178 protein-coding genes, 1 tRNA gene, 3 rRNA genes and 5 pseudogenes (2 of these 187 running past the window's edge) are annotated in these 230686 nt (G+C 42.2%); 57 read left to right on the top strand and 130 right to left on the bottom strand.

Features of this window, described 5'->3' with window-relative positions; genetic code table 11:
* Positions 1-680, bottom strand: a pseudogene (locus ABE954_RS03270) (Tn3 family transposase); its annotated part reaches 820 nt to the left of the window's first position; the annotation flags it as partial.
* An 85-nt stretch (positions 681-765) separates the two neighbouring features.
* On the opposite strand from ABE954_RS03270, the gene ABE954_RS03265 reads away from it, so the two are divergent.
* Entirely contained in the window at positions 766-1518 is a 753-nt protein-coding gene (locus tag ABE954_RS03265) for an IS6 family transposase (RefSeq protein WP_000602738.1), read from the top strand.
* Between the two features lie 110 nt (positions 1519-1628).
* On the opposite strand, the pseudogene ABE954_RS03260 reads toward ABE954_RS03265, so the two are convergent.
* The 4 genes and pseudogenes from ABE954_RS03260 to aac(3)-IVa all read right to left on the bottom strand — a co-directional run.
* A pseudogene (locus ABE954_RS03260) lies at positions 1629-1865 on the bottom strand (AAC(3) family N-acetyltransferase); the annotation flags it as partial.
* 74 nt (positions 1866-1939) lie between these two features.
* The gene (gene aph(4)-Ia / locus ABE954_RS03255) at positions 1940-2965 is read right to left on the bottom strand and encodes an aminoglycoside O-phosphotransferase APH(4)-Ia (protein WP_000742814.1); all 1026 of its coding nucleotides are present in this window, start codon (positions 2963-2965) and stop codon (positions 1940-1942) included.
* The gene (locus ABE954_RS03250) at positions 2952-3086 is read right to left on the bottom strand and encodes a hypothetical protein (RefSeq protein ID WP_257468680.1); all 135 of its coding nucleotides are present in this window, start codon (positions 3084-3086) and stop codon (positions 2952-2954) included. The genes aph(4)-Ia and ABE954_RS03250 overlap by 14 nt, the downstream gene beginning before the upstream one ends.
* Before the next feature lie 107 nt (positions 3087-3193).
* Entirely contained in the window at positions 3194-3970 is a 777-nt protein-coding gene (gene aac(3)-IVa, locus ABE954_RS03245) for an aminoglycoside N-acetyltransferase AAC(3)-IVa (RefSeq protein WP_001199192.1), read from the bottom strand.
* 113 nt (positions 3971-4083) lie between these two features.
* Between aac(3)-IVa and ABE954_RS03240 the strand changes: the two are divergent.
* Positions 4084-4790: pseudogene (locus tag ABE954_RS03240) on the top strand (IS6-like element IS26 family transposase).
* A gap of 105 nt (positions 4791-4895) precedes the next feature.
* Here the strand turns inward: ABE954_RS03240 and chrA are convergent.
* The 7 genes and pseudogenes from chrA to lnu(F) form a co-directional block, all read right to left on the bottom strand.
* Complete coding sequence (gene chrA / locus ABE954_RS03235; protein ID WP_000184001.1) at positions 4896-6101, bottom strand: chromate efflux transporter; 1206 nt, start codon at positions 6099-6101, stop codon at positions 4896-4898.
* Positions 6102-6256: 155 nt separating this feature from the next.
* Positions 6257-6460, bottom strand: a complete 204-nt coding sequence (locus ABE954_RS03230) for a hypothetical protein (RefSeq protein WP_000376616.1) — start codon at positions 6458-6460, stop codon at positions 6257-6259.
* A 127-nt stretch (positions 6461-6587) separates the two neighbouring features.
* Positions 6588-7427 (bottom strand): sulfonamide-resistant dihydropteroate synthase Sul1, encoded by an 840-nt coding sequence (sul1, locus tag ABE954_RS03225; RefSeq protein WP_000259031.1) that lies wholly within the window; start codon positions 7425-7427, stop codon positions 6588-6590.
* Positions 7421-7771 (bottom strand): quaternary ammonium compound efflux SMR transporter QacE, encoded by a 351-nt coding sequence (gene qacE / locus ABE954_RS03220; protein WP_371025725.1) that lies wholly within the window; start codon positions 7769-7771, stop codon positions 7421-7423. The genes sul1 and qacE overlap by 7 nt, the downstream gene beginning before the upstream one ends.
* A gap of 116 nt (positions 7772-7887) precedes the next feature.
* Positions 7888-8726: pseudogene (aadA1, locus tag ABE954_RS03215) on the bottom strand (ANT(3'')-Ia family aminoglycoside nucleotidyltransferase AadA1).
* A 16-nt stretch (positions 8727-8742) separates the two neighbouring features.
* On the bottom strand, positions 8743-9216 hold the full coding sequence (gene dfrA1, locus ABE954_RS03210) for a trimethoprim-resistant dihydrofolate reductase DfrA1 (protein ID WP_000777554.1): 474 nt from the start codon (positions 9214-9216) through the stop codon (positions 8743-8745).
* A complete protein-coding gene (gene lnu(F) / locus ABE954_RS03205; protein WP_070342364.1) occupies positions 9213-10058 on the bottom strand; it encodes a lincosamide nucleotidyltransferase Lnu(F) in 846 nt (281 codons plus the stop codon). The genes dfrA1 and lnu(F) overlap by 4 nt, the downstream gene beginning before the upstream one ends.
* 385 nt (positions 10059-10443) lie before the next feature.
* On the opposite strand from lnu(F), the pseudogene intI2 reads away from it, so the two are divergent.
* Positions 10444-11421 (top strand): annotated as a pseudogene (gene intI2, locus ABE954_RS03200) (class 2 integron integrase IntI2).
* A 187-nt stretch (positions 11422-11608) separates the two neighbouring features.
* On the opposite strand, the gene ABE954_RS03195 reads toward intI2, so the two are convergent.
* Entirely contained in the window at positions 11609-11848 is a 240-nt protein-coding gene (locus tag ABE954_RS03195) for a BrxA family protein (RefSeq protein ID WP_001353740.1), read from the bottom strand.
* A gap of 519 nt (positions 11849-12367) precedes the next feature.
* On the opposite strand from ABE954_RS03195, the gene ABE954_RS03190 reads away from it, so the two are divergent.
* A complete protein-coding gene (locus ABE954_RS03190; RefSeq protein WP_371025724.1) occupies positions 12368-12604 on the top strand; it encodes a hypothetical protein in 237 nt (78 codons plus the stop codon).
* A 71-nt stretch (positions 12605-12675) separates the two neighbouring features.
* Here ABE954_RS03190 and ABE954_RS03185 read toward each other — a convergent pair whose 3' ends face one another.
* Positions 12676-13692, bottom strand: coding sequence for a hypothetical protein (locus ABE954_RS03185; protein WP_210814260.1), 1017 nt, complete (start codon positions 13690-13692; stop codon positions 12676-12678).
* Between the two features lie 205 nt (positions 13693-13897).
* Between ABE954_RS03185 and ABE954_RS03180 the strand changes: the two genes are divergently transcribed.
* Positions 13898-14392 carry a GNAT family N-acetyltransferase gene (locus tag ABE954_RS03180; RefSeq protein WP_042849056.1) on the top strand — a complete coding sequence of 165 codons (495 nt, stop codon included), beginning with the start codon at positions 13898-13900 and terminating at the stop codon, positions 14390-14392.
* Between the two features lie 58 nt (positions 14393-14450).
* Here ABE954_RS03180 and deoD read toward each other — a convergent pair whose 3' ends face one another.
* The 10 genes from deoD to ABE954_RS03130 form a co-directional block, all read right to left on the bottom strand.
* Positions 14451-15167, bottom strand: a complete 717-nt coding sequence (gene deoD / locus ABE954_RS03175; RefSeq protein WP_004914779.1) for a purine-nucleoside phosphorylase — start codon at positions 15165-15167, stop codon at positions 14451-14453.
* A gap of 243 nt (positions 15168-15410) precedes the next feature.
* Positions 15411-16634 (bottom strand): phosphopentomutase, encoded by a 1224-nt coding sequence (gene deoB, locus ABE954_RS03170; protein ID WP_042849057.1) that lies wholly within the window; start codon positions 16632-16634, stop codon positions 15411-15413.
* A 53-nt stretch (positions 16635-16687) separates the two neighbouring features.
* Positions 16688-18010 (bottom strand): thymidine phosphorylase, encoded by a 1323-nt coding sequence (deoA, locus tag ABE954_RS03165; RefSeq protein ID WP_071547692.1) that lies wholly within the window; start codon positions 18008-18010, stop codon positions 16688-16690.
* 48 nt (positions 18011-18058) lie between these two features.
* Positions 18059-18838 (bottom strand): deoxyribose-phosphate aldolase, encoded by a 780-nt coding sequence (gene deoC / locus ABE954_RS03160; protein ID WP_048608471.1) that lies wholly within the window; start codon positions 18836-18838, stop codon positions 18059-18061.
* 488 nt (positions 18839-19326) lie between these two features.
* Positions 19327-20610: a NupC/NupG family nucleoside CNT transporter gene (locus tag ABE954_RS03155; protein WP_173424848.1), complete on the bottom strand. Its 1284-nt coding sequence runs from the start codon at positions 20608-20610 to the stop codon at positions 19327-19329.
* Between the two features lie 304 nt (positions 20611-20914).
* Positions 20915-21700 carry a TatD family hydrolase gene (locus ABE954_RS03150; protein WP_129466885.1) on the bottom strand — a complete coding sequence of 262 codons (786 nt, stop codon included), beginning with the start codon at positions 21698-21700 and terminating at the stop codon, positions 20915-20917.
* Positions 21693-22775, bottom strand: a complete 1083-nt coding sequence (locus tag ABE954_RS03145; RefSeq protein WP_129466886.1) for a patatin family protein — start codon at positions 22773-22775, stop codon at positions 21693-21695. Before ABE954_RS03145 ends, ABE954_RS03150 begins: the two co-directional genes overlap by 8 nt.
* A gap of 150 nt (positions 22776-22925) precedes the next feature.
* Positions 22926-23336: a BON domain-containing protein gene (locus tag ABE954_RS03140; protein ID WP_042849062.1), complete on the bottom strand. Its 411-nt coding sequence runs from the start codon at positions 23334-23336 to the stop codon at positions 22926-22928.
* A gap of 195 nt (positions 23337-23531) precedes the next feature.
* Positions 23532-25121 (bottom strand): peptide chain release factor 3, encoded by a 1590-nt coding sequence (gene prfC / locus ABE954_RS03135; RefSeq protein ID WP_042849063.1) that lies wholly within the window; start codon positions 25119-25121, stop codon positions 23532-23534.
* Positions 25122-25333: 212 nt separating this feature from the next.
* A complete protein-coding gene (locus ABE954_RS03130) occupies positions 25334-26398 on the bottom strand; it encodes a tartrate dehydrogenase (RefSeq protein WP_166687290.1) in 1065 nt (354 codons plus the stop codon).
* Positions 26399-26500: 102 nt separating this feature from the next.
* On the opposite strand from ABE954_RS03130, the gene ABE954_RS03125 reads away from it, so the two are divergent.
* Together ABE954_RS03125 and ABE954_RS03120 are read left to right on the top strand one after the other, a co-directional pair.
* Complete coding sequence (locus tag ABE954_RS03125; RefSeq protein ID WP_042849065.1) at positions 26501-27418, top strand: LysR substrate-binding domain-containing protein; 918 nt, start codon at positions 26501-26503, stop codon at positions 27416-27418.
* Between the two features lie 34 nt (positions 27419-27452).
* Positions 27453-28358 (top strand): helix-turn-helix transcriptional regulator, encoded by a 906-nt coding sequence (locus ABE954_RS03120; protein WP_042849066.1) that lies wholly within the window; start codon positions 27453-27455, stop codon positions 28356-28358.
* A 43-nt stretch (positions 28359-28401) separates the two neighbouring features.
* On the opposite strand, the gene ABE954_RS03115 is transcribed toward ABE954_RS03120, so the two are convergent.
* The 3 genes from ABE954_RS03115 to ABE954_RS03105 are packed head-to-tail and all read right to left on the bottom strand — an operon-like array spanning position 28402 to position 31986.
* Entirely contained in the window at positions 28402-29355 is a 954-nt protein-coding gene (locus tag ABE954_RS03115) for a PDR/VanB family oxidoreductase (protein ID WP_166686038.1), read from the bottom strand.
* Between the two features lie 15 nt (positions 29356-29370).
* Entirely contained in the window at positions 29371-30819 is a 1449-nt protein-coding gene (locus ABE954_RS03110) for an NAD-dependent succinate-semialdehyde dehydrogenase (RefSeq protein WP_206227265.1), read from the bottom strand.
* A gap of 39 nt (positions 30820-30858) precedes the next feature.
* A complete protein-coding gene (locus ABE954_RS03105) occupies positions 30859-31986 on the bottom strand; it encodes an aromatic ring-hydroxylating dioxygenase subunit alpha (RefSeq protein ID WP_042849069.1) in 1128 nt (375 codons plus the stop codon).
* Positions 31987-32304: 318 nt separating this feature from the next.
* Between ABE954_RS03105 and ABE954_RS03100 the strand changes: the two genes are divergently transcribed.
* Positions 32305-33864 (top strand): BCCT family transporter, encoded by a 1560-nt coding sequence (locus ABE954_RS03100; RefSeq protein ID WP_197679467.1) that lies wholly within the window; start codon positions 32305-32307, stop codon positions 33862-33864.
* Positions 33865-33939: 75 nt separating this feature from the next.
* Here ABE954_RS03100 and rimI read toward each other — a convergent pair whose 3' ends face one another.
* Together rimI and ABE954_RS03090 are read right to left on the bottom strand one after the other, a co-directional pair.
* Entirely contained in the window at positions 33940-34392 is a 453-nt protein-coding gene (gene rimI / locus ABE954_RS03095) for a ribosomal protein S18-alanine N-acetyltransferase (RefSeq protein ID WP_042849070.1), read from the bottom strand.
* Positions 34361-34771: a DNA polymerase III subunit psi gene (locus ABE954_RS03090; protein ID WP_042849071.1), complete on the bottom strand. Its 411-nt coding sequence runs from the start codon at positions 34769-34771 to the stop codon at positions 34361-34363. Before ABE954_RS03090 ends, rimI begins: the two co-directional genes overlap by 32 nt.
* Before the next feature lie 132 nt (positions 34772-34903).
* Here ABE954_RS03090 and rsmC point away from each other — a divergent pair, with 132 nt between their 5' ends.
* Positions 34904-35917 carry a 16S rRNA (guanine(1207)-N(2))-methyltransferase RsmC gene (gene rsmC / locus ABE954_RS03085; protein ID WP_048608598.1) on the top strand — a complete coding sequence of 338 codons (1014 nt, stop codon included), beginning with the start codon at positions 34904-34906 and terminating at the stop codon, positions 35915-35917.
* Between the two features lie 337 nt (positions 35918-36254).
* Here rsmC and ABE954_RS03080 read toward each other — a convergent pair whose 3' ends face one another.
* The 6 genes from ABE954_RS03080 to ABE954_RS03055 all read right to left on the bottom strand — a co-directional run bounded on the left by ABE954_RS03080 (position 36255) and on the right by ABE954_RS03055 (position 42705).
* Positions 36255-36509, bottom strand: coding sequence for a DUF1435 family protein (locus ABE954_RS03080; RefSeq protein ID WP_042849073.1), 255 nt, complete (start codon positions 36507-36509; stop codon positions 36255-36257).
* Between the two features lie 127 nt (positions 36510-36636).
* Positions 36637-37167, bottom strand: coding sequence for a GNAT family N-acetyltransferase (locus ABE954_RS03075; protein ID WP_042849074.1), 531 nt, complete (start codon positions 37165-37167; stop codon positions 36637-36639).
* Between the two features lie 206 nt (positions 37168-37373).
* Positions 37374-38813 carry an alkaline phosphatase gene (phoA, locus tag ABE954_RS03070; protein ID WP_042849075.1) on the bottom strand — a complete coding sequence of 480 codons (1440 nt, stop codon included), beginning with the start codon at positions 38811-38813 and terminating at the stop codon, positions 37374-37376.
* 179 nt (positions 38814-38992) lie between these two features.
* Positions 38993-40561: an alpha/beta hydrolase-fold protein gene (locus ABE954_RS03065; RefSeq protein ID WP_346777452.1), complete on the bottom strand. Its 1569-nt coding sequence runs from the start codon at positions 40559-40561 to the stop codon at positions 38993-38995.
* 61 nt (positions 40562-40622) lie between these two features.
* Positions 40623-41240: a DUF3156 family protein gene (locus tag ABE954_RS03060; RefSeq protein ID WP_042849077.1), complete on the bottom strand. Its 618-nt coding sequence runs from the start codon at positions 41238-41240 to the stop codon at positions 40623-40625.
* On the bottom strand, positions 41215-42705 hold the full coding sequence (locus ABE954_RS03055; RefSeq protein ID WP_042849078.1) for an APC family permease: 1491 nt from the start codon (positions 42703-42705) through the stop codon (positions 41215-41217). The genes ABE954_RS03060 and ABE954_RS03055 overlap by 26 nt, the downstream gene beginning before the upstream one ends.
* Before the next feature lie 397 nt (positions 42706-43102).
* Here ABE954_RS03055 and ABE954_RS03050 point away from each other — a divergent pair, with 397 nt between their 5' ends.
* Complete coding sequence (locus tag ABE954_RS03050) at positions 43103-43771, top strand: LuxR C-terminal-related transcriptional regulator (RefSeq protein WP_094301196.1); 669 nt, start codon at positions 43103-43105, stop codon at positions 43769-43771.
* A gap of 2 nt (positions 43772-43773) precedes the next feature.
* On the opposite strand, the gene ABE954_RS03045 is transcribed toward ABE954_RS03050, so the two are convergent.
* From ABE954_RS03045 to ABE954_RS03025, 5 genes are all read right to left on the bottom strand, one after another.
* Complete coding sequence (locus ABE954_RS03045) at positions 43774-44517, bottom strand: SDR family oxidoreductase (protein WP_042849080.1); 744 nt, start codon at positions 44515-44517, stop codon at positions 43774-43776.
* 125 nt (positions 44518-44642) lie between these two features.
* Positions 44643-46136 (bottom strand): aldehyde dehydrogenase family protein, encoded by a 1494-nt coding sequence (locus ABE954_RS03040; protein ID WP_042849081.1) that lies wholly within the window; start codon positions 46134-46136, stop codon positions 44643-44645.
* 28 nt (positions 46137-46164) lie between these two features.
* Positions 46165-46533: a cupin domain-containing protein gene (locus tag ABE954_RS03035; RefSeq protein WP_042849082.1), complete on the bottom strand. Its 369-nt coding sequence runs from the start codon at positions 46531-46533 to the stop codon at positions 46165-46167.
* Positions 46534-46582: 49 nt separating this feature from the next.
* The gene (locus ABE954_RS03030) at positions 46583-47887 is read right to left on the bottom strand and encodes an FAD-binding oxidoreductase (RefSeq protein WP_042849083.1); all 1305 of its coding nucleotides are present in this window, start codon (positions 47885-47887) and stop codon (positions 46583-46585) included.
* A gap of 319 nt (positions 47888-48206) precedes the next feature.
* Complete coding sequence (locus ABE954_RS03025) at positions 48207-48953, bottom strand: helix-turn-helix transcriptional regulator (RefSeq protein WP_042849084.1); 747 nt, start codon at positions 48951-48953, stop codon at positions 48207-48209.
* A gap of 254 nt (positions 48954-49207) precedes the next feature.
* Here ABE954_RS03025 and ABE954_RS03020 point away from each other — a divergent pair, with 254 nt between their 5' ends.
* Positions 49208-50152, top strand: coding sequence for a nucleoside hydrolase (locus ABE954_RS03020; RefSeq protein WP_042849085.1), 945 nt, complete (start codon positions 49208-49210; stop codon positions 50150-50152).
* Between the two features lie 41 nt (positions 50153-50193).
* Here ABE954_RS03020 and ABE954_RS03015 read toward each other — a convergent pair whose 3' ends face one another.
* On the bottom strand, positions 50194-51180 hold the full coding sequence (locus ABE954_RS03015; RefSeq protein ID WP_042849087.1) for a glycosyltransferase: 987 nt from the start codon (positions 51178-51180) through the stop codon (positions 50194-50196).
* Positions 51181-51473: 293 nt separating this feature from the next.
* Between ABE954_RS03015 and ABE954_RS03010 the strand changes: the two genes are divergently transcribed.
* From ABE954_RS03010 to idi, 4 genes are all read left to right on the top strand, one after another.
* Positions 51474-52385 (top strand): DUF808 domain-containing protein, encoded by a 912-nt coding sequence (locus tag ABE954_RS03010; RefSeq protein ID WP_042849088.1) that lies wholly within the window; start codon positions 51474-51476, stop codon positions 52383-52385.
* Positions 52386-52770: 385 nt separating this feature from the next.
* A complete protein-coding gene (gene narX / locus ABE954_RS03005) occupies positions 52771-54531 on the top strand; it encodes a nitrate/nitrite two-component system sensor histidine kinase NarX (protein WP_048608607.1) in 1761 nt (586 codons plus the stop codon).
* A 37-nt stretch (positions 54532-54568) separates the two neighbouring features.
* The gene (narL, locus tag ABE954_RS03000) at positions 54569-55207 is read left to right on the top strand and encodes a two-component system response regulator NarL (protein ID WP_226619212.1); all 639 of its coding nucleotides are present in this window, start codon (positions 54569-54571) and stop codon (positions 55205-55207) included.
* Between the two features lie 167 nt (positions 55208-55374).
* Positions 55375-55896 (top strand): isopentenyl-diphosphate Delta-isomerase, encoded by a 522-nt coding sequence (gene idi / locus ABE954_RS02995; RefSeq protein WP_071547687.1) that lies wholly within the window; start codon positions 55375-55377, stop codon positions 55894-55896.
* 15 nt (positions 55897-55911) lie between these two features.
* On the opposite strand, the gene ABE954_RS02990 is transcribed toward idi, so the two are convergent.
* The 9 genes from ABE954_RS02990 to pepQ all read right to left on the bottom strand — a co-directional run bounded on the left by ABE954_RS02990 (position 55912) and on the right by pepQ (position 68493).
* A complete protein-coding gene (locus ABE954_RS02990; protein ID WP_206227263.1) occupies positions 55912-57462 on the bottom strand; it encodes an aromatic amino acid ammonia-lyase in 1551 nt (516 codons plus the stop codon).
* Positions 57463-58762: 1300 nt separating this feature from the next.
* Positions 58763-58878: ribosomal RNA gene (gene rrf / locus ABE954_RS02985) — 5S ribosomal RNA — on the bottom strand.
* Positions 58879-59024: 146 nt separating this feature from the next.
* Positions 59025-61932: ribosomal RNA gene (locus ABE954_RS02980) — 23S ribosomal RNA — on the bottom strand.
* A gap of 336 nt (positions 61933-62268) precedes the next feature.
* A tRNA-Glu gene (locus tag ABE954_RS02975) sits at positions 62269-62344 on the bottom strand.
* 138 nt (positions 62345-62482) lie between these two features.
* Positions 62483-64021: ribosomal RNA gene (locus ABE954_RS02970) — 16S ribosomal RNA — on the bottom strand.
* Together the 16S, 23S and 5S rRNA genes with 1 tRNA gene alongside form the textbook arrangement of a ribosomal RNA operon.
* A gap of 473 nt (positions 64022-64494) precedes the next feature.
* Positions 64495-65019, bottom strand: a complete 525-nt coding sequence (gene hemG / locus ABE954_RS02965; RefSeq protein ID WP_071547685.1) for a menaquinone-dependent protoporphyrinogen IX dehydrogenase — start codon at positions 65017-65019, stop codon at positions 64495-64497.
* A 45-nt stretch (positions 65020-65064) separates the two neighbouring features.
* Complete coding sequence (gene trkH, locus ABE954_RS02960; RefSeq protein WP_042848814.1) at positions 65065-66516, bottom strand: Trk system potassium transporter TrkH; 1452 nt, start codon at positions 66514-66516, stop codon at positions 65065-65067.
* 28 nt (positions 66517-66544) lie between these two features.
* Positions 66545-67159: an IMPACT family protein gene (locus ABE954_RS02955; RefSeq protein WP_042848815.1), complete on the bottom strand. Its 615-nt coding sequence runs from the start codon at positions 67157-67159 to the stop codon at positions 66545-66547.
* Positions 67159-68493: a Xaa-Pro dipeptidase gene (gene pepQ, locus ABE954_RS02950; RefSeq protein WP_042848816.1), complete on the bottom strand. Its 1335-nt coding sequence runs from the start codon at positions 68491-68493 to the stop codon at positions 67159-67161. Before pepQ ends, ABE954_RS02955 begins: the two co-directional genes overlap by 1 nt.
* Positions 68494-68750: 257 nt before the next feature.
* Between pepQ and fadB the strand changes: the two genes are divergently transcribed.
* Together fadB and fadA are read left to right on the top strand one after the other, a co-directional pair.
* On the top strand, positions 68751-70943 hold the full coding sequence (gene fadB / locus ABE954_RS02945; protein WP_371025723.1) for a fatty acid oxidation complex subunit alpha FadB: 2193 nt from the start codon (positions 68751-68753) through the stop codon (positions 70941-70943).
* Positions 70944-70947: 4 nt separating this feature from the next.
* On the top strand, positions 70948-72114 hold the full coding sequence (gene fadA, locus ABE954_RS02940; RefSeq protein ID WP_042848818.1) for an acetyl-CoA C-acyltransferase FadA: 1167 nt from the start codon (positions 70948-70950) through the stop codon (positions 72112-72114).
* Positions 72115-73041: 927 nt separating this feature from the next.
* On the opposite strand, the gene fre is transcribed toward fadA, so the two are convergent.
* The 3 genes from fre to pepE form a co-directional block, all read right to left on the bottom strand.
* Positions 73042-73743 (bottom strand): NAD(P)H-flavin reductase, encoded by a 702-nt coding sequence (fre, locus tag ABE954_RS02935; protein ID WP_131680254.1) that lies wholly within the window; start codon positions 73741-73743, stop codon positions 73042-73044.
* Between the two features lie 10 nt (positions 73744-73753).
* Entirely contained in the window at positions 73754-75226 is a 1473-nt protein-coding gene (ubiD, locus tag ABE954_RS02930; protein ID WP_042848820.1) for a 4-hydroxy-3-polyprenylbenzoate decarboxylase, read from the bottom strand.
* A 112-nt stretch (positions 75227-75338) separates the two neighbouring features.
* The gene (gene pepE, locus ABE954_RS02925) at positions 75339-76064 is read right to left on the bottom strand and encodes a dipeptidase PepE (protein WP_371025722.1); all 726 of its coding nucleotides are present in this window, start codon (positions 76062-76064) and stop codon (positions 75339-75341) included.
* Positions 76065-76228: 164 nt separating this feature from the next.
* Here pepE and rfaH point away from each other — a divergent pair, with 164 nt between their 5' ends.
* Positions 76229-76723 carry a transcription/translation regulatory transformer protein RfaH gene (gene rfaH / locus ABE954_RS02920; RefSeq protein WP_042848822.1) on the top strand — a complete coding sequence of 165 codons (495 nt, stop codon included), beginning with the start codon at positions 76229-76231 and terminating at the stop codon, positions 76721-76723.
* Between the two features lie 81 nt (positions 76724-76804).
* On the opposite strand, the gene tatC is transcribed toward rfaH, so the two are convergent.
* The 17 genes from tatC to ltnD all read right to left on the bottom strand — a co-directional run bounded on the left by tatC (position 76805) and on the right by ltnD (position 92671).
* Positions 76805-77566: a Sec-independent protein translocase subunit TatC gene (gene tatC / locus ABE954_RS02915; protein WP_042848823.1), complete on the bottom strand. Its 762-nt coding sequence runs from the start codon at positions 77564-77566 to the stop codon at positions 76805-76807.
* A gap of 3 nt (positions 77567-77569) precedes the next feature.
* Positions 77570-78112 (bottom strand): Sec-independent protein translocase protein TatB, encoded by a 543-nt coding sequence (gene tatB, locus ABE954_RS02910; RefSeq protein ID WP_048608626.1) that lies wholly within the window; start codon positions 78110-78112, stop codon positions 77570-77572.
* Between the two features lie 3 nt (positions 78113-78115).
* A complete protein-coding gene (tatA, locus tag ABE954_RS02905) occupies positions 78116-78397 on the bottom strand; it encodes a twin-arginine translocase TatA/TatE family subunit (protein ID WP_042848826.1) in 282 nt (93 codons plus the stop codon).
* A gap of 113 nt (positions 78398-78510) precedes the next feature.
* A complete protein-coding gene (ubiB, locus tag ABE954_RS02900) occupies positions 78511-80145 on the bottom strand; it encodes a ubiquinone biosynthesis regulatory protein kinase UbiB (protein WP_042848827.1) in 1635 nt (544 codons plus the stop codon).
* Complete coding sequence (locus tag ABE954_RS02895) at positions 80132-80785, bottom strand: SCP2 domain-containing protein (protein WP_042848828.1); 654 nt, start codon at positions 80783-80785, stop codon at positions 80132-80134. Before ABE954_RS02895 ends, ubiB begins: the two co-directional genes overlap by 14 nt.
* Before the next feature lies 1 nt (position 80786).
* Complete coding sequence (gene ubiE, locus ABE954_RS02890; RefSeq protein ID WP_042848829.1) at positions 80787-81542, bottom strand: bifunctional demethylmenaquinone methyltransferase/2-methoxy-6-polyprenyl-1,4-benzoquinol methylase UbiE; 756 nt, start codon at positions 81540-81542, stop codon at positions 80787-80789.
* A gap of 75 nt (positions 81543-81617) precedes the next feature.
* A complete protein-coding gene (rmuC, locus tag ABE954_RS02885; protein WP_048608629.1) occupies positions 81618-82973 on the bottom strand; it encodes a DNA recombination protein RmuC in 1356 nt (451 codons plus the stop codon).
* A 112-nt stretch (positions 82974-83085) separates the two neighbouring features.
* Positions 83086-83616: a DedA family protein gene (locus ABE954_RS02880; RefSeq protein WP_042848830.1), complete on the bottom strand. Its 531-nt coding sequence runs from the start codon at positions 83614-83616 to the stop codon at positions 83086-83088.
* Positions 83617-83765: 149 nt separating this feature from the next.
* On the bottom strand, positions 83766-84548 hold the full coding sequence (locus ABE954_RS02875) for a tyrosine-protein phosphatase (RefSeq protein ID WP_166685925.1): 783 nt from the start codon (positions 84546-84548) through the stop codon (positions 83766-83768).
* A gap of 277 nt (positions 84549-84825) precedes the next feature.
* Positions 84826-85584 (bottom strand): uridine phosphorylase, encoded by a 759-nt coding sequence (udp, locus tag ABE954_RS02870; protein ID WP_042848832.1) that lies wholly within the window; start codon positions 85582-85584, stop codon positions 84826-84828.
* A 290-nt stretch (positions 85585-85874) separates the two neighbouring features.
* Positions 85875-87251 carry a GntP family permease gene (locus ABE954_RS02865; protein WP_042848833.1) on the bottom strand — a complete coding sequence of 459 codons (1377 nt, stop codon included), beginning with the start codon at positions 87249-87251 and terminating at the stop codon, positions 85875-85877.
* A gap of 10 nt (positions 87252-87261) precedes the next feature.
* The gene (denD, locus tag ABE954_RS02860; protein ID WP_371025721.1) at positions 87262-88221 is read right to left on the bottom strand and encodes a D-erythronate dehydrogenase; all 960 of its coding nucleotides are present in this window, start codon (positions 88219-88221) and stop codon (positions 87262-87264) included.
* 63 nt (positions 88222-88284) lie between these two features.
* Positions 88285-89052, bottom strand: a complete 768-nt coding sequence (locus ABE954_RS02855; protein WP_042848835.1) for a DeoR/GlpR family DNA-binding transcription regulator — start codon at positions 89050-89052, stop codon at positions 88285-88287.
* A 12-nt stretch (positions 89053-89064) separates the two neighbouring features.
* A complete protein-coding gene (gene otnI, locus ABE954_RS02850) occupies positions 89065-89844 on the bottom strand; it encodes a 2-oxo-tetronate isomerase (RefSeq protein WP_042848836.1) in 780 nt (259 codons plus the stop codon).
* A 10-nt stretch (positions 89845-89854) separates the two neighbouring features.
* The gene (locus tag ABE954_RS02845) at positions 89855-90496 is read right to left on the bottom strand and encodes an aldolase (protein ID WP_042848837.1); all 642 of its coding nucleotides are present in this window, start codon (positions 90494-90496) and stop codon (positions 89855-89857) included.
* The gene (gene otnK / locus ABE954_RS02840; RefSeq protein WP_042848838.1) at positions 90489-91766 is read right to left on the bottom strand and encodes a 3-oxo-tetronate kinase; all 1278 of its coding nucleotides are present in this window, start codon (positions 91764-91766) and stop codon (positions 90489-90491) included. The genes ABE954_RS02845 and otnK overlap by 8 nt, the downstream gene beginning before the upstream one ends.
* Positions 91763-92671 (bottom strand): L-threonate dehydrogenase, encoded by a 909-nt coding sequence (gene ltnD, locus ABE954_RS02835; protein WP_042848839.1) that lies wholly within the window; start codon positions 92669-92671, stop codon positions 91763-91765. The genes otnK and ltnD overlap by 4 nt, the downstream gene beginning before the upstream one ends.
* A 392-nt stretch (positions 92672-93063) precedes the next feature.
* On the opposite strand from ltnD, the gene ABE954_RS02830 reads away from it, so the two are divergent.
* The gene (locus ABE954_RS02830; RefSeq protein ID WP_048608635.1) at positions 93064-93453 is read left to right on the top strand and encodes a YidB family protein; all 390 of its coding nucleotides are present in this window, start codon (positions 93064-93066) and stop codon (positions 93451-93453) included.
* A 61-nt stretch (positions 93454-93514) separates the two neighbouring features.
* Here ABE954_RS02830 and ABE954_RS02825 read toward each other — a convergent pair whose 3' ends face one another.
* Complete coding sequence (locus ABE954_RS02825) at positions 93515-95206, bottom strand: carboxylesterase family protein (RefSeq protein ID WP_226619202.1); 1692 nt, start codon at positions 95204-95206, stop codon at positions 93515-93517.
* A gap of 172 nt (positions 95207-95378) precedes the next feature.
* A complete protein-coding gene (gene metE, locus ABE954_RS02820) occupies positions 95379-97652 on the bottom strand; it encodes a 5-methyltetrahydropteroyltriglutamate--homocysteine S-methyltransferase (protein ID WP_166687283.1) in 2274 nt (757 codons plus the stop codon).
* Positions 97653-97760: 108 nt separating this feature from the next.
* On the opposite strand from metE, the gene metR reads away from it, so the two are divergent.
* Entirely contained in the window at positions 97761-98717 is a 957-nt protein-coding gene (gene metR, locus ABE954_RS02815) for an HTH-type transcriptional regulator MetR (RefSeq protein ID WP_042848842.1), read from the top strand.
* Here the strand turns inward: metR and ABE954_RS02810 are convergent.
* From ABE954_RS02810 to ABE954_RS02800, 3 genes are all read right to left on the bottom strand, one after another.
* Complete coding sequence (locus tag ABE954_RS02810) at positions 98602-99501, bottom strand: carboxylate/amino acid/amine transporter (RefSeq protein ID WP_187550701.1); 900 nt, start codon at positions 99499-99501, stop codon at positions 98602-98604. The genes metR and ABE954_RS02810 overlap by 116 nt on opposite strands.
* Before the next feature lie 57 nt (positions 99502-99558).
* Entirely contained in the window at positions 99559-101208 is a 1650-nt protein-coding gene (locus tag ABE954_RS02805; protein WP_048608641.1) for a Na+/H+ antiporter, read from the bottom strand.
* Between the two features lie 260 nt (positions 101209-101468).
* A complete protein-coding gene (locus ABE954_RS02800) occupies positions 101469-102815 on the bottom strand; it encodes an NCS2 family permease (protein ID WP_042848844.1) in 1347 nt (448 codons plus the stop codon).
* Positions 102816-103477: 662 nt separating this feature from the next.
* Between ABE954_RS02800 and ABE954_RS02795 the strand changes: the two genes are divergently transcribed.
* Complete coding sequence (locus ABE954_RS02795) at positions 103478-105166, top strand: glycosyltransferase family 39 protein (protein WP_166685919.1); 1689 nt, start codon at positions 103478-103480, stop codon at positions 105164-105166.
* Between the two features lie 45 nt (positions 105167-105211).
* On the opposite strand, the gene ABE954_RS02790 is transcribed toward ABE954_RS02795, so the two are convergent.
* Both ABE954_RS02790 and ABE954_RS02785 read right to left on the bottom strand, forming a co-directional pair.
* Positions 105212-106408, bottom strand: coding sequence for an MFS transporter (locus ABE954_RS02790; RefSeq protein ID WP_272663790.1), 1197 nt, complete (start codon positions 106406-106408; stop codon positions 105212-105214).
* Between the two features lie 193 nt (positions 106409-106601).
* Positions 106602-107354: a sulfite exporter TauE/SafE family protein gene (locus ABE954_RS02785; RefSeq protein ID WP_042848847.1), complete on the bottom strand. Its 753-nt coding sequence runs from the start codon at positions 107352-107354 to the stop codon at positions 106602-106604.
* 210 nt (positions 107355-107564) lie between these two features.
* Here ABE954_RS02785 and ABE954_RS02780 point away from each other — a divergent pair, with 210 nt between their 5' ends.
* Positions 107565-108122, top strand: coding sequence for a helix-turn-helix transcriptional regulator (locus ABE954_RS02780; RefSeq protein WP_042848848.1), 558 nt, complete (start codon positions 107565-107567; stop codon positions 108120-108122).
* Here the strand turns inward: ABE954_RS02780 and ABE954_RS02775 are convergent.
* The 4 genes from ABE954_RS02775 to ivbL all read right to left on the bottom strand — a co-directional run bounded on the left by ABE954_RS02775 (position 108119) and on the right by ivbL (position 111157).
* The gene (locus tag ABE954_RS02775) at positions 108119-108781 is read right to left on the bottom strand and encodes a hypothetical protein (RefSeq protein WP_371025720.1); all 663 of its coding nucleotides are present in this window, start codon (positions 108779-108781) and stop codon (positions 108119-108121) included. The genes ABE954_RS02780 and ABE954_RS02775 overlap by 4 nt on opposite strands.
* A 198-nt stretch (positions 108782-108979) precedes the next feature.
* Positions 108980-109264 (bottom strand): acetolactate synthase small subunit, encoded by a 285-nt coding sequence (ilvN, locus tag ABE954_RS02770; RefSeq protein ID WP_042848850.1) that lies wholly within the window; start codon positions 109262-109264, stop codon positions 108980-108982.
* 2 nt (positions 109265-109266) lie between these two features.
* Positions 109267-110964 carry an acetolactate synthase large subunit gene (gene ilvB / locus ABE954_RS02765; protein ID WP_042848851.1) on the bottom strand — a complete coding sequence of 566 codons (1698 nt, stop codon included), beginning with the start codon at positions 110962-110964 and terminating at the stop codon, positions 109267-109269.
* Between the two features lie 103 nt (positions 110965-111067).
* Entirely contained in the window at positions 111068-111157 is a 90-nt protein-coding gene (gene ivbL, locus ABE954_RS02760; RefSeq protein WP_105880933.1) for an ilvB operon leader peptide IvbL, read from the bottom strand.
* A 346-nt stretch (positions 111158-111503) separates the two neighbouring features.
* Between ivbL and ABE954_RS02755 the strand changes: the two genes are divergently transcribed.
* Together ABE954_RS02755 and ABE954_RS02750 are read left to right on the top strand one after the other, a co-directional pair.
* Positions 111504-112676 (top strand): MFS transporter, encoded by a 1173-nt coding sequence (locus ABE954_RS02755; protein WP_042848852.1) that lies wholly within the window; start codon positions 111504-111506, stop codon positions 112674-112676.
* A gap of 238 nt (positions 112677-112914) precedes the next feature.
* Entirely contained in the window at positions 112915-113322 is a 408-nt protein-coding gene (locus ABE954_RS02750) for a helix-turn-helix domain-containing protein (protein WP_042848854.1), read from the top strand.
* A 221-nt stretch (positions 113323-113543) separates the two neighbouring features.
* Here ABE954_RS02750 and ABE954_RS02745 read toward each other — a convergent pair whose 3' ends face one another.
* On the bottom strand, positions 113544-115370 hold the full coding sequence (locus ABE954_RS02745; protein WP_210814403.1) for a hypothetical protein: 1827 nt from the start codon (positions 115368-115370) through the stop codon (positions 113544-113546).
* Between the two features lie 358 nt (positions 115371-115728).
* Complete coding sequence (locus ABE954_RS02740; protein WP_042848855.1) at positions 115729-116253, bottom strand: single-stranded DNA-binding protein; 525 nt, start codon at positions 116251-116253, stop codon at positions 115729-115731.
* Between the two features lie 460 nt (positions 116254-116713).
* Between ABE954_RS02740 and uvrA the strand changes: the two genes are divergently transcribed.
* Entirely contained in the window at positions 116714-119548 is a 2835-nt protein-coding gene (uvrA, locus tag ABE954_RS02735; protein ID WP_042848856.1) for an excinuclease ABC subunit UvrA, read from the top strand.
* A gap of 516 nt (positions 119549-120064) precedes the next feature.
* Here uvrA and ABE954_RS02730 read toward each other — a convergent pair.
* The 3 genes from ABE954_RS02730 to dnaB all read right to left on the bottom strand — a co-directional run bounded on the left by ABE954_RS02730 (position 120065) and on the right by dnaB (position 125002).
* Positions 120065-121261 (bottom strand): amino acid aminotransferase, encoded by a 1197-nt coding sequence (locus ABE954_RS02730; RefSeq protein WP_042848857.1) that lies wholly within the window; start codon positions 121259-121261, stop codon positions 120065-120067.
* Positions 121262-121326: 65 nt separating this feature from the next.
* On the bottom strand, positions 121327-122409 hold the full coding sequence (gene alr, locus ABE954_RS02725) for an alanine racemase (RefSeq protein WP_042848858.1): 1083 nt from the start codon (positions 122407-122409) through the stop codon (positions 121327-121329).
* Between the two features lie 1180 nt (positions 122410-123589).
* On the bottom strand, positions 123590-125002 hold the full coding sequence (dnaB, locus tag ABE954_RS02720; protein ID WP_042848859.1) for a replicative DNA helicase: 1413 nt from the start codon (positions 125000-125002) through the stop codon (positions 123590-123592).
* A gap of 213 nt (positions 125003-125215) precedes the next feature.
* Here dnaB and ABE954_RS02715 point away from each other — a divergent pair, with 213 nt between their 5' ends.
* Complete coding sequence (locus ABE954_RS02715) at positions 125216-126199, top strand: quinone oxidoreductase (RefSeq protein ID WP_042848860.1); 984 nt, start codon at positions 125216-125218, stop codon at positions 126197-126199.
* A gap of 66 nt (positions 126200-126265) precedes the next feature.
* Here ABE954_RS02715 and dusA read toward each other — a convergent pair whose 3' ends face one another.
* On the bottom strand, positions 126266-127267 hold the full coding sequence (dusA, locus tag ABE954_RS02710; protein ID WP_042848861.1) for a tRNA dihydrouridine(20/20a) synthase DusA: 1002 nt from the start codon (positions 127265-127267) through the stop codon (positions 126266-126268).
* A gap of 266 nt (positions 127268-127533) precedes the next feature.
* A complete protein-coding gene (locus ABE954_RS02705; RefSeq protein WP_042848863.1) occupies positions 127534-127743 on the bottom strand; it encodes a YdgH/BhsA/McbA-like domain containing protein in 210 nt (69 codons plus the stop codon).
* Positions 127744-127988: 245 nt separating this feature from the next.
* Here ABE954_RS02705 and cbrC point away from each other — a divergent pair, with 245 nt between their 5' ends.
* Positions 127989-128576, top strand: a complete 588-nt coding sequence (gene cbrC / locus ABE954_RS02700; RefSeq protein WP_371025719.1) for a PF03691 family colicin E2 tolerance protein CbrC — start codon at positions 127989-127991, stop codon at positions 128574-128576.
* Between the two features lie 46 nt (positions 128577-128622).
* Here cbrC and ABE954_RS02695 read toward each other — a convergent pair whose 3' ends face one another.
* The 5 genes from ABE954_RS02695 to ABE954_RS02675 all read right to left on the bottom strand — a co-directional run bounded on the left by ABE954_RS02695 (position 128623) and on the right by ABE954_RS02675 (position 134483).
* Positions 128623-129417: an inositol monophosphatase family protein gene (locus tag ABE954_RS02695; protein WP_048608751.1), complete on the bottom strand. Its 795-nt coding sequence runs from the start codon at positions 129415-129417 to the stop codon at positions 128623-128625.
* 103 nt (positions 129418-129520) lie between these two features.
* The gene (locus ABE954_RS02690) at positions 129521-129994 is read right to left on the bottom strand and encodes a DUF6882 domain-containing protein (protein WP_048608753.1); all 474 of its coding nucleotides are present in this window, start codon (positions 129992-129994) and stop codon (positions 129521-129523) included.
* Positions 129995-129997: 3 nt separating this feature from the next.
* Positions 129998-130933: a nucleoside hydrolase gene (locus ABE954_RS02685; RefSeq protein ID WP_042848868.1), complete on the bottom strand. Its 936-nt coding sequence runs from the start codon at positions 130931-130933 to the stop codon at positions 129998-130000.
* A gap of 104 nt (positions 130934-131037) precedes the next feature.
* A complete protein-coding gene (locus tag ABE954_RS02680; RefSeq protein ID WP_166686077.1) occupies positions 131038-133197 on the bottom strand; it encodes an ornithine decarboxylase in 2160 nt (719 codons plus the stop codon).
* A gap of 272 nt (positions 133198-133469) precedes the next feature.
* Entirely contained in the window at positions 133470-134483 is a 1014-nt protein-coding gene (locus ABE954_RS02675; RefSeq protein ID WP_042848870.1) for a mechanosensitive ion channel family protein, read from the bottom strand.
* Between the two features lie 153 nt (positions 134484-134636).
* Here ABE954_RS02675 and ABE954_RS02670 point away from each other — a divergent pair, with 153 nt between their 5' ends.
* Positions 134637-135044, top strand: a complete 408-nt coding sequence (locus tag ABE954_RS02670) for a DUF2750 domain-containing protein (protein WP_131680245.1) — start codon at positions 134637-134639, stop codon at positions 135042-135044.
* 51 nt (positions 135045-135095) lie between these two features.
* On the opposite strand, the gene ABE954_RS02665 is transcribed toward ABE954_RS02670, so the two are convergent.
* The 3 genes from ABE954_RS02665 to rbsK all read right to left on the bottom strand — a co-directional run bounded on the left by ABE954_RS02665 (position 135096) and on the right by rbsK (position 138526).
* Positions 135096-136112 carry an aldose 1-epimerase family protein gene (locus ABE954_RS02665; protein ID WP_226693417.1) on the bottom strand — a complete coding sequence of 339 codons (1017 nt, stop codon included), beginning with the start codon at positions 136110-136112 and terminating at the stop codon, positions 135096-135098.
* A 69-nt stretch (positions 136113-136181) separates the two neighbouring features.
* Positions 136182-137489 (bottom strand): L-fucose:H+ symporter permease, encoded by a 1308-nt coding sequence (fucP, locus tag ABE954_RS02660; protein ID WP_042848871.1) that lies wholly within the window; start codon positions 137487-137489, stop codon positions 136182-136184.
* A 107-nt stretch (positions 137490-137596) separates the two neighbouring features.
* Positions 137597-138526: a ribokinase gene (gene rbsK / locus ABE954_RS02655; RefSeq protein ID WP_042848872.1), complete on the bottom strand. Its 930-nt coding sequence runs from the start codon at positions 138524-138526 to the stop codon at positions 137597-137599.
* Positions 138527-138694: 168 nt separating this feature from the next.
* Between rbsK and deoC (ABE954_RS02650) the strand changes: the two genes are divergently transcribed.
* Entirely contained in the window at positions 138695-139363 is a 669-nt protein-coding gene (gene deoC / locus ABE954_RS02650; RefSeq protein ID WP_042848873.1) for a deoxyribose-phosphate aldolase, read from the top strand.
* Positions 139364-139418: 55 nt separating this feature from the next.
* A complete protein-coding gene (deoR, locus tag ABE954_RS02645) occupies positions 139419-140198 on the top strand; it encodes a DNA-binding transcriptional repressor DeoR (protein WP_042848874.1) in 780 nt (259 codons plus the stop codon).
* 40 nt (positions 140199-140238) lie between these two features.
* Here deoR and rnz read toward each other — a convergent pair whose 3' ends face one another.
* Positions 140239-141153 carry a ribonuclease Z gene (rnz, locus tag ABE954_RS02640; RefSeq protein ID WP_210814130.1) on the bottom strand — a complete coding sequence of 305 codons (915 nt, stop codon included), beginning with the start codon at positions 141151-141153 and terminating at the stop codon, positions 140239-140241.
* Positions 141154-141388: 235 nt separating this feature from the next.
* Between rnz and ABE954_RS02635 the strand changes: the two genes are divergently transcribed.
* From ABE954_RS02635 to ABE954_RS02625, 3 genes are all read left to right on the top strand, one after another.
* Positions 141389-143677 carry an inverse autotransporter beta domain-containing protein gene (locus tag ABE954_RS02635; protein ID WP_164975533.1) on the top strand — a complete coding sequence of 763 codons (2289 nt, stop codon included), beginning with the start codon at positions 141389-141391 and terminating at the stop codon, positions 143675-143677.
* Between the two features lie 186 nt (positions 143678-143863).
* Positions 143864-146038, top strand: coding sequence for an inverse autotransporter beta domain-containing protein (locus tag ABE954_RS02630; protein ID WP_198861116.1), 2175 nt, complete (start codon positions 143864-143866; stop codon positions 146036-146038).
* A gap of 447 nt (positions 146039-146485) precedes the next feature.
* Complete coding sequence (locus ABE954_RS02625; RefSeq protein WP_371025718.1) at positions 146486-163246, top strand: Ig-like domain-containing protein; 16761 nt, start codon at positions 146486-146488, stop codon at positions 163244-163246.
* 37 nt (positions 163247-163283) lie between these two features.
* Here ABE954_RS02625 and rtcR read toward each other — a convergent pair whose 3' ends face one another.
* The gene (rtcR, locus tag ABE954_RS02620; protein WP_166685579.1) at positions 163284-164864 is read right to left on the bottom strand and encodes an RNA repair transcriptional activator RtcR; all 1581 of its coding nucleotides are present in this window, start codon (positions 164862-164864) and stop codon (positions 163284-163286) included.
* Between the two features lie 486 nt (positions 164865-165350).
* On the opposite strand from rtcR, the gene ABE954_RS02615 reads away from it, so the two are divergent.
* Genes ABE954_RS02615 through ABE954_RS02605 form a run of 3 tightly spaced genes read left to right on the top strand, consistent with a single transcriptional unit; the run spans position 165351 to position 168504 of the window.
* Positions 165351-166469, top strand: coding sequence for a slipin family protein (locus tag ABE954_RS02615; protein WP_166685580.1), 1119 nt, complete (start codon positions 165351-165353; stop codon positions 166467-166469).
* Positions 166470-166471: 2 nt separating this feature from the next.
* Positions 166472-167698, top strand: a complete 1227-nt coding sequence (locus tag ABE954_RS02610; RefSeq protein WP_071547665.1) for an RtcB family protein — start codon at positions 166472-166474, stop codon at positions 167696-167698.
* Positions 167699-167709: 11 nt separating this feature from the next.
* Positions 167710-168504, top strand: a complete 795-nt coding sequence (locus ABE954_RS02605) for a nucleotidyltransferase domain-containing protein (protein WP_042848434.1) — start codon at positions 167710-167712, stop codon at positions 168502-168504.
* An 87-nt stretch (positions 168505-168591) separates the two neighbouring features.
* Here the strand turns inward: ABE954_RS02605 and ABE954_RS02600 are convergent, their stop codons facing one another.
* The 5 genes from ABE954_RS02600 to ABE954_RS02580 all read right to left on the bottom strand — a co-directional run bounded on the left by ABE954_RS02600 (position 168592) and on the right by ABE954_RS02580 (position 173795).
* Positions 168592-169047 (bottom strand): DoxX family protein, encoded by a 456-nt coding sequence (locus ABE954_RS02600; protein WP_071547663.1) that lies wholly within the window; start codon positions 169045-169047, stop codon positions 168592-168594.
* A 192-nt stretch (positions 169048-169239) separates the two neighbouring features.
* Positions 169240-169806 carry a molecular chaperone TorD family protein gene (locus tag ABE954_RS02595; protein WP_042848437.1) on the bottom strand — a complete coding sequence of 189 codons (567 nt, stop codon included), beginning with the start codon at positions 169804-169806 and terminating at the stop codon, positions 169240-169242.
* A gap of 37 nt (positions 169807-169843) precedes the next feature.
* Complete coding sequence (locus ABE954_RS02590) at positions 169844-170743, bottom strand: DmsC/YnfH family molybdoenzyme membrane anchor subunit (protein ID WP_042848439.1); 900 nt, start codon at positions 170741-170743, stop codon at positions 169844-169846.
* A complete protein-coding gene (locus ABE954_RS02585) occupies positions 170740-171378 on the bottom strand; it encodes a DMSO/selenate family reductase complex B subunit (RefSeq protein ID WP_042848441.1) in 639 nt (212 codons plus the stop codon). The genes ABE954_RS02590 and ABE954_RS02585 overlap by 4 nt, the downstream gene beginning before the upstream one ends.
* Positions 171375-173795: a DMSO/selenate family reductase complex A subunit gene (locus tag ABE954_RS02580; protein ID WP_129467000.1), complete on the bottom strand. Its 2421-nt coding sequence runs from the start codon at positions 173793-173795 to the stop codon at positions 171375-171377. The genes ABE954_RS02585 and ABE954_RS02580 overlap by 4 nt, the downstream gene beginning before the upstream one ends.
* Positions 173796-173987: 192 nt before the next feature.
* Between ABE954_RS02580 and ABE954_RS02575 the strand changes: the two genes are divergently transcribed.
* Positions 173988-174761: a helix-turn-helix domain-containing protein gene (locus ABE954_RS02575; protein ID WP_042848444.1), complete on the top strand. Its 774-nt coding sequence runs from the start codon at positions 173988-173990 to the stop codon at positions 174759-174761.
* A 134-nt stretch (positions 174762-174895) separates the two neighbouring features.
* A complete protein-coding gene (locus ABE954_RS02570; protein ID WP_129466998.1) occupies positions 174896-175516 on the top strand; it encodes a flavin reductase family protein in 621 nt (206 codons plus the stop codon).
* Between the two features lie 59 nt (positions 175517-175575).
* Here ABE954_RS02570 and ABE954_RS02565 read toward each other — a convergent pair whose 3' ends face one another.
* From ABE954_RS02565 to ABE954_RS02515, 11 genes are all read right to left on the bottom strand, one after another.
* The gene (locus ABE954_RS02565) at positions 175576-176199 is read right to left on the bottom strand and encodes an ATP-binding protein (RefSeq protein ID WP_272663757.1); all 624 of its coding nucleotides are present in this window, start codon (positions 176197-176199) and stop codon (positions 175576-175578) included.
* A 52-nt stretch (positions 176200-176251) separates the two neighbouring features.
* On the bottom strand, positions 176252-177898 hold the full coding sequence (locus tag ABE954_RS02560) for a Na+/H+ antiporter (RefSeq protein WP_131680239.1): 1647 nt from the start codon (positions 177896-177898) through the stop codon (positions 176252-176254).
* Between the two features lie 295 nt (positions 177899-178193).
* Positions 178194-178682: a MarR family winged helix-turn-helix transcriptional regulator gene (locus tag ABE954_RS02555; RefSeq protein ID WP_048608822.1), complete on the bottom strand. Its 489-nt coding sequence runs from the start codon at positions 178680-178682 to the stop codon at positions 178194-178196.
* A 73-nt stretch (positions 178683-178755) separates the two neighbouring features.
* Positions 178756-179511, bottom strand: a complete 756-nt coding sequence (locus tag ABE954_RS02550) for an Asp/Glu racemase (protein ID WP_042848448.1) — start codon at positions 179509-179511, stop codon at positions 178756-178758.
* A complete protein-coding gene (locus ABE954_RS02545) occupies positions 179508-180539 on the bottom strand; it encodes a carbon-nitrogen hydrolase family protein (protein ID WP_048608766.1) in 1032 nt (343 codons plus the stop codon). The genes ABE954_RS02550 and ABE954_RS02545 overlap by 4 nt, the downstream gene beginning before the upstream one ends.
* 9 nt (positions 180540-180548) lie before the next feature.
* Positions 180549-181460 carry a fumarylacetoacetate hydrolase family protein gene (locus ABE954_RS02540; protein WP_042848451.1) on the bottom strand — a complete coding sequence of 304 codons (912 nt, stop codon included), beginning with the start codon at positions 181458-181460 and terminating at the stop codon, positions 180549-180551.
* 96 nt (positions 181461-181556) lie between these two features.
* Positions 181557-182684 (bottom strand): cupin domain-containing protein, encoded by a 1128-nt coding sequence (locus ABE954_RS02535; protein WP_042848452.1) that lies wholly within the window; start codon positions 182682-182684, stop codon positions 181557-181559.
* Between the two features lie 29 nt (positions 182685-182713).
* On the bottom strand, positions 182714-185014 hold the full coding sequence (locus ABE954_RS02530) for a bifunctional salicylyl-CoA 5-hydroxylase/oxidoreductase (RefSeq protein ID WP_225833170.1): 2301 nt from the start codon (positions 185012-185014) through the stop codon (positions 182714-182716).
* Positions 185011-185451: a thioesterase family protein gene (locus ABE954_RS02525; RefSeq protein WP_042848455.1), complete on the bottom strand. Its 441-nt coding sequence runs from the start codon at positions 185449-185451 to the stop codon at positions 185011-185013. The genes ABE954_RS02530 and ABE954_RS02525 overlap by 4 nt, the downstream gene beginning before the upstream one ends.
* Positions 185452-185460: 9 nt before the next feature.
* Positions 185461-186969, bottom strand: coding sequence for an indolepyruvate oxidoreductase subunit beta family protein (locus tag ABE954_RS02520; RefSeq protein ID WP_048608769.1), 1509 nt, complete (start codon positions 186967-186969; stop codon positions 185461-185463).
* 10 nt (positions 186970-186979) lie between these two features.
* Positions 186980-189178, bottom strand: a complete 2199-nt coding sequence (locus ABE954_RS02515) for an indolepyruvate ferredoxin oxidoreductase subunit alpha (RefSeq protein ID WP_042848459.1) — start codon at positions 189176-189178, stop codon at positions 186980-186982.
* A gap of 755 nt (positions 189179-189933) precedes the next feature.
* Between ABE954_RS02515 and ABE954_RS02510 the strand changes: the two genes are divergently transcribed.
* Positions 189934-190941 (top strand): AraC family transcriptional regulator, encoded by a 1008-nt coding sequence (locus ABE954_RS02510; RefSeq protein WP_042848460.1) that lies wholly within the window; start codon positions 189934-189936, stop codon positions 190939-190941.
* Positions 190942-191009: 68 nt separating this feature from the next.
* Here ABE954_RS02510 and ABE954_RS02505 read toward each other — a convergent pair whose 3' ends face one another.
* The 7 genes from ABE954_RS02505 to soxR all read right to left on the bottom strand — a co-directional run bounded on the left by ABE954_RS02505 (position 191010) and on the right by soxR (position 197740).
* Positions 191010-191903 (bottom strand): transporter, encoded by an 894-nt coding sequence (locus tag ABE954_RS02505; RefSeq protein WP_226619005.1) that lies wholly within the window; start codon positions 191901-191903, stop codon positions 191010-191012.
* Between the two features lie 75 nt (positions 191904-191978).
* The gene (locus ABE954_RS02500) at positions 191979-193592 is read right to left on the bottom strand and encodes an NAD(P)/FAD-dependent oxidoreductase (protein WP_042848461.1); all 1614 of its coding nucleotides are present in this window, start codon (positions 193590-193592) and stop codon (positions 191979-191981) included.
* Between the two features lie 3 nt (positions 193593-193595).
* Positions 193596-194378 carry a cyclase family protein gene (locus ABE954_RS02495; protein ID WP_042848463.1) on the bottom strand — a complete coding sequence of 261 codons (783 nt, stop codon included), beginning with the start codon at positions 194376-194378 and terminating at the stop codon, positions 193596-193598.
* A gap of 14 nt (positions 194379-194392) precedes the next feature.
* The gene (locus ABE954_RS02490) at positions 194393-194929 is read right to left on the bottom strand and encodes a flavin reductase family protein (protein WP_226619007.1); all 537 of its coding nucleotides are present in this window, start codon (positions 194927-194929) and stop codon (positions 194393-194395) included.
* Between the two features lie 14 nt (positions 194930-194943).
* Positions 194944-196188: a styrene monooxygenase/indole monooxygenase family protein gene (locus ABE954_RS02485; protein WP_048608776.1), complete on the bottom strand. Its 1245-nt coding sequence runs from the start codon at positions 196186-196188 to the stop codon at positions 194944-194946.
* Between the two features lie 35 nt (positions 196189-196223).
* Positions 196224-197009, bottom strand: a complete 786-nt coding sequence (locus ABE954_RS02480) for an SDR family oxidoreductase (RefSeq protein ID WP_166687125.1) — start codon at positions 197007-197009, stop codon at positions 196224-196226.
* A 233-nt stretch (positions 197010-197242) separates the two neighbouring features.
* Positions 197243-197740, bottom strand: coding sequence for a redox-sensitive transcriptional activator SoxR (gene soxR / locus ABE954_RS02475; RefSeq protein ID WP_042848467.1), 498 nt, complete (start codon positions 197738-197740; stop codon positions 197243-197245).
* Positions 197741-197839: 99 nt separating this feature from the next.
* On the opposite strand from soxR, the gene ABE954_RS02470 reads away from it, so the two are divergent.
* The 4 genes from ABE954_RS02470 to ABE954_RS02455 are packed head-to-tail and all read left to right on the top strand — an operon-like array spanning position 197840 to position 202684.
* On the top strand, positions 197840-198268 hold the full coding sequence (locus tag ABE954_RS02470) for a DoxX family protein (protein ID WP_042848469.1): 429 nt from the start codon (positions 197840-197842) through the stop codon (positions 198266-198268).
* 12 nt (positions 198269-198280) lie between these two features.
* Positions 198281-199390: an efflux RND transporter periplasmic adaptor subunit gene (locus ABE954_RS02465; protein WP_042848470.1), complete on the top strand. Its 1110-nt coding sequence runs from the start codon at positions 198281-198283 to the stop codon at positions 199388-199390.
* Positions 199391-199400: 10 nt separating this feature from the next.
* Positions 199401-202505, top strand: a complete 3105-nt coding sequence (locus ABE954_RS02460; RefSeq protein WP_042848472.1) for a MexW/MexI family multidrug efflux RND transporter permease subunit — start codon at positions 199401-199403, stop codon at positions 202503-202505.
* A complete protein-coding gene (locus ABE954_RS02455; protein ID WP_042848473.1) occupies positions 202502-202684 on the top strand; it encodes a hypothetical protein in 183 nt (60 codons plus the stop codon). Before ABE954_RS02460 ends, ABE954_RS02455 begins: the two co-directional genes overlap by 4 nt.
* 52 nt (positions 202685-202736) lie before the next feature.
* Here ABE954_RS02455 and arnT read toward each other — a convergent pair whose 3' ends face one another.
* The 6 genes from arnT to ABE954_RS02425 form a co-directional block, all read right to left on the bottom strand.
* Positions 202737-204380, bottom strand: coding sequence for a lipid IV(A) 4-amino-4-deoxy-L-arabinosyltransferase (gene arnT, locus ABE954_RS02450; protein WP_129466992.1), 1644 nt, complete (start codon positions 204378-204380; stop codon positions 202737-202739).
* 397 nt (positions 204381-204777) lie between these two features.
* Positions 204778-206052: a bifunctional O-acetylhomoserine aminocarboxypropyltransferase/cysteine synthase gene (locus ABE954_RS02445; RefSeq protein WP_042848476.1), complete on the bottom strand. Its 1275-nt coding sequence runs from the start codon at positions 206050-206052 to the stop codon at positions 204778-204780.
* Between the two features lie 296 nt (positions 206053-206348).
* The gene (locus ABE954_RS02440; RefSeq protein ID WP_042848477.1) at positions 206349-207608 is read right to left on the bottom strand and encodes an aromatic amino acid transport family protein; all 1260 of its coding nucleotides are present in this window, start codon (positions 207606-207608) and stop codon (positions 206349-206351) included.
* A gap of 278 nt (positions 207609-207886) precedes the next feature.
* Positions 207887-209245: an anaerobic C4-dicarboxylate transporter DcuC gene (dcuC, locus tag ABE954_RS02435; RefSeq protein WP_042848478.1), complete on the bottom strand. Its 1359-nt coding sequence runs from the start codon at positions 209243-209245 to the stop codon at positions 207887-207889.
* Positions 209246-209563: 318 nt separating this feature from the next.
* Entirely contained in the window at positions 209564-210019 is a 456-nt protein-coding gene (locus ABE954_RS02430; RefSeq protein ID WP_042848480.1) for a regulatory protein RecX, read from the bottom strand.
* A 127-nt stretch (positions 210020-210146) separates the two neighbouring features.
* A complete protein-coding gene (locus ABE954_RS02425; protein ID WP_042848481.1) occupies positions 210147-211604 on the bottom strand; it encodes a DUF4026 domain-containing protein in 1458 nt (485 codons plus the stop codon).
* A 256-nt stretch (positions 211605-211860) separates the two neighbouring features.
* On the opposite strand from ABE954_RS02425, the gene ABE954_RS02420 reads away from it, so the two are divergent.
* The 8 genes from ABE954_RS02420 (at position 211861) to ABE954_RS02385 (ending at position 220861) form a co-directional block, all read left to right on the top strand.
* Positions 211861-212043, top strand: coding sequence for a hypothetical protein (locus ABE954_RS02420; RefSeq protein WP_042848482.1), 183 nt, complete (start codon positions 211861-211863; stop codon positions 212041-212043).
* A gap of 236 nt (positions 212044-212279) precedes the next feature.
* Positions 212280-213281, top strand: a complete 1002-nt coding sequence (locus ABE954_RS02415) for a hypothetical protein (protein WP_272656489.1) — start codon at positions 212280-212282, stop codon at positions 213279-213281.
* Complete coding sequence (locus ABE954_RS02410) at positions 213281-214426, top strand: BamA/TamA family outer membrane protein (RefSeq protein WP_042848485.1); 1146 nt, start codon at positions 213281-213283, stop codon at positions 214424-214426. The genes ABE954_RS02415 and ABE954_RS02410 overlap by 1 nt, the downstream gene beginning before the upstream one ends.
* On the top strand, positions 214426-215571 hold the full coding sequence (locus ABE954_RS02405; protein ID WP_131680236.1) for a DUF4056 domain-containing protein: 1146 nt from the start codon (positions 214426-214428) through the stop codon (positions 215569-215571). The genes ABE954_RS02410 and ABE954_RS02405 overlap by 1 nt, the downstream gene beginning before the upstream one ends.
* 481 nt (positions 215572-216052) lie before the next feature.
* The gene (locus ABE954_RS02400) at positions 216053-216859 is read left to right on the top strand and encodes a protein bax (protein WP_042848487.1); all 807 of its coding nucleotides are present in this window, start codon (positions 216053-216055) and stop codon (positions 216857-216859) included.
* 229 nt (positions 216860-217088) lie between these two features.
* Positions 217089-218507, top strand: a complete 1419-nt coding sequence (locus ABE954_RS02395; protein WP_129466985.1) for an MBOAT family protein — start codon at positions 217089-217091, stop codon at positions 218505-218507.
* Positions 218494-219663, top strand: coding sequence for an SGNH family hydrolase (locus ABE954_RS02390; RefSeq protein ID WP_071547652.1), 1170 nt, complete (start codon positions 218494-218496; stop codon positions 219661-219663). Before ABE954_RS02395 ends, ABE954_RS02390 begins: the two co-directional genes overlap by 14 nt.
* Positions 219635-220861, top strand: a complete 1227-nt coding sequence (locus ABE954_RS02385; RefSeq protein WP_042848490.1) for an SGNH/GDSL hydrolase family protein — start codon at positions 219635-219637, stop codon at positions 220859-220861. Before ABE954_RS02390 ends, ABE954_RS02385 begins: the two co-directional genes overlap by 29 nt.
* A 56-nt stretch (positions 220862-220917) precedes the next feature.
* Here ABE954_RS02385 and gntU read toward each other — a convergent pair whose 3' ends face one another.
* The 3 genes from gntU to gntR form a co-directional block, all read right to left on the bottom strand.
* A complete protein-coding gene (gene gntU, locus ABE954_RS02380; protein WP_042848492.1) occupies positions 220918-222273 on the bottom strand; it encodes a gluconate transporter in 1356 nt (451 codons plus the stop codon).
* Entirely contained in the window at positions 222270-222812 is a 543-nt protein-coding gene (gene gntK, locus ABE954_RS02375) for a gluconokinase (protein WP_042848493.1), read from the bottom strand. Before gntK ends, gntU begins: the two co-directional genes overlap by 4 nt.
* A 530-nt stretch (positions 222813-223342) precedes the next feature.
* Positions 223343-224338, bottom strand: coding sequence for a gluconate operon transcriptional repressor GntR (gene gntR / locus ABE954_RS02370; RefSeq protein ID WP_129466983.1), 996 nt, complete (start codon positions 224336-224338; stop codon positions 223343-223345).
* A 199-nt stretch (positions 224339-224537) separates the two neighbouring features.
* Between gntR and ABE954_RS02365 the strand changes: the two genes are divergently transcribed.
* The 6 genes from ABE954_RS02365 to ABE954_RS02340 all read left to right on the top strand — a co-directional run.
* Positions 224538-225575 (top strand): ABC transporter substrate-binding protein, encoded by a 1038-nt coding sequence (locus tag ABE954_RS02365; RefSeq protein ID WP_210814136.1) that lies wholly within the window; start codon positions 224538-224540, stop codon positions 225573-225575.
* Positions 225572-226588: an iron ABC transporter permease gene (locus ABE954_RS02360; RefSeq protein ID WP_210814137.1), complete on the top strand. Its 1017-nt coding sequence runs from the start codon at positions 225572-225574 to the stop codon at positions 226586-226588. Before ABE954_RS02365 ends, ABE954_RS02360 begins: the two co-directional genes overlap by 4 nt.
* Positions 226585-227352, top strand: coding sequence for an ABC transporter ATP-binding protein (locus tag ABE954_RS02355; RefSeq protein WP_048608794.1), 768 nt, complete (start codon positions 226585-226587; stop codon positions 227350-227352). The genes ABE954_RS02360 and ABE954_RS02355 overlap by 4 nt, the downstream gene beginning before the upstream one ends.
* 11 nt (positions 227353-227363) lie before the next feature.
* Positions 227364-228182 carry a class I SAM-dependent methyltransferase gene (locus ABE954_RS02350; RefSeq protein WP_210814138.1) on the top strand — a complete coding sequence of 273 codons (819 nt, stop codon included), beginning with the start codon at positions 227364-227366 and terminating at the stop codon, positions 228180-228182.
* Positions 228179-229024 (top strand): ModD protein, encoded by an 846-nt coding sequence (gene modD / locus ABE954_RS02345; RefSeq protein WP_042848502.1) that lies wholly within the window; start codon positions 228179-228181, stop codon positions 229022-229024. Before ABE954_RS02350 ends, modD begins: the two co-directional genes overlap by 4 nt.
* A gap of 133 nt (positions 229025-229157) precedes the next feature.
* Positions 229158-230686, top strand: the 5' portion of a protein-coding gene (locus tag ABE954_RS02340; protein WP_371025717.1) for a TonB-dependent receptor plug domain-containing protein. Its footprint extends 466 nt past the window's final position; only the first 1529 of its 1995 coding nucleotides appear in the window; it begins with the start codon at positions 229158-229160; its stop codon lies beyond the right edge, outside the window.

The raw sequence follows: 230686 nt of genomic DNA, 5'->3' as shown, positions 1-230686 counted from the left end.
TTCGCGTTGACCAGGTTCATGGCCTCACCTTGCTCTGTAGCGACGAAGAACTGTCCGTCGCTCGAAGCCGACGTGCCCATGCCCCAGAACCGGGCCATGGGTAACGCTGCCTGTGCCTCGACCACCATGGCCAGCGCCCGGTCATAGGCTTCGCCCTCGACATGCCACCGTCCAATGCGGATCAATTCCCAGAAGGTGTGGGTGTTTGTCGCATCCGCCATTTTGCGCAAGCCGAGGTTGATCCCTTCCGCCAAGATAACGTTCATTAGCCCGATCCGGTCAGCGCAGGGTGCTCCTGTGCGCAGATGGGTGAACGCTTCGGTGAAGCCGGTCGCCGCATCCACCTCCAGCAGGAGATCGGTGATGCGCGTGGGCGGGATCTGCTTGTAGAGATCGAGCACCAGATCTTCGGCGCCTGTCGGCGCGGCGGCTTCGAGTTTCTCGATATGCAGAACGCCGTTTTCAATCGACCCGCCCGGGATCGTGCCTGCGCGAGCGGCACGGCCAAGCTCGCGCAACCGCATGTCGAGGCGAGCTTGCCGGTCTGCCAGCCATTCCTCCGGCCGCAATGGCACAGCGAGACGACCGCCTTCCGCGATGGATTGTGCCGGAACGAGTGCGTGTTTCAGATCGCCATAGCGCCGGGACCTAGTAAGCCAGACATCTCCGGAGCGGAACGCATGGCCTTGTCGCAAATTCTTCAGGTTAACTCGATGTTGACCATGGGGAGAGAAGTTGCCGCTCCTGATATTGCGGAGCGAGCCGATGATTTTGAATACCATTGCCGAAAAGCTGAAGCGCCAGTCGAAGGATGATTTCAAGGGCAGGCATTTCGAGGCCTGGCTGATTGTACAGGCGGTTGCCTGGTACTTGCGCTACCCGCTCAGCTATCGTGACTTGGAAGAGATGTTTCGCGAGCGGGGCTTCGAGGTCGATCATAGCACGATCAACCGCTGGGTATTGGCTTATGCACCTGTCATCGAGAAACGGCTGCGGCAGTTTCGTCGACCCCATTGCGGCTCGGTCCGGATTGATGAGACCTATGTCAAGATCCGCGGCAAATGGCGCTATCTGTACCGAGCCATCGATAAGCATGGCAATCCGGTGGATTTCCTGCTGACCGCTAAGCGCGATCTCGACGCTGCCAAGCGGTTCTTCCGAAAGATGCTTAAAGATGAACCCTTGTTGTCGCCGAACAGGATTGGGACGGACGGGGCCAACACCTTCCCGTCAACGATCAAAACGTCGGTTGATGATGGGCTTCTCCATCCCGATCCCGTGCATTATGTGACCAAACATCTCCAGCAGGGGATTGAGAGCGACCATTTCCGGGTGAAGAAGAACATGCCGAAGATCGGCGGTTTCCAATCCTTTAACACGGCGCGGCGAACCATCGCGGGTTTCGAGGCGATGCTGTGGCTGCGGAAGGGCTTTGGCTTTTCAGGCGGCTGGACCGTCAATGACCAGAATGATTTGCTTGCGCGCCTCTTCGGACTGCAAAAGGTTAACAAAGCATGAAAATACCGGCCTTGGCTGGGTGATAGCTGCCTCCAAAAGTGTTTGCGACACGCCCGGAACAATTCAGCCACTGCACCCATGTTCCGAGTTGGTGTGGTTTGCGGATCGTATGCCGGCATCTCGTTGCGCAAGATCTGCACCCAATCGGCAGGCACGGGCGGCGATCTCCAATCTGCGGGATCAGTCAGATCACCCGAGTGCGTGGGCATGACAATCGTGCCCTGGGGACCAACACAATCCAGAAGGGCCTGAATCACTGCGACCGGCCCTCCCGCGACCCAGCCGAGCGAGCTTAGCGAACTGTGGACGAGAACTGTGCCACCAAGCGTAAGGCCGTTCTCTCGCATTTGCCTTGCTAGGCTCGCGCGAGTTGCTGGCTGAGGCGTTCTCGAAATCAGCTCTTGTTCGGTCGGCATCTACTCTATTCCTTTGCCCTCGGACGAGTGCTGGGGCGTCGGTTTCCACTATCGGCGAGTACTTCTACACAGCCATCGGTCCAGACGGCCGCGCTTCTGCGGGCGATTTGTGTACGCCCGACAGTCCCGGCTCCGGATCGGACGATTGCGTCGCATCGACCCTGCGCCCAAGCTGCATCATCGAAATTGCCGTCAACCAAGCTCTGATAGAGTTGGTCAAGACCAATGCGGAGCATATACGCCCGGAGCCGCGGCGATCCTGCAAGCTCCGGATGCCTCCGCTCGAAGTAGCGCGTCTGCTGCTCCATACAAGCCAACCACGGCCTCCAGAAGAAGATGTTGGCGACCTCGTATTGGGAATCCCCGAACATCGCCTCGCTCCAGTCAATGACCGCTGTTATGCGGCCATTGTCCGTCAGGACATTGTTGGAGCCGAAATCCGCGTGCACGAGGTGCCGGACTTCGGGGCAGTCCTCGGCCCAAAGCATCAGCTCATCGAGAGCCTGCGCGACGGACGCACTGACGGTGTCGTCCATCACAGTTTGCCAGTGATACACATGGGGATCAGCAATCGCGCATATGAAATCACGCCATGTAGTGTATTGACCGATTCCTTGCGGTCCGAATGGGCCGAACCCGCTCGTCTGGCTAAGATCGGCCGCAGCGATCGCATCCATGGCCTCCGCGACCGGCTGCAGAACAGCGGGCAGTTCGGTTTCAGGCAGGTCTTGCAACGTGACACCCTGTGCACGGCGGGAGATGCAATAGGTCAGGCTCTCGCTGAATTCCCCAATGTCAAGCACTTCCGGAATCGGGAGCGCGGCCGATGCAAAGTGCCGATAAACATAACGATCTTTGTAGAAACCATCGGCGCAGCTATTTACCCGCAGGACATATCCACGCCCTCCTACATCGAAGCTGAAAGCGCGAGATTCTTCGCCCTCCGAGAGCTGCATCAGGTCGGAGACGCTGTCGAACTTTTCGATCAGAAACTTCTCGACAGACGTCGCGGTGAGTTCAGGCTTTTTCATATCTCATTGCCCCCGGACGAGCGTCTGCTCCGCCATTCGCCGTCCGCCGTGCCAATCGGATCAGCCGTCCAAATGCGGGATTTTCGTTAGTCGGAGGCCAAACGGCATTGAGCGTCAGCATATCATCAGCGAGCTGAAGAAAGACAATCCCCGATCCGCTCCACGTGTTGCCCCAGCAATCAGCGCGACCTTGCCCCTCCAACGTCATCTCGTTCTCCGCTCATGAGCTCAGCCAATCGACTGGCGAGCGGCATCGCATTCTTCGCATCCCGCCTCTGGCGGATGCAGGAAGATCAACGGATCTCGGCCCAGTTGACCCAGGGCTGTCGCCACAATGTCGCGGGAGCGAATCAACCGAGCAAAGGCATGACCGACTGGACCTTCCTTCTGAAGGCTCTTCTCCTTGAGCCACCTGTCCGCCAAGGCAAAGCGCTCACAGCAGTGGTCATTCTCGAGATAATCGACGCGTACCAACTTGCCATCCTGAAGAATGGTGCAGTGTCTCGGCACCCCATAGGGAACCTTTGCCATCAACTCGGCAAGATGCAGCGTCGTGTTGGCATCGTGTCCCACGCCGAGGAGAAGTACCTGCCCATCGAGTTCATGGACACGGGCGACCGGGCTTGCAGGCGAGTGAGGTGGCAGGGGCAATGGATCAGAGATGATCTGCTCTGCCTGTGGCCCCGCTGCCGCAAAGGCAAATGGATGGGCGCTGCGCTTTACATTTGGCAGGCGCCAGAATGTGTCAGAGACAACTCCAAGGTCCGGTGTAACGGGCGACGTGGCAGGATCGAACGGCTCGTCGTCCAGACCTGACCACGAGGGCATGACGAGCGTCCCTCCCGGACCCAGCGCAGCACGCAGGGCCTCGATCAGTCCAAGTGGCCCATCTTCGAGGGGCCGGACGCTACGGAAGGAGCTGTGGACCAGCAGCACACCGCCGGGGGTAACCCCAAGGTTGAGAAGCTGACCGATGAGCTCGGCTTTTCGCCATTCGTATTGCACGACATTGCACTCCACCGCTGATGACATCAGTCGATCATAGCACGATCAACGGCACTGTTGCAAATAGTCGGTGGTGATAAACTTATCATCCCCTTTTGCTGATGGAGCTGCACATGAACCCATTCAAAGGCCGGCATTTTCAGCGTGACATCATTCTGTGGGCCGTACGCTGGTACTGCAAATACGGCATCAGTTACCGTGAGCTGCAGGAGATGCTGGCTGAACGCGGAGTGAATGTCGATCACTCCACGATTTACCGCTGGGTTCAGCGTTATGCGCCTGAAATGGAAAAACGGCTGCGCTGGTACTGGCGTAACCCTTCCGATCTTTGCCCGTGGCACATGGATGAAACCTACGTGAAGGTCAATGGCCGCTGGGCGTATCTGTACCGGGCCGTCGACAGCCGGGGCCGCACTGTCGATTTTTATCTCTCCTCCCGTCGTAACAGCAAAGCTGCATATACCGGTTTCTGGGTAAAATCCTCAACAACGTGAAGAAGTGGCAGATCCCGCGATTCATCAACACGGATAAAGCGCCCGCCTATGGTCGCGCGCTTGCTCTGCTCAAACGCGAAGGCCGGTGCCCGTCTGACGTTGAACACCGACAGATTAAGTACCGGAACAACGTGATTGAATGCGATCATGGCAAACTGAAACGGATAATCGGCGCCACGCTGGGATTTAAATCCATGAAGACGGCTTACGCCACCATCAAAGGTATTGAGGTGATGCGTGCACTACGCAAAGGCCAGGCCTCAGCATTTTATTATGGTGATCCCCTGGGCGAAATGCGCCTGGTAAGCAGAGTTTTTGAAATGTAAGGCCTTTGAATAAGACAAAAGGCTGCCTCATCGCTAACTTTGCAACAGTGCCTGTGCAGGCGGATCAAACCGCCGTAGAGGTCTTTGTCAGTCATTTTTTGTGCCTCACAGAGCGACGCTCAACAGCCACCCAGCTGCACCGCTACCGAGGACAACCAGCCACGGCGGGAGCTTCCAGAACATAAGTGCGACAAGGGCAACTAATGCCAAGCCGAAGTCTTGCGGCTGAAAGATGGCGCTAGTCCATACAGGCTGATACAGCGCGGCCAGCAGCAAGCCGACTACAGCGGCATTGATCCCGGCCAGCGCAGCTTGGATGCCTGTATTGCGGCGCAAACGCTCCCAAAATGGCATTGATCCGACGACCAGCAAGAACGAGGGCGCGAAGATAGCCAGCAGACACACAATGCCGCCGATCCAGCCCGACGGGGCGGTGTTCATCGAGGCACCAAGAAACGCGGCGAACGTGAACAAAGGGCCGGGCACCGCTTGAGCTGCCCCGTACCCCGCGAGAAAGGATTCATTGTTGACCCAGCCGGAGGGCACCACTTCGGCTTGCAGTAATGGCAGCACAACGTGACCACCGCCGAACACCAGTGATCCGACACGATAGAAGGAATCCACCATTGCCATGGTTTGACTTGGCATCAGTTCGGCCAACACCGGCAGGCCAATCAGCAAGACAAAGAACAGCGAGAGCCAAAGCACGCCGGCCCGGTGACTGACCGTGATAGGTAGGGGGTCATGCTCAACAACTTTCGCTGGCTTGAACAATAACCGGCCTGCGATGCCTGCGATAGCAATCACGCCAACCTGTCCCCACGCGGACGGCACAAGTAAAACGACGCAGGTAGCAATTGCCATGATGGTGACTCGCAGCCCATCCGTGCATAGGTTACGCGCCATGCCCCATACTGCTTGAGCGACCACGGCCACAGCCACCACTTTTAAGCCATGCAACGCGCCCTGCGAGACGTAATCGCCATAGCTGGAGATGCCGAGCGCAAAAAGGATCAAGGCTATGGCAGACGGCAGCGTGAAGCCAGCCCAAGCAGCCAGCGCCCCGCTGTATCCAGCCCGAGACAGTCCTACCGCTATGCCGACCTGGCTGCTTGCAGGCCCTGGCAAGAACTGACAAAGCGCGACCAAGTCAGCATAGCTCCGTTCGGAGAGCCAGCGCCGCCGTGTGACAAATTCGGCGCGGAAGTAGCCCAAGTGCGCAATGGGGCCGCCAAAAGATGTCAATCCAAGCCGCAGAAAAATAAGAAAGACCGACCATGGTCTGCTGTCATCGGTAGGGTTATTCGTCATACTTTCGCCTTCATGATCTGCAACGAGTTGATCAATAATAAGCGAAATTCGATAACGAAATTCGATATAAATCTAGAAAAAAATACCTCTATGTGTACTACGCAGTTTTAGCTGTGGCTTTCACAGGAGCACGCTTACTTACGGCTTAGCGTGCTTTATTTTCCGTTTTCTGAGGCGATCCCTAGGAGCTCGGATCTCAGGACGAAGGTCTCCGCGAATGTCCGGTCGATCCGCGCGACGTCCCAGGCGGGCGTTCCCTTGGCGGACATCCACGCCGCAGCGTCGTGCATCAGCCGCACAACCTCGTCGATATCACCCGAGCAGGCGACCCGAACGTTCGGAGGCTCCTCGCTGTCCATTCGCTCCCCTGGCGCGGTATGAACCGCCGCCTCATAGTGCAGTTTGATCCTGACGAGCCCAGCATGTCTGCGCCCACCTTCGCGGAACCTGACCAGGGTCCGCTAGCGGGCGGCCGGAAGGTGAATGCTAGGCATGATCTAACCCTCGGTCTCTGGCGTCGCGACTGCGAAATTTCGCGAGGGTTTCCGAGAAGGTGATTGCGCTTCGCAGATCTCCAGGCGCGTGGGTGCGGACGTAGTCAGCGCCATTGCCGATCGCGTGAAGTTCCGCCGCAAGGCTCGCTGGACCCAGATCCTTTACAGGAAGGCCAACGGTGGCGCCCAAGAAGGATTTCCGCGACACCGAGACCAATAGCGGAAGCCCCAACGCCGACTTCAGCTTTTGAAGGTTCGACAGCACGTGCAGCGATGTTTCCGGTGCGGGGCTCAAGAAAAATCCCATCCCCGGATCGAGGATGAGCCGGTCGGCAGCGACCCCGCTCCGTCGCAAGGCGGAAACCCGCGCCTCGAAGAACCGCACAATCTCGTCGAGCGCGTCTTCGGGTCGAAGGTGACCGGTGCGGGTGGCGATGCCATCCCGCTGCGCTGAGTGCATAACCACCAGCCTGCAGTCCGCCTCAGCAATATCGGGATAGAGCGCAGGGTCAGGAAATCCTTGGATATCGTTCAGGTAGCCCACGCCGCGCTTGAGCGCATAGCGCTGGGTTTCCGGTTGGAAGCTGTCGATTGAAACACGGTGCATCTGATCGGACAGGGCGTCTAAGAGCGGCGCAATACGTCTGATCTCATCGGCCGGCGATACAGGCCTCGCGTCCGGATGGCTGGCGGCCGGTCCGACATCCACGACGTCTGATCCGACTCGCAGCATTTCGATCGCCGCGGTGACAGCGCCGGCGGGGTCTAGCCGCCGGCTCTCATCGAAGAAGGAGTCCTCGGTGAGATTCAGAATGCCGAACACCGTCACCATGGCGTCGTCGGCCTCCGCAGCGACTTCCACGATGGGGATCGGGCGAGCAAAAAGGCAGCAATTATGAGCCCCATACCTACAAAGCCCCACGCATCAAGCTTTTGCCCATGAAGCAACCAGGCAATGGCTGTAATTATGACGACGCCGAGTCCCGACCAGACTGCATAAGCAACACCGACAGGGATGGATTTCAGAACCAGAGAAAGAAAATAAAATGCGATGCCATAACCGATTATGACAACGGCGGAAGGGGCAAGCTTAGTAAAGCCCTCGCTAGATTTTAATGCGGATGTTGCGATTACTTCGCCAACTATTGCGATAACAAGAAAAAGCCAGCCTTTCATGATATATCTCCCAATTTGTGTAGGGCTTATTATGCACGCTTAAAAATAATAAAAGCAGACTTGACCTGATAGTTTGGCTGTGAGCAATTATGTGCTTAGTGCATCTAACGCTTGAGTTAAGCCGCGCCGCGAAGCGGCGTCGGCTTGAACGAATTGTTAGACATTATTTGCCGACTACCTTGGTGATCTCGCCTTTCACGTAGTGGACAAATTCTTCCAACTGATCTGCGCGCGAGGCCAAGCGATCTTCTTCTTGTCCAAGATAAGCCTGTCTAGCTTCAAGTATGACGGGCTGATACTGGGCCGGCAGGCGCTCCATTGCCCAGTCGGCAGCGACATCCTTCGGCGCGATTTTGCCGGTTACTGCGCTGTACCAAATGCGGGACAACGTAAGCACTACATTTCGCTCATCGCCAGCCCAGTCGGGCGGCGAGTTCCATAGCGTTAAGGTTTCATTTAGCGCCTCAAATAGATCCTGTTCAGGAACCGGATCAAAGAGTTCCTCCGCCGCTGGACCTACCAAGGCAACGCTATGTTCTCTTGCTTTTGTCAGCAAGATAGCCAGATCAATGTCGATCGTGGCTGGCTCGAAGATACCTGCAAGAATGTCATTGCGCTGCCATTCTCCAAATTGCAGTTCGCGCTTAGCTGGATAACGCCACGGAATGATGTCGTCGTGCACAACAATGGTGACTTCTACAGCGCGGAGAATCTCGCTCTCTCCAGGGGAAGCCGAAGTTTCCAAAAGGTCGTTGATCAAAGCTCGCCGCGTTGTTTCATCAAGCCTTACGGTCACCGTAACCAGCAAATCAATATCACTGTGTGGCTTCAGGCCGCCATCCACTGCGGAGCCGTACAAATGTACGGCCAGCAACGTCGGTTCGAGATGGCGCTCGATGACGCCAACTACCTCTGATAGTTGAGTCGATACTTCGGCGATCACCGCTTCCCTCATGATGTTTAACATTTTATTAACCCTTTTGCCAGATTTGGTAACTATAATTTATGTTAGAGGCGAAGTCTTGGGTAAAAACTGGCCTAAAATTGCTGGGGATTTCAGGAAAGTAAACATCACCTTCCGGCTCGATGTCTATTGTAGATATATGTAGTGTATCTACTTGATCGATCAGGCTTTTGTATATCTCCCCACCACCTGAAACAATGACATGATCCGTTATTTTCTTTAGGTTGGTTAAAGCATCTTTAATTGATGGAAAGATCAATACGTTCTCATTGTCAGATGTAAAACTTGAACGTGTTACGACCGCATACTTTCGGTTGGGTAATGCTCCCATTGATTCAAAAGTCTTGCGTCCAACCAACAGCCATTGGTTATAGGTAATAGCTTTAAACAGGAGCTGTTCACCTTTGGCACTCCATGGAATATCAGGGCCATTCCCGATAACTCCATTCTTCGATATAGCTACCATTAGTGATAGTTTCACAATTCTTCCTCAGAGGTTAACATTTTATTGTGCGGCGTCGCAGATTCATTTAGCAACCTTTTTGTCTGCGCAATTACAATTCTCGGAAGCTCGATATTCAGAGGTCCAGCCACACTCCTGAACAATTCGAGACTCCACTTCCACGTTTCATGATAGGCTACACATAGTGCTTTTGGTTCCGCGCTGCCTGTGCATGCCAGGTAGCGATTATACGAGTCCTCCGAGACATCCTTTTCGAGCGCGCGTGAAGGTGTCGGCCAGTGGTCTGTTGCCCCTTCATGGAGGCGAACCAACTTGAGTAAGTTTTCATGTGCTTTGCTGAGCAAAGCCCAGGCGCGAGCATACTCTCCCCGATTTAAAAGATTTGCCCCAAAGAGCATCAGGCTGATGAGGTTCAATACAAGTCCTTCCACCAGCGGCGCGCCTTCACGTTTCGGGGGACTGCCCACGAGAGCACTCGCGTACCTTGACAACTCTCCTGATCGGTCCAACAAAACAGCCTCCTCAAGCGAGGGAAACCACCCGTAGCCTTGCCAAGTGGAAATGACCGGTATGTCCGATTTTCGCATGAAATGGAATTCACCGCGAATGCCGTTTTCAAAAAGCGCGGTGTGGTGGCCGAAGTCATCCGGAAAGTAAGCTGCAACCGGACTTACAGCATTAAGCCACGAGCGCTGATCGAAATTTTCAAAATGATCATCCTGGATGAACACTGCAAATTCGATATCAGAGAACTCGTCACCCTCTCCGATAGCAAATGAGCCGAACATCAGCGCCGCGATTATTCGTGCATCCTCATGGCAAGCTTCCTTGAAGCGTTCGATCATTTTCTGCTGAAGCATTGAAACATCCTTTTGTTGAAGCCACTGATTCTGCGGAAAGGTATACGCAGCTTTTGTTTTATTCTTACGCACAACATTTTATTAGTAAGCATGCTCGTTTTGTCACCCGCTGATGCTTACCGTTAATTAATATAATCACTTGTATTAAATAGACTTTCTTTAAAAATACAAGACACTCTGTTATTACAAATCGTGCATGCCGTCTATCCTGCTTGCACGATGCACATTATCTCACCCAAAGAACTCATAACATTTTAATTTATTTAGCATTAAATTAAAACTCTACCGGTAAACAAGCATCTCTAGGCGTAAAAAACAGGCACTTTTTTAAATCCCAGCTAGAATAGGCTGTATAGGCAGACAGTTGCAAGACAAGGAGCGTTTTATGTCTAACAGTCCATTTTTAAATTCTATACGCACGGATATGCGACAAAAAGGTTATGCGCTGAAAACTGAAAAAACTTACCTGCACTGGATTAAGCGTTTTATTCTGTTTCACAAAAAACGTCATCCTCAGACCATGGGCAGTGAAGAGGTCAGGCTGTTTTTATCCAGCTTAGCAAACAGCAGACATGTAGCCATAAACACGCAGAAAATCGCTTTAAATGCCCTAGCTTTTTTGTACAACAGGTTTTTACAACAGCCGTTGGGCGATATTGATTATATCCCTGCAAGCAAGCCTAGACGGCTACCCTCTGTTATCTCTGCAAATGAAGTGCAACGCATTTTGCAGGTTATGGATACTCGCAACCAAGTTATTTTTACGCTGCTGTATGGTGCAGGTTTGCGCATTAATGAATGCTTGCGTTTGCGGGTTAAAGATTTTGATTTTGATAATGGCTGCATCACTGTGCATGACGGTAAGGGTGGGAAAAGCAGAAACAGCCTACTGCCCACGCGCCTAATCCCAGCAATAAAATAACTCATTGAGCAAGCGCGGCTTATTCAGCAAGACGACAACTTACAAGGCGTAGGGCCATCGCTGCCTTTTGCTTTAGATCACAAATACCCTTCTGCTTATCGACAAGCGGCGTGGATGTTTGTCTTTCCCTCCAGCACGCTCTGCAACCACCCGTATAACGGCAAATTATGCCGCCATCATCTGCATGACTCCGTTGCGCGAAAGGCATTGAAGGCAGCCGTACAAAAAGCAGGCATCGTTAGCAAGCGTGTCACTTGTCATACATTTCGTCACTCGTTTGCTACGCATCTATTACAAGCGGGGCGTGATATTCGCACTGTGCAAGAACTCTTAGGGCATAACGATGTTAAGACCACGCAAATCTATACGCATGTGTTGGGTCAGCATTTTGCCGGCACCACCAGTCCTGCGGATGGACTGATGCTACTTATCAATCAGTAAAAGTAGATAAATATCTTTATGTAGCCCTGAGTAGCCCCTGATACTTTTTATGGTGAAAAAGATAAACAATCATAGAGGGGATAAATATGAGCCAGTTCTACCATTGTTCAGATAAGTTTAAGCAAGATACTGTCAATCACAGTGACCATTCATGGTCATTACACTTCCTCCAGTTGCCAGACAATGCCTAACATAAAAACGCAAAAGCCCAAAAGTCAGAGCTTAGGTGTTCTAGGCGTTTTCTAAGCGCTGAAGAAATACGTCTTACCGTAGATTGCGTGCGTTTCTGAAGCACATTTTCCTTATACATGGCTTTATCCCAGGCAGCTTCATCAAGCTCTTGGAGTAACAAGCCAGTAATAATGCGACACTCTCGGGTTTGTAGCGAGCCGCTGGTGAGATCGGAGTTATAGCGGAAAGGGGTCATTTGTAATTATTTGTGGGTGGAGGATAGTTAACTTATTATTGTAGTTGGAAGAGGCTGCTTTCCAAACATTAGCACCTCGTAATGCTTGTTACTGTATATTAATTTATGCTCTTAGCGCATGTTAATGGGCTATTACAATGCATAATGTCCACATCAAGATAACTGTGGCTTAACACCTGTACAAGCGAAAAAAATCAATCACCTGTCCGGAAATACGGGATCACTGTAAAGTGTTGGTGAGGCAGTCTAGGAGGGGGATTTAATTTGGGATACTGATGAAAGGATTATGATCAGTTGGATATAGGATCGTACTAAGCTGAGCGGCAGGTTAGCTAGATTAGTTAACCAGATAAGTGAAATCTAGTTCCAAACTATTTTGTCATTTTTAATTTTCGTATTAGCTTACGACGCTACACCCAGTTCCCATCTATTTTGTCACTCTTCCCTAAATAATCCTTAAAAACTCCATTTCCACCCCTCCCAGTTCCCAACTATTTTGTCCGCCCACATCAAACCGGTGTGAGTGAAAAAGAGTTAACCGAAGCAAAAAATATTTGGCTGACAGAAAATGCACAAGTCACTGATAGTTCAAGTTATTGGACCGAAGCTCTGGCACAGATTGCCGCTGATGATGGGCAATACCAGCGTTTAAACCAACAGCAAAGTATTATTCATCAACTCACGGTTAAGGATATTAATCGTTTATCTCATCAATATTTAGGGCAGAATTCAAAAGTGTTTATGATGACGCCTTAATTCAGTCATTAAGGTTAGAAAGCCAACAATATATTGTTGGCTTTTTTATCCAGCACTATCATTATTGCTATTCAAAAACAAAAGATTTTTTTTACCTCTAAATAAGCTTTTTTTATTTTTTTTATGAGAAAAAATAATTTACATTCAATAGTATTTAATAATCGCTCCCGTAAGCTTTTAGGTTTCTTCTTGAGATCATCGAATATACGGACAGGCTTGACTATTGCAGTCTTTATTTTTATATAATCACCAAGATTACTCTCAATTCTATTCAGCGTTGCCTGCGGTAAGATCTCAAATGCATATTCGTATAACTCATTTAGTTTCTTAATAAATACTTCTGGTTTCTCTTCTCTCTTCAAACTCAAAACATTCTCTCTAAAGTGAATAAATAGCTTATCGGGAACATCTTTTATTCTACTCATTTCAGAAATTTTTTTAGTTAATTTATTATATAACTGATTAGCAACATCAATCGGTTCTGGTATTTTTATAGTTTCTTTTGGTAGCGGAGGAAGAGGTTTTAAATCAATACATTCTGTATTTTTAGCTATCTCCATTGGTTCTTTTAAATAGCTAACAATGAATTCATTTGTAACATATTCTTTATCTATAAAAAGCTCATAAAAGTCATAAATTTTAATAACAACGTCATCCGAAGATTTCGTTTTTTTCATTTCTCTAATTGTTTCTTTAATGAGATCAATGCTTTTATTGTCTACTTTATTATTTTTCAATAAGCTATAGAAATTTTCTTCTATTTCATTTGGAATGGTAATCGCTTCCATCAATGGCGGCCATTCCGTCCTCTTAATGACTCTTATTCTATATTCATTTCTTTCAAGTCCAACTTGAGTTAGATTATTACCTTTCAATACACCGTGAAGAGGTGGCTCTGCATATTTAATATCATCAATATTATTTTTATTCTTTTCTCTTAGATTTATGGGCGATAATTTTGGAGTCTGTTTAATATTTTTAATTTGTTTAGTAACATATTTTTTAACTTTTTTTGGAGCACTCTTTATGTGAACTTTTTTCATTGTTAAACTAGTGAAAAAATTTTTTTTACTCATTGATTCAAGCATGATAATTCCTCTGAATAAATTACTGAACGCTATATAGCCAAAATCGTATATCTATTTATTATGTTGTGATATCAGATAGCGATTTTGTTTATTTTTAGTCACTCAATTTGTAATGCCTTTCATGACGTTGATGACTATCGATTGACAGATTATCGTTTTAATGTGATTAATATTCTTATAATAAATAACGATAAAGAGATTCTATATGAATAATGTAACCATCCGCAGAGCAACACTGGACGATGTCCCTGCAATCACCCAAATGCACGCTGACTATTCGGCATATGCCAATACATTACAGCTTCCTTATCCAAGCGAAAAAATATGGGAAGCCCGGCTAGGCACGAGTGATCCGTTGGTAACACAATTTGTTGCCACTATTGATAAGGAAGTTGTAGGTTTGCTAGTCATTAGTCAGCCTAACCAAGTGCGCCGTCGCCATGTCGCCACTTTCGGTATTACCGTCAGTGAAGCTCACCAAGGCAAAGGTATTGGCTCACAACTGATGCAAGTGATGGTGGATTATTGCGATAACTGGTTGAATGTGCGCCGTATTGAGTTAGAAGTATTTGCGGCAAATGGCAGTGGTGTTGGGCTATATGAAAAGTTTGGCTTTGAACTCGAAGGCCGCATGAGAGACTATGCGTTTCGTGATGGGCAATATGTCGATGCCGTGATGATGAGTAGAATCAAAAAATAGCGATAAAAAATGCCACACAATAGGTGGCATTTTAGTGCATAATGAAAACATCTAACGACTATTTGTCGCCTAATAGCACTGAATCTAATGCAATTTCAATCATCTCATTGAACGTAGTTTGACGCTCTTCTGACGTGGTTTGTTCACCCGTTTTGATGTGGTCAGAAACGGTACAAATCGTTAATGCGCGCGCACCAAACTCAGCCGCCACACCATAGATACCTGCAGCTTCCATTTCAACCCCCAGAATGCCGTACTTTTCCATCACTTTAAACATATCAGGGTCTGGTGAATAGAACAGATCCGCAGAGAACAAATTACCAACGCGCACATTCACGTTTCTTGCTTTTGCTGCTTCAACCGCATTGTGGACTAAGTCATAGTCTGCAATCGCTGCAAAATCATTTTCTTTAAAACGTTGGCGGTTAACACGCGAATCCGTACAAGCGCCCATACCTATTACAACATCACGCAGTTTTACATCATCCATCACTGCGCCACATGAGCCCACACGAATAATCACTTTTACACCGAAATCGGTGATCAGCTCTTTTGCATAGATAGAGCATGAAGGGATCCCCATGCCGTGACCCATAACAGAGATTTTGCGACCTTTATAAGTCCCTGTAAAACCTAACATGCCACGCACATTATTGACTTGGCGAACATCCTGAAGGAAAGTTTCAGCGATGTATTTTGCACGTAATGGGTCGCCTGGCATCAAAACGACATCAGCGAAATCACCCATTTCTGCATTAATATGTGGAGTTGCCATGATTATTTCCCTTTAAACGATTAAATATTGTTAAATTAATAAGGTGGTCTCCCACCTTATTATTAAAAAAGATGACAGCAAAGCCTTGCCCATTACCTTTAATTCCCCGCCATTACCCTAAATAATTTAAGTTGTAGCAAGGCGGCAAGTAAAACCATCCCTATGAGCATACACAAGTATGTGATTAGGGTGGTTTTGTGCAGCCAACACCGCTACAGCTCAAAGTATGACGGGTAATGGGTATTAGAGCATTGGCTTACCATACTCCATCGGAGACAAATCAAAGTATTTTGCAACTGTTTGCCCTATGTCCGCGAACGTTTCACGGTGGCCTAATGAGCCTGGTTTAACTTTCGGGCCATAAATCAGCACTGGGATATGCTCACGTGTATGGTCAGTACCTGGCCAGGTTGGGTCACAACCATGGTCTGCGGTTAAAATCAGAATGTCGTCTTCTTTAACCAGTTTCATTAACTCAGGTAAACGACGGTCAAATAGTTCTAATGCAGCGGCATAACCTGCTACATCACGGCGATGGCCATATGCGGAGTCAAAATCAACAAAGTTGGTGAATACAATAGTGTTATCACCCGCCAGCTTCATTTCTTCAACGGTCGCATCGAACAGTGCATCAATACCTGTTGCTTTGATTTTCTTAGTGATACCAACGTGCGCATAAATATCGGCAATTTTACCAATAGAAACGACTTCACCTTGTTTTTCATCAACTAATTTTTTTAATACTGTTGGAGCTGGTGGCTCAACTGCTAGGTCATGGCGGTTACCAGTACGTGTGAAGTTACCTGCTTTATCGCCAACGAATGGGCGAGCGATAACACGACCTATATTGTAACCACCTTTAGTTAGCTCTTCGCGAGCAATTTCGCACAGCTCATACAGTTTGTCTAAGCCATAGGTTTCTTCGTGACAAGCAATTTGGAATACAGAGTCTGCTGAAGTATAGAAAATCGGTTTCCCCGTTTTCATATGTTCTTCACCCAGTTGGTCGAGGATGACCGTACCTGATGAGTGGCAGTTACCCAAATAACCCGGTAAGTTGGCTTTTTTAACTAAGGTATCCAGCAATTCTTGTGGAAAACTATTTTCTTCATCAGAGAAATATCCCCAATCGAAAAGCACAGGCACACCTGCTATTTCCCAGTGACCTGATGGCGTATCTTTACCTGAAGAAATTTCGCTTGCATAACCGTATGCACCAATAATTTCTGCATTAGGATCTAATCCCGCAGGGAATGAACCGCTTGATTCTTCTCCTGCTTTACCTAAACCTAATTTAGTTAAGTTAGGTAAATGAAGAGGGCCTTTACGACCAATATCTGCTTCACCACGAGCACATGCATCTGCAATGTGGCCCAATGTGTTTGAACCTTCATCACCGAATTTATGCGCATCATGCGCTGCACCAATCCCAAAGGAATCTAAAACCATAATAAATGTGCGTTTCATATTTTTTCTCCCGCGGTACATTCAAGTCAACATACCACTAAAATCTCTGTTTATTACTCGCTGATTTGGCGATATACCATCGGTGTTTCTTGTGGAGCTTTATCTCCAATCACCATTGCATCCCGCACTTCTTTCGCAGCGTCTTCCCATGCTTTTTCACTGTTCGCATGGATAATAGCTAATGGCGTTTGTGTATCTACTTTAGAACCTAACGCCGCGATATCACTCAAACCAACACTGTAGTCAATTGGGTCTGACGCTTTACGGCGTCCCCCACCTAACGTCACGACTGACATACCTAATGCACGGGTATCCATATGTGTGACAATACCGTCTTTTGGTGCATAGACCGCTTTGCTTAATACTGCGGTTGGTAGGTATTTATTGTAATTTTCAACAAAATCAACTGGCCCTTTTTGAGCCGCAACCATGCGCCCAAAGACTTCAGCTGCTTTGCCGTTATCCAATACCGCTTGTAACTTCTGGCGTGCTTCATCACGATTAGCCGCTAATGATCCAGACACTAACATTTCAACACACAGTGCCATAGTCACTTCATACAAACGTGGGTTACGGTATTCACCTGTTAAAAATTGTACGGCTTCACGCACTTCAACCGCATTACCTGCACTTGATGCCAATACTTCATTCATATCAGTCAATAACGCGGTTGTTTTGCAACCAGCGCCATTTGCGACCTTAACGATCGATTCTGCAAGTTGCTCGGATTTTTCATAAGTCGGCATAAATGCTCCGGAACCAACTTTGACGTCCATAACAAGAGCATCAAGGCCTTCCGCCAGCTTTTTACCTAAAATTGATGCGGTGATCAGCGGAATTGAATCAACTGTTGCCGTAATATCACGGGTGGCATAGAAGCGTTTATCTGCAGGTGCTAATGAGTTTGTTTGGCCAATAATGGCAACACCTACGTCTTTGATAATGTCACGAAAACGGGAATCATCAGGGAAAATATCGAAATTTGGAATTGCTTCGAGTTTATCTAATGTACCACCAGTATGACCTAAACCACGGCCTGAAATCATCGGAACATAACCACCACACGCTGCAACCATAGGGCCAAGCATCAGTGAAGTCACGTCGCCTACTCCACCAGTCGAATGTTTATCGACTAATGGGCCATTCAGGTTAAGTGATTTCCAATTAAGAACTGTCCCTGAGTCACGCATTGCCAATGTCAGAGCAACGCGTTCAGGCATCGTCATATCATTAAAATAGATAGTCATTGCTAATGCAGCAATTTGACCTTCTGATACTGAATTATCACGAACACCATTGATAAAGAAACGAATTTCTTCTTCACTTAGTGGTTTACCATCGCGTTTTTTACGAATAATTTCTTGTGCCAGAAACACGATATACTCCTTTAAAGTCGAATTTATCGGTTAACAATATTGCGAAAATTAATAATTGCTGCTTGATTTTTTAACGTCAAAACCTAGCGTATTTAATAAATTTGCTAATAAGCTTGATGCGCCAAAACGGAAATGGCGGCTATCAGCCCAATCGTCACCTAAAATTCTTCCTGCTAATGCTAAGTAATCTGCTGCTTCTTCTGCAGTACGAACGCCACCAGCCGGTTTAAAACCAACCGTTTTGGCTACGCCCATATCGTGGATCACTTGCATCATGATTTCTGCACTTTCTAATGTCGCATTAACAGGCACTTTACCTGTTGATGTTTTAATAAAATCAGCGCCAGCTTTAATTGAAATTTCAGAAGCTTTGCGGATCAATGCCGCCTCTTTTAATTCACCGGTTTCAATAATCACTTTCAGCAACACATTTGCCGCAGCACAAGCCTCTTTACAGGCTTTCACTAAATCAAAACCAATTTTTTCATTCCCCGCTATCAGCGCACGATATGGGAAAACCACGTCAACTTCATCTGCACCATAAGCAATCGCCGCTTTAGTTTCAGCTAATGCGATTTCGATGTCATCATTACCATGAGGGAAGTTCGTTACTGTCGCGATACGGACGTCTGGAGTACCTTGTTCACGTAATGTTTTACGTGCAATAGGGATAAAGCGAGGATAAATACAGATTGCAGCTGTATTACCTGCTGGGCTTTTCGCCTGATGGCATAATGCGATCACTTTTGCATCAGTATCGTCATCATTTAAAGTGGTTAAATCCATCAGGGTCAGCGCGCGTTGTGCGGCTGCTTTTAAATCAGTCATATAACTCTCCAACGTTGTTAATTCTTCAGAACGACACGTTCTTTGTTGGCGAGCGGGCTTGGTTCCTTAAAGATGCTAGTCGGATACTTTCCGAACTGAGCAGCTGAGATCCTTCTCACCGCATCATGCCCTAGAGTAACTTTACTCTGAGAACTAGCAGTTCCATAGCAGCTTACTAATGATAGTAGACCATGGAATAGCGTTATTTTATGTGCTACAAATCACATTAATCGACTGAATGTTACATTATTAAAATAATAAATGTGATACAGATTACAATTATACCTAATCTGACGGCCATTTTATTCTCTCAAATGGCTTTTCGATACATGCTTTATCATTAATTTACTACGTTAAGAGTAGTTGAAAATTTTCGATTGATATAAAAATTCACAAAAGAATATAACGCATCAAATTAAAAACGGAAGGACAAGAGCCCTTCCGTTATATTTGTTTAAGAGAGCCAGCTTTTGCCCCTCGAAACAACATCAAGCAACTGCCGCTGCACCTAAAGTCAGGAAGAAGCCTGCAATTGTTGCACTCATTAAGTTAGACAGTGTACCTGCCATAACCGCTTTCATGCCTAAGCGTGCGACATCACCGCGGCGACTTGGCGCCATTCCGCCCAAACCACCTAATAAGATAGCGACAGATGATAAGTTAGCAAACCCACACAGCGCAAAAGAAATAATCGCTTTTGTATGGTCAGATAACACTTGTTTACCCGCGGCTAAAACCTCAGCATCTGCCTTCATGTACTCACCAAAGTTCATGAATGCAACAAACTCATTCACAACAATTTTTTGGCCAATGAAAGACCCTGCGACTGTCGCTTCGCTCCATGGCACCCCAATGAGAAATGCAATCGGTGCGAACAACCAACCGAGTAATAGCTCCAGTGATAATTGAGGATAATCAAACCAGCCACCAATTCCACCTAAAATACCATTAATTAACGCGATCAACGCGATAAAAGCCAATAACATTGCACCCACGTTCAGCGCAAGTTGCATCCCTGATGAAGCCCCTGAAGCGGCTGCATCAATAATGTTGGCAGGGCGCTCGTCTTCAGCAACTAAATCCGTCGCATCAACTCTGTCTTTAACATCTTCTGTTTCTGGTACCATCAGCTTGGCAAATAATAGCCCACCCGGCGCTGCCATAAAGGATGCAGCTATCAGGTATTCCATTGGGACGCCCATTTGAGCATAACCCGCCAATACTGACCCTGCAACAGATGCCAAACCACCACACATGATGGCGAATAGCTCAGATGTTGTCATTGTTGCGATATATGGGCGTACCACCAGTGGCGCTTCTGTTTGACCAACAAAAATATTCGCTGTGGCTGATAACGATTCTGTTCTGGAGGTTCCTAAGACTTTTTGCAGACCACCGCCTAATACCTTAATCACTAACTGCATGATGCCTAAGTAATAAAGAACCGCAATCAGTGATGAGAAAAAGACGATGATAGGCAGCACGCGAAAAGCAAAAATAAAGCCGCCGCCACCAAATAATTCAAACATTTTATCGGAAACAAGGCCCCCAAAGATGAAACTCATCCCATCTTGGCCATAACCAATAACTTTAGAAACAGCGTCAGACATTCCTTGGAGCACACTACGCCCCGCGGGAACATAAAGGACAAATGCGCCAATAACAAGTTGGATTAAAAATGCACCACCGACTGTGCGGAGTCGAATAGCCCGGCGATTGCTAGAAAATAGGACGGCTATCGCGATAAGCACCGCCATTCCTATAATACTCATAATGAGCTGCATGGAAGGATCCCTGTTCACTTGATTTTAAATTGATATATAAGGAAACGTGTACGTCACCTTGTCTCTTAGTTTGATGATTATACCTAGTCATCATGAATAACCCGCAATACTCATCACAAATACGTGGTGCAATAAACAATAAAAATTCAAATAATGTGACAAAAATCACAAACAAGACTCGGTTTAGTCTGGAAAGGCACTAAACATCTCATCAACCAAAGCAAAATATGAATGGAGCAAAATAGATAGGTAGCAAGCTTACATAAATATTATTTATCGTTTATTTGCGGTTTTACTCCGTTAGATTAAATAACGACAAACTATTGTTGTAAAGTTGTTGGGCAATTTCTGCGGGGGATTCGTGGCGAAGTTCACATAATGCACGAAAAACCCATTGAATACGTTCTGGCCGATTTGGCTCGCCTTGAAAACCTGACACTGGCATGTCCGGTGCATCCGTTTCTAGCAGTAACGAGGAAAGGGGTAAATTAGATATCACATTACGTGTTTTATTGGCTCTTTCATAAGTAATCGTCCCACCAACACCAATATAATAGCCAAGTTTAACAAAAGCTTGCGCTTGAGATAAGCTCCCTGCAAAGCCATGAATAACACCACGAGCAGGAACATCCATACGGCGCAATATCGCCGCTAGCTGATCGTGGCTTTTTCGTGAATGCAAAATAACAGGTAAATCGAATTGTTTTGCCAGCCTTAATTGTGCAGAAAGTATTTTTTGTTGATGCTCGAACTGTGGATTTTGCATGTAAAGGTCTAACCCTATCTCCCCTATCGCCACACAGTTTTTATCTTTTTTATTAAGGTAATCGACTAAAATATCAATGTGTTGATCTTGATACTGGCTTAAGTACAACGGGTGAAAGCCCATCGCGGCATACAACGATGAGTGCTGCTGTGCGAGTTGCCACACGCGTGCAAAATTATCGACACTGACAGTTGGAATAATAATCTTACTCACCCCATTTTGCTTAGCAAGCGCTAAACTGTCAGTAAATGCATCACTGAAAGGTGGGAAATCAAAATGGCAATGGGTGTCAATAAACCGCAGATTATCCATCTAGCTTCTCACTAGCTTGCATCCCTTTTAGGGGCTGTACAGCCATTGTAGGGACTAAATCTCGATGTTCTTCAGGCTCGATTTGTATATCAATCGGGTTTAATTCTATTTTTTGCTCTAAGGTACGGCTAAATCTACGCCTATTTTCAATAAACGCATCCCCAAGTGCCGCCATAAAATAGCGGCCGCATCGTCTACCCGTATGATAATCTTGGTTCAATGAAGAAACTTTACTTCCCAGCGCACTGCTCTTGAGTGGAACCGGTGGGTAAATTTCAAAGATCTGTACATCCTTAGGTGGATTTTCAATAAATTCCTGCGTCTTACGGTAGCTTTTAAGGTGAATTTTTAACATTGCAGCCATGCGCTGCAAGCCATTACTATCCCCCTCTAACCAGCGAGTCATTCTTTTCACCCATTCAGGCGTAAAATACATTTGTGATGGCACTGTACGGATCACAACAATCGTCTCAGCACCACGATGATAAGCCTCTTCAACAGGAACCGCCGCGCTGATCCCACCATCGAGGTACAAAGTCCCACCAAGCTCAACACCTGTTCGATAAAAACCAGGAATAGCGCTCGAAGCACGGATAATATCTAACCAAGAATCTGCTGTAGGTTGTAAGAACTCAGCCATAAAGTCATCGCTGCGGCTTGTCCCCATATAGAACTCGCGCCCTGATGCAAGTAATTCAAGCCCTGCTTGCATCCGCAATGGTAATTCTTTTGCTGTTGTTTCAACTAACCAGTCAAGGTCAATAAGGTGCCCCCCACGAATAAACCGTAGTGGGTTAAAGAAAGCAGAATTGGTGGTATAGCGAGTAATCACTCGTCGTGCATAACCTGCTTGGCCGCAGATATAAGCAGAAAGATTTTGTGCCCCAGCAGAGGTACCAATCATTAAGTCAAAAGGATTAAAATCGGAAATTAAAAACTCGTCCAGTACGCCCGCAGTAAAAATCCCTCGTTGCCCACCACCTTCACATATCAGTGCGGTTTTCCCCGAGTTAATGTTGTCTAAAAATGCGAGGGGCTCAATAGTGCCCAATGTCACTGCGACGTGTTTCCCCATACTACCCCTTAATCCGTTATTTCTTGTATTTTTGACTAAAGGCTCTCAAGCCACCTAAAAATAGAATGAGCCTTCTAACGAAAGCCCATTCTAACGGATCTGTATAATAAATATTCAGCAATTTGCGCTATTGATACATTTATTTACCAATCAGTTGGCAAGCACCAGACCATTTTGGACTGATTTCACCCCATTAACTTGTGATGCCACCAGTACAATTTTGTCAATTTGATCCGTCGAGGTGACAAAACCTGATAAATAAACCACTCCATTAACGGTTTTCACTGATACATTATTACTCGAAATACCTTTCGTACCGAGTAGTTTTCCTTTCACATCAGCGGTGATCGCAGAGTCATCAATATACTCACCCGTATTTTTTGCACCGCTCGAAATTGCATTTCCTGTATCCTTACCCGCCATTTCAACGGTTTTTGACGCGCTGTCCCACGTTTCTGAAGCTTGTTTTTTCAAAGCGCTATCTGATGATGAGCTACAAGCCGTGAGCGCCCAGCTCAACCCAATAACCCCCAAACAGCTTAATAGCGTTGCTTTTTTCATAAAAAACCTTCCTTTCACTGTGATGGACTAACTAATAATATAGCCTAAGTAAAAAAACGTTAAAAATAAAGAGAAAGAAGACAAAGACAGAATATTCTTGATGCAAATGCGATAAAAAACAGAAAAATAGGCTTTAAAAGAAGGTCGAAAGAAGATCCCCCGCTACAAAACTAGTAGCGGGAGAGAAAAAACGTATTAGTGTTCGCGTGTTTTACGGAACCTAACATCAGGGTAGCGTTCACTAGTGAGATTTAAGTTCACCATTGTTGGCGCAATATAAGATAGGTTATCACCGCCATCAAGTGCTAAATTTTGCTCATTTTTACGTTTAAATTCTTCGAATTTTTTCGCATCGTCACACTCAACCCAACGAGCTGTAGAAACGTTTACGGCTTCGTAAATAGCTTCTACGTTATACTCGCTTTTCAGACGTGCCACTACCACATCAAATTGCAACACACCGACCGCGCCAACAATTAAGTCATTATTGGTTAACGGACGGAAAACTTGTACCGCACCTTCTTCCGAAAGTTGAACAAGGCCTTTTAACAGTTGCTTTTGTTTTAATGGGTCACGTAAACGAATACGGCGGAACAATTCAGGTGCAAAGTTAGGGATACCCGTAAACTTCAACTCTTCACCTTGTGTAAAGGTATCACCGATTTGGATAGTCCCATGATTATGTAAGCCGATAATATCCCCCGCATAAGCATTCTCAACTTGAGAGCGGTCACCAGCCATAAAGGTTAAGGCATCAGAAATTACCACATCCTTTTTAATACGCACTTGACGTAGTTTCATGCCTTTTTCATAAGTACCTGAAACAATACGCATAAATGCAACACGGTCACGGTGTTTCGGGTCCATATTAGCTTGGATTTTGAACACAAAGCCCGTAAATTTTTCTTCTGTTGCTTTCACTTCACGCAAATCTGTTTTACGCGCTTGTGGTTGTGGAGCCCATTCGACTAGCCCGTCTAACATATGGTCAACACCAAAGTTACCTAAAGCCGTACCAAAAAATACCGGGGTTAACTCACCTTGCAAAAATGCTTCATGGTCAAATTCATGGGATGCGCCTTGAACAAGCTCAAGTTCATCACGTAATTGGGCTGCCAGTTCGTCTCCCACAGCAGCATCCAATTCAGGGTTATTTAACCCTTTAATAATGCGAATTTCTTGAATTGTATGGCCTTGACCTGTTTGGTATAGGATGGTTTCATCACGCAGTAAGTGGTAAACACCTTTGAATAATTTACCGCAACCTATAGGCCATGTGATTGGGCAACAGGCAATTTTCAGCTCGTTTTCCACTTCATCCATTAATTCCATTGGGTCGCGAATATCACGGTCCAATTTATTCATGAATGTTAAGATTGGCGTATCACGTAAGCGAGTAACTTCCATCAGTTTACGTGTCCGGTCTTCAACCCCTTTACCTGAGTCAATAACCATCAAGCAGCAGTCAACCGCAGTCAACGTCCGGTAAGTGTCTTCCGAGAAATCTTCATGCCCTGGGGTATCAAGTAGGTTAACAAGGCAATCGTTATAAGGAAATTGCATGACAGAGGTAGTAATCGAAATACCACGCTGCTTTTCCATTTCCATCCAGTCGGATTTAGCGTGCTGGTTAGAACCCCGGCCTTTTACCGTACCAGCCCGTTGAATAGCATGCCCGAACAATAACACTTTTTCAGTGATTGTGGTTTTACCCGCATCGGGGTGGGATATGATAGCAAACGTTCTACGTGTGCTAACTTCATGGAGAAAGTTCTGATCTGTCATTTAACCGTTCTTTTCGTTTATATACAGATTTGTATAGGCATTCGAAGAGGCTTGATTTGGCTCTAAGCGCAGCAAATCCGTTTTGTTAATCAAAATTGGTGGATATTTTCGCAGATCTTGGGGGTATTAACAATCAAAGCATCGAGGTACACGTAAAACAGTACCTCGACCCTGTAGCAAATTAGCTAAATGATAACAATATAAACCACTGGTTAAAGCGCCACTAAGTGAGCAATTTCCTCTCCAAGTGCTTGTGTACTGGCATCCCCACCCATATCACGAGTTAAGTTCCGGCGCTGTTTAATCGCAGTTTCCACTGCGCTCATAATAGTATCGTGGATATCTTGGCAGCCTAAATGCTGCATCATCATGGCTGCGGCCCAAATAGTACCGATTGGGTTTGCAATATTTTGCCCTGCAATATCTGGCGCAGAGCCATGAACTGGCTCAAACATTGATGGAAATTCTTTTTCAGGGTTAATATTTGCAGATGGTGCAATCGCAATCGTGCCAGTACAAGCAGGCCCTAAATCAGACAAAATATCACCAAATAAGTTTGACCCAACAATCACATCATAAAACTCAGGCATTCGAACTAAGTTGGCAGCAAAAATATCGATATGGAATTGGTCGACTTTAATTTCTGGGTATTGTTTTGCTATTTCAGCTACCCGACTGTCCCAATAAGGCATTGAATGAAACAAACCATTCGATTTAGTCGCGGAACTTAGATGTTTTTTGTCGCGCGATTGTGCTAAGTCAAACGCATATTTTAAAATACGGTCAGTACCTTTACGGGTGAAGATACTTTGCTGCAACACCATTTCTTCATCAGTACCTTCATATTGAATACCACCAATAGCCGAATACTCACCCTCCACGTTTTCACGCACCACATAAAAATCAATATCTCCGGGGTTTTTATCCGCAAGTGGGCACTTGATGCCATCAAACAAACGTACGGGGCGAAGATTCACATACTGGTTAAATGCGCGACGAATTGGCAGTAATAACCCCCACAAAGAAATATGATCAGGCACCCCAGGGAAACCAACCGCCCCTAAAAAAATAGCATCAAATTTTTTCAATTGTTCTAAGCCATCTTCAGGCATCATACGCCCCGTACGATGGTAAGTTTCACATGACCAATCAAAATACGTAAAGTTAAGCTTTATATTATGTTTACTCGCTGCCGCTTCTAAAACTTTTATCCCCTCAGGGATCACTTCTGTACCGATGCCATCACCTGGGATTACTGCGATATTAAATTGTGACATAGTGAAAACCTCTGATAAATGAATTGGGTATGTTTGTTCTCCAGTTTATGGCTTGCTGTGATAAAGTATAGGCATGAAGTGTAATCCTTAGGTTTACAAACTATGAACAAGCTCCCAGCATTAGAGGATATCCGCGTTTTTGTGACTGTTGCGCGCCTAATGAGTTTTTCTCAAGCAGCTCAGCAACTGTTGGTTTCCCCTGCTTATATCTCTAAACGAATTAAATTGCTCGAAGAAAATTTAGGGCAAATATTATTTTTTAGGACTGCTCGTTCAATTAAACTCACCCATGAAGGGCAGATAATTTTACGCAGTAGTGAAGCGATGTTAGCAGAACTTGAACATATGCAAGAGCAGCTTAATGCATGTCGAGAAGAGATCCGTGGCTCGCTTCGCATTAGTTGTAGCACCGGGTTTGGTAGTACATACATTAACCCGTTCATCCTCACATTACGGGAAAGTTACCCTTTACTAGGGATTGACCTTACACTGACAGATAAATCCGTCGATATTATCAATGAAAATATTGATGTTGATATTTGTATCGGAGGCGCCATTTCCGAGCAATTCATTGCTAGACGTATCGCCCATAACCAGCGGGTTTTATGCGCATCACCAAGTTATTTGGCTAAATATGGCTACCCTAAATATCCGCAACAGCTTGAGCAAAAACACTTGTGCATTGCTATCAAGGAACGCAACCAAGCTCCAGCTGTTTGGAAACTTGAGCAGCAACAAGAAAGTATGACAGTCACACCGAACAGTAAGCTGACCGTCAATAATGGTGAAGTGGCCAAACAATGGTGTTTAAGTGGCGAAGGCATACTGCTGCGCTCCCTATGGAGCGTGCTTCCCGAATTGCAATCTGGTCAATTGATACGTGTTTTACCACAATGGCACCAAACAGCAGATGTTTATGCTGTTTATTCGAGAAGTATCCGAACTAGTGCTAATCTTAGAGTGTTTATTGAAAATTTAGAGCAATTCCTCACCAACAATTTACACCATGAACGCACTTAATTAAGTTTTATTAGCAAAAGGTGGATATGCATTGATGATAGAAGCAGAGACATTCAAAGAACGTTTATTAAAACTGCTAAAACAGAAAAAAATGAGCCAATTAAAAGCAGCTGAAGCCCTTGGTGTCTCAAGAACCGCGGTCAATAAATGGACAAAAGGTGGCATGATAGATGAAGATAACCTTGAAAAACTCGCCACACTATTGGATGTCGACAAAATTTGGTTGAAATACGGTGAATACACCAATAGCCTAATTACTGTCACCAATGCAGGGGTCATGCGTAATATAAATGAAGTCCACCTCCAAGAATCTGCGGATATCGTCACATGGGAATGGGACTTAATGAGCGGAGAGCTCAATTACTCTGATAACGTTGAAGCCGTTTATGGCATCAAAATCACCAGTAATGAAGATTTCTGGGCATTAATGGATCACCACTCTAAAGAAAAACTGGTTAATGGTTATTCCAAAATCATCCGCGAAGGTGGAGCCCATGAAATGGATTTCAAAATTAACTGGGAAGGTGAATACCGCTGGATAACATCTCGTGCCACAGGTGTTCGGGGTTCAAATGGAAAAGTAACTAAATTAGTCGGGATTAGCTTAGACAATACTGAACGTAAAAATAATGAATTACGCTTACGTAAAATCAAATGCTACTTTGATGTTTTACTTTCTCATTTCAATCATCTTGTTGTTTTCACAGACAAAGCGGGTGAAATTTTAGCCAGTAATTTAAACAGCCTCTCATCTGAAATAGACTACCTCGACCTACAACGCTTATTGTATCAATTAGTCATTAGTCATAAATCATGGCTAGATGAAGTACTCGATACTGGCCGAGGGCAGGTTGTTTTTCAAGATAAACAAATTACAGCTTATCAACATGTTAATGATGAACAGCAGATATTTTTAATGTTTGAGTTAAAAGATATCTGAGTGGTTAATCATTGCCCCATTGGGTAATCATGGGGCAACCCGGTTATAGGTCAAGCACTAGCCGCTTAGTTTTGGCGCGAGACACACACAGCATCATGGTTTTTTGCTGCGCTTTTTCATCATCATCAAGGTATAGGTCTCGGTGGTCTGCCTCCCCTTCTAATATTGCCGTTTCACAAGTACCACAGACTCCATTACGGCATAAACATTCCACATTAATGCGCTTATCTGCTTCGATTGCCTGTAATATAGACATATCTTCACCAACAACTAAGCTAATCCCTGAACGCTGAAAATGCACTTCAAATGACTCACCTTCACTCGCGACTTCGCCAAAATTTTCAAAGTGAATCTGTGACTCGCCAAGATGTTTTTGACCTTCTTCAATCACATTATTAATTAATGATTCCGGACCACATACATAAACATGACTATGACTTGGTTGGCTTTTGATTAACTGCTCAACTGACATTCGCTGCCCTTGGCTGCTATCGTATACATGCAATCGGTCGCCAATACGCTCTTGTAAATGTTCGACAAAAGCCGCCGTTTTGCGGTCACGAAAACAGTAATGGAGTTCAAAATCCATATTGCCGTGCTCTAACTCATATAAATAAGAAAGAAATGGCGTAATACCGATCCCTCCAGCGATCAAAACATGCTTACACTTGCTGTTTTTCTCAAGCGAGAAAAAATTCTGGGCAGGGGATAAATATAAACTATCCCCTAAAGATAACTGCTCATGCATAAAAGCTGAGCCACCTTTTGAATTTTCATCACGCAGAACAGAAATGCAATAACTCCCACAGTGTTGCGGATCACTAATGAGTGAATACGCACGCTGTAAGCCAGCCTCTCCCCCCATATGAACGGTAACATGGCTTCCCGCACTAAAGGGCATAAAAGTACCGTCCTGTGCAACGAATTCGAACATTTTGATGTTTGGGCTAACCTGCTCTATTCGGCTAACATTTACCGCGATTTTTGCTTGGTTCATCACTGTTCTCCTTCCTTATCCAATATCGATACACAAGTACTTAATGCTTAAATAATCCTCAATGCCATAACGAGAGCCTTCTTTCCCTAAACCAGATTGTTTCACACCGCCGAATGGCGCAACCTCATTAGAAATCAAACCAGTATTGATGCCGACCATACCACTTTGCAGCTTTTCTGCGACACGATATACCCGATTCACATCCCGAGAGAAAAAGTACGCCGCTAGCCCATAAATAGTATTATTTGCCCGAGAAATTACTTCACTCTCATCATTAAAGCGGATCAATGTGGCAATAGGACCAAAAATTTCTTCATGAACAATGTCCATTGAATCATCAACATCTACCAATACTTTTGGATTAAAAAAGTTGGCTTGTTCTTTGATTTCATTACCTAATGTTAATAATTTAGCACCTTTCGCTAATGCATCTTGCAATAATGCATTCATTCCTTCTATTGCCTTAGATGTAATCATTGGCCCAATATCGGTACCCGCAGCAAGCCCATTTCCGACGGTTAATTTGGCCACTTCTGCGACAAACTTGGTTTTAAATTCGTCAAAAATAGCAGTATGAATATAGAAACGGTTAACACAAACACAGGTTTGCCCACCATTACGGAACTTAGCTTGAATAGCGGCAGTTACTGCTTTATCAATGTCTGCATCCTCAAAGACGATAAAAGGCGCATTACCACCGAGTTCTAACGACGTTTTCTTTATAGTCGATGCACACTGTTCTGATAATATTCGGCCTACTTGTGTCGAACCTGTAAACGAAAACTTACTGATAAGCTCATGTTTTGTCAGTCTTTCGCCTAAAATACGCGATTCCCCCGTCACAACATTAAAAACCCCTGATGGAATACCCGCCTCATCGGCCAATTGAGCTAATGCAAGAGCCGTAAAAGGTGTTTCTGTCGCTGGTTTGATGATAATGCTGCACCCTGCCGCAAGAGCCGGTGCCGCTTTACGGGTGATCATCGCAGCGGGGAAATTCCATGGTGTAATGGCACTACACACCCCGATAGGTTGCTTAATTGTCGAAATCCGGTTACTCCCAACAGTCTGAGGGATAGTCTCCCCATAAACACGTTTACCTTCCTCTGCAAACCATTCTATAAATGAAGCGGCGTAGCGAATTTCACCTTTAGCTTCATGTAATGGCTTACCCTGTTCTAAGGTCATTAAGCGACCGAGATCATCAACATTGGCTTCGATAAGCTCAAACCAACGTCGTAAAATGATAGAACGAGCCTTGGCGGTAAGCTGCTGCCAACCTTCCATCGCCATGTGAGCTTGCTCAATAGCCTCATCCACTTGTCTTGCCGACAAGCTGGGAATTTCTCCCAGCACAGATTGGTCAACAGGATTAGTCACAGGGATTTTCTGACCTGAATCAACCCATTGCCCATTGATATAACATGTCTGACGAAATAGCGCTGGGTTAGTTAACTTATGCATTTGTGACTTCTCCTCGTTCATTTATGTTCAATAACGTAATTACTCGCTATGCGCACCAGCTAAAATCTTATGGAAATGAGCCACACCGTGTTCACTAATACCACTGCGTTGCCTATCTACCATAATTCTGCCTTGCCCACGGTAACCGCGAGATCTCAAGCCTTTTTGAACACTTTCAACGAGACGTAAATCTTCAGGACGAAAAACGGTACGATACCATTCGACTAAATTTTTCTGGTACTCCGTCAACTCTTCATTAAGGAAGTAAATATCATAATGCTGCAATGTTTCTCCGGCATTGACAGGGAACTCATAGATAACCGTCATAAAATCCCCTCCTGGCGGCATATTGAACATTGTGCTTGGCCAAATCCAAAAACCAAAGAAACGAGGATCTAATACAGATTCATCAAACTGATATGAAGACTCTGAAGGTTTAGCTTTACCGATTTGTACGGTCCAGTTATCCAATAATTGATGTTCATATACGCTAACATCCACTGAACTCGCGAAACTAACATGGTTAGTCGGGCAGTGATAACATTCAATATAATTATCAACGATAGTTTTCCAATTAGCTGGGGTACGGCTGACAAAACGTGCTGCCAATTTTAAATCACCAATCACAGCACAGGCTTCTTGCATTTTTTCTGCTAAACCAGGTAATTGCTGTTCAATTGGTTGAGGTTCTTCAGTTGTCATATTGACATAAATAAACCCTGCATGTTCAGTCACATGGAAAGAGCTTAATGACATGGCATCTGATTCAAAATTATTCACATTCTCACAATTGGTCGCATGTGCTAATTGACCATCCAGCTTGAATGCCCATGCATGATAAGGGCAAGTAATCACATTCTTAACTTTGCCACTTTCACCACTGATTAATTGGTGACCACGATGTGGACATACGTTATAAAAACCACGTAAAACATCATCACGACCACGAACGATCACGAGGCTTTCACCAATAAGTTCACGAGTGATATACGAGTTTTTTTCTTTTACTTCACTGATATGGGCAACACAAACCCATGAATTAGCAAATATTTTTTCTTTTTCATACTCAAAAATATCATCAGAAGTGTAATAACGTGCAGGGATCGTCCATGCGTTATCAATATCAAGGTGATCATTGATCGAAATGACTTTGGTTGCATTGCTCATAATTGCCCTCACTTTGTAAACTTATAGTTAACATATTTTTTATGAATGTTAATCCAGATCTCAATAATGATCAAACAAAATATTGACTAAAATTTATTCATTCATTATTTCATCAATAAAAACAATACAATATGCAATATATATTTACCGATTCTGTTAATGACAAGTTAATTATTTGTTGACTGCGCAATCTTTGCATGGCTATTCTCTGTAAACCAACAGTAGCTATTAACGAAAAACAACCTTACAAACACAATAGGAATTCCCTGCAAGCCAACTCTCATACAAAAAAAATAAGTGAGCAACCGGAGAAGAGGTATGATGAATCATAAGAAGTCTATATTTTACGTGTCGTTAGCCTTTAGTTTGGCGCTAATTAGTTTTGGCGCCTTTATCCCTGACAAACTGGAAGCATTTTCACACTCAGCTTTAAGTTTTATCTACAACAACCTAGGTTGGTTTATCTTAGGTTCCGTTTTTATCTTTTTTGCCTTTTGTATGTTCCTTGGTTTTTCTAAATTTGGGCACATTCGTCTAGGCGATGATGATGACAAGCCGGAATACAGCACCGTCACTTGGATTGCGATGCTATTTAGCGCATCAATTGGCATTAGCTTAATGTTTTGGGGGGTAGCGGAACCCGTCTCCTATTATATTAGTCCACCAATTGGCCAAGGCTCTACAGAGCAATCAGCCAAAGCGGCGATGCAATATGTCTACCTACACTGGGGGGTATCAGCTTGGGCTTGTTATGCACTCGTCGGCGTTGCATTAGGTTACTTTCAATTTAGAAAGAAACTCCCTGCATCAATGAGCTCAGTATTTTACCCATTACTTGGTGATCGTATTTACGGCTCGATTGGTAAATGGATCAACGTGTTAGTGATGCTTTCCATCGTTATCGGTATCGCAACATCACTCGGTTTTGGTACACTACAAGTTAACAGTGGAATGAACTATTTGTGGGGGTTACCAATTAGTATTTATGTACAAATTGGTTTAATTGCCATTATCACCGTCGTATATATCGCTTCCACTATTTCAGGGCTGCAGGGGGCAATTAAGCATCTATCCAACCTAAATATCGTACTTGCTATAGGGTTGATGGCATTTATCTTTATCTCTGGTCCAACACAAACGATTTTAAAAGTGTTATTCCAAGGCATTGGTGATTACGTACAAAACTTTGTCAGTATGTCTTTTCGCACCGAGCCGTACAACGATGGAACTTGGATTGCGAACTGGACACTCTTTTACTTCGGTTGGTGGATTGCATGGGCACCATTAGTCGGTAGCTTTGTAGCGCGTATCTCAAAAGGCAGAACGATTAAAGAATTTATGATTGGTGCCGTATTCATTCCTGTATTAAGTGCATTCGCTTGGTTCGCCGTGATGGGTGGGTCTGCAATCCATCTTATTCAAAACCTAGGACAAACAGCACTGGCTGACGCAGTAAAAACCGATGTTACTTCTGCGTTATTTAAATTTTTAGATTATTTTCCAGCCTCAACCTTTATTAGTATGATAGCTATTGTTCTGGTGTTGATTTTCTTTGTTACCTCAGCAAACTCAGCGGTTTTCGTACTCGGTATGGTAAGTGAAAATGGGAACCCAAACCCATCTCATGTGACGAAAACAATTTGGGGTGTGATCATTGCAGCGATTGCAATAGTACTCATCATGACTGGGGGGTTATCCGGCTTACAATCAGCCCTTGTTGCGATGGCCGTTCCATTATCTATCATGATGCTAATCATGTGTTATTCCACCTATAAAGGCCTGAACGAAGAAGTGAATGCACAAGCAGCAGCAAAAATACAACAGAAAGAAGATATTAAGCTGATGAATAAAACCATTCTTTCGGAAACAGAAAAATAAGAACCTAAATGACAAAACCCCAGCACGAGTCTCGTGCTGGGGTTTTTAATTCCACATTTAAAATGATAACCGTATTTATTCGTCATTCAATAATGTTAGAGCGAGGACAAGTGCATCCTCTCGGCCTTTTTTCGCCGGGTAATAATCTTTCCGTACTGTTACTTGATGAAAGCCAAGCTTATCATACAGATGTAATGCTGATGCATTCGATTCCCTAACCTCTAGCCACAAGGTTAAGATACCTTTTTTAACTAAATCGCTGATCAGTTGCTCGAGTAATAAACGACCATACCCCTGTCCTTGATAGTCAGGATGGACAGCAATATTGAATAAAGTGGCTTCATCCAACACACACTGAGTTATTGCATACCCAACAACTTGATTATTAATAGAAATCTTAATGTTATGATACTTTTCCCCTTGATTCCCATAAAAAACACGCTCAGTCCATGGGAAGTCATGACTTAACTTCTCAATTAAGAAAGCAGTTGCGAGATCAGATTGCTTTAGTGTTGATATTTTCATCATATTGATAAATTTGTTTCCATAGTGCCTGTTTAGCGCTGTGACTTGACATCAGCTCAGACAAAACAGGTGAAATAAACGTGATTTTTGAACCTTCGGGGTGGGTTTCGCCACCTAATACCCAACAAGGCGTTATTATTGGTGTTGGGAGTAAACCTAACTGCTCTGAATTAACACAAACAACATCATCAGAGACAATATTCATTGATAGAAAAATATCTTTTAGCAGTTGGCTATTTAAATCGAGGTTCTCATCAGTAATAATAATAAGCTTAGTCGACGCTGGGATCCTTACACCACGTTCACCACGTAACACAGCTGGATTTCTCACCATCCATTGAGTGATCCCCATTTGTTCTAAAAGCCTGTCACGTCGTGTCATTTATTTTTCCAGTCGCAATTGTACAACCACATCTTATCAAAGGGGATTAATAGCGCCAACAGAGCAATGCTATTTCTCCCATTTCTGGTAATGTGTTATCGGTTATCTATTATTTTAGGAGATTGACAGAATATGTCATTACTGACACCTGCCAGCGAAGTTATACAGCGCCATCTCGAACACTTTACAGATCGTCATGTCATTTTGGCCGGTGACATTCAGGATGAACTTGCAGCAACCTTAGAAGCAGCAAGCGTTCGTGTCATTACGAACCAGTATCACCACTGGCAACGTTTACAACCGTTAATGGGGGAAATGGCGTTATACTCTGCGACAACCCCAGCTGAATTTATTCAGCCCTGTAATACACTCATCTATTTTTGGCAAAAAAACAAGCAAGAAGCTTGTTTTCAGCTTGATGATCTTTGTACCCACCTCGCTACTGGTAGCCAAATATTTATCGTAGGGGAGAACCGTAGCGGGGTAAAAAGTGCCGAGTCTATAATGGAAGGCATCGCTAGCTTGCAAAAAATTGACTCTGCACGCCGCTGTGGTTTGTATTATGGCGAACTAGAGCAACCGACCCAGTTTGATATTTCTCGCTGGTGGCGTCATTATCAAATTGATAATGTTAGAATTAATGCATTACCAGGCGTATTTAGCCATATGGAACTCGATATCGGTAGTGATTTATTATTATCTACACTTACAGAGCCTATGAGCGGTGACCTATTAGACTTAGCTTGCGGTAATGGCGTATTGGCGGCCGTTATTGGTTCCCAAAACCCAGAAATAAAACTTACATTAAGTGATGTCAGTGCCTCTGCATTAGATTCCGCAGCTTCTACACTTGAAGCTAATCAGCTAACAGGCAAAGTGGTTGCAAGTGACGCTTATTCAGATATTCATGATAAGTTTGACTGGATTATTTCTAATCCACCTTTCCATGATGGGCTAAATACTAGCTACCGTGCAGTTGAAAATATGATTTACCAAGCACCTAAATTCCTGAAAAAGGGCGGGCGCTTGCGCATAGTCGCCAATGCTTTTTTACCTTACCCTGATTTACTGGATAAAGCATTCGGTAGCCATGAGGTGCTAGCTAAAACAGGGAAATTTAAAGTTTATCAAGCGATTAAGCGCTAACTGTATCAGTAAAATTAACACGCCGATAAATTCACCCAAACTAGAAGTGGTCAGTCATTATTGACTGGCTATTTTTTACCAAAAAACGGCGACCAAAATCTACACCGAATTAGTGTAACCAGACAAACTTAGTGAGTTGCGAGGGTGACGGAATTGCTAGACGCGCTAGCTTCAGGTGTTAGTATTCTATAGACGTATGGGGGGCTAATCCCCCCTTTCACACCACTGATGCAGTCAGTGTTTTTCACTTCAAATTGACTTGAAAGCACTTTCTACCGTGCGCTCACTTTCCCTCTATTATTTTTCCTAATGCATTCACTCATTATTTAACCAAATACTACCTTTGTAATACAAATGCAGCCAGAAAACACACGAGTGAAACAACGGCTGGGATAATCAATAAACGCCGAGAACCACGGTTAAACAACATACCTGCAGTCGCGATCATCATAATGATCATGGTGATTTTGAGGTTATCTAACCCCATATTGCTGAGTACATAGGTAATGCTCAGCAATATCACGGCGAAAACACCCCATAAACCAGCCCCTATGCGCCGTAAGCCAGTTGTTTTTGATATGCTAGTTGGCATAATGACCTCAACAATCTCAAATGATAATGATTATCAATCATATCTGATTTTGTGTGAATTTCAATATTTATTGTTCAATTTGACGACAAAATCAATAGCCAACAAACATATTCATTAACAAAACACTCTAATCAAACCAATATACAAAGTGAATATCTTCCGGCTCTAAAGCAAATAATTCTGGGTCAGGTTTTTCAATCAAAGTACAGCCAAGATATTGGTAGAAATGTACTGTATTTTCTGATGGTGTCGCCGATATATACAGCCCTTTAGCGTTTTTTTGAATGGCTAGGTCAACACACTGCTGAAATAGCAGCCCAGCCAAACCTTCACCACGATGTGGGTGACTAACATGTAAAAAAGACAACTGCAGCAAATTTTTTTGCTCACCACGCCATGTATTGTCTAAACTCGCAGCTGCAATCAGTTTCCCTTGTTCAAACACCCCTATAAAAATGGCCCCTTGGTCATAACTTTCCAACAAATGTGGAGTGTAAGCTTCAGGTTCACCTTCAGGCCAACCTTTCATATCAAAGCGCTGCTTTGATAGCACCAATTTCCCATCTTGATGTAAATATAGGTGCTCAATTAATTCAGTGCGATCAATAGACCAAACCGCTGGAATTTCATCTCGCTGTAGTTTCCGTACTTCTCTCATAAATTGGTTCTCATCATGCTGCGCTTATAAATAAGCTCTCGTTTTGATTATTAAAAAATAATAAATCAAGATAACCAATAAATAAATAAGTTCAAATATTTCATAAAGCTATTAAGGAATGGTTGAATAAAGGGGAGAGGAAAGAAGGCCGTTAAAAAAATTCTCCGCAACATCCTGTCGCGGAGAATTTATATTACAGGGTTGGTTTATTGCTTCAATCCCATTGCATCACGCATGGTAAAGAACAAATCGGTTTGGTCAGTCAGACCCATTACGTTTGCCGCATGTGGGCCATAGGCAGCTACACGTAACTGAGCGCCAGTGTGCTCCTGTGAGTCATCTTCTTCAGAGTTCCCGTAGTTAACCACCATCACAGAGCCATCTTTAGTAATCAACGCTTGAGTTAGCCCTGTTGATTTAGTGCCTTCCGGTATGATTTGGCTCGAATGTGAGTGATCCGCAGTCACGATAACCAAAGTATCACCATGTTGTTTAGCAAAATCTAAACCAACTTGAACGGCTTCATCGAGAGCCACGGTCTCACCAATTTGGCCACACGGATTTGCTTTGTGATCTTGTTTATCGATGGATGCGCTCTCAACTTGCAAGAAGAAACCATTCGGGTTGACTTCTAATAAATCAATCGCTTTTTTAGTCATTTGCGCTAACGTTGGCGCATTTGGATCTAATTTAGAATTAGGTTTACATTCAAGTGGTGCATTATTGATGTTGCCATAATGAACGGCTTTAGGCCCTTCCCACGCGACTGCCATATTGCCATCATGGAATAAACCTAAAACAGGTTTATCTTGATTCGCAACAGTGACGTTGTTCAACGCATTTGCATCACGCACAATGTTGTAACCACGTTCAATAGCCTGTTGTTCTAACGTTTTACCTTTATAGTCCCCAGCTTTTGCTTCTTGTTTGAAGCTCTTCGCACCACCGCCAAGGGTCACATCTGCGCGAGTGATCAATAACTGCTCTGAAATCGAGCCACGCCCGCCATTTTCTAAGGCATTAGCCGCACATTTTTCTGATGTTTCTTCAGGTCCATAACATTTACGTGCACTGACATGGGCGAACTGCGCGGCTGGAGTTGCATCCTGAATTTCAGAGGTTGTCACGTTGCCCGTAGCTTTTCCATTACGTTTCGCAATTTCAATTAACGTTTCGTGGTCATTACCAAATACATCGATTCCCAATGCACCATTATATGTTTTCACACCCGATGACCATGCAGTTGCGGAAGCAGCCGAGTCAGTCACATAATCAGGTTTCTGCGTTTTTTTATCTAATGCATAGTGAGTATATTGCCCTGTGATAGGTAAGGCATCGATGCCTTTAAAAAAGCCAGCTGCACCTTCTGCATAGTTACGTGCGACGGTAATTTCAGAATCCCCCATACCATCACCGATAAATAAAATCACATTTTTGGCTTGACCATTGTGAAGCGCCGCTTTCATGATGTCAGTTTGTTCAGTCGCTAAACGACGTGCTCCGCCAAATTTAGTGATATCGCCTTGGGCCGCACGGTTTTCTGAAACCGCATCATTTTTATCTGCGGCATAAGCAGGGATTGTACTTCCTAAAATCAATGTACTTACTGTGACAGCTAAAAAAGACTTCATAAAATTACCAGTCATAACAGTTTCCTTGCCGATCAATAATGAAAAATGAATAAGTATGTTTTAAATAATGATAGGCATGCTAAAGGAGCTAGATGACAGTTGAATGACGCTTTTATGGCGAAATGAATACGGTTGTCATAAAAATGAAAAAGCAGCTCATTACAAGCTGCTTTAAGCTATAACCGGATTAGTGCTTACCACTGTGATGAGAGTTTCTTTGTGCCCTCATACAGTGTTTCACACCAAGAAATGTAATCATGGCCGCTGGGTAATTCTATTGCATCAACTTGGTAGCCTTTATGCTTTAATACGTCAAACAAGTGATAATGATTTTGAATAATTCCGCCCCAACTGCCTCTTTGTTCAAATAAACCCGCCTCAAGGAAAAATCGAATGGGTTGCTTCGGCATGGTTTCAATTTCCCGGATCAGCCATTCAGGGTCTTCCCCCTTTGGTGACCACCAATAAGACCCTGACATGCTTAACACATTGCCGAATACCTCCGGATGCTGTAAGGCATTCCAAGTTGCCCCAAGCCCTCCATAACTAGACCCCGCAATAATAGTGTGTTTAGCGTCCGCTTGGATTCCCTTTTTTACCAGTAACGGCATTAACTCATCCGCCAGCAATTGAGGGAAGTCATGATTAGGAGGCAGCTCTTCCCCACGACGTTCCGAACTGATGCTATCGACAAACACGATATCCATAGCTGGCAAATCACCGTTATTCATCCATTTATCAAAAAACTTCACCATTTGATAATTTTGTTGGTAAATCTGACCATCTAACAACACTAACAGCGCAGGGTGTTTCATCGGCATATTTGCGCGATATACCGTAATTTTTCGTTCATTATTCAAAACACGGCTAGAAAGTGTAAAAGTTTCCAAACTTCCTTGAACTTGCGAGTGCTTTATTAATGGGAAATTACATTGGCGTATTTGTGGCGCTAGTGACAATAAGGAGAAGCGGTTGTATTTATCTTCAGCTAAAGATGGAATAACGTTGGGGTTATACGGGTCAGCTTGTGCTGTCACTAATATTGCCTTACGCTGTGCGAAACCACCTTCAGGAACCATTGGGATATCAGGGGCAATTTTATATTGTGACAATGTCTTATCAGGGATAATAAAAGAGCGGTACCAAATATCAGTTCCCGCCAAATGCGCCATTCTTTCATGATTCCCCGATGGCGCTCCTAAAATATACGCATTGGATTTCGCCCCCCGCCATAAAAAAGTTGCTCGCTTTTGCGAACCAGCGAGATCCTCAATCAGTGGAGTTCCTTCTATCGCAACAGCTTGCCAGAAAGCGGCGGAGTCCCCCTCGCTATAATACTCATCCAATAGGCTTTGCAACTTAGGGCTTACAGGCTCTCCCTCTTTTTTGATATCTAACGGCTGATAAGGTTTGACATCAAATTGCAGACGCCAAGGCTTCCCCGGCTCACCTTTCAAAGAAAGATAATAAACCCCATTTGTAGGGACTAAATAATCCGCAGAATGAGGCTCTTGCGCCGAACCATATTCTTGTAGAGTACGTATGGGCTGTTGCTTAGCGTCTAGTAATGTGACCTTGGAAACCCCCTCTCCACGTTGCTTGATAAAATTTTGCTGTGATGCTTCAAAAAATAAACAGCTATCCCCCTTACTGTTATGCACCCCTTCGGCAGTAGAAAGCTCCGCTAAACGAATACAGTCTGAAGAGGTTGCGATGGCTGCTGAAGAAAACAAAATACACCCTAAAAGTGGCAAAGATTTCACATCTCATTCCAATGAATCAATTGATAATAATAATTATTACTATCAAAGAACTTATTCAAATTCAACGGATAATCCGTTTTTTTTCCATCAGTTGGCTAATTAACTGTAATGCGCTCAATAAACGATGACGTTGCTTGCTCTCCAGCCTCAGATAACGTCGTGTTGCAGGAATACGACTGACCATCTCTGATGCAGTAAAAGGTTCAATCTCACAACGCCACTGACCATGATTAAGCTCTATTTGGCATCGGTTAAAATCCAACTCTTCTAATGTTTGCCGAATAATGGGATATTCATTCAACCAGCCAATAACCTTAGCCCCATCTATTTGTTTAGATACAAAATGGATATGTTTTTTCCTTACACTTCCTCGCGTTTTTACTTCAATTTTTGCATTAATATCCTGATGACAAATACCAGAAACGGCAAAACGGCTATATACAATAAAAGCAAGAAACAGCTTTCTTGGGCGTTCAGTGACTTCAATCGTTAATTCAGGTTGTAATTGAATAAGGAGCGCTCCCGGTGCCCGCCATTCACACGGATAAGGAAGCATATCTCGCTCAATACGATTAAGTGTTAGCCCAGTTTGATAGCCCACTGGTAAACGTTTTTTGGTTAATCTGCTGCCTAGCCGCTGCCATAGCGAATATTTAGGCGAGGTTGCGTAATGGCTCAAGTTGGCCTCCCTCAATTTCTTCATCTCGGAATGAGTTTGATAGGACTGACTCTACACTTAGCGGTTTGAATGGGTTAACTTTTTGCACAAAAACCGTCCAAATTAAGGCATAACCAGCAGTTAAACCTAACATTATTGCAAAAGGAATATATACATCAGACTTACTCATACCCGGTGGAGTGATATAAACAATGGCTAAAATAATGCCCACACTCGAAATAATCTGTGGCAGAGGGAAGAATGGTGAACGATAAGCGCGGTGTAAATCAGGGCGACGGATACGCAATAGCACCACGGAAATAGTTACCAATAAATAAGCAACTCCCCAAGAGCACACAGCGGCTAATACTAAAGGAATGATGCGGTCAAGATCGCCTTGGATAGCAAAGGCGTGTAAACAAGGGATCATCACAGCAACTAAAATACCAAATACTGGTGTTTTAAAGCGTGGGTGTAAGTAAGCAAAGATGCGAGGTAATGCACCATCAAGTGCCATCCCGTAAAGAATACGCGGTACTGCGGCCATTAAAGTATTGATTGTGGCTCCACCAGCAAGTAAAAGTGCCACACCAATCCAATATTTACCAAACTCACCCATCACTAATTCCGCAAATGCTGGAATAGCCATTGGTGTTTCCAATAAACGGGTTCCCGTTTGTGGGTCAACCACCACATTTTCCACTTGGTTCGCTAATGCGGCTCCAAATAGCACCATACACAGAGCGACACAGAACAACCCTGTTGTCATTGCCCGCGGAATAACTTTGGCTGAGTTTTTAATCTCAGGCGCCATTGGTGTCACTAACTCACACCCTACAAACATGAACATGGCCATTCCAATAAAACTCAGTACTAATGTTGGGTCTGTATTCAATGGCTGACCAAACCAACCATCCGTCTGTACATGAAATGGTAATAACAAGCCGCTTATGCTGAAGATCACTAATGTAGACCACATAGCAAACGTCAGCACAACTTCCACCTTACCAAAAGCTTCGATCCCAAAAGCGTTTAAAATACCAAAAGTAACAACAAGCCCAACACCAACCATCCACGAGGAATTACTGGTTTCTAAAACCGTATTTAAATGCTCAAAATTAACCAACGCCATAATTCCAGAAAGAATTGTTTCGGCCGTTCCAGCAAAGACATGCACTATTAAATAGGCAGAAAGCGCCCCAGTAATTGCCCAGAAGCGCCCCATTCCACAAGAAATATAATCATATACCGAACCTGATGTTGGTAGGATTGCAGCAGCTTCAGAAAATGTTGTTAGCTGAGCTTGCATCATAATAAAACTCAACAACACCGCTAAAGCAAAAGTATCACCGCCAATGCCGAATCCACTAATAACCGTTAAGATAACAGGACTAGCCATAATCAAACCGGCAGAACTTGCCAATGTTGTAGGAAAGCCAACTTTCCCATTCTCTAGATGTGACGACAATTTTGAGGATAAATTCATTTTTCTTCCCTCTCGCTCCATACACAGTCATGAATGTGAATTTTTTGTAAAAAAATAGTGACTGAATTGCCACTATAAAAATAAGCACAAACGACTCGCTATCGTTCTAAAGGACGATACCCAGAGAGAGGGGGGAACCAAAAAACAGCGCAAAAAGTACCAACAACTGAATCAAAAAATAGATAATTAATTAGATATCAATGCATAACAAAAAAACGCTTTGTTAATATATTAATAATAAGTTCACTAAAGATACCCAAAAGCAATAGAGCATTATTGGATGGGTTTTAACGATTTTTAAATACTGCAAGCAACCTCACGTTATTAACATGTTTACTTTATGTTAATATCAATAAGGCGCATGATAATAATTCGATTGGCTACGGAAGGTAATATGATGAGCTCTTTATTGTTTAGCCCTCACCAACAAACATTGATTGATTGCTGCCTAAATACGATTGCTCATATTATTCCTATATCAGCATCCGTGTATTATCTGGTTAATGACCACTGGCAACCCGATAACTATATACTTTATGGGGTTCCCGCAAAAATGCACCAAGATTATCTTGCCTGTTTTTATCAGCTAGATCCTTTACACCCGAATAACTTTCGTAGCAGTGACTTACGCTTAGTGAGAATGGGGGCGGAGGCACGTCAGCAAAATCAGGCATTCTTCCATGACTTTATGCAACCAAATAATATGACGGATATGGCTGAAATCTTTATTCGGCGGAAAAATAAGATTATTGCTGGAATTTCAATCATGCGAGATAGCCCTTTTAGCCAACAAGAAATCATGCGGTTAAATGCAATTTTACCTGTTGCAGAGCTAATGACATTTGATGTGCTGCCTGATTCCTTAGTTTCTTATACCCCTAAAGAACAAGAAATTATCCACTTAGTACGAGAAGGTGCAAGCAACAAACGTATTGCATTATTATTAGGTGTATCTCTGTCTACGGTAAAAACGCATTTGCGGAATATTTTTACCAAAGCACAAGTCACCAACCGGACAGAACTTGTTTCATCAGGGTTCATTATTCGCCAAGAAAAGCATTTTTAGCCCTAACGGCCACCAGCCGCATCAATTATTGTCCCTGTGACATAGGATGAAGCATCACTCAGTAACCAAGTGATAATCTCCGCAATTTCCCTAGGCTCTCCACCTCTTTTCATCGGTAACTGTGCCGCAATGCGATCCACTCGACCTTCCTCACCACCATCCTTATGCATCTGTGTATAGATATAGCCAGGGCGTACACCATTCACACGAATACCTAGCTCAGCCAGTTCTAATGACAACCCTTTCGTAATAGAGTCCACAGCACCTTTAGAAGCCGCATAATCAATATACTCCCCCGCAGCCCCTAACCGAGCCGCAGCTGAGGAAACATTAACAATGGCTTTATTTTGAAATTGATTAAAGAAACGGGCATGCTTAATGAATTCTCTGCAACAAATCAGTAGCCCAGTTACGTTAGTCGCCAGCACCTTATTAATACGTTCCGCTGACAACCCCTCAGTAGTCGATTGTTGAAATAAAACACCGGCATTATTGACTAAAAAATGAAGGTCACCGTACTGTTGCCTGATAGTGTCGAATAGCTTAACAACATCACTTTCATCACTAATATCACATTGAAATGCATCAGCCATACCACCCGAGGCTTGGATTTCCCTAACAAGATTTTCTGCGGACTGTTGGTCACTTTTATAATTGACCAACACATGCATACCTAGGCTTGCTAACTGGATGGCGGTAGCACGGCCAATCCCCCTGCTCCCCCCTGTAATCAACACTTTTTGCATTAGGTTATCTACCAGTAATGATAATTAACCTATCTTAACCATAACTTGCACTCTATGCGCAATAAAATACAAAAAACCCGGCTTAATCGCCGGGAAATATTGATTAATTTCATGTTAGCTAAATACTAATAACGCACCATGACAGATTTTAACTCGGTGTAATACTCGATAAAGGCACTACCAAACTCACGCCCAACCCCTGATGACTTAATTCCACCAAAAGGCACTGCTGGGTCAAGGAAGGTATGCATATTCACCCAAACAGTCCCCGCTTCAATTTGTGAAATCATGCGCATCGCTTTACTTAGGTCATTAGTCCATAAGCTAGCCGCTAAACCAAATGGAGTACTATTCATTAACTCAATAAGTTCATCTTCATTGTCATAACTGAGGAATGTCCCTACAGGGCCAAATGTTTCTTCCTTCATCAACGCATCATCTGGGCTATTTGCACGAATAATGGTTGGCGGTACAAAATAACCTGTACCAGCAATAGGCTGGCCGCCATAAATAATTTCATTACCCTCTTGGCGTGCTTTTTCAAATAAAGCGAGAATTTTTTCATAATGCGCTTTATTTGCGAGTGGCCCCATTTCTGTTGTTTCATCTAACGGCGCCCCCACTTTCATCACAGACAAGCGGGCTTTTAACTCAGTTAATACGGGTTCCATTAACTTAGATGGAATATAGAAACGCTCCGCGGCTGCACAAATTTGCCCCTGATTCAGATATCCAGCCTCAATGATGCCATTGACTATTTTTTCAACGGGTAAATCCGCTAAGAATGCAGCGCCATTTTTACCACCTAACTCAAGCGTAACACGGGTTAATTTTCCTTCCATTGCGGTACGCCCTACCGCTAGCCCCGTTGGTACAGAACCCGTAAATGTCACTTTGGAACATAGAGGATGATGGATCAGTGCAGGCCCAACTTCACGACCTCCACCATTAATGATATTAATAACCCCGTCTGGGATACCTGCTTCTTTTGCTAGCTCAACTACCCTTAACATCGTTAAAGGGGTAAATTCACTCGGCTTTAACACAATGGTACAACCGCAAGTTAATGCAGCGGCTAATTTCCAAATAGAAATCATTATGGAAAAATTCCAAGGAATAATACCTGCTACTACCCCAACAGGCTCCCGCTGTGTAAATGCCGTGTATTTTTCACCATTAAATGAAGGCAATGAAACATTGAGAGTCTCACCACTGATTTTCGTTGCCCAACCAGCAAAATAACGTAAAAATTGTGCGGACGAACCCACTTCAAGAAAACGAGAAAGCTGAATTGTTTTCCCTGAACAAAGGGTTTCTAGCTGAGCCAGTTCTTCAAGATGTTTCTCAAACAAATCAGCAAGGCGGTTTAAGCAATTCCCTCTCTCCATCGGTGTTGTATTTGCCCAAGCCCCTTTGAATGCAGCGTGAGCAGCTTCCATTGCTGCATCAACGTCTGCTAATGTGCCTTCTTTCACTTTCGCAATGACTTGCTCAGTGGCTGGATTAACGACATTAAAAAAAGTATCGCCCATGCCAGAAACCGGCAACCCGTTGATAAAATGGCCATGTTGACGTTTCAGAAATTCACTGACCTCTGGTAATAGGGTTAACTCACTCATCGTTATCACTCCACTTAATAGGAATTAATTAGGCATTGACACAAGCTAGGTAATGTTTGACAAAACGCGGGGCATCAATTTCCCACAAAACTTCTGTCCCTTTCGCTGCAAACCATGTATCACCCTTATGATATTCAACCGTTACACCCGTTTTCACATCGGTTAACTTGACTGAACCTTCGTGAACGGTCGCCATTTCATCAAATGGGTATACCATTTTGAACTTACCTTTTGTACAAGCGAAAATTCCACATGTCAGATTATCAGTGGGTTCGCCATGTATCATCGCAACACTCGCTTGAGGATCGCCCTCGACAACTACAGACCCTAAGTTTGTAACACTACCTACATTCAGTAATTCCGGCAGTGGTTTATTCAATAATAATGGACTAATCATGATTTTTACCTTTAATCAATTTTAATAAAATAGATGGACTGATAACGAACTAGCGCCGCCCCTGCCAATAACCCGATGTTTGATGCATAATTTTGGCAAGTGAAACAATGACATTACGCATGCTATCTTTACCAATAATGTTGGCATGAGGAATAGAGCTCATTAAGTCATAACGATGCGAACCTTCCACCATCCCCTCAGCAAGAACTTTACAGACAATTTGGCTAGGCGTGACACCGAAACCGGAATACCCTTGAGCATAAAACACATTTTTATGCTGTGGTAATGTACCAATTTGGGGAAATAAATTTGCACTACAGGCCATTGGCCCCCCCCAAGCAAGTTCGATTTTGACATCTTTGAGGTAAGGAAAGACTTTTAACATTAAATTCCGGTTCCATGCTTTAAGATCAGATGGAATGTACTCAAGGAAATGCGTCGAACTGCCAAATAATAAACGGTTTTCATTCGTCACACGGTAGTAATCAATTACAGGGCGAATGTCACTATATGCGCCTCGGATTGGGCTGATCTGTTCAATTAGCTCGTCCGGCAATTCTTCCGTCATTAATTGATATGCGTAAGTATTAATCGTTTTAGGGTAAATTGTTGGTTCAAGACCGTTTAAGAACGAATCGCAAGCCCATAACATTTTTTGGGCTTTAACCGTGCCCATCGCCGTTCTTACCGTGATGGTATTTCCATACTCAACATTTAATACTTGGCTATTTTCAAAAATTTTAGCGCCATAAATTTCACTTATTGCTTTTGCTTCACCCAATAGCAAATTCAATGAATGAACATGCCCACCCCCCATGTGTTTGATACCACAGGTATAAGCATCAGAACCGATAATCTGTTTCAGTTCTGTACCACTATAGAATTCAATTTCCTCATCGGGATCAACGGATTTAAAATCCTTTAGCCAACCACGTAAGGTTTTTTCTTGGCGCTTGTTGCTACCTAAATAAGCGTAACCGCGGCAGAAATCAGCATCGATATCATATTTAGCAATACGCTCACGCATGATCCCAGCCCCCATGTTACTGAGCTTAAAGATCGTTTCTAACCCTTCAGGGCCAACATATTTTTTAATTGCATCAATATCATGGCCAATACCTGCCATAACTTGGCCGCCATTACGCCCAGAACCACCATAGCCTAGGTGACGCCCCTCCAAGATAGCAATATTGGTAATACCTTTTTCACACAACTCGAGTGCCGTGTGGACCCCTGAAAAGCCACCACCAATAATGACAACATCCACATCAAGATCTTCTTTTAATGTAGGAAAGCGTAAGTCATATTTCTTAGTTGCAGCATAATAAGTTAGTGATTCTACTTGGTTATTCATAACGGATACCCTGTTTAGTATCTTTCGATAACCTGATTATCTTAACCTTGCATTAACAATTACATAGCCCTTTAGGGACATTCGAAACATAAAGTTAACATTTGTGACGTGAGTAGAATATTTATATAAAAATAAAATTTAGTAAAGTTTATTTTTTTAATTAAAATTCAATTAATTAGATAATTATTGCCATATTAATAATATAACAATTTATGAGTTGAAATACTTAAAAGTATTCTAATAAATATTAGATAAAACTAACACCATGATAAATAAACTAAATAATTCTAATATTTTGAGGTAAGGAAATTCACCCTACCTATTGAATTGGCCTATTCATAAATAAGTTAAATAATTCAGCTTGCGAATTAATATCTAATTTCTGGTAAATATTCTTACGATGATTTTTGACTGTCCCTAAACTGATAAAAAGCGACTGTGCAATCTGTGGGGAGCCTTTACCAGCAAGGATCAGTTCAACAACCTCACACTCTCTTGGGGTTAACCCAAACCGCGTTTGCATATCCGCATTTCGGTAATGATGAGAAACTGCATGAGGAGAGACTTCTTTATGAAGCCTAGCCATACTACGAATAATATCGCAAGCATCTTTAAGTGGGGCTTGTGTATGCTTTCCTGAGAAGAAAGGTCTATCTTCGTTACCAAAAAAGATCCCTAGTTGCCTACCTGTTGAGATCTCTAACAATAAACCCGCTTCATCACACCAACCCGTTTTACGATAGAAATTAAGATAATAATCAGTGTGATAAAAACCTTTAGGTGCCAATTCTTTTAGCGTGAGTACCGTCGAAGCGCCCCCTTTCTGGATTTCTTGATAGAATGGGTCCATTAAATAAGCACCTCGCTGATAGATCCTATTAACACTATCACTATTGCGACGTTCGACTTTAGATAGAAATCGAGGAGGTGCACCTTTCTCAAAAGAATATACAATCGCATTATCAAATGTGATGAATGAAGATAACCATGATAATAAATTAGGGTAAAACTGGTTAGTTGCAACAGAATCAATTACATCTGGCAATTTATTGAGATAATTATCCATGCTCCCTCCTAGTTTATTAACTTATTAATAAAGTGTATTTATACTCCAAGCTAAAGGATATAAGAAACACATAATCTTTATAAACTCAACATGATTGTTATTAATATGTTAATTATGTCACTATGATATTAGTAACATTAATGAATAGTTTCATTACATTAGTATTCATTAAAATGAAGCTTAAATCACAAAATAATAAATAAATCCTTATATTATGTTAATCAAAAGTAAATAACATAATGAAAGGAGCAAAAATGCAGAAATACAAAATTATTTTAGATTGTGATCCTGGACATGATGATGCTATGGCTATCTTTTTGGCGTTAGGTAACCCAAATATAGATTTACTCGCTGTCACGACTGTCGTTGGAAACCAAACTCTAGACAAAGTGACTCACAACGCACGCGCAATTATGGAATTCGTTGGTGCAAATAATATCCCTATAGCTGCTGGCTGCCCTCGTCCCTTAGTAAGGACAATACAAACTGCCCCTGAAGTTCATGGAAGCACAGGGCTTGATGGGACACACCTTCCAGAGCCAACACAGCCAATTGACCAACGCCATGCTGTCGATTTGATCATCGATACAATCAAATCTCATCCCCCTAAAACAATTACTCTCGTTCCTATTGGTGGATTAACAAATATTGCTTTAGCCGTCAGAAAAGCACCTGAAATTGTAGAGTTAGTAAAAGAAGTCGTTCTGATGGGGGGAGGCTACCATACCGGTAATCGCTCTGCTGTAGCTGAATTTAATATCATCATAGACCCTGAAGCCGCCCATATTGTATTTAATGAAAAATGGCCGATTACCATGGTTGGATTAGACCTCACCCACCAGGCTAGGCCAAATGATCTAATCATGGAACAAATTGCTCGTTTGAATACACCAATTAGCCAATTTGTTGTGGAATCCCTAAATTACTACACAACAGGTTATCGCCAACGTAATGGTTATAGCGACCATGCACCTGTCCATGACCTTTGTGCCGTCGCTTATGTTATTAACCCATCGATAATGGAAACAGTTAAAGCGCCAATTGATATCGAGTTACAAGGTACTTTAACTACAGGGATGACTGTCACTGATTTTCGTATGCCGGCCAAAGCCGAATGCCATACACAAGTTGCCACAAAGCTCGATAACCCAAAACTATGGGAAATGTTTATAAATTCCCTTAAGCAATTAGGTAAATAAATAATGAAAAGGTAGCCTCTGTCAGCTACCTTTTCAAAAGATTATGATTTAAGGATTTCTTTTAATTTGGTATAGCGCCTAATTAAACGCCACTTAAGTTTTACTGTCGTCGCATGTTCCCATACTACTTGCCAGTAACCTTTATCAAAAAACTGCTGCACCATCTCTTTTTGTGTTTCAGGTGACTTAATTGCCAGTAAGGCTTGGATCACCCCTAAGCCTTCCTTACCAACCTGCCATAAGCAAGCTGGTGCTTGTTTGACTTGCTCAGGATAGCGCCGATAAATATCTAGCAACATATCAATGATTTTCAAATAAGTGTTTATCTTACGAACTGAGCGTTCATCACCCGTCAATGAGTGAGAAACTGATTGGTTATGGATCAAATAACGATAATACTGTTCATTAATAAATTGCACACGTTTTGCTACTAACAAAACTTCAGTCGTCCAAGGAATATCTTGATGATGCAACTTAGGCTCAAAGAAAAAATCATGTTGGCGTAACATCTCTAAACGGTATAAGTTCAACCAAGTCACATGTAAAAACTTACGTGAGCTTAACCCTTTTTCAAGCCATTCAGGACCAGATATCACCCCCGTAGAGGGTACTTTGTTTGGTGGGAAAATAGCCTTCGGTGCGTCACCATTGGTATAAACATATGTCCCATTACAGGTTGCAACGTCTAGGTCTCCAGATAATGCGATTTCTAATAGACGTCCATACATTTTAGGGTTAATTTCATCGTCTATATCAGGAAATGTAATATATTTCCCCGTTGCTTCAGCCATTCCAGTATTACGAGCAACCGAAACACCTTGATTTTCCTGAGATAATACTTTGAAACAAGCAAACTTATCTGCATAAGCATTGATAACGCTTTCACTATCATCCTTAGAGCCATCATTAACAACAATAAGCTCCCAGTTCTCTAATTTTTGCGCTATTAAACTTTCAAAAAACTGAGGTAGAAATTTTTCACCATTATAAACGGCAACAACAATGCTCAAAACTGGCTGAGAAGACATGTATTAACCTTATACCAATCTACTTAAAATTATTTATAACCCAAAGTGGTTAAGTCAGACCGAAAGACCAACTATAAATGTGTTACTTCACTAAAATTAATTAGTTAGAAACACAAAAAACGCATTGGTTCCATTGTCATAAAAATTTAATAATTCAATGCGCGGCATTTTTAACTGTAATGGTATTATTAAATTTTATAGATTATGGTTAATACCAAGTGAACTAATTATCGCTAAACCAACCTAATAAACATTAACTACACCTTAAAAAAGAAAATAATGAGGATATTATTTTGGCTGGAAGCAGTTTACTCACATTACTTGATGATATTGCCGCAGTATTAGACGATGTTTCCGTCATGACTAAAATGGCAGCTAAAAAAACATCTGGCGTTTTGGGTGATGACCTCGCTTTAAATGCTCAGCAAGTCACAGGAGTACGGGCTGATAGAGAACTTCCTGTTGTTTGGTCAGTTGCTAAAGGCTCGTTTATTAATAAATTAATACTTGTCCCTTTAGCACTACTAATTAGTGCCTTTTTACCTTGGGCTATTACACCATTACTTATGCTTGGTGGGGCTTACCTATGTTTTGAAGGTGCAGAGAAAATTGCACATAAGTTATTGCACCCCGAAACAAAAACAGCCGCTACTATGCAAAAACAATTATCTCCTGAAATGCTTAGCGAGTTTGAAAGTAAAAAAATCAAAGGTGCTATCCGTACTGACTTTGTACTATCTGCTGAAATCATTGCAATAACATTAGGGATTGTTTCTTCAACGACCTTTATGAATCAAGTTATTGTGCTTTCTATTATTGCGATTGTAATGACAATAGGTGTTTATGGGCTAGTCGCAGGTATTGTTAAATTAGATGACTTAGGGTTTTACTTGCAGAAGAAAGCATCTACAGCATTAAAAAAATGTGGCAATGCTTTAATTTATATCACACCATATCTAATGAAAACCTTATCTATTGTAGGCACAGCCGCAATGTTCATGGTTGGTGGTGGTATTTTGACACATGGTATTAGTTACATTTCAGAATGGATCGATGAAATTGCTTTTACCGCAATTTTGACCCCTATTATTGGCAGTACAATGCAGTTTGTCTTACCTACCATTATTAATTTATTTTTTGGTTTAATCGTAGGTTTACTTCTAGTTGCAATAATCAATTTATTCAAAAAACTTAAAAAAAGTTAACCTCAAAAATAAGATAGCACAGACGGTTGAGTGCTATCTTTCTCTCCATTGTTTACCATTTTTATTTTTTCGCTATAAATTTAATTGCATATCGAGTTACAAACATAAGCAAACTGATCTAAATCAAAAGAAATTCATCTTTAATTTACGTTATAATACGTAGATGTGTATTTTAGAATATAACAAAAAAAATAGATTAACCATTAAATATCAATTAGTTGAAATCATCAGTATATATATTAAAGCTTAATTTTTTGCTTTAGCGCTCACACCACCGAAAAAATATACCACCAAAGTAGTATATTTAATATTATGCTCTTTATGAACAATACTAGGTGTTCAAGCTTTTTAATTTACTATGAGCTTTATTTTTGAGGAAGGAAAAATGCCGACTCTGTATCGTCGCTTTTCAATTATTAACCAAGTAATCGGCCTGATGCTACTTATTGCGATCTTGGGGATTATTGGAATGACGATTTCAAATCGTATGATTATTAGCGTCCAAGGCAATGCCCATGCAATAAATAAATCAGGCTCCTTAAGAATGCAAAGCTACAGGTTACTTTCCTTAGTACCATTAAATACTCAAAATCAACGTTATCTAGGCATATTAGAAAATGATTTAGTAAGCCCAGAACTAACACAAGTAGTAAAAGTCGAAAATTTAACCCCCCAATTTAATGAACTTCATAATTATTGGCTACATACACTGAAACCAGCGCTAATGGCTGCTGAGTCACCAAATGATGCAAGATACGAAGTAATATCATTCGTTAATAAGCTTGATGAACTAGTCCATAATATTGATGAAAAAACAGAAAGAAAAATTGCTTATGTCGCAATGACCCAGCTCGTTTTTATTAGTTTAGTTTTTTTGTTATTAATGGGAACAATGTGGCACCTAAGACGGAAAATTTATTACCCATGGGTAAAATTATTGTCAATGGTGACTGCTATTGGCCAAAAAGATTTTAGTCAGCGCTACCCTAAAAATCACCAACAAGATGAGTTAAACGCTTTGGGTGAAACACTTAACCAAATGTCCGATGAGTTGGCTCAAAGTTACCATCAATTAGAGGAAAGGGTTGCAGAAAAAACAGCGGACCTGATGACAAAAAATCGCGTTTTATCTTATTTATATCAATCAAACCAAATCTTACATTCTTCGGAGCCTCTGTATTCACGCTTACAAAAAGTGCTGATTGAGCTCAAAAATATTACCCTATTAAAAAATCTCAGCTTACGGTTATACGAAGAAAGTAATGATGCCTATTTTCATGAAATATGTTGTGATTCAATAGGGCTATCTGAATTAGATAATCATGTTACAAAACAACCCTCCCCGATAATAAAAAAAGCAATAACTATGCAGTGGGATTTGTCTGACAACATGCACCGATATGGTGTCATCATCGGTGAAATTGAAGATACAGAAGTCCTTTCAGATGAACAAAGCAATCTAGTTTCTGTATTGGCCAAGCAAATTTCAGGCATGTTAGCAATGGAGCATCAAATAGAGCAACAACAACAGCTATTGATAATGGATGAGCGCTCAGCCATTGCTCGTGAGCTTCATGACTCTATAGCTCAATCATTATCCTGCTTAAAAATGCAAATTAGCTATTTGCAATTGCAACCTGAACCATTACCAGAAAGGCCTCAACAGTTGTTAACTGAAATGCGCAGTGAGATTAATACCGCGTATAGTCAGTTAAGAGAGTTATTAACCACCTTTAGGCTTAAATTAACTGAGCCTGGGCTCTTACCCTCTCTAGAGAGTACAATCAGCGAATTCAGTGAACGAATGGGCTATTCAATAGGATTGAATTATAACCTACCAGCGAAAAGTATTTCGCCACACCAATCAATCCATATTATACAAATAATCCGAGAAGCCCTTAGTAATATCCTAAAACATGCAAATGCTAAGCGGGCTGAAGTATCATTAAGTCAACATGCGGGTATCGCTAGCATTACTATTACTGATGATGGCACTGGAATCTCATCTAATGCTGATAAACTTAACCATTATGGGCTAATTATTATGAGGGAAAGGGCACTGAGTCTTAAGGGTGAGTGTTCTATTATTTCTAGAGAGCAAGGGGGGACTCAAGTTAAAGTGACTTTCCCTTTACCTGACGCTTAAAACACCGGAAAAATCATCTATGGAGAATACAAATATAATGAATGAAAAATCAACCATCCTACTTATTGATGATCATCCGATGCTAAGAAATGGGGTCAAACAACTGATTAGTTTAGAACCTTCATTACAAGTCATCGGAGAGGCAGGAGATGGGAAAACAGGTATCCAAATCGCAGCAGAACAAGACCCTGATTTAATTCTTCTCGATCTGAATATGCCGGGTATGAATGGCTTTGAAACTCTAGATGAGCTAAGAAAAAGGGAACTTTCTGGAAGAATTATCCTTTTTACCGTCTCTAACTATAGTGATGACCTAGTCAACGCGTTAAAAAGAGGGGCTGATGGTTATCTACTTAAAGATATGGAACCAGAAGAGCTTATTGTGGCTCTTAAAGAGGCTGCCAGTGGAAAATTAGTTGTCAGCCCAACGCTAGCTTCAGTACTTGCTGAATCATTAAGGGACAATACAACACAAGATGAAAACCATATTGCATCCTTAACACCAAGAGAAGCGGACATCTTAGAACTCATTTCACAAGGGTTGTCCAATAAAATGATAGCTCGCAAACTAGATATTGCAGAAAGTACAGTAAAAGTTCACGTTAAACATTTGCTTAAAAAATTAAACTTAAAATCTAGGGTTGAAGCTGCTGTTTGGGTATTACAACAAAAATAATCCTCACTACAGCCCTATCGCAGCTATATAAATAATAAAATAGCTGCGAGTTAAAAAAAATAAGACTAAGAATTAAACTAAAATAAGAGATAAATAGCTCTAATTTGCAAACTTTTATTTTTAGTTATAATAAACTATACGTATAGTTTTTAATGGAAATAATAAAAATGGAAGATCAGTTAATTTTAGTTAATGAAAATGATGAACCAATAGGTGTAATGCCTAAATTACTCGCACATCAACTCGGTCGCTTACATCGCGCCTTCTCTATTTTCATTTTTAATGACCAAAATGAATTGCTTATCCAGCAAAGAGCGCTTCATAAGTATCACTCTGCTGGCCAATGGGCTAATTCATGCTGTAGTCATCCAAAACCACATGAAGATACCCTACAAGCCGCACAACGACGACTTAATGAAGAATTAGGGTTCATCACGCCTTTAACTCATGTTGGTTCATTCACTTACCATGCTGAAGTGAGTGGAGGATTAATAGAACATGAATATGACCACCTATATGTTGGCCACTATAATAAAGTGATCTATCCCAATATTGAAGAAGTCGCATCCATCCGCTGGGTTAGTATTTCTAAACTTATTTATGAAATTAATCAACAACCGGAGATTTTTACTCCGTGGTTTAAAAAAATACTGACTAAATACCCATCATTAAATTTCAATTTAGCTTAATTAACTGCCCGATGATTATATTTCATAATTTAAGATATAATCATGTATCAATGTTAATTCTTTTGAAAGTGATTTATCTTCACCATTTAAATCAATACATTCACTTATCATATGATAAATACTATCTGTTTTTGAAGATAATAAATAAGAGGGATCTTTCTCTTTTCTTAAATTAATTGCTTGTACCACACATAAAAACACAATCGAAATTAATTCATATCCATACATTAATTGATTTTTTAATTTTTCAGCAACAAACTGTGCATTCGTCGCAGTATCCTCAACACCACCTGCGACAGAGAAGTAATCTAATGAAGCTGGCATTGCTAGATATTTAATTCTCATTGCTAAAGTAACTGCGGGCTTTTCAATGGCACCAAGTGCATGAAATGCAGTTCTATTACCTAAAAACCGAGTTAGCTGTGTAAAATAAGGGTCATTAAGTTTTACTATCTGCTGTACACTTGCTAGTGCATTATGAGCAATCGCTAAACTTAATTTTTCGATAGATAAAACCCAAGGTAGTGTTTCAAAATTTCCACTTGGAAGCACTGCCTGATGACAATCATTTTCAGCCAAATTATTATTTACATGTTTAGTGAGCACGCATGGATTATCATTTGATCCATTTACTTGAATGAGGAGCTGTTCTTTAGCTTGTTCATAGCTTAAACGCAACTCTGCTAGCCGATATACCCCACAACGATAGCTTAGAGGGTCTTGTAAATGACGTTCATCGTCGTAACATTCCAACGAAGAACCAACTAATAGGCTTCTAAGTTTTTCTCCCATTGCAATAACTTCAGGGTATGCACAAGCATCCAAAACCTGCTGATTTAAAGGTGAGAGGTTACCATTTAAGGCTTGAAGATTTAAACAATACAATAACTCACTTATATTTATGTAATGTGCTGTTTTTAATAACGCAGCAGCTGCTATAGCAACAGAATAAGCGTTTGAACATAATAAAGAGAGTGAATCTTTTGCCCAAGGTTCTATGGGGGGAATGCCCGCAAGTTGAAGTGCCTTTGAAGAAGACATTGTTTTACCTTGGTAAATTACCTCTCCCTCACCTAATAATGTAAGCCCTATATGACTCAATATAGTAATATCCCCCTCACCAATAGAACCCATGCTTGGGATAAAAGGAATGATATCTCTGTTAAGTAATTCGACATAGCTATTAATTATTCTAGGTTGAATTCCACTATAACCATTAAGTAACATGTTAATGTGAATTCCCATGATCCCTCTAATTAAACAGCTATCTATTGGCTTACCTATACCCACAGAATGTGCACTTATTAGTTTTTTATTAAATATCGTTGATTTTTCAATTAGCTCTTCAGTAAACCTACCATTTAATTTTATATATTCCGTATCTTTATTTAAGCCAACACCTACTGTTAGACCATATATCCTTGCTCCTTTCTCGGCCTCTAATATTAATAGGTTATGGCTTTCTTCTAATTTTTCCACTACCATATAATCCACAGCAATATCTTCACCATTCATAATTAATTCTATATCATGAAGTTTTAAGTTTTTTCCATTCAGCAAAACCATACACCCTCTCTAAAAAAAGAAAAAATAAACAATTTACAACTGTCTTTTTACTTATTTATAGTAAAAACTAAAACTCATCATTTTTAAACTTTAACTATCAAACATTATTAATTAGGGAGGAATAATAATTATAATGGTATAGTTTTATTATGTTTAATAGCAAATTTTATTAAATATAGAGGACAATAAGTAATGCCAGACCATTAGTTTTAAATCAATCAATTTTATATTTTAATACATCGTAAAATATGATTCATGGGCATCTATATATTTGAATGATAAGGGATACAATAAAAACTAGCGCAATAATAATTTAATAATAAAAGTTAATTTCTAAGTTGGTTATTATTTAGCTAAGCTTAAAAATTATCATAATTATAGTGATTAATTATTAAGCTAATTTTTGATTAGCTTACCGCTTTCTATTTTTTCTGTTTTCAATCATAAGAAGTAACGGGCTAAGTAAACAAAATGAGCACCTGTTAGCCACTATCAATTTCGCCTAAGATACAAAAAAATTAATTACTGAGCTGACTACTAATTAGCCCATCATTTCGAACCATATCTGCCATTTATCTGTATTTTCTATATAGATGTCATTTTGCCAAAGCCAGTAATAAGGGCTTATGCATGACCATAACCAATACGATGATAAGAAACCGAATAAAAAGCACGAGCACAATAAGCAAGGTGATCACACAAGTTAGTTGCTAAGTGAATTATTGACTAGCAACAACAAGGTGTAGCATAAATACTGAGGGTGATTTTAGATGAGAAAAGGAACTACGATAAGGGCTAAAATGATAAAAAATGAAGTAGACGTACTCGTAAGTTACTGAGTGGATTATTGGTCCTCGATGACAATAAGTGCCATAAATACAAAGCACATTCACTAAGCTAATGATTAATCATGAGAAGTCACGAGCCGAGTCAACAAAGAGAACCTCCACTCGTGTCATCATCCCTTTCACCGAAGTGACTTAATTGCTGAAAACGAGATGGGCAGGAAAAGAATATCTCTGTACTAATGAGGGGTTAACCTAGCCCTCTGTTAATCAGACTGTTAATTTAGAAGCTAGACATTAGCAGTTAGAAGTTAGAAGTTAGAAGTTAGAAGTTAGCCTACAGGATAATAAAATATGCAGTGGTCTCAATACCTCATTACCCTAGGCAGAGCCCTCACAATCAGAGTCGCCCTGAGACTGAACACCTCACTCTTCGCTCCACACTGCCACGCCTCATCACCTAACCCCCAAACGCAAAAAAGCCACCCAATGGGTGGCTTTCTCACTAATTTAATGTCTGGCAGTTCCCTACTCTCACATGGGGAGACCCCACACTACCATCGGCGCTACGGCGTTTCACTGCTGAGTTCGGCATGGGGTCAGGTGGGACCACCGCGCTATTGCCGCCAGACAAATTCGGTTCGTTCCCGTTTAGCACATTTCGTCACTAAACCAGAACTGCAATCTTGAACAAGCTGCTGTGTCCCTCGCCTCTCGGCTTCTCACACTCATTGAATCAACGTCATCTCTCAATCTCTAAAACACCTTCGGTGTTGTCAGGTTAAGCCTCACGGTTCATTAGTATTGGTTAGCTCAACATATCGCTATGCTTACACACCCAACCTATCAACGTCTTAGTCTTAAACGTTCCTTTAGGACCCTTAAAGGGTCAGGGAAGACTCATCTCAAGGCAAGTTTCCCGCTTAGATGCTTTCAGCGGTTATCTCTTCCGCACTTAGCTACCGGGCAATGCCATTGGCATGACAACCCGAACACCAGTGGTGCGTCCACTCCGGTCCTCTCGTACTAGGAGCAGCCCCTTTCAATCTTCCAACGCCCACGGCAGATAGGGACCGAACTGTCTCACGACGTTCTAAACCCAGCTCGCGTACCACTTTAAACGGCGAACAGCCGTACCCTTGGGACCTACTTCAGCCCCAGGATGTGATGAGCCGACATCGAGGTGCCAAACACCGCCGTCGATATGAACTCTTGGGCGGTATCAGCCTGTTATCCCCGGAGTACCTTTTATCCGTTGAGCGATGGCCCTTCCATTCAGAACCACCGGATCACTAAGACCTACTTTCGTACCTGCTCGAGCCGTCACTCTCGCAGTCAAGCTGGCTTATGCCTTTGCACTAACCGCATGATGTCCGACCATGCTTAGCCAACCTTCGTGCTCCTCCGTTACTCTTTGGGAGGAGACCGCCCCAGTCAAACTACCCACCAGACACTGTCCGCACCCCGGATAACGGGGCAACGTTAGAACATCAAACATTAAAGGGTGGTATTTCAAGGTTGGCTCCATGCAGACTGGCGTCCACACTTCAAAGCCTCCCACCTATCCTACACATCAAGGCTCAATGTTCAGTGTCAAGCTATAGTAAAGGTTCACGGGGTCTTTCCGTCTTGCCGCGGGTACACTGCATCTTCACAGCGAGTTCAATTTCACTGAGTCTCGGGTGGAGACAGCCTGGCCATCATTACGCCATTCGTGCAGGTCGGAACTTACCCGACAAGGAATTTCGCTACCTTAGGACCGTTATAGTTACGGCCGCCGTTTACTGGGGCTTCGATCAAGAGCTTCTCCTTACGGATAACCCCATCAATTAACCTTCCAGCACCGGGCAGGCGTCACACCGTATACGTCCACTTTCGTGTTTGCACAGTGCTGTGTTTTTAATAAACAGTTGCAGCCAGCTGGTATCTGCGACTGGCTTCAGCTCCATGGGTAAACCACTTCACCTAGCGCCAGCGTGCCTTCTCCCGAAGTTACGGCACCATTTTGCCTAGTTCCTTCACCCGAGTTCTCTCAAGCGCCTGAGTATTCTCTACCTGACCACCTGTGTCGGTTTGGGGTACGATTAGTGATAATCTAGAGCTTAGAGGCTTTTCCTGGAAGCGGGGCATGAGCTACTTCGCCACCGTAGTGACTCGTCATCAGACTCAGCATATAGTGAACCGGATTTGCCTAATTCACCTGCCTACATCCTTAAACCGGGACAACCGTCGCCCGGCCAGCCTAGCCTTCTCCGTCCCCCCATCGCAATTATCACCAGTACGGGAATATTAACCCGTTTCCCATCGACTACGCATTTCTGCCTCGCCTTAGGGGTCGACTCACCCTGCCCCGATTAACGTTGGACAGGAACCCTTGGTCTTCCGGCGTGCGGGTTTTTCACCCGCATTATCGTTACTTATGTCAGCATTCGCACTTCTGATACCTCCAGCATACCTCACAGTACACCTTCACAGGCTTACAGAACGCTCCCCTACCCAACAATATTTACATATCGCTGCCGCAGCTTCGGTGCATAGTTTAGCCCCGTTACATCTTCCGCGCAGGCCGACTCGACCAGTGAGCTATTACGCTTTCTTTAAATGATGGCTGCTTCTAAGCCAACATCCTGGCTGTCTGAGCCTTCCCACTTCGTTTCCCACTTAACTATGACTTTGGGACCTTAGCTGGCGGTCTGGGTTGTTTCCCTCTTCACGACGAACGTTAGCACCCGCCGTGTGTCTCCCGTGATAACATTCTTCGGTATTCGTAGTTTGCATCGAGTTGGTAAGTCGGGATGACCCCCTAGTCGAAACAGTGCTCTACCCCCGAAGATGAGTTCACGAGGCGCTACCTAAATAGCTTTCGGGGAGAACCAGCTATCTCCCGGTTTGATTGGCCTTTCACCCCCAGCCACAAGTCATCCGCTAATTTTTCAACATTAGTCGGTTCGGTCCTCCAGTTAGTGTTACCCAACCTTCAACCTGCCCATGGCTAGATCACCGGGTTTCGGGTCTATACCCTGCAACTCATTCGCCCAGTTAAGACTCGGTTTCCCTACGGCTCCCCTATACGGTTAACCTTGCTACAGAATATAAGTCGCTGACCCATTATACAAAAGGTACGCAGTCACCCTGATAAATCAAGGCTCCCACTGCTTGTACGTACACGGTTTCAGGTTCTATTTCACTCCCCTCGCCGGGGTTCTTTTCGCCTTTCCCTCACGGTACTGGTTCACTATCGGTCAATCAGGAGTATTTAGCCTTGGAGGATGGTCCCCCCATATTCAGACAGGATAACACGTGTCCCGCCCTACTCGTCGAGTTCACAACACTAATATCTTCAGATACGGGGCTATCACCCTTTACTGCCGGACTTTCCAGACCGTTCTCCTGATACTAATGCTGATTAAGACTCTGGGCTGCTCCCCGTTCGCTCGCCGCTACTAGGGGAATCTCGGTTGATTTCTTTTCCTCGGGGTACTGAGATGTTTCAGTTCCCCCGGTTCGCTTCGTTTGACTATGTATTCATCAAACGATAGTGCAACGAATTGCACTGGGTTTCCCCATTCGGAAATCGTCGGGTATAACGGTTCATATCACCTTACCGACGCTTATCGCAGATTAGCACGTCCTTCATCGCCTCTGATTGCCTAGGCATCCACCGTGTACGCTTAGTCGCTTAACCTCACAACCCGAAGGTGTCTTCTGACAACGAGTGACTGTGCTTCATGATTTCGGCGTTAGTCCGTGCTCGCAATGCTCACGTACATTAAGTACGCTGCGCTTGCTGTGCGCGGGCTGCCTTGAACTCATTTCGCTCGTCGACTCGATAGTTCAAAGTACACTATTCAAGTTGAGATTTTTGAGAGACTCTCACATTGTTTAAGCGATAAACAATGTGCGTTGTTTTCAATTTTCAGCTTGTTCCAGATTGTTAAAGAGCATAATTGTTAAACCAACTACAACGTAATTGGCTTAATCATTATTGGGGACATCGTCTTTCACTCGATATCGGCGCAATTGGCGTCCCCTAGGGGATTCGAACCCCTGTTACCGCCGTGAAAGGGCGGTGTCCTAGGCCTCTAGACGAAGGGGACACGAAAATTCAATTGCAAAACACCGTTTTGCTATTTTCGTGTAAGTCTTATCCTTTCGAATAAGTCTCCCACGTAAAGCCATTGCTCTACTTTCTATCAGACAATCTGTGTGAGCACTTCACAAAAACACTTCAATGGTAAGGAGGTGATCCAACCGCAGGTTCCCCTACGGTTACCTTGTTACGACTTCACCCCAGTCATGAATCACAAAGTGGTAAGCGCCCTCCCGAAGGTTAAGCTACCTACTTCTTTTGCAACCCACTCCCATGGTGTGACGGGCGGTGTGTACAAGGCCCGGGAACGTATTCACCGTAGCATTCTGATCTACGATTACTAGCGATTCCGACTTCATGGAGTCGAGTTGCAGACTCCAATCCGGACTACGACGTACTTTATGAGTTCCGCTTGCTCTCGCGAGGTCGCTTCTCTTTGTATACGCCATTGTAGCACGTGTGTAGCCCTACTCGTAAGGGCCATGATGACTTGACGTCATCCCCACCTTCCTCCGGTTTATCACCGGCAGTCTCCTTTGAGTTCCCGACCGAATCGCTGGCAACAAAGATAAGGGTTGCGCTCGTTGCGGGACTTAACCCAACATTTCACAACACGAGCTGACGACAGCCATGCAGCACCTGTCTCAGAGTTCCCGAAGGCACCAAAGCATCTCTGCTAAGTTCTCTGGATGTCAAGAGTAGGTAAGGTTCTTCGCGTTGCATCGAATTAAACCACATGCTCCACCGCTTGTGCGGGCCCCCGTCAATTCATTTGAGTTTTAACCTTGCGGCCGTACTCCCCAGGCGGTCGATTTAACGCGTTAGCTCCGAAAGCCACTCCTCAAGGGAACAACCTTCAAATCGACATCGTTTACAGCGTGGACTACCAGGGTATCTAATCCTGTTTGCTCCCCACGCTTTCGCACCTGAGCGTCAGTCTTTGTCCAGGGGGCCGCCTTCGCCACCGGTATTCCTCCACATCTCTACGCATTTCACCGCTACACATGGAATTCTACCCCCCTCTACAAGACTCTAGCTGACCAGTCTTAGATGCCATTCCCAGGTTAAGCCCGGGGATTTCACATCTAACTTAATCAACCGCCTGCGTGCGCTTTACGCCCAGTAATTCCGATTAACGCTTGCACCCTCCGTATTACCGCGGCTGCTGGCACGGAGTTAGCCGGTGCTTCTTCTGTCGGTAACGTCAATCGTTGATGATATTAGCATCAACGCCTTCCTCCCGACTGAAAGTACTTTACAACCCTAGGGCCTTCTTCATACACGCGGCATGGCTGCATCAGGCTTGCGCCCATTGTGCAATATTCCCCACTGCTGCCTCCCGTAGGAGTCTGGGCCGTGTCTCAGTCCCAGTGTGGCTGATCATCCTCTCAGACCAGCTAGGGATCGTCGCCTAGGTGAGCCATTACCCCACCTACTAGCTAATCCCATATGGGTTCATCCGATAGCGCAAGGACCGAAGTTCCCCTGCTTTGCTCCTAAGAGATTATGCGGTATTAGCCACCGTTTCCAGTGGTTATCCCCCTCTATCGGGCAGATCCCCATACATTACTCACCCGTCCGCCGCTCGTCAGCGGGAAGCAAGCTTCCCCTGTTACCGCTCGACTTGCATGTGTTAGGCCTGCCGCCAGCGTTCAATCTGAGCCATGATCAAACTCTTCAATTAAAAAGCTTGATGCTCAAAGAATGTTTACTGTCGCCTGATTTCCGAAGAAACCAGATTACCTATTAGTTCATATATATGAATTAACGTGTTAGTCACTCTTCAAGACTTAAAATCAAATATTTTTTTGATAGTGTCCTGTGAGTGCCCACACAGATTGTCTGATAAATTGTTAAAGAGCGTTGCGACATTTCTTTTGGAAATTCGACTCAGTTTTTATTAACTTAGGTCGTTGTCGCGAGGTGACGTATATTACGTTTCTTATTTAGAAAGTCAAGCGTTTATTTTCAACTTTTTCTTTCTCACCTCTGTTATCACAAGGCTTCGAGGTTTTCTTCGAGCCGGTTTACCGTGACAACGGATGCGCATTATAGGGAGCCCAGAAAATCTAGCAAGTGTTTTTTTAATATTTCTTTTCAAGCGCTGATTTATTAAACAAATCGTGCAAACCTGCTGCATTTTGTTGATAAAAAGACCTACAGTTTATCAAACTCACTAGCAAATTGGGTAACGTTCTCCCAATTAGTGTATTCAATTTCAGTATTTGGGTCAGTCGGACCATCTGTCATTTTCATTATTAGGCGGATCATAGTTCTATCAAACCATTTATAACGTGGATAAAAGAGGGCTCCAGCAAAAACAGACTTTAATGTTGGCTTCCAAGGGCAAGCTTCTAAAAACTTACGTGTGTATGCGTTTGTTTCTACTGTGTCTTTCCCTTCTTTTCTTGCTGTAAGATTTACAGCAAAGAAGGCTGTGTTCATTGAATTCAATTGGTTTTGGTGAGTAGTCGCAAAACGAAGTAGCTTTTTATTAAAATGACCATAACGAATCGATGCCCCCACCAATACTTTGTCATAAGCCGCCAAATTTAAGCTTTGCTCAGTGTTTAAATCACGAATATCACACTCTCGACCTAATGTCCGTAGCTGCTCAGCCATCTTTAAAATAATTTTTTTTGTTTGCCCATCCGTACTGGAATGTAAAAGTAAATAGCTCATCATCGTTCCTAGATTATTATCATTTCTATATTAGGTTGTACTCAATTACTCACGCCAGAAAGTCGGTGTCAGCAGTACCAATAAAGTAAAGACCTCCAAACGCCCAAATAACATAGTCACAACTAATATCCATTTCCCAGTTGGATTCATAGAGGTAAAGTTGTCAGCAACTGTTCCTAGACCCGGGCCTAAGTTATTTAATGTGGTGGCTATAGCAGAGAAAGCAGAAAACTCATCAACGCCCGTTGCTATCAAAAGTAATAAGCTGACAATAAAAACCAAAGCATATGCGGAGAAAAACCCCCATACCGCTTCTATAATTCTTTCAGGGAGCGCTCTTTGGCCTAACTTAATCGTGTATACCGCATTTGGATGAACCAGACGTTTTAGTTCCCGAGAACCTTGCAAGAAGAGTAACAAAATGCGAATAACTTTTAGCCCGCCCCCAGTTGACCCTGCACACCCACCAACAAATGCCGCACATAATAAAAGCATCGGTAAAAAAAGTGGCCACCCCGAAAAGCTATCTGTTGTAAAACCAGCAGTTGTCGCCATTGATACAACTTGGAAAAATGCCTGATCGAGCGTTTGCCCAAAGCTACCATAAACTGAGTGATACATTAAAACTAAAGTACAGATCACGACTAGAACAAACTGGAAGCTAATAAACATTCTAAATTCAGGGTCACGCCAATAAATGCCAAGGCTACGCCCAGTTAATACAGCGAAGTGTAAACCAAAATTACAGCCAGAGATGAGCAGAAATACCCCAATGATGGTGTTAATCGCAGGGCTATTAAAATAACCTACACTTGCATCATGTGTAGAAAAACCACCAATAGCAATTGTTGAGAAACTATGGGATATAGCATCAAAAACATCCATACCAGCTACCCACAAAGCAACAGCACAAGCAATCGTTAGCAATACATAAATAAGCCATAACGTCTTTGCAGTTTCTGCAATACGTGGGCGCATTTTATTGTCTTTCAAAGGCCCCGGCATTTCCGCTCGATATAACTGCATCCCCCCAACACCCAGTAGAGGCAAGATTGCAACGGCGAGTACAATGATCCCCATACCGCCAAGCCATTGAAGCATTTGCCGATAGAATAATATTGCTTTAGGTAACGAGTCGAGCCCTGTTAGCGTTGTTGCGCCAGTAGTGGTTAACCCCGAAAATGATTCAAAAAAAGCATCAGTAACGGAAAGGTTTGGTCTCTCTGAAAAGATAAAAGGTAATGCCCCAACACTCCCCAGAACAGTCCAAAATAATACGACAATAAGAAAGCCTTCTTTTGCCTTAAGTTCATGACGGCTATTACGCGTAGGTAGCCATAAAAAAAGACCAATCAATAACGCAGTCACAAAAGTCTGGCTAAAGGCTCGCCCTGCGCCATCGCGATAAATTAGCGCCACAATACCTGGTATAACCATGGTAAATGAAAAAATGATGACTAGCAGCCCGACAATACGGGTTATTGCGCGAAAATGCATTCGGCAGATTCCTTGCTAAAGCTGTTTACTATTCCGATTCTGGCGTGAGCGACAAGGCACCACGACTTATATCGCGTAATTTATCATTGACTTCCTGCTGAAGGGTAGCAGGAATTGCAATTTGCAAAGAGACAGCTTCATTATAATCACTGTGTAAAACCACGCCATTCACCTGAATAAGTAGCTGCTCAATTGCATTAACCAATGAGTAATCACATACTAAATTAAACACTTTTTGTGGCACTTTAGTTTGTGTTGGTAAAATTTTCAGTGCTTGCTGTACACCATTACCATAAGCTTTAACTAACCCGCCAGTCCCCAGTTTTATCCCACCAAAATAACGCACAACGACACAAGTGACTTCCCCTAAGTTGCTTCCCAACAGTTGTGCCATAATAGGTTTGCCAGCCGTTCCTGTTGGCTCGCCGTCATCAGAAAAACCTAATTGTTGCGAGTCATCAGGACGCCCAGCAACAAATGCCCAGCAATGATGCCGAGCATCTGGATATTGAGCTTTAACCGATTGGATGTAATCTTTTGCCGCTTCAATACCCTCGGTATGTGCTAAGTACGTAATAAAACGACTTTTTTTAATTTCTTCAGTAAACGAAATCGTTTCTGCTGGTATTAAATAAGGTTTCATTAACGTAAATGTAAGTCTCGAGTCATATTTTCAATTCGGTTAGCGTGGATCACTATATTGTCTTCAATACGAATACCGCCATAAGGTTTAAAGAACTCTATTTTATCCCAATTAAAATGCTGACTATATTCACCATTTCGCCACTCAGCGAGTAAAGATTCAATGAAATACAGACCAGGTTCAATTGTTAATACCATTTTAGGTTCTAATACACGAGTACAGCGCAAGAAAGGATACATTTTCGGAGCAGCAAGGTGAGCCCCGCTGTCGTCTTGCATAAAGCCAGCAGCATCATGCACTTGCAGCCCTAAAGGGTGCCCTAAGCCATGAGGTAAAAATGGTGTTGTTAACCCATTTTCGACCATCGATTCTTCGCTAATACCTTTTATAATATCATGTTTAGCAAGGATTTTTGCGATCCTATGATGCATATCCACGTGATAATCGGTATAACGAACCCCAGCTTTAATTGTATCAATTAATGAAAGCTGTTCGCTATTTACATCCGCCACTAATTCAGCAAATTCATCCTTGCCTTTTGCGGCATAAGTCCTAGTAATATCAGCTGCATAGCCATTGTACTCTGCACCAGCGTCTATCAGAAAACTACGTAATTCATTAGGAACTGTTTGCTGCAACTTGGTGTAATGCAGTACGGCTGCATTTTCATTTAGAGCAACAATATTACCATATGGCACATTGGTATCTCGATGACCAGTAGACTGTAAGTAACTGATATTAATATCAAATTCACTCATTCCTGCACGGAATGCTTCAAGTGCTGCAAGGTGCCCATTCACCGCCATTTTTTGTGCTTCACGCATACAGTAAAGCTCATAGTCTGTTTTATATGAACGATGGAAATGGTAATAGTCTAAAACCGGTTTTGGGTTGATATTATGCAAAGAGATGCCTAATGACTCCGCTCTTGCTGTTGCAGAGCCGATATAGGCAATATTGTCTTTTTGGATATTCGCCAGAAACCCTTTGATATCGTCCGCATTCTTTAGGTGGATTAAGTCAATGTCTTTAGTCCAGAAACCATCTGGTAATGGCTCAACGCTATGCCAATAATCAACTGGCGAATAAAACCATAATTTAGGCTTATTTACCCCATCAATGAGTAACCAAGAATGTGGGACATCAGTAACAGGTACCCAAGACTTAAAATGAGGATTAACTTTAAAAGGGTAATCACTATCATCAAGAAAGATGCGTAGGGGTTCACCTGAATGAATCAATATGGCATCTAATTTGCTGCGCTGTAAGACTTGCTGAGTTCTGTATTGTAACGTTTTAATATGTTCAGCGTAGAGTGCAGTCAATTTTTCCATTTCTTTCAACCTTTCAGCATTAATTAGAAAATTCAAGCTTACCACGTTCTGAAATTAACGGATATGCACTCTATTGCAAACCTAACTTAATATATTGATAAATAATGATAATATCATTTTAATTCATTATTATTTCGCTTAATTGCTGTGACCCGCATTCCATTTTTGTCATTAACCATTTGCAATTAATTAACATTCTGGTCACACTCATTTCATCTGGTCATACCAGATACCATTACCATGTAAAGGAGAGCAGAATGCTTTATCAAAGTGAAACAATCTATATTCAATGGTTGAAAAAAGGGATTGCAGAACTGGTTTTTAACTCACCAGGGTCGATTAATAAATTGGATACCCACACCGTTGCTTCACTTGATGAAGCCGTGACTGTTCTAGAGCAGCAAACCGATCTGCAAGGTGTTATTTTCCGTTCTGATAAACCAGCGTTTATTGTTGGAGCTGATATTAAAGAGTTTTTATCTCTATTTGAGGCATCAAAAGAAACGCTAAGTAATTGGTTACAATATGCCAATACCATTTTTAACCGCATTGAAGATTTGCCAGTTCCTACTATCTGCGCTATCAATGGCTATGCTTTAGGTGGTGGCTGTGAGTGCGTTTTATCCACTGATTTTCGTATCGCATCACCCGACGCTCGAATTGGGCTTCCTGAAACAAAACTTGGTATTATGCCTGGGTTCGGTGGTTCCGTACGTCTGCCTCGTCTAATCGGTTTAGATAGTGCCTTAGAAATTATTACCGCAGGTAAAGATATCAATGCCGCTCAAGCATTAAAATTTGGTCTTATCGACGCTGTTGTTGATACCCAACTCTTACCTCAATCTGCACTGACTATCATTGAATCAGCTATTGCAGGTGCACTAAATTGGCAGAAAAAACGCCAACCAAAACTAGAGCCATTACAATTAAGCCCTATTGAACAAACAATGAGTTTCAATGTGGCAAAAGGAATGGTGTATCAGGCTGCTGGGAAACATTACCCTGCGCCAATGGCTGCTGTAAATACAATTGAAAAAGCAGCAAACTGTGCACGAGATGAAGCATTAAAACATGAAACCGCAGCTTTTGTACCTCTCGCCCATAGTGATGTTGCTCGCGCATTAGTCAGTATTTTTCTAAATGATCAACATGTTAAATCTAATAGCAAAAAACTCTCACAACATGTTAGTACTCCAACGCATGCCGCAGTGCTTGGTGCTGGGATTATGGGTGGAGGCATTGCCTATCAGTCCGCCAGTAGGGGCGTGCCAGTTTTAATGAAGGATATCAATGAGAAATCATTAGAGTTAGGGATTGAGGAAGCACAAAAGCTGTTAAACAAGCAATTTGAAAGAGGGAAAATCACCGCTGCACAAATGGCAACCACATTAGCTGCTATACACCCTTCATTATCCTATTCAGGTATTGAAAGCAGCCAAATCGTCGTTGAAGCTGTTGTTGAAAACCCCAAAATTAAAGCCGCTGTGCTCACTGAGGTAGAATCCCTTATTGCCCCTGATACCTTATTAGCATCAAACACCTCTACCATTCCAATTTCGACACTTGCAAGCTCACTAAAACGCCCAGAAAATTTCTGTGGAATGCATTTCTTCAACCCAGTACACCGTATGCCATTAGTTGAAATTATCAGAGGGAAACAAACATCTGAAGATACTATCGCCAAAGTTGTTGCCTATGCGAATAAAATGGGGAAAACCCCTATTGTCGTTAATGATTGCCCTGGTTTCTTTGTTAACCGAGTCCTTTTCCCTTATTTCGCAGGTTTTAATTTACTTTTGCAAGATGGGGCTGATTTTAGAGAAATAGATAAAATCATGGAGAAAGAATTTGGTTGGCCTATGGGCCCTGCTTATCTTCTCGATGTTGTCGGTATTGATACTGCTTTCCATGCTGAACAAGTCATGGCCGAAGGTTTCCCTGAGCGTATGAGTAAAACAGGCAAAAATGCCATAAGTGTGATGTTTGAACAGCAGCGTTTTGGTCAAAAAAATGGCAAGGGCTTTTATCTATATGAAAAAGATAAAAAAGGTAAGCCGAAAAAAGTTAATGACCCTCATACAGATGAACTACTCGCTTCTATTTGCTCAACAAAACGTTCTTTTACCAAAGAAGAAATTATTGCTCGAATGATGATCCCAATGGTCAATGAAGTTGTCCGTTGTTTAGAAGAAGGCATTATTCAGAGCCCATCAGATGCAGATATTGCTCTCGTGTATGGTCTAGGGTTCCCACCATTTAGAGGTGGCGCATTCTGCTACTTAGATACTTTGGGTAGCCAGTCTTATTTCAAAACAGCAGAATCTTTAGAGCATTTAAGCCCTCTTTATCAGGCACCTAAAGGTTTAAAAGAAAAAGCAGTTACTAATGCTAGATATTACCCACAACCACCTGTTGTGGCCGTTGATGTCAAAAAAGTTGCGAGGGGTTAATTTTATGGAAAATGTCGTCATTATTGATGGAATACGTACACCAATGGGCCGTTCAAAAGGTGGGGTATTTCGCCATGTCAGGGCTGAAGACCTATCTGCGCACCTTATGAATGCTATTTTTGAACGCAATCCAAATGCAAGTAAAAAACAGTTAGATGACATCATATGGGGTTGTGTCCAACAAACCTTAGAACAAGGGTTTAATATTGCCAAGAATGCGGCATTGCTCACGGATATACCTCACACTGTTCCAGCTGTGACTGTTAATCGCCTTTGTGGTTCATCAATGCAAGCAATACATGATGCTAGCCGACTCATAATGACAGGCGATGCAAACTCAGTATTAATTGGTGGCGTCGAGCATATGGGGCATGTCCCCATGACTCATGGTATAGATTTCAACTCTAAACTGACGTTACGAGTTGCCAAAGCCGCAGGCGCAATGGGCCTTACCGCTGAAATGCTAGCAAAAATGTACAAAATTAGCCGTGAAGAACAAGATGCATTTGCCTTGAGATCTCACCAACTTGCTGCTTTAGCAACAGAAAATGGGAAATTTAGTAATGAAATTGTCCCTATTAGCGGGCATGACGCTAATGGTAATCTTATTTCTGTAAATTATGATGAGGTCATCCGCTTTGATGCTAGCCTTCAGGGCCTAGCTGCTCTAAGACCAGCATTTGACCCGGTCAGTGGTACAGTCACGGCAGGGAACTCATCAGCCCTATCTGATGGGGCATCCGCAATGCTGCTAACGAGTGAAAGCTATGCTAGCCAGCAAGGGATTAAGCCACGAGCTAGAGTACGAGCAATGGCAGTAGTTGGCTGTGATCCATCAATAATGGGTTATGGGCCAGTACCAGCAAGCGAACTTGCATTAAAACGCGCTGGGTTGTCTTTAAATGATATTGATATTATTGAACTAAATGAAGCTTTTGCAGCTCAATCAATAGCCTGCATGAAAGGTTTAAAATTATCAGAGAATCAATTAGACGAAAAAGTAAATCTTAGTGGAGGTGCTATCGCCCTCGGTCATCCATTAGGGTGCTCAGGTGCAAGGATCACCACCGCTTTACTTAATCAATTAGAGCTTAAAGATAAACAGTTTGGTTTAGCAACTATGTGTATCGGATTTGGTCAAGGTATCGCCACTATTATTGAACGTGTTTAGCCGTAATTTTCACAAACATTGCATTTTGTCGATGTTCCCGCCTAGTCAGGGGCGGGTTTTTTTTGCCTTTTTCTAACCAAATAGCCTCTCATAGTTTAGGTTATCAATAGGCGGCAAGTGAAGGAGACCCTAGGAGCATACATAAGTATGTGACTAGGACGAATGAGCAAAGCTAGCCCCCCCTACAATTTGAAACTAACCTGATTTCATGCAGATACCAGACGAGTTTAACCCTCATAGTTCAGATTGTAGGTAGGCGGCAAGTGATGAGACCCTAGGGGCATACATAAGTATGTGACTAGGACGAATGAGCAAAGCTAGCCCCCCTACAATTTGAAACTAACCTGATTTCATGCAGATACCAGACGAGTTTAACCCTCATAGTTCAGATTGTAGGTAGGCGGCAAGTGAATAAGACCCTAGGAGCATACATAAGTATGTGACTAGGACGAATGAGCAAAGCTAGCCCCCCCTACAATTTGAAACTAACCTGATTTCATGCAGATACCAGACGAGTTTAACCCTCATAGTTCAGATTGTAGGTAGGCGGCAAGTGATGAGACCCTAGGGGCATACATAAGTATGTGACTAGGACGAATGAGCAAAGCTAGCCCCCCTACAATTTGAAACTAACCTGATTTCATGCAGATACCAGACGAGTTTAACCCTCATAGTTCAGATTGTAGGTAGGCGGCAAGTGATGAGACCCTAGGGGCATACATAAGTATGTGACTAGGACGAATGAGCAAAGCTAGCCCCCCTACAATTTGAAACTAACCTGATTTCATGCAGATACCAGACGAGTTTAACCCTCATAGTTCAGATTGTAGGTAGGCGGCAAGTGAATAAGACCCTAGGAGCATACATAAGTATGTGACTAGGGCGAATGAGCGAAGCCAACACCCCTACAATTTGAACTAGGACGGGTTAAATGAATTCGTAAGCATCACCGAACAACTGCTCGGCCCTAGCATTGCGTTCATTACAGAAACGATCCCTAGCAATTTTCGCCATTTCAAAACGCCCTGCAATATAGATATCATGACTGGATAAATCACCGAAATCTTCTAACACTGCGCTGAGAACAGTGCCTGTTCTACCACGCCATAATTCATCAGGTTGCTCTACAACAGGGGTGATTTTCAAATTAGGGTAGCTTTCACTCAGTGCTTGTAATTCACCAAGGTCATACAGGTGCTCCAACTGACGCCCTCCCCAATAGAAAGTAATGTCACGATTAGGATTTTCAGCTAATGCAGCAAGCAGTACTGAGTGGGTATAAGAGAACCCTGTGCCCCCTGCAATTAAAATCATGCCATTGCTGCTGTTTTCGCGAAACCAAGCTTTACCGTGAGGAATATCAATATCGATGCGTTTTTGTTCTAAAATCCTGTCCATAACAGCCATAGCATACAGGTTGATTTCAGAAGCTCCGATATGTAATTCAATCGTTTCTTTATTTTTTGGGGTAGAAGCCATTGAAAATGGTCGTTTGTCTCTTTCGTCCATTACGACCATTAAATATTGACCTGCTTTAAAATGAAAAGGACCATCTGGCAACAATATAACCCGATAAACCGTATCCGTAATCGATTCGACAGATGTAACTTTACAGCTTAGAGTTGCCATGGTTCCCCTCTTATTTTTCAAAAATATTTAATTGTTCCCAAATGTCATCAATACGGGATTTTACGTTATCTGTCATAACAATAGGACGTCCCCATTCGCGATCCGTTTCACCTGGCCACTTATTGGTTGCATCAAGCCCCATTTTTGAACCTAACCCTGATACAGGTGAAGCAAAATCTAAGTAGTCTATCGGCGTATTTTCCATCATAACGGTATCACGGGCAGGGTCCATTCGGGTTGTAATTGCCCAGATAACATCTTTCCAATCACGCGCATTAATATCATCATCACAAACAATAACAAATTTAGTGTACATGAATTGGCGCAGGTATGACCAGACTCCCATCATTACTCTTTTTGCATGCCCCGCATATTGTTTTTTCATTGTTACGACAGCAAGCCGGTATGAACAACCTTCAGGTGGAAGGTAAAAATCGACAATTTCTGGAAATTGCTTTTGTAGGATAGGTACTAAAACTTCATTTAAGGCTTCACCAAGTACCGCTGGTTCATCAGGTGGCCGCCCTGTATAAGTTGAATGATAAATTGCATCGCGGCGCTGAGTCACATGAGTAATAGTAAACACAGGGAAGTTATCTATCTCATTATAATAACCTGTGTGGTCACCATAAGGCCCTTCAGGTGCCATTTCACCCGGTTCAATATAGCCCTCAAGAATAATTTCGGCACCCGCCGGAACTTCGAGATCATTAGATATACATTTTACGACCTCTGATTTATTACCACGTAATAAGCCTGCAAATGCATATTCTGATAACGTGTCAGGCACAGGGGTTACCGCCCCTAAAATTGTTGCCGGGTCAGCCCCCAATGCTACGGCTACCGGAAATTTTTCACCTGGATGAGCTTGGCACCATTCTTGAAAATCAAGAGCACCACCGCGATGAGACAACCAACGCATGATAACTTTGTTTTTACCAAGTACTTGCTGGCGATAAATACCTAAGTTTTGCCTTTCTTTATATGGCCCTTTGGTGACAGTTAGCCCCCATGTTATTAACGGTGCCGCATCTTCTGGCCAACAATGCATAACGGGTATTTTGGTGATGTCTACGTCATCACCGGCCCAAATTTGTTCCTGACAAGGCGCTGAACTTAAGCGCTTTGCTGGCATATTCAATACTTGTTTGAATTTTGGTAGCTTATCAAAAAGGTCACGAAAACCTTTCGGAGGATCAGGCTCTTTTAAAAATGCGAGCAATTTACCTACATCATGTAAGGCTTTGATATCTTCTTGCCCCATCCCCATAGCAACGCGTTTTGTCGTCCCAAACAAGTTGCATAGGACAGGCATGTTATAACCTTTGGGATTTTCAAATAATAGGGCCGGTCCCCCTGCTCTTAGTGTACGATCTGCAATTTCAGTCATTTCCAAGTAGGGATCGACTTCCATTGTAATACGTTTTAGTTCGCCCTGCTTTTCAAGCTGCGCGATGAAATCTCTAAGGTCACGATATTTCATTATCTTCTTTTACTGTTACAGAGGGAGTCCCATTATAAGACGTCCGGCCAAGGTTACAAGTTACTGCCTAAAACACTTAATAATCAATCTTTTTCTGGTCAAGTATACCATTTTACTGGCAATCAAAAGGGACTAATTTTTCTAATAATAATGTATCAAACTGCTCTGAGAATGTTTTGTTGTGCTGAAATAGTTTAAAACCTTGATCTTTTCCACTGAAATAATGAAGTTCATTACCTTTGATCTGCATCCCACTCCCTTCTCGCAGAGCAACAACAACCTCATGAGGATTAATTACACAAAATTCTTGCAACCTTTCATCACGCGTTTCGCCCATGTGCCCAGAAATATGAGCATCAATATAATGGGGGTTGATTTGTAAAGGGAATAACCCTAGAGAAGGCATAATTACAGCATTACTTCCGGGCATATCATTAGTAGTACGAATACTTGGAGTCGCAACGTTACACCCCGCACTCCAACCTATGTAAGGGACTCCTCGTTCTTTAACAGCGCGCTGAATAGCAACAACCAAGCCATTTTCATGTAAACACTTGTTGAGCCACCAAGTGTTGCCACCACTCACTAAGATACACTCAGCTTGTTCAATCGCTTCTACTGGGCTCGCAAAATGCTCAATGGAAGTAACATTTATCCCTAAAGCTTCCGATAGTTGCTCTGCTCTTTCATCATGTGAGCCACGAAGGATCGCATAAGGAACTAAAACAGCTGACTTTACATTTTTACGTGTAATCATTTCTTTGATACGAGGTAGAGCATAGCTTAGCCATACAGGGTTACCTGGCAGCTTACCATTACTCAACAAAAAGATATCCATCATGTCTCCTACTGATTTGCTTTTTATATTACAGTTACCTAAAGTCCATATTCGATTAATATAAGCTTCAGAATACCAATAATATTGTGCTGCTACTCAATAGTCACACTGTTATGTCGTAATTTGTTATCATAAACATAATTTTGTCATGCGAGATTCGAAAAATGGAAAAGTGGTATCTGCTTTATTGCAAACGAGGGCAAATTGAGCGTGCTATTGAGCATCTAAATAGGCAGAGTGTTATCTGTATGACGCCCATGACAGAAATGGAAAAAGTGGTCAGAGGAAAAAGAACTAAGGTGCAAGAAGCTTTATTCCCTAATTACTTGTTCGTAAAGTTTGATCACAACGAAATTCATACTACGACTATCCAATCAACTCGTGGGGTCAGCCATTTTATTCGGTTTGGCCAATTACCCGCTGAAGTCCCTGATGAAATCATTAAGTTATTACAACAAAACCCTATTAGTCATTCCATAGCCCCTGATATGCCAAAACATGGAGATCAAGTCACAATTACTGAGGGTGTTTTTGCGGGAGTTCAAGCTATCTTTGATGAGCCAAATGGAGAATATCGTTCAATTCTTCTACTGAATATATTGAACAAAAGTGTCCCTAAAATTGTTGATAATACTCAATTTAAAAAATCAACTGACTAAAAATCGTGCTCATAAAAAACCCTTCAACAATGAAGGGTTCTCTATGGGCTGTCATTAAGCCTAATATGACCTAAAACCTACTTACGACTCTTCTTCCTCAGTACCTTCTTCTTGTCGACCTCGACCTTTGCCGACATAAAAGTTAGACAGTAATACCCCCAACTCGAATAGCAAATACATTGGGACTGCTAGTAAAGTCTGAGAAAGGACATCTGGTGGGGTTAAAAACATCCCTACAACAAATGCCCCAACCAAAATATATGGACGTTTACGTTTTAATGATTCAGGTGTAGTTACCCCAGTCCAACACAGTAAAATAATTGCAATTGGTACCTCAAATGCAGCACCAAAAGCCATAAATAATGTCATGACAAAACTAAGATATTTACTGATGTCTGGAATAAAGTTAACGCTGTCTGGTGTTGTTTTTACAAAAAAGCCAAAAGCTAATGGGAAAACAACAAAGTAAGCAAATGCCATCCCTAAATAAAACAAAAAGCTACTTGAAACAAGCAAAGGCAACATGAGTTTGCGTTCATGCTTGTATAAGGCCGGCGCTATAAATGCCCAAATTTGATAGAGAATAACTGGTATCGATACAAAAACCGAAACCATCATCGTCAGTTTAATAGGGGTAAAGAAGGTTGACGCCACATCCGTCGCACTCATTTGAGAGCCCACTGGCAACTTATCAATCAAAGGGGCTGCTACCAGCCGGTAAATATCATTTGAAAAATAAGCGAGCGCAGCAAAAACGATCAAAACTGTAATTAAACAGTTCATTAGCCGTTTACGGAGTTCAATGAGGTGGCTAATAAGTGGTTGTGTATCATTTACAGCCATGTGTTATTTTTCACTTTCAGTTTGATTAGAGTTCTTTACTTTAGCATCGAGCGGCTCAGCCGTTTTCACTGTTGTAGGAGCTTCAGGTGTTTTATCCTCAACAACCGCTGCCATCTTAGCTGCATGCTCAGGGTCAGGATCTGATTCTTGGGTCTCTGGGGCCTTGTTTTCAGCATCCTTAACAGCACTATCATAACTGTCAGTGATCTCTTTTGCTTTATTTAACTCTGTTTCGATATCGCTGGTTGTTGCTTGATAGCCGCTTTTCAATGACTGTGCTGCTGTACGCAGCTCTTCCATGGACTGCTTAAGTTCCGGGGAAAGCGCTTCTAAGTTAGCTTTCTCTTCTACTTTCTTCAGAGTGTCTTGCAGCTCTTGTAATTTCAGCTCTTGTGATAACTCATTTTGTACATTCGCTGCCATTGAACGCATAGCACGTATCCACCCAGCGACAGTTCTCACTGCCACTGGTAAGCGCTCAGGACCTAAGACTACAAGACCAATAACTGTAACAAGCAACAGCTCACTAAAACCTATGTCAAACACGGTTTAACCCTGCTCTTTGTTTTTGCTCTCAACTGGGCTTTCTTTTTTTTCAGAAGCCTGTTGTTCAGTAATGTTCTTAGTCGCAAAGTCGGCATCTTGCTTATCCTGCTCAACTTTTGCCTTTTCATCATCACTCATCGCTTTCTTGAAACCTTTAAGTGATTCACCTAAATCAGAACCTAATGAACGTAATTTTTTGGTGCCGAAAATTAAAATAATAAGCAAAGCAATGATGATTAGTTGCCAAGGACTACCGAAAGCAGCCATTGCAATAGTTGATTCCATTGTTAATACCTCTATAGTTTTGGGATCAATTGTTGTTATATCTATTATATACAACCAACACTAAATACGGAAATGTTCACAGCCTTATAAACTTGTCGCAAAACAAAGTTTACTTAATTATCGCCCGCTTTACACCAACCAATTACCCAAGATAGGGCACCCGCCGCCATAAATACGACCGCAAGCCGTGTAAAATCAGAAATAAAAAATAAGCTACCACACAAAATAAAAGTCGCCCCCACACCTAGAAGATAATGGGATTTACGCTGTTTATTGCGCTGACTTTTCAACTGTTGTGTTAACTGGTCTATATTCGATTGTAAAAACTTATGTTGTCGCAATGCGCCATATATTAAATCAGGAATTTCAGGCATCTTTTCTGCCCAGTAAGGCGCTTTTTCTTTCAATGCCTGAGTAATGGCGGGTAGCCCCACTTGGCTGTGAACCCAATCTTCTAAGAATGGTTTTGCCGTTTTCCACAAGTCAAGCTGAGGGTATAACTGACGCCCAAGCCCTTCCACATACAGTAATGTTTTCTGTAATAATACCAACTGTGGTTGTACTTCCATATTGAAACGACGTGCAGTATTAAACAAGTTTAATAAAACATGCCCAAATGAAATTTCGGCCAATGGTTTTTCAAAAATAGGTTCACAAACTGTACGAATAGCAAACTCAAAATCTTCCACATTTGTATCAAGAGGCACCCATCCTGAATCAACATGTAGTTCAGCAACCTTGCGGTAGTCACGGTTGAAAAAGGCAATAAAGTTTTCTGCAAGATACCGTTTGTCTTCTTTATTTAGTGAACCCACTATCCCGCAATCGATACCAATGTACAGGGGGTCTTCAGGGTGCTCATAGCTAACGAAGATATTTCCGGGATGCATATCTGCATGGAAGAAACTGTCTCGAAAAACTTGGGTGAAAAAAACCTTTACCCCCCGCTCTGCTAGCAGCTTCATATTTGTACCCTGAGCTTTTAGCGCTGTAATATCTGATACGGGGATGCCATAAATACGTTCCATGACCATAACGTTTTCACGGCAATAGTCTGGGTAAACTTCGGGAATGTAAAGCATGGAGCTATTTTCAAAATTACGGCGTAGCTGGATCGCATTGGCCGATTCACGTAGTAGGTTTAGCTCATCAATTAACGTTTTTTCATATTCACGCACTACTTCTTTGGGCCGTAAACGCCTACCATCAGGTAGTAAAGGAACCCAGTTAGCAATACGGTACATCAACTTAATATCGGCTTTAATGATAGGCAGAATATCAGGGCGAATTACCTTGATAACAACATCTTTGCCATTTTCTTTTAGCGTCGCAGTGTGAACCTGAGCAATTGAAGCTGAAGCTAAGGCTTGCTCATCAAAGTCATCAAACCACTGTTCTAGCGGCCCACCAAGAGAATCCTCAATGTAACCTCGAGCTAATTTACCATCAAAACTAGCGACTTTATCTTGTAGCAATGAAAGTTGGTCTGCGATTGCTGGCGGGAAAAGGTCACGACGGGTTGATAACATTTGCCCAAACTTGATCCATACGGGCCCTAGCTCTTGTAATGCAAGGCGAAGCCTTTCGCCTAATGGCCTATCTTTGTGCTGATTTCTAATCCAAAAAAAACCTAAACGCCCAATTCTTAGCGGTAACGTAAGCTTAATTTTGGGGATTAACTCATCTAGTCCATAAGAGAGAAAAACCCGAATAATGAAGTAAAGTCGTTTTATTTCACCGGGTGTCATTCTTCTCCTCCAACAGACTTAACCTTTGTTCGAGCGTATTAATTGAATGTTCTACTTCCTCAACTTTGTCATTAAAATGAGCAAGTTCGAGTTGGCTAGGTGCCATTTTCCATTCTTCAATTAATGCGTCTTTCACATACGTTTTTTGCCTTTTAACTAAGTGAGATGCGAAGCAAACGCCTTTATTCAAGAGTTTACTAAGCCCTTCAGCAGCGACATCACCAATATAAGGTGAAAGATAATGTGCCGGGTTCCAAATTGCTAAATCGAGCAATGAGGACCAATGCTGAACAATCTGCATATCCCCTTCAATCACGATGTCACCACGATTGATTAGCTGAGATAACTGCTGTTTATCTTTCAATTTAATTAAAGTAAATAATGATGTTTTAATTGTACAGTCTGCGGGTTCAACCCATTCGCTTAATACATCAACATGATTTTCAGCAAAAATAAGTGTTAGCGTTTTATTGAGTTCTTTAAGCTCAATAGCCATCACTTTGCCTGCTAAACGTACCCTAGCAGGCTGTAATACTTTTTCTTTGAACAACATATGGTTAAGTGAGGTTTCCATCAATGCTGTTATCAAAGAGTACAAAACTGTATTTTGATTTTCGGTATGTGTTGATGGTGCTTCCATCTTAGAATTTAAACCCTTTATGCAATGCAACAATCCCACCAGTCATATTGGTATAAGAGACTTGCTCAAACCCGGCGTTTTCCATCATCCCTTTAAGTGTTTCTTGGTTAGGGTGCATACGAATGGATTCCGCTAAATAACGGTAGCTTTCTGGGTCGTTCACAATTGCCTGACCAATACGAGGCAATATGTGAAATGAATACGCATCATACGCTTTATTCAATGGCTCAATAATAGGCTTTGAAAATTCTAATACTAATAGACGCCCACCCGGTTTTAGAACACGAAACATCGAACGCAGTGCTTTGTCTTTATCCGTAACGTTACGCAAACCAAAAGAGATAGTAATGCAATCGAAGTGGTCATCTGGAAATGGAAGTTCTTCAGCATTAGCTTGAACATAATTTACATTACCAACAATGCCAAGATCACGTAATTTTTCGCGCCCCATCTTCAACATTGAGTCATTGATATCAGCAAGTATGACTTCACCTTTTTCGCCCACAAGACGCGAAAACTTAGCGGTTAAGTCACCTGTTCCACCAGCAAGGTCAAGTACACGCTGATTACGGCGGACACCACTTGCTTCAATAGTAAAACGTTTCCAGATACGATGAATACCAAATGACATTAAGTCATTCATTAAGTCATACTTTGATGCTACAGAGTGAAAAACATTCGCTACTAGACCGGCTTTATCTTCTTTGCCGACAGTACGGAAACCAAAATCAATGGTTTCTTTAGTTGGTTCAGTCATTTCTCTTATGCCTGCTGATAGTTCAAACTTTTGTTAGAAGTGTAACAGTCTTTGAGGTAAAACCCTATCAGAAGTCTAAGATTCCGCACAATTAGATGCCTCTGAGCGCTCAATAAGTTGAGGCGCGATAGGTTGTTTAATTTCTACCCCTAGCTCTTTAAAACTTTCCGCCTGACTAATTAAATTACCTCGCCCTTGTGCAAGACGTTTCATTGCCGACAGGTAAGTATTATTCGCTTTATCAAGACTGGAGCCTAAAACCTGCATATCATCCACAAACAAGCGTAGTTTGTCATACATTTTTGCAGCTCTTTCTGCAATTTCTTGGGCATTTTGCCCTTGTCGCTCATAGCGCCAAATATTATTGATAGTTCGCACAGCCACTAATAACGTGGACGGGCAAACCAACATGATATTCTGTTTTATTCCTTCATCAAGTAGTTCAGGAGCTTCCTTTAAAGCAAGCAAATACGCAGGTTCAATAGGAATAAACATTAGAACATAGTCTAAAGAGCGTATTCCGGGTAACTGATGGTAATCCTTTCGGCTCAACATACGCATATGGTTGCGTATGGATGCAACATGATTTTTTAGAGCTTGTTGTTGTTCGTGCGGGTCTTCGCTATTGAAATAATGTTCATAGGAAACCAATGACATTTTTGCATCAACAACCACATCTTTACCTTCAGGAAGATGAATAATAACATCGGGTTGATAGCGAGTATTATAACCTGTATTGACACTGACTTGGGTTTCAAACTCGCTTCCCTCCCGCAGACCGGAAACCTCAAGAATGCGAGTGAGGATAGTTTCCCCCCAATTACCTTGGATTTTATTATCCCCTTTAAGTGCCCGGGTTAAGTTAACAGCTTCTTTGGTCATCTGATTGTTAAGCTGCTGCAACTGCCTTATTTCATACGCTAAGGTATGCCTTTCTTTCGCTTCTTCACCAAAACTTTGTTGAACTTGTTGGCGAAAACCTTCTAGTTGTTCACGAAAAGGCGATAACATTGCCAATAAACTTTTTTGTTGCTGTTCCGACGCCCTACGTTCATTTTGTTCAAAAATACGGTTTGCTAAATTTTCAAACTGCGCAGTCAATCGTTGTTCACTGTTTTGTAAAATACGTTGTTTTTCTTCATTTGCGAGCTGATTTTGTTCAAAACGGGTAATGACTTCACGAAGTTCGGCTTCTTGTTCCCGATTGATATCCCGTTGTGTGCGCAATTCTTGGTCAAGCCTGTCGTACTCTGCTTTCCATTGAGCAAGATGAATACTTTTTTCGTCACTTGCCGCCAATTGCCGATTGATTTGTTGTAGCTCTTGATCTTTGTGAGCTATTTTTTGAGCAATAGAAAACCACGTTGCTAAGCCACCCACTAAAATGCCACTCAACACACCAATAACTGCATATAAAAGAGAGGTATCCACGATTACACCCTTACTTTACAAAACCCAGTGTAAGGTAATTGGATACTGTATAAGTGTCCAGAGGTAATTACATATACTGAGAAAATTTTGCGAAGCATTTCGCAAGCTTTGCTTAGCCTACCCAACTTGCAAACCACTTCAGACCGAGTGCACCCGGTGCCAAAATGCCAAATGCCCAGATCATCGCAGAAGCAATATTTGCCAGTTGAAAATGACGCTGTGGCATCGCGCAAATCCCTGCCACAAGGGGAACAACCGCACGTAGAGGGCCAAAAAATCGCCCAAAGAAAATCCCCCATACCCCCCAGCGGTCAAAAAAACGATGCCCTTTATCTATCATTTGCGGGTTACGGGAAATCGGCCACATTTTGCGAACATTCTCTTTATAATGAAAACCAAACCAATAAGAGAGCCAATCCCCAAAAAATGCCCCTAAAGCGGCAGCAAGCCATATTGGCCAAAATGTAATATTACTTTCACCAATTAAAGCGCCTAACCCTAATAAAATGACTGTTGCAGGTAAAAGTAGCGATAAAAATGCTAATGACTCACCAAACGCGAGAAAGAAAATAATAGGAAGAGCCCATATTTCATTTTCACGAGTAAAGTCGGTTACAAGGGTAACGATTTCATTAAGCGTCAAAGCAATCCCCTATCATCATTGATTTACTTTATTACAGTAACGAAAATGTGATAAATCAAGGTTAAACGAAGCAAAAAATCCTTATCAATTAACCGAGTTATGGAATTTATAAGGCGCAATTTCCACAACTCGTCGTCACTTAAGATAGATCAATCAAGAAAATGACTTTGCAGTGCTTCCCGCTGGCCAGCCCCCAATCCAAAATCTTTCTCTAGCCATTTATCAACATTGCCATAGTGACTTTCAATACTCTTTAAGGCAGTCATTAGAAAGTCTTCGCGCACGGAATAAACATACTCAAACTTTTTAACGATGTTTTCATTCATCGTTTTTGCATGCTCTGCTAAAAGATGTTTGCGATAAGGTGCTAGTGTTTCGTTGGTCAATAAATAATCTTCCATAACGGTTTCCAAATCGGCCCCGAGCGCAAAGAGGACTAATGCTGAACCAACGCCGGTACGGTCTTTCCCGACAGCGCAATGTTGGACTATTCCACCTTTCTCTGGTTGTTGCAGTAAGTTCACCAGTTGATGATAAGCTGGGTTATTCAACGGTAATAATTCATACAGACGGAACATAAAAGCTTGTGGGTCAAATTGTTCTAATATTTCTGGGGTCAGTTTATCTAAGTTAGCCGAAACCTCCTTAGCTAAAGGATTCGCTGGCGCATGAATATAATGAGCCCCTTCCCAGATCACATCAGGCTTATCTAAAATTTCAGCTTCATCACGGTAATCAATAATTTGAAAAAGATTTTGTGAATGTAAAACGGATTCATCTTCTTGAGTTAAGCGGTCTAATGACCCCGAACGAAATAGCATACCAGGTTTAATTTTGCTGCCATTAGGAAGTTTTTTCCCGCCAAGATCGCGGAAGTTAATCCCCCCTTTAAGAGGAAGTACTGAAGGGTGAAGATAAGGTGTTGTCGACATAATAATTCCTTTTAGCCCCACAGCTTTTATTCAGATCACAAAAATAAATGCATCCTGAATAATTTGAGGGCACATAATATTGATAATTGTTTTTATGACAATAACAGATCTACGAAATAAGGGGGATCAGATTATTCACTGTAAATTGTTAGCAATTACTAAATTTATAGGAAAAATATAAATGAGGGAATACAGGAAGAAAGTGCGGAGACTAAGCTCGCCTACTTTACATCCACAACCGAGTGAAATTTCAGTAAGCGAGCCAGTAAATTATTGACTATAGCAGACGACGAGCAGCCTCAACGACAATGCTTAGTACGTTACCTTCCGTTTTTTTCAGTAACGCTTCGTTTGGAATTTCTTGCTGGGTCCGGTTAACAATAACGCCTGCAACCATACCTGCACGTAAGCCTTTGCTACTGGAACACATAGTGAGCAATGTCGCCGATTCCATTTCATAGTTCATTACCCCCATGTCCTGCCACTCTTTCATTGAACCTCTGAAATGGCGCATAACACGGCCGGTATAAGTATCGTAACGCTCTTGGCCTGGGTAGAAGGTATCTGAAGAAGCCGTCACCCCAACATGTACTGTCGCACCTGCATCTTTTGCCGCAGCGTAAAGAGCATTAGTACAATTAAAATCTGCAACTGCTGGATATTCTAATGGCGCAAAGTGTTGGCTAGCACCGTCTAAGCGTACTGCACCTGTTGTGACTAATACATCACCAACATTAATATCTTCTTGGATTGCGCCTGTTGTACCAATACGTAAGAAAGTACGAATGCCTAGCTGAGCGAGTTCTTCAACCGCAATAGATGTTGACGGGCCGCCAATACCTGTTGAGCACACAATAACCGCTTTTCCATCGAGCTCACCACGCCAAGAGGTATATTCACGCAATGATGCAAGGTGTACAGGGTTATCCATCAGACGTGCAATTTTTTCAACACGGTTAGGGTCCCCAGGAACAATCGCTACAGTTGCCCCCTGTAAGTCACTTTTCTTTAAACCTAAGTGGAAAACGTCAGACATTTCAAACTCCTTTACACAATGGCATCATTAAATCAGTCATCACTGATTAATCGTAACTAGTAATATAGCGAGAAAACCATTAACTTTTAGTGATAAGCGTCACTTTTAATGAAAACAATAAAAACTTTATTTCATTATTTAGTGATATTCATCACAAATTAATATTTGCGCTATGTCTATTTAAAATCCGTTGATACCAGTATAGATGAAAGTTTGTCATAACCACAAAAAGCGCCCCTAATAGCTGGGCGCTTTGATTATTTGGCAGAACTAAAAATAATAACGCTATGTTAGAGAACTACATCAAGGATAAGGACACCAACTAAACCTATACCCCACGCAATAGTGGTAGGGATAGACCAAACAATAATTTGTTGTTTAACGTCCTTTATTCCCATCATTCTGTTCACAACCCAATATAGGCTGTCGTTGAAATAACCGAAGAACAGAGACCCCATTGTTGCCGCTTGCGCCGCAACTAATAAGTTAATATCGGGTATTTGGCTAATGATCGGCGCAGAAATAGATGCTGCTGTGATCATTGCAACTGTACCAGAGCCTTGGATCAAACGAACCAATGTCGCGATAATAAACGGAATTAATACAGGTGTAATAGGCAAGTTAGCAACATGCTCAGCAAGAATGTTCCCTGTTCCGCTATCACGTAACACCGCACCTAATGCACCACCAGCACCAGTAACTAATAGGATGATCCCCGCCGATTGCAAGCCTTCTTCCATACGGTCAATGACTTCTTCTTTCGTTGCTTTTGGCATTAATGTGTATACAGAGATCAATACACTTATTGATAAAGCAATAATCGGCGCACCTAAGAATTCAAAAGTCTGGAAATACCAATTGCCTTCCATACCTTGGAATGGTGCTGTTTTCAAAATCAAGCCATTAATTGCATTAATAAAGATCAGCAAAATTGGCGTGATAATCGGTAATAATGATAAAAATAAGCTTGGTAATGGTTTATTTGCTTTTTCTTCCATGTAACGGGCATGAACTTCTTTTAAATCTTCGCTGCCCGTTTCATCTGGCATAAACTCAGGATATTTAGTGCCTAACCATTTTGCGTAAAAAACAATACCAATAACACAGGGGAGAGCAAGGCTCATCCCAGCAAGGATCATCGCCCCGACATCAACACCGAAAATACCTGCAACGCCTAAAGGACCTGGTGTTGGCGGAACAGTATGGTGTGTAACAACGAGCCCACCAGCAAGTGCAACTCCTAATGTTAAGATGCTGCGCTTACCGTTTTTTGCCAGTGCTTTTGCCAATGGATATAAGATGACGAAAGCAGAATCAACAAAGATAGGGATACTGACAATATAACCAGTAATTGCCAATGCCCACTCTTCGCGTTTTTTACCTAACCATTTGATAAAGCTATAGGCTATCTGTTCAGCGGCACCGGAAACTTCCAATACCCTTCCCATCATTACCCCGAGTCCGATAACAATACCAATGCTACCGAGTGTTGACCCAAAGCCTTTCGTAATTACTGTCACTGTCTCTGCTGCTGTCAATCCACCAGAAATACCTGCGATTGCAGCAGCAATTAGCATCGCTAACAGCGCATGAACACGCGTTCGTAATACTAAAAAGATCAGGACAAATATGGCCACCGCGAGGCCAATAACAGGAATATAGGACATAGTTTATCTCCTACTTGGATGCGCCATGGTGAGTGACAAACGAGCGTATCGCATCACTGAAAGAGCCATCTGCACGGAAGCCAAGTTCCAAAGCACGGCTGATATCAAATTTACCCGGCCAGCTAGCCACAATACGATTAATAGCTTCATCTGGTTCAAATCGGATAAGATCAACAGCGTCTTGCCCTGCAACTTCACGCAGTGCATCAATCATGCCTTGTACAGTAACGGTGATCCCCGGCAGATTGACTGTGCGCGATTTACCAAATTTTTCTGCTGGAATACTGACAGCATGGATAAAATTATTGATAACTGTTTCAGGGCTGGATAACCATAAAGCGAGATCAGGAGAGACAGGACAAACACTTTCAATCCCATTTAATGGCTCACGAATAATGCCACTCGCGAATGAAGAAGCGGCTTTATTTGGCACACCTGGACGGATACTAATGGTTGGTAAACGCATAACACGCCCATCCACATAACCTTTACGTGAATAATCATTGACCATCAGCTCGCACATGGCTTTTTGGGCGCCATAAGAAGATTGAGGATTAACCACACATAAATCAGTGATCACCTCAGGTAATTCTCCGCCGAACACTGCTAGCGAACTGGTGAACATAAATTTGATTGCTGGGTTTTTGGCACGTGCAACTTCCAATAATTGGCGAGTTGCTTCGAAGTTAACCTTCATACCCAAGTCAAAATCACTTTCAGCGTGGCTACTAACGATAGCTGCTAGGTGGAAAACCACATCAGTTTGCGCATCAATCAGTTTATCGGCCGCACCTGGCTGTGTTAAATCTAACGCAACACAACTGACTCGTGCATCCTCAATGGGTGCTGTAGGGCACTGAATATCGGCTAAAACAAGGTGGTCAAAATTTAAGCCCTGAGTATTTTTAAGCAAAGCAGCGGCTAGCTGCTGGCCCAGAAAGCCTGCGCCACCAGTAATAATAACTTTCATTGTAATTCTCCTTGCTATAGCCTTTTAACTGGCTATGCAGTTCTAGGTAAGATTATTTATGTTTTATGTCTTGATTAAATGAAGTTTTATGTTTTGTTCTGTTATCCGTTGCACGACATCCGTTGGCAGTTGGTCATCGCAAATAATGTCGTGCAATTGATTCAATGGACAAACACGGAACATGCCATATTTGCCGAACTTACTACTATCTGAAACCAGCACGCAACGGCGAGCAACATCAAGTAGAGTCTGTTTTATCTGAACTTTTTCTTCATGTGGGGTCGAAACCCCATGCTGTATATCCCATGAACTCGTACTGATAAACGCAATGTCCACATTTAACGTTTGCAGCATCATTGCCGCGGTATTGCCTACGCAAGAATGGTTACGTTTATCTACCTGCCCCCCGGTGTGATACAGGTTTAACTGTGACTTATTCATCAGATACTGCATGATAGAAAAATCATTAGTGACAATAGTTAAATTAAAACGCTCACCGAGTACTCGTGCAATTTCAAAGGTCGTCGTCCCAGCATCGAGATACACAACTTGCCCATCTTCAACTAATGAGCTAGCAAACTGCCCAATTTCACGTTTATGACGGTGATGCAACCGTGCTTTTTCACTCCAAGGGAGCTCTTGGCGTAGTGCATCATTTAATTTAACGCCACCACTAACACTGGTTACTTTCCCTTTTTCTTCCAACATGCGGATATCACGTCGTACTGTCATATGCGAAACATTCATTAGCTCAACTAAATCACTAATTGAAACAGTTTGGTGCTCATGCACATAACGATAAATAAAATCACGACGCTCAGAAGGAAGCATAGGTTTTCCTCATTATGAATTTGCTTGTTTTAACCAGCCTAACCCATCTTCGGTACGGCCAGCAGGGTGATATTCACATCCTAACCAACCTTCGTAACCCATTTCATCTAATTTTTTAAAAATCCATGGATAATTAACTTCGCCACTATCCGGTTCATGGCGATATGGCACTGACGCTATTTGAATATGACTAAACTTGCCCCATAAACGCTCAATCGTTTTCAATAAATCACCCTCCATAATTTGGCAGTGATATAAATCTAACTGGATAAAGACATTTTCACGGTTAATTTCAGGTAATAGCGCTTCGGCTTGCTTTTGAGTCGTTAAAAAATACCCCGGCATATCACGAGTATTAATCGGCTCGATCAGTACACGAATACCGTGTTCTGCCATAACATCCGCAGCATGTTGAATGTTTTTGATAAAACACGCTTTTTGCTGCTCAAGTGTGAAGTTTTCATCCACTTTACCCGCCATTGCATGCACTTGCTTGCAGCCCAACGCTTTCGCGTATTTCAATGCAGTTTGTACGCCTTCAGCAAACTCAGCCTCACGACCCGGAATAGAAGCCATACCGCGCTCTCCCGCTCCCCAGTCACCTGCTGGCATATTAAATAAAGCCTGAGTTAAATTGTATTTTTTGAGTTCACCGGCAATCGCATTAGCATCTTCTTCGTAAGGGAAAAGATACTCAACACCTTTGAACCCTGCGTTCGCTGCACTTGCAAAACGTTGCATAAAAGGCACTTCGTTAAACATCATGCTTAAATTTGCCGCAAATTTAGCCATTTCTGTTTCCTTACTTTTGTGGATAACGACTTTCGAGCTGCTCAACTTGCTCTTGCGTTAATGTTGTAAAGCCGTGTGGGCGTAAGGTGATGTACAGACGAGCAGTATCTTCTAATTCTTCAGTATTAAAGAATGCTTGTCTTAATGTTTTCCCTCCCACTACGGGGCCATGATTCGATAACAATACCGCGTTATGGGTCGGTGCCAATTTGGCAATTTCCTCACCAATACGGTCATCCCCCGGAGGTAGGTACTCAATTAATGGTAATTTACCTACTCGCATCACGTAATAAGGGGTGATTGGCGGTAAGCAGTTTTTAGTATCCAACCCCGGCAAACAAGATAATGCGGTCAACCAAGGGGAATGAAGATGGACAACCGCTTGGCAATCAGGGCGTTGTAAATACATCGCCATATGCATAGACACTTCTTTCGTTGGTTTATCACCGTCTATCCAGTTACCTTCGGCATCTAATTTGCTCAATCTGTTTGGGTCTAAATCACCAAAGCTTGAATTTGTGGGTGTTACAATAATGCACCCATCAGGTAACCGAGCACTAATATTTCCTGCACCACCGCTGCTATATCCACGGTTAAACATTGACTTAGCCCAATCGACTAGTTCTTGGCGCAGCGCCTTTTCATCACTCATTAAACATCTCCTGTGCAAACTGGAAGAAATTTTCTTGGCCGAAATTACCTGATTTCAGCGCTAACCAGCTACCGCTTGCTAAATCTTGTACCCATGGAACACCAGGGGCGATTGGTGAACCAATACTTAATTGTTCTGTACCTAGGCTTTGAACTACTTTCCCTGAGGTTTCACCACCAGCAATAATAAAGGTGTCATACCCTTGTGATTGAAGTAACTTCACAACCTCTCCAAACACATTTTCAACTGCTGCGCTGGACTCTGCTGCACCGTATTTTTCTTGCGTTTTTTTCAGTAATTCAGGTGGTTGAGTGGCATATAATAAAGGTGCTAACCCTCCACCTTGCTGTTCTTGTACCCAAGTAGCTAACAACTTTGCATACTCAGGGTTAGCTAAACATTCACCAACATCTAAGGCCTTTGCTGGGGCAACTTTTTGATAAGCCTGTACTTGCTTATTAGTCATAACCGAGCAACTACCTGATAAAATCACCGTTTTCCGAGTTGTTCCCGTTGGCTTTTCACCTCGAGCGCTGTTTTCACCCCATGCACATTGGCTATCAATGTTTGCTAATGCGGCGCCTAAACCGGACCCCCCGGTCAATAGAGGCATAGTCTTTACTGCCTGTGCGATAGGTAACAGATCATCCATCGTCAAGGTATCAACAATGGCATAGTTCACCCCTTGTTGGGCTAATTCAGTTAATTGTGACTTAACGGCTTCGCTACCTTGTTGGATGTCAGCAAGTTTGATTAAACCCGCCTTACCTTTTGACTGTTTTTCCATCACCCGTAATAAATTTGCATCAGTCATTGGCGTAACTGGATGGTGCTGCATACCGCTTTCATTGAGCAATTGACCATTAACAAACAAGTGGCCATGAACTACGGTTCGACCATTAACGGGCAGCGCAGGACAAACTAATGCGAGAGTCGTACCGAGTTGTTTCATCAATGCATCAGTGACTGGGCCGATATTTCCTTTTTCTGTCGAGTCAAATGTCGAGCAGTATTTAAAGAAAATTTGTTGGCACTGGGCTTTTTTCTTCAGCCAATTGCATGCATTCACTGAGGCATTGACTGCTTCATCCACTGGGCAAGAACGACTTTTCAAGCTAACAACAATTGCATCAACACCTTGTGGTATCACTGTGTTTTCATCAGGTTCATTCAATAATTGAACTACCTTCCAACCGTTTTGCACCATAAAACCTGCAATATCAGTTGCACCGGTAAAATCATCGGCGATCACACCTAACTTCACTGTCATGCTTTTTTCTCCGGTAAAGTAATACCTTTAAATGTTTTGATCACAGCACTATCATCTTGCTGCCCAAACCCCTCACTGCTAGCTGAAATAAACATTTGGTGAGCTGTGGCTGCCAGTGGTAATGGGAAATTTAGCGCCTTCCCTGTTTCCATTACTAACCCTAAATCTTTCACAAAAATATCGACGGAGGATTTCGGGGTATAATCACCGTCTAATACATGTTGCATACGGTTTTCAAACATCCATGAATTCCCAGCCGCATGAGTCACAATGTCGTACATTACCGCTAGGTCAATACCCGCTTTGGATGCTAAGGCCATGCTTTCCGCAGCAACCGCAATATGCACTCCAGCCAATAGCTGGTGGATCGTTTTTACTGTTGAACCTAAACCGACTTCGTCACCCACACGATATAGACGTTCAGAAATTGCTTCGAACACGTGTGATAGTTTTTCAAATAATACAGGTGCTCCTGATGCCATAACGGTTAACTTGCCATCCGCTGCTTTAATGGAGCCCCCTGAAATCGGCGCATCGACCAGAGGTAACTGGTATTCAGCAAGGCGTTGAGCAATGCTTTTGGTTTGCTCAGCCGCTAAGGTGCTGTGTAAAACAATGATGGTGCCTGGACGTAGCTGCTCCACGAGTGGTTTTTCACCCGAAAATAAAATAGCCTCAACCTGACGACCATTAACAACGACCAGTAATAAAGCATCAATGAGATGAGCAAATTCTGCTGCATCTTGCCCAACGCCTTTTGCCCCTGTGCGAAGAAGGCGTTGGCAAGCATCTTGGTTTAAATCAAATCCATAGGTAGAAATATTATTTTTTATTAAAGATTGGGCTATCCCCATTCCCATGGAACCAAGGCCAATAACGCCAATATTATTAACGAAATTTCCCATAATGACCCCTGATGTTGTTAATCTTCGTGACTGTTGTGAATTTTCACACAATAAAATTCACAAACACATGACTAACGTCACATTAAGAATAATATAAAAAATAAACAAAACAGACATAACCATCTGAATAACAATAAATTAATGATTTAACATCACTACAAAGACATTCACAGGATAATGTGATAAAAAATGTGATGCTGGTTGTGTTTATTTGTCCCACTACAATATGCTGAAAAATATATTTTTAGGCTAAGTTGTCCTCAGTACGTTATTTTTATTGACCTTAAGGCTAAATCGACCAAAATAACCCGCTACTTTTTTAGTGTCATGTTCCATACTAGGGTTATATCTATAGCTGTTAAGCATTAGCTGACATATTGTGAGGAGTTAAAATGGGTTTATTTGAACAAGTAATGGGAATGGTTGCTGGCGATAAAATGCAACAATTTCAATCAGTCATCGATTGGCTTGAAAACCAAGGGGGCTTAAGCGGTGTTGTTGAAAAGTTTAACGAGCAAGGGTTAGGCGGTGTTATTGCATCTTGGATTAGTGAAGGTGAGAACTTGCCTATCGATAATAACCAGCTAATGCAAGTATTTGGCAATGTTAATATCCAAGAACTCGCTCAAAGTGTCGGCCTTGATGCACAGTCAACTTCAGATTTAGTGGCAAAATACCTTCCGCAACTCGTCGATAATGCGACACCAAATGGAGAAATTCCAGAAAACTTGGATCTTGCCTCCATTGGTATGAACCTTCTGAAATCAAAACTCTTTGGTTAAGCGTTAGCTGGTTGATAAACCTTATTTTAGGCTTATCAACCATTTTATGGACAGCAAAACGCTATTGCGTTTCTTTGTGAGAAAACTGTTTATCTAAAGGCTCACTGAACCAACGCCCATTAAGTACTTGCGTTATTATTTGCTGTTTCTCTTCTGGGGTTACCGTATTATCTTGCTCAATCAAAGCAACAACATCATCGTATTGATATGGTTTATTACTCATATAAATAATTGATTTTATTTTATTTGCATTAATAACAAGTAATGATTCCCCTGCTTGTTCATTTTCTGGTGACCAAGGCTTCCATTCAATTTGGCCTTTATTCGATGGTACACCATTCAATAAAAAATTAGCTAAGTAGCCATTAAATTTCTGTCTGACATCTTTCGTCCCCTCTAATTTAACCAATTCTTGAGTGAACGGGCTAAACTTTGTTTTATCCCACAGTGCCAAAAAAATACCATGGAAAGAACCTAATGGGGCAAGTTGGCTGCCCGTCACAACTTCATCACTGCCCAAACTAAATTCCACACCATAAATCGGTGCCTTGTAATGAGGGTACATCTTTTGGGCCGATTGATTCACATTAAACAGGCTATAAAACAAACTGCCATATTTATTCGCAAAATCATATTGATTCAAAAGGCGAGTATTCGTCGCTAATGAGCCATCTGCTATTGCCCCCGCAAAACGCTTATCACCTCGAGCAAATAAAGAAAACTCCCCCTGCCCAGTGACCATGATAATGGGGACTGAGTGATATGCGTTTGTTTCAAAACCATTTTTAGGTAGCACTACCCCATCTCGATACAGGTGTGGAAACTGTGACATTCTAATGCCAGCATCGCCAAATAACGTCGCTAGGTCTGCGGCTGGGAGTTGATAAAGATACGCTTTAACATCTGGTGAGCCGCTTAAAAGCCACTCTTTCGCTAAATCTAGTGTTGGTTTTTTATTATCTCGAACCACTAACTTGGCTAATCGGTCAGCAAAAATTTGTTCTGCTTGGTTTTTATTTGCCGTTGTCATTCCTCCGCTAAATACAATCGCTTTATTGAATGAGTTCTCAAATATTGGGGAGATCAGCATTGCCATAACATCTCGTCCCCCCGCAGAGAAACCGGAGACGGTAATGTTATTTGGGTTTCCACCAAATGCAGCAATATTTTCTTTTACCCAATCCAGTGAAAGCTTAATGTCTAATAACGCGTAGTTTCCAGAGTCTTCTATCTTATCCCCTGTGTTAAGTGCTTGAAGAGGGTTAAAACCGAGTGCGCCAAGACGATAGTTGACGGTAACGATCACTGCATTTAGTTCCGTTGCAACCAACTGAGGGTTAAATTCGGCTGAAGTCCCTGTTTGGTTATTTCCACCATGTAGGTAAAACAAAACAGGGAGGTTTTTCTGATTATCGTCAGGCCTATAGATATTAAGATTCAAACAATCTTCAGTACCTATCGCCCCTGATTGGCTAGTTTGAATACAATTTTGAGCAGGCTTAGTCGCATCAAACGTTTCAGACCACTGGCTCACTGGTTCTGGTTTTTTCCAGCGCAACTCCCCTTGAGGAGCTTTACCATAAGGAATACCAGTCCATGTGACTAACGACTGTTGTGTACTACCTTGGACTTTTCCATTTGTTGTTTCAATAATGTGGTCAATAGCATAAGCCGATGAACTCCAAATAGAAATTAATAAAAATACCGCTGTACTTGTTTGTAACAATGATTTTTTCATTGGTATTTTAAACATATTGTTTTCCCTATTAATTTGGCAAAAAATCGCATTCACATTTAGTTTTATTATCAACAAAGAGTAACTGAAATATATAACCGCATTTTTAAATTATTAAAGTTAAATTTTGTGCTAATTTTATAAAAAAGGGCAGGTTCCCCCTGCCCTTTGTCACTTACTGACTTTATTTTTAGTGCTCACTTCTCAGTTGTTTTGCTGCTTGAACCATATTGGCTAAGGCTTGACGAGTCTCTGACCAACCGCGGGTTTTTAATCCGCAGTCAGGGTTAACCCATAAACGTTCAACAGGAACACGTTTTTCCGCTTTTCTCAGCAACGCGACAATCCATTCCACACTTGGCACATTTGGTGAGTGAATATCATACACCCCAGGCCCAATTTCATTTGGATAATGGAAAGTCTCAAATGCGTCTAGCAAGTCCATATCCGAACGTGATGTTTCAATGGTGATCACATCCGCATCCAATGCAGCAATGGAATCCATGATGTCATTAAACTCGCAATAACACATGTGGGTATGAATTTGAGTATTGTCTTGTGCAACTGCAGCACTGAGTTTGAATGCATCAACCGCCCATTTTAAGTAATCTGCCCACTCGTCTCTGCGCAGTGGTAAACCTTCTCGTAAGGCAGGCTCATCAATTTGAATAATGCCAATCCCCGCTTTTTGTAAATCATCAACCTCGTCACGTAATGCTAACGCAATCTGTTTCGCAATCGTTTCACGGCTAACATCTTCACGAGGGAAAGACCAACAGAGGATCGTCACAGGGCCTGTCAACATCCCCTTAACCGGTTTTTCTGTTAACGATTGAGCATACTTTGCCCATTCCACTGTAATCGCCTCTGGGCGGCTAATATCGCCAATAATGACAGGGGGTTTCACACAGCGCGAGCCATAGCTTTGCACCCAACCATTTTGGGTGAAAACATAGCCGTCAAAATGTTCACCAAAATATTCAACCATGTCATTACGTTCTGCTTCACCATGAACTAGCACGTCAATATCTAAAATTTCTTGTTCTTTAATCGCTTGTTTAATGTGCTCGCTAATATTGGTGCGGTAATAAGTTTTATCCACATTACCTTTTTTAAAATCTAAGCGTAATGTTCTAATTTCACTGGTTTGAGGGAAAGAGCCGATGGTTGTTGTTGGCCATAATGGCAGGTTAAAGCGCTCACGTTGACGCTGTGCACGCTGCGAATACGGGCTACTACGTTGTGTATCACCATCACGAATAGCCGCTAAACGTTGTGCTACCGCCGCGTTATTCACCCTAGTTGATGTTTTGCGAGCTCGGATTGGCGCACTATATGTTTCTAGTGTAGCAATATGATTTTCTGTTGGTTGATTTAGCGCTTTTGTCAGTAAAGCGAGTTCTTCACATTTTTGTATTGCAAAAGCAAACCAACTTTTCACTTCTGTATCTAAACGGGTTTCATCATTCAGGTCAATGGGGCTATGCAGTAATGAACATGAGGTGCCAACCCACAAATTACGCTGACCTAATAACGGTTTCACCCGTGAGAATTTTTCACCTAAATCGGCCTTCCATACGTTACGCCCATTGATAATACCGAGTGATAATACCCAATCTGCGGGTAGCGCTTTATGTAGCTCTTCAATATCATCAGCGCCTGCCACAACATCAACATGTAAGCCTTGAACAGGGAGGCTTTTAATTAAATCTAAATGGTGGCTAATACCATCAAAATAGGTGGTTAACAGCAATTTTGTGTTACCCGATAGCGCCTGATAAGCCTGTTGATACGCTTCTTGCCATTGCGCAGGTAAATCTAACACTAAAGCAGGCTCATCAATTTGTACCCATTCAATACCTTTTTCTGCGAGACGTGAAAGAATTTCCTGATAAACAGGCAATAATTCATTTAGCAATGATAAACGGTCAAAGGCTCCACCTTTAACTTTCCCTAACCATAGGTAAGTTATAGGGCCAATAATCACAGGTTTTGCTTTATGACCTAACGCTAATGCCTCATCCACTTCGTCAAATAATTGCGTCCATGATAATGCGAACTTTTGCCCTTTTTGAAATTCTGGCACGATATAGTGGTAGTTGGTGTTAAACCATTTAGTCATTTCCCCTGCTGGGGCTGGTGTTCCCGTTGGTGCACGACCACGAGCGACACGAAATAGTGTATCTAAGTCAATTGAACCATCTTCATTTTGGTGACGCGGAGGCACATTTCCTAATAGTAAGCTGGTTGTCAGTACTTGGTCATACCAAGCAAAATCACCAACAGGTAATAGCTCAACTCCCGCATTTTTTTGTTGTTCCCAATGGCGAACGCGTAATACGTGACCGACGTCTAATAGAGCAGCTTGGTCAATCTTGCCTGCCCAATAATCTTCTTGTGCACGTTTTAATTCTCTTTTTAGTCCAACACGTGGAAACCCAAGCGTATGATTTATAACAGACATATTGACCTCTTAAAATATTTAGCCGTCTAGATGTTTACACATCTATAATCAACAGGTACTGTATAAAGCACAAGCGCAAATTATTCATTATCACGGTGAAGGTTTTTCATGATCGAATTAAAACACTTAAAAACATTGCAAGCGCTCAGCCAATACGGTTCATTAGCTGCAACGGCGACCCACTTGCACCAGACACAGTCGGCCCTGTCTCACCAGTTTAGTGATTTAGAGCACAGACTAGGTTTTCGGCTATTTATTCGCAAAAGCCAACCATTACGTTTCACACCACAAGGCGAAGTTTTGCTGCAACTCGCACAGCAAGTCTTGCCATTAGTGAAAGATGCGATCCGCGTATGTAATGAACCTGGCGTTTGTGCATTACGTATTGCCATTGAGTGTCACAGCTGTATTCAGTGGTTAACCCCTGCTTTGCAACAATTTCGGCAAACTTGGCCACAAGTCAGCGTTGATTTTAAATCAGGTGTCACTTTCGACCCCCAGCCGGAGTTACTCTCAAGGGAATTAGATATCGTGATGACATCTGACATATTGGCAGAGCAAGGCCTACACTACACACCTATGTTTGACTATGAAGTGAAACTGATTGTCTCCAATGACCATCCGTTAGCCAAAAAGCCGTATATTGAGCCCCATGACTTGGCAGACGAAACCCTGCTCATCTACCCAGTACAACGGGATCGCTTTGATGTTTGGCGTCATTTTTTACAACCAGCTGGGGTCTCACCCAATGTAAAAAATGTAGATAACACATTAATTTTAATTCAAATGGTTGCAGCAAAAATGGGGATAGCAGCGCTCCCTCACTGGGCGGTTGATTCCTTTGAAAAACAAGGTCTGATTAAAACAAAAACACTGGGGAGTGGTTTATGGAGCCGACTGTACGCTGCTTGCCGTGAGGGGGAGCAGCGCCAGCCAGCCATTGAGGCTTTTACTGCGACCGCGACGGATCATGCTGTGGAGAACTTGTCTTATGTAAAGGGCGCGAAAGGATCCAACGCCTATGCACCCAAAGAGAAGCAATTATCAAGCTCGATCCTATGGTAAAGCTCAACCAATCGGGGTGCTGTTGCCAAATAGCAAAATTCACTAATAACCCTGCTGGAACCATCATGTTATTCATTATAGCAAGGGTTCCAGCATCAACTTTTGTGGCACCATAGTTCCACATAAAGTAGCCAATTCCTGACGCCACAATGCCAAGCCACAATAATACCCCCCATTGAAGCGTTGTCGTTGGCATCATTGATTTATTGCCAAATAACAACCAGCCAATCAGTGCAACTAGCGTAGCGCCCAGATAAAACCATGAAAATGCCTGATGTTGAGGAATAGGGTGTATTTCCATCAACCGCTTATAACCTACCTGCCCAATAGCAAAAAAGATATTTGCTAACTGCACGAAGAGTAAACCTAACCAAAAAGATTCACTTAAGTGATCATAACGTATGATAGCAGCACCAATTACAGCGAGTAGTGAGCTAAATAAGTAACCTTTACGGAGTGGTTGTCGTTCTAACAAATCATAAATCAACGTCACATATAACGGCGTTAATACCGTAAAAAGTAAAAACTCAGCTACCGTTAGGTATTGATAGGCATGGAATACAAAAAGATACATCACCCCAAGTTGGCAAGCACCTACCGCCATATACAGAGCAATCACCTTGACGCTAAATTGACGCCAACGTAAGAAAGGTAAGAAAACTAACGAAGCAAGTGCAACACGCACCAATACCGAAAACCAACTGTCAACTTGGCCAGCAAGGTATTCGCCTATAAGACTAAAAGACGCTGCCCAAAGCAGCGTCGTAATAACAAGTAACCACATAATGCTGTATTTTGTCTCAAACTTAAGGGGTGTGAGTAGAATACTCGTTTTTTAGCCTTAATGCTCTTTTTCGATCAATACAGCTTCCAATAAATCCAAGTCAACCAGTAAAGATTGTAGCGTTTCGTTGCTGATTTTCTTCGTCGCACGTAAGTGATAGAGCTCACCGCGTTCCGCACGAAGCGCGGTTAAACGGAAACGACGCTCCAAGTCTTCAATCTGCAAGCTGTGTTCTATTTCATCCTGCCCAGCCGTTCGGCGCCTTAAATACCCCGTCACACGGGATGCCACCTCGCTAATATCTTCGGAATCTAGCTTTTCCTCGACATCCGCAGATAAACGCTCTTGCATTTTATTTAAGCTGACAATCGCGACTTCAGCCATTGCGGCTTTAGCCATACGAATTTCGTTAGCATCGGCATCCTTATCACCCACTTTAAAATTACGCAGTAATAAGGGTAAAGCGATAACCCCAGCAAAAATAGAGAATAGAATCACCCCCGCAGCAATAAAAATTAACTGGTAACGAGCAGGGAATGGAGAGCCATCGGTTAAAAATAGAGGGATTGAAAGCACACCCGCTAAAGTAATTGCCCCACGAACCCCTGCGAAGGAAGCAAGCCAGAGTTCACGCACAGTATAATTGGCAAATTGCAGTGGTTTTTTCTTTAAGAACAACCGGCTAAACCTTTTCATTAGCCACAGCCAGCAGAAACGGAGTAACAATAAAGCAAAGTAAATCACGGCTACCGCTGCAAATAGCATCCACGTTTCTACACTAGGGTCAAGTTCTGCTTGGATAACTGACGTTTCCCAGATACCCGGTAACTGTAGCCCTAACATAATGAAAACTAAACCGTTAAAGACAAACTCAAGCATTGACCAAACGCTATCTGCACGTAACCTCATCGCTAATGGAGCGTTACGGATCACACCTGATTTTGTGATGGTCATCCCTGCTGCAACTGCCGCTAAAATACCTGAAAAACCAATATGCTCTGCGATCATATATGATGCGAATGGTAACAAGAGCATAAACACAATTTGTGTTGCTGGGTCGTCGCCACTCCAACGGCTCATAAGGCGCAATGATTTACTGTATAGCCAAGTAACGATAATCCCCGACAGTAAACCACCCACAGCGACTTTGAAGAACTCAATGGTGACACCTGAAGTGCTAAACACCATCGTGCCCATCGCAATTGCGACGGCAAATTTTAATGCAACCAGACCGGAAGCATCGTTCATCAGAGCTTCACCTTCAAGTACGCTCATCATCCGCTTAGGAATTCGCCCTTTCCCAACAATGGAAGATAACGCTACGGCATCTGTAGGTGACAATACCGCGGCAAGCGCAAAAGCGGCAATTAAAGGTATACCCGGCATTAACCAGTAAATTAAATAGCCAATGCCGATTACAGTCACTAACACCAAAACCAACACTAAAATAAAAATTTCTCGGCCATTTTGGAAAAATTCACGTGTTGGTGTCTTCCAACCATCAACAAACAGCAAAGGTGGGATCAGTAGAACCATAAATAGTTCAGGGTCAAAAGTGACATGCAAGCCAAATTGAGGCCATGCAAGTAATGCACCGATAGCAATTTGAATGAGGGGAAGCGGAATTCGAATAGGTAAAACTTTAACGGCAACTCCAGAAATAGAGACCGCTAAAATCAGAATCAAAATAGTAAAGAAAATTTCCATGTTGCCCTTACTGATTAACCAGACGACCAAAGTCTAAAATTTGCCTGCCGCCGCATAGTAAGAGATAGCACCGTCCAGACCATGATTGTTCAAATCGAGCCAGTAACGAGTGGAAACTATGGACTTCCACTTGGTTCACCGCCTTATATCTATTTTATCCTTAGCAATTATTTTTCGGGGAAAAAATTACCATTTTGCGATTAATCGATATAAAACGTTAAATAAGGCGATAAGATCGCCTTATTTAAATATTATGAACCTTAAATAGCTAATCCTGAGGCATAAAATACCACTAAAAGCACCGCAATAATCACAGTTCCCACATTCAGTTTACGCCATTCACCCGCACAAATACGGCCAATCACCAATGCGGCGAAACCAAGCATAATACCAGTCACAATATTACAAGTTAAAACAATAAACACCGCACACAGTAAACCTGACATTGAATCAACAAAGTCATCAAAATCAAGTTTAGAGACATTACTTAGCATCAACAGGCCCACATACATCAACGCAGGTGCTGTCGCATAAGCAGGCACTAAATAAGATAATGGTGATAAAAATAAAATTAAGAGGAAGAGTACCCCAACAACCACAGCCGTTAACCCTGTACGACCACCCGCTGCGGTTCCTGCTGCTGATTCAATATAGACTGCGGCAGGAGATGCACCGATCGCACCAGCAAAAATACTACTCACTGAGTCGGCAGTTAGCGCCTTACCACCATCAATAATTTGCCCATCTTTATCTAAAAGGTTAGCTTGCCCCGCAACAGCACGAATTGTCCCTGTTGCATCAAAAACAGCTGTCATCACCAACGCAAGCAAGCTTGGTAATACCATGGGTTGTAAAGCCCCCATAATATCCATACTAAATACTAGAGATAGCCCATCGTCACCCAATGATGGTAATTTAAAGAAACCTTGATATTGGACAGCGGGGTCAAAAATCAACCCAATAATTGAAATAGCGATAATCACCAGTAGAACGCCGCCCGGAACACGACGTTTTTCTAAACCAAAAATAACCGCTAGCCCAACAAGTGACATTAACACAGGGAAAGAGGTAAATTCCCCCAGAGCGACGGGTAAACCTGCATTTGGGTTTTTGATCACTAAACCAACACCATTTGCTGCGATTAGCAATAAAAACAAACCAATACCTATCCCTGTACCATGGGCAATCCCCATTGGCATATTACGTAAGATCCAGCTACGAATACCTGTAACAGAGATAATGGTGAATAAACACCCCATTAGAAAAACGGCGCCTAGTGCCACGGGTATACTAATTTTTTGCCCTAAAACTAAGCTAAATGCAGTAAAAGCTGTCAATGAAATCGCACAGCCGATGGCCATTGGCAAATTTGCCCATAGCCCCATCAGCAAAGAACCAAACCCCGCCACTAAACATGTTGCAATAAAAACAGCGGTTGGAGGGAAACCAGCCTGCCCCAGCATACCAGGCACAACGATGACAGAATAAACCATCGCTAAGAATGTAGTTAGCCCTGCAATGATTTCACGGCGAACTGAAGACCCGCGTGCTGTTATCTTAAAAAATGAATCCAATTTACAGTTGGATGACGCCTGTTGGCCTGACATGGTGTACCTCTGCTGTTAATAGTAAACGAATACTCTCAAATAGTGCTGACGCCTAACGCATACGTTGACGTAAACGATTACGTTTTCAAAAAATAAAACCAATTGAGAATAAATTCTCTATAAAAACAGTTACGCAATCGTTTGGCTTTGAAATTAGAATAAAACGTATTGTGAGGAGGGCAATTATCGTTCTAAAACGGGCTAATGATCAAGTGTTTTTAGCATATCCCCCTGATATTCCCCCTTTCGTATTCAACAAAGGCTTATCAGTTTTTTTGCTAAGTACTTCCTTAAGGATAAAAAATATCTATTCCCCTCTGAGCCTTAAACGGACTTTCTAAAATTCCCTTTATTTTCATCGTAGTTATTTTAAGTAAAAATAACTAATTACTTTTCATATAGCGTTTGTTTAAAGAGAGTGATTATTTTTCTTGGTATAATCACAGAATATTTTCTTACAAAACGAACAACTTAAAAAATATTTATTTATGGTAGAATAATTTTCATACAAACCATTAAACATGCTTTTTTACGTTGTTTTTATTGAGAAAATAAAACATACATGGAGTGAATATAATTCATATATATATACACTCAATTATTGTCAACCATAGTTATAATTCTGATTTATTTATAATAACGAACACAAAAAACATATTAAAATGTCAAATAAGAATACATCAATAATCACTTTACAACGGGGTGTTTTACTACTTTTTATTTGTTTCCTCGCAATGTATTTATTACCGGGAATATATAGCCATAGCCCTTGGAAGCAAGATGAAAATTATAGCTTTGGCATTATTCAAACCATGTATGAAACTAATGAATGGTTAGTCCCAACAAATGCGGGTGAACCATTCATGGAAAAACCTCCGCTTTATTATTGGGTTGCTACTATTACATCCCATTTATTTTCTGGTTTTATGCCCCTTTATGATGCAGCTCGTAGTGCAACTTTGCTGTTTTCAGCGCTCAATTTCGCTTTCTTTTTATGCTTAGCGCGCCGCTTTTTCCAAGCTAAAGACTTTACGGATACACGCATTTGGTTAGCTTTCGCACTCTATGCCTGTGCCCCAGGGGTTCTGCGCCACAGCCATGATATGTTCACAGATGTTGCTCTTATGGCTGGGGCAACTATCGGCCTTTATGGGTTACTCGGGCTAATACAGCAACAGAAACTGTTGATGTCTAGCCTTTGGTTATCCCTAGGGACGGTAATCACAATGCTCTCAAAAGGGGTTTTCATCCCCGGCGTTTTATGGATTTGCTTAATTTTATCCCCTATTTTTATTCGCCAATGTAGAACCAAGCAATTCTGGCTATTCAGTTTATCCGCAGGGTTAATCGCCCTTGTTGCTATTTTACCTTGGCCTATCCATTTATACTTGCAGCATCCTGACTTATTTATGGTGTGGTTTTGGGAAAACAATATTGGTCGCTTTTTCGGGTTTTCTGTCGAAAAATTAGGTGCAAAAGCCAATTTAACACGTATTCCAGCTGCCGTTTTATTGTTCGCCTTTCCTTCGGGTCTACTAGCTACAGCATATTTTTTAAGGCACCCTATCAAGCGGTTATTCAATCAAAACCAATATTTACTCACCCTATTTCCTTTATTAGGCATTGTTTTTTTGCAGCTTTCAGCTTCAGGTCGTGCCTTGTATTTGCTCCCATTTATTGCCCCAATGGCGATTTTAGCAACACAAACACTCTTAGCTGCTCCAGCGAAAATTTTACGTTATATTTCATATTTCGCGGCAATATTCTGGTCATTACTGATTCTATTTCTTTGGGCCTGTTACCTAATAGCATTAACAGGCCACCAGCAAGAATGGCTCAGCCCTTTTAGTCGCTGGCTACCGATGAGCTACCAGATGCCATTTTCCTCAGTGGCTTTTGTGAGTGGCTTAGTCATTACCTTAGTTTGGTTTTTACGTAATAAAATCATCGCTAACCCTATTTCACCTGCATTTCAGATGATGAAAAATTGGTTACTTGGGCTATGTTGCGTCTGGGGCGTGATTTTAACCTTATTTCTCGGATGGGTTGATTACACTAAAGGTTTTGAGGGAGTTTTTGTCGATTTAGATCAACACTTAGCAGGCCAATTTACTGCAACTGACTGTATGGCTTCAGATAATATTGGCGAATCAGAAGCACCCATGCTCTATTATTACACTGGTATCTTACACCAACGCCAAGATCGTTTTGAGCGCCCCGCACAATGCCGTTGGTTAATTGTACTATCAAAAGAAATTAAACCGGCCCCACAAGGTATGAAGTTATTTTGGCACAATCATAGGCCAGATGAAGATCGTGAAAATTTAGTGGTATATAAAGCTATTGAGTAATCGATAAGCGGTGTACTCCCTACCTGTAGTGCACCGCTAAATTAATTAATTTGTTAATTGTTCAATAGATTGAGCACTGTACTTCTCACGAGTAAACCATAAAAAGATAGCCGTAGATAAAATCAGTAACACTGGTAGGCCTGAAGGTGAAATAGATGTAGCAATGCCCCCTAACAGCGGCCCAGATAAATTACCGATCCCCCACAGCATAGCGGCGGCAGCATTCGCTACAATTAATTCATTCCCTTTAAAATACTGGCCTATCTGGACTAATGCGATGGTGTAAATTGCCCCTGCTGTTGCCCCTAAAACAAACAACAACCCCCAAATAAGATAAGGTTGGTCTATCAAAAAAGGGAGTAAAAAACTTGCACCTAATGTCACAACACCACAAATTCGATACAGTTTTTCTCTATTCATATGGTCAGCTAGCCAGCCAAACGGCAGTTGCATAATCGCATCACCGGCTAAAATTGCGCTAATCATTAATGCAGCAACAGCCTCTGTGTGGCCCATCCCCATCCCATAGATTGGAAACATAGATAGAATAGTGCCATCAAAAAAAGCAAAAAATAAAATCCCACCGCAAATACCTGGGGCAATTTTTACAAACTGAATAATAGAGAAATTAGACTTCGCGGCAGCCTCTGCGGAATGATCACCAACTTTTTGATCCATCAAAAGAAATAACGCCACCGAAATTAAATGGATCAATGTACAAATTAATAATGGTGATTTGTCTTCCACGCCATAATAAGCAATAAATGATGGCCCGAGTAATTGGCTCACTGTAAAGACAGTCGTATAAATCGCCAATATGCGACCCCGCTTATTTTCTGGGGATAGTTCATTGATCCACGTTTCCCCTAAACAAATCATCACACCACTAGCCAAACCAGTAACGAGCCGCAAAGGAAATAATAACCACAGCGGTAAGGTACTGAGTAATGGCAATAAACTCACAGCAGAAATGATGGTTGCCAATAACATGGCCTTTCGCTTACCTGACCATAACACAATACGTTGGACTACAGGCGCGATTAAAAACATCCCTAACGCAGGTGCTGCGGAAATAATGCCAATATACAATTCATTGACACCATAATTATGTAACCTAAGCGCGACCATCGGTATACTTAACCCGATCACGATACCAATAACAGCAATACTCATGGTGATCGTAAAAATAGCGAAAAACGGGGAACGACGACAATTTTGCAAAAACTGATTATCAGAGCTCATTTTGAACTTAACTCGTTTCCTCTTCAAAAGAAACAGGTTTTAACTCCATGAATAAATAACTATTTAAAATAAAAAACCAATAAGCCACTAATGAAAACTATAGTTAGCTCATCAATTGTAGCATGACTAATATATTCCGCTATTTATCTCTACAAAAGCAGATTGTATTATTTATTTTAATGCCTTAGATGAACTAAAGAACAAAAAAATATCGATATAACAATGCGATTCCTGAGACTAAAATAACAATATTAATAATTTTCAAAAATGCTTCACGGGAAATTTTTAAGGTAATATGCCTACCCGCCCAAATACCGATTAACATTGCCGGGGAAAATGCCAAAGCAATCAATAAAATATCAATATTTAGATAAACACCCATAACCAAGAATATGATTACTCTGGTAAGAGTACTAAAGCCAATCAGTGTCATCTGAGTGATACGAAAACGTTGTTTATCTTCAATTCGGCTCGATAAATACATCGCATAGATAAACCCACCACTACCAAATAAGGCACTGAAAATACCGCCTATTAAACTGAATGGAACAACAAGTGCTTTGGAAAATGGTGTTTTCACTTTCTTGGAGAAGAAAGTGTTTAATACATAACCGATCACGAACAAACCCAGTAATAATACTAAAATATCCGGTCGCGTTTTTAATAAAATAGCGGCTCCAATTAAACTTCCTATTACCATTAGTGGAATTATCCATTTTATCTCTTGATAATCGGCTTTTTTCCCATCTCTAAATAAATTTAAAATGGCCGCAGTTAAATCAATTAGCGCTAATATTGGGACAATCATACTTAAGGGCAAATACATAGCCAGCACAGGAGTTGCGATAAGAGCTGAGCCAAACCCCGCCATACCAAAAACCAAATAAGCGAAAAGTAAAGTCACAAAACAAATCGCCATCTCTGGCGTTAATAACCCAAACGGCATACTGATTTAACTCCTAAAATTTTTGATACTCTCACTATAAATTTTTTAGGACAGATTAAATAGCCTTATTTTTTTGTGGGTAAATTTTAAAACTATATCAAAAAATAAAATAACCTCTTTAAATACAATATAAGATGGAGAATATGTGATTAGTTCTACTGAGTCATGTAGAATTAGCATAATGAATTGGAATTTAGGGAAAGCCATATTGTGGATAAAAAAATTAATATAAAAATTGGTCAAAAGATCCGTTTACTTAGGCAAGCTAGAAACCTTTCGTTGAATGAACTATCTCGCCTATCTGGGATCTCAAAAGCCGCATTATCCAAATTAGAATCCGGCGATTCAAACCCACGTATTGATACATTAGAATCGATTGCCATCGCGCTGCGTTTTCCGCTTAGCGATTTATTTACACGCCAACATGAAGCTTATCCCTACTTTGTCAAAGGGTCCTCGAGTGAAGAGGAATATTCACAGCAATTTAAATTCCGTATTAGTATGGGGAATATCTCCGAAATCTGGCAATTAACCATGAAAAGAGGGGCTATTATTAATAGCCCTGCGCATATGAGTGGAACCCATGAGCACATTATGGTGAATTCAGGTTCACTAATGTTGCGTTTGCATAACGATCAAAACATCATTCTAGAAGCAGGCGATTTTTATGCATTTAGCGGTGATTTTCCACATTCTTATTTATGCATAGAGGGAGAATTACAAGCGACTGTAGTCATGACTTACTCCCATATCAGCGAAGGTGTTTAAACCGAGGCATGTTGTGCATCATAGCTAATGCGCAACGTCCCTTTTTTATATTTCATCGACTTAATTGAAAAATGCGTAATGCTATCCAATGAACCAACGTGCGTTCCTCCGCATGGCATTTCTTCAGTTTGGTCGATATAACTGATCCTCAGCTCGTCGTTTTGTTTTATTTCAACTTTCCGGCCACTGCTAATGCTTTGATTAACAATATCTTCAATATATTGACTATCCAGTTTTTCAAACGGCACAACCTCACCATCCATCATACAAAACTCGACTCGAGATTCATCAGGAAAATGATGCCCTTTTTGTGCAAACCAGCCAAAACGCCGTAATTCCCAGTTTAACAAATGCCCTGCGGTATGCAGTGCGGCATATCGTTGACGCTTTTCTCCGTCAATGGCTGCAACAACGGTGCTCTCTAAATTTAAATTTATCCCATCAGGGAGATAAGCAACAATCAAACCGTTTAGGTGTTTCTTAATACGAACGGGCTCATTATTAACCCAAGCAGTATCGGCGGGTTGCCCACCACCTTGTGGATGGAAAATGTTATCTTGTAGTGCAACCCAGTGCCCTTCCTCGTCACTACCTTGTTTTAATAGAACTGTTTCTACTTCATATTGGTAAGTATTGGTGAGATAAATGTTGTTCTGCATAACTTTCGTACCTTTTATTATTCAATTTAGCAGAATGTATTCGCTTTTCATTCCCTAAACTATTTCTATAACCGCTTAAATTTATATCACCTTTGTTCGCTTTAGGAAACCCTTATTTATGATACTACGTTGAAAATTAATCATGATAAAAAAGCCCACACGCATTGTGTAGGCTATTAAAAAAGATGCTGATAAGCATTACTGCAAATAATTCTGCATGGTTTCGAAGAGACGTAAATCGTCACTGAAACGAACTTCTCTCACATCTTCAAGCTTTTCAACTTGATTAATCATTTGTGATAGACGCTCGTCTTTTTGCACCAACAGCCATATCCGGCTTTCATCTTTATTTTTAATTGGCATACAAAGAATGCCATCAACGTTAAAAGCTCTGCGTGCGAATAAGCCACATATATGTGACATCACGCCGGGATGGTTACGAACAATTAACTCTAAAGCTATTGGGTGATGTTCAAATGCCATAATTAAGCTCCAATCATATCAATGTTAGCTGCGCCTGGTGGAACCATTGGATAAACCTTCTGGTTAACATCAATTAAAACATGGATCAAACAAGGGCCTTTGGTATTCATCACCCTTTCCAGTGCCATTTCAGGATCTTCTTCATTATTTAAATCACACGTTTGTAAGCCAAAACCTGCCGCTATCTTAATAAAATCAGTTTGATAAGGATAAGCTGCCGCAAATATACGATTCTCAAAGAACAGATCCTGTTGTTGATGTACCATTCCCAACGCTTGGTTATTCATCAAAACAATTTTTATATTTAATTGGTGCTCGGCGGCTGTCGCCAGCTCTTGAATATTCATCATCAAGCTGCCATCACCCGAAAAACAAACAACCGTTTTGTCTGGCTCGGCTAAGGCGGCTCCAATCGCCGCTGGTAAACCAAACCCCATGGTGCCTAAACCACCAGAAGTCAGCCATTGGCGAGGGCGCGATAATGGATAAGCCTGAGCTGCCCACATTTGGTGTTGCCCAACATCAGTTGTGATAATCGCATCTTCACCCGCAGCCCGCGCAGTAGAAAGAACTAATCCATAATGATTTAACGGGTTGTCTGCCTCGCGGAGATCCAATGGGTATTTATTTTTCAATTCACTAACTTGATTAACCCATTCAGTACGTTCATTACGTTCAACTAAAGGTAATAATAGTTCCAAGATCTGCCCTGCATCTGCGTGAATGGCGATATCTGGTCGTTTAATTTTACTAATTTCCGCTTTATCGATATCCACATGAATGATTTTTGCATTAGGGCAAAACTTCTCTGCCTTCCCGATTGCTCTATCGTCAAAGCGTGCGCCAATAACAATTAATAAATCAGACTCTTCCATGACCATATTTGTGCTAGCAGCAGCATGCATGCCTAACATACCTAAATATAATGGGTGTCGCATAGGGATAGTGCCAAGCGCCATTAAGGTCATCGTCGTCGGTAATGAGGCTTTTTCCGCAAACGCAATCGCTGTTTCTGTTGAATCAGAACTAATAACCCCACCACCAAAATACAGTACTGGGCGCTTCGCATTATTAATCATTTCAGCTGCTTGCAGAACTTTTTCCATATCAAATGCTGGCGCTTTATCTTTCGGTAATACTTCTGGTATTTCAGTCAGTTCAATAGTGGCAGTTTGAACATCCTTTGGAATATCAATCCAAACAGGTCCCGGGCGCCCTGACTCTGCTATACGAAAAGCATCACAAATAACTTGGGGTAATTCATTGATAGAACGAACTAAATAATTATGTTTAGTGACAGGAATAGAAATACCATAGGTATCAACTTCCTGAAATGCATCGGTCCCAATCATTGATGAGGAAACTTGAGCTGTAATACAAACTAGCGGGATAGAATCCAGTTTTGCATCCGCAATGGCGGTCACTAAGTTGGTCGCGCCCGGACCACTTGAAGAAATGCAAACGGCCGCTTTCCCTGTAGTACGCGCGATCCCTTGCGCAATAAACCCCGCACCTTGCTCATGACGAGCCAAAATATGCTGAATTTGCTTACTTTTCCCTAAAGCATCATAGAACGGTAAAGCCGCCCCGCCAGGAATGCCCGAAACAATAGTAATACCATGTTTTTCTAATAAATAGACGATTAACTCTGCCCCTGTAAAACAGGTTTTATGTGGTGATGTAGTGCCCGATCCGCTCATCATAATTATCCTTTGCTAGCCTGCGACCCCAAGCGGAAGGTAATAAAAAACCCCGCTCGGTTTGCGCCGGCGGGGTTTCTAAATCTGCGTTGATTTGTACCCGTTACGGCGCTAAGCCCACGACCACCACCACACGCACGACCACCGCGGCACATGGCGCGGTTAGTAGTAGGTTTGAGTGATTAAAAGTCATGTTCACGGGGTTTTCCTGTTTAGTTTATTTGGTTTAACTTATTTGATTATTGTTCTTGCTTTCTTTAAGAAAACATAAATTTCTGATGATGACAATCATTTTTTTGCGTTTTAATTTCTACTAATCTCAAATGAGATATACATCACACTCCTCCTAAACCAACGAATAAACTGGGTATATCAATAAACTCAGAATTAAATTTTGATTAAATTTTCCTTTTTTACCCTGCATTAAGACTTGACTTAAAGTCAACTTGAAGTAGTACCTTATGTAATATTCTACAGAATTACCCTATTAAAAATATCTTATTACTTGATTTTAATAACTTTTAGTTGAGAGAGGGCTTATGCCAAAATCCGTTTGGTGGTTAACAACGACGCTTGCATTGTTTATAACCGGAAATGCCATTGTACTTTCTGTTGCTGTCGTGGTTGGAGAAAAATTGGCAACAAACCCCACTTACGCAACGCTCCCATTATTAAGCCAGTATATTGGTTTGATCCTCGCAACCATCCCAATTGCCTATGTAATGCAAAGATACTCAAGAAAAATAGGATTTATTATTGGCAACATTGGCGGGTTAATTGGTGCTGGGTTATCTATACTTGGCGTTTTAGAAAGTAGCTTAATTTATTTTTCTATCGGGCTATTTTTCACTGGTATTGCAATAGGCACTGCACAACAATTTCGTTTTGCGGCAATCGAGGAAGCTCCTGTTTCTTTGCGAGCTAAAGCTATTGGGCTTGTTATGAGTGGGGGCATTGCTGCTGCGTTAATTGGCCCAACCCTAGCGGTTACCACCCAAGGATTTTTTGCAGAATACCCTTTTGCTGGCCCATTTATCACATTAGGCATCATTTATCTTATCGCTTTTCTTTTATTATTAATTGTCCCCTTGAAGAAGGCTGTTAAGTCCACAACAGACAAAACCTTAGTTAAACGTAGCTATAAGGATTTGTATTTACAGCCAATTTTAATGCTGATTGCAATTGTTAGTGCTGCAGGTTACGCCATTGTTGTCTTTACTTTTGCCTCAATTCCTTTATCTATGAAGCAACATGATTTCCCCTTTTCTTCAATTGCAATTGTATTTCAGTTTCATGTACTTGGCATGTTCGCTCCATCATTCTTTACGGGCACATTAATTCATCATTTAGGCGCAAAACGCATTATTTTCTGCGGTATTGTTTTATTAATTTTATCTGCTGTCATGAACTTACTCGCTAACCATTTTTATAACTACCTTTTCGCGGGTATTTTTGTCGGTGTAGCATGGAATTTAATTCTTATCAGCACGACCAACCTGCTACCACACACCTATGAAATACATGAACGTGCCAAAGTACAAGGAATGACGGATTTTCTTATTTATTTTTTTGGGGGAATTGGCAGCTTAGCTGCGGGTATGTTGTTTTTCACTCTAGGGTGGCAAGTGATGAATATCTTATCCGTTGTTATATCCATCGCAATTTTGGTCGGTTTTTGGCAGTTAAAAAGATATATTCCAACGCACCAATAAACCATTTAATACTCACATCTTAATTCTGTGCTTATGGTGTAAAAACAAGTTCATGATAGTTTGTTGCTCCATAAATATATCACCATAAGTCAAACAACACTGGTTGAGTACTAATTAAAATTTTGCATTATTGTTATTTCACAAATTAACAGCCTGTATTTATATCTGTTTATCTTTTATTTATTGGTAATTTACATAATCAGAGATATGATTAAAAAGTAACTAGTAGGAAAATATTATGTATAAAGAAATTACTGTTCCCTACCAAGGGAAATACACGGAATTTCAATCTACAGTTGTCAATGAGATATTAGTTTGGATTGAAATGAACTTAACCAATCGTCTATTACTCGACGATATTGCACTAAAATCGGGATATACGAAGTGGCATTTACAGAGGGTATTTCGCAAAGTTGTTGGGATACCTTTAGGTGAATATATTCGCCGAAGGCGGATATGTGAAGCAGCAAAGGACCTCTGCACGACCGACCTTCAAGTTATTGATATAGCACTAAAATACCAATTCGACTCCCAGCAATCATTTGCAAAGCGGTTCAGAGCATATTTAGGTACATCACCGTCAATTTACCGAATTTCCGGTGAAAGCCAAAATGACCCTTTACTACTGGAACCCAAAGTTGCCTGATACGCAATATGAAAATAAAATTTGTATATTCTTTTATTCAACCTTCAATACAAAGCTCCATGTAAGTTAATTACTGGAGCTTTTTCTATTATTACCTTAAGAAAATATTAATTTAAGAAACTCTTAATTTAAAATTAATAATCTCTTAAGGTTTAAAATATATAAATTCTAAACCTTAAGGAAAAATTAGCTGGCTTATAATTTAAAGGGGAGTTTTCATACTATCTATCATCGGCAATAACACGAAATGTAGCTGAAGCCGAATTAGCCATGGCTTTCGCTCCAAAAAGCAAACTCCTTAGTTGCTTAGCTCCTGTTGAACTGGATTGTTTTTGTTGAGAGTTTAAATAGCGTGATTTCAATGCATGTGGCTGTACAACAATAACTTCATAAGAACAGTTCGACTTTATTGAATTTAGTGCTAATAGTAAATCTTGTGAGGCTGTTATCGGTGAAATAAGCCCTTTAGCCCATGGCTTATCCCAGACCCTTTTATCTCCATGACGACTAACATTACTTTTAATTGCCTCAAACATAGTAACAGAACTCATCCTACGAAGGTTTTTCATCGCTTGTGCGATAACTAGTTCATAGGCACCTGGAGAAACCTGACGTGAGTCTGAGTCACTATTTGCACCTTTGACATGTATTAATGTTATTTTAGGCTTTGTCTGTGATGTTCTATCCACATGAATAAAATCAGCAATCTCACCAGAGCGATCGTCACAATACAACCAACAAAAGTCTTTAGCTGGCTGTGAAAGCCCTAATTGTGTTAATCCTTCTTTAAAAACCCATTTAAATAAACTATTATCAGTCTCAGTAAATATATGTTCTATGGGTGGAGGGTTCCCTACTGGCTTTTCTTTTTTTATTTCATACGTCATAGTTGGCGTTGAGAATTTTTTAAATTCAATGTCGAACTCTCTATCTTGTACCTCAGAATAACTCAAAGATGCATTGGATATTGTATGACCACTATCATAAAAAATACGAATAAAGTCAATATTGCTTCTAATTGAGTCAACAAATTCATTAAATTCTTTAGGGATTGGAGCTACAAATTTAAGAATTAATTTCTTATTCACAATCTCTGGTGAAATAGTTAACCAACAAAAACTATTATCTATAATTTTTTTTACAAGCACATAAATTTCTTCTTTATTTATACTAGTGTTTGTCTGATCAATATCAATTTGATAGTTATTAATCAAATATGTCAATTTATCTTTTCTTCTTTTTCCTTTTAAGGTTTCTATATCTGCAAATTCGATCTGATAAGCAGAACTTACTGATGTTAAATCATAAATATTTTGTGCTAACCCATGGTGCACCGTAACTAAACTATTTTTAGGTAATTTTTCTACAAACAACTTACTATCATGTAATTTTGCTAATAAATTTTGCGCAGTTTTCGCAAAACTATCCCAGTCCTTTTTAGGTCCAAACCATACACCACTACGTTTTAAACTAACCCCTGCTACAGATGAGCGAACAGCCCCAGCAATATATGTAGAATCACCAAAAGGATCGATTGCATCATTTAAATTACTTCCACTAATAATCTTACTATTTGGCTTGATAGAAACATTACGATGAGTTCCTCCTAACCAAAGAGTTTTTAACTCATTTCCTTCAATAAAAGCATGAGTTAAAATCATTTCATCAACCATACTCCAGCCATTAATTCTCCCCGTAGATAAAAAACTAATAATTGCAGATTTTATTCCTGAATCACTGACATATATTACTGAAAATTCTGTATCTACAAAATATGTTAATAAGTGATTGATACTATCATTTATTAAATTAGTGCCAGCCCAAGATACACTTCTATCTTCCGTTAAATGAAATGCAGCCGTTTCTTTCACATTTGCTGTAGGTTTTGGTTTTATATCTATATGGGATACAATATTTATTCCATATTCCTTTATGGCTTTATTAATATCACCTATTAAATCAGTAATGCTTTTTTTTGTTGTAGTACTTTTAGAATTCTTCTGTAACGTAATATAACTAGCAAAAGGTGAAACTGAATAAAGGTTCATTTTAATATTACCTCGATATTAAATCAGAAAAAAAACTAGATACATAATGATGAAGTATAATTAAAAATCAACAAATAAATTTGACTTATGTGATTTAAAAGAAAAAATAATTAACGGATTAAGTAAAATGAGGAGGTAATTGAAACCAGTTAAACATGTTTCATAGTTTTATTTAAATATAGAAATTGATAACAAAACCTATAATAGATATATAATAAATATATCCATATAGAGTTAATAGAATATTATCTAACATACTTTTAATTAATATATCTTTATATTGACCTATCATCTTAGAATGCCCTTAAAAATAAGGGCATTGAATATGATTTTTCACAAGAAATATCTCTAGATACCGTCAGAATGGAATATCATCATCGAAATCCATTGGTGGCTCATTAGTTTGTGGTGCTGGTGCTTGTGAACGAGCTGGCGCACCACCGCCACTAAATTGTTGAGCAGCTTGAGCTTGTGGCTGCTGAGGCTGACCCCAACCCCCCTGACCGCCTTGCCCTTGTGATGACGAATCACCACCACGACCACCTAGCATTTGCATTGAACCACCGATATTAACAACAACTTCAGTGGTGTAACGGTCTTGACCGCTTTGATCTTGCCATTTACGGGTTTGCAAAGAACCTTCGATGTAGACTTGTGAACCTTTTTTTAAATATTCACCCGCAACCTCAGCTAATTTGCCGAAAATAACCACGCGGTGCCATTCTGTTTTTTCACGCATCTCGCCGGTTTGCTTATCGCGCCAACTTTCAGAAGTTGCCAGAGTCAGGTTTGCCACAGCCCCACCGTTAGGCATATAACGGATTTCTGGATCTTGTCCTAGGTTACCGATAAGAATTACTTTATTTACGCCTCTGCTGGCCATTTATTACTCCTGATGCATTGAATTTTAATCTCTGGATTAGCCGAGAAGTTTACCACGACCTCGCTGATTTGCACCACGAAATTGAAACTCCCCCTCGAACTTGCGAAACACTTTCCAAATTTTAGTGTAATTTCTGAGTGCAATTTCAGTATAGACACAAAATAATTCACCGTTTCCCCTTCGACAAATTCGTTCTTCCCTTGAGCTTATGTATAATTGTACATTTTTAAGACTAAAACTCCCCACTCTAGACTGTTTAATTCATAGCTAGGCGGCAAGCGAAGGCATTACAAAGGTATATATAAGTATGTAACTACCTAGCCAAGCACAACCAACAGCACTAAGAATTTAAATAGGAGTAGTAGAAAAATATGGCAAGTACTGTATATCCATTCAGCCATAATTATGTGATAATGATCGCTTGCGATTGTTCAATATCAAATCATCCGGGAAGTGGTAAATGGATAATATCGAAGTACGCGGCGCACGCACGCATAATCTGAAAAACATCAATCTCGTTATCCCTCGTGACAAACTGATTGTTATTACGGGTTTGTCTGGCTCTGGAAAGTCATCTTTAGCTTTTGATACCCTATATGCCGAGGGTCAGCGCCGCTATGTTGAGTCCCTATCCGCCTATGCACGCCAGTTTCTTTCTTTAATGGAAAAACCGGATGTCGACCATATTGAGGGGCTATCTCCAGCCATTTCGATTGAACAAAAATCGACTTCACATAACCCACGGTCAACTGTCGGGACAATCACTGAAATTCATGATTATCTACGTTTATTATTTGCTCGTGTCGGTGAACCTCGTTGCCCTGATCATGACATACCACTAGCAGCACAAACAGTTAGCCAAATGGTTGACAATGTACTAGCGCAGCCTACCGACCGCCGGATGATGTTATTGGCTCCTGTCGTTAAAGAACGCAAAGGCGAGCACGTTAAGTTACTTGATAACTTAGCAACACAGGGTTATATCCGAGCAAGAATTGATGGCGAAGTCTGCGATCTTTCTGATCCTCCAAAGCTCGAATTACAAAAAAAACACACGATTGAGGTTGTTGTCGACCGCTTTAAAATTCGTGATGATATCGCCCAACGTTTAGCCGAATCCTTTGAGACCGCACTCGAGCTTTCCGGTGGTAGTGCTATTGTTGCCGATATGGATGACCCAAGTGCAGAAGAATTGGTTTTTTCTGCTAATTTTGCCTGTTCGGTGTGTGGTTACAGCATGATGGAACTTGAGCCACGGCTGTTTTCCTTTAACAATCCAGCGGGGGCTTGCCCAAGTTGTGATGGCTTAGGTGTTCAGCAGTTCTTTGACCCTGAACGGGTTATCCAAAATACAGAAATATCCCTGTCTGGCGGGGCTATTCGTGGCTGGGATCGCCGTAATTTTTATTATTTTCAAATGATAATGTCATTAGCAGAACATTATAAATTTGACGCAGAAGCGCCATACAGTTCATTAAGTCCTGCTATCCAAAAAATTATTTTATACGGTTCAGGCAAAGAAACGATCGAATTTAAATATCGTAACGACCGTGGCGATGTCACTGTTCGTCGTCACCCATTTGAAGGGGTGCTCAATAATATGGAGCGCCGTTATAAAGAAACAGAATCTACTGCGGTACGTGAAGAACTCGCCAAATACATAAGCAATCGCCCTTGTGTTTCTTGTCACGGAACCCGTTTGCGTAAAGAAGCGCGCTTTGTTTTTGTTGAGAATACAACATTACCTGAAATTGCTGATTACAGCATTGGCCACGCAATGGCGTTTTTCCAAAATCTAAAACTCACGGGTCAACGTGCGCAGATCGCAGAAAAAGTATTAAAAGAAATTGGCGAGCGGCTGAAATTCTTAGTTAATGTGGGGCTTAATTACCTTAGTCTTTCACGTTCTGCGGATACCTTGTCTGGTGGGGAAGCTCAGCGTATTCGTTTGGCAAGCCAGATTGGGGCTGGTTTAGTCGGGGTGATGTATGTTCTTGATGAACCTTCAATCGGCTTACACCAGCGTGATAACGACCGCTTACTCGAAACGTTAATCCACCTGCGTAATCTTGGTAATACTGTTATCGTCGTAGAGCATGACGAAGATGCCATTCGCGCCGCTGATCATGTGATTGATATTGGGCCTGGGGCCGGTGTACATGGTGGGCAAGTTGTCGCTCAAGGCACATTAAATGATATTGTCACGAACCCAGACTCTTTAACCGGTAAGTATTTAAGCGGTGAGCGTAAAATAGAAATCCCTCAGCAACGTGTCCCTATTAACAAAGACAAAATACTCACTGTATTTGGTGCTAAGGGTAACAACCTAAAAAATGTGACGCTAAAAATCCCTGTTGGTCTATTTACTTGTATCACAGGGGTATCAGGCTCTGGTAAATCAACACTAATTAACGATACTTTATTCCCTATAGCTCAACGCCAACTAAATGGTGCAACAACCATTACTCCAGCCCCTTATTTGGATGTAGAAGGTATAGAACATTTCGATAAAGTTATCGATATTGACCAAAGCCCTATTGGCCGTACGCCTCGTTCAAACCCTGCCACCTATACGGGGGTGTTTACACCAATTCGTGAGCTATTTGCCGGTGTTCCTGAGTCAAGAACACGTGGTTACAACCCGGGGCGCTTTAGTTTCAACGTCAAAGGTGGGCGCTGTGAGGCATGCCAAGGTGATGGGGTCATTAAAGTAGAAATGCACTTTCTGCCTGATGTGTATGTCCCTTGCGACCAATGTAAAGGCAAACGCTATAACCGTGAAACGTTAGAAATCAAATACAAAGGGAAAAGTATTCATGAAGTCCTCGATATGACAATCGAAGAGTCTCGTGAATTTTTTGATGCCGTCCCAGCACTCGCTCGTAAGCTACAAACCCTGATGGACGTAGGTTTATCCTATATTCGTCTTGGCCAATCCGCGACCACATTATCCGGTGGTGAAGCCCAACGAGTAAAACTCGCCAAAGAGCTATCTAAACGGGGTACTGGGCAAACTATTTATATTTTAGATGAACCAACAACGGGTCTGCATTTTGCTGATATTCAACAGTTATTAGCTGTTTTACATCAGTTACGTGACCAAGGAAACACCATCGTTGTCATTGAACATAACCTTGATGTGATTAAAACGGCAGATTGGATTGTCGACTTAGGCCCTGAAGGTGGTAGTGGTGGTGGTGAAATTTTAATTTCCGGCACTCCTGAAGAAGTCGCTGAGTGTGAAAAATCACATACTGCAAGGTTTTTAAAGCCTATTTTAGAGCGCGGTTATTAAAAACTAAAGGCACAGGGAAAGCCACCATGGCTTTCCCTTCATATCATCTGTATTCTTTCTAACCTAACGAATAACTAGTTATTAATACAATAATATCAATTAAATCAGTTTATTGTTCATCCGCCCTCAACAATGAACCTAAATCGCATATGGCTTTCAGTGGATAGCTATTAGAACCGGTTTCTGACGGGGTAGCTCATACTTATTTTATTTTTTGACATCTATTTCATGTGAGGCTGCCGTTATTGATACCGCAACGCTAAAGTTACATGGTGTTATCGATCTCACATCATCGAATCGGGTCGCACAAGAACGTCAAGGGACCTTAACTGGGGATACTGTCTTAAATGTTGAACCCATTAATGATAACATTCAGAAATACTTAAGAACTACTCATATATGGGACACTATTTTTCGTCTCAGTGATCAGGTAATGGCTGTTATTACAGATAAAAGATAAAAAAAACGCAGGGCTCAGCCTGCGTTTATTGAATAACTTTCTTTATGGGTAAATAACTATTGGCTAACCGCAGCAAATGCTTCGACAATACGTTTCACATTATGACGATTGACCCCAGCCATACAAACACGGCCAGTTCCCACTAGATAAACTGCAAATTCGTCTTTTAGGCGAGTAACCTGTTGTTGTGAAAAACCCGTATAGCTAAACATACCGCGTTGTTTTAACAAATGGTCAAAGTTTTGCTCAGGTAAAGCTTTCTTCAGTTCATCAACCAGCACTGTACGCATATCTAAAATACGTAAACGCATTTCTTCCACTTCCGCTAACCATTTCGCTTTTTCTGCGCTGTTGGTCAATACGGCAGCCACAATTTTGGCACCATTTGATGGAGGACTTGAATATAGACGGCGCACGCCTGCTTTAAGCTGACCTAATACACGGTCACGCTCATCTGGGTTTTCGCAAATAACTGATAACCCACCCGCACGCTCACCGTAAATACCAAAGATTTTAGAAAATGAGTTGCTAACAAATACAGGTAACCCTGCTTTGACCATAGTTCTAATCGCGTAGGCGTCTTCGTTGATACCTTCGGCAAAACCTTGGTAAGCGATATCCAAGAATGGGATTAGTTTATGTTCAATCGCCACTTTAGTAACTTCATCCCATTGGGCTGGCGTTAAGTCAGAACCCGTTGGGTTATGGCAGCATGGGTGCATTAAAATGATGCTATTTGCAGGCAATTTTTTGAACGTTGCCAACATTTCATCGAATTTAACACCTTTGGTTTTTTCATCGAAATACGGGTAATAGTGAACTTTTGTGCCAGCACCGGAGAAAATAGACGCGTGATTTTCCCAAGTTGGGTCGCTGCACCAAACCTCTGAATCAGGATAGTACTGGTGTAGGAAATCCGCACCAATTTTTAATGCGCCAGAACCACCAATAGTTTGCACGGTTGCAATACGCTCTTGAGCGATCAGTGGGCAATCTTCGCCAAATACTAGTTTTTGCAGTTCAAGGCGGTAATCTTTCAAGCCTTCCATCGGCAAATACAACGACGCACTGGCAGGGAGTTTGTTTAATGTAGCTTTCGCAGTACCAACAGTACCCAGTTCAGGCGTTTTACCTTCACCATCGTAGTAAAGACCGATACTCAAGTTAATTTTATTTTCACGAGTGTCTTTATTAAATTCATCCATCAACGACAAAATTGGGTCGCCCGGATACGCATCAACATGTTGGAACACAGGACATCTCCTAATCATTATTTAGCATTATTTCGTTTTGTTATTTGAAAATAACCCTTTGCTAACTATTCGTCTACATATTCCATCGCAACTCGTGAGGTTAATTTTGTGAGTAACTCATAGTTAATGATGCCTGTTTGTGCGGCAATTTCTTCAACTGGTAGACCATTACCCCACAAAATAACGTCATCCCCCACTTTATCTTCGGCATTTGGCCCTAAATCCACGACAGTCATATCCATAGAAATACGCCCAATAATTGGCACTTTTCGCCCATTAATTAACACTGGCGTGCCAGAAGGGACATTACGCGGATAACCATCACCGTAGCCGATTGCGACAACCCCCAACCGTGTATCCCTATCGCTACACCATGTTTCACCATAACCGACGCACTGACCAGCAAAATGCTCCCTAACCGCAATTAAAGATGACTTTAATGTCATCACTGGTAATAAACCGAAACTATCTGCACTTTTCCCCTCTTGTGGGGATGCCCCGTACATCATGATCCCCGGTCTTACCCAATCATAATGCGCTTCTGGCCAGAGTAAGATCCCTGCGGATGCAGCGATGGATTTTTCACCGTCTTTGCCTGCTATAAACTGTTTAAAGCAAGCTATCTGATTTGCGGTTGTAGAAAGGAGTGGAGCATCAGCTTGGCAAAAATGACTGACGATATTGATAGGAAGCTTAACATTTTTACAACGTTGCAGCCGTTGGTAAAAACCTTCTGCATCTTTTGGTAGCACGCCAAGACGATGCATCCCCGTATCTAGCTTCATCCAAACTTTCAGTGGGTGTGGGAGGTCGGCCGCTTCCAACATTGCCAGTTGCTCTACACAGTGGATAACAGTATCGATACGCTGTGCAGCCATCACAAGCAAGTCAGATTGCTCGAAGAAACCTTCTAATAAAACAATAGGTTTAGTAATACCATGCTGCCTGAGCAATAAAGCTTCATTGAGCCTCGCTACGCCAAAGCCATCCACCAGCTCTTGAACTGCGATACCGACTCCAGCTAATCCATGACCATAAGCGTTTGCTTTAACAACTGCAATCAATTGGCTATTTGGAGCGATGCTTTTCACCCGTTGCAAGTTGTGTCGCAGAGCGCGGCGGTTTATCAATGCGGTTGCCGCTTTCATTATTTCCTCGTTGTTTCTCTCTAATTTGGCCAAAAATTAAGCTGCACGTTGGCAGCTCAATATATTCTCTATTTGTTATACGCTAAAAAATATCAATTTCCATTCGATATTATTTTTATGGATCATTTAATTTTAATACTCTAACTCTAATGCCTAAATAGTTTGAGTTGTCGCTAGGCGGCGATTGAGCTAAGCCTAGGAGCATACATAAGTATGTGACTAGGATTAGGGAATGAAGCCAACACCGCGACAGCGCAAAATATGACGAGTAGAACTATTTAATCTTAATATTCTAGCCAATACTCTAAATAATTTGGGTTGTCGCTAGGCGGCGATTGAGCTAAGCCTAGGAGCATACATAAGTATGTGACTAGGATTAGGAAATGAAGCCAACACCGCGACAGCGCAAAATATGACGAGTAGAACTATTTAATCTTAATACTCTAGCCAATACTCTAAATAGTTTGGGTTGTCGCTAGGCGGCGATTGAGCTAAGCCTAGGAGCATACATAAGTATGTGACTAGGATTAGGGAATGAAGCCAACACCGCGACAGCGCAAAAATATGACGAGTAGAACTATTTAATCTTAATACTCTAGCCAATACTCTAAATAGTTTGGGTTGTCGCTAGGCGGCGATTGAGCTAAGCCTAGGAGCATACATAAGTATGTGACTAGGATTAGGGAATGAAGCCAACACCGCGACAGCGCAAAATATGACGAGTAGAACTATTTAATCTTAATACTCTAGCCAATACTCTAAATAGTTTGGGTTGTCGCTAGGCGGCGATTGAGCTAAGCCTAGGAGCGTACACAAGTATGTAACTTGCGTAGCTGAGTGTAGGCAACACCGCGACAGCGCAAAAATATGACGAGTAGAACTATTTAATCTTAATATTCTAGCCAATACTCTAAATAATTTGGGTTGTCGCTAGGCGGCGATTGAGCTAAGCCTAGGAGCATACATAAGTATGTGACTAGGATTAGGAAATGAAGCCAACACCGCGACAGCGCAAAATATGACGAGTAGAACTATTTAATCTTAATACTCTAGCCAATACTCTAAATAGTTTGGGTTGTCGCTAGGCGGCGATTGAGCTAAGCCTAGGAGCATACATAAGTATGTGACTAGGATTAGGGAATGAAGCCAACACCGCGACAGCGCAAAATATGACGAGTATTTAGTCTTCGTCGTTATACGCAGGCCCCGCGTAATTATCAAAGCGCGACCATTGACCATTAAAGGTCAAACGTACCGTACCAATGGGACCATTACGTTGCTTACCAAGGATAATTTCAGCGACACCCTTGAGTTCGCTGTTATCGTGATAAACCTCATCACGGTAGATAAACATAATCAAGTCGGCATCCTGCTCAATAGACCCCGATTCACGTAAGTCAGAGTTAACAGGGCGTTTATCGGCGCGTTGCTCAAGGCTACGGTTTAACTGAGATAGCGCAACAACAGGGACATTTAACTCTTTGGCTAGTGCCTTAAGGGAACGAGATATTTCGGCAATTTCAAGAGTACGGTTATCGGAAAGTGCAGGAACACGCATCAATTGAAGGTAGTCAATCATGATCAAACTTAACCCACCGTGCTCACGGTAAATACGCCGCGCACGAGATCGCACCTCCGTCGGCGTCAGGCCTGAGGAGTCATCGATATACATATTGCGCTTTTCCATCAAGATGCCCATGGTGCTTGAAATTCGCGCCCAATCCTCATCATCTAACTGCCCAGTACGAATACGAGTTTGGTCAACACGGGATAATGATGCCAACATACGCATCATGATTTGGTTACCTGGCATCTCCAAACTGAAAATAAGCACCGGTTTTTCCTCGGTCATTGCCGCATTTTCGCACAAGTTCATCGCAAAAGTGGTTTTCCCCATTGATGGACGTGCGGCAACAATAATTAAGTCAGAGCCTTGCAACCCAGCTGTTTTTTTATCGAGATCTTGATAGCCAGTAGAAACCCCTGTCACCCCATCGTGCGGTTGCTGATAGAGTTGTTCAATCTTTTCAACGGTTTCAGATAAAATGGCTTCGATGCCTTTTGGCCCTTCGTCTTTATTAGCCCGTGATTCTGCGATTTGGAAAACTTTAGTTTCCGCAAAATCGAGGAGATCTTCACTACTACGCCCTTGAGGATCATAACCCGCATCCGCAATATCATTAGCAACAGAGATCATATCACGCACAATCGCACGTTCGCGGACGATGTCAGCATAAGCATTAATATTCGCCGCACTTGGGGTATTTTTCGATAACTCTGCTAAGTAAGCAAAGCCCCCAACACTATCCAGTTCACCTTGTTGTTCAAGGGATTCTGATAAGGTGATTAAGTCAATGGGCTTGCCCTGCTCAAGCAGGATCTGCATTTGAGCGAAAATAGTACGGTGGGGACGGCTAAAAAAGTCGGCATGAGTGACTCGTTCAGAGACAGTATCCCAACGCTCATTATCTAACATTAACCCCCCTAAAACAGATTGCTCCGCCTCAAGGGAATGCGGTGGAAGCTTCAAACCTTCCATTTGGTGATCCCGGGGGGCATCTGTTTTAAAATTCGATGAGGGTTTTTTAGCCATACATTTGCATCCAAGTCTATAATTAACGAACAGCTTCTAGTATACGCCAATCTGATTTTTGTTGTGGCATTCTTTGCACCTTCACGCGAGAGAATTGCCTGATAACGCTTTCAACAAAAAGCACAAACCAATAATTCTTCTGATTGAAAGATGGCGTTATAGTAAACCTATTGATATTGTAAATAAAATGAATAGTCCTTATTGGAGATTGTCATGGCAAAACGTATTGAGTTCGCACAACATGGCGGCGCTGATGTACTTAACTTAGTAGATTATTCCCCAGTAAATCCGGCAGATAACGAAATTCAAATCGAAAACCGTGCTATTGGTATTAACTTTATCGATACCTATGTCCGCAGTGGTTTATATCCTGTCGCTAAACTTCCCAGTGGTCTAGGTACCGAGGCTGCTGGTGTTGTCGTTAAAACCGGAGCTCACGTTACGGGTTTCAAACCGGGCGACCGTGTCGTTTATGCTCAAGGCCCTTTGGGCGCTTATAGCGATGTACATAATGTCCCAGAGAGTGCGGTTGCGCATCTCCCCGATGGGATAACCTTTGAGCAAGCCGCAGCAAGTTCATTAAAGGGGATGACCGTCTATTATTTATTCCATCAAACTTACCAACTTAAGCAAAATGAAGTATTTTTGTTCCATGCCGCAGCGGGGGGTGTGGGCTTAATCGCATGCCAATGGGCAAAAGCATTAGGTGCAAAAATGATCGGTACTGTAGGCTCCGCAGATAAAGCGCTGCGTGCTAAAGAAGCTGGTGCATGGGACGTAATTAATTACCAATCTGAAGATATCGCAGCTCGTGTTAAAGACATCACTCATGGCGAAAAAGTCAATGTGGTTTATGATTCTGTAGGGCAATCCACATGGCTGGCTTCTTTAGATTCACTAAAACGCCGCGGGTTGATGGTAAGTTTTGGTAACGCATCAGGCCCGGTTTCGGGTGTGAATTTAGGGATTTTAAACCAAAAAGGTGGGTTATACGTCACTCGTCCATCACTTGGGGTATATGTCACAAACCGTGCTGAGTTGGACCAAGCCAGCAACGCATTGTTTGACATGATTTTAAGCGGCAATGTGAAGGTAGATGTGCCACAATCGCAAATTTTTGCTCTGAAAGATGCGCAAAAAGCCCATGAAACAATTGAGTCAAGAAAAACCCAAGGCTCGAGCTTGCTTATTCCATAACATAATAAGTAACGCCGAATAGAGCTGAAAAGCACCTTACGGTGCTTTTTTTATAGGTAAAATATGTTACTCACCCCGGGTAACAAACGCCAACGCTTGCTCAACGACCGCTAAATCCGCGCCTTTTTTATGGGCATTCTCACTTAAATGGCGGCGCCATTGGCGAGCACCAGGAATACCTTGAAAAATCCCTAACATATGGCGCGTCATATGACCTAAATAAGCGCCTTTAGTGAGTTCATTTTCAATATATGGATACATTTCTCGTACTGCATCTACCCCATTCGTAATAGGAAAATGCTCACCAAACAATTGGTTATCTACAGCAGTTAAAATCGATGGGTTTTGATACGCTTCACGCCCGACCATTACGCCATCTAAATGTTGAAGATGCTCTTTCGCCTCTTCCAACGTTTTGATACCGCCGTTAATCGCCATAGTTAAATGCGGAAAATCGCGCTTTAATTGATAAACACGCGGGTAATCTAATGGTGGTATTTCACGGTTTTCTTTTGGGCTCAAACCGGATAGCCATGCTTTACGAGCATGGATAATAAACATTTCACAGCCGCCTTGAGTCGAAACTGTTTCAATAAAATCACATAAAAATTGGTAGCTATCTTGCTCATCAATGCCAATACGTGTTTTAACTGTGATCGGAATAGTTGCCGCATCTTGCATTGCTTTCACACAATCAGCCACCAACTGCGCATCCCCCATTAAACAGGCACCAAAACGCCCATTTTGAACGCGATCTGAAGGGCAACCCACATTTAAGTTAACCTCATCGTAGCCACGCTCTTCGGCTAATTTTGCGCATTGAGCTAATGCAGCAGGGTCGCTTCCCCCAAGTTGTAGAGCAACAGGGTGTTCCTCTTCACTAAATGCGAGGTAATCCCCTTTTCCGTAAATAATCGCCCCTGTTGTCACCATTTCAGTATACAACAAGGTATTTTTGCTTAATAAGCGGTGAAAATAACGGCAATGACGATCGGTCCAATCGAGCATTGGCGCAACGGAAAAGCGGTTTAGGTTATGGTAGCCTTGTTTTGGGGTATTTTGATGCATGCTGCTCTTTTGTGTTGATGTTGAAAGCCATTGAATAGCCCCTAACAATGATAAAGGGCCAATAATAAATAAAGGAGAGTATTATAACATAGACCGTTTGGGATGCGATGTATTCGCACAGATATCAATTAAGGCGTGGATGATATAACAATACCCCGATAGGGATTTCTCCGCTATCAGGGGGCATGTCATTTTTCAGTTGCAATCTTTAAGTAAAATCCGAAATTTTGGACAAAATATTTAATTAAGATTAACAACCCAACATATTATTTAGTTTCTGCGCTCATTGTGACAAAATTACCCATACGTGCACTGGTAATGGTGTAGCTATCTGCACCCGCAGCTTTTGCTTTTGCCGCAATAATCGCTTCTGCTGAGTCTAAGGTATCGCTAGTTGCAGTTAAGGTTGCAGCGGAAGCACCAAAAGCCATTACCGATAATACAGAAGCTGCCATTAAAGTTTTAAACATGTTCATAATATAATTCCTTCGTTCGTTATAGGGGGAGGCAACCCGTGTTGCCTTCGATGGAGGTATCATATCGCCAAACCATATTTAAGTTAAAGCTAATAATATCGCTGTTCATATTCAAATTATTTGAATAATAAAAACGCAATTAAATAAACTCGTTGAAAGAGAATTAAAGTGACCTATCACGTTTTGTGATAGCCTGATTAAATCGTCATTCAGGGTAATAACCCCCTATTCCATAGGATTTTTATATGTCACTTGGTAATCGAAAATTTCCTCATTTTAAATACCATCCAAACCCTATTGAAACCAAAGCGTTTCTCACTGACAAAACTGTCACCTGTGATTGTTGCCAGCAACTTACAGATATTTATTATGAAAGCCCTTTTTACTCCGTTGAGGATATCAACGCATTTTGCCCTTGGTGTATCGCAAATGGCTCTGCTAGTGCAAAATTCGATGGGGAATTTCAAGACCCAGAAAGTGTGGAAGGGATCGATTGTGAATATGATAATAACGGCGAGTTTTTACAGACTATCAACCCCTATCCAAGCGAAATGTTTGATGAGCTAATCAAACGCACCCCTGGTTATCATGGTTGGCAGCAAGAGACTTGGCTGGCTCATTGTAATGAACCCTGTGAATTTATAGGTTACGTTAGTTGGAAAGACATCAAAGATAGGCTCGACGAGTTTGTTTCCCTTGCTGACGATGTGGCTGATTATGGTTTTTCAGTGGAAGAGCTAGCCACTATTTTAGATGAAGATGGAGCCGCACAGGGCTATTTATTCCGTTGTTTACACTGCCAAAAATTACGTTTGCATTTTGATTTCAGCTAATCAATAAAAAGGGCTGCACGAGGCCATATTAACCTCGCATTGACCTTTAAGGAGCCATCAATTCTACGATTTGCTCTGCAAGCTCTGGAGTTGCAGTAGAGAGCAAGCTTCCTGCAAACATGGCTTGTGTGCGTTCACCATTCAGCCCACAAACCTCACCTCCTGCCTCTCGAATACAAGGAATGAGGGCAGCGCTGTCCCATGGTTTCATTATGGTATCAATCGCACCATGAATACGACCAGATGCAACCATAGCATGTTGGTATGCATCATTTGCAAAAATAAAATCACGCGCTTCGCCCACGATGGCATCAAGATGATAAATTTGCGAGCCTTCAGAAGAATTATAATGACTGCTGTGGATCCCAGATGCACTGATTACAGCTTCTGATAATGATTTAGGGGATTGTTCGCCCAATTTCAGTTGCCGTAACGATTGCCCTGAGCTTTCCAACCAGCAACCTTCCCCTTGAGATGCATAGAACATCGTTGATATAGCAGGGAAACTAATGACACTTAGGAGTGGCTCCCCATTTTCAACATAAGCAATTAACGTACTAAAAAGCGGCACACCATAAATAAATGCACGCGTTCCATCAATTGGGTCGATAACCCAACCCGAACTAAACTTTTGCTCACCTTCAAAACCAAATTCTTCACCTAAAACTAAGGTATTAGGTGTACGCTTCGCAAACAGTTCCCTGATTTCTTCTTCAACTCGGATATCCGTTTCAGTCACTACCGAGCGATCGGGTTTATAGTCAAATTTCCCCGCGCTATAGAAAGCTTCTACCGTCATTGTTTTGACTAGTTTAGCGGCTTCAAGTGCGATATCTAACATGAGTATGCTCCTGATTGAAAAAAGAAAACCAGTATAACTGACAGGTCACTCAACCAAAGAGGGTTTAAATGCCTTGTTCACTGCTGAATAAGCCATTCCCAAGCTAAATTTGTTGTAGTGAAACATCACCAAAAGTCATAAAAACCAACGTGTGACCCGCGACACCTCGGTAAACACCTTGCTGGTTGTTTAATTCGCAAGCTAACGCGGTGAGCTGCCAAGCGTCATATTCTTCAATGTCGCTCACTCGTGCGGTCAACAACGGGTTATCACTGCGCTCACCATAGGCTTTAACTGCAATGGCATCATGTGTAAGCGCGGGTTGGATCGAACTATTTGCCCAACTCCACATCCAACTGCCTTGGTTTTGGTCATATGTTCCAACGATTTGTACCGGTGCAGTCGCCATTACATTGTCTGGAGCGTGAAAAATAATCGTCCCTTCGTCTTGGTCTACCGACCAATCGGCTTGGTCCAATTTCCACGTGTCACAATGAAACTGATTTTTAGCTTGTAAGGCATTCATACTGCGTTCAATAAGCGCCTCGTAAGGCATTTGTTCTAATTCGTTATTCATGAGTTACCTAATATTTTTTAACGCATTGATGACCAACTGCCAAAATTTATGGTGGTCTAACTTAACTGCGACCTGTGTATGGCAGTCAGCTGGTGCTGGGTGACGGAAATCAGCTACCGTCATACCTAATGTCAATGACCCTGTTAATTCGATATCAATAGGAACTTTTTGTGTAGTAATAACTGAAGGATCAATCACATAAGCTACAGCGCAAGGGTCATGAACCGGAGGAGCATCAAAGCCTTGAGCTTGTTTGTACATTTTCCCGAAAAAATCCAGAAGTTCCACAACAAATTGCGAACAATCACTACCTATCGCTGCAATTTCATTTACAACATCCGGGGTCGCGAGGGCTTGGTGCGTCAAATCTAACCCCACCATGGTCAGTGGCCATTTTTCATTAAAAACAATATGGGCAGCCTCTGGGTCAATTTTGATATTAAATTCCGCGACTGCGCTCCAATTCCCCACATGGTAGCCACCGCCCATCAGCACCACTTCCTTCACCCGCTCCACAATGCGGGGCTCTAGACGAGCAGCAAGCGCAATATTGGTTAATGCCCCTGTTGGTACTAACGTTACCGTTTTAGGGGGGTGTGACATAATGGTATCAATAATCAATGAAACAGCATGTCTTTCATCTAATTTAAGTGTGGGCGTTGGTAAAATAGGGCCGTCTAACCCTGAGTCCCCATGTATGTCTGGTGCAACTTCGCTATTACGCACTAATGGGCGAACAGAGCCCGCGGCAAAAGGAACCCCCGTGATCTTAGCCATTTCAGCAATCGCTAGAGCATTATAAGTGACTTTTTCGAGGGTTTGGTTACCTGCAACGGTTGTTACAGCCAATAAATCAATGTCTGGGTTGCCGTAAGCCAGTAATAATGCAATTGCATCATCATGACCAGGGTCGCAATCAAGAATTATTTTTTTGCTCATACCTTACCTTATCAATAAATGAGGAGTCAGCTATGACTAGTCTGACCCCAATGTAACGAGCTAATAAGGTAAAATCTATGCTTACTATCTGAATAACTACAAAATTACTTTAAAACATGTGCATAGACACGTTTTTTCTCACCTTCATTCTTGGAAATATAAACGCCTTGTAATTCAGGAGCAAAACCCGGTAGAGCGTTGATCCCAGCTTCAAGAGCTTTGAAGTAACGCAATACAGGGCCTGACCAAACTTCCCCTGGCACAACACACAATACCCCAGGAGGGTAAGGCAAGGCTCCTTCAACGGCAATACGCCCTTCTAATTCATCCAAGGGTAGTAACTCACAGTTACCCCGAATAAATTCAATATGGGCTTGCTGAGGGTTCATTTTTACCTTAGGGAAATGTTGCTTACGGAACATTTCTTTTTGCAATTGCTTAATATTATCGTCAACGCTGAGTTGGTGCATTTCTTGGCACAGACGGCGTAACGTATAACCATGGTAATGGCTTTCATAACGCTGATAAACCGACGGTAATACGTCAACTAATAATGCATCTTCATCGAGTAATTGCTCAAAGCGAACTAAATGAGACACCAGCAATTCCAGCTTTTCGCGCGTTTCCGCTGGTGTTAATAGAAATAGAATGGAGTTTAAGTCGCATTTTTCAGGGATCACACCATGTTCACGTAAAAAATGCGCCAAAATAGTCGCAGGTACACCGAAAGCCTCATATTCACCACTTTCGACGTCGATACCCGGTGTCGTTAACATTAATTTGCATGGGTCAACGAAGTATTGATCCTGTGCATAACCATCAAATGCATGCCAACGTTGCTTAGGGATAAAATTAAAAAAGCGCTGCTCACTCGCAATTTGCTCAGTAGGATAATCCTGCCATAACTTGCCATCAACCATTTCAGGAATAAAGGGCTTAAAGTAACGGCAGTGCTGAAGTATGGATTTTCTGACTTCAATGCCCACTTTTACGCAATCCATCCACATCATATTGCCGGCAGCGCCTTGATGTATACGTGCATTGACATCCAGAGAAGCAAATAGTGGGTAAAATGGGCTCGTAGAGGCATGCATCATAAAGGCATTATTGAGTTTTTTATGAGAAACAAAACGCTCTTGACCTTTGATGTGATTATCTTTTTTATGGATCTGTGAGGCTTGAGAAAACCCGGCTAACTGCTTATGGACGGACTGAGTGACCATAATACCAGGGTCATTTTCAGTTAATTCGAGCAGTAATGGCGAGCACTGACGCATCATTGGTATAAATTGCTCATAACCAACCCATGCAGAATCGAATAAAATATAATCACATAAATGCCCAATTTTATCGACCACTTGTCGTGCGTTATACACTGTTCCGTCATAGGTGCCTAATTGGATCACCGCCAATCGAAACGGCCGTACAGCTTGCGACCGTTCTGGCATAACATCTGTAATTAATTCACGTAAATAAGTTTCTTCAAAGCAATGTGCATCAATACCACCGATAAAGCCAAATGGGTTACGCGCCGTTTCAAGATAAACCGGTGTCGCCCCCGCTTGGATCAATGCGCCATGATGATTTGATTTGTGGTTATTACGGTCAAATAATACGAGGTCGCCCGGTGTTAATAAGGCATTTAATACCACTTTATTCGACGATGAAGTGCCATTTAGGACAAAATAGGTTTTATCTGCATTGAACACTTTAGCCGCAAATTTTTGGGCTTCTTTCGCAGCTCCTTCGTGGATCAGCAAATCCCCCATCGCAACATCTGCATTGCAGAGGTCGGTACGAAAAAGGTTTTCACCATAAAATTGGTAAAACTGCTCCCCCGTAGGGTGACGACGGAAAAATTGCCCCCCTTGGTGCCCAGGGCACGCAAAAGTCACATTATGACCCGCAGCATAATCCATCATTCGAGCAAAAAATGGAGGTAATAACTGCTCAAGATACTGATTAGCAGCATCAAGTAATTGGCGGCTATTTTCTTCACGCTCAGCAGGTGCTGGCGGCAAAATGGCCGTTAAATAAGGAGGTAATTTTTCATCCGTTGGTAGCTGTTTATCACTAATGATAAACAGCGGAATACTGAGCTGACTCTCAGCAACCCTTTTCCACAGCCCTTGGTTGGCATCTTGTTCAGATAGCACAACAGCAGCAATATTGTTTAACTGTGCATCGCGAATATCTACCCACTGAAATTCACCAGTAAAATAGATAGCGACCCCCTGGCTACATGCCACATTGATTTTATTCATAACAGTCTGGCTCTTAGTTAGCTGAGGAAAAGAGGCGGTCAATATACTTGATAGGTAGGGGAATTGGAATGACCTGCGCCTTGGCAAAAAAATCAGTAAAACAAAAAGTCGATTATTTTTTATAAGCCTCTGGTTAATAGCATAAAAATGCTAACAGCTAGCAGCTCAATGACCGAAATTTTATTTTTACATTTCAAAGATATAAAGATAAACCGACTAATTAATTAATAATTAACAATCAATTAGTCGGCTAATTTATCATGTGCGGAACGTTAGTTGTTTTTTTCCACATACAATGTTTGAGATGGGAATGCGAAGTCAGCATTATGACGTTTTACGATATCGATTATCTTTAAATATACCGCTTGCTGCGCAGCTAACCACTCTGCCCATACGGTTGTTTTCGTAAAACAATACACCATAATATTTAACGAAGAATCGGCAAAGGCATCAAAATATACTAATAATGTTTGCCCTGTATCGATATTTTCATCTTGTTTTAGCATCGTGCGTATCTCATCAACAATCGCACCAATTTTGTCAGCGTCTTCATAACGCAAACCAATTTCTGTTTTAATACGTCGATTAGTCATACGCCCAGGGTTTTCCACACTAATTGAAGAAAAAACTGAGTTCGGTATGTAGAGAGGTCGATGGTCAAAAGTAATAATTTTTGTGATCCGCCAACCAATTTCGACCACGGTACCTTCAATATTTCTATCTGGTGAACTGACCCAATCACCAATATTAAAAGGACGATCAAAGTAAAGCATTAACCCCGAGAAAAAGTTACTGAGAATGTCTTTACCTGCCATACCAATGGCTATACCACCAATACCACCAAATGCCATCAGCCCTGATAAGCTCATGCCAAAATGTTCACCAAAAAGCAGTACAATGATGACAAAAACTGTCGTTTTAAATACCCTAGCCACAATACGTGCTGATGTAGGGTCACTCCCTTTTTGAATTTGTTTCTTTTCTAATCGATTCGCTAATTGAAACAATTTTCGCATTAAAATTAAGGCGATGGCTGAAATTGTTAAAAAATTAACTAAAGACGTTGAAATAAAACTTAAATCAAAGTCTGTTGCTGCCATATCCACATACTGGGCCAATACAATCACAATGCCACAGAGTACAACTGTTTGAATAATATGGATAAGAATGCTTTTATTTTTGTGCTTATGCCTTTTATGAAGCACTTCAAAAACGACATACAGTGCAAGGCATGCTGCAATCAATGTCATTCCAATCGCATATTTTTCAAGTAACGCTTCTATCATCTCTAACCGCCCTAAAATTTAACCGATAGGTATTATTATTGTGAGTTAGTTCATTTTTGCTGCATGTTGTTATCAATTCATTTTGTTATTAAGATAACAATAATAAATATAATTTTCCCAATAATTATCAATTACTTTTTCGATAATCCAATAATGAATAACACACTATTTTCCCCTAACGAAAAAGAAATCTGCAACGTCCAGAAGCTGCGACCACAACAAAAATACACGTATTTTGTAGGCAAAATAGCCGATTGGGAGCAAGTTTGGGCAATCAGTGATGGAAATAGCCTTATTACAGTAAGAAACGGTATGCATGACCTTTCCCTCCCTTTATGGCCAGCTAAAGCATACGTAGAGCAGTGCTTAACCGGCAAATGGGCTCATTTTTCACCCATATTATTTTCCCTTGAGCATTTGATGACGGAAGTATTACCAGATATGCATGAAGCAAATATTAAAGTTGCAATAATGATGCAACCTGATAGAAAAAACATACTACTTTATGATGCAGCGAGGCTACTTTCTGATTTACAAGAAGAATGTCAACAATATGAATAAGGCAGCGAATCGCTGCCTTTTATCAAAGATCCCCTGAAAAATCGTCAATGACTATTTTTCAACCCCCGTTGTTACGGTAAATTGACGTGTTTCACCCGCTTGTAACCAAATTAATGTTTGGTTATTTTTTGCCGCCATAAAGCCTTCTGGCCGGCAAGTTGCAGGGAGTACAAACGCGCCAACCTTTTGGTCTCCATTATATAAAATCCAGCGGGTGGCATAATTAAGTTCATTCGAGTTAAAACGTGTGATGAACGTATTCCCATCTGGCGATGTCATCCTGAACTCTGGCTCGGTAGTATATTGGCTCAAGTTATCCATAAAGAAAACAATTTCAGGGTCACACATGTCTGGTTGGTCAAGTTGATTTAACGTCACTTTGCCTGATTTTAAGGACTCATTAAACTCAAGCCACTGCTCGGTTGGATGTACATGACCCGGTATTGATTCACGCAGCTTAATCGCATGTTCTGGGATATTTTGCGTCAATGTTGCCTTATCTACATAAGCATAATTCATATGGCACATATACTGGAGTGGCATAGGAACAGACGCCAAGTTTGTCACTGACATTTGTATATCAAATAACGTACTGTTTTCCTTTAATAAAACTGATGGGGTAGCGCGATAATGATGACCAAAACCCATCACATACTCATATTCACCGACAATTTTTAAGCTATCTTCTGTCAGCTCAAACCAACTGCTATCCATTGATGCACAAGGCATTTCTCCATGCAATGGGTGAGTATCCTCTGGTGAAGGGCAGCCATTACTGATTAAACCTGAGTGAAAAGCAAAGCAACCATACGTTTCTACGACTGTTGGGACACGTTTCGGGGCTGAAAACATATTTTCCATTTTCAGATTTTGGCCACAAAATTCAGCATCCCAAATCATTTGCCCTAAAAAAGGTAAAATAGTTAAATAACCTTGCTGATTTTCAATACGTAAACCTTCTACGCCCGTTTGATAACGGAAAGCTGTCGCAGAAAATTGGTCATTTTGTAAAATAAGGGTCGGTTTTTCCGTAAATAAGCTTCTGTGAAGTGGTATTAGTGTATTCATTTTCATACTCACGGTTTGATTAAATGGATGGAATTGGGTAGCTCACACTACCCAAATTGATTCGCTGAATTATTTTGCTTCTTGTTTTGCTTTAAAACGGCGTTCACCAACAAAGTAAATACCAACATAAACAAAGCACAACATAGAAACCAAGAATGAAAGCTGTAAAGAGTGCAACATATCAGCGACATAACCTTGTACCGCAGGGACAACTGCAGCCCCAACAATCGCCATCACAATGACCGCACCCGCCATTTCAGTATGTTCATTATCGACTGTATCCAAAGTGCCCGCATAAATAGTCGCCCAGCAAGGTCCAAATAAAATGCTCACCATTACAGCGGCGTACACCGCGGTAAAACTTGGAATAAATGCAACATAAATAAGGAACAGAGCACCAATCACAGAATAGATAATTAATACTTTTTCTGCGTTAAAACGAGTCATTAAGATATTGGCGATAAATTTACCAATAAAGAAACACGCAAAGCTATATACCATGAAGTTCGATGCATCACGTTCGTTAATATCGCCCATTTCCAACGCTAAACGAATAGTGAATGACCAAACAGCAACTTGCATCCCAACATATAAGAACTGAGCAATAATCCCTTTTCTAAAACGGCTATTTTTGGCTAAATACTTTAACGTATCGATCGCAGAGGGGCGTTTGTGATCCTGAGTTTCTGCAACTTTACATTTAGGAAACTTAGTAATAAGGAATAAGATCATCACCACGACCAATACCATGATCATATAACGATAGGGTTCGAGTGTATTTTCTAACATCGCTAGGCGGAATTCATGAATTTGTTCCGCATTCATTCCCGCCATTTGACTTTGCAGGCTATCTCCTTCGGAGAAAACGAGATATTTACCCAGTAAAATCCCCCCAGCCGCACCGATAGGGTAAAAGGTCTGGCTAATATTCAAACGAAGTGTAGCGTACTGTTTTGGACCAATCATCGAACTATAGGTATTTGCTGCGGTTTCAAGGAAACTTAAACCAATAGCAATCGCGAAAATTGCCGCCAAAAACATCGTATAGGTTGCCATATGTGAAGCTGGGAAGAACAAACTACACCCTGCGATGTAGAGGATTAGCCCCACCATAATAGTGTATTTATAGCTGGTTTTTTTGATCACCAAAGATGCAGGGATCGCAATCAAAAAGTACCCACCATAAAACGCACTTTGCACTAAAGCTGATGCAAAGTTACTAAGTTCAAAAACACTTTTAAACTGTGTGATCAAAATGTCATTTAATGCCGCTGCACAACCCCAAAGAGGAAAAAGGCAGGACAGTAGGATAAATTGAAATAGAGGAGTCTTACTCAGGTAGCCATCCGGTAACTGAGTGATGTTCTTAATGTTCATAGTAACCCTTATAATTTTATAATTTATACCCGATGACTTGCTATTCAGTTCTAGTGACTGATTAATACATCAAAGGGTATACAGCTACGTTGACTATTATTATTTAGCTATTTGTTAACTGTGTTGATTTGCACAAATTCCGTAAATTGCTCAACACTTGGATAAGAAGATTGAGTCCCTTTCCCTGTCACACTAAATGCAGAAAACATCACTGCTTTTTTCAGTGCTTCTTCAATATTCCCGGTGTGTACATAATAATGAGAAAAACAGCCAATAAAGGCATCTCCAGCGCCACTGGTATCAATGGCATTTACTTTGATAGCAGGTATATACAACTCACTATCGCGCGTCATCCACAAAGCCCCTTTATCACCAAGTGTGACAATCAGGTTTTTTAGGCCTTTATCCAATAGTGATTGTGAAGCTCGGCGGATGTTGTCCATCGTGTCGACTGGCATATTGGTTAGAATTTCTAATTCCGTTTCATTGGGTACAAAGAAATCACAACGGCAGGCAAAATCTAGATCGAGCGTTCGTTGAGCGGGGGCCGGGTTAAGTAATACGGGTATCCCATGCTTGTTACCAAAAGCGATCGCGTGATACACCGTTTCGAGTTGGACTTCTAATTGTAGGACGATCAGTTTGCATTTTTTTAGATCTTCAGCAGCCCGATCGATATCCTCTGGTGATAAAAACTTATTCGCTCCTTTAACGATCAAAATACTATTAGACGAATTTTGATTAACAAAAATTGGCGCGACACCACTTGAAGTACACGGAACTTTTTCCACATAGCGCGTGTTAATCCCGTAAGATTCAAGATTACGGATGGTGTTATCTGCAAAGATATCATCGCCGACTTTAGTTAACATAATCACTTTAGAATTCAATTTAGCCGCAGCAACAGCTTGGTTCGCACCTTTACCGCCGCAACCAATTTTGAAAGCTGGCGCTTCTAGCGTTTCGCCTTCTTTTGGCATTTGATCGATATAAGTGATCAAATCAACCATGTTTGAACCAATAACTGCTATATCCATAATGTCCCTCGTGTTAAATAAATCACATAATGATATGATACTAACATTATCATGTTGCAAAAATATCATTTGTGATTAGGATCTCGAATAACGAATGATCAAGTGTTACATCTACCACATTTCCTCATTCTTTGTTGTCTTATCCACATTTATATAGGAAAGTTGAAAATGCAAGACTTAGCAAAATATATTGATCACACTTTACTCGCTGCTAATGCAACTGTTAGTGATATCACAAAATTATGTGCAGAAGCGGCAGAGCACCATTTTGCCTCAGTATGTGTCAATACAGGATATGTGCCTTTAGCCAGTGAGCTGTTAAAAAACAGCGACGTTAAGGTTTGCTGTGTGGTAGGCTTCCCTTTAGGTGCATGTTTAACTGAAGCTAAAGCTTTTGAAGCGGCTGAAGCCGTGCGCCGTGGAGCTGATGAAGTTGATATGGTCATCAACGTCGGGATGCTAAAAAGTGGTGATTTAGACTTTGTTCGTCAAGATATTGAAGCTGTTTTTGCCGCTTGCGGTAACGCAACACTCAAGGTTATCTTAGAAAACTGCCTACTAACAGATGAAGAAATTACACAAGTTTGTGAAATTTGCCGCACAATTAAAGTTGGTTTTGTGAAAACTTCAACAGGTTTCAGTACAATGGGGGCGACTGAACACCATGTTGCTCTAATGCGTAAAGTAGTCGGCAACGAAGTTGGTGTAAAAGCGTCTGGCGGCGTTCGCGATCGTGAAACTGCCATTAAAATGATTGAAGCTGGTGCTAACCGTGTTGGCGCTAGTGCAAGTGTTGCAATAGTCACGGGGAATAATGACCAGCCAAGTGACTACTAAATGCTGGGGCGCGGTCTGACCGCGCCAATTTTATGTATTACAAAAGGACTGTAGGGTGATAGAAACTAAACAAAAAGAACGCCTTCGCCGCTTAAGTGAATGTTTAAAACGTTCAGGACGCATTCATTTAAAAGAAGCCGCTAGAATACTCGAAGTATCAGAAATGACCATTCGACGAGACCTTAGCGCAGATACCGAAGGCCCTATCCCAATGTCGCTACTCGGTGGCTATATTGTTTCTGTTACCCAACCCGCCAATTTAATCGCTCAAGAACAACAAGCGGATATTTTTACCCCAGACCAAACCGAAGCACTGTATATTCCAAACCTTGCCGCGAGTATGGTTACTGAAGATGATGTGATTTTCTTTGATAATGGTATTGAAATGGCAACATTGATTTCTCTTATCCCAGAGGAGATCAGTTTCACTGGAATTTGTTACTCACATAACGTTTTTTTAGCGTTAAGCCAGAAGAAAAATGCCACCGCCTTGTTATGTGGTGGTGAATATCGGCCAAAAAGCGATTCCTTTTACAACCCTTCATTACCTTCACTACTCGATTCAATTAACCCCAAAAAAGCCTTTATCTCTGCGGCTGGCGTACACGGGAACTATGGTGTGACTTGCTATAACTTGGATGATTTACCCATGAAGAAAAAAGCCATGGAAAAGTCCATTCGTAAGATTTTATTAGCGCCCTATAACCTATTTGATGAAGTTGCTACAGCCAATATGGGGGAATTGTCACAATTCGATGTGATAGTCACCAATCGCCAACTTTCCGATGAATACGAAACTTACTGCCGCAATGGTTTTGTGAAAGTGATTTTTTAAAAAAATTATCATTAAGCGGGCCGTTTATTACCCGCTTAAATTAAATTTTCACGGTTAAATAATCCTCTGCCATTATTGTGGCTGGGAATATTGCTTGGCACTCAGCAAGTAACCTTGGGATATCATGAGTCATATAACGCCCACTCAAATGGGTTGCAATAAAGCGTTTTACCCCAGCAGCACGAGCTAATCGAGCCGCTTGTTCCGTAGTTGAGTGCCCGCGTTCATTGGCTTTTTCCGCAAATGCTGCTTCTAAAGTGGTTTCATGCACCATAACATCTGCATTTTTAGCGAGTGCTAGCCCCTGGTCGGTTGGCTGAGTGTCACCAAAAATTGCAATCACTTTACCAGAGATAGGTTCGCCTAAATACTCCGCGCCATTCACAGTTCGACCATCTTCCAAAGTGATTGTTTTACCCGCTTTTAGGTCTTGCATCCACGGCCCCCGAGGGATGTTATCTTGCGCGAGTCGCTCTGCATCTAAAGCCCCGCTCTTTGCATGCTCTTCAATACGGTAGCCGTAGCATTCCACTCGGTGGTCAAGGGGGTAAGCCGTCACAATCAATTCGCCATCATCAAATAACTGCCCAGCTTGAATTTCAATGATGTTGAGTGGATAAGTCATATAAGACTCACTCACACTCAAAACGGTTTCAACATATTGTTTCAACCCTTTCGGACCATATAGCGTCAAAGATTCTGTTGCGCCCCCCATTGAGCGGCTGCATAACAAACCCGGTAGCCCAAAAATATGATCGCCATGTAAATGTGTAATAAAGATCTTGTCAATTTTTGGCGTTTTAAATGGGCTATTTAAAATACGGTGTTGTGTGCCTTCCCCGCAATCAAATAACCAATAGCTTTTTCGAATACCGACCAAATTTAATATCATACTGGTGACATTACGCTCTTTCGTTGGCACACCAGCACTGGTTCCTAAAAATGTAAGCTCCATACTACCCTCATCTAATCCATTGTTTTTATTATAGTAAGATTTTTTCCAATGACAATTTTATTGATTTTACCCAGTCACTTATTCGATATTTTTCAATTATCAATAAACGCGGTCATTCCAAATAATTCCAATATAAAAACCGCTTTTCCATATTATTCCAAGTAATTCCCAAGCGTTTTTCTCAATACTTGTTCCAAAATAACGGAAATGAATATCCAATCTAGGAATGTATTTAATGAATTGCCCTAAAGACAAACGCTCTCATCCTTTAGCCTTATTTATGGCAGCTTGGTCATTGACCATTATGCCAATGTTGCCTAGCTATGCAAAAATGCTCGAACCGAAAGAATTACCGCTTTTAGGCAGCACAGTAGAAAACCCTGAAAATAGCACCATGGAACGTGACTTAGCACAATACAGTAAAACAACTGCAACACTGCTATCTCAACAAAAAAATAGCAATGATATCGCTGAGATGGCACAAAGTTACGCGTTTAACCAAGCCGCTAATGTTGCAATAGACGAAATTACCCGTTGGTTATCAAAAGCCGGTAATGTCAAATTAAGCCTAAATGTTGATAAAAAATTATCCCTTAAAAGTAGCCAATTTGACTGGCTAATCCCTTGGTATGAACAGGCTGATATGCTGTTATTTACCCAACATAGCATTCATAATACCGATGGAAGGTTACAAAGCAATAATGGTATTGGGTTACGCCAGTTCAACGACCGCAACACAGTTGGTATCAATGCTTTCTTTGACCATGACCTTTCCCATTATCATTCCCGTTTAGGCATCGGTGCCGAATATTGGCAAGATTATTTAAAACTCACGGCGAATAGCTATTTACCTGTTTCTGGATGGCGTAGTACATCGGCATTATCTCAAGCCTATAATGCACGCCCTGCCCGCGGTTGGGATGTACAAGCAGAGGGGTGGTTACCTGCTTACCCTCACCTCGGCGGTCATCTTAAATTTGAACAATATTTCGGTCAGGATGTTGCTCTTATGGGGAAAAATAAACGCCAAAAAGACCCAACAGCAGCCTCAGTTGGTGTCAATTGGACCCCAATTCCCCTAGTCACCTTGAGTACTCAGCATAAAGTCAGTAGTGGATTACATGATACCAGTGCCAAAATGCAGTTTACTTGGGCATTTGATAAAGCATTCGCTGAGCAAATGGACCCATCGAAAGTAGGCGACTCCCGTCGAGTGTCTAGTAACCGCCACGATTTCGTTAATCGAAATAACAATATTGTTCTAGATTACCAAAAGAAAACCGTTATTCAGTTAAAGCTCCCAGAAAAAATACAAGGTGAAGCAGGCCAAGAATTACAACTTGTACAATCAGTTACAACTCAATACCCCCTTAAAAAAATTGTCTGGAACTCCCCTGAATTATTCGCTGCTGGGGGTGTTATTAGTTCATCAGGTCAAAATGCTAGGTTAAAATTGCCAGCATATAAAATGGCCTCAACCCCTTCAGAAAGTAAAAAATTGAACCGTTATCATTTAAGTGCCGTTGCTTATGATATTAATGGGAATACATCATCAACAAGTGAAACACTGATTGAAGTCACGGATACCATCGCCACAGCAACCAGCCCAGCACAAATACAGGGTATTAATATCAGTAAAACAGCATCATTGGCGGATGGCAAAGAAGCCAATATAGTTTCCGTTTACATTACCGATGCTAAAGGTAACCCTATCGCAGGGAAAACCGTCAATTTTAGCGCCACGCTAGGTAAAATTGACGCTCATGGTGTGACAAACCAACAGGGAATGATTGACATGCCCCTGACCAGTATGATGAGTGGTATCAGCGAAGTTACCGCATCTGTCGATGGTCATACTGAAACCGTTGCCGTCTATTTTATCAGCGGTCATTTAAACAAAATTAAAATTCTTAACACCAGTACAACCTATGCTGGCGCAGAGACGACCATTTCACTCAGACTCATTGATGAAAATGACAACCCTATTTCTGGTGCCGATGGGGTCATTATGATCAATATGGGTAATAAACAAATCCCAGTAGAAATCGAAGAAAACTCCGCCAACCTAGGTGAATATAGTGGAATACTTGCAGGGCAAATGGAAGGTGATTACACCATAACTGCTTCTTTACAGGGAAAAACGTCACCAGAGTACACTTTAACTGTAAGCTCACCACTCACCGTCGATGCGATCAACCCTGACGGCAGCGGCCCTCAAGGTCAGTTAGGTGTTGTTGCGCATGTAGAAATCACCACAAGAGCAACCAGTAATTTGAACGTCGGTGATGATTTACTACTTACCGTTACCCTCAGTGATGCATTTGGTAATACACTTGAAGGTATAGACCCTCGTAATATCGACCTTGGAAACCATAACGCTAATCTTGTCGGTTGGTATGAAGAGCGCGATGGGGATTATTCTACCTACTTAACATTAACAGCAGCCGGTAACCTTGATATTGCAGCCTCAATCAATGGCCACTCAACACAAACAACGGTCTCAGTAAGCCAAGTAACACCTTAAACACCCTATTTCCCCCCGTATATAGGGGGGAATGAAAAAACCTTACCAATCAATTGGTAACCATACCATTCCAAACTTTTCCACTACGCTAACTTAATTTCCGTTTAAGTCCAATAAATTCACAAGCATATACACCACTCCCCCCTGACAATAGCAACGTTAATATTGATATCAGGAATAAGTTCGATGGCTCCCCTTTCGTCAAAATTGAAACCAACGTTCTCGAATCGCTTGGCGCTCGCCGCTGCCATTGGGTCTATCGCCATTATGCCGGCCATACCCAGTTACGCCCAAATACTCAGTACGGACAACTTACCTACATTGGGATTGGGTAGCGATGCCTTTCAATTTGACCCACTTCCCTCCTCTGATGGTACTGAACGCTTTCTGGCTAAATATGGGCAGAATGCGGCAAACTTGACCTCTGAGGAAAACAAGACAAAAAACCTCTCGGAAATGGCACAGGACTATGCTCGTCAAAAAGCAGCTGATGTTGCCACCGATGAAATATCTCACTGGCTGTCAAAAGCCGGTAATGCTAGGCTCAATATTAACCTTGATAAACAACTGTCGATTAAAAATACCCAATTGGACTGGTTGATACCTTGGTATGACCAACCCGATTTGTTACTGTTTTCCCAACACAGCATTCACCGAACTGATGGCAGGCTGCAAACTAATCACGGTATAGGGTTACGCCACTTTAACCAAAATAGCATGATGGGTCTGAATACCTTTTTTGACCATGATTTATCCTATCATCATTCCCGCTTAGGATTTGGCCTAGAATACGCACAGGATTACGCCAAAATCAGCGCTAATAGCTACTTAAGGCTATCTTCTTGGCGCAGCACATCAGAATTAAAAGATGATTATGATGCGCGCCCTGCCAATGGGTGGGATATTCAAGTCGAAGGGTGGCTTCCTACTTATTCAAACTTAGGCGCTAACTTAAAACTAGAGCAATATTACGGTGATGACGTCGCTTTATTTGGTAAAAATAAACGTCAGAAAAACCCTATGGCCACCACTGTTGGTGTGCATTGGACCCCTTTCCCATTGCTGGGTATTAATGCAGAGCATAAAATAGGAAATGGCAATACCAACGAAACTCGTGTAAACCTCGGTTTAACCTGGCTATTAGGCAAAAATCTAGCGCAGCACCTTGACGCTTCAGCAGTCGATGCAACTCACCGTATTTCCAGTAACCGTCATGATTTTGTTAATCGCAACAATAATATTATTTTGGAATATCAAAATAAAAACTTAATTTTGCTGTCATTACCTCAGGTTATTCAAGGCGTGACCGGCGAAGAAGTGTCTATTATTCGCAACTTAATCTCAGAGTATCCTCTCGAAAAAATTATTGTTGAAGCCCCTGAGTTGGTAGCGGCAGGTGGTAGCATTACGCTAAATGGTCTCAAGAGTTCAGTGAAGTTGCCCTCTTACAAAATAGCGGAAAATGACGTTAAAAACCAACAACTCAACCGATATCGCCTAACAGTAACCGCTTATGACATTAAGGGGAACATGTCACCACAAGCTGAAACCTTAGTTGAAGTGTCCAATACTGGCTTGCTCGCTATCATCCATAAAAATGGTACAAAAAAGAGTAATGTTATAGCAAATGGTCGAGACCCAAATGTATTCACTGTAGTTATTAAGGATTCGCTTGGACATACCGTCCCAAATGCAAAAGTGAATTTTACCCTACCCGCTGGGCTTACCTCGTTCAATCAAAAAAATACAAGTTATTATTCGTTATTTAACCATTTTATGTGGAAAGCACAGGTCGCAAAATCCGCTTCAGAACAAGAGTTCGCCATTATCGCTAATAGCAAAGGAGAAGCTTCTATTCAATTTACAGCTTCGGTATCAGGGAGCTACGCCTTAAAAGCCAGTACGCAATATGGTGCAGAAATTAACGAACAGTTTAACTTTAAACCCGATATTGATCAGTCGTTTATCGGCAGTATAGAGATTATGCAAAACAATGCGTTGGCAGATGGGAACAGTAAAAATAAAATTAAATTTCATATTGTGAATAATAGCCGACAAAGTATCGCAGGTGCACAAGTGCATTTTAGTGGTAAAAATGTCGCTATTTCACCGACGATACCTACCGATGAGCAGGGAAATACCGAATTAGAAATCAGTAGCTTAACTGCTGGAACAACAGAAATCATTGCCACTCTTAATGGTGATAGCAGGGTCATACCGGTTAACTTTATAGACAAAAATGCCACGTATCACAGTCAAGAAAACCGTATCGTTTATAAGGGGGCCTTATTTAGGCAGCCCACTCATAAACCTGCCCCCCAAACAGACTCATTGTGGCATTTATTCGGTCAATTATTTTAATTATATGGATACCCCTCACTTGAGACCACGCCATAAAATAAAAATAGTGGTTTAACTCTTAGCTCATTATTACCCCTTAAATGGGGCTTTTTTTTATTTTTTAGTAACGAACTGATGACGGCCACAAACCGCGACTAAATTTAATATTATTCCAATAAGAATAGCGTTTATACCATCTATTGATTAATTTGAAATGCATAATTTCCAACCCATTATTTCACCCTTTAGATAACTGATTTTGTTCAGGTAAGATTAATTCTCAAGCAACATAAATAGCATTTACTCGCGTTATAAACGGTCGCTTTTTATTAGCAATAAAAGCCACTCATCCCCCATTTTTTCGCCTTGCAAATTCCGCTTCTGTTTAAGTCAAACTAATTCACAAGCTCTTACCTTTATAAGCATTCCACAATAACAAAGTTAAAATTAAAACTAGGAATGAATTAAATGAGCCCCACTACATCAACAGCAAAGCCAACATTGAGACACAGACTCTCAAATGGTTTTGTGATATTTACTGCTATTTGGTCTTCGGCTGTTATGCCTGTTATGCCAAGCTACGCAAAAATGTTAAGCCCTGATGAATTGCCAACACTAGGTGGTGATTCACTCCCTCTTGATGACAATAAAACCGAACAGCTTATTGCTGAGTATAGCCAAAGTGCCGCTCGTTTTATTTCGGATAAGAAAAAAGCTGCAGACCTCGCTGAGCTAGCACAGGATTACACGCGTAATAAAGTTACCAACGCAGCAACAAATGAAATCAACCATTGGTTATCCCAAACGGGGAACGCCAAATTTAGTGTTGACGTAGATAAAAAATTAAAAATTAAAAATACCCAGTTAGATTGGTTAATCCCTTGGTATGACCAACCTGATTTATTACTGTTTACCCAACATAACGTTCATCGTACTGATGGCCGCTTACAAACCAATAATGGTGTTGGCGTCCGTCACTTTACCCCGGATAGTATGGTAGGCACGAATGCCTTTTTTGACCATGACTTATCTCGTTATCACTCTCGTGTCGGTTTTGGGGTTGAATACGCACAAGATTTCTTAAAATTGAGTGCCAATACTTACCTGCGTACCTCGTCATGGCGGGGGGCGTCTGAATTAAAAAATGACTACAATGCTCGCCCAGCTAACGGTTGGGATTTGCAAGCTGAGGGCTTTTTACCATCATATCCGCACCTTGGTGGAAACCTGAAGTTTGAGCAATATTTTGGGGATGATGTTGCTTTATTTGGCAAAGATAAGCGCCAAAAAAACCCACTGGCAACCACAATTGGTATGAGTTGGACCCCTTTCTCACTGGTAACCTTAAGCGCAGAACAGAAAATAAGTGGAGGATTGAGTGAAACCAATGCCAAAATGGAATTCACTTGGACATTGGGTAAAAGCTTAGCTGAACACCTTGACCCGACTAAAGTCGTTGAGTCGCGCCGTCTATTAGGTAGCCGATATGATTTCGTTAACCGTAATAATAATATCGTATTGGAATATCAAAAGAAAACCTTGATATCGCTTTCTCTTCCTGACATGGTCCAAGGAAAAACAGGGGATATACTCCCTATCATCAATTCCCTTAGTACCAAGTACCCTTTAAAAGACATCACAGTCCAAGCCCCGGAGTTTTTAGCTGCTGGCGGAGAGATCTTACTTGATGGTGCAAAAACAAAAGTTAAATTGCCCACCTACAAAGTGGCAATGACCAAAGAAGAAAGCAAGAAAAATAACCGCTATCGATTCACAATAACCGCATCTGACCACAATGGAAATCACTCTCCACAAGGAACGACATGGGTTGAAGTTACCGACTACGGCGTATTATCAATTAACCCAAACGAGGTCATCAAACAAGGTAACGCGATAGCTAATGGCCAAGATATCAATACATTAACCATAATTGCCCGGGATGCTTTAGGAAATATCGCACCGGACTCCGTCGTGACCTTCACCTTGCCTGCTGAGCTCAAACTGGCTACGCCAAAAGCCACCTCGTCACAAATGGCTTTTTCTAATCTATTTAAAAAAATGCAGGCGGCAAAATCAACCACCCAAAGCAAATATCGCGTTATCACCAATATGAAAGGAGAAGCATCGATTCAATTTACCTCTCTCGTCACAGGTAAGCACCGAATTCAAGCGACTGCAAACGGCGGCGTACCGGTTGAAGCGGCTTTTTCCTTTATTGCAGATACCCGCCAAGCGCATATTAATCATTTTAATATCCTCAGTGATAATGCGGTTGCAGATGGAAAATCTACAAATAAAATTCAATTCCATATCACTGATAACCATGCACACCCAATTCAGGGTGCCATGCTGCAACTTGATGCTGAAAATGCCAATGCCACACAGCTAAGCCCAACCGATGAGCAGGGTAACACTGATGTTGAAGTGGACAGCAAAATAGCGGGAACAACTAAACTGTCCGCAACACTCAATGAACAACACGTTGAAGTAAAAGTGAATTTTGTATTTGGTCAGCTAGCCAATGTCTCCATTTTAGACCTTGAGAAAACAGCCGCGGGTACAGATAGTATCATCATGATTTCTTTAACTGACCAATATAACAACCCAATTTCTGGGGCTGATGGTAGCGTAATAGCCAACATCGATGGTCAACCAACCCCCATTACAATAAGTGAAACTTTTGCAGGTAGTGGCGTTTATATCGGCACATTACCGGGACAACAAAGCGGTACACCAAACGTAACGGTGACTATTGGTACACACACATCTTCCCCAGAAGTTCTAATCGTTGAGTCTCCGAAGCCAATTACTCCTCTCACGCCAGATGGGACAGGAAAAAAAGGGGAAAAAGGTGTTGTTGATAATATAACTATAACGCCTAGTTCTCCCTACTCTTTGCAATCTGGGGATACGCTTGATGTTACCGTCACCATTAAAGATGCCTTTGGTAACGGCTTAACAGATTTAAACAGCAATAATATCAATATTGGCAAATACCAAGGCGATACATTGAAATGGATTGATAACGGTGATGGTTCATACACCACCTCTTTACCATTAACCGAAGTCGGTACCAATGATTTAACTGTTTCTGTTAATGGAACAATGAGCCCAGCCACTAAAGTCGAAGTGGGCAACGCCACAGGCACTAAAAATGTCGATAACGTGAAAGTCACCAACATCAGTAAACCCGCAGCAGGTGAAAATGGTACCGTGACTTTCCAGTTAAGTGATAAACACAACAACCCCATAGTCGGCGAAAAAGAAATTACCGTTAATATTGATGGTCAGCCACACACTTTGCCAGTAACAGAAACCTCCCCAGGTACTTATGAAGCTATTATTCAGGGGCAAATTGCAGGCAACCATTATATTTCAGTGGTCGTTAACGGGAAAGAGTCCCCCAAAGAATTGCTAATTGTTGATAAGCCACAACCTATCAAGCCTAAAGACCCGAGTGGTATAGGGCAAAAAGGTGAGCAAGGCGTCGTCGATAATATCGCCATCACCACAGGTGATACCAGCCATCTACAATCTGGCGATAAGCTCGAAATCACCGTAACCATCACAGATGCCTTTAACAATGGTTTGTCAGGGCTAGACACTAATAATATCAACATTGGTAAACACAAAGGCGATACGTTGAAATGGGTCGATAACCAAGATGGCTCATACTCTACCAATATTGAATTAACAGAAATTGGCAATAATGACCTCACTGTTTCTATTAATGGCTCTACCAGCCCACAGAAACAAACCCAAGTTAGCCATGCCAAAGGAAAAGACAAAGTTAGCAAAATCGTCATTACCAATCCCCCTACCCCAGCAGCGGGCGCGCAAAGCACACTGACTGTCAAATTAACCGACAAAAATGGTAACCCTGTGGTTGGTGAACAGGAAATGGTGATTAAAATTGATGGCAAACCGTACACTTTACCTGCAAAAGAAGGAAAACCGGGTATTTATGAAGTCACATTGCCAGCGCTACAAGCAGGCAAACATGATATTCATGTTAGTTTGAATGGCACCACATCAATTAAAGAAAAGTTGCTGGTTGAGCAGCCAAAATCAATTTCCCCGAACAACCCAAACGGAACGGGCCAACTAGGCGAGAAAGGTGTTATTGACAAAGTGGCTATCACGGTTGATCACACTCACCGTTTTGAATCCGGTAATCCTCTTGATGTCACCGTAACGGTGTCAGATGCCTTTGGTAACGGTTTAGCTGGTTTAAATACCGATAATATCGATGTCGGTAAACACAAAGGGAATACCTTAAAATGGGGAGACAATGGCGATGGCTCTTATACCACTACCTTGACCTTAACCGAGGTTGGCAGCAATGATTTAACCGCCTCAGTCAATGGTACCCGCAGCCCACTCACAGAAGTACAGGTTAATAACGCCACAGGGGCGTCCCATGTCGATCAGGTGAAAATCACCAAAACAGAAAAACCAGCGGCAGGCTCAAATAGTATTGTGACTATCGAGTTAACCGATAAACATGGCAACCTAGTGGCCGGTGAAAAAGAAATAACTATCAATATTGATGGTCAAGCCCATAAACTGCCAGCGAGAGAAAGGAAACCGGGTATTTATGAGGTCACGCTACCAGCACTGCAAGCGGGTAATCATAGCATTAGCGCGAATGTGAATAGTAAGGTCTCAACTGAAAATACAATCGTGGTCGCGAAACCGATACCAATAAAATCGAATAATACCGGAAAACTTGGGGAAAAAGGTGTTGTCAACAACATTGCCATGACAATGGGCGATACCAGCAACTTACAATCTGGCGATCAGCTTGGGATCACAGTGACTATCACTGATGCCTTTCATAACGGTTTAACCGAGATCAATACCCATACTATCAACCTTGACGGGTTTAACGGCAAACCAGTCTGGAAGGATGAAGGCGATGGTTCTTACACCACCACCATCACATTAACAGAGATTGGCTCAAAAGATTTAACCGCCTCAATTAACGGTCAAAAAACCCCTGCGACGGCCATTCAAGTCAGCAACGCTTCGGGTAAAAATAACGTCAGTAAAGTTGAAATTACCAAAATAGAAAAAGCAGATGCAGGTTCTAATAGCACACTGACTGTTAAATTAACCGATAAAAATGGTAACCCTGTGGTTGGTGAACAGGAAATAATTATTGAAATTGATGGCAAAAAACACACACTACCCATCAAAGAAATCGCCCCTCAAACCTATGAGGTTATTCTTCCAGGGCAACACGAAGGTAAGCATAGTATTATCGCGGAAGTGAATAATAAGCTGTCAGGCGTAAAAACACTGGTAGTTGAGAAATCAAAACCCATTAAATCAATAAACCCAACTGGCAGTGGTCTGCAAGGGGCAAAAGGTGTTATCGATAAAATTACCATGACCACCGGTAGTGTAGCCAATCTGCAATCAGGCGACGCACTCCGTGTGATGGTAACGCTAACCGATATCTTTGGTAATACATTAACAGGGATCGACACCAGTAATATTATTCTTGATGGCTATAATGCTGGAACACTACAATGGATTGATAACGCTAACGGAACTTACTCAACCACCTTGCCATTAACTCAAATAGGAGACTATAAATTAACCGCTTCAATTAGTGGTCATAAAACACCTCACACACCAATTAACGTCGCTAATACGACAAATAGTGCCAAAGTGAGCAATATCATCTTTGACGCTATCCCCTCTAGTGCAACAGGTGACAATAGAGTTATTACACTAAAAGTGACTGATGCTAATCAGCATCCTGTGACCCAAATAGCAAATGAAATACAAGTCACCATTGAAGGGAAGACAAACACTTTACAATTAGCAGAATCAACAACAAACAAAGGCACCTACATGGCTGTTTTGCCGGCGCAAATGCCTGGCACTTACATAATTAATGCCAAAGTTAACACGAAAACCGAGACAAGGATCTGGGTGGTAGGAGCAGCAAACACTATTACCGCCTCCCCGCAGGGCCAATTAAATGAACGCGGCACCCTCAACACCATTGAGTTTCAAATATCACCCCATAATGGTCTAAAAGTTGGCGACACCCTAACCCTAACCGCGACCATGAAAGATGCGTTTGGTAATACCTTAACAGGTGTTGATACAAAATTAATTAACTTACTTAAAAGCAAGAATAAAAATGCGCCATGGCAAGATAATCAAGATGGTTCTTACCGTTCAAGCCTACAGTTAATTCAGTTTGGAAAAGCGTCATTAAAGGTTGAGGCCAATGGCATCCAAAGTAATGAAGTGGCTATTGATGTGGCCTATAGCGAGCAAGTCAGCCATATCACCGCATTAAGTTTAGAGCCTATTTCCAATAGCGAAGCAGGTAATCAACCCACTATTACGGTGAAAGCTATTGATAATCAAGGTCATGCAATTACAAATATTGCAAATGCCATCACTGTAGCGGTAAACGGTCAAAAAGTGGCTGTCACCTTGACTGAATCTACACAAAATAAAGGCTCTTACATTGGCACCTTGCCAGCAATGACGGCAGGGAAATACACTGTCGAAATCAAAGCTGGTAACCAAACACAATCAAAAGAGTGGACTGTCAATGGCGCAACCACTATTACAGCCAATCCCAAAGGCCATACTGGTGACCGTGGTGTCGTTAACAATATAACACTCAATACGTCGTCAATTACCGCACTCAAATCTGGTGACTCTCTAAAGCTAACGGTCACCGCAAAAGATGCATTTAACAACCCCCTTAAAGGGATTGACCTGAACAGCATTACGCTAACGCACAACCAAAAAACCAACGTGACGTGGAAAGACAACCAAGATGGCACTTATACCACTGATTTATTGCTAACCCAACTCGCTAGCGACACAGTAAAAGTGAGCATCAATGGGCATGCCCAAAACGTCAATATTGTGGTGAATAATGCGATAGAAAGCACAAAAATCACCCATGTTGTACTTGAGCCTATCTATGCAAGTGAAGCAGGTGAAACTCAAACTATTACAGTAAAAGTTACTGATAATAATAAGCACCCGGTTACTGCAATTGCTAACCATATCACTGTTAAGATCAACAAACAGTCTCGATCAATACCTTTTACTGAATCCTCAACCCACAAAGGCATTTACACCGCCGCATTACCTGTAGAAAAAACAGGAGATTATACTATTGAGGTGAGTGCTAACCGTCACACATCAACAAAAACGTGGCAAGTAAAACAGCCTACGACCATTAAAGCGACAGCAAAAAATGGGAGTGGCGCAGAAAATCAACGTGGTGTAGTTAAAACTGTTAAATTAACCTCTTCGTCGCCCAACGGTCTCAAATCAGGGCATTCGTTACAATTAACCGTAATACTAAAAGATGCCTTTGGTAACACCCTTGAAGGTGTTGATAGCTCAGCTATTCAATTGCGGAACAAGCAAGCAAGCACTGTCAGTTGGTCAGACAACCGCAATGGAAGCTATACCATTATTTTACCGTTAACCGCTATTGGTGAAGATCAATTAATGGTTACCGTAAACAAGAAAGACAGTTCACCGCTGAAAATTAACGTCGATAATGCGACGGGTGCAACTCAAATTCATAAGGTCGAAATTAACAAGCTACCTAGCCCAGCAGCAGGTAAAAACAGCACCATCACGATTGTATTAACTGATGCAAACTCCCTGCCTGTCACAGGAGTGAACGGTAGTGCAATCCTTTCTATTGATGGTGTAGAAACGTTAATTAATATCACTGAAAAAACCAAAAACACGGGGATCTACACCTCATCGCTTTCAGGTCAAAAATCCGGCGATCATAAAATAAAGGTTACGGTTGGTGGTATTCATTCAACAGAATCAACCTTACACGTCAGCGCACCAAACGCCATCACCAACAATAAGCATGGCGCAGAGGGTGAACATGGCGTGGTAAAAACCGCTGAGCTCACAATCGCACCGGCTCAAGGCTTTAAATCAGGGGATAATGTAACACTGACACTGACGTTAAAAGATGCGTTTGATAACACACTGGTAGGGGTTGATACCTCAGCAATTAAGCTTACCCATAACCAACGACTGACTCCAGTTTGGACAGATAGAAAAAATGGCACCTATACCGCGGCATTAAAGCTGACAAAATTAGGTCAAGACCAGCTCTTTATCGCCGTGAATAACGAACAAAGCCAGAGCGTTTCCATTTATGTCTCCGCGCAAGCAGACAACAAGGCTATCCAACAAATCAACATTACTGATGTTACCCAAGTTGCAGCAGGAGCAAACAGCGCCTTTGTGGTTGCATTAATCGATGATCAGGGTAACCCTGTCAATGGCATCGATGACGTAACGGTGAAAATCGATAAGCACCCACCAATCTCTGTTTCAGTCACTCAACAAACGGATGGCAGTTACACAGGAACATTACCGGGGCAACTCAGTGGTGCTCATGAGGTGGTTATTTCTGCCAATAGGCTAAAATCCAAGCCAAAAACGCTAAACGTGGCGCAAGCCGATACCGTTACCGCAATGGCAGATGGCAGTGGTATAAAAGACAAGCAAGGTGTTGTTAGCAGCGTGGTACTAAATGCATCAAAAACAGCGTTAACATCTGGCGCGAATGTGCAACTGACCGTCAGCTTAAAAGATACCTTCCACAATCCACTCAAAGGAGTTAGCAGTAAACATATTGCGCTACAACATAGCCAAACGGGCAGTGTGGCATGGGTAGATCACAATAACGGCAACTACACAGCAACATTGCCGTTAAATAAACTGGGGCCTGATACACTGAAAGCCACAGTAAACTCAATAGCAAGCCAAGCTATCACTGTTCACGTACAAAATACCAACCAAGTGACGCAAATTAGCACACTGGAGCTTAGCCCTATTACCCCAACAGCTACAGGTCACTCGCCAACACTGACAGTGAAAGCCGTTAATATCAATAACCATGGCATCACGGGTATTGCTGATAACCTTAAAGTTTCACTTGATAGTGCGTCACAGCACCTAACTTTCACTGAAGATAGCCAACAACTAGGGACTTATACCGCCACCTTACCGCCTAAAAAAGCCGGTAGCTATACAGTTGAAGTTCGTGCGAATACACACACAGCAACACAAACCTGGGTGGTAAACGCTGCAACGGTCACCAAAGCAACCCATCACGATGGCTCTGGGGTTCAGGGTCAGATAGGTGTGGTTAATACCGCTGAACTGGCCATAAAAACCACCGCCAACCTCAAATCAATGGATACGATAAAACTAACGCTGACGTTAAAAGATGCGTTTGATAACACACTGGTAGGGGTTGATACCTCAGCAATTAAGCTTACCCATAACCAACGACTGGCTCCAGTTTGGACAGATAGCAAAAATGGCACCTACACTGCGGACTTAATGTTAACAGCATTGGGTGAAGACCTCTTAGTCGCTAAGGTTAACAGCACGCAAAGTGATCCGGTTAAGATTGACGTGAAAAAAACACAAGGAGATAAACACATCAACAAGGTTGTTATCACCCATATAACCCCTTCTGTAGGCGCAGGGGCAGAAAGTACCTTAACGTTTACCTTAGCCGATGTTCAAGGGAACCCGGTTGACGGCATCCAACAGGTTGAGGTCGAAATCGATCAGCTTAAACCGAAAAAAATTAACGTCAATCAACAAGCGGATGGCAGCTACACAGGAACATTAGCGGGGCAACTCAGTGGTGCTCATGAGGTGGTTATTTCTACCAATGGGCTAAAATCCAAGCCAAAAACGCTAAACGTGGCACAAGCCGATACCGTTACCGCAACGACAGATGGCAGTGGCATAAAAGACAAGCAAGGTGTTGTTAGCAGCGTGGTACTAAGTGCACCAAACACAACGTTAACATCTGGCGCGAATGTGCAACTGACCGTCAGCTTAAAAGATGCCTTCCACAACCCACTCAAGGGAGTTAGCAGTAAACATATTGCGCTACAACATAGCCAAATGGGCAGTGTGGCATGGGTAGATCACAATAACGGCAACTACACAGCAACATTGCCGTTAAATAAACTGGGGCCTGATACACTGAAAGCCACAGTAAACTCAATAGCAAGCCAAGCTGTCACTGTTGACGTACAAAATACCAACCAAGTGACGCAAATTAGCACACTGGAGCTTAGCCCTATTGCCCCAACAGCAGCAGGTCACTCGCCAACCCTAATGGTGAAAGCCCTTGATATCAATCAACATGGTGTCACGCAAATTGCTGATGACTTTAAGGTCACGCTCAATGGTGCACTGATAGACGCCATTTTCACTGAATCCTTAACTTCAAAAGGGGCTTACACCGTGACCTTGCCACCGCAAAAAGTCGGTAAATATACGGTTAAAGTGACTGCCTATAAACAAACCGCACAGCAAACGTGGGAAGTTAATGTGGCTTCTGTCATCACGGCAACCAACACCTCGGGAACGGGTACGCAGGGTGCACGCGGCGTGGTCAAAACCGCCGAGCTCACAGCGGTATCAACTCAAAACCTGAAATCAGGGGATAGTGTAAGACTGACGCTGACCTTAAAAGATGCGTTTGATAACCCTCTAAGTGGTATTGATGTTAAAAACATCAAATTAACCCACAACCAAACCGGTAATGGGCTTTGGGTTGATAACAAAGATGGGACCTACATTGCGGACTTAATGTTAACGGCATTGGGTGAAGACCTCTTAGTCGCTAAGGTTAACAGTTCGCAAAGTGATCCGGTTAAGATTGACGTGAAAAAAACACAAGGAGATAAACACATCAACAAGGTTGTTATCACCCATATAACCCCTTCTGTAGGCGCAGGGGCAGAAAGTACCTTAACGTTTACCTTAGCCGATGTTCAAGGGAACCCGGTTGACGGCATCCAACAGGTTGAGGTCGCAATCGATCAGCTTAAACCGAAAAAAATTAACGTCAATCAACAAGCGGATGGCAGCTACACAGGAACATTAGCGGGGCAACTCAGTGGTGCTCATGAGGTGGTTATTTCTACCAATGGGCTAAAATCCAAGCCAAAAACGCTAAACGTGGCACAAGCCGATACCGTTACCGCAACGACAGATGGCAGTGGTATAAAAGACAAGCAAGGTGTTGTTAGCAGCGTGGTACTAAGTGCATCAAAAACAGCGTTAACATCTGGCACGAATGTGCAACTGACCGTCAGCTTAAAAGATACCTTCCACAACCCACTCAAAGGAGTTAGCAGTAAACATATTGCGCTACAACATAACCAAACGGGCAGTGTGGCATGGGTAGATCACAATAACGGCAACTACACAGCAACATTGCCGTTAAATAAACTGGGGGCTGATACACTGAAAGCCACGGTAAACTCAATAGCAAGCCAAGCTGTCACTGTTGACGTACAAAATGCCAACCAAGTGGCGCAAATTAGCACACTGGAGCTTAGCCCTATTGCCCCAACAGCAGCAGGTCACTCGCCAACCCTAATGGTGAAAGCCCTTGATATCAATCAACATGGTGTCACGCAAATTGCTGATGACTTTAAGGTCACGCTCAATGGTGCACTGATAGACGCCATTTTCACTGAATCCTTAACTTCAAAAGGGGCTTACACCGCCACCTTACCGCCTAAAAAAGCCGGTAGCTATACAGTTGAAGTTCGTGCGAATACACACACAGTAACACAAATCTGGGTGGTAAACGCTGCAACGGTCACCAAAGCAACCCATCACGATGGCTCTGGGGTTCAGGGTCAGATAGGTGTGGTTAATACCGCTGAACTGGCCATAAAAACCGCCGCCAACCTCAAATCAATGGATACGATAAAACTAACGCTGACCTTGAAAGATGCGTTTGATAACCCTCTAAGTGGTATTGACGTTAAAAATATTGAATTAACCCACAACCAAACTAGTAATGTGCTTTGGGTTGATAACAAAGATGGGACCTACACTGCGGACTTAATGTTAACGGCATTGGGTGAAGACCACTTAGTCGCTAAGGTTAACAGTTCGCAAAGTGATCCGGTTAAGATTGCTGTCGGGCATGCTGAAGGGGATAGCAAGGTTTCCCAGATTAAAATTCTGTCGTCCATGCCTGTACCTATGTTAGCGGGCGTAGGCGGTACACTGGTGCTTTCCATGACAGACAAAAACGGTCACCCAGTCGCCAATATTAATCAAGTGTCATTTGGCATCATAAATAATTTGGGGACTACCTTCAACGTCTCTCAATTGGCTAATGGTAACTATATTCTCACATTACCAACCCTACAGGCAGGGGGATACACCTTTAGGATTAGAATTAACAAAATATCCGACACTATAAGCCTCACAGTGGAAAAACCAAAAGCTATTCTCGCAGATAAACCTGATGGCTCGGGGGCGACAGACTCACGCGGCGTGGTGAAGAACGTACAATTTGACCCTATACAGATAACTCATCAGCAAGCCGGTAATAAACTAAAACTCACAGTCACCTTAACTGACCATTTTGATCATAAGCTAATCGGTGTTAGTCGCGGCATTATGACCAAGACAAAACAAGCCAGCTCTGTAAAATGGCAGGATAACGCAGATGGCAGCTATTCCACGGAGTTGTTGTTGAGTAAAGTAGGGACAGATACGTTACAAGTAACCGTCAATAACATTTCCCAATCACAAACCATTCAAGTTAATGCCCCAGAAGGTAAATCTGCCGTTCACAGTGTGGAGTTAAAGGAGACTGGCAAGACGTTTATGGTCGGCGATTCCGTCGAATTACAATTAACATTGACAGATAGCCATGGTAACGGTGTTGAAAAGGTACAGGCTAGCGATATTCGATTAGAGCATAATAATACGCTTATCTCTGCACTCTCTTGGCAAGAACTAGGCACAGGGGTTTACACCACCACACTCCCGTTACATAAACAAGGGAGAAACACTTTTGTAAGTCAAGTTAACAACCAAGCAAGCACACCACTTGCCGTTAGCGTCAACGCACTAACCGGCCCAACACAGGTAAAAACCGTTCAGCTTAACGCCAGCACTAACCAACTGACAGTGGGAAGTAAAACAGAACTGACTCTGACATTATTAGACCAATGGAATAATGGTGTTGGCGGGATCACCGCTAAAGATATCACCATTAATGATACGCATATTAAGAAAAACCTAACGGGTTTAATCTGGACGCCACAAGGAAATGGTATCTATACTGCACCAACAACGGTTTCTACCGTAGGGGTCCACTCGCTGAAAGCAACCGTTAATCTAATAGAAAGTCATAATGTATTGGTTGATGCGCAGCCGTCAACCAACCAAAGTCATATAAATAAAGTTAAACTAACAACAAACTTAAGCACCATTACCGCAGGCAGTAAAGTCACGTTATCGCTAAAAATAACTGATATAAATGACAATCCAGTTATTAAACTCGATAATCATAAGATCACGCTGACTGAAAGTAACAACACCATACCCACTGTCTGGGATGAAGATCTCCATGGCTTAGGTATCTACTCCACCAGCATCAAGCTCACTAAGGTTAAAACACATAAGCTAAAGGCTGAAATTGGCCAGTTTACAGATATAACAAATGTCATGGTCAATTCACCATCGGGTAAAGATGCGGTGACGGCAATCGCCATTTCACCGATAGCCAGAAGTGAAGCAGGGGAAGCATCATCGTTCTTAATTCACTTAACTGACCAATATCGAAACCCTGTTAACAATGTCCTGAGTAGTGATATCACCGTGAAAATTAATGGGCAAAAACAGAACATTATATTTACGGAAAAAAATATATTGAACGGGTATACAGCTCACCTTCCTGCCGCTAAAGCTAACAGTTATCAGATAATGGTGGAAGTTAACGGGCTATCAAAAACTGCCGAATGGGTCGTTAATCCCCCTATAGCGGTCCCAATCACTTCTTATGATAAAGATGGGTTAAGGCGCTCATTAGAGACGATTTTTATTACTCACAACGCTCAAAGCACCACAATAAATTCAGGTGATAAAGTCACTCTAACTGTTGCGCTAAGAGATAAGTTCGATAACAAACTCACTGGTGCAAAAAACGCATTGAATTTACTGACTAATCTACAACCAACTACCGCATGGATAGAAGTCAGCGATGGGCTATATACTCAAGAAGTCATTATGAACAAGCTACACAAGCAATCAATTCAAGTGGTGGCAAATAAAATGCTCAGCGATAAGCTTGAGCTAACCATTTCACCTGCCGAAGGAGTAAGTCATGTCCATAAAACCCGACTTGAAACCAAAGAAGGCACCATTGAAGCAGGTAAAGAAGTCACCTTAACATTAACCCTAACCGATAGCGTTGATAATGGGGTTATCAAGGTCGATACTAACGATATTCAATTCACCAACAACCAAAAAGCCGTCAAGACGACATGGGCTAACATACAAGATGGCGTGTATACCACCAAACAACGGTTAGAAACCATGGGTAATTACCAGTTCAAAGCGGTTGTAAACAACCAACCAAGTCGTATACAGACCGTGGAAGCCACCTATCCAAGCGGAAAGGATGTGGTAAAAACAGCGGACATATCAGCAAATACCAGCATGGTTAGTGCAGGTGAAAATGTTGAGTTAACCTTAACACTGAAAGACCAATACCAAAACTTGGTGACTGGCGTCAATGGCTTGGATATTACTTTAGTCGATAACCATAGCAAACAAAAAATTGATAGCAGTAGCATTGCTTGGAACATGGAATCAGCGGGGGTTTATAAAGCCAAAGTTCCACTGACATTAGTCGGTAAGCATACGTTAACAGCCACCGTGAATACGGTATCCGCTCCAACCAACGAAATTACGGTGAACTCCCTAACAGGTGCTGCGAATGTGAAATCTGCGACACTTTCAACATCAGCAAAATCAATCATGCCGGGTACTAATGTAGCACTATCCTTAACCCTAAAAGATAAATATGACAACCCGGTCACCAAGGTCGACACAAAGGATATTTCCTTAACTGATGCGTTCGCGACCTTGCCTACAGCAAGCGTAACGTGGAATAGCTCGCAAGATGGCGTTTATACGACTAACGTCCAGTTAAATAAGGTAGGAAGCCACACATTAACGACCTCAGTTAAGAATGTGCTGTCTAATGATACCGTGAAAGTTGAATCATTCAGTGGCACTCGCCATGTCAATAATGCAACATTGGCTCTGGACAATTCAACAATAACCGTTGGTAATTCAGTCACATTAACCCTATCACTTATCGATATGTATGGTAACAACGTTAGTCAGGTGCCGGACGGTGACATCACCATAACTTATGGTAATACGACACTCAGTCCAAACTGGTCATCTTCTACGAATGGAACCTATACTGCATCGCTGCCATTTAACAACGTCGGCACTGGGTCATTGCAGGCAAGGGTGAATAAATACTATAGCCTTGCTCAAACCCTGACAGTCGCTCATCCAAGTGGCCAAGATAAAGTAGCAAAAGCTAACTTAACGGTAAAAACAACGTCACTCAAGGCTGGGCAAGACGTTGAATTAACCTTAGTGTTAAAAGATAAGCACGATAACTTTGTGATTGGCGTCAATGGCTCGGATATTGCTTTAATAGATAGCCATAAACAAAAAATTGATAGTAGCCGTATTGCATGGGGCATGGCATCAGATGGCGTTTATAAAGCCAAGGTTCCACTGACATTAGTCGGTAAGCATACGTTAACCGCCACCGTGAATACGGTATCCGCTCCAACCAACGAAATTACGGTGAACTCCCTAACAGGTGCTGCGAATGTGAAATCTGCGACACTTTCAACACCAGCAAAATCAATCACACCGGGCACTAAGGTAACACTGTCCTTAACCCTAAAAGATACATATGGCAATCCTGTTACCAAGGTAGATGCAAAGGATATCACCTTAACTGATGTATTAGTGACCTTGCCTACACAAACCTTAATGTGGAATAGCACACAAGATGGCGTTTATACGACTGATGTCCAATTAAATAAGCTAGGAAACCACTCGTTAATAGCAGAAGTTAATAATGTACCATCTAGCCATACAGTAGCAGTTAAGCCATTAAGTGGCCCTAGCCATGTCAAAACAGTCAAGTCAACTGTACCCAAGAAGGTTAAAATGGGTGAAAATACATCAATAACAGTAACCTTAGCTGATATGTATGGGAATGGCGTTATTGGCGTCCAAATGGCCGATGTCACTATTTCAGATACGCAAAATAATACCTCCCCTTCATCTTGGACAGATAATAAGGATGGTAGCTACACAGCAAACATTGTATTTAATACCCTAGTGACAAAGAAAATTAAAGTCAGTGTCAATTCACTCTCACACACCCAAGATGTAGAGGTAGCCGTTGGTGTCCCGGTATTTAGAACTGGTCGCAGTGAGTTCTCCGTTGTTAACCGCGATATTGATAAACGTGGTCACTCTATAGCCACTATCCAATTAGTGCTAAAAGATGCTGCTGGTAGCCTGATTACCGACCAATTCCCTACAATTAAGGTAAAAGGTGCGGCTTTGTATAATGATAACATGAAGGAACTCTCTAATTCCAAAGGGACTTATATCATTGATATATCCAGTGACAAACAAGGCACAGCGATTGTTGAAATAGATAAAGACTCCATCGGTGCAACAAACAGACCACCGACATTCACCTTTACCGCTTATGGAAAAGTACAGCTGGAGACTCATATTAACCCACATACTTTTGAATTCAACAGTGGTTTCCCTAAATTCGGATTCAAAGATGCAACCTTTACCATTAAGGTACCTGTTGGAAGGCCATCGGATTATAACTGGCAGGTATCTAAAAATTGGCTCACAGTCAATAACAATGGCATAGTCACTTTCAACAAAAAACCAAGTTCTTCTTGGACGGCAGAAATCACAGCTCGTGCAAAATCAGGTGTTGGCCATGATGGGGTTGTCAAATTTAGTATTACCCCCCACATTTGGTTGGATCTCCGCTCATCTAAAGCGAGTACGCCTGAAGAGCACTGTAAAATCAACGGAGGAACTCTTTCCACTGTTACTGATTTTGCTTCAAACTTCGCAAGACAAACAGGTTCAATCATCCCTGAATGGGGGAACCTACAAAGATATCAATCCAGCATCTTCGCAATTCCGTATATCGTAGTTAAGCATGACCAAAGTTCTACCCATGATCGTACTTTGCTATCTATTGTAGATGGTGGCCTACTACCTTTTAACAGCAACTCCGGTGTAAAAATTTGGGACAATAGCGCTGTCTGCACCTTTAAACCTTAACTCACCCTCCCCCCCGCCTCGGCGGGGGTTTTTCTTTTTATCCCTTTCTCACCTCATCCCAATCTAACCCAAACTTTGCCAAATATTTTCGCAGCCTATCTGCATCATTTGGCTGTTTTTTATGTTGCCGTGAAATGGCAAACAGCTCACGCCCCGCTTCTGACAAAGAAGATGAACGCCGGCAAACTTCCAGCACGGTTGCTAACTGTTGCTGGTCGAATAAATCAATTTCACCAATTTGCTTTGGTAATGCATTGGTTGATTTTGACTGCCATTGAGCTTGCAAACGGCCAATTTCCTCTTCGGCTACCGCTTTGGTAATACGCCCGCGTTCAGCAAACGTTGCCATTCGGTTAATGGAGGCACCCAACTCACGGAAATTTCCACGCCAATGGGCTTGAGGGGAACAGGCAAACTTCACATAAACGTTTCGAGCTTCGCTATCAAAACGAATTTGGCTTTGTTGGTCTTGGCAAAATTTGGCTAATTCATAATCAATATTCGGTTCGATGTCTTCACGGCGGTCACGTAAGCCCGGTAAGGCAAATGTCCACATATTGATACGGGCAAATAAGTCTTCACGAAATTTGCCCTCTTCCACTTGCTGCGCCAAATTACGGTGAGTCCCTGCAATTAATTGAAAGTCACTGTGAATTTCTTCATCTGAACCATAAGGAAAAAAGCTTTTCTCCTCAATGGCTTTCAATAGCATTGCTTGTTCATCTAGCCCAAGTTCCGCAATTTCATCGAGAAATAAAATACCGCCATCCGCTTCTTTCAGTAACCCACGCCTTGGGTTGATTGCCCCTGTGAACGCCCCTTTCACATGACCAAACAGCGTCGACATAGCGTTATCACCACGAAGCGTAGCACAGTTTACTTCCACAAATCGCCCTTTAACTTGATGGCGGCTTTCACGCAGTTGATAAATTCGCCGAGCTAAGAAAGACTTCCCCGCCCCCGTTGGCCCATTGAGTAAAATCGGGGCTTTAGAGCGTAGTGCGACGCGTTCGATTTGCTCAATCATGGTATTAAATGCCGCGTTGCGGGTGGCAATACCCGATTTTAAAAACGAAACCTGCTGTTGCTGCTCTGTTTGGAAACGGCTGGTGATATGGGCGTAACGGCTAAGATCAAGGTCTATCACCGCATGAATACCGGCAGGGTCTTTCTCCCGCCCCTTTTGGCTTGGGGAGGTTTGAATTAACTTCGCAGGCAGGTAATGAGCCTCGGTTAATAAGAACCAGCAAATTTGCACCACATGGGTACCCGTAGTGATATGTACCAGATACTCTTCATTATCAGTATCAAATTGATAATGCGAAGAAAAATCCAGTAATGAGGTATAAACCTCTTCAAAATCCCACGGGTCAGCAATATCCACCTCATGCAGTACCACTTCCGTATTGGGAGAAGCTTGTTCAATGTCCTCTTTCACCCGGTGCGCCATGCCATAGTCATTCACCTGATGCAGTAATTCAAAACGACCAATATCCAAATTAGGCTGTTGGCAAAGGCCAACCGTTGGCCGCCATTTTGTCCAGCGATTGGCTTTTTTGCCTCTTCTATCGAGTACTGTGCCTAATACACCAATGACCACTTTGCGTTTCTTATTCATGATGAGTTTATATAAATTTATAAAGTGCGATATAAAAAGATAATAAATAGCCTAATTCATTTCTCTTGGTAATGTTAGTAAAATTTAACCAGATATATTTATTTGTTATTTTTCAATAATATAAAATTTTTTAACTTACTTTAATAAAAGTTGGCACGCTTCTGGCAATTATATCTTCATCCACTGCCGGAAATTGTCTGAACTTCGAGTTCAACCGGTGCAGACATGGTGACTCAGTCACTACATGGTCTGTATGCCGACGTCAGTAAGATACCTTGGTAATAGCCTAGCTATCAGGTTCGACTCCTGAAAAAAATACAAATCCAACTGTATAAAACTAAGCAGAAGTTAAGCTTGAAACCGCCACTCGAGAGCTTTGCCGAGTGATGAGCAGAAATTTAGACAGCCAATTTTGGCACTCTACTTTTCCCCTCACCACTTCGCTTTTTTCTTCAGTGCCGGATAAATATTGAAAAAGGAAAAATAATGAAAAAAATAAATATCGCTCAAGGACAAATCGCATTGACCGCTAAAAATGGGGATTTTAAACAATTACTGACTGCGGGTGAGCACCGTTTAAACGATTGGTTTAATCAATTGACGGTGTCATTGTTCACACTTGATAACGAACCTATTGATGAAAAACTGGCAGACCACTTACGCCAATTTCACCCTGATTGGGTTGATGATCACTGTATTGACATCGCTTTGACTGATGACGAGATTGGTTTTATATACTTGCACAATAGTTTGACAGAAATACTGCCACCAGCGAGCCGTCGGTTGTATTGGAAAAATAGCAATAATTTAAAAGTGGAGCCGCAGTCGCTAGAAAATAGCGTTATTGACTCTGTATTCGTTGCACGTCTGATGGGTAAAAAACGCATTAAAGGCAATGAGTTGGCCTTAATTAGCCAAGTACCTGCATGGCATGTCGGTATGCTAAAAATTGATGGTGAGATACAAGATTTATTACAACCGGGAACTTACGGTTATTGGAAAATCAACCACAAACCGGAAGTTGAGATAATAGACACCCGTTTACAATCATTAGAAGTTAGCGGACAAGAGATTTTAACCAAAGACAAAGTCACATTACGCATCAACCTGTGTGCCAACTGGCGCTATCACGATGTTTTGCTGGCATTCTCAAAACTGAGCCAGCCTGTAGAGCATTTATATCGTGAATTGCAGTTTTCAATACGAGAAATCGTGGGTACCCGAACCTTAGATGAACTTTTAGAAAACAAGCAGTTAATTGATGAGTTGATGTTGATTCAAGTCGCGCAGTGCGTCGTTGAGTTTGGCTTAGAAATCGATAGTATCGGTGTAAAAGACATCATTTTGCCGGGGGATATGCGCACTATTTTATCTCAAGTCGTTGAAGCCGAAAAATCGGCACAAGCTAACGTGATCCGCCGCCGTGAAGAAACCGCCGCGACTCGTTCACTGTTAAATACCGCAAAAGTGATGGAAAACAACCCAGTTGCGCTGCGTTTAAAAGAACTTGAAACCTTAGAAAGTATCGCACATCGAATCGACCAAATTTCCGTTTATGGTGGGTTAGATCAAGTATTAAACGGATTGGTAAAAATTAAGGAATAACAATGAATAACAATAACTTTAATCAATTAATTCAAGAAAATGGCGTGCCTGTAAAAATGTGGACCAACGGCGTGCCTGTAGACCCGAAAGCGGTAACACAACTACAAAACACCGCTAAAATGCCGTTTATTTTTAAGCACCTTGCGGTAATGCCTGATGTACACGTTGGAAAAGGTTCGACGATAGGAAGTGTTATACCAACCAAAGGGGCGATTATCCCTGCGGCAGTTGGCGTGGATATTGGCTGTGGGATGATTGCCGTGCGTACATCATTAACAGCGGCTGATTTACCAGATAGCCTGCAAAATATTCGTTTCGCTATCGAAGCGGCGGTACCACATGGTCGAACAACCCACCGCCATGGACGTGATAAAGGGGCTTGGTATCGTACACCGGATATTGTCGATACCCACTGGGCGCACTTGGATGAAGAGTTTAAACGTATCTGTGATAAATACCCAAAACTACGTAACACTAATCATTACAAACATTTAGGGACATTAGGAACGGGGAACCACTTTATTGAACTGTGTTTAGATGAACAAGACCGTGTATGGGTAATGCTACATAGCGGGTCACGCGGGGTGGGAAATGCGATAGGTAACTTGTTTATCACGCTGGCACAAAAAGATATGCAACAGCATATCGCCAATTTGCCGGATAGAGACCTTGCTTACTTTAAAGAAGGTAGTGTGCACTTTAATGACTATATGGAAGCAGTGGGTTGGGCGCAAGACTTTGCTCGCCATAACCGTGAAGTAATGATGCACCGCGTATTGGAAGCACTATCACGTGAAATTCCAAAGCCGTTTATCACAGAACAAGAAGCCGTAAATTGCCATCATAACTATGTGCAAAAAGAACAGCACTTTGGTGAAGAAGTACTGGTAACCCGAAAAGGCGCGGTATCTGCACGAAAAGGCCAAATGGGGATCATTCCAGGGTCAATGGGGGCGAAAAGTTTTATTGTGCGCGGTTTAGGTGACGAAGAAAGTTTTTGTTCATGCAGCCATGGTGCAGGGCGGGTCATGAGCCGGACAGAGGCTAAAAAACGTTTCTCTGTAAGTGACCAAAAAATAGCGACGGCCCATGTTGAGTGCCGAAAAGACAGTGATGTGATTGATGAAATACCGATGGCTTATAAAGACATTGATGCGGTGATGGCTGCGCAGTCCTCACTGGTAGAAATTGTTCATACCCTACGCCAAGTAGTATGTGTAAAGGGATAAAAGGAGAAAGCATGGAAACTAGCCATGAAAGTATATCCGTGCTGATGAAAGAACGGATAGGTAAAACACTTAAAGAAATAGAAGAAACTCACCACGTTAAAATACTCTTTGCGTGTGAGTCGGGTAGTCGCGGTTGGGGCTTTGCCTCCCGCGATAGCGACTATGACGTCCGGTTTATCTATGTTCACAAACTTGATTGGTACCTAACATTGGATAAAAAACGCGATGTGATAGAGAAACCAATTGATGATGAGTTAGATGTGTCGGGTTGGGAGCTTTCTAAAGCATTGAAATTAATGCGAAACTCAAACCCCGCATTAATCGAGTGGCTACACTCACCCATTGTGTATTTTAAGGATGAGGCATTTTTTACTCAACTGGAGCAACTGGCTGCACAATTTTATTCGCCACTAAAATCACGTTATCATTATTTATCAATAAGTAAGCGCAATTTACATACTGATTTTAAAGGCAAACAAGTTAAACTGAAAAAATACTTTTACCTATTGCGTGCTGTATTAGCATTACACTGGATAGAAAAAAGTAAAAACATGCCTCCAATGGCATTTTCAGAATTGGTGACTGCAACAGTCTCAGATAAATCAGTACGATTAGAAATTAATGAGTTGTTGGCGATAAAAAGCCAATCTGACGAAAGTCATTATGGTGCGAGACGGCCAGCTATAGACCAACTCGTATCAGAGACTATGACTAATGCAGAGCGAATGCAATTCCCTGAACCCGCTTGCCGTGATAGCCGTTTACTAGATAGTTTTTTCCGTACAGTTGTATTAGAAAATAACTAGCTATTGGTTATTCAAAAAAATAGACCATCAGAATATTTTTGATGGTCTTTCTTTAAAGGCAATGTCAAACACTTAAGAAAAATAATATTACCGCCAGCATGGGTTCTTCATAATTGAGAATTTCCCTGCGCCCATAAATGCCAATGCAATCGAGCTTAAGAAGAAATAAACAATACTTTCGATAGCCCAAGCGCCGGTTTTATCGAGTAAAAAAGTTTTATCCAAACCAATCATTAGCCATGCAACAACCATGGTAAACGCCACTAATAAAGCTGATGGACGCGTTAAAAAACCTAAAATAATAAAAATTGGGGCAACCACTTCACCTAAAATAGTCCCATAGGCAATAAATTCAGGTAAACCGTAAGAAGCCAGCAATGCCTTAATACCACTAGCCCCTGTTAATAATTTACTCATACCATGGAACAGCATTAGCCCACCAACCGAAAGGCGTAATAGCAACCTTCCTAAATCTTCATGAGACAATAAACGATTACATAGATTGACCACTTTATACCCCCTTAGAATATTTAAGCACATCATTAAGTAGTATGACTTAAAAACGTATTATGGCTTAGAAATATAAAGTAAGAATCATTTTAATTTGCATTTCTTATAACTAAATCAATTTTCATTTAATTATAATTTATTAACCTTTAACTCTTTCAAATATTACGTTTAATTAACGATTTAAACATCAAAAATACTGATCAATTAAACCTAACATTAAAAACTTTATGAACAATTTTTTACCGTGACCAGAGCAAGCTCAGTCAACGCATTATAAAAAAGGCTCTGGTTTGTTCGATTTAATTGCTCAGAAAACTGTGGTAACCAACTTTCTAAATGTTCATGCAATAATTCTTTTAATGCCTCTTCTCTCACTTGTGAAGCTAAAACCGCCGCTTGAAATAACATTAAACCAACATGGTCTGACGGTTCTGGATAAGGTGTTTGTACCGTCAAACGCTCACGTTTTAAAAAATCACTTAACGCCGCTGTTGATGAACCTTGCAATACCCCTTCAGGGTCTAAATATACCGAGCCCCATGGTGGGGCTGGTAATGCATTTGGCCCAATAAATAGCGCTGTCCACTGAGTATTTAACGTCGCGATATCTATTTTAAGTGACTCCGTAATACGGCGGCTAAGCTGAGAACTTATTTTACAGGGCCACTGAGAGGCAAAATCATCGAGCTTGAAAAAATGAATAGCATAATCAGCTGCGTCGTCCTCTGGTGAAAATAAATAACAAGTACCCAATATATTAAATGCTGCTGCATAGTGTGAAAAATGGATCATACAACGGGTTATTTCCTAGGTAATAGCGGTTATTCATTTAAAGATGAATAGTATAAAAACAGTAACGTAACAGAAATTCAGCAACAATAGCGGCAACACAGCCTACAGCAAAATAAACCTGACTCGCTGATGCATGAATACCCAGCGTTGTTTGCCGAACTTGGCGATAAACCCCATACCCTAAAACCACGATAGCCAATATGCCAATTAACCAACTCCCTATGCGTAATGACCAAATTCCTTGATAAGCACGGATAGAATCAATAGGAAAGGTAATAGATTCATTATGATAGCCAGTGTGTAATAAATAGCTTTCGTATGCAGGCTGATAAACTAAACGCGCTAATAAGCTAAGAGCAATAACTGCCCATAATATCCACAACCCTCGGACTGGAATTTGCACATCAAGTGAACCAACATTAAAACGCAATAACATATTGATGAGTAAATAATACCCCGCAGCTCCCGCGGTAAGCATCGTGCCGTAAAACATCAAATAGGTGTTATCATTCATCCAAGTTAACATTGATGTATACCGATAAATTGACGCCATAGCATACACATCACAGAGCCCAGCAATAATGGCTAACCCTAACAACAGATATGACAATTCCTTTTTGAACCATAACCATAAAAAAGTCAGCCCAAGAAAAGCAAAGTAGCTTGCAGTGAGTACCACTTCACGACTTAACCAAGACGAGAAAATATTTAACAGTGAATTAGGGGCATTAAGTGGCACGCCTAGGTGCGTAATCGAAGATAACAATCCAACACCAGCAAGCACACAAGCAACTAATAAATACCATAAGAAAAACTGTGAGTTAATTTTCCCCGCTAACGCCGTGGATAATTTTTTCGCAAAGACCCCCAACATCACACTCAGCCCAATGGATGTTTGCATTAAAAATGTGAATAACAATAATGGCCATTCATTCATTTGGCATCTCCTTGTAAGTCTTGAGTACGACCCGCCCCTTGATGTGGGTGGATCACTAAATTGGGATGGGTAATTGAGGAATCTGGTAACCCACGGACATCCGCTTGGTCCCCATACTGTTTTCTTAGTTCATCAATGGGGCCAAACTGAATAGCCCCTAACGGGCAAGTCGCGACGCAGACGGGTTGCTCCCCTTTTAATTGCAAGTCGATACAAAAATCACATTTCGACATTTGCTTAGTTTCAGGGTTCATTTGAGGAGCACCATAGGGGCAAGACCAAGCGCAGGTTCCACAACCAACGCATTTGTCAGTGTTAACCATGACGATGCCGTCCCCTTCACGTTTATGCATAGCCGTCGTAGGGCAATTCTTTACACACATCGGGTCAGCACAATGGTTACATGAAATGGATAACGTATAAGCAAACACATTATTCACCAGCCCTCCCGTGCCGTTTTCAATAAATTCTCCCCCCGTTACTTCGTAAACACGGCGATACTTACGCCCCACATCAAGGTTATTTTTATCTTTACAGGCCACCTGACACGCTTTACAGCCTGAACAGCGCGCCGAATCAATATAGAACCCTAACTGTTTGTTACTGACAGCGGGATAAACGTGGAATTTACTCATGCTTTAGTTACCTCCACCAATAAAGTTTGATGGGCATTACCATGTGCCATTGCTGTACTACGTGCCGAGGTTAAAACGTTAGCACAACCACCTTGGTCAACCCCGTTCTCATCGGGCTGCCACCATGCTCCGGCCTGCAAGGCAACAACACCCGGCATAATGCGCTGAGTTATTTTGGCAGGCACCATGGTGACACCACGGTCGTTATTCACCTTGACGCGTTCTCCATCTGTAATGTTTCGTCGTTTAGCATCAATCGGGTTGATCCACAGTTCTTGTCGCTGTACTTCTTGTAACCACGGGTTAGCAAATTGCGTTGAATTGGCACGATTACGGCCTTTCCATGTAATTAGTTGCAATGGATAACGAGTCGTGAGGGGATCTTCAGGCCCTTCAATGGCAGGCACGTAATGTGATAGTGCTGGAATATCCGCATCCTGACGCTCATAAAGGCGTTTAGAGAAAATTTCGATTTTCCCTGATGGCGTTTCAAACGGGTGGTTTTGTATATCTTGGATATTTTTCTCAAAAGCAACATGCCCCACATGCGGCTGATGCTTTAATAGATGACGGCGTTTTACCAAGAGTTCATCAAAGCTAGGAATATTATCTTCTGGGCGTTTTTTGTGCGCATCATTCACCAGATGTTCTATCCATTGCTTTTCTGTTCTACCTTCACTGAATACGTCACCTACTCCTAACTTTTCTGCGACTTCACATAACCATTCATAGTCACTACGGCGTTCAAATTCAGGCTCGATGACTTTTTCAGATAAAATGATGTAATTACCCGTCCCCCATGTGCCCCCGACGTTCCAGCGTTCTAAGAAACTGGTTTCAGGAAGCAAAATATCGGCATATTTAGCACTCGGTGTCATATATAAATCGCTGTAAACGATAAATTCGACTTTGCTTTCATCTTCCAGCACTTTAGCGGCATGCAAAATATCCGGATTCTGATTAGTCATATAATTACCCGCTAATGAAAAAATCATTTTGATTTCGGTATCGAGTTTTTCTGCATTTTTCAAACCGTTATCAGGGGTCACTAAATCTTTATTTTCACAGGCTTGAACCCAATTAGTGATATTGATTTTTGCTTTCACTGGGTTCTCAAATAAACTTGGGCCCGCTAAGGTTTTACGTAAATCAGGAGTGACTGCCATACCGTAGCCAGCAGCCCAACCGCCTTTACGCCCCACATTACCGGTAATAGTCGCCAACAAAGTCGCCCCTCTCGCTGAGCGCTCACCACAAATATGACGTTGAGGCCCCCAGCCCTGCATTAAGGCGGCAGGTTTGGTATTAGCATATTCACGAGCGAGTTGGCGAATAGTCTGTGCAGGGACCTTTGTAATCGGCTCTGCCCATTCAGGGGTTTTCACAATTCCATCTTTTTTCCCCATTAAATAAGCTATTAATGACTCGTTCTCGGGGACACCTTCAGGCATCTGATGTTCATCAAACCCGATGGTGTATTTATCAATAAAGGCTTGATCATGCAGGCCTTCGCTGATGATCACATACATCATCGCATCCATCATCGCGTTGTCTGTGGTGGGTAAGATAGGAACCCATTGATCAGCTAAGGATGATGCGGTATCCGAGTAACGCGGGTCGACAACGATAAATTTAGTGCCATTCTTTTTCATCTTTTGGAAATAATGATTTGAATGACCAAAAATCGTTTCGTTAGGGTTGTGCCCCCATAAGATCACTAAAGGCGTATCTTCTAAGGTATCTAAGGTGCTACCACTCGCTGAGGTGCCATAAGTATATGGCGTGACTGCCATGGTATTGCCATTACTCACTGAATGGTAATTTTCCAGAAAGCCCCCCGTTAAGTTAAATAAACGGCGTAGCATGTTGGCACCAGAAAAAATACCGCCTGTTACCCCCGTACTCAAACTGACAAAACGCGATGCTGGGCCATATTGCGTATTAATACGCTGCATATTATCTGCAATTAACGTCGTCGCTTCTTCCCAGCTAATACGTTCAAAACGCCCTTCACCACGTTTACCAACCCTTTTCATTGGGTATTTCAAGCGATTTGGATGATAAACAAATTTTCGATAGCTACGACCACGTACACATGCACGCATGATCGGCATCTCTTCATCAAGGTCGGCATCAGGGCGTGTACTTATGCGTGTAACGACCCCCTCTTTGACATGTGCTCGAATATCACATTTTCCACCACAGTCAAAACTACTACAGGTTGATACGATGCGTTCCGCTGAGTTTTGAATAAGCTTAGTAGGGATGATCTCTGGGTCTTCTGGTGTTGAGGCAATGGTTTTAGCAGCAATAAAGGGGACAGCCATGAGTGCAGAGCTGCCTTGAATAAACCGACGGCGGGTTAGTGGTTCGATCAGATGTGTTTGGCTATCATTCCGATCTGGGTAATTTTTCATAGTAACTCTACCTCTGGCGTACATTAGGTTGCCGCGATAGAGTAAACATTTCCCTCTTAGCCAACTTTCGAAAAATCGCCAAACACATCGGAATTTCAGCCAACCATATAAAACATGTGGTTATATCAATAAAAATTGCCTATATTCATAAAACTAACAACAATATTTGAATCTCAGCCAACAAAATTGCCTATGCGAAATATTCCACTGAAAACAATTGATGCGACGCCTCGTGATGTTCTCGCCATTGGAACCGATTACTTACCGAATGTACTCTTGAGCTCTCATGTTCACCGTCGAGCTCAGTTTCTCTATGGTGCTACCGGGCTAATTGAAGTCAGCACCGCAGATGGCGAATGGGTGATCCCACCAGATAGCGGAGTTTGGATCCCCTGTAATACTCCCCATGAAACACGTATGCTGAATGTCAGCACTCGTAGTTTATATATCGAGCCAAAAGCAGCGCCGCGTAGGGGGAATCGATGTGAGGTATTACGGGTATCTCCATTACTTCGTCAGCTATTGCTTGAAGCCGTTGATACCCCGCTCGAATATGACTTAAATGGTCGTGATGGCGCAATGTTCCAACTTATTTTACATGAAATAGCACAAGCGGAGCCGCTTCCTTTCTATGCCCCCATCCCCCGAGATGAGCATTTAGCAACACTGTGTCGTGAGTTTTTGAAATCACCACAAATTACCTCTCTTCCCCAAGAATGGGCAGCAAAACTCCATAAGAGTGAGCGCTCGTTTAGTCGTTTTTTTGGAACTCAAACAGGGTTGTCTTTCTCTGATTGGCGGCAACAAGCTTGTTTGTTAAGTGCAATCACCCATATTTCTGCTGGGAAGTCGATTACTGAAGTGGCATTTGATTTGGGCTATAGCAATGTGGGGTCATTTTCAACCATGTTTAAAAGGTGGTTAGGGCAAAGCCCATCAAGTTTTATTCAACGAATTTCTGGGTAAGCTTGCCTCAGATAGTGCTCAATCCTGAGCACTATCCACTGACTGCTAACTTTATACATTGATTGCCTTTTTCATTTTTTACTCTTACGCCTCCTAATATTATCCGTTAGGATAAAACAAAAAAGGAGCGTGCAATGACCACTCAGTTTTATAGTTATCAACCCACAAAAGGCCACGGGCTTCCTCATGACCCTATCCCATCGCTCATTGGCCCCCGACCAATTGGTTGGATTTCAACTTGTGATAGCCAAGGAAGAACAAACCTCGCACCTTACAGTTTTTTCAATATTTTCAACTACTCCCCTCCAATATTGGCATTTTCAAGTGTTGGTAAAAAAGATTCCGTCACCAATGCGATTGAAACGGGAGAATTTGTTTATAACCTCGCAACACTGGCGCTTGGTGAACAAGTGAATATGAGTAGCGCGACTCTGGCACGTGGTGAAAGCGAATTTGCCTTAACCCAACTATCAACATTACCATCCACATTAGTTTCTCCTCCACGTATTGCACAAACACCCGTATCAATGGAATGCATTGTCACTCAATATCAACAACTTAAACGGGCTGATGGCCAACTGTTAGATACTTGGATGGTAATGGGGGAGGTCGTGATGGTGCATATTGATGAATCAGCCCTACAAGATGGACTATATGACTGTGCAGGGCAAAAACCTCTGCTACGAGCGGGTGGCCCAGCAGATTATTATTGGATAGAACAACAGCAGAACCTAAAAATGTATCGCCCTAAATAACTTAAAATTAGAGTGGTCAATATTGTCTGGCTATTAACCACGTTAGTCCCTTCCCTTTATCAGTAGAACTTACACACTAGTTGCTCACTGCTATCTGGATAGGAAAAGTGCGCCGTAATTAAGTCAAACTGTGCTTCAGAGGTTTGAAATGGGTTTTCCCCTGTTAAATTACGCGCTGCTAACCTTGCTTTACACTTTTGATTATCAACGTTTAATACATGAAAAACATAAGATGCACCAGATGATTGCGCTAAAGATTTCAACCATTGGCGCTGGGTAGGCGTGTTTGCAGGGAAATCCATCACGACGGTATTACCCGCAGCAACAAGGTGCTGAATATGCTTTTCTAGCACTTTTTTCACTAAAGCACTTTTTTCAATATAATCAGATAGTTCTTTAATTTCATTAGGATATAGTGCAGAAAGCCATTCGTCTTCGCACAATAAAATAGTACGAGGCTGTTGCGATAGTGTGTTCGCTAAGGTGGATTTGCCTGATGCGATTTTCCCACAAAGAAAATGCAACTGGGGTTCACTATTAGGGTTACCAAATTCACTACGACGAATCCATTGACCATGCTCATCTTGGCGAAAGCCCTTATTGTCATTCACATGGGAAATAAAAATAGCTTCATCCCATAGTAAGTTCAGTTCTCTTTCCGTCAGTTGATATTTTTTTATCACGCTATTCCTTTTGAGCTAAAAATGGCCCAAGTTTTTACTTGGGCCATTTAAATTAATGCTTTCCTTTTTTATGATGATTAAGAGTTTCTTCTTTTAAATCAAGTTCATCACGTAAACGATGGTAAACACGTTCATTGATATTTTTATTTTTGCGCATTAGGTAAAGCGCTTCACGTTTGGCTTTGAGCGCCGATTTAGACATATCGCGCTCCATTTCAATCATTCTATGTAAATCATAAACATCCGATTCACTTTCATCTGAATTATCAAGTCGCCTACCGTAGATTTCGAGTAGTTGAGCACCAACTTCAGTTCGCATCGCGATTTCATCCACATCTTCTGAAGGGTGGTTCATTAGGTCACGTAAATGTGCCATTGCAGCTTCGTTTAATGCTAAACGAGCACGAATTTCGTCGTTATCGTACGGTAAATCCTGTACTAAGCCTTTGGTCAAAATTGGCAAGGCAATGCTGGCAATTAATAGTGAACATAAAATCACCCCCATTGCTAAGAAAATAGCCACATCACGATTTGGAAATAAGGAACCATCTGGCATCAATAAAGGTAACGTTAAAATACCGGCTAACGTAATCGCTCCACGCACACCCGCTGTCGCCATTACTGCCATCATACGAATATGCATAACATCTGCTTCTTTACCGCGACGGCGTTTATGGAAGACTGTTAAAGTCATCGAGATCCACACCCAAGTAAAACGCAGAATCGCCAATGCAATTGTGATCACAGCAACATACACAAACAACATCCAAGGGTGGCTAGCACCTGCGGCTTCTGCAACTTCAGGCATATTGGTCCACATACCAGGCAACTGTTCGCCAAGTAAAATGAAAATCATCCCGTTTAATGCAGTTTGAACAGTATCCCACACCGCTTTACTTTGCATACGAGTCGCTGCTTGCATTCGGCCTGCTATTTTCTCATAGTGCATCGCAATACCGGCAACAACCGCAGCTAAAATACCGGAAACATGCAGATGCTCTGCCAGTAAGTAAGCAGTAAATGGCATTAGCAAGCTAATCATTATCTGAATTGCCGGCTCTTCCCCTGTGCGTTTAACTAAGAATTGATTTAGCCAACCAATCGCCCACGCAACTAGCAGGCCTATTAAAATCCCACCAAATGCCACAAGTACAAACTGCCCAGCCGCAGAAGCTAGTGAGAATGTCCCAGTTAACGCCGCTACAACCGCAAAGCTAAAACAGACTAATCCAGTAGCATCATTCAGTAATGATTCCCCCTCAAGGATATGCGCCATACGTGAAGGCAATGGGGAGTTCACTGTCATTGCTGACACTGAAACTGGGTCCGTAGGGGACAAAATAGCAGCTAACGCGAATGCGACGGCTAGTGAAATGGCAGGGATTAACCAATGAATAAAAAAGCCCATACCAATAACGGTGACAACAACTAAACCTATGGCTAGCGACATTATCGGTTTAATTTCTTGAAATAAGGCTTCTTTAGGGATACGCCATCCATCAAGGAATAATAAAGGAGGAATAAATAAAAATAGAAATAGATGAGGTTCAAATTCAACGGTAAAACCGTATAAAGACAAGCCAGCCCCTAGTGCTATCTGGATCAGGGGTAATGGAATAATATCTTTGAGCAGTCGTGAAACAAAAACGCTCACAACAACGGCTAATAAAAAAACGAGTACAAGTGTCACTACTGACATTGATTGCTCCATGTTTAGCTAATCATTAATTATCAGTAATGCAGTAAATAGATAAATTGAATCAATGTAAAGTAACTATTAATTATCAGATACAAAAAAAACAAAATTGGGAAATCGCCTAACAATCATTACGTTACAATTTTATTATTTTTTATACCACCTCTTAATATCGCTAATTATCTATTTGATAGATAAAAATAAAAAATGCACACCATAATAAGTTAAGTATTAATATAGAAAATATACCTAAACCATCATTATTAGACTATTGACTGTTCTTTTAAAGATACTTTGTTTATTCACTAGTTTTATCTGTATGACGTTTATCTATATTGTTCCCCTCAAAACTATGGCGCTCAATCAGCTCCCGCAATATTTGCTTAAGCATTTTACTTTTACGAACACCTAGCGGTGCTAAAACAGCTTCTTCATGCTGCTGTGCTGCGATAAGGAGATCATCAACTAATGACATCCCGCTCGATGTCACGCTAACTAATGTTATTCGTTTATCACTACCATTATGGTTATTATGGCGGATCACATGCCCTTGCTGTTCAAGTCGTTGTAGCACACGTGTAATTGTTGGCTGCTTACTCACTGTTTTTTGCGAAAGCTCAGTGATCCCCATAGACCCATTACCTGCTAATGTGGATAACACCCGCCATTCCAATACAGAAAGCCCTTTGGTTTCCACGGTCGCGTGAAACTCTGAAGAGACCAGCATCCAAGCCTGCCCAAGCAGGGCAGGCAAATAATGATCAACAAAAATTTTTGAATCTGGCATTTGCTCCCCTTGATAAGCACTATGCATTAAATCACCGCCCCTCAAAGAGTAACAGAAAAGAGCAATAATTCAGCTAAAACTTACCATTTAGCAATGAACCAAACCCACCAATACCAGTCTCTAAACCCAACTTTTTCAACATCATATACGTGGTAGCCACCGAAGACGATAATACGGGTAGCCCTACGCGGTCTTCAATAAGCTGTATTGACGGTAACGAAGGCATCTGTACGCAAGCGGAAGCCACAATAGCATCCACTTGCGTATTCAATTTTTTGGTGATTTCAACGGGAGCTAGCGGGTTTTGCCGCCCCACATCCAAGTTATCAGGGATTTCTAGTGAAATGCTATCCACCACTTCAATGCCTTCATTTTCTATGTAATCAATCACTAACTGTGTGAGAGGTTTCATATAGGGCGTTAAGATAGACACTTTTTTTGCCCCAATAGCTTGTAACCCTTCCACTAATGCCCCTGCACTAGTTACAACTGGAGCTGGATGGCCATTATCCATGGTACGTTGAAATAAGCGTTTTTCAGAGACCCGATGGTAACCGTTCCCCATGCTCATGATCGCCACTAGGCAAGCATATCCCAGCACATCTACAGCAGCATCTGACAATTCAAGTGCGCAGCGGTCGCTATCTGAATCCATTTTTGCCAATTCGTCTTTGGTGACTTTTTGCATCCTCATACGGCTTGAGTGGAAAGTAAAACGCTCAGCAAATAGAGCTTCCCTAGCCCGTAATATAGCCGGGATCTCCGTTTCCATCGTGGTGTTGGATGAAGGTACAATTTGCCCGATCCGATATGTTCGCACTAAATTCATTGCCCTACCCCCCCAAACGGTTCTTCTGAGCTGGGAAAAACATTTAATTCATCGATATCTTGCCCTTGGTGATTAAAGCGTGCAGCAGTCAGCGGGCGACGATTTACCTGTAAATCAAAAATATCAAACCGATTATAGTGCCCAGTAATATCATGCATTTGCCGTGGCTGAATACAACGATTCAAATCAATCTCACCATACACAATGCCTTCTTTGTCAACCAATGGTTCACCAATCACCCGCCCATCAGGGCCGATAATGCCAGAAAAAGCACTATTAGGCCGCGCCAGTAAGTCACGGGCTTCTGGATGAGAGGCAGACATCGCCTCAATAATTTCCTCTGATACTGTTGAGCAAGCAATAATGGTGAATACTTTGCCTTCAAAACAGTGTGCAGAAGCGCGCAGACGAATAGCATCCGCCATATCGTAATCTTTTGGCGCAACGGGTAAAGCAATATAGCTGGCGATATGCACTAATTCCCCTTGGGCTAATAAAGCAAACCTCGCTAAGGTATTGGTATTTTCCCCACACGCTAGGGCCCCCAATGGCCCAATACTCGTTTGGTGCACTTTTAATGAAGAGGCATCCCCATTGGCCCACGTCAGTTTTTCCGCCCATGTCGGTACCAGTTTGCGATGACGGCCTAAAATTTGCCCCTCATCCGAAATGGTGACTAATGTATTGTACAAAGTCGCGATGCCTGTAGGGCTGCGCTCATTGACCCCAATAACAACGTTAATGTGATGGCGTGCCGCAGCTTGCGCGACTTTTTGAATTTCCGGCCCCGGAACTTCGATTGCCGATTTACACAGTTTTTCAAACCACGGACTGCCGTCAATTGGGTTCATTACCCAACTCCAATACGGATAGCCTGCAATAAAAACCTCTGGAAAAGCCACTAATTTTGCACCGTTATCTGCGGCTTCCTCAATTAACCGACACACTTTATCCACAGTTGCGTCAGTGTCTAAAAAGACAGGAGCCGCCTGTACTGCTGCTGCTTTAAAACATTGAAGTTCTAACATGCTTCCCCCTTACACTGACACAACCGGATGACGCAATTCACCAATGTGTTCAACATAGGCCTCTATCACATCCCCCGGCCAAACCCACTCTTGAGGAGAACGCCCCGCACCAACCCCCTCAGGCGTCCCAGTAGCAATAATATCCCCTGGCTCTAACGTAATACCTTGGCTGATATCTTCAATCAATGTATTCACATTGAATAACATATGACGGGTGTTTGAATCCTGTTTGGTCACACCATTCACTTTTAAGTTCAGGTTTAAATTATGGGGATCAGGGATTTCATCAGCAGTTACAATACATGGGCCAAACGGTGCATAAGTGTCTTGCCCTTTAGAGTAAATCCATTGCCCAGCACGGCGGCAATCACGCGCACTCATATCTATCATCAAGCTATAACCAAATACATAATTGAGGGCATCTTTAGCTGCAACCCTTTTCGCACGAGTCCCAATGACCACAGCAAGTTCGACCTCCCAATCTAATTGTTGGGTGATCTGCCCGTTATGTTCGATAGCATCTCCAGGGCCAATTACGGTCGTTGGCGGTTTAGAAAAAATAACCGGTTGTTTAGGCAATTCTTTCGAAGTATCTAAAGTACGACTAGACTCAGCAACATGCTCTACATAATTTAAACCTATGCCAAAAATATTTTTACGCGGACGAGGAATAGGCGCTAAAATTTTCACATTTTGCACTGGCCATGCCGTACCCGCAGGAAATAACCCTTGGTAGATATTAAGCAACTCAGTACCCACGCGTACGCCTTGAGGGCCTAAATCAATAAAATCCAACATATTATCTGGTAGATATTGCCCCTGTTCTTCAGCTAGACGAGCTAAATCCACGACTTGCTGGTCAACAATAGCCCCTAAACGAGCAGCGGCAGTTACATCAGAACGGTAAGTTATTAAGCGCATATGATTTCTCCTTGAGTGCCACTTAGAATTGCACTCAGTTTCACGTAAAATTAGTTAATTAAAACCAGACAAAATTGTTATCAATAACTCAGCCTGTTAAGAGGCCACCTTTTGGTGCCCATCGTTATCTACTAAGGCTTCTTCGTAATACAGGCCTAAAGACTGCATCACGGGTAAATCATTAAAACAAAACAGACATGCGTCATCCGTTTGTGAAATATTGACGTGTTCATGGAACATCCACGACGGTACGCAGAAAATGTCACGCTCTTGCCAATCAAAGCGCTGGCCATTAATCACTGAATAACCTTGGCCTTTCGCAACTTGATAAATAAAGCTCCCCGTATGGCGATGGGCTTTGCCCACAAACCCCGGTCGTAGCAATTGCATACTAGCCCCAATTGTCGGCATCACTGCCCCTCCCGTTAATGGGTTGGTGTAGTGCATCAAAATGTCATCAAATACCGAGCCATCCGCGACTTTTGCCGCACGACGTAATGCATCGTAAGTTGGCCCCCATTGGTATTTAAATAATGGGGAATACGGTTTATCCCAGCCGATATCATGTGGCCTTAACGCAGTGCCGCCCCACATGCCAACAGGGTAATCAAGTGGGCGTGTCTGTACTTGGTGTAAATCAGGGTGAACTTTATAGAAACCGGCTTCCATGGCATTAACCAATGGAATATCAAGGCCATCTTGCCAAATGCACGGTAAACCATCTTCCGCTACCCCATGCTCATGCCATGTGCCGTTAGGTGTGAGTACAAAGTCGTTAGCTTCTAGCATCATTTTCTGCCCTTCTACGATGGTATAAGCACCACGACCTTCCATAATAAAACGCAACGCCGAAGAGGAATGAGCATGAGCAGAAGCGGCTTCTCCGGGATGCATGACTTGCAGACCGGAATACAACCACCCCACGGCGGCCGCCACATCTTGACGACCGGGGTTATTCAGGTAAATCACACGACGCCCTGCTTTTTCTGGGGTCACTAATTCCACCGAACGCAACACATGCTCACGTAGGTCACGGTAACGCCACAAAACTGGCACAGAACTAGACTGAGGTTGCCACGGCTCTATTTTGTTTGCGACTGTCCATAAAGCGCCAGTTTTTAGTGCATCCAGTTGTTGGTAATACGCGACAAGTTCAGGGGTGTCAGCTACATCAGCTCGACCCGCCACATTTTCACGATATTGGTCATGGGACTGTGTTCTCATGCTATTTTCCTCTTCATTTGCCAACGCTCTTAGCGTGACCTCAACGATTGGGTAAGCTGTTGGCGCCCGTATTCATACGCTGCTGGCCACTGTGTTTCCCAGCCATAGCGAGCACATTCATGTAATAACCATGCTGGGTCAGATAACAATGGACGCGACAATGCACATAAATCTGCCCGCCCTGCTGCGATAATGCTGTTAACTTGGTCAGCGTCGGTGATCGCCCCAACGGCGATCACCGGGACCCCGGCTTCGTTACGAATGCGGTCAGCCATTGGTGTCTGGTACATCCGGCCATATACCGGCTGCTGTTGCGGCGAAACCTCCCCTGAAGAACAATCCACCATGTCGACTCCCACTTGTTTCATCGCACGAGCAATTTGCACCGCATCATCTACAGTGGTCCCCCCGTCTACCCAGTCGGTACTGGAAAGACGTACTGACAATGGTTTTGACCACACTTGGCGTACTGCGCTGATCACTGCCAATGGAAAACGCAGGCGATTTTCTAACACCCCGCCATACACATCGGTACGTTGGTTGGTTAATGGAGAAATAAAGCTCGACAGTAAATAACCATGACCAGCTTGTAATTCAAGCCAATCAAACCCTGCTGCCTCAGCACGCTTGGCAGCAGCGACAAATTGGTTAGTTATTATTGCCATTTGTGCTTCAGTAAGTTCTGCCGGTGTTTGTGAAATATTGGGTAAATACGGTAGAGCAGAAGCAGAAACTAGTGGCCAGTTCCCTTCTTTCAGAGGGTGATTTTCATTTTCCCAACCACGCTGAGTTGACCCTCGACGCCCTGCATGACCCAATTGAATACCAATTTTGGCACTGGTATTTTGATGTATAAAAGTCGTTATGCGCTGCCAAGCCGAGACTTGCTCGTCATTCCATAACCCAGCACACCCCTCAGTGACACGTGCATCTGGGGCGATAGCCGTCATTTCTGCCATGACTAACCCTATTCCTCCTAACGCACGGCTCCCTAGGTGTACCAAATGGAAGTCTTCAACCACGCCTTGATTGGCGCTGTATAATAAGGTCGGTGAAGCCACCACACGGTTACTCAAGGTAACCCCACGTAACTGATAAGGTGTCAGCATTGGCGGTATATTGACTGGCGGTGTGACACCCGCTTGCGCAGCGAACCACTGTTCGTATTTTTCCAGCCAAGGAGTATCACGAACACGCAAATTTTCATGGGAAATACGTTGAGAGCGCGTTAACAAAGAATAAGCAAACTGCTCGGGAGCAAGGTTTTCATAGCGGCTAACATTTTCGAACCACTCGGTGGAATTACGCGCCGCATTCTGAATTTTCAGGACTTCCACGCTACGTACTTGCTGATAATGTGCTAGCCCATTGCGTAAATCACCTTTTGCAGTTTTCAGGCTTTCACACAGCTCAATCGCATCTTCTAAGGCTAATTTGGTGCCTGAACCGATAGAAAAGTGCGCAGTGTGAGCCGCATCCCCCATTAACACGATAGGTACATCTTTCCCTGATGTTGGTTGAGTCCAGTGTACCCAGTTATCACAAATGACCCGCGGGAAACGGATCCAAATTGCTGCGCCACGTAAATGCGCAGCATTAGCCATCAATTTTTCCCCTTCAAGCCATGGAGCAAACAAGTTTTCACAGTAGGTAATCCCATCTTCTTGCGACATCTGGTCAATACCTGCTTTTAGCCAAGTTTCTTCTGTCGTTTCAACGATAAAGGTTGATAACCCTTCTTGAAATTGATAGGCATGAACTTGGAACCAACCGTGTTCATTTTCGGCGAATAGGAAGGTAAATGCATCGAAAATCTTTTTAGTACCTAACCAAACAAAACGGCAACGACGCGGGTCAATATCTGGTTTAAATACCTCTTCATAACGCGTACGTACCGCGCTGTTAATACCATCGGATGCAATGACTAAATCGGCTTGGTACTGACGGGCGATGTCTTGATCGTCCGTGACTTGAGTTTCGAATACTAGCTCGACACCTAGTTCAAGGCAGCGGTCTTGCAAGATATTGAGTAATTTTTTACGCCCTATACCAATAAAGCCATGCCCCCCACTGCGGTGGCAAGTCCCTTTGAAATGCACATCAATGTCATCCCAGTGACTGAATTCCGCAGCAATGGTCTCTGCCGACTCAGGGTCTGCACGGCGTAAGTTATGCAGTGTTGCATCTGAAAATACGACCCCCCACCCAAAAGTGTCATATGGCCGATTGCGTTCCACTACCACAACCCGATTTTGAGGATTTTGCCGTTTCATCAGTAACCCAAAGTACAAGCCTGCAGGCCCACCACCAATACATACAATATTCATCATATTTCCCCTTTTGCGCTTACGGGTTGTTGAGCAGTTAACGCCTGATACAGAATGTCGGGTATAGGAATAGCTTGATGTGTCACTAGCGAGGTGGTGACATAAGTTTGTGTCACTTGCATGCGTAATTCCCCCTCTCGCCCTATGCAGCGCTGACGTAAGGTCAAAGATTTGCTACCAATACGTTCGACATGAAGCTCTAGCATCACTTCATCCCCCATACGGCTAATCGCGGTAAACTCAGCGTCTAAGTGCACGGTCGGCAACCCAAACCGTTGTTCAAGGATATAACCGGCAAACCCTTGAGGAATGAGTTCATCAAACCAGTGTTCAAGTAGGTTGTTAAACATCACAAAATACTGGGGATAAAAAACGATCCCAGCAGGGTCACACTGCGAAAAATGAATTTTATGTGGTCTAGAAAATTTCAGTAAGCTCATGATTTACCCTTAATTTATAGCCAGCCGTTGGCGACATTTTTCTAATTCTTTTCCATGTTCATCAGCCAATGCAGCTTCACGCAGTTCCCGCAAATTAATTGGCGCTAACTTGCTACCCTGCTGGGCAACGATATCCATTAATATTTGGAAATTACGCAACCCTCGAGCATGTGTATCGCTATACCCCTTAACCACACGCTGGCACTGCGTAATTTCTGCAGCTAGTGCAGGGTTGGTTTGTGCAGCCTGAGCCACTAGCTCTAGCCACTTTTCAATCCGTTGTGTTTCAAGTTGATAACGTAACGTCGAACGCCGTCCTTTTCGCCAAGCAGCTAATAGATACAACTGTAAAAAGCCAAAGAAAGAACTGGTAGTGATGGTGCGCCCTTTTTCTGTCACTTTGCGAAGCGCTTTGTGTAACCAATGTGGACGCATTAACCAGCGACCTAAATTTTTGGGAAGCGTTTCGCAGATTTCTTCAATGCGTGGATGCATAAATTCATTGATATTCAATAATTGGTTATCTTTTGCCTGTACTTCATCGCGTACTCGCGCAAATCGGCTATCACGGATTTTCAGGTCAGCCACACGGATGGTGTCCTCATAAGACATCCAAAGGGCCAAATGGCGTGCAAGTGCCCGCTGTAACCGCTCATCTTGGCCACCATTTTGCGCAAACAGGTTATTAAGGCGATTCAAGTACAACGTGGCATAAGCAGGGTCTTGGTAATCAATAAGCCGACGGATGCCTTCGGTGACCAGATAATGCACATGAGGAGAAAATTCATTTTCGACACGCGCTAGTAACGCTGAAACTTGCTTGTTTTTAGGTGTATGTATCACGTTTTGTGCTGATGGCGCTTGGTAAGGCTCTTCCGGGTGTACTGACTTTTCAGCACCTAATGCGAAAGCACGCAAGCTTGGTTTTACACCGACGCCACCACGAACAATCGTTTCCTCAAATTGCGTGCGGCTAAAGGGTAAGACCCCTGAACCAAACAACGCACCAAATAGAACCGCGCTGATGACACTGCCTGTATCCTGTGCCGCTTGTGACATATCAAAATGAATAAACTGGCGGGCAGATGAACTTGCGTGACGAATAAGTGCTTGGCTATCAACGCGCCCATCTCCCATCGCTGACTTTTCAGCAATTGAGTAAACACGGTGTGTCGAGCTGATTAAGGTCGTCCGTTCTGGTGTAACAAAACCCCGTTGAACTGCTCTGCCCGCTTCCATTAACTCAGAAGCCAGTACTACATCAACATCACCCGGCATAGGCATCAGGGCTAAAACTGGGCGTGGCGTTTGTAAGTTATCTGCGCCAGGAAATAACTCGACATAATAAATCGTCGCTCCCGTACGCTGGGCAACACCAGGTACTGAAGTTGTTTGCGCAAAATAACCATTTTCTTCGCCTAGATTGACTATCCAATCCGCAAGAACTCCGCCACCTTCACCACCCATCGCTAAAATCGCTATTTTGATGGGCTGCAATGCTATTGAGGATGAAAGCATTTATTCCCCCTTAAAAACTGAATTGTTCACGACGACGCGAATCACGACGTTGTAAATAACCAATAAACCAACCACGAATACGGTGGCATAGCTTGTCCCAGCCAGTTGGATTAGTGATAATCTGGGCTTTAAAAAATGAAGGGCATAAAACAGCGGCATGAGAAACCTCACCGCATAAGCCGCAGCCCACACAGCTATCCATTACTGTTGCAACTGGGTCAGTTCTCAATGGGTCTTGGTTGGGCTTGATGGATAAAGATGGGCACCCTGATAAACGAATACAGGAGTGATCTCCCGTACATGTATCAGGGTCGATACCGAAACGTTCACGCACGACTCGTTTACCCGCAGCAACATCAGTACGAACCTTTTTCTTTTCACGTCGCTGTTTATTCAACATACATTCGCTTTGTGCAATGAGAACTTTTGGCCCTTTCTCATCAGTAGTTAAAGCTTCACGTAATGTGTTAGTCATGGTTTTCAGGTCATAAGTGTGTTTAATGGTTTTAACCCAATTCACACCGACCCCTTTCACGGCCTTTTCGATTTCATGGCCCGTGCTACGCGTTGGGTTTAAAGCGGTTGATGAAAGAATATCTTGTCCACCCGTTGCTGATGTATAGCTGTTATCAACAACAATGGTTAAATTATCACTACGATTAAACACGCTATTCGCAATACCACTGGTTAAGCCGTTATGCCAAAAGCCGCCATCACCCATAACTGAAATAGCGCGCTTCCCTGCTTTTGCATTCAAGGCCGCAGCACCCGCACCTCCCAGCCCATATCCCATGGTGGTATTACCTAAATTAAAAGGAGGCAGTATGGAAAATAAATGGCAACCAATATCTGCACTGACATGGTGTTCACCCAATTCACGTTCAACCAGTTTCATCGCAGTAAAAATAGGCCTTTCTGGGCAGCCAGTACAAAAACCGGGTGGGCGTGCATGTACCGAGCTATCTAATGTTGGCTCTGCTGCATTCACATATTCAGGTAGAGGGTCATCAAGCTGTTGAGTGGCAATGTTAATGGTTGGAATACGGATTTGCTTTGCAGCGGCTTTAACTTGAGGCTCAATTTTTCCGTAATGTTCAAGGAAAGAACGCAAGCCAGCAAGCACAGTCGCTGTATTGTATTCACCTGCCATCGGCAACATATCCTTGCCATGTAATTCAATATCAATATTTCGTTGGCGTAGGATATTTGCTACGTTTTGCTCTACAAAGTTCGGTTGCCCTTCCTCTAGAATAAGAATGGCCTTTTTATTGCGGCAAAAACGCTCAAATTCATCATCAATTAGAGGATAGGCCACATTCATCACGTATAACGGTATTTGGCTGTTACCAAAAACATCCGCTAATCCAATTTGGTTTAAAGCGCGGATCAACGTGTTATAGCACCCCCCTTGTAATGCAATGCCCACATCTTCTGCGTCTTCAGCAAAAAATTCATTCAGCTCACGCTGTTGGATAAATTTAATTGCAGCAGGCCAACGTGCTTCAATTTTTTCTTTTTCGTGCAAGAAACTTGCTGGCGGCAAAACAATACGGCTAACGTCTCTTGTCGGGTTTTCGAGGGCATCTTTTACGGTAAATTTAGGGTGTTGATTATCAGAGCAAATGAATTGCCCATGAACATGGCAAGAGCGAATACGCATCTGTAACATGACAGGCGTATTACTCGCTTCAGAAAGATCAAACCCATCTTTTACCGCTTGAACAATAGATGGCAAATTAGGACGAGGGTCAAGTAGCCACATTTGAGACTTCATCGCGAAAGCATGGCTACGCTCTTGCATAATAGATGAACCTTCGCCGTAATCTTCCCCAACAATGATCAGTGCCCCACCCAGTACCCCGCCAGAAGCTAGGTTTGCTAGAGCATCAGAAGCGACGTTAGTACCCACAGTTGCTTTAAAAGTCACTGCTCCACGAAGAGGATAGTTCACGGAAGCCGCGAGGGTTGCGGCCGCCGTTGCTTCACTGGCACTGTTTTCAAAACGTATTCCATACTCAGATAAAATATCTTGTGCGTCAGCAAGTACATCCATTAAGTGTGAAATAGGCGCACCTTGGTAGCCAGCTACATAAGAAACACCTGATTCCAATAGTGCTTTTGTGACAGCAAGAATGCCTTCACCACTAAACGTTTCCCCTTGCCCTTGTCGTAATTTTTCAACTTCTTGTATAAACGATCGCTCAGCCATTTTTACCTCACCCGTAAACGTCAGAACGTTTTTATCTTTTTTGTGTTTCTTTCTTGTATCCTTTTTGTTAATGAAAGGTCAATCCATGATTAATCATGGATATTAGATTTATGCAGAGAGTGGATAAGGCTTGCAGATAGGGGACAAATCGCCAATGAAAACAACTAGAAAATACTCTTTTTCAGCAAAATAACTGAAAAGAATTAACCTCAAAAAATAAATTGATGATGCAAAAATAATATAATTGCAGTAAATAACCCCTATAAAAATAAAGGCATTAGCTATTTAATTCAACATAACAAAACTAAATAGATAATTAATTTGATAAATTCACTAACCGATAGATAAATAGAAACAACAATATGATAAATCATGAATAATTAGCTAATTAAATTATTAAAATAACGTTATATTTTATATTGTTAGCACCATCACAATAACCACATAGTTTCTATTTTTTTGCATTTTTTGGATAGTTTCTGCACGTTTTTAGCTAGGTAAGGAAAACTGTTTATGCTATGTTCAATTCACATTTGGTTAAAAAATAATTAATGAGATGTTAATTAAAAATGGAATATAACTGCTTTTATCCTGAATAGTGGATCACTCTTCTCTTAAAAAGAAGTGTCACATCATTAATCGTATACAATAACCATTTGAATTAATTTATAAAAAATATAAAAAATGATAACAATGCAGCTAAAGATTGACCAAATATGAAATAAAGCTGAAAAATAATTTTGGAGGTACCTCCGATGTTGAGCAACTCGTGGCCCCATTCACCTGCACCTCAGATTGAAAATCAGCTCTGTTCTTCCGAGCGCTTATTGTTTACATCCGCAGATCCCGAAGAGATCAAGTCCATGGTTGGTCGGGTGATGAAGCCCCATCAGTTTCATTTACTCAACCCACATCAACGCCTTGATGCCCGTATGCATTATATTCCCATGGGGGATATTTCGCTGAGCCGTCTACGATATGGCGCTGATGTTACTATTGCTCCAGGGCAACTGCAGGACTTTTTCCTAGTACAAATGCCGTTGTCTGGCAGTGCGACCATTGAAAGTGGCGGAAAATGTATAGAGTCCACACCACAAATGGCATCGTTACTTAGCCCAGAAGAATCAACAACCATGCGTTGGAATAGCGATAACGATCAGTTTATGTTGCGTATTTCTCGCTCCTTACTAGAACGGTCTTTAGTTGGCCAGCTAGGACACACTTTAGATAAACCATTAGTTTTTCAGTTGGGTTTTGCATGGCAATCCTGTATTGCATGGCGCACCTTAATGAATTACTTAATTGAATGTGCTACACGTACACCGGATCTACTACAACATAAGTTGATCACCACACAAGTTGAGCAATTGGTTTCTGTCACTCTTCTCTCCACCCAAGGCCATAACTATACTGAAGATTCTGGAATGCGCAGAGCCACAATCCGTCCTCGCCATGTCAGGCGTGTGCAGGAATACTTAGAAGCTCATGCCCATGAACCTATTACAGTTGAGCAACTAGCCCACATTGCGGGAGTCAGTTTACGTAGCTTATATGCTGGCTTTAAAGAGTTTTTAGATATTAGCCCAATGCAATATCTACGCGATTTACGAATGGAACGGGTAAGAGCCGAACTGCTTTCTGGGGAAGCGACCAGTGTCACGGGAGTCGCATTACGTTGGGGATTTGCTCATATGGGACGTTTTAGTGCGGAATATAAACAACGATATGGTGAAACGCCGAGCCAAAGTCTGAAAAAAGCCTAAATGATGTCTTACACAAAGCCCTACATCGCTATTTTAACACGGTGTAGGGCTTTAATTTATTATACTCGTTAGAATGGAATGGCCGCTTTTAAATAAATTTGCGATCCTTCTGGGCGGTTTCTCACTTCAAAATCTTTTTCCCATTTAGCCGTAAATAACCAGCCTTGAGGGTTGGCATAACGAATGGATGGCCCTATCGAATAGGCTCGGGCTTTTCCTTGTGCTGAATTTGGCCCACTATCATTTGTTGTTTGCATAAAAGCATACCCGCCAATCCCTGCAACCCAACCATTTCCAAAGCCCCAGCCTAAGCCATAATCAGCATGAAATGCTTGGCCTGAACGTGTTTTTGTATCGTTATTACGGAAGTTAAAATCATACATCATTTTTAAATCGGCATTCACACCAACTGGGGGAATATAACTTATTGCCCAGACAGGCTGTAATGCCCAGTAATTTTTCCCCAGACTTGATGGGTCAGTTTTACTGTATTTCCCTGTTGGGGCGTAGGCATCTAACCCCACCACATAGTGTAAATCTGCCGATGGATGAAAACCTAAGGCTGGTCCAAATGTCACATCGCCAAGGCCACGGCTGTTGTCTTTCTGACCTGCTGCCTTTGCGGTAACATCCAATAATGGCACAATCGTATGGAAAGCTAAGTCACCACCAAACACTTTTTGGTCTGTCACCCAAATCAGCCTTGGCGCTAATACATTCACATTTACACTAAAACCCGGCACAGGGATTTTATCCCCTTTGTTATCGCGAATACTGTCATAATGCGCATTTCCACCATATATCAGTACATGGACACCTTGTGGTGGTAGCGCCCCTGACATAAAGTTTTCGAGACCATCGGGATAAACACCTAATCCACCACCTTCGGTAGCGACCGCACCAAATGAAAGAATACTGAGACACGAACCTGCAACAAGCCTACTGATTATTTTTGTTTTCATCATATTTCCTGCCATAGTGGGTTGTCTTACTGTGTGTGCTTTGCCTGCGATAGTACAAATCCATTGCTGATTTATTTATGTCCTACGTTTGACTGCCAATTTTTGTGCAACAAGGTAACCAGAGCCACCACCAAGCCCGGGGCCGGGATGTGTTGATGCGCCAATATGAAAGAGATTTTTTACTGCTGTTTGATGTGCTTTTGTTTGCCCCGTCGCCGCAAAAGGGCGTAACCAAAAGAATTGGTCTGGTGAGCAAGTCCCTGAGTAAGGATCACCGCCGACGAGATTGCAGTTATAGCGTTCAAGATCAGCTGGAGAAATCGCTTTACGGCCGACAATCAGTGAAGAGAACCCCGGCATAACTTGTTCTAAACGCTGCTGTATCCGATCAGCTACTGCTTCACGCACTTGCTCATTCCACTTTCCATCTTCTGGAATTGAAATTTCACCAGCACTATCACCTTTTAAGGTGCGAGGAAGCTCCTGCATTTGAACCCATAAAATCCACCCTCCATCGGGGGCCCTGCTTGGGTCAAGCGCTGTCGGCTGACCAATACCAAACGTCGGTTTATCAGGTAAGTAACCGTTATTCGCTTGGGCCACAGACAAACAAACCTGTTCCATACTTTCCGTAAAATGAACCAAAGGAACATGAAGAAGCTCAGGGTTACACCAAGGAGGAGGAGCACTCAGTGCAAAATGGATTTGCATCCCCGCACGCCCATAACGATAACCGTTTGACCTTTGCTTTATTTGTGGGGAAACATTATCAAGCAATACGCCATATAACTGAGTCGGGGTAACGTTGCATATCACGCTCTCTGAAGCGCTAATGTCCTGCCCATTAGCCCTAACCCCTGTTGCTCGGCTATTCTTCCCAAGGCCTTGAGTAATAATTTTTTCAACGTGCATCCCTGTTTTGAGCTGCCCACCATGGGCTTCGATAACCTTCGAAAACGCCTCAACAATGCGCTCGCTCCCACCTTTTACAACAGGCATACCACCAGCAACTACCGCTGCAAATGTGAGTTTCCCAATTAGCGCAGAACTCGCTTCATCAGGCCCTAACCCTGTATGTAATACCCAAGGCGCCATTAAAGCTCGGCTAAAATCATGTTGTAGCTCACGCTCAGACCAACGGCGAAAGCTTTCTATTCCAGACTTAGCAAAATCCAATAACCCATCTACACCTCGTTTGCGCCATTGCGAAAATAATAATTTCAACATGCCCGCACTGTATGGGTTTTGCCCTAATAAACCAAATGTCAGTGCTGCGTCTTGGTTAAATAGCGTCTCTGCCATTTTACGAAATGCCGTACCGTCTCCCGGTGCTAAACTATCAAGTTGCTTTGCTGCTTCAGCAATATCGCGCTTTAATGCAACAGACTGACCATCTGGCTGAACTAACCCTGTCGAATAATCACATTGGCAAAACTCTAAACCATATTTTTTTAAATAAGGTTCGAGTTCCTGATAACCGGGACTGCCTACGAATAACGAATACCAGCAAGACAGTAAGTCGTGGGTATACCCCTCAAATAAATTTTCAGTACGAATGCAGCCCCCTAAGCGGTCATTACGCTCTAGAACCAGTACTGATTTACCGCGTACCGCCAATAAGGCGGCACACATTAATGAGTTCATCCCGCTGCCAACAACAATGACTTGAGGGTGAGAGTGTGTTGTCATAAATCACCCCACCAGCGCTAGTACACGTAATGGGCTACCTGAGCCCCCTTCAATTTTTAAAGGAGCGGCAACAATGACGACGCCAGTTGCAGGTAATTTATCGAGGTTTTTTAAACATTGCAGGCCATATTTATTGCTGCCATGCATCAATGTGTGACAGGGATATGCAATTGGCCAGCGATAAGATTGCCCTGCATCAGTATTAATAGTCTCAACACCAAACCCTTTCACATCACGCTCATGAATAAGCCACTCAACCGCTTCTTGCGATGGTCCGGGTGTGTGTGCACCATCTTCGTGCATATTTACATATTCCACAGGGTTATCGGCCTTTTTTGACCAATCCGTCCGAAATAATACCCATGCCCCTTTTGGGATTTTGCCGTGTTTGTGTTCCCATTGTTGTAGAAACTCTACCGTCAGTACCCAATCTGCATTGTTAGCCACTTCTTGGCTGGCATCGACCACAACCGCTGGTGCCACAAAATTTTCGACAGGGATCGTATCTACGGTATTATTGGCTTGGTCTTTGCCGCTTATCCAATGAATAGGTGCATCAAAATGGGTTCCTGTATGTTCCCCACAACTAAAATTATTCCAATACCACCCAGGGCCGTTATCATCGTAGCGGGAAATTTGTTCCATACTAAATGACCATACTTGCCCAAATTGTTCGGGTAACTGCAAGGCAGGAAACGATGGGGATAATGTCTGCGTCAAGTCAACAACGCGAATATTGCCCTGTTGCAATTCTTTTACGAATGTCATCAATGCTGGCTGGTTCATAATCTCTCCTACACCTAAAGGGCTTCATGTAAAGCGGTAAACGTGCCACCATGGAAAACCAGCGGCTTACCTGTCTCACTGCTAATCCGCCGAACATGTCCCACCATTAATAGGTGATCACCGATATGGTCTTGTTTATGATTTTCGCAAACTAAGGTGGCTATCGCGCCATGTAGCGCGGGGACACCTTCTGGCGTTACATGGGTCGCCACATCTGCAAATTTATTTTCGATGCGTGGGTTAGCAAAACGCATGGCCAGTTCTTGGTGCTCTTTACCTAAAATATTGATAGTGAAATGACGGCAATCACGAAACACAGATAAATTTGGTGAATGGTTAACTAGGCTCCATAACACCAATGGTGGGTCGAGTGATAACGATGCAAATGAGTTAATTGTTAACCCAACGTCACGGCCATCCTCTGCACGTGTGATCACAACCGCGACCCCTGTTGGATAACAACCGAGTAAATTGCGCAAGGCTTTAGGTTCAAATTCGGTATGGCCCCATTCCCTATCACACATGAATGTATCCTCTGCAATCATAGACATATTGGACTCCCCTTTTAGGCTCGAGCTTCTTCCATCATTTGTGATTGGATGTAAGCCTCGCAAGCTGCCCCATCTTTCCACCAAGGAAATAAGACTGGTGGGTAGTTGAATGCATTAGCGATAGTATGTGAGAGAGATGGCAACTGTTGAGCGGCATCCAAGAGATGTAAAATATGCGGTTCAGGAGGAGCCAATAAAGAGTTTGTCCACTCAACAACATAGCGACCATATTTCCAGAATTGTTCGAAAGTGTCGTTCATCCACTGGGCGGTATAAGGTTTATCTCCATGCGCTAAGATAGCGTCATAGTAAACTTTGCTGGCTTTCGTCGCATTGTTTGAACCTTGCCCTGTCAACGGGTCATTGGTGACTAGCGCATCACCTAAGCCGAACACAATTTTACCTGATGGCAGCGTTAACACGGGCTTACGCACTGTCGGCGCAAATCGTCCCGCTAAAATACCGTTATCATCCGTTAGCTCAATGTTATGGCAGCGCTCCCCTTCCCATGGTAAATAGGTGTTAAGGATCTTTTTACTGTAAGCCAAATGTTCTTGGGGAGTACGCGCCTCGTTCCATTGGTCCATTGGCCCACCGGGGACCCCTTCAAAGACCATAATGTGGCAATCACCGCTGTTCGTCAGAGAAGGGAATACGAAATATTCACCAACTCCAGGGATCAAGTTAAATGAAACTTGTGAATATTCAGGGGTTGGTAACATGCCGTGGACATAGGTCAATGCCAAAGCTCGCTGAGGTTTATCATACGGCGAACGGGTTTCATCACGCTCAAGGAGCTTGACTATTTCACCTTTGCCCCCTGCTAATATTACTAAATCATGGGTTTCCGCTAGGCGTTCGAGCTCTGCAATACCCACATCTTCAATACGTAAATTACCGCCACGAGCCGCAAATAGCTCCATCCAATATGGCATTTTGATACGCTGATCAACGGCTTGCGCATAGTTATCTAAGCGAGACCGCCATGTGATGGCTTTTTCACCCGCTTTTTCTGGATGTGGAACCGTAAAACCAATACCTTCAACGGGTGGGCAATCTTCTTCCCAAAAATTTAGCCCTAAATCACGCTCAAATTGTAGTGAAATATCGAACATGCACTGGCTCGACATCACACGGCCTTTTTTCACATCATCTGGAGTACGGTTTGTTGCAACTGTGACTTCATAGCCTTTATCGAGCAAGCCTAAAGCTAATGGCATACCCGCTTGACCACCACCTACGATAGCAATACGACGCATAGTATTTTCCTCTGCAAAGTCTTTAATATGGTGTCTTATTCAGCAAGACGGGGAATTGCGGGTTTAGCCTGTTCGGGTCCCATAGCCGAGTAACCGCCATCAACGGCGTAATCTGCGCCAGTGACAAAGCTCGCTAGGTCAGAAAGAAGGAACGCGACAACTTGAGCAACTTCTTCAGGGTCGCCAACGCGTTTTAATAAGTGGTAATCCGCAGCTACGCGGTCTGTTTTTTGCCGGTTGCCCCCCGTTATTTCATCCATGACACGAGACCAAGTCCAACCCGGTGACACAGAGTTCACACGGACCCCGTCCTGCGCATAATCCATCGCTTGGCTACGAGTGACCTCTAACATAGTGGCTTTAGATGCGGGATATAACCAACGACCAGTTTGCGCAACGCTAGAAGAGATACTGGTGAAATTAACTATCGCCCCTTTACCCGACTTCACTAAATGAGGTTTGGCAAACTGAGCCGCCATGACGGCACTGACAACATTAATATTTAAGGCAGTTAGCCAATCTTGCCTTGTGGATGACTGGCCTTCATCAAGATAAGTGGCGGCCAGATTAACTAAAAAATCGAGTTGACCATATTTTTGCGCAACACGGTCAATTCCCTGCTTAAGCTGCTGATCATCGGTAATATCTACTGGAAGAAAATCAATATTCGGCTCATTTTGAACAACTTTTTCACCATTCACTGCATCAATATCAAAAATAGTGACCGTCACGCCGTAATCGCTCAATATTTTCGCCACGGTTGCACCAATTTTGGTCGCACCTCCGGTAACGATGGCAATTTTACTATTTAAACCTCTCATCTTCGGCATCCTCTTTTTTACTCTCATTTAATTACAATGATTTCACAAAAAATTAACCTGACGAATAATTACGCAAAAATAGCCAAAAGCTGTAGCCGATGGACGCAAAAATTATCCATTCAGTGCGGCAATTTAAATAATAATGTGTTGATATACCTAAACAAATAGCCACTTTTTGCAGTGGCTATCCAAATGGTGAGAAATGTGATGGGATGCAAGTAAGGGGAAATGACTTATGGGCGTTCCAAAATTCGTGCGCCGGGGCCTCTTTTTCCCAATACATCATCAGGGTTGCGAAGCGGGCAATCACTCAGTGATAAACAACCACAGCCAATACAATTATCTAATTCATTGCGCAAACGAGTTAACTGCCTGATCCGCTTATCTAAAGAAGAGCGCCACTGGGTGGACATTTCTTTCCATTGTTCCGATGTGAGTGAACTATTCGCAGGAAAACGCCCCAAAGCTTCTTGAATTTCATGTAGTGGTATCCCCGTACTTTGCGCAACTTTAATGATGGCAATATAACGCAGAACCACAGAGTGAAAACGTCGTTGATTTCCTTGCGTGCGTGTACTTTGGATCAACCCTTTTGACTCGTAAAAATGAACTGTCGACACCGCCACACCAGCACGTTTAGCTACCTCACCAACGGTTAATGCCCTTGTAAAATCTATTTTTTTTCCACTTTCTTTGCGTGGTTTTATCGCTTTCGTGTCTTTCTCTGCCATTTTTGCGTCCCTTAGCTTGACCTCAACTTAACTTAAGGTTTTATAGTACCACCCTGCAAGTTTGTCAATTGACATTATTTTTTTAAAGGGGATAGGTTTATGCCATCGGTGATCACCAAATTGTTAGAAAGCAACAGCTTATGGATTATTGCTCGTTTGCTGATCTTGGTTTTATTTATTTCATCTGGTTTAGCCAAAGTTTTTGATTATGAGAATAGCCTTGCCGAAATGCGTGCTGCCGGTCTGCACCCGGATTGGTTTTTCAATATCGCATCTGCTTTTGTCATGTTAGCCGCTTCCGTTCTGGTGCTTTTCAACCGCCTTTTATGGCTTGGAACTGGTGCTCTAGCCGTATTTTTGTTTCTCACTATTGTGATTGTTCATACCTTTTGGAGCTATACAGGGGAAGAAGCCAAAATCGCTATGTTTTGGGCGATTGAGCATATTTCAGTCATCGGTGGCTTAATCGCTGTCGCTATTGCAGGGCATTTTCGAGGTCTTTATTTCGCGTTAAAAACGCAGAAATAGAAGGAAAATCTAATGAATAAAAAAACAATAATCATACTGTGTTCAATTTTAATTGCTGCAGGGGGCGGTAGTGCTATCTATTCTACCTATGCACAAAATGAAGATAATAAACAAGCTGCTTACCAGTACCCTCCCGTTAAAGTCGCGTTAGCCCCAGTCAGTTTAAACACGGCTCCACGAACTTTCTACGGAGTAGGTGAACTTGAAGCAGGAAGCCAAGTGCTAGTGGCAGCTGAAACCAGTGGCCGCATAACTAAAATTGCTTTTGGATCTGGTCAGCAAGTCAAAAAAGGCCAGCTATTAGTGCAACTCAATGATGCGGTTGAGCAAGCCGATTTATCGCGTTATCAAGCACAGTTGCGTAATGCTGCTCGTTTATACGAAAGAACCCGTTCCCTCGCAACACAGCATTTAGTCGCAGAAGCTCAAGTTGATAGTACACGGGCGGAACGCGATATCGCTCAAGGTTTGATCCGTCAAACCCAAGCTCTGATTGCGCAAAAAACCATCGTCGCACCTTTCGATGGCACAATAGGTATTCGCCAAGTACACGAAGGGCAATATTTGAGCCCCGGAGAAACTGTCGCTAGCCTTGTCAATACGAAAACATTAAAGCTCAATTTTTCATTAGATGAGCAGGCATCCCCCGAACTCCATCTGGGGCAGATTGTCGATATTACTGTCGATGCCTACCCAAATAAAACATTCCCAGCTCGGATCACTGCCATTGACCCATTAATCGGCAAATCTCGCACTATTGCCTTACAAGCAACATTAGACAATAGCGATGGGACACTGAAAGCTGGCATGTACGCCAATGTCAATGTGGTGCGCCAAGTCAGCAATCAAGTCCTCACCATCCCAGAAACTGCGGTTACTTATACTGCCTATGGCGATACCGTATTCATTACGCAAGGCGAAGGTAGCGCCATGACAGTTAAACGCGTTTCGGTGAAAACGGGGCAACGTTGGGATGGAAAAATAGAAATAGAGCAAGGGTTAACTGCCGACGATAAAGTCGTGACTTCAGGGCAATTACGCTTAAACGATGGTTCTGCGGTGACACCTGTCGCACAAGACACCTTGTCTGAACCAATGACTCCGACCGTTCAAGGTTCTTAAGGAAGGCGCAATGAAATTTACTGATATTTTTGTTCGCCGGCCTGTCTTAGCTCTGGTCGTCAGCGCACTTATCGTGTTAATTGGCTTATTTGCACTAAGCAAGCTACCTATTCGCCAATATCCACAACTTGAAAGTGCAACTATTACCATTACGACACAATACCCCGGGGCATCAGCAAAGCTGATGCAAGGTTTTGTGACGCAACCTATTGCCCAAGCGGTTTCCTCAGTCGAGGGGGTCGATTATCTATCCTCATCCTCAGTACAAGGTAGCAGCCTTGTCACTGTACGAATGGAACTTAATCGAGACTCTACCCAAGCTCTTGCTCAAGTAATGGCTAAAGTAAACCAAGTTCGTTATAAGTTACCGAAAGAAGCTTATGACCCTGTTATTGAGCTTTCTTCTGGGGAATCCACCGCAGTTGCCTATATTGGCTTTTCCAGTACTAATTTATCGATACCAGCGCTAACGGATTATATCTCCCGCGTTATTGAGCCGATGTATTCCTCTATTGACGGCGTCGCCAAAGTCCAAGTTTTTGGTGGGCAACAACTTGCTATGCGTTTATGGCTTGATGCCGATAAGCTTGCAGGGCGAGGGCTAACAGCCGCCGACGTCGCGCAAGCTGTGCGCCAAAATAACTACCAAGCAGCTCCCGGAAAAATTAAAGGTGAATTCGTTATTTCTAACGTTTATGTCAATAGCGACCTCACCAATGTTGATGAATTCCGTGATCTGGTGATCCGAAATGATGGTAATGGATTAGTCCGCCTGAAAGATGTAGGAACCATTGAACTGGGCGCTTCATCCACTGAAACAAGTGGTTTGATGAATGGGGAGCCGGCTATTTACCTTGGTTTGTTTGCGACACCAACGGGGAACCCGTTAGTGATTGTTGATGGCATGAATCAATTAATGCCTGATATCACTAAAACCTTACCTCCGGGTGTTAAGGTGGAAATGGCATTTGAAACCTCACGCTTTATTAAAGCCTCTATTGACCAAGTGATCAGCACCTTAATTGAAGCCTTGCTCATTGTCATTGTGGTTATTTACCTGTGTTTAGGCTCAATTCGCAGTGTCATCATTCCAATCTTAGCCATTCCGTTATCAATGTTAGGCGCAGCCGCACTGATGATGGCTTTCGGCTTTAGTGTTAACTTGCTCACCTTGCTAGCAATGGTACTCGCCATTGGGCTCGTTGTGGATGACGCTATCGTTGTTGTCGAAAACGTTCATCGCCACATTGAGGAAGGGAAATCCCCTGTTTTAGCTGCATTAATTGGGGCTCGTGAAGTTGCAGGCCCTGTGATCGCGATGACCATTACCTTAGCCGCGGTATACGCCCCAATCGGCTTGATGTCAGGTTTAACTGGCGCGTTATTTAAAGAGTTTGCTCTAACGCTAGCAGGCGCAGTGATTGTCTCAGGTATTGTGGCGTTAACCCTTTCCCCTGTGATGAGCTCTTTCATGCTCAATTCAAAACAAAACGAAGGGCGCATGGCGCGAATGGCTGAAACGTTCTTCAGTACGTTAGCTCATTACTATACTATTGTATTGAATTTTTCTTTGAAAAACCGTTGGTTAACAGGTGTTATTGCAGTTGCGGTCTTTATCAGTTTGCCCCTACTTTACCAATCTGCCCCGCGTGAATTAGCCCCTGTTGAAGACCAATCTAGCGTATTAACCGCTATTAAATCGCCACAACACGCTAACCTAGAGTATGTTGAACGTTTCTCACGTAAATTACATGATGTTTTCATGGAGTTACCGGAAACAGAAAGCACATGGATTATTAACGGCACTGATGGCCCTTCCGCTAGTTTTGGGGGAACAAACCTCTCCTCATGGGAACAACGCGAGCGCCCTGCGTCGGCTATCCAAGCTGACTTACAAGGACGTGTTGGAGATGTTGAAGGAAATAGTATCTTTGTCTTCCAGTTACCTGCATTGCCGGGCTCAACAGGGGGACTACCGGTGCAAATGGTACTACGAAGCTCACAAGATTATTCCGTGCTTTACAAAACCATGGAAGAGATCAAACAGCAAGCGCGTGAAAGTGGGTTATTTATGGTGGTGGATAGCGACCTTGACTATAACAACCCAGTGGTTGAAGTCCGCATTAATCGTTCAAAAGCAAATAGTTTGGGGATCAGGATGCAAGATATTGGTGAATCCCTGACTTTATTAGTGGGTGAAAACTATATCAACCGCTTTGGAATGGATGGGCGCTCCTATGATGTGATCCCACAGAGTATTCGCAGCCAACGACTAACCCCTGACGCACTGTCACGGCACTATGTAAAATCGGAAGCGGGAACGATGATCCCACTGTCAACTGTCGTAGATATCAATACGCAAGTTGAACCCAATAAGCTCACGCAATTTAATCAACAAAATGCGGCTATTTTCCAAGCAATTCCGGCTCCTGGAGTCACACTCGGCCAAGCAGTTGCTTATTTAGATGGCATTGCCAGTGAACTACCTGCCGGCTTCAGCCATGACTGGCAATCCGATTCGCGCCAATATAAACAAGAAGGTAACACCCTCGCCTTTGCCTTTATGGCGGCGCTCATCATCATTTATTTAGTTTTAGCTGCCCAATATGAAAGTTTAGTCGACCCACTGATTATTTTGATCACTGTTCCTTTATCTATTTGTGGAGCCTTGATCCCACTCGCGCTGGGTTATGCAACGTTGAATATTTATACCCAAATTGGCTTAGTGACATTAATCGGTTTAATCAGTAAACACGGCATATTAATGGTGGAATTTGCGAATGAGTTACAGGCCAATGAAGGTTTGGACAAACGCCATGCTATCCTCAAAGCAGCACAAATTCGCTTACGCCCAATCCTAATGACAACAGCAGCGATGGTCATTGGTTTAGTACCTTTGTTATTCGCGACAGGGGCAGGCGCCAATAGCCGCTTTGGATTAGGTTTGGTGATCGTAACAGGGATGCTAGTTGGCACGTTATTTACTTTATTTGTTCTGCCCACCATATATTCATTACTTGCCCGTAATCATAGTGCGACTGCACTGACACCAAGGCGTTATGAGCTTGCTGAAGCTAACCGCCTGATAAAAGAAACAGAGGAGGCTTCTCAATGAGCAATACGTTATCTGGTCGTTACCAAAGAAATAGTCGAACTGCGGATACAGTGGAAGTCGATGCAAATACAATGAGTAATAGTATGACAATGTTATTAATTTACCATGGGCTACCCCCTGTAATAGGGAAAAACCACCCGACAGGCAACAACCCTCACGGCAATAAGCCAACTCGCTAATCAGGCGATTAAATATAAATGGTATTACATTCCATGTAATACCATTTTTCTATTAACCCTCGTAGAAAGCGAAAACTAAGTTCCCCTCACGAATTATAATTGGGTTACCAGGAAGAGCATCAATGATCTCTTTTTGTGAACCATCTACCACTACCGCGACATTCTTATAGTGATTATTTTTTAATAAACCAGGTAACTGACCTAAGCTATAAAACCGATTAATAGCATCAGGGTATTTTAACCCATAGCTTAATTCACCAGTTTGGTGAAGCATCGTAATATCACTACGCTTTAGTACCCATGCTAAAGCTGTCCCTAACCCAACATTATTTGTCAGTAATATCGATTTGTTTTCTAACTGTTTATGGTATTTTTCAATTACATTTTGAGGCGTGTTATTACTTTCAACGCGATAAGGGATCACATGGCCGACACTCAAACTGATTGCCACGGTGCAAGCCGCAGCGAAGTACCAAAACCGTTGTTTAAAAGAAACCAATGCCACTAATAACCAGCAGATAAAAGCGGCGGCGGCCAACCATAATTTGTTACTTTCATCTGCCTGATAAATGTTAATTTTAGGTATATAAGGAGAAGCAATAATTAATGCCGCGGCAGCCCCACCGACCAATAGGTTAATAACGGCATTTAAGCGGATAGCGGTTGTTTTTTTCTCAGCCCGTACTTTTTCAATGTAAGCCGCCATTAAAATGGCAACCGGTGCAATACAAGGTAAAATATAGGTTAGTAGCTTGCCTTTTGTGATGCTAAAAAATACAAATGGGGCGATAAACCACAATAAAAAGTAAAGGTAAATCCCTTTTTGCCGCCAAGCATAATGTATAGCCCCAAAAAGATAACCCAACCATGGTAAAACAGCAGCAAGTAATATAGGAATATAAAACCAAAATGGTGATTTGTTCTGTGCGTTGTCCGCCATAAAGCGTTGAATATGCTCAACCCAGAAGAAGTAATTCCAGTAGTCAGGCTCACGGCTAGCAATCACAAATGCCCAAGGTAAACAGATAACAAATGCCGTAAAGATTGACACAAAAGAAAAAACAAAGACTTCTTTGAATTGCTTAAAGTACACCGCGGCAAGAGAACAAACTAAAACAGGTAATACAAGCACTAAAAAGCCTTTCGTCAGAACCCCTAGTCCACAAGCCACCCCCATCATAATAAAAGCGCATAATCGATGAGAAAAACGTTGTGTGGTTAGACCCCATTGGAAAAAGAAAATCACCATCGTAATAAAAGCGGTGACTATTGGGTCTAGAATATTGTAGGTGCCTATCGTAAACACCATAAGCATCGAAAGGTAAATAAAGGCAGCGTTAAATGCGATACGTGCATTTTTCCATGACATTTTAGCGCTGAGATAAACAAATAACCCACTGACCAAAGTGCTAAAGACAGCGCCAAGGCGCACGGACACATTATTTTCACCAAATAACATTTGAAACAGTGCCCCAACCCAATAGCCAAAAATCGGTTTTTCGAAGTAACGAATATCAAGAAGTTCAGGCACACTCCAGTTATAGCTAATAATCAGTTCCCGGCTAATTTCGGCATAACGTAACTCGTCAGGCTGCCATAGCAACCTACCGTTTAACGGTAAAAAATAGGTCGCTAAGATAAACCCAAATAGTAAGCACCACTTAAGGTAGGCAACTTTATTGTTTGCCATAATCATTTTTTCTCAACCATTCTTGTTATTGATATTTAATATCTTTTAGCTTATTCGCTTTAAATAAACACTTTTTACTGACTATTTAGTTATTATCGTTATGGCAATTAAACCCCGTTTAAACAAATCAAAAGTTAATTTGTATCAGGCTGATTCTTGGTAAACAATCCATAAATAGAAATTATATTTCATCAATAATAAATAGATAAGAATTGAACATTAAGGTTAAAACCTTACAGGGCCGTTCAGTTTTTCAAAATACTATATAAAACTAATTATTAATATAAAAATAAGAACTAATACAACAAACAAAACGAGTATCATCTTTTTTGGATAATAAAAAAGAAAAAACTGGTTATGATTTTACTTTACCATAACCAGTTTTTATCAAGTTTTACACCAATTATCTTGCCGCAACTAATGCCTGTTCAAGGTCAGCTAAAATATCATCAATATGTTCTATACCGATAGATAAACGGATCATATCCCGCGATACGCCTGCCTGTGCGAGTTCAGCATCATTTAATTGGCGATGCGTTGTGGACGCCGGATGGCAAGCTAATGATTTAGCATCACCAATGTTCACTAATCGTACAATCAGTTGCAGTGCATCAATAAAACGTGCTCCTGCTTCTTGGCCACCTTTAATACCGAAAGACATTATACTTGCCGGCTTTCCGTTCATATATTTCTGCGCTAAACCGTGCTCTGGATTGCTTGGTAAACCTGCATATTTCACCCATTCAACTTGTGGGTGCTTTTCAAGGAAATTAGCCACTTTTAATGCATTTTCTGTATGCCTATCCATTCTTAATGCTAATGTTTCTAAGCCTTGTAAGATTAAAAATGAATTAAATGGCGACAACGCCGCCCCAGTTCCACGTAAAGGCGCAACACGGCAGCGAGCAATAAAGGCGGCAGCACCAAAGTGCTCTGTATAGCTTACACCATGATAAGCTACATCAGGTTCTATCAATAAAGAAAAGCGATTTGGATGCTCTGCCCAAGGGAATTTCCCTGAATCGATAACCATCCCGCCAAGTGATGTCCCATGACCACCAATATATTTAGTCAATGAATGAACCACAATATCCGCACCATGTTCAAAGGGACGGCATAAGTATGGGGTTGCCACTGTGTTATCGACAATCAGTGGAACACCATGGCGGTGAGCAACTTCGGCTAATGCGGCAATATCAACAATAAACCCTGCCGGATTGGAAATTGACTCACAAAAAACTGCGCGGGTTTTATCATCAATCAGCGCTTCAAGTGCGGCTAAATCATCATGCTCCGCAAAACGAGTTTCAATCCCTAAACGTGGTAACGCGTGGGCCAATAAGTTATATGTGCCACCGTACAATTTTGCGACGGAAACAATGTTATCACCTGCCTGCGCAATAGTTTGGATGGCATAAGTAATAGCTGCCATACCGGAAGCAACAGCCAGCCCAGCTACACCGCCTTCTAATGCTGCGACACGCTGTTCTAAAACATCATTTGTTGGGTTCATGATGCGTGTATAAATATTCCCCCCGACTTTTAAGTCGAAAAGGTCAGCGCCGTGCTGAGTGTCATCAAATGCATACGATGTAGTTTGGTAAATTGGAACCGCAACAGACTTGGTTGTTGGGTCTGGAGAGTAGCCCGCGTGAATCGATAATGTTTCTAATTTCATTTGTTATCCTTGTTATGACGCACTGGAAAACACGGCCAGAAGAGATAATTATAAGTGGGTTCTATGCTGTGATATCAATAGATATTACCTAAGACTATATACTAGGCAACTATTTGAACTTGAAATTATTTCATATAGATTAGTCTACACTCCATGCCTTAGAACGCTTTGCACCGCTCAACGCCGATAATTAATCACATAAGGTATTATTCTTATAATCTATTTCTTATTCATATAAAAAAAAGCCACAACCCATTGAGATTGTGGCTTTTTAAAACGAATCGAATTACCCGCGATTATTGAAATGCACCATAAATAACAGAAGTAATGGACGCTAATCCGCAGACAAAAGTGAATATTTGTGCTGGCTTTGACGTACTAAATTTTTTCATTGCAGGAACAATATTCATCGATACCACCGGTAGAATGAACAGGATAGCCGCGATCATTGGCGCCCCCATCGTTTCAATCATACCTAAAATGCTTGGGTTACGAATAGTGACGATCCATGTTGTTATCACAATAAATAACATAGATGCTGTCTCAATTTTCCTAACTGAGAAAGAAGAGCGGGATTTAATTAACCCAACTAAACCTTCGTGGGCACCTAAGAAGTGACCAAAATAGCTAGAAACAATCGCCGCAAAAGCAACAATCGGCCCTAAGTAAGACAAAATTGGTGATGGATTGATATTAGCAATATGCGATAACACGCTAATGTTCTCTTGCTTGGCAATTTCCAGTTCTGCTGGGCTTAAAGATAACACCACAGAAAAAACAAAGAACATCACAAAGCCTGTTAACATTAAGGCTGCACCACCTGTGATCATATCAGTTTTGACGATTGCCTTGTCACCAAATTGTTGACGTTGGTCTTTGGTAAATTGGCTGATAATCGGGCTATGGTTAAATGAAAATACGATCAGTGGGATAGCCATCCAAACTATAACTGGCATTGCACTCCAATCAGGCGACACTTCTAGCATCGACATATTCCACTCAGGGATTAAATATAAAGACAATGCTAATAAGATGAAAACTAATGGGTAAACCATCAAAGAAGTGAGTTTTAACATGAGGTCACGACCAAACACCACCCCTGCTGTCATTGCCGAAATCAACACACCTGACAGTAACCAACGCGGAGGTTGCGCCATGCCAAGCTGATTGACAATAAAAGAATCAACGGTATTGGTGATACCCACGCCATAAATTAATACAATTGGGTAAATAGCAAAGAAATAAGCAAAGGTAATGATATTTGCCCCAACTTTACCAAAGTGCTCTTCTACAGTATCAGTAATATCCGCATTCGGATTTTTTGCAGACAAAACAAAACGCGCTAACCCTTTATGTGCTAGCCAAATCATTGGGGTAGCAATTAATGCCAACACAACTAATGGCCAAAAACCCCCAGCACCTGCTTTAATAGGTAAGAATAAAACCCCTGCCCCTACGGCTGTTCCAAATAAAGAAAGTACCCATGTAAAATCCTTATACGTCCATTTACTTACTGGCTTATCCGTTGTAACCACTGTTTTTTCTATTGTGCTCATCTTGTATTCTTCATCATTAACGTTATTAAAATCAGATGCGCCGATTTTGCATGAAGTTAGTAAGACCGCCTAATTTAATTTACCTATTTTGTTCAACTTTTTGGCGTAGATCTCGTTAATAACGTCAAATAAAAAAACTCAATGTAATTCCTCTGTAAAAATCCTTTTTAGCTTGTGATTAAAATAATAAATTTTGCATCTAAAGAATTTAATTTTAAATGTGATAAAAAAATGGCTGAACTACTAGCTCAGCCATTTACATAAAAAATAGGTTGGGTTTATAGATAGACAGGAACTAAAATTTCAGTTGCAATGACCACAACAATTAAGCCAACTAGCACTGGAATTGACGTTCTTTTTACCACTTCAAACGGTGAAATTTTAGCCATCCCAGACACCGCAACGACGACACCTGAAACAGGTGATAATGTGCGCCCCAAGTTAGAAGCTTGTAACATTGGGATCACCAAATAAGCTGGGTTGACGCCCATCTGTTTTGCTAGATGTGGAATTAATTCGACAAAGGCATAAAACGGTGCATTACCAGACCCTGTTGTCATTGCAGCTAGCATTGTAATAATTACCAATGCAATCATCATGACAATCGCGCCCGAACCAAATGATTGTGCTAGGTCAATAAGCCCTTTGATAAAACCAATAGTACTTAAACCTTGTGCAAATACACCCGCCGCAACTAATAACATAACCACTGTAGCAAAGGCTTCAGCCATCCCTTTATAACAAACCTCTAAGCCACCATAGACGTGTTTTGCACTGAAACTACGAATGAATTCAATAACAGCAGCTAAAATAATACAACCAACAATGATTGTAACTATGTGCAGTTCAGGCGCCCACTTACCATCAAATACTAATACACCAATAATCGGAGTGAATGGTAAAATGGCATAAAAAGAAGGCGCATGAGTTTTGATTTCATTGACGTCAAGCATTTCCATTTTGACGTTTTCTTTTCTATCTAGATAACGCTGCCAGAAGAAATGTGCGATAGACATAGCAACAATTGCAGCAATAGAAATAGGCAAAGTCACTTTAAATGCAAAATCAACTAATGGCATTTCAGCAGCTTGCGCCGCTAAAATAACGTCACCTGAAGTCGGTGCCAGAATAATTGCCGCTGGTGAAGCACAAATTGCCGCCGCTGCACCACGGCTAATCCCGACATTCACCATCACGGGGAACAAGGTTGCCATCAATAACACCCCAAGACCAGTCGCAGAGGAAACCGCCAGCGACATCAAGCAAGCAACAATATAAGCCGCTACCATTAATAAATATGGCGAGTTGATCATTTTTAGCGGTTTTGATGCAATTTTAACAACCACATCATTGGCACCAATATGGGTCATGTAAGATGCAAACCCACATAGCACCATAATCATCATACCAAGGTCACCACCTCGGCTCATTAATAGGAATTTTATGTATTCCAAAATGTCTGTTGTACGCCACCCCGTCGTAGGAACAGAACTTGGTAAAATACTTTTTCCCATAATAGCGGTAATGATCAGAAGTAAAATCCCCCCTGTCATTAGCACGCCCGTTGCCGAATACCCTTTTATGATATAGCGCCCAACTCCAATGGCGACAATAACGCCGATTAAGAGCTCAATCATTTGTTTCTCCTGCCTGTCTCATTTTGTAATTATAAAAAATCACTCTGCCTAATAGTTAAGCAAAATTCACTGACAATGATCATGCCAGACGATATTTTTTAATATAGATATGAATAAAAACACAAGATAAAGAAATAATAAATCTTTTATAGAAGAGATTTTCTAGCGGATTTTACCAATTACCCTCTTCAGATAGGTAGAACAGACTAGATTAGGTTAAAAAAAGAAATTGAAGTATATGCGGATACCAATGGGTTCGTCATCAAGATAGCTAATCAAATACAGAAAACCTGCATTGATATTAAAATCAGGAAACAATCAACTAAACAGTTCGTAAATCATATCGCCAAAAAAACCTCGATATTGTAAATAACGGATCTGTTTACTCTTTTCTTTAAAATCTTGGGGTAGGTCATCACCAAATTTTTTGCTGCGTACCAATGCCGCTTTCTCAAACCAATCCACATCAACATCAGCAAAATGTTTTTCAACTAAAGCTTCAGAAAAGCCTTTTTGACGCATTTCTTGCTTAATTCGCAACGGACCATAACCTTTGCGAATATAGCCCTGCATTAATAGTGCCACCACCCGATCATCATCAAGAAAGTGTTGCTCACTGAGTCGTTCAAGGGCTTTTTCAATCAACGATTCATCAATAATACCTTCATTTTTCTCATACATCCGTCGTTTCATACGGCTAAATAACTCAGCTTTACCGTAGTCACGGCGAGAAAGCATAAACAGGGCATATTGGTACAGGTCAGATTCATTCATAGTGTCAAACTATCATCATTAAATTGGGCACTTTACGCGCCCAGTCTAACACAAACCTTTGTACTCTAAATAATCCAAGGCATATATAGGCAACAAGCTTCGCCCATGTGACTTGAAGTCTAACGAATTAGTGAACTTGCGCGCCACTCAGTAGCTTGTATATCGTATCCGGCGTGTAACTTCCATCTTGGAAATAAATTGTCCAATCCGTAATATCATCACGGGTTAATGGATAAGTTTCCCCTTCTTGCATATCTTTCACATAAAAAGGATGGTTAATTAATCGGCCTTCAAACTGGTCACCATTCCAAGAAATTGGCTCAAACCACATATGTTCGTGCCCATCATAATCCTCTTCCGCATCATGATAACCAATGCCACATTTCACTAAGAAACGCCATTCAGTATCAGCTTCATCATCGTTTTTGCCTAAAAACTTCGCAAAAAAACCTTTCTTTTGAGTGACAGGTTTTGGACCATAATTATCTAACATGTGGGTGAAATACTCCCAGCGCAGCTTCGCTTTACGGGACATATCCGCCGTTTCTTCGTCTGTGCGCATAAACATCATCGCATTTTGATCTTCAAACCCTTCAAAGAAACTCTCTAATACTGGGTTTTCTTGTGTAACACGGAACAGCATGACTGACGGGTGCTGATGGGACTCATCCCTGTCGTGCCAATCCCCCATAAAACGCTCAGAAGTTGCATCACCAAACTCAAAATTCATTTCTTCTAATGGCTTTAAGTTATCAATAGGCGTTGATTTACCGACATGAAGCAACCCTTCCTCAAATGGCAATGCCACCAGGTATTCGTAACCTGATTGTGTTTGCCCAATAAAAATTGGCTCGTTAAAGACGATTTTACCGTGTGTAATACTGTTGTTCACAAAGCTCCAGAATAATTCTGGGATACCATAATAAGATGCGATTGGGTGTGGAATAATAATTTCAGCTTCAGACAACCCACAACGGGCTAAACCATGGGTATGGAACCAATACATGGTTGGTGCGCGCTCTTCTTCCGGTTTATTTTCATTATCTTCTTGGTCATAAATAGCGTGCACAACATATAAAGAATCAATGCTTGGCATTAAATCATCTATTAATTGAAAATTAAGCCACTCACGAGTAAACACTTTCCCTGCTGCCGAAATATCCAGCCCTAAGAGTAAATCAGGCACTAAGATTTGAATGATTTTCAGTTGTTGAAGGTAACTGACTAACGGCTGCTCTTTGAATAAACATTCCACAATCACCGCTTGAGGAGCCGAACTCGCCTCCGCGTATAATTCTGGACTAATAGGGTCTGTCGCAAAATATGGGTTGATCGTATATTCAGGGTCGCTATCTACCAATGAAATATAGAAACGCAATTCCTCTTCACCTTTTTTACAGCTAAAAAAGAAACCGTCTTCATCTGGAATATAGTCTACTTCTCCATCCGTAAAATAGGTTTGTTCTTCTAAACGCTGCTCAAGTAACGAAGATGTCAATTCAGAACCTGGAATAGCGACCATCATAGATGCTTCTTTTTCGCCTTCACCTGCTGCAGTATCAAGGTAATATTGTTTATTGTTCATTTTAAGGCCTATTAATAAGTGACTTTAGCGAGGATATCAGCTTATATTCATTAAGAATATTGTGAATATTCTTAACAAATTCAGATTGTGATTTGATCCTTTATATTGTAACTAAGTAAACCAATAATCATTATTCGATAATAATTTATTCTACTTTTCATACGCTATTGGCTGAGGCACAATGACCTCCTTTCTCTGACTTGCTTCGTATTGATGAGGCAAAAGAACTAATTTCTATCTATATAGGTGTGAGAATATGATTGACCTGACAGAAGCACAAAAAGAATACATTGACGAACTCGCAATGCAGCGTGTTTACAATATGAATAGCGACGAAGTATTCGTACATGCTTTAGAACAAAAAATCCATCAAATGGAAGATCACTTAAAAGCCTATTTTCATGAACGTGTTAAGTTTCACCAACAGAATAAAAAATAATCTTTTACGCTCTTCGTGCCGGTAACCTTTTGTCTATCGGCACCTATTTTTCGGTTTTGGAAAGCACAATCTTAAACAAACTATCAACCTACACTCATTTTACCCAAAGAGTTAATAAAAAAGCATTAAGCGCTATCCCTAAAAAAAAGATTAATGATAAAATTCCGATTATCGCTGTAAGACGAATAATAATCTGCTTTTACACCCCCTTTACTTCCTAAAATTGAGCCAATGTTATGAAACGCATCCAATTCAGTCATGTGCTAATCCTTTCTTCTTTTTTATGTATTCCCGTAAGCTTTGCCGATAGCGACCGTCCATTATTTTCAGTATCAGTTAGTGAGTCAGGGGTGCCACAAAACAATAACGAAGGCGGTATTACTCATTCTTCTGCTACAGAGTCACGAGTACTGCCGATTTGGGGTGATGAAGCACGCGCCCGCGGTTATGATTTGCCGGAGCCATTTGGTGCAAGCTATGGTTATATGAATATGCGCCAAGATATTGTAGTCGACAGAATTGGGTTTATTTCTCCTGAAAGCCCTGAGTTTTCAAATGCGATACACATTGAAGCGGGACATACACGGCAAAAAAGTGAAACCCATACACTTAAATTAGATTCATGGGTATTTCCATTCTTAAATATTTATGGGTTATATGGTCACACTAAGGGTAAGTCCCATACCACACTAAAAGGTGGAAGTTTCGAGTTAGCTCCGGGATTCGTTATACCACTAGATCCTTTATTGAAAGGCCAACCTTTTGATTTAGATTTTAAAGGTAAAACCTATGGTGCTGGGTTTACTTTAGCCGGGGGATATAACGATTTTTTCACAACATTAGATTTAAATTATACAAAAACTGACCTTGATATTCTTGATGGTGATATTAAAGCTTTAATAATTTCACCTCGAATTGGCTATACATTTACTTTTGACCCATTGATTGATGGGCAAGGGAATACCAAAGTTCAAGTTTGGACTGGTGCAATGTACCAAGATATTACCCAACGTTTTAAAGGTGATATCAATAAGCTCAATTTACCTGGGAAATTCCAAGATATAATTAACTCAATGGATGAACCTGGTATGAAATTCGACGTCAAACAGCACCTTGCCCATAAATGGAATAATACTGTCGGTGCTCGCGTCGAGTTTACTCGCAATTTTAATGTACTCACTGAGTTTGGTTTTAATAACCGTAATACTTTCTTTGTCTCTGGAGAATTCCGTTTTTAATGTGGTATTCGGCTATTATCCAAAGGCTGGCATTGGTCAGCCTTTTTATTCTTTTTCCTGCTAAAGCAGATATTCTCCCCGACCGCCAACAAATTGATGGCTGGTTAAACAACCTCGGGGGTGAAAACAGCTTTGATGACAGCAAACCCATTGATTGGGGCGTTTTGCCGGGGCCTTTTTATACCCCTGAAATGGGGATAGGCATCGGTACTGCGCTGGTTGGTTTATACCGGATAGATAAAGAAGATAAACAAACGCAACCTTCTTCAATTGGGTTAAGTGGCTTCGCTTCATCTACAGGCGCATTTGGTTTGAATTTCACTAATTATAATTTTATTGATAACGACCAGTGGCGATTATTTATTTCGGGTACCATCAATAACATTCCTACTTATTATTGGGGAAAGGGCTATTCTGCAGGTAAAAACGACCATAATAAAGAAAAGTACCATTCCCAAGAATTCCAAATAACGCCAAGAGCATTGTATAAACTAACGGATGCCACTTATATTGGACTCGGTTGGAACTTTTCATCAATTAATGCCAGCGACCCAGATGATGGTGCAAAAAAGTACTTCGCTAATTCCGTCGGTGGGCGTTCTGTTATCAACTCAGGGGTCAGCGCCTATTATAGTTATGATACCCGCGATTTTTTGCCTAACGCATACCAAGGGCAAACCTTTGAAGTGACTTACACTTATTTTGCGCCAAATCTTGGTAGCGACACCCGTTTTCAAACCACGCAATTACAATACGCTTACTACCATCAGATTGCCGAAGATACCGTGGTTGCACTTGATAATTATGCGCGGTTTTCAACAGGTAATGTGCCATGGAATCAATTATCGTTATTAGGTAATGGTAATCGAATGCGAGGCTATTACGAAGGTCGCTATCGCGACAATAATATATTCACTAGCCAAATAGAAATTAGGCATAAGCTAGATTGGCGTCATGGTATTGTCGGTTGGTTAGGCACAGGGACGATGAGCGATACACCGTCCGAACTAGGTCAAAGCCACTGGCTCCCTACTGTTGGTGTCGGGTATCGCTTTGAATTTAAGCCAAGAATGAATGTACGTTTGGATTTCGGCATTGGCCGTAATAGCACTGGTGTCTATTTTCAGGTCGGGGAGGCGTTTTAATGTTTAAGTGGGTTCAAGCGTCTTGTTTAGCCTTGCTATTAACTGCATGCCAAAATCATAGCAAGCTTGAATTGCCCGCTATTTCCCCCGTATTAACTTCGCATACCTTTGAAGAAGCTACACAAGATTGGTCCGTTATTCCTTCATTAGTTCCCCCTCAAGGCTTACGTGCATGCTGTGCCTTCGGGTACAACCTCCAAGCACAATTATGGGGGCTCCCCGTTCCTTTTTATACTATCGATAATATTGTAGAAGCCGATAGCCTTGGTGAGCATCATTATAATGATAGCTTTTTAGGGGCAAGTGCAGCTTTAATGGGGCTTAGTAATGAAAAAATTGGCTTATTATATACAGATAAAGGTGGGTTTATTGATATCTCGCATGTCAGAGATACTGCAGATTATACTTTTTACTTATTCAGCCAAATTTATCCACGCCTTGGCCAAGAATGGACACTTTCACTAAGTGAAGAACTGGCCAGTAGACAAATTCATTTCAGCCCCTTTACGCCACCGCCATCTGCACACCAACGTTATACGCTCAGTGCCTATCTTGCGGCTAAACTTGCTTTCCAACTTGCCGTATGGCACGAAATTGCACAATGGTATGGTTATCAATCGGTTCCAGGCTTTTCAGAAGGGATCTCGGCTTTTTCCCCTGAAGATCTTTACTCTAATTTGCTCGGAGCACGCCTTGCAATGACCGTTATTTTGCAGGGTCGAGCGAACTCTTTGCCGGTTTTTTCTCAATCCATAGAAAATATCTTACCTTTAGCCCTGCACCAATTGGGCGCATCAAATAGAGCCGAAACAAGTAAAATGTTCGATAACATTGATGGCCTATGGTGGAATAGCTACCGGAGAGTACCTGAAAAATTCCTTGTATTAACAAGGGACTATAATACCAGCGATGACAGACTACCTTTAATACCGACTCAAATCATACCTCAGGGAGGGTTGCGATTAACGCTGCCAGATAACTACCTACAATACAATTTACCACTACTTGCTCAGTTACGTTTGCAACCCACTGAAAATATGAGACAACTTCCTGTACCAAACCATTATTGGACTGTTGCGGACTTCCCGGCCCTTGCAGAAGAAGCTAAACAACAAGATATACAGCAACAGATTTTACAACCCTAAATTTCCCCTAAAAATTGCTCACTTAAACGAAATTATCACGGTCAAGGTGACGAGTAAAAATGAAGCTTAACTCGCTTTTTTTACCTTTCATACCGCCTATTTGTATTTCACTTTTGTTCCCTCTTTTATCGTTAGGAAAAAGAGGCCTTTCCCATTTTGATTATAAAATAAGCGACTAAGTGGCTATTTATTGAGCAAAATAGCCTTATAATAACTAAGTGAACTGTGTGATAAATAATCGAATTTAACTTAAGTGCAGCCATTCAAAGTAAAAACAAGTAAGACATTTTAATATATAACCATAAAAACTAGATGTAAAAATATTATTTTTACATCAAAATCAATAAAGTTAAAAATAAACAAAAAAACCTACAATCCAATACAGAAGTTTACCTAATATTAGCCGGATAAAAGTAGCTCGTAAAAATTTAATCTGCTAATATTCGCTCGAATTTTGTTCAGAGATACTTAGGAGAAGCAAATGCCCTCTCGAACGATGAGGACAAACGCCGTCTTCGCTTTCTTATTTTTACTTTTATTTTCGAGCCTCAGTATGGGCTCCACCAGTACCAGCACAATGCTCAATAAAGAGTACTCTAATAAAACTGTGCAAAATGTAAGTCAGGCCAAAACATCACTCCCTGATTTACGTAAATACCCTTCTGGTACACCACGAAAGAAAGCATTTTTGAAAACGGTTGTCCCTGTTATTGAAAAAGTTAATAAGCAGATTATGGAAGAGCGCAATTGGTTATTATCCGTTCGCGCAAATAAAAAATGGAGCGCTCAAGAACTGCGCCGTCTTAGCCAAATCTGTGATAGCTATGGTATGAAATGTAGCAACCCAAAACGCATCAATTGGGATAAGCTATTAAGTCGCGTAGATATCATGCCAACGCATTTAGTGGCCACACAAGCAGCAACAGAATCAGGTTGGGGTACATCACAACTTGCATTACAGAACGGTAACTTATTTGGTATGCGCTGCGGAAGTGGGTGCCGAACTAACAAAGGTAAAGTTAAAGGCTATTCAGCATACTCTTCAGTTGAAGATACCGTGACAGCGTATATGAAGAATATGAATACCCATAATGCTTATGAATCACTACGTAGTTCACGAGCAAAACAACGCCTATCAAAAGATGAGTTAGATACCACAAAACTTATCAATGATATGAAAGGGTACTCCGAGTTAGGTTCATCCTATAACCGTTATTTACAAGAAATGTACGCGAGTAATGAAGAACTGATTACACAAGCTCAAAAAAGAGCAGCCACTCGCATCTAATTATTGTATCACCAGGTACAAGATATAAAAAATCCACTTAACAAAGTGGATTTTTTTATCGCTATAAATTGCTCATGTTATAGCAGGCAGATACCCTGCGGGGGAATTGAATGCCGCCAACAAAATCATTACTCAAAATATGACGAGCAATATTCTGATTGCATAGAAGAAGAGATCAAATATCATATGCTCATCTTCTACCAAAATAATTAACATCTTTGAGTCTAATATGAATTTCTTCTCTTTTGAGTTTCTTGGCTCTTTCTTGATATTTTTTCTTATTTATTGGGCTTGTCAGCCCAGTGCAAAACTACAAAATGGTCTACTAATTACCGCAAGCTATTTTTTTGTTTATTCGTTTAACCCTGATTTTGCCTATATTTTATTTGGTTATACCCTATTCATTTATTTTCTCACAAACTGGGTGACAAATTGGCTATCAAATCGATGGGTCTATCTCATCCTAGCCACAGTTATTATCGGTTACTTCACCTACTTTAAATATTATTCTTTCTTTCAAGAAAGTATTCAGCAAACTTTAGATAAATTTGGTTTTAGTGTTGGGCTCCCTATTCTTGAAATACTGGCTCCACTCGGTCTTTCTTTTTATGCATTCCACTCTGTTAGTTATACAGTTTCAGTATGCCGTAAAGAAATTCCTAAAGCTGATTTTTTCGATGTCGCTTTATACCTTGCATTTTTTCCAAGTATTGTGGCGGGGCCGATTAACCGCGCAAAAAATTTCATGCCTCAAATCCAAGCAGAAAGCCGAACCATTCTCAATAGTCGCAAGGCAATCCTGTTGATTTCACTGGCGCTAATTAAGCTCTTTTTATTTAGTTCTTACTTATCCGAAAATTTTGTTAACCCTGTTTTTGATGCCCCTATCGGATATAGCGCAGGAGAGATCTTAGTAGCCACTTATGCCTATGCATGGAATATCTACTTTAACTTTTCCGGTTACACCAACCTTGTTACGGGCATCGCCTTATTATTAGGTTTCAGAGTACCCGTTAACTTTAATGCCCCTTATTTAGCCGCAAACCTAAAAGAATTTTGGGCACGTTGGCATATTAGCCTATCGACTTTTATTCGTGATTATATTTATATCCCACTAGGAGGTAACCGCAAAGGCTTTAGCCGTATGAATGCTAATGTATTCCTTGCTATGGTGATCTCCGGACTCTGGCATGGTGCCGCAATGACGTTCGTGGTGTGGGGAGCAATACATGGCTTAGGGATTGTTTTACTCAATTTAAAGAGTTTGTGTATGGAAAAATTGGGTTGGACAAAGGCACTCCCTAATAAAACATTATCAATTTGGGTCTCACGAATTATCACTTTCCATTTTGTCTGTTTTGCTTGGATCTTTTTCCGTAGTGCTTCTTTTGATGATGCGATATTAATGATTAATCAAATTATTGCCCCAGGCTTTATTGCATCAATTAATGCAAGCCTAGGTCTGCTTATTGCATTTTGGGTCTTACTCATTACCTATCCTTACTTTGTACAAGGTTACCATTATGCGGCGAAAAAATACCAAGATATCCCTTGGTATTACTACCCTATTCCACTTGCTCTTGTTTTAACAATTATGTTTATGCTTTCACCTTCAGGTATGCCGGGGTTTATTTATGCTAACTTCTGAGTTTAAAAAAAACCTAATTAAAACCGGCCAAGTTTTAGTTATTGTGTTACTAGCAGGACTGTTGTTGATTTGGTTAAACCAAGGTTCTTTGGAGCGATTCTGGCAACAAAAATATCATCAAGATACACCATGGGCGAAAATGGCAGGAAACCCTATTTGGGATTACGGTGCTTATTTACATGACGGTGCTCTCGAGGCGGGAAGTGTATTTACTTATCATGCTTCAGGGCAAAAAGCACAAGACGACCAGCAAGCCGCTGAATTAGCATTAGCAAATAAAAACAAGAAGCTGAGTTTCCCAGACGGTTTTCAAGTGGGCCTGCATTTTATGAATGGTTATATCTACCCAGCAGACAGCTTATCAATAACTTTCCCTGAGTTGCTTAAGCGCCCACAAGCGAGAGCAAAAAGCCTCAAGGGCAATTTAAGTCACTTAGCTATCAAGCAAAACCAACCTATTGTAGAGAAGCATATAGCCAACATTGAAAAAGGCCAGCAAGTTCTATTTGCAGGAGACTCAATGATGCAAGGCATTGCTCCACATGTTAAGAACAAGCTATTGAAAAAATATAATATCGATAGCATTAATTTAAGCAAACAAAGCACTGGCCTTGCCTATCCACGCTTTTTCAACTGGCCCCAAACCATTGCTAAGGCATTGAATGATAACCCTAATATTAAAGTTCTTGTTGTTTTCTTAGGGCCTAATGACCCTTGGGATATGCCACCAAAAACAGGTTATAAATACGTCAAATTTAAAAGTGAAGACTGGGAAAAAGTTTACCGAGAGCGTATTAATGATATAATATCGACCGCACGCCAGCACAATGTAGATGTTATTTGGGTTGGTCCTCCTAATATGCGTAAAAATACGCTATCCGATGGTATGAAATTCTTAAGAAGCCTCTACCAGTCTGAAGTTGAAAGTAACGGCGAAATTTATTTTTCTGTCAATGATGTCTTTAAATATAAAGGCGATAACTACTCTGACTATATCGGCGATGAAAGCAGTACAATTAAATTGAGAAGTGGCGATGGGATTCATTTCAGCAGTAAAGGGCAACAACTTATTGCAGAAAAAGTTTTCTCATTGATCCATTTCGAAGCAGAGGAAGAAAAGGAACCTCATGAAACTGAACAATCTGCGTCAAGCTAAGCTCAAAATTTTAGCGGGTAGCATCATTGCACTGCTATCGTTGGGCTTATTGTCTTGTCAAAATACATCAGACAAAACGCGCATACCAAGTTCGAAACAAGGACAAACTGTTATATCTCAAGGGCAATTAATCAACAATGCTGAGCCTAATTTAACGCAATTAGCAAATAAATTACGTCAAGGTAACCAGCAAGTTCATATTATTCAAATTGGTGATTCCCACACTGCGGCTGATTTTTTCAGCGGCAATTTAAGGAGTTTATTTCAGCAACGTTATGGTGATGCAGGTCCTGGCTTTATTCCTCCTATTTCTATTCCGGGACAACGTACTGCAACCATTAACCGCATGAGCGAGAAAAAAGAATGGTCACTTTCTTCTAGCCGTAAAGATGAGCGTTTTGATTACCCCTTAGGGGGAATGATTGCTGAACCACAAGCCGCAAAGAGTAAAGTGCTACTCAAGCCGTTACAACCGGCTCTAGGGGCCTATCAGCTTCAAACGCTATACCAGAGCGCGAATGACTCTCAAATGAGTGTGGCTCCAGCTGTTTCACCTAATGTTGCACTCCCGGCAACAGGCTATCAGTGGTATTTTTCAACCCCGGTTAACACCCAGTTACCCGCAGAGGTTACGGTCAATAAAAGTGCTGGGTTAAAGATTGGTGGCTGGCTCGTACGTTCACAAAAGCCAGGGGTTATGCTTTCCGCGCTAGGGATCAATGGTGCAACACTTAGTATGGTAGATAAATGGCAACCACAATGGAGTGAGACTTTAGCTCAGCTGTCACCTGATATGGTGATTTTAGCTTATGGTACTAATGAAGCCTTTAATGATACGTTAGACCTTGCCGCTTATGAGCAAAATTTACGCGCTAAAATCCGCTTAATCCGCCAGCAAATGCCAAATAGCGTTATTTTATTAGTCGGGCCGAATGATTCGATTAAATTTAATGATGCCATGAATTGCCAAGCTCAAATGCCTGTAAACTTAATGAATGTTATTCAAATTCAGAAATCTGTTTCAGCTCAGGAACATACGCTGTTTTGGGACTGGCAAGCCTTTATGGGTGGCCCTTGTTCAATCCGTACATGGGCAGCACAAGACTTAGCACGACCAGACAATGTACACTTGTCTGTTGATGGTTACAAAAAGAGTGCTCAAGGTTTATATAGCCAGTTGAGCCAGCTTTTACAGTAACGAAAAGCAAAAAGGTCAGCCGATTAAAGCTGACCTTTGTCTTTATACCTAAAAAATTACAAGAAAACGAAGAAAATCATACCGACAATGGCGCCCGTCGTCCCTAAGATAGTTTCCATTACCGTCCACGTTTTTAGAGTCTGCGCTTCAGTTGCACCAGTAAATTTACCAAACAACCAGAAACCTGAGTCATTAACATGACTTAAAATCAATGAACCACCGGAAATACAGATTGATAAAGCAGCAAGCTGCGCACCTGAATACCCTAATTCACTGATAACGGGTAAAACTAAACCTACCGCTGTTAAGCACGCAACCGTTGCAGAACCTTGGATAACACGTACAGCACCCGCTAAAACAAAACAGGCTACCGCAATAGGTAAACCCGCGCCGATTAGCGAATCCCCTAGCGCTGGACCAACACCTGAATCCACAAGAATTTGTTTGAAAACACCACCAGCCCCAGTCACCAACAGGATAATCCCCGCAGGCTGGATCGCCGCAGAACAAACTTCCATCAATTTTTCTTTATTCATACCATAACGGAAACCTAAACCATATATGGCAAGCAAGCATGCAAGTAATAAAGCAGTGAAAGGATGACCAATAAATTCGAGCCAATGTTCCAGAGTTGAGCCTTTCTCAACAAAATGAGTCCCAATTGTTTTTAAACCCACCAAAACTAATGGAAATAACACTAAACATAAGCTGAACCCAAAACTTGGCATTTTGCCATGTTCTGTATTTGGTGCTTTATAATCCGCAGGAATATCAATGTGTACAAACTGGCTAATAAATCGCCCATATAGAGGACCCGCTAGGATCATACTAGGAATTGCAGCACATAGACCAATGAGAATCATCCAGCCATAATCTGCGCCCATTTGTGAAGCAACCAGCATCGGTGTCGGCCCAGGCAACAAGAATGCCGCAGCGGCAGCAACCCCAGCAAATAATGGGATAGCTAAACGGACAACGTTATGCCCAGTTCGATTTGCCACTGCAAATACCACACCGATTAACAGCACTATGGCGACATCAAAAAATAATGGCAGTGCACAAATTAACCCTGCGATACCTACCGCATAGTGCGCATGTTTCTCACCGAAAAGGTTAAGTAACTTATTCGCAACCTGATCTAATGCCCCTGTTTCATGCAGGATTTTGCCAAACATTGCCCCTAATGCCACAACAATAGCAAGGAAACCTAGAGTCCCAGCCATTCCTTTTTGCATCGTCTCGGTTATTTGTTGAACTGGCATTCCTGAAAACAACCCTGCACCAATTGACACTATCATCAGTGCAACAAAAGCATGTAGGCGTGCATACATGACTAAAAACAGTAATAAAACTACCGAGCCAACCGCTGTGAGTACCAATGTTAATGTGCTAAGCGTCTCAACCGTGCTCATGATTTTTCTCCCGCGACAATTTGTTTAATCGTTAAGCAGGTATTACCGATGACATCTTCAAGAGTTTGGCGAATATCAACTATATGAACATCAGTTTCCGCTGCATTGGGTTCTTCTAAGGCTGCAAATTGTGTTTTTAACATTTCAGGTTTGAAGAAATGCCCTTTACGGGCTTTTAATCTTTCTTCAATAACCTCTGAATCCCCTTTTAAGTAGATAAAAAATAAATTTTTATTGTCTTCTCTTAATATATCTCGATATTTTTTCTTTAATGCTGAACATACAACTAAAGAAATAGAATTTGTTCTCTGCATAGCAAAAATTGCCTGGTTTAATGCGACTAACCAAGGTTGGCGGTCATCATCATTTAGCGCATGACCCGATGCCATTTTTAAAATATTTGCTTTAGGGTGCAGAAAGTCGCCATCAAGAAAGGCGGCATGTAATTCCTGAGCAACGCCATTTGCTACTGCAGATTTACCGCTACCCGATACCCCCATTAGTACAAATGCATAGTTTTGTTGTTGGGTATCACTCATAGGAAACTCCTCAGGCATTCAAAATTATTCTGGCTTTTAATTAATACCGTTATGTTACCGGTAACAAGTTACGGGTAACATTATCAGCAGTGAGGATTTATTTAGCAATCAAATTGGCGAAGAAGAGAACAGATCTGTGATGATTATCTCAATCTGAGTTTAGTGAAGATAGGCAAAGAAAAAAGAGGCACTAACAATATAGAAATTTAAAAGTATGTTTTATTTTAAATTTCAATTAACCCATCTTTAATATTCATCTAAATAATTCGTGGTGTCGCTAGGCGGCAAACGAGCCAAGCCCTAGGAGCATACTCCAGTATGTGACTAGGGTTGGTGAGTGCAGCCAATACTTTTAGTGCATACGCCGAAATTTAGCTTTAAGGCTATATTAAACCACACTATTTCCCTAAATAATTCGAATTAGAGGTAGGCGGCAAGCTGAGGATATCTCAGGGAGCATACATAAGTATGTGACCTGAGTAGCCGAAAGCAGCCAACACCCCTATAATTTGAAGTATGACGGGAAATAATTAGATGCTCTCGCCCGTGAGTAGAGAAAACCCCACATCAAAATGCGTCTCCGTCAGCTTATTCCCTGACATTCTCGCCAGCAACACTTCTGCGGCTTTTCGCCCCATAAGGTCCCTTGGCGTCAAAATACTGGCTAATTTCGGTGTCATGACTTGCCCCACATCGTGACCATGGAACCCCGAGATGGCAAGGTCTTCCGGAATTTGAATACCTAAGCGCTGGCATTCAAAAATAGCGCCTATAGCCAAGTCATCATTAGTACAAAATAAGCCATCGGTATCAGGGTACTTAGCGCGACACTCATGCAATAATTGAGCACCTAGTGAATATGATGAACTGACTTCTGTCATCAGATTACGCGGCTCAAGGTTGGCATCCAACATTGCTTGCTCATAGCCTTTTAAACGAATAAACGTACGCTCATCGTGCCTTGCCCCCAAATACACAATATGACGACAACCGCGTTCGAGCATCGCTTGAGTCATTTGGCGGGAAGCTTCAAAGTTATCAATCCCCACGGCAGTATCTAAACAAGGGGAAACGCTATCCATAATTTCAACCACAGGGATCCCTGAAGTTTTCAGCATGCGAAGCGTCCGTTCCGTATGGGTACGCTCAGCTAAAATCACCCCATCGATATTATAAGAAAGTAACGACATCAGCCGCTCCTCTTCTTTTTCAGGCAAATAGCCATAGTGTGCCAGCATCGTTTGATAACCATGACAGTCAGTGACTGCCTCGATACCTCGGATCACCTCAGCAAAAACTTGGTTGGTCAATGAAGGTAATAGCACCCCAATTGCATGGCTTGTTGCATTTGACAATATATCAGGAGCTTTATTAGGTATATACCCTGATATTTCAACAGCTTGAGCAATTTTTTCACGCAGAGATTCCGAAACTTGCTCTGGGTTTCGTAAAAAACGGCTCACCGTCATTTTTGTCACGCCAACTTGGTCGGCAACATCCTGCAAAGAAGGTCTTTTTTTCTTCATAATTCCAAAGTGATATCCCATTCGTTAACGGTGCTATGTTCTGCGATCTTTTGCTGGATAGCAATCTTTGTTGCTGATTCACATCACATAAACGTCGATTTTTCCTAAGAACGCCATTTTTGTGGTTGACTCTCTATCATGACTCCGTTAATTTTCGCGTTATATAATTATTATCATAACGAATAGATTAAATTTAAATATGGCCATAAATCGTAGGCATTTTATTAAATTGAGTGCCGTTCTCGCTACTTTTTACAGCTTACCGAGTTTTGCACAAACTCGTTATAAAGTTGAACAAGCCCTATTTGGTAAACTCCCCGCGCCAAACAATATTCAACGGGTAATAAGTTCAGGCCCACCTTCAGACTTATTACTGTTTGCACTTGTCCCTGAAAAAATGGTCGGGTTCGCTTCTATCTCCCTAAAAAAAGGGCAAACTGACCTTTTCGCTCCACAGTGGCTTGAATTACCTGTTTATGGTCGTTTAGCGGGTCGTGGTAGCACATTATCCCTTGAACAACTGTTGTCCTATAACCCAGACCTAATTATTGACACTGGAAATATAGACGAAACTTATCGCTCACAAGGAGAGAAAGTCGCCAAACAAACAAATATTCCTTATTTATTAATCTCTGGGGGGCTACAAAACTCACCGCAACAACTCACTCAGCTAGGTGAAATCCTTGGTGCCATTCCACAAGCCCAAAAGCTCAGCCACCTTGCTCAGCGGTACCTAGATGATGCGATTTCATTTGCGAGTAAAAACCGACAAAAACCACTGAGTTTTTACCTTGCACGCGGAGCAAAAGGTTTAGAAACCGGTGCTAAAGGCTCAATTCATACTGAAGCCATTGAAATGCTTGGGTTACATAATGTTGTAGATATTCCTAACTTCCATGGTCTTACCACAGTTTCGATGGAACAACTATATCAATGGAACCCAGATATCATTATAACGCAATATGAAGAAGCCATTGGGTTTATGACGACCTCCCCGTTGTGGAAAGGCTTAAATGCGATTAAAAACAATAAATTACTTATATTCAGTGGAATGCCATTCGGCTGGCTAGATGGGCCTCCAGGCATTAACCGCCTACTCGGCATGAGGCGATTACAAAGCCATTTTGATAAAAATATCGCAATACACATTAAATCCGATATTACCGAATATTTTGAGCTTTTTTATCATTCATCTTTAACGCCGGAGCAAGTTGACTTGCTGATAGAAAAATCATGAATGAACGACTTAATAAAGGCGCAAAACCCTTCATATTAGTTATTATTTTACTTATCAGCTTGGTTATTGCCCTTACAAGTGGTAAGTACTCACTTACTTTAAGTGAGCTTTATCACCTGCTTGTGAACCCACTTTCATCACAAACAACATTGAACGACCTTCGTCATGAAACAGTTTTTTGGCAAATACGCTTCCCTCGTACATTGGCCGCGATTTTAATTGGTGGTGGGCTTTCTATTGCAGGAGCTGCATACCAAGGAATGTTTCGTAACCCCTTAGTTTCCCCTGATATTTTAGGTGTTTCCGCAGGGGCTGGTGTCGGGGCGGTTATCGGGATATTCTTCGGTCAATCACTATTTTATATCCAGCTGTTTGCGTTTATTGGTGGCCTAATTACCGTTGCCTTAGTTTGCTTTATTGCTCACTTAGCAAGGCAACATGACCCAATCCTCTCGCTAGTTCTCGTCGGAGTTGCGGTCAGTGCTATTTGTGGCTCCGCTATCTCTTTAATGAAAATCCTTGCAGACCCCTATACACAACTACCTTCTATCACATTTTGGCTACTTGGTGGCCTATCTTCCATTACGCAAGAAGACTTAATATCCGTCTTGCCACTCATGGTCATTGCTATCATCCCACTATTGCTATTGCGTTGGCGTATGAATTTACTCAGCTTATCGGATGAAGAAGCCAAAAGTCTCGGGGTCAATGTCAGTTTGACACGCGCCATTTTCATTATTTGTGCCACGTTACTCACTGCGAGTGCTGTTTCTATTGCAGGAATTATTGGCTGGATTGGCTTAATTGTTCCGCATATCACCCGAATGATAGTGGGTGCTAACTTTCGTTATCAGCTTCCTGCCTCAATGGCGATTGGGGCAATCTTACTGCTTATTACTGATACACTAGCTCGGACTATTGCAGCAATCGAACTTCCATTAGGGATCTTAACTTCTGCCGTCGGCGCTCCCTTCTTTTTGGCTATATTATTACAAACTAGGCGGGTTAAATGAGTATTATGACCCTAAAAAATGTCGCTATTGGTTATCATCACACTGCAATAATTGATGACATCAATCTTTCTTTGCCTGAAAAAGAAATTACCTGCCTACTAGGAGCCAATGGGTGTGGCAAAACAACGCTAATGAAAACCATCTTAGGTTTGCTGCCCGCGATCAGTGGTGATATTTCACTGAATAACCGCTCTCTAAATTCACTATCACAGCGTGATATCGCGAAAGTAATTGCTTACGTACCTCAAGCACACGATACCCCTTTCACCTTCAACGTATTAGATATGGTAATGATGGGGCTCACCCCGCATATTTCATTATTTTCTGTACCCAGTAATGCCGAAAAAAACTTAGCACTTCAACAATTAGAGCGGCTCAGCATTCCACACCTTGCAACTCGACTGTACAGCACATTGAGCGGGGGGGAAAAACAGTTAGTATTGATAGCAAGAGCCTTGATACAAAGGCCATTACTCTTAATTATGGATGAACCTGCAGCTAGCCTTGATTTTGGTAACCAAATACGCCTACTTGAACAAATTGAAAAGCTTAAATCCCATGGTATGACGATATTGATGTCAACTCACCACCCACAACATGCTGCGGCGGTCGCTGACCATGTTATCTTGCTTGATAAGCAACACAGAGCAAGGCAAGGGATATCAAAAAGTATGTTAACACTTACTAACTTGGCAGCACTTTATAATGTGGATGAGCAAAGTATTGAAGCTCACTTCCAATTTCCATCATCATTTTCTTGTTAAGGTCAGGGATCATGTTAATTAACCAAATTGATTTCGCAAAAATGTACCAGCAACATATGCAGCAGGCACAACGCACCCGTAAAGAACCTGAGCATTGGGATAAAAAAGCCCAACAAATGGCACAAAATTGTGCCAATCCAAATGACCCATATTTGGTTCAGTTTCGTGAGTTAATGGATTTTACTGGGGCTGAAAGCCTACTGGATGTCGGCTGTGGCCCAGGCTCTATTAGCCTGTGTCTCGCCAATCAATTCAAAGAGGTCATTGGTATTGATTACAGTGGTGGCATGCTGGAAATGGCGAAAATTCGTGCAAAAGAGCTCGGCATTTCCAATGCCCACTTTGAAAAATTAGCGTGGGAAGATAACTGGGACACTCTGCCTAAAGTGGATATTGCCGTCGCTTCCCGTTCGACATTAGTGGATGATTTAAAAACCGCGCTGCTAAAACTCAACCGCCAAACAAAACTGCGCGTTTACACCACTCATACTATCAACCCAACCTTTATTGATGAAAATATTATTCGAGAAATTGGTCGCGAAGTAATACGTTTACCAACTTATATTTATGCAGTGAATATCCTACACCAAATGGGTATCAATGCCCGTGTAGACTTTATTAAGAGCCCGAATCAAGGCGGTTTTGATAGCTTTGAAGCCTTTGCCGATAGCGTCAATTGGTCACTAAAAAACATGACGCCGCAAGAAACAGAAGCTCTGTATCACTACTATCATGCACGAACTGCGTCAGGTAAGAAAATTCCTTATCCATCAAGAGATTGGGCGATGGTCTCATGGGATGTTGTCGATGAGGCCGATTTAACATTATGATTTATTTACCTGATGCATTAATCGACCAATTGCTGTTGGATGATATCCAATACGGCGACCTGACCACTCGCGCCTTAGGGCTACACTCCCAACTTGGTGTAATGACATTTTCCTCTAAACACGGCGGCTGTATTAGTGGGCTCCACATCGCCAAACGCATGTTAGAAAAACTCGGTATCCGTTGTGAGTGCCATTTTCAAGATGGCCAACACGTTGAACCTCAAAGTATTCTAATTCGTGCTACTGGGCCTATTGAAGCTCTGCATCAGGGCTGGAAAGCCACACAAAACGTGCTCGAATGGTGTTGTGGTGTGAGTCACTATACTCAGCAAATGGTCAGTATCTTGAAACAATATCAACCTAACGCACAGCTAGCCTGTACGCGAAAAACAATCCCAAACACTAAGCCCCTTGCCTTAACTGCGATTTTGGCGGGGGGCGCTATTGTTCATCGAGCAGGTAGTGCTGAAAGTATCTTGTTATTCACCAACCACCGGCAGTGTCTTGAACAACCAGATGATTGGCATACACATGTAAAAACATTGCGCCAAAACGCCCCCGAAAAACTGATTATTGTTGAGGCCGATGACTACCAACAGGCCGTTTTGGCGATTGAGGCACAGGCCGATATTGTGCAACTGGATAAACTCCCACCTGACCAAATTCAGCAATTACAAAAACTCGTACAGCAGCAACATTCTCCTTGCCAGTTATCGATTGCAGGGGGAATTAATTTAACAACCATTGAAGAGTTTGCCCAAATAGGTGTGCCGTTGCTAGTCACATCAGCTCCCTACTATGCGGCGCCTCGAGACATAAAAGTGAACATTTTTAAACAATAACCGAAAAAGTTCGCATAAAAAAAGCTATTTGCCAAAAACAGCCTACCCCGTAGGCTGCATTAACTTATGGCTAATCACGCATATCGTTATATAAAAAACAATATATCGAAATTAATGAAACGGGAAAGACATAATGAAAATAAAACAAATAACCTATTTGGTTGGGATGGCTTTATTCACAGCGCAAGGGCACGCCGCCTCAGTTAACAGCGAAAAAAATACTGATGTAATGTCAGTTTGGAGTACACCACTTGCTGCGGATGCGAATATCATCACGCAAGAGCAAATGACACAGTTGAATAAAACCAACGTGGCACAAGCATTGAGTACCATGCCAGGGGTTTCTATTCAAAAGTCAGGGAATCGTAACGAAACTCAAGTTAATGTGCGAGGTTTTGATAGCCGCCAAGTCCCTATCTTTTTTGATGGGGTCCCAACGTATGTCCCTTATGACGGCACCCTTGATCTTGGGCGTTTTATGACTAGCGAACTCGCGAGTGTTGAACTCTCTACAGGCTATACCTCATTACTGCAAGGGCCTAACTTGATGGGCGGTGCGATTAACTTAACGACCGCTACACCTAAAAAGCCATTTGAAGCCAATATCAACTTCAACCAAGGCTTTGCCCGCGGTGCAGATAACGCTCACAATATTAGTGCACGCTTAGGTGGCCGTAACGACCTAGGTTTTATCCAAGTTAGCGGTAGCCAATATAAGCAGCGTTTTATGGGAATACCAGATGCAGAAAATAACAATCCATTAGCAGGTAGCAATGGTCGCCGCCCGAATTCAGCCACAGATGATAAACGTATGATGGTAAAAGTCGGTTGGACACCCCGCGAAGCCGACGAGTATGTGATTACTTACCTAAAACAAGATGGTGATAAAAACAGTGCACCGAGCGTTACCAGTAAGAAACAACAAATTTGGCAATGGCCTGCCTATGATAAAGAAAGCATCTACTTTAATAGTACAACTCAAATAACTAATGATATCGCACTACAAAGCCGCCTATATCACGATACCTTTAAGAATACACTCCATCAATATAAGTCTGTGAAAGACTATAAGAAAGGTACTTACAACTACAGTCGTTATGATGACTATAGCAATGGTGCCGATATGCGTGTTGACTTCACGGTGCGTGAATTAGATATGCTTTCATTTGCCGCACACTGGAAAGAAGACATACACCGCGCTAGGTCTAAAAGAGATGTGCCATTCGACCGCTATAAAGATAATACCTATTCCATTGCTACGGAATATCAATGGGTTGCGACTGATAAGCTAGATATTGTCGGCGGTATTGGCTATGACTGGCGCAAAAGTGCTGATAGCAAACGTTATGATTATAAATCAGGCGACTTTAATACCTATGATGGAAATAACCAACATGCATTTAACTGGGAATTGATGGCTCGCTACCACTTAACGAATGAAGATACCATCCAATTTTCTGTGTCAGAAAGAAGCCGTTTCCCAACGCAAAAAGAGCGTTATACAAAAAACAAAATGAAGAGTGATGATTCCTTCGTTATTAACCCTCACCTTGATGCAGAGCGTGCCCTTACCTACAACTTAACCTACAAAGGATATGTCACACCACAATGGACCTACACAACCAGTGTTTACTATAACCACGTTTCGGATGCCATCATGGC

The sequence above is a fragment of the Providencia sp. TYF-12 genome (genome assembly GCF_041344805.1).
Classification (GTDB): domain Bacteria; phylum Pseudomonadota; class Gammaproteobacteria; order Enterobacterales; family Enterobacteriaceae; genus Providencia; species Providencia huashanensis.
The sequence above is the reverse complement of the archived record's forward strand: the minus strand, read 5'-3'. Positions and strand labels throughout refer to the sequence as shown.

What these genes read in the sequence shown, in the direction of transcription:
- rimI (WP_042849070.1), bottom strand. Translation starts at nt 34,392, where the DNA reads ATGATGAAAATATCAACACTAAAGCAATCTGATCTCGCAACTGCTTTC.
- ABE954_RS02355 (WP_048608794.1), top strand. Translation starts at nt 226,585, where the DNA reads ATGAGTATTATGACCCTAAAAAATGTCGCTATTGGTTATCATCACACT.
- ABE954_RS02520 (WP_048608769.1), bottom strand. Translation starts at nt 186,969, where the DNA reads ATGCTTTCATCCTCAATAGCATTGCAGCCCATCAAAATAGCGATTTTA.
- ABE954_RS02350 (WP_210814138.1), top strand. Translation starts at nt 227,364, where the DNA reads ATGTTAATTAACCAAATTGATTTCGCAAAAATGTACCAGCAACATATG.
- deoC (WP_048608471.1), bottom strand. Translation starts at nt 18,838, where the DNA reads ATGACTGATTTAAAAGCAGCCGCACAACGCGCGCTGACCCTGATGGAT.
- tatC (WP_042848823.1), bottom strand. Translation starts at nt 77,566, where the DNA reads ATGGCTGTAAATGATACACAACCACTTATTAGCCACCTCATTGAACTC.
- ABE954_RS02360 (WP_210814137.1), top strand. Translation starts at nt 225,572, where the DNA reads ATGAATGAACGACTTAATAAAGGCGCAAAACCCTTCATATTAGTTATT.
- qacE (WP_371025725.1), bottom strand. Translation starts at nt 7,771, where the DNA reads ATGAAAGGCTGGCTTTTTCTTGTTATCGCAATAGTTGGCGAAGTAATC.
- ABE954_RS03030 (WP_042849083.1), bottom strand. Translation starts at nt 47,887, where the DNA reads ATGAATAACCAAGTAGAATCACTAACTTATTATGCTGCAACTAAGAAA.
- modD (WP_042848502.1), top strand. Translation starts at nt 228,179, where the DNA reads ATGATTTATTTACCTGATGCATTAATCGACCAATTGCTGTTGGATGAT.
- prfC (WP_042849063.1), bottom strand. Translation starts at nt 25,121, where the DNA reads ATGACAGATCAGAACTTTCTCCATGAAGTTAGCACACGTAGAACGTTT.
- ABE954_RS02405 (WP_131680236.1), top strand. Translation starts at nt 214,426, where the DNA reads ATGTTTAAGTGGGTTCAAGCGTCTTGTTTAGCCTTGCTATTAACTGCA.
- ABE954_RS02685 (WP_042848868.1), bottom strand. Translation starts at nt 130,933, where the DNA reads ATGAGCAAAAAAATAATTCTTGATTGCGACCCTGGTCATGATGATGCA.
- fucP (WP_042848871.1), bottom strand. Translation starts at nt 137,489, where the DNA reads ATGAACATTAAGAACATCACTCAGTTACCGGATGGCTACCTGAGTAAG.
- ABE954_RS02480 (WP_166687125.1), bottom strand. Translation starts at nt 197,009, where the DNA reads ATGAGAGGTTTAAATAGTAAAATTGCCATCGTTACCGGAGGTGCGACC.
- ABE954_RS02515 (WP_042848459.1), bottom strand. Translation starts at nt 189,178, where the DNA reads ATGGCTGAGCGATCGTTTATACAAGAAGTTGAAAAATTACGACAAGGG.
- ABE954_RS02605 (WP_042848434.1), top strand. Translation starts at nt 167,710, where the DNA reads ATGGAAACTAGCCATGAAAGTATATCCGTGCTGATGAAAGAACGGATA.
- metE (WP_166687283.1), bottom strand. Translation starts at nt 97,652, where the DNA reads ATGTCTGTTATAAATCATACGCTTGGGTTTCCACGTGTTGGACTAAAA.
- ABE954_RS02895 (WP_042848828.1), bottom strand. Translation starts at nt 80,785, where the DNA reads ATGGAAGCACCATCAACACATACCGAAAATCAAAATACAGTTTTGTAC.
- ABE954_RS02875 (WP_166685925.1), bottom strand. Translation starts at nt 84,548, where the DNA reads ATGTCGACAACACCTTATCTTCACCCTTCAGTACTTCCTCTTAAAGGG.
- ABE954_RS02595 (WP_042848437.1), bottom strand. Translation starts at nt 169,806, where the DNA reads ATGATCCATTTTTCACACTATGCAGCAGCATTTAATATATTGGGTACT.
- ABE954_RS02470 (WP_042848469.1), top strand. Translation starts at nt 197,840, where the DNA reads ATGCCATCGGTGATCACCAAATTGTTAGAAAGCAACAGCTTATGGATT.
- ABE954_RS02440 (WP_042848477.1), bottom strand. Translation starts at nt 207,608, where the DNA reads ATGAGCACAATAGAAAAAACAGTGGTTACAACGGATAAGCCAGTAAGT.
- denD (WP_371025721.1), bottom strand. Translation starts at nt 88,221, where the DNA reads ATGAAAGTTATTATTACTGGTGGCGCAGGCTTTCTGGGCCAGCAGCTA.
- ivbL (WP_105880933.1), bottom strand. Translation starts at nt 111,157, where the DNA reads ATGACTTTTAATCACTCAAACCTACTACTAACCGCGCCATGTGCCGCG.
- ABE954_RS03185 (WP_210814260.1), bottom strand. Translation starts at nt 13,692, where the DNA reads ATGCTTGAATCAATGAGTAAAAAAAATTTTTTCACTAGTTTAACAATG.
- ABE954_RS03145 (WP_129466886.1), bottom strand. Translation starts at nt 22,775, where the DNA reads ATGGGGAAACACGTCGCAGTGACATTGGGCACTATTGAGCCCCTCGCA.
- ABE954_RS02670 (WP_131680245.1), top strand. Translation starts at nt 134,637, where the DNA reads ATGAATAACACACTATTTTCCCCTAACGAAAAAGAAATCTGCAACGTC.
- ABE954_RS02410 (WP_042848485.1), top strand. Translation starts at nt 213,281, where the DNA reads ATGTGGTATTCGGCTATTATCCAAAGGCTGGCATTGGTCAGCCTTTTT.
- ABE954_RS02675 (WP_042848870.1), bottom strand. Translation starts at nt 134,483, where the DNA reads ATGATAGAAGCGTTACTTGAAAAATATGCGATTGGAATGACATTGATT.
- ABE954_RS02615 (WP_166685580.1), top strand. Translation starts at nt 165,351, where the DNA reads ATGAAAAAAATAAATATCGCTCAAGGACAAATCGCATTGACCGCTAAA.
- ltnD (WP_042848839.1), bottom strand. Translation starts at nt 92,671, where the DNA reads ATGGGAAATTTCGTTAATAATATTGGCGTTATTGGCCTTGGTTCCATG.
- deoB (WP_042849057.1), bottom strand. Translation starts at nt 16,634, where the DNA reads ATGAAACGCACATTTATTATGGTTTTAGATTCCTTTGGGATTGGTGCA.
- ilvN (WP_042848850.1), bottom strand. Translation starts at nt 109,264, where the DNA reads ATGGCATTTGAACATCACCCAATAGCTTTAGAGTTAATTGTTCGTAAC.
- gntU (WP_042848492.1), bottom strand. Translation starts at nt 222,273, where the DNA reads ATGAGCACGGTTGAGACGCTTAGCACATTAACATTGGTACTCACAGCG.
- ABE954_RS03155 (WP_173424848.1), bottom strand. Translation starts at nt 20,610, where the DNA reads ATGAGTATTATAGGAATGGCGGTGCTTATCGCGATAGCCGTCCTATTT.
- ABE954_RS02600 (WP_071547663.1), bottom strand. Translation starts at nt 169,047, where the DNA reads ATGATGTGCTTAAATATTCTAAGGGGGTATAAAGTGGTCAATCTATGT.
- ABE954_RS02690 (WP_048608753.1), bottom strand. Translation starts at nt 129,994, where the DNA reads ATGAATAACGAATTAGAACAAATGCCTTACGAGGCGCTTATTGAACGC.
- rtcR (WP_166685579.1), bottom strand. Translation starts at nt 164,864, where the DNA reads ATGAATAAGAAACGCAAAGTGGTCATTGGTGTATTAGGCACAGTACTC.
- ubiD (WP_042848820.1), bottom strand. Translation starts at nt 75,226, where the DNA reads ATGAAATATCGTGACCTTAGAGATTTCATCGCGCAGCTTGAAAAGCAG.
- dusA (WP_042848861.1), bottom strand. Translation starts at nt 127,267, where the DNA reads ATGCATCAAAATACCCCAAAACAAGGCTACCATAACCTAAACCGCTTT.
- ABE954_RS02625 (WP_371025718.1), top strand. Translation starts at nt 146,486, where the DNA reads ATGAGCCCCACTACATCAACAGCAAAGCCAACATTGAGACACAGACTC.
- ABE954_RS03130 (WP_166687290.1), bottom strand. Translation starts at nt 26,398, where the DNA reads ATGTCACAATTTAATATCGCAGTAATCCCAGGTGATGGCATCGGTACA.
- ABE954_RS02785 (WP_042848847.1), bottom strand. Translation starts at nt 107,354, where the DNA reads ATGCCGTTTGGGTTATTAACGCCAGAGATGGCGATTTGTTTTGTGACT.
- fadA (WP_042848818.1), top strand. Translation starts at nt 70,948, where the DNA reads ATGGAAAATGTCGTCATTATTGATGGAATACGTACACCAATGGGCCGT.
- ABE954_RS02805 (WP_048608641.1), bottom strand. Translation starts at nt 101,208, where the DNA reads ATGGAAATTTTCTTTACTATTTTGATTCTGATTTTAGCGGTCTCTATT.
- pepQ (WP_042848816.1), bottom strand. Translation starts at nt 68,493, where the DNA reads ATGGAAAAATTGACTGCACTCTACGCTGAACATATTAAAACGTTACAA.
- ABE954_RS02545 (WP_048608766.1), bottom strand. Translation starts at nt 180,539, where the DNA reads ATGTTAGAACTTCAATGTTTTAAAGCAGCAGCAGTACAGGCGGCTCCT.
- ABE954_RS02740 (WP_042848855.1), bottom strand. Translation starts at nt 116,253, where the DNA reads ATGGCCAGCAGAGGCGTAAATAAAGTAATTCTTATCGGTAACCTAGGA.
- ABE954_RS03100 (WP_197679467.1), top strand. Translation starts at nt 32,305, where the DNA reads ATGATGAATCATAAGAAGTCTATATTTTACGTGTCGTTAGCCTTTAGT.
- ABE954_RS02415 (WP_272656489.1), top strand. Translation starts at nt 212,280, where the DNA reads ATGAAACGCATCCAATTCAGTCATGTGCTAATCCTTTCTTCTTTTTTA.
- ABE954_RS02420 (WP_042848482.1), top strand. Translation starts at nt 211,861, where the DNA reads ATGATTGACCTGACAGAAGCACAAAAAGAATACATTGACGAACTCGCA.
- ABE954_RS03230 (WP_000376616.1), bottom strand. Translation starts at nt 6,460, where the DNA reads ATGGACAGCGAGGAGCCTCCGAACGTTCGGGTCGCCTGCTCGGGTGAT.
- ABE954_RS02755 (WP_042848852.1), top strand. Translation starts at nt 111,504, where the DNA reads ATGCCAAAATCCGTTTGGTGGTTAACAACGACGCTTGCATTGTTTATA.
- ubiE (WP_042848829.1), bottom strand. Translation starts at nt 81,542, where the DNA reads ATGACTGAACCAACTAAAGAAACCATTGATTTTGGTTTCCGTACTGTC.
- ABE954_RS02580 (WP_129467000.1), bottom strand. Translation starts at nt 173,795, where the DNA reads ATGAAAAATTACCCAGATCGGAATGATAGCCAAACACATCTGATCGAA.
- cbrC (WP_371025719.1), top strand. Translation starts at nt 127,989, where the DNA reads ATGTCACTTGGTAATCGAAAATTTCCTCATTTTAAATACCATCCAAAC.
- ABE954_RS02560 (WP_131680239.1), bottom strand. Translation starts at nt 177,898, where the DNA reads ATGTCAGTAGTGACACTTGTACTCGTTTTTTTATTAGCCGTTGTTGTG.
- ABE954_RS02750 (WP_042848854.1), top strand. Translation starts at nt 112,915, where the DNA reads ATGTATAAAGAAATTACTGTTCCCTACCAAGGGAAATACACGGAATTT.
- ABE954_RS02510 (WP_042848460.1), top strand. Translation starts at nt 189,934, where the DNA reads ATGTTGAGCAACTCGTGGCCCCATTCACCTGCACCTCAGATTGAAAAT.
- ABE954_RS02800 (WP_042848844.1), bottom strand. Translation starts at nt 102,815, where the DNA reads ATGTCAGGCCAACAGGCGTCATCCAACTGTAAATTGGATTCATTTTTT.
- ABE954_RS02525 (WP_042848455.1), bottom strand. Translation starts at nt 185,451, where the DNA reads ATGAGCTTACTGAAATTTTCTAGACCACATAAAATTCATTTTTCGCAG.
- ABE954_RS02955 (WP_042848815.1), bottom strand. Translation starts at nt 67,159, where the DNA reads ATGAAACCTTATTTAATACCAGCAGAAACGATTTCGTTTACTGAAGAA.
- ABE954_RS02865 (WP_042848833.1), bottom strand. Translation starts at nt 87,251, where the DNA reads ATGTCCTATATTCCTGTTATTGGCCTCGCGGTGGCCATATTTGTCCTG.
- ABE954_RS03050 (WP_094301196.1), top strand. Translation starts at nt 43,103, where the DNA reads ATGAGCTCTTTATTGTTTAGCCCTCACCAACAAACATTGATTGATTGC.
- rnz (WP_210814130.1), bottom strand. Translation starts at nt 141,153, where the DNA reads ATGGAGCTTACATTTTTAGGAACCAGTGCTGGTGTGCCAACGAAAGAG.
- trkH (WP_042848814.1), bottom strand. Translation starts at nt 66,516, where the DNA reads ATGCATTTTCGCGCAATAACCCGTATTGTCGGGCTGCTAGTCATCATT.
- ABE954_RS03020 (WP_042849085.1), top strand. Translation starts at nt 49,208, where the DNA reads ATGCAGAAATACAAAATTATTTTAGATTGTGATCCTGGACATGATGAT.
- deoC (WP_042848873.1), top strand. Translation starts at nt 138,695, where the DNA reads ATGCAAGACTTAGCAAAATATATTGATCACACTTTACTCGCTGCTAAT.
- ABE954_RS02490 (WP_226619007.1), bottom strand. Translation starts at nt 194,929, where the DNA reads ATGTCTATGATTGCAGAGGATACATTCATGTGTGATAGGGAATGGGGC.
- ABE954_RS02495 (WP_042848463.1), bottom strand. Translation starts at nt 194,378, where the DNA reads ATGAACCAGCCAGCATTGATGACATTCGTAAAAGAATTGCAACAGGGC.
- soxR (WP_042848467.1), bottom strand. Translation starts at nt 197,740, where the DNA reads ATGGCAGAGAAAGACACGAAAGCGATAAAACCACGCAAAGAAAGTGGA.
- ABE954_RS03125 (WP_042849065.1), top strand. Translation starts at nt 26,501, where the DNA reads ATGAACAAGCTCCCAGCATTAGAGGATATCCGCGTTTTTGTGACTGTT.
- ABE954_RS02575 (WP_042848444.1), top strand. Translation starts at nt 173,988, where the DNA reads ATGCGAAATATTCCACTGAAAACAATTGATGCGACGCCTCGTGATGTT.
- ABE954_RS03105 (WP_042849069.1), bottom strand. Translation starts at nt 31,986, where the DNA reads ATGAGCAATGCAACCAAAGTCATTTCGATCAATGATCACCTTGATATT.
- ABE954_RS03025 (WP_042849084.1), bottom strand. Translation starts at nt 48,953, where the DNA reads ATGGATAATTATCTCAATAAATTGCCAGATGTAATTGATTCTGTTGCA.
- ABE954_RS02990 (WP_206227263.1), bottom strand. Translation starts at nt 57,462, where the DNA reads ATGGTTTTGCTGAATGGAAAAAACTTAAAACTTCATGATATAGAATTA.
- ABE954_RS03075 (WP_042849074.1), bottom strand. Translation starts at nt 37,167, where the DNA reads ATGAGAGAAGTACGGAAACTACAGCGAGATGAAATTCCAGCGGTTTGG.
- ABE954_RS02585 (WP_042848441.1), bottom strand. Translation starts at nt 171,378, where the DNA reads ATGAGTAAATTCCACGTTTATCCCGCTGTCAGTAACAAACAGTTAGGG.
- ABE954_RS03265 (WP_000602738.1), top strand. Translation starts at nt 766, where the DNA reads ATGATTTTGAATACCATTGCCGAAAAGCTGAAGCGCCAGTCGAAGGAT.
- ABE954_RS02550 (WP_042848448.1), bottom strand. Translation starts at nt 179,511, where the DNA reads ATGAATTTAGTGCGAACATATCGGATCGGGCAAATTGTACCTTCATCC.
- ABE954_RS03110 (WP_206227265.1), bottom strand. Translation starts at nt 30,819, where the DNA reads ATGCATAAGTTAACTAACCCAGCGCTATTTCGTCAGACATGTTATATC.
- ABE954_RS03195 (WP_001353740.1), bottom strand. Translation starts at nt 11,848, where the DNA reads ATGACCCCTTTCCGCTATAACTCCGATCTCACCAGCGGCTCGCTACAA.
- gntR (WP_129466983.1), bottom strand. Translation starts at nt 224,338, where the DNA reads ATGAAGAAAAAAAGACCTTCTTTGCAGGATGTTGCCGACCAAGTTGGC.
- ABE954_RS02630 (WP_198861116.1), top strand. Translation starts at nt 143,864, where the DNA reads ATGGCTCCCCTTTCGTCAAAATTGAAACCAACGTTCTCGAATCGCTTG.
- ABE954_RS02505 (WP_226619005.1), bottom strand. Translation starts at nt 191,903, where the DNA reads ATGAAAACAAAAATAATCAGTAGGCTTGTTGCAGGTTCGTGTCTCAGT.
- ABE954_RS02555 (WP_048608822.1), bottom strand. Translation starts at nt 178,682, where the DNA reads ATGCCAGATTCAAAAATTTTTGTTGATCATTATTTGCCTGCCCTGCTT.
- ABE954_RS02830 (WP_048608635.1), top strand. Translation starts at nt 93,064, where the DNA reads ATGGGTTTATTTGAACAAGTAATGGGAATGGTTGCTGGCGATAAAATG.
- ABE954_RS02855 (WP_042848835.1), bottom strand. Translation starts at nt 89,052, where the DNA reads ATGCTTCCTTCTGAGCGTCGTGATTTTATTTATCGTTATGTGCATGAG.
- ABE954_RS02400 (WP_042848487.1), top strand. Translation starts at nt 216,053, where the DNA reads ATGCCCTCTCGAACGATGAGGACAAACGCCGTCTTCGCTTTCTTATTT.
- ABE954_RS02390 (WP_071547652.1), top strand. Translation starts at nt 218,494, where the DNA reads ATGCTAACTTCTGAGTTTAAAAAAAACCTAATTAAAACCGGCCAAGTT.
- uvrA (WP_042848856.1), top strand. Translation starts at nt 116,714, where the DNA reads ATGGATAATATCGAAGTACGCGGCGCACGCACGCATAATCTGAAAAAC.
- ABE954_RS03015 (WP_042849087.1), bottom strand. Translation starts at nt 51,180, where the DNA reads ATGTCTTCTCAGCCAGTTTTGAGCATTGTTGTTGCCGTTTATAATGGT.
- rfaH (WP_042848822.1), top strand. Translation starts at nt 76,229, where the DNA reads ATGGAAAAGTGGTATCTGCTTTATTGCAAACGAGGGCAAATTGAGCGT.
- arnT (WP_129466992.1), bottom strand. Translation starts at nt 204,380, where the DNA reads ATGATTATGGCAAACAATAAAGTTGCCTACCTTAAGTGGTGCTTACTA.
- ABE954_RS02530 (WP_225833170.1), bottom strand. Translation starts at nt 185,014, where the DNA reads ATGATGAATATTGTATGTATTGGTGGTGGGCCTGCAGGCTTGTACTTT.
- narL (WP_226619212.1), top strand. Translation starts at nt 54,569, where the DNA reads ATGAATGAAAAATCAACCATCCTACTTATTGATGATCATCCGATGCTA.
- ABE954_RS02445 (WP_042848476.1), bottom strand. Translation starts at nt 206,052, where the DNA reads ATGAAATTAGAAACATTATCGATTCACGCGGGCTACTCTCCAGACCCA.
- otnI (WP_042848836.1), bottom strand. Translation starts at nt 89,844, where the DNA reads ATGGCTAAATTTGCGGCAAATTTAAGCATGATGTTTAACGAAGTGCCT.
- ABE954_RS03140 (WP_042849062.1), bottom strand. Translation starts at nt 23,336, where the DNA reads ATGAAAAAAGCAACGCTATTAAGCTGTTTGGGGGTTATTGGGTTGAGC.
- sul1 (WP_000259031.1), bottom strand. Translation starts at nt 7,427, where the DNA reads ATGGTGACGGTGTTCGGCATTCTGAATCTCACCGAGGACTCCTTCTTC.
- ABE954_RS03040 (WP_042849081.1), bottom strand. Translation starts at nt 46,136, where the DNA reads ATGAGTGAGTTAACCCTATTACCAGAGGTCAGTGAATTTCTGAAACGT.
- otnK (WP_042848838.1), bottom strand. Translation starts at nt 91,766, where the DNA reads ATGACAGTGAAGTTAGGTGTGATCGCCGATGATTTTACCGGTGCAACT.
- ABE954_RS02635 (WP_164975533.1), top strand. Translation starts at nt 141,389, where the DNA reads ATGAATTGCCCTAAAGACAAACGCTCTCATCCTTTAGCCTTATTTATG.
- chrA (WP_000184001.1), bottom strand. Translation starts at nt 6,101, where the DNA reads ATGACGAATAACCCTACCGATGACAGCAGACCATGGTCGGTCTTTCTT.
- rbsK (WP_042848872.1), bottom strand. Translation starts at nt 138,526, where the DNA reads ATGGATATAGCAGTTATTGGTTCAAACATGGTTGATTTGATCACTTAT.
- ABE954_RS02695 (WP_048608751.1), bottom strand. Translation starts at nt 129,417, where the DNA reads ATGTTAGATATCGCACTTGAAGCCGCTAAACTAGTCAAAACAATGACG.
- alr (WP_042848858.1), bottom strand. Translation starts at nt 122,409, where the DNA reads ATGAAAGCGGCAACCGCATTGATAAACCGCCGCGCTCTGCGACACAAC.
- ABE954_RS02845 (WP_042848837.1), bottom strand. Translation starts at nt 90,496, where the DNA reads ATGAGTGATGAAAAGGCGCTGCGCCAAGAACTAGTCGATTGGGCTAAG.
- ABE954_RS02810 (WP_187550701.1), bottom strand. Translation starts at nt 99,501, where the DNA reads ATGTGGTTACTTGTTATTACGACGCTGCTTTGGGCAGCGTCTTTTAGT.
- ABE954_RS03115 (WP_166686038.1), bottom strand. Translation starts at nt 29,355, where the DNA reads ATGAACCAAGCAAAAATCGCGGTAAATGTTAGCCGAATAGAGCAGGTT.
- ABE954_RS02425 (WP_042848481.1), bottom strand. Translation starts at nt 211,604, where the DNA reads ATGAACAATAAACAATATTACCTTGATACTGCAGCAGGTGAAGGCGAA.
- idi (WP_071547687.1), top strand. Translation starts at nt 55,375, where the DNA reads ATGGAAGATCAGTTAATTTTAGTTAATGAAAATGATGAACCAATAGGT.
- ABE954_RS02715 (WP_042848860.1), top strand. Translation starts at nt 125,216, where the DNA reads ATGGCAAAACGTATTGAGTTCGCACAACATGGCGGCGCTGATGTACTT.
- ABE954_RS02485 (WP_048608776.1), bottom strand. Translation starts at nt 196,188, where the DNA reads ATGCGTCGTATTGCTATCGTAGGTGGTGGTCAAGCGGGTATGCCATTA.
- ilvB (WP_042848851.1), bottom strand. Translation starts at nt 110,964, where the DNA reads ATGAGCGGATCGGGCACTACATCACCACATAAAACCTGTTTTACAGGG.
- ABE954_RS02610 (WP_071547665.1), top strand. Translation starts at nt 166,472, where the DNA reads ATGAATAACAATAACTTTAATCAATTAATTCAAGAAAATGGCGTGCCT.
- pepE (WP_371025722.1), bottom strand. Translation starts at nt 76,064, where the DNA reads ATGGATATCTTTTTGTTGAGTAATGGTAAGCTGCCAGGTAACCCTGTA.
- ABE954_RS02775 (WP_371025720.1), bottom strand. Translation starts at nt 108,781, where the DNA reads ATGCAGAACAACATTTATCTCACCAATACTTACCAATATGAAGTAGAA.
- ABE954_RS03250 (WP_257468680.1), bottom strand. Translation starts at nt 3,086, where the DNA reads ATGCTGACGCTCAATGCCGTTTGGCCTCCGACTAACGAAAATCCCGCA.
- ABE954_RS02465 (WP_042848470.1), top strand. Translation starts at nt 198,281, where the DNA reads ATGAATAAAAAAACAATAATCATACTGTGTTCAATTTTAATTGCTGCA.
- gntK (WP_042848493.1), bottom strand. Translation starts at nt 222,812, where the DNA reads ATGAGTGATACCCAACAACAAAACTATGCATTTGTACTAATGGGGGTA.
- ABE954_RS02365 (WP_210814136.1), top strand. Translation starts at nt 224,538, where the DNA reads ATGGCCATAAATCGTAGGCATTTTATTAAATTGAGTGCCGTTCTCGCT.
- ABE954_RS02540 (WP_042848451.1), bottom strand. Translation starts at nt 181,460, where the DNA reads ATGCGCTTAATAACTTACCGTTCTGATGTAACTGCCGCTGCTCGTTTA.
- ABE954_RS02430 (WP_042848480.1), bottom strand. Translation starts at nt 210,019, where the DNA reads ATGAATGAATCTGACCTGTACCAATATGCCCTGTTTATGCTTTCTCGC.
- narX (WP_048608607.1), top strand. Translation starts at nt 52,771, where the DNA reads ATGCCGACTCTGTATCGTCGCTTTTCAATTATTAACCAAGTAATCGGC.
- ABE954_RS02570 (WP_129466998.1), top strand. Translation starts at nt 174,896, where the DNA reads ATGACCACTCAGTTTTATAGTTATCAACCCACAAAAGGCCACGGGCTT.
- ABE954_RS03090 (WP_042849071.1), bottom strand. Translation starts at nt 34,771, where the DNA reads ATGACACGACGTGACAGGCTTTTAGAACAAATGGGGATCACTCAATGG.
- udp (WP_042848832.1), bottom strand. Translation starts at nt 85,584, where the DNA reads ATGTCTGACGTTTTCCACTTAGGTTTAAAGAAAAGTGACTTACAGGGG.
- ABE954_RS02790 (WP_272663790.1), bottom strand. Translation starts at nt 106,408, where the DNA reads ATGAGCTCTGATAATCAGTTTTTGCAAAATTGTCGTCGTTCCCCGTTT.
- ABE954_RS02395 (WP_129466985.1), top strand. Translation starts at nt 217,089, where the DNA reads ATGAATTTCTTCTCTTTTGAGTTTCTTGGCTCTTTCTTGATATTTTTT.
- tatA (WP_042848826.1), bottom strand. Translation starts at nt 78,397, where the DNA reads ATGGAATCAACTATTGCAATGGCTGCTTTCGGTAGTCCTTGGCAACTA.
- dcuC (WP_042848478.1), bottom strand. Translation starts at nt 209,245, where the DNA reads ATGATTGAGCTCTTAATCGGCGTTATTGTCGCCATTGGAGTTGGGCGC.
- ABE954_RS02460 (WP_042848472.1), top strand. Translation starts at nt 199,401, where the DNA reads ATGAAATTTACTGATATTTTTGTTCGCCGGCCTGTCTTAGCTCTGGTC.
- hemG (WP_071547685.1), bottom strand. Translation starts at nt 65,019, where the DNA reads ATGAGCTATTTACTTTTACATTCCAGTACGGATGGGCAAACAAAAAAA.
- phoA (WP_042849075.1), bottom strand. Translation starts at nt 38,813, where the DNA reads ATGACTGGTAATTTTATGAAGTCTTTTTTAGCTGTCACAGTAAGTACA.
- ABE954_RS03150 (WP_129466885.1), bottom strand. Translation starts at nt 21,700, where the DNA reads ATGGATAATCTGCGGTTTATTGACACCCATTGCCATTTTGATTTCCCA.
- fre (WP_131680254.1), bottom strand. Translation starts at nt 73,743, where the DNA reads ATGGCAACTCTAAGCTGTAAAGTTACATCTGTCGAATCGATTACGGAT.
- ABE954_RS02500 (WP_042848461.1), bottom strand. Translation starts at nt 193,592, where the DNA reads ATGACAACACACTCTCACCCTCAAGTCATTGTTGTTGGCAGCGGGATG.
- ABE954_RS02825 (WP_226619202.1), bottom strand. Translation starts at nt 95,206, where the DNA reads ATGTTTAAAATACCAATGAAAAAATCATTGTTACAAACAAGTACAGCG.
- deoD (WP_004914779.1), bottom strand. Translation starts at nt 15,167, where the DNA reads ATGGCAACTCCACATATTAATGCAGAAATGGGTGATTTCGCTGATGTC.
- ABE954_RS02705 (WP_042848863.1), bottom strand. Translation starts at nt 127,743, where the DNA reads ATGAACATGTTTAAAACTTTAATGGCAGCTTCTGTATTATCGGTAATG.
- ABE954_RS02745 (WP_210814403.1), bottom strand. Translation starts at nt 115,370, where the DNA reads ATGAACCTTTATTCAGTTTCACCTTTTGCTAGTTATATTACGTTACAG.
- ABE954_RS02590 (WP_042848439.1), bottom strand. Translation starts at nt 170,743, where the DNA reads ATGAATGAATGGCCATTATTGTTATTCACATTTTTAATGCAAACATCC.
- ABE954_RS03080 (WP_042849073.1), bottom strand. Translation starts at nt 36,509, where the DNA reads ATGCCAACTAGCATATCAAAAACAACTGGCTTACGGCGCATAGGGGCT.
- ABE954_RS03055 (WP_042849078.1), bottom strand. Translation starts at nt 42,705, where the DNA reads ATGAATTTATCCTCAAAATTGTCGTCACATCTAGAGAATGGGAAAGTT.
- ABE954_RS02385 (WP_042848490.1), top strand. Translation starts at nt 219,635, where the DNA reads ATGAAACTGAACAATCTGCGTCAAGCTAAGCTCAAAATTTTAGCGGGT.
- metR (WP_042848842.1), top strand. Translation starts at nt 97,761, where the DNA reads ATGATCGAATTAAAACACTTAAAAACATTGCAAGCGCTCAGCCAATAC.
- ABE954_RS02795 (WP_166685919.1), top strand. Translation starts at nt 103,478, where the DNA reads ATGTCAAATAAGAATACATCAATAATCACTTTACAACGGGGTGTTTTA.
- ABE954_RS02680 (WP_166686077.1), bottom strand. Translation starts at nt 133,197, where the DNA reads ATGAATAAAATCAATGTGGCATGTAGCCAGGGGGTCGCTATCTATTTT.
- ABE954_RS02535 (WP_042848452.1), bottom strand. Translation starts at nt 182,684, where the DNA reads ATGAGAACACAGTCCCATGACCAATATCGTGAAAATGTGGCGGGTCGA.
- dnaB (WP_042848859.1), bottom strand. Translation starts at nt 125,002, where the DNA reads ATGGCTAAAAAACCCTCATCGAATTTTAAAACAGATGCCCCCCGGGAT.
- ABE954_RS03035 (WP_042849082.1), bottom strand. Translation starts at nt 46,533, where the DNA reads ATGATTAGTCCATTATTATTGAATAAACCACTGCCGGAATTACTGAAT.
- ABE954_RS02455 (WP_042848473.1), top strand. Translation starts at nt 202,502, where the DNA reads ATGAGCAATACGTTATCTGGTCGTTACCAAAGAAATAGTCGAACTGCG.
- ABE954_RS03180 (WP_042849056.1), top strand. Translation starts at nt 13,898, where the DNA reads ATGAATAATGTAACCATCCGCAGAGCAACACTGGACGATGTCCCTGCA.
- ABE954_RS03120 (WP_042849066.1), top strand. Translation starts at nt 27,453, where the DNA reads ATGATAGAAGCAGAGACATTCAAAGAACGTTTATTAAAACTGCTAAAA.
- fadB (WP_371025723.1), top strand. Translation starts at nt 68,751, where the DNA reads ATGCTTTATCAAAGTGAAACAATCTATATTCAATGGTTGAAAAAAGGG.
- rsmC (WP_048608598.1), top strand. Translation starts at nt 34,904, where the DNA reads ATGTCATTACTGACACCTGCCAGCGAAGTTATACAGCGCCATCTCGAA.
- ABE954_RS03045 (WP_042849080.1), bottom strand. Translation starts at nt 44,517, where the DNA reads ATGCAAAAAGTGTTGATTACAGGGGGGAGCAGGGGGATTGGCCGTGCT.
- ubiB (WP_042848827.1), bottom strand. Translation starts at nt 80,145, where the DNA reads ATGACACCCGGTGAAATAAAACGACTTTACTTCATTATTCGGGTTTTT.
- ABE954_RS02665 (WP_226693417.1), bottom strand. Translation starts at nt 136,112, where the DNA reads ATGAATACACTAATACCACTTCACAGAAGCTTATTTACGGAAAAACCG.